Origin of the sequence: Burkholderia sp. AU28863, assembly GCF_002223195.1 — a bacterium.
In the GTDB taxonomy this organism is placed as follows: domain Bacteria; phylum Pseudomonadota; class Gammaproteobacteria; order Burkholderiales; family Burkholderiaceae; genus Burkholderia; species Burkholderia sola.
This window is the reverse complement of the sequence record NZ_NKFE01000003.1, coordinates 1,136,601-1,367,286: the sequence shown is the minus strand read 5'-3', so window position 1 is coordinate 1,367,286 and position 230,686 is coordinate 1,136,601. Positions and strand designations below refer to the sequence as shown.

Annotated in this window: 191 protein-coding genes, 6 pseudogenes and 6 riboswitches (2 of these 203 only partly in view); of the genes and pseudogenes, 76 read left to right on the top strand and 121 right to left on the bottom strand. The window is 66.9% G+C overall.

The window, feature by feature from the left end:
* Both CFB81_RS08690 and CFB81_RS08685 read left to right on the top strand, forming a co-directional pair.
* Positions 1-21 carry the end of a YhfC family intramembrane metalloprotease gene (locus tag CFB81_RS08690; protein WP_089435082.1) on the top strand. Its footprint begins 768 nt before the window's first position, so only the last 21 of its 789 coding nucleotides appear in the window; the start codon falls outside the window, past its left edge; its stop codon occupies positions 19-21.
* 12 nt (positions 22-33) lie between these two features.
* Positions 34-396 (top strand): DUF3022 domain-containing protein, encoded by a 363-nt coding sequence (locus CFB81_RS08685; protein ID WP_050015466.1) that lies wholly within the window; start codon positions 34-36, stop codon positions 394-396.
* A gap of 33 nt (positions 397-429) precedes the next feature.
* Here the strand turns inward: CFB81_RS08685 and CFB81_RS08680 are convergent, their stop codons facing one another.
* Positions 430-861 carry a PGDYG domain-containing protein gene (locus CFB81_RS08680; RefSeq protein WP_069620783.1) on the bottom strand — a complete coding sequence of 144 codons (432 nt, stop codon included), beginning with the start codon at positions 859-861 and terminating at the stop codon, positions 430-432.
* A 121-nt stretch (positions 862-982) separates the two neighbouring features.
* Positions 983-1,534 (bottom strand): Spy/CpxP family protein refolding chaperone, encoded by a 552-nt coding sequence (locus tag CFB81_RS08675; protein WP_089435081.1) that lies wholly within the window; start codon positions 1,532-1,534, stop codon positions 983-985.
* Between the two features lie 248 nt (positions 1,535-1,782).
* On the opposite strand from CFB81_RS08675, the gene CFB81_RS08670 reads away from it, so the two are divergent.
* Together CFB81_RS08670 and CFB81_RS08665 are read left to right on the top strand one after the other, a co-directional pair.
* The gene (locus CFB81_RS08670) at positions 1,783-2,247 is read left to right on the top strand and encodes an Lrp/AsnC family transcriptional regulator (RefSeq protein ID WP_006481526.1); all 465 of its coding nucleotides are present in this window, start codon (positions 1,783-1,785) and stop codon (positions 2,245-2,247) included.
* A gap of 513 nt (positions 2,248-2,760) precedes the next feature.
* On the top strand, positions 2,761-3,861 hold the full coding sequence (locus CFB81_RS08665; RefSeq protein ID WP_006481527.1) for a saccharopine dehydrogenase family protein: 1,101 nt from the start codon (positions 2,761-2,763) through the stop codon (positions 3,859-3,861).
* Between the two features lie 116 nt (positions 3,862-3,977).
* Here the strand turns inward: CFB81_RS08665 and CFB81_RS08660 are convergent, their stop codons facing one another.
* A complete protein-coding gene (locus CFB81_RS08660; protein ID WP_069620780.1) occupies positions 3,978-4,595 on the bottom strand; it encodes an ATP-binding protein in 618 nt (205 codons plus the stop codon).
* On the bottom strand, positions 4,592-4,738 hold the full coding sequence (gene cydX / locus CFB81_RS08655; RefSeq protein WP_089435080.1) for a cytochrome bd-I oxidase subunit CydX: 147 nt from the start codon (positions 4,736-4,738) through the stop codon (positions 4,592-4,594). The genes CFB81_RS08660 and cydX overlap by 4 nt, the downstream gene beginning before the upstream one ends.
* Positions 4,739-4,938: 200 nt before the next feature.
* Here cydX and corA point away from each other — a divergent pair, with 200 nt between their 5' ends.
* Positions 4,939-5,916, top strand: a complete 978-nt coding sequence (corA, locus tag CFB81_RS08650; protein WP_069620850.1) for a magnesium/cobalt transporter CorA — start codon at positions 4,939-4,941, stop codon at positions 5,914-5,916.
* 7 nt (positions 5,917-5,923) lie between these two features.
* Here corA and CFB81_RS08645 read toward each other — a convergent pair whose 3' ends face one another.
* A complete protein-coding gene (locus tag CFB81_RS08645; RefSeq protein ID WP_069620779.1) occupies positions 5,924-6,217 on the bottom strand; it encodes a YciI-like protein in 294 nt (97 codons plus the stop codon).
* Between the two features lie 467 nt (positions 6,218-6,684).
* Between CFB81_RS08645 and CFB81_RS08640 the strand changes: the two genes are divergently transcribed.
* From CFB81_RS08640 to CFB81_RS08570, 15 genes are all read left to right on the top strand, one after another.
* Entirely contained in the window at positions 6,685-7,173 is a 489-nt protein-coding gene (locus CFB81_RS08640) for an aminoacyl-tRNA deacylase (protein ID WP_027784485.1), read from the top strand.
* Positions 7,174-8,104: 931 nt separating this feature from the next.
* Positions 8,105-8,803, top strand: a complete 699-nt coding sequence (locus tag CFB81_RS08635) for an energy transducer TonB (protein ID WP_069620778.1) — start codon at positions 8,105-8,107, stop codon at positions 8,801-8,803.
* A gap of 86 nt (positions 8,804-8,889) precedes the next feature.
* The gene (locus CFB81_RS08630) at positions 8,890-9,795 is read left to right on the top strand and encodes a MotA/TolQ/ExbB proton channel family protein (protein ID WP_069620777.1); all 906 of its coding nucleotides are present in this window, start codon (positions 8,890-8,892) and stop codon (positions 9,793-9,795) included.
* Positions 9,796-9,815: 20 nt separating this feature from the next.
* On the top strand, positions 9,816-10,238 hold the full coding sequence (locus tag CFB81_RS08625; protein WP_069620776.1) for a biopolymer transporter ExbD: 423 nt from the start codon (positions 9,816-9,818) through the stop codon (positions 10,236-10,238).
* 81 nt (positions 10,239-10,319) lie between these two features.
* Entirely contained in the window at positions 10,320-10,751 is a 432-nt protein-coding gene (locus tag CFB81_RS08620; RefSeq protein WP_069620775.1) for a biopolymer transporter ExbD, read from the top strand.
* A gap of 16 nt (positions 10,752-10,767) precedes the next feature.
* Positions 10,768-11,958: a tetratricopeptide repeat protein gene (locus tag CFB81_RS08615; protein ID WP_089435079.1), complete on the top strand. Its 1,191-nt coding sequence runs from the start codon at positions 10,768-10,770 to the stop codon at positions 11,956-11,958.
* A gap of 305 nt (positions 11,959-12,263) precedes the next feature.
* The gene (locus tag CFB81_RS08610; RefSeq protein WP_069620773.1) at positions 12,264-12,839 is read left to right on the top strand and encodes a helix-turn-helix domain-containing protein; all 576 of its coding nucleotides are present in this window, start codon (positions 12,264-12,266) and stop codon (positions 12,837-12,839) included.
* A gap of 333 nt (positions 12,840-13,172) precedes the next feature.
* Complete coding sequence (locus CFB81_RS08605) at positions 13,173-15,989, top strand: TonB-dependent receptor (RefSeq protein WP_089435078.1); 2,817 nt, start codon at positions 13,173-13,175, stop codon at positions 15,987-15,989.
* Between the two features lie 240 nt (positions 15,990-16,229).
* Positions 16,230-18,104 carry an extracellular solute-binding protein gene (locus CFB81_RS08600; protein WP_089435077.1) on the top strand — a complete coding sequence of 625 codons (1,875 nt, stop codon included), beginning with the start codon at positions 16,230-16,232 and terminating at the stop codon, positions 18,102-18,104.
* A gap of 12 nt (positions 18,105-18,116) precedes the next feature.
* Positions 18,117-19,169, top strand: a complete 1,053-nt coding sequence (locus tag CFB81_RS08595) for a microcin C ABC transporter permease YejB (RefSeq protein ID WP_089435076.1) — start codon at positions 18,117-18,119, stop codon at positions 19,167-19,169.
* The gene (locus CFB81_RS08590; protein ID WP_069620769.1) at positions 19,123-20,238 is read left to right on the top strand and encodes an ABC transporter permease; all 1,116 of its coding nucleotides are present in this window, start codon (positions 19,123-19,125) and stop codon (positions 20,236-20,238) included. Before CFB81_RS08595 ends, CFB81_RS08590 begins: the two co-directional genes overlap by 47 nt.
* Positions 20,235-21,878: an ABC transporter ATP-binding protein gene (locus CFB81_RS08585; protein WP_089435075.1), complete on the top strand. Its 1,644-nt coding sequence runs from the start codon at positions 20,235-20,237 to the stop codon at positions 21,876-21,878. The genes CFB81_RS08590 and CFB81_RS08585 overlap by 4 nt, the downstream gene beginning before the upstream one ends.
* Before the next feature lie 46 nt (positions 21,879-21,924).
* Positions 21,925-25,086: a multidrug efflux RND transporter permease subunit gene (locus CFB81_RS08580; protein ID WP_089435074.1), complete on the top strand. Its 3,162-nt coding sequence runs from the start codon at positions 21,925-21,927 to the stop codon at positions 25,084-25,086.
* A gap of 845 nt (positions 25,087-25,931) precedes the next feature.
* Positions 25,932-28,652, top strand: coding sequence for a TonB-dependent siderophore receptor (locus CFB81_RS08575; protein WP_089435073.1), 2,721 nt, complete (start codon positions 25,932-25,934; stop codon positions 28,650-28,652).
* Positions 28,653-28,965: 313 nt separating this feature from the next.
* Positions 28,966-30,381: an ISNCY family transposase gene (locus tag CFB81_RS08570; protein ID WP_089435072.1), complete on the top strand. Its 1,416-nt coding sequence runs from the start codon at positions 28,966-28,968 to the stop codon at positions 30,379-30,381.
* A 135-nt stretch (positions 30,382-30,516) separates the two neighbouring features.
* Here the strand turns inward: CFB81_RS08570 and CFB81_RS08565 are convergent, their stop codons facing one another.
* Positions 30,517-31,530, bottom strand: coding sequence for a hypothetical protein (locus CFB81_RS08565; protein ID WP_089435071.1), 1,014 nt, complete (start codon positions 31,528-31,530; stop codon positions 30,517-30,519).
* Between the two features lie 242 nt (positions 31,531-31,772).
* Here CFB81_RS08565 and CFB81_RS08560 point away from each other — a divergent pair, with 242 nt between their 5' ends.
* Genes CFB81_RS08560 through CFB81_RS08535 form a run of 6 tightly spaced genes read left to right on the top strand, consistent with a single transcriptional unit; the run spans position 31,773 to position 37,206 of the window.
* Positions 31,773-32,915, top strand: a complete 1,143-nt coding sequence (locus tag CFB81_RS08560) for an acyl-CoA dehydrogenase family protein (RefSeq protein ID WP_089435070.1) — start codon at positions 31,773-31,775, stop codon at positions 32,913-32,915.
* Positions 32,916-32,965: 50 nt separating this feature from the next.
* The gene (locus CFB81_RS08555; RefSeq protein ID WP_089435069.1) at positions 32,966-33,868 is read left to right on the top strand and encodes a CoA ester lyase; all 903 of its coding nucleotides are present in this window, start codon (positions 32,966-32,968) and stop codon (positions 33,866-33,868) included.
* An 8-nt stretch (positions 33,869-33,876) separates the two neighbouring features.
* Positions 33,877-34,530: a pyridoxal 5'-phosphate synthase gene (locus tag CFB81_RS08550; RefSeq protein ID WP_084044463.1), complete on the top strand. Its 654-nt coding sequence runs from the start codon at positions 33,877-33,879 to the stop codon at positions 34,528-34,530.
* On the top strand, positions 34,521-35,759 hold the full coding sequence (gene metC, locus CFB81_RS08545; RefSeq protein ID WP_089435068.1) for a cystathionine beta-lyase: 1,239 nt from the start codon (positions 34,521-34,523) through the stop codon (positions 35,757-35,759). Before CFB81_RS08550 ends, metC begins: the two co-directional genes overlap by 10 nt.
* Entirely contained in the window at positions 35,753-36,397 is a 645-nt protein-coding gene (locus tag CFB81_RS08540) for a glutathione S-transferase family protein (RefSeq protein ID WP_069620760.1), read from the top strand. The genes metC and CFB81_RS08540 overlap by 7 nt, the downstream gene beginning before the upstream one ends.
* A gap of 20 nt (positions 36,398-36,417) precedes the next feature.
* Positions 36,418-37,206 (top strand): glutamine amidotransferase, encoded by a 789-nt coding sequence (locus tag CFB81_RS08535; RefSeq protein WP_089435067.1) that lies wholly within the window; start codon positions 36,418-36,420, stop codon positions 37,204-37,206.
* Here the strand turns inward: CFB81_RS08535 and CFB81_RS08530 are convergent.
* From CFB81_RS08530 to CFB81_RS08510, 5 genes are all read right to left on the bottom strand, one after another.
* The gene (locus tag CFB81_RS08530) at positions 37,129-37,863 is read right to left on the bottom strand and encodes an autoinducer binding domain-containing protein (RefSeq protein ID WP_089435066.1); all 735 of its coding nucleotides are present in this window, start codon (positions 37,861-37,863) and stop codon (positions 37,129-37,131) included. The genes CFB81_RS08535 and CFB81_RS08530 overlap by 78 nt on opposite strands.
* A gap of 85 nt (positions 37,864-37,948) precedes the next feature.
* Complete coding sequence (locus CFB81_RS08525; protein ID WP_089435356.1) at positions 37,949-38,380, bottom strand: hypothetical protein; 432 nt, start codon at positions 38,378-38,380, stop codon at positions 37,949-37,951.
* A 59-nt stretch (positions 38,381-38,439) separates the two neighbouring features.
* Complete coding sequence (locus CFB81_RS08520) at positions 38,440-39,978, bottom strand: DHA2 family efflux MFS transporter permease subunit (RefSeq protein WP_069620757.1); 1,539 nt, start codon at positions 39,976-39,978, stop codon at positions 38,440-38,442.
* The gene (locus CFB81_RS08515) at positions 39,975-41,339 is read right to left on the bottom strand and encodes an efflux RND transporter periplasmic adaptor subunit (RefSeq protein ID WP_089435065.1); all 1,365 of its coding nucleotides are present in this window, start codon (positions 41,337-41,339) and stop codon (positions 39,975-39,977) included. The genes CFB81_RS08520 and CFB81_RS08515 overlap by 4 nt, the downstream gene beginning before the upstream one ends.
* 9 nt (positions 41,340-41,348) lie before the next feature.
* Positions 41,349-42,848 carry an efflux transporter outer membrane subunit gene (locus tag CFB81_RS08510; protein WP_089435064.1) on the bottom strand — a complete coding sequence of 500 codons (1,500 nt, stop codon included), beginning with the start codon at positions 42,846-42,848 and terminating at the stop codon, positions 41,349-41,351.
* A 103-nt stretch (positions 42,849-42,951) separates the two neighbouring features.
* Here CFB81_RS08510 and CFB81_RS08505 point away from each other — a divergent pair, with 103 nt between their 5' ends.
* A complete protein-coding gene (locus CFB81_RS08505; RefSeq protein WP_089435063.1) occupies positions 42,952-43,788 on the top strand; it encodes a helix-turn-helix domain-containing protein in 837 nt (278 codons plus the stop codon).
* A 120-nt stretch (positions 43,789-43,908) separates the two neighbouring features.
* Positions 43,909-45,276, top strand: coding sequence for a glutamate--cysteine ligase (locus CFB81_RS08500; protein WP_069620750.1), 1,368 nt, complete (start codon positions 43,909-43,911; stop codon positions 45,274-45,276).
* Between the two features lie 19 nt (positions 45,277-45,295).
* On the opposite strand, the gene CFB81_RS08495 is transcribed toward CFB81_RS08500, so the two are convergent.
* Positions 45,296-46,408 carry a 3-deoxy-7-phosphoheptulonate synthase gene (locus tag CFB81_RS08495; protein WP_089435062.1) on the bottom strand — a complete coding sequence of 371 codons (1,113 nt, stop codon included), beginning with the start codon at positions 46,406-46,408 and terminating at the stop codon, positions 45,296-45,298.
* A 385-nt stretch (positions 46,409-46,793) separates the two neighbouring features.
* Between CFB81_RS08495 and CFB81_RS08490 the strand changes: the two genes are divergently transcribed.
* The 8 genes from CFB81_RS08490 (at position 46,794) to CFB81_RS08455 (ending at position 51,414) form a co-directional block, all read left to right on the top strand.
* Complete coding sequence (locus tag CFB81_RS08490) at positions 46,794-47,204, top strand: thioesterase family protein (RefSeq protein WP_069620748.1); 411 nt, start codon at positions 46,794-46,796, stop codon at positions 47,202-47,204.
* Between the two features lie 28 nt (positions 47,205-47,232).
* Positions 47,233-47,880: a hypothetical protein gene (locus CFB81_RS08485; RefSeq protein ID WP_069620747.1), complete on the top strand. Its 648-nt coding sequence runs from the start codon at positions 47,233-47,235 to the stop codon at positions 47,878-47,880.
* Positions 47,877-48,428, top strand: a complete 552-nt coding sequence (locus CFB81_RS08480) for a shikimate kinase (protein WP_089435061.1) — start codon at positions 47,877-47,879, stop codon at positions 48,426-48,428. Before CFB81_RS08485 ends, CFB81_RS08480 begins: the two co-directional genes overlap by 4 nt.
* A 497-nt stretch (positions 48,429-48,925) precedes the next feature.
* Positions 48,926-49,345: an organic hydroperoxide resistance protein gene (locus tag CFB81_RS08475; RefSeq protein ID WP_089435060.1), complete on the top strand. Its 420-nt coding sequence runs from the start codon at positions 48,926-48,928 to the stop codon at positions 49,343-49,345.
* Between the two features lie 67 nt (positions 49,346-49,412).
* Complete coding sequence (locus CFB81_RS08470; RefSeq protein ID WP_089435059.1) at positions 49,413-49,739, top strand: DUF4148 domain-containing protein; 327 nt, start codon at positions 49,413-49,415, stop codon at positions 49,737-49,739.
* A 64-nt stretch (positions 49,740-49,803) separates the two neighbouring features.
* Positions 49,804-50,130, top strand: a complete 327-nt coding sequence (locus CFB81_RS08465; RefSeq protein ID WP_069620744.1) for a DUF4148 domain-containing protein — start codon at positions 49,804-49,806, stop codon at positions 50,128-50,130.
* Between the two features lie 72 nt (positions 50,131-50,202).
* Positions 50,203-50,532 carry a DUF4148 domain-containing protein gene (locus tag CFB81_RS08460; protein ID WP_089435058.1) on the top strand — a complete coding sequence of 110 codons (330 nt, stop codon included), beginning with the start codon at positions 50,203-50,205 and terminating at the stop codon, positions 50,530-50,532.
* A gap of 165 nt (positions 50,533-50,697) precedes the next feature.
* Positions 50,698-51,414: a GNAT family N-acetyltransferase gene (locus CFB81_RS08455; RefSeq protein ID WP_089435057.1), complete on the top strand. Its 717-nt coding sequence runs from the start codon at positions 50,698-50,700 to the stop codon at positions 51,412-51,414.
* A 52-nt stretch (positions 51,415-51,466) separates the two neighbouring features.
* Here CFB81_RS08455 and CFB81_RS08450 read toward each other — a convergent pair whose 3' ends face one another.
* From CFB81_RS08450 to CFB81_RS08445, 3 genes are all read right to left on the bottom strand, one after another.
* Positions 51,467-51,922 carry a MarR family winged helix-turn-helix transcriptional regulator gene (locus CFB81_RS08450; RefSeq protein ID WP_050012664.1) on the bottom strand — a complete coding sequence of 152 codons (456 nt, stop codon included), beginning with the start codon at positions 51,920-51,922 and terminating at the stop codon, positions 51,467-51,469.
* Between the two features lie 107 nt (positions 51,923-52,029).
* A complete protein-coding gene (locus CFB81_RS36480; RefSeq protein ID WP_256122098.1) occupies positions 52,030-52,158 on the bottom strand; it encodes a hypothetical protein in 129 nt (42 codons plus the stop codon).
* Positions 52,155-52,526 carry a GFA family protein gene (locus CFB81_RS08445; protein WP_089435056.1) on the bottom strand — a complete coding sequence of 124 codons (372 nt, stop codon included), beginning with the start codon at positions 52,524-52,526 and terminating at the stop codon, positions 52,155-52,157. Before CFB81_RS08445 ends, CFB81_RS36480 begins: the two co-directional genes overlap by 4 nt.
* 575 nt (positions 52,527-53,101) lie before the next feature.
* Between CFB81_RS08445 and CFB81_RS08435 the strand changes: the two genes are divergently transcribed.
* Positions 53,102-54,565 carry an MFS transporter gene (locus tag CFB81_RS08435; RefSeq protein ID WP_069620740.1) on the top strand — a complete coding sequence of 488 codons (1,464 nt, stop codon included), beginning with the start codon at positions 53,102-53,104 and terminating at the stop codon, positions 54,563-54,565.
* 67 nt (positions 54,566-54,632) lie between these two features.
* Here CFB81_RS08435 and CFB81_RS08430 read toward each other — a convergent pair whose 3' ends face one another.
* The 5 genes from CFB81_RS08430 to CFB81_RS08410 form a co-directional block, all read right to left on the bottom strand.
* Positions 54,633-55,526 (bottom strand): LysR family transcriptional regulator, encoded by an 894-nt coding sequence (locus CFB81_RS08430; protein ID WP_069620739.1) that lies wholly within the window; start codon positions 55,524-55,526, stop codon positions 54,633-54,635.
* Between the two features lie 102 nt (positions 55,527-55,628).
* Entirely contained in the window at positions 55,629-56,456 is an 828-nt protein-coding gene (locus tag CFB81_RS08425) for an alpha/beta hydrolase (RefSeq protein WP_089435054.1), read from the bottom strand.
* Positions 56,457-56,683: 227 nt separating this feature from the next.
* Positions 56,684-57,067, bottom strand: coding sequence for a VOC family protein (locus CFB81_RS08420; protein ID WP_069620737.1), 384 nt, complete (start codon positions 57,065-57,067; stop codon positions 56,684-56,686).
* Positions 57,068-57,094: 27 nt separating this feature from the next.
* Entirely contained in the window at positions 57,095-58,057 is a 963-nt protein-coding gene (locus CFB81_RS08415; protein WP_089435053.1) for a hydroxymethylglutaryl-CoA lyase, read from the bottom strand.
* A 21-nt stretch (positions 58,058-58,078) separates the two neighbouring features.
* On the bottom strand, positions 58,079-59,269 hold the full coding sequence (locus CFB81_RS08410) for a CaiB/BaiF CoA-transferase family protein (protein WP_069620735.1): 1,191 nt from the start codon (positions 59,267-59,269) through the stop codon (positions 58,079-58,081).
* 259 nt (positions 59,270-59,528) lie between these two features.
* Here CFB81_RS08410 and CFB81_RS08405 point away from each other — a divergent pair, with 259 nt between their 5' ends.
* Positions 59,529-60,494, top strand: coding sequence for a D-2-hydroxyacid dehydrogenase (locus CFB81_RS08405; RefSeq protein ID WP_089435052.1), 966 nt, complete (start codon positions 59,529-59,531; stop codon positions 60,492-60,494).
* A 201-nt stretch (positions 60,495-60,695) separates the two neighbouring features.
* Here the strand turns inward: CFB81_RS08405 and CFB81_RS08400 are convergent, their stop codons facing one another.
* From CFB81_RS08400 to CFB81_RS08375, 6 genes are all read right to left on the bottom strand, one after another.
* Complete coding sequence (locus CFB81_RS08400) at positions 60,696-60,908, bottom strand: hypothetical protein (protein ID WP_069256690.1); 213 nt, start codon at positions 60,906-60,908, stop codon at positions 60,696-60,698.
* A 196-nt stretch (positions 60,909-61,104) separates the two neighbouring features.
* Positions 61,105-61,542 carry a hypothetical protein gene (locus CFB81_RS08395; RefSeq protein WP_059234165.1) on the bottom strand — a complete coding sequence of 146 codons (438 nt, stop codon included), beginning with the start codon at positions 61,540-61,542 and terminating at the stop codon, positions 61,105-61,107.
* A gap of 128 nt (positions 61,543-61,670) precedes the next feature.
* Entirely contained in the window at positions 61,671-62,594 is a 924-nt protein-coding gene (locus tag CFB81_RS08390; protein WP_089435051.1) for an ABC transporter permease, read from the bottom strand.
* A complete protein-coding gene (locus tag CFB81_RS08385) occupies positions 62,594-63,466 on the bottom strand; it encodes an ABC transporter permease (RefSeq protein WP_089435050.1) in 873 nt (290 codons plus the stop codon). The genes CFB81_RS08390 and CFB81_RS08385 overlap by 1 nt, the downstream gene beginning before the upstream one ends.
* Positions 63,467-63,515: 49 nt before the next feature.
* Positions 63,516-64,595 carry an ABC transporter ATP-binding protein gene (locus CFB81_RS08380; protein WP_089435049.1) on the bottom strand — a complete coding sequence of 360 codons (1,080 nt, stop codon included), beginning with the start codon at positions 64,593-64,595 and terminating at the stop codon, positions 63,516-63,518.
* A 49-nt stretch (positions 64,596-64,644) separates the two neighbouring features.
* A complete protein-coding gene (locus tag CFB81_RS08375; protein WP_069620729.1) occupies positions 64,645-65,808 on the bottom strand; it encodes an ABC transporter substrate-binding protein in 1,164 nt (387 codons plus the stop codon).
* Positions 65,809-66,260: 452 nt separating this feature from the next.
* Between CFB81_RS08375 and CFB81_RS08370 the strand changes: the two genes are divergently transcribed.
* A complete protein-coding gene (locus CFB81_RS08370) occupies positions 66,261-66,965 on the top strand; it encodes a glutathione S-transferase N-terminal domain-containing protein (protein ID WP_089435355.1) in 705 nt (234 codons plus the stop codon).
* A gap of 252 nt (positions 66,966-67,217) precedes the next feature.
* Here CFB81_RS08370 and CFB81_RS08365 read toward each other — a convergent pair whose 3' ends face one another.
* Positions 67,218-68,018 (bottom strand): SDR family NAD(P)-dependent oxidoreductase, encoded by an 801-nt coding sequence (locus CFB81_RS08365; protein WP_069620728.1) that lies wholly within the window; start codon positions 68,016-68,018, stop codon positions 67,218-67,220.
* Between the two features lie 77 nt (positions 68,019-68,095).
* Here CFB81_RS08365 and CFB81_RS08360 point away from each other — a divergent pair, with 77 nt between their 5' ends.
* On the top strand, positions 68,096-68,698 hold the full coding sequence (locus tag CFB81_RS08360; protein ID WP_089435048.1) for a TetR/AcrR family transcriptional regulator: 603 nt from the start codon (positions 68,096-68,098) through the stop codon (positions 68,696-68,698).
* A gap of 164 nt (positions 68,699-68,862) precedes the next feature.
* Here the strand turns inward: CFB81_RS08360 and CFB81_RS08355 are convergent, their stop codons facing one another.
* Entirely contained in the window at positions 68,863-69,384 is a 522-nt protein-coding gene (locus CFB81_RS08355) for a MarR family winged helix-turn-helix transcriptional regulator (protein WP_089435047.1), read from the bottom strand.
* A 130-nt stretch (positions 69,385-69,514) separates the two neighbouring features.
* Between CFB81_RS08355 and CFB81_RS08350 the strand changes: the two genes are divergently transcribed.
* A complete protein-coding gene (locus CFB81_RS08350) occupies positions 69,515-70,693 on the top strand; it encodes an MFS transporter (RefSeq protein ID WP_089435046.1) in 1,179 nt (392 codons plus the stop codon).
* A 36-nt stretch (positions 70,694-70,729) separates the two neighbouring features.
* Here CFB81_RS08350 and cobM read toward each other — a convergent pair whose 3' ends face one another.
* Genes cobM through cbiE (CFB81_RS08330) form a run of 4 tightly spaced genes read right to left on the bottom strand, consistent with a single transcriptional unit; the run spans position 70,730 to position 74,589 of the window.
* Positions 70,730-71,458, bottom strand: coding sequence for a precorrin-4 C(11)-methyltransferase (gene cobM / locus CFB81_RS08345; protein WP_089435045.1), 729 nt, complete (start codon positions 71,456-71,458; stop codon positions 70,730-70,732).
* A gap of 43 nt (positions 71,459-71,501) precedes the next feature.
* The gene (locus tag CFB81_RS08340) at positions 71,502-72,233 is read right to left on the bottom strand and encodes a cobalt-precorrin-6A reductase (protein ID WP_089435044.1); all 732 of its coding nucleotides are present in this window, start codon (positions 72,231-72,233) and stop codon (positions 71,502-71,504) included.
* A complete protein-coding gene (locus CFB81_RS08335; protein ID WP_089435043.1) occupies positions 72,230-73,318 on the bottom strand; it encodes a cobalt-precorrin-5B (C(1))-methyltransferase in 1,089 nt (362 codons plus the stop codon). Before CFB81_RS08335 ends, CFB81_RS08340 begins: the two co-directional genes overlap by 4 nt.
* Positions 73,318-74,589, bottom strand: coding sequence for a precorrin-6y C5,15-methyltransferase (decarboxylating) subunit CbiE (gene cbiE, locus CFB81_RS08330; protein WP_089435042.1), 1,272 nt, complete (start codon positions 74,587-74,589; stop codon positions 73,318-73,320). The genes CFB81_RS08335 and cbiE (CFB81_RS08330) overlap by 1 nt, the downstream gene beginning before the upstream one ends.
* A 202-nt stretch (positions 74,590-74,791) precedes the next feature.
* Positions 74,792-74,983, top strand: a riboswitch (cobalamin riboswitch).
* Between the two features lie 106 nt (positions 74,984-75,089).
* Here cbiE (CFB81_RS08330) and cobG (CFB81_RS08325) point away from each other — a divergent pair.
* The 4 genes from cobG (CFB81_RS08325) to cobJ (CFB81_RS08310) are packed head-to-tail and all read left to right on the top strand — an operon-like array spanning position 75,090 to position 79,522.
* Entirely contained in the window at positions 75,090-76,451 is a 1,362-nt protein-coding gene (gene cobG, locus CFB81_RS08325; RefSeq protein WP_306427154.1) for a precorrin-3B synthase, read from the top strand.
* On the top strand, positions 76,444-77,070 hold the full coding sequence (locus CFB81_RS08320; RefSeq protein WP_089435040.1) for a precorrin-8X methylmutase: 627 nt from the start codon (positions 76,444-76,446) through the stop codon (positions 77,068-77,070). Before cobG (CFB81_RS08325) ends, CFB81_RS08320 begins: the two co-directional genes overlap by 8 nt.
* Positions 77,067-77,801 carry a precorrin-2 C(20)-methyltransferase gene (locus tag CFB81_RS08315; RefSeq protein ID WP_069620718.1) on the top strand — a complete coding sequence of 245 codons (735 nt, stop codon included), beginning with the start codon at positions 77,067-77,069 and terminating at the stop codon, positions 77,799-77,801. The genes CFB81_RS08320 and CFB81_RS08315 overlap by 4 nt, the downstream gene beginning before the upstream one ends.
* Positions 77,798-79,522 carry a precorrin-3B C(17)-methyltransferase gene (gene cobJ / locus CFB81_RS08310; protein WP_089435039.1) on the top strand — a complete coding sequence of 575 codons (1,725 nt, stop codon included), beginning with the start codon at positions 77,798-77,800 and terminating at the stop codon, positions 79,520-79,522. Before CFB81_RS08315 ends, cobJ (CFB81_RS08310) begins: the two co-directional genes overlap by 4 nt.
* Positions 79,523-79,564: 42 nt before the next feature.
* Here cobJ (CFB81_RS08310) and CFB81_RS08305 read toward each other — a convergent pair whose 3' ends face one another.
* The 6 genes from CFB81_RS08305 to CFB81_RS08280 all read right to left on the bottom strand — a co-directional run bounded on the left by CFB81_RS08305 (position 79,565) and on the right by CFB81_RS08280 (position 87,827).
* The gene (locus CFB81_RS08305; RefSeq protein ID WP_089435038.1) at positions 79,565-80,017 is read right to left on the bottom strand and encodes a YaiI/YqxD family protein; all 453 of its coding nucleotides are present in this window, start codon (positions 80,015-80,017) and stop codon (positions 79,565-79,567) included.
* Positions 80,018-80,078: 61 nt separating this feature from the next.
* The gene (locus CFB81_RS08300; RefSeq protein WP_089435037.1) at positions 80,079-80,615 is read right to left on the bottom strand and encodes a VWA domain-containing protein; all 537 of its coding nucleotides are present in this window, start codon (positions 80,613-80,615) and stop codon (positions 80,079-80,081) included.
* Positions 80,616-80,755: 140 nt separating this feature from the next.
* The gene (locus tag CFB81_RS08295; protein WP_089435036.1) at positions 80,756-81,841 is read right to left on the bottom strand and encodes an ATP-binding protein; all 1,086 of its coding nucleotides are present in this window, start codon (positions 81,839-81,841) and stop codon (positions 80,756-80,758) included.
* Positions 81,838-85,647, bottom strand: coding sequence for a cobaltochelatase subunit CobN (cobN, locus tag CFB81_RS08290; protein ID WP_089435035.1), 3,810 nt, complete (start codon positions 85,645-85,647; stop codon positions 81,838-81,840). The genes CFB81_RS08295 and cobN (CFB81_RS08290) overlap by 4 nt, the downstream gene beginning before the upstream one ends.
* A 6-nt stretch (positions 85,648-85,653) precedes the next feature.
* A complete protein-coding gene (cobW, locus tag CFB81_RS08285; RefSeq protein ID WP_089435034.1) occupies positions 85,654-86,742 on the bottom strand; it encodes a cobalamin biosynthesis protein CobW in 1,089 nt (362 codons plus the stop codon).
* Between the two features lie 26 nt (positions 86,743-86,768).
* Entirely contained in the window at positions 86,769-87,827 is a 1,059-nt protein-coding gene (locus CFB81_RS08280) for a HoxN/HupN/NixA family nickel/cobalt transporter (RefSeq protein WP_089435033.1), read from the bottom strand.
* 187 nt (positions 87,828-88,014) lie between these two features.
* Positions 88,015-88,278: riboswitch (cobalamin riboswitch) on the bottom strand.
* 384 nt (positions 88,279-88,662) lie between these two features.
* Positions 88,663-88,900: riboswitch (cobalamin riboswitch) on the top strand.
* Between the two features lie 166 nt (positions 88,901-89,066).
* On the opposite strand from CFB81_RS08280, the gene cobA (CFB81_RS08275) reads away from it, so the two are divergent.
* The 5 genes and pseudogenes from cobA (CFB81_RS08275) to CFB81_RS08255 all read left to right on the top strand — a co-directional run.
* Complete coding sequence (gene cobA / locus CFB81_RS08275; RefSeq protein WP_089435354.1) at positions 89,067-89,831, top strand: uroporphyrinogen-III C-methyltransferase; 765 nt, start codon at positions 89,067-89,069, stop codon at positions 89,829-89,831.
* Positions 89,828-90,031: a cobalamin biosynthesis protein gene (locus CFB81_RS08270; protein WP_256976006.1), complete on the top strand. Its 204-nt coding sequence runs from the start codon at positions 89,828-89,830 to the stop codon at positions 90,029-90,031. The genes cobA (CFB81_RS08275) and CFB81_RS08270 overlap by 4 nt, the downstream gene beginning before the upstream one ends.
* A gap of 34 nt (positions 90,032-90,065) precedes the next feature.
* Positions 90,066-90,668 (top strand): cob(I)yrinic acid a,c-diamide adenosyltransferase, encoded by a 603-nt coding sequence (cobO, locus tag CFB81_RS08265; RefSeq protein ID WP_089435032.1) that lies wholly within the window; start codon positions 90,066-90,068, stop codon positions 90,666-90,668.
* 3 nt (positions 90,669-90,671) lie between these two features.
* Positions 90,672-91,976 carry a cobyrinate a,c-diamide synthase gene (locus CFB81_RS08260; protein WP_089435031.1) on the top strand — a complete coding sequence of 435 codons (1,305 nt, stop codon included), beginning with the start codon at positions 90,672-90,674 and terminating at the stop codon, positions 91,974-91,976.
* Between the two features lie 184 nt (positions 91,977-92,160).
* Positions 92,161-92,397: pseudogene (locus CFB81_RS08255) on the top strand (integrase core domain-containing protein); the annotation flags it as partial.
* Between the two features lie 145 nt (positions 92,398-92,542).
* Here the strand turns inward: CFB81_RS08255 and CFB81_RS08250 are convergent.
* From CFB81_RS08250 to CFB81_RS08180, 17 genes and pseudogenes are all read right to left on the bottom strand, one after another.
* Complete coding sequence (locus CFB81_RS08250) at positions 92,543-93,976, bottom strand: TolC family protein (protein ID WP_089435030.1); 1,434 nt, start codon at positions 93,974-93,976, stop codon at positions 92,543-92,545.
* A gap of 37 nt (positions 93,977-94,013) precedes the next feature.
* A complete protein-coding gene (locus CFB81_RS08245) occupies positions 94,014-96,152 on the bottom strand; it encodes a peptidase domain-containing ABC transporter (RefSeq protein WP_089435029.1) in 2,139 nt (712 codons plus the stop codon).
* A gap of 14 nt (positions 96,153-96,166) precedes the next feature.
* Positions 96,167-97,429, bottom strand: coding sequence for an HlyD family secretion protein (locus CFB81_RS08240; RefSeq protein ID WP_256976005.1), 1,263 nt, complete (start codon positions 97,427-97,429; stop codon positions 96,167-96,169).
* A gap of 395 nt (positions 97,430-97,824) precedes the next feature.
* The gene (locus CFB81_RS36860; RefSeq protein WP_373452645.1) at positions 97,825-98,319 is read right to left on the bottom strand and encodes a toxin-activating lysine-acyltransferase; all 495 of its coding nucleotides are present in this window, start codon (positions 98,317-98,319) and stop codon (positions 97,825-97,827) included.
* Positions 98,306-100,045 carry a hypothetical protein gene (locus CFB81_RS35330; protein ID WP_143328572.1) on the bottom strand — a complete coding sequence of 580 codons (1,740 nt, stop codon included), beginning with the start codon at positions 100,043-100,045 and terminating at the stop codon, positions 98,306-98,308. Before CFB81_RS35330 ends, CFB81_RS36860 begins: the two co-directional genes overlap by 14 nt.
* 88 nt (positions 100,046-100,133) lie before the next feature.
* Complete coding sequence (locus CFB81_RS08230) at positions 100,134-101,213, bottom strand: methyltransferase (protein WP_089435026.1); 1,080 nt, start codon at positions 101,211-101,213, stop codon at positions 100,134-100,136.
* Positions 101,213-102,232 carry a radical SAM protein gene (locus tag CFB81_RS08225; protein WP_089435025.1) on the bottom strand — a complete coding sequence of 340 codons (1,020 nt, stop codon included), beginning with the start codon at positions 102,230-102,232 and terminating at the stop codon, positions 101,213-101,215. The genes CFB81_RS08230 and CFB81_RS08225 overlap by 1 nt, the downstream gene beginning before the upstream one ends.
* Before the next feature lie 272 nt (positions 102,233-102,504).
* Complete coding sequence (locus tag CFB81_RS35325; protein WP_143328571.1) at positions 102,505-103,218, bottom strand: hypothetical protein; 714 nt, start codon at positions 103,216-103,218, stop codon at positions 102,505-102,507.
* A gap of 9 nt (positions 103,219-103,227) precedes the next feature.
* Complete coding sequence (locus CFB81_RS08220) at positions 103,228-103,554, bottom strand: SdpI family protein (RefSeq protein ID WP_089435024.1); 327 nt, start codon at positions 103,552-103,554, stop codon at positions 103,228-103,230.
* 394 nt (positions 103,555-103,948) lie between these two features.
* Positions 103,949-104,821, bottom strand: a pseudogene (locus tag CFB81_RS08215) (transposase).
* A gap of 263 nt (positions 104,822-105,084) precedes the next feature.
* Positions 105,085-106,944: a S9 family peptidase gene (locus CFB81_RS08210; protein WP_089435023.1), complete on the bottom strand. Its 1,860-nt coding sequence runs from the start codon at positions 106,942-106,944 to the stop codon at positions 105,085-105,087.
* Positions 106,945-107,095: 151 nt separating this feature from the next.
* Positions 107,096-107,938, bottom strand: coding sequence for an IS5 family transposase (locus CFB81_RS08205; RefSeq protein WP_373452643.1), 843 nt, complete (start codon positions 107,936-107,938; stop codon positions 107,096-107,098).
* A gap of 267 nt (positions 107,939-108,205) precedes the next feature.
* Positions 108,206-109,024, bottom strand: a pseudogene (locus CFB81_RS08200) (IS5 family transposase).
* 145 nt (positions 109,025-109,169) lie between these two features.
* Positions 109,170-110,013, bottom strand: a pseudogene (locus tag CFB81_RS08195) (IS630 family transposase); the annotation flags it as partial.
* Positions 110,014-110,060: 47 nt separating this feature from the next.
* On the bottom strand, positions 110,061-110,270 hold the full coding sequence (locus CFB81_RS08190; protein ID WP_256976004.1) for a RidA family protein: 210 nt from the start codon (positions 110,268-110,270) through the stop codon (positions 110,061-110,063).
* A 63-nt stretch (positions 110,271-110,333) separates the two neighbouring features.
* Entirely contained in the window at positions 110,334-111,596 is a 1,263-nt protein-coding gene (gene cbiE, locus CFB81_RS08185; protein ID WP_089435021.1) for a precorrin-6y C5,15-methyltransferase (decarboxylating) subunit CbiE, read from the bottom strand.
* Positions 111,597-111,720: 124 nt separating this feature from the next.
* A complete protein-coding gene (locus CFB81_RS08180; RefSeq protein WP_089435020.1) occupies positions 111,721-112,017 on the bottom strand; it encodes a hypothetical protein in 297 nt (98 codons plus the stop codon).
* Between the two features lie 142 nt (positions 112,018-112,159).
* Positions 112,160-112,351: riboswitch (cobalamin riboswitch) on the top strand.
* A gap of 105 nt (positions 112,352-112,456) precedes the next feature.
* Between CFB81_RS08180 and cobG (CFB81_RS08175) the strand changes: the two genes are divergently transcribed.
* The 5 genes and pseudogenes from cobG (CFB81_RS08175) (at position 112,457) to CFB81_RS08150 (ending at position 118,582) form a co-directional block, all read left to right on the top strand.
* Positions 112,457-113,818, top strand: coding sequence for a precorrin-3B synthase (gene cobG / locus CFB81_RS08175; RefSeq protein WP_306427153.1), 1,362 nt, complete (start codon positions 112,457-112,459; stop codon positions 113,816-113,818).
* Positions 113,811-114,439 (top strand): annotated as a pseudogene (locus CFB81_RS08170) (precorrin-8X methylmutase). The gene cobG (CFB81_RS08175) and the pseudogene CFB81_RS08170 overlap by 8 nt, the downstream one beginning before the upstream one ends.
* Positions 114,436-115,170, top strand: a complete 735-nt coding sequence (locus tag CFB81_RS08165; RefSeq protein ID WP_069620718.1) for a precorrin-2 C(20)-methyltransferase — start codon at positions 114,436-114,438, stop codon at positions 115,168-115,170. The pseudogene CFB81_RS08170 and the gene CFB81_RS08165 overlap by 4 nt, the downstream one beginning before the upstream one ends.
* The gene (cobJ, locus tag CFB81_RS08160) at positions 115,167-116,882 is read left to right on the top strand and encodes a precorrin-3B C(17)-methyltransferase (RefSeq protein WP_089435019.1); all 1,716 of its coding nucleotides are present in this window, start codon (positions 115,167-115,169) and stop codon (positions 116,880-116,882) included. Before CFB81_RS08165 ends, cobJ (CFB81_RS08160) begins: the two co-directional genes overlap by 4 nt.
* Positions 116,883-117,226: 344 nt before the next feature.
* Positions 117,227-118,582 (top strand): chitinase, encoded by a 1,356-nt coding sequence (locus CFB81_RS08150; RefSeq protein WP_069620716.1) that lies wholly within the window; start codon positions 117,227-117,229, stop codon positions 118,580-118,582.
* Between the two features lie 102 nt (positions 118,583-118,684).
* Here the strand turns inward: CFB81_RS08150 and CFB81_RS08145 are convergent, their stop codons facing one another.
* The 4 genes from CFB81_RS08145 to CFB81_RS08130 form a co-directional block, all read right to left on the bottom strand.
* Positions 118,685-119,428 (bottom strand): IclR family transcriptional regulator, encoded by a 744-nt coding sequence (locus tag CFB81_RS08145; RefSeq protein ID WP_069620715.1) that lies wholly within the window; start codon positions 119,426-119,428, stop codon positions 118,685-118,687.
* Positions 119,429-119,488: 60 nt separating this feature from the next.
* The gene (locus CFB81_RS08140; protein ID WP_089435017.1) at positions 119,489-120,655 is read right to left on the bottom strand and encodes an acyl-CoA dehydrogenase family protein; all 1,167 of its coding nucleotides are present in this window, start codon (positions 120,653-120,655) and stop codon (positions 119,489-119,491) included.
* Between the two features lie 37 nt (positions 120,656-120,692).
* Positions 120,693-121,994 carry a CitMHS family transporter gene (locus CFB81_RS08135; protein WP_089435016.1) on the bottom strand — a complete coding sequence of 434 codons (1,302 nt, stop codon included), beginning with the start codon at positions 121,992-121,994 and terminating at the stop codon, positions 120,693-120,695.
* 128 nt (positions 121,995-122,122) lie between these two features.
* On the bottom strand, positions 122,123-123,286 hold the full coding sequence (locus CFB81_RS08130; RefSeq protein ID WP_089435015.1) for a CaiB/BaiF CoA-transferase family protein: 1,164 nt from the start codon (positions 123,284-123,286) through the stop codon (positions 122,123-122,125).
* Positions 123,287-123,560: 274 nt separating this feature from the next.
* Here CFB81_RS08130 and CFB81_RS08125 point away from each other — a divergent pair, with 274 nt between their 5' ends.
* Together CFB81_RS08125 and CFB81_RS08120 are read left to right on the top strand one after the other, a co-directional pair.
* Positions 123,561-123,821 carry a hypothetical protein gene (locus tag CFB81_RS08125; protein WP_089435014.1) on the top strand — a complete coding sequence of 87 codons (261 nt, stop codon included), beginning with the start codon at positions 123,561-123,563 and terminating at the stop codon, positions 123,819-123,821.
* A 157-nt stretch (positions 123,822-123,978) separates the two neighbouring features.
* A complete protein-coding gene (locus CFB81_RS08120) occupies positions 123,979-124,401 on the top strand; it encodes an NUDIX hydrolase (protein ID WP_089435013.1) in 423 nt (140 codons plus the stop codon).
* A gap of 39 nt (positions 124,402-124,440) precedes the next feature.
* On the opposite strand, the gene CFB81_RS08115 is transcribed toward CFB81_RS08120, so the two are convergent.
* From CFB81_RS08115 to cobW (CFB81_RS08085), 7 genes are all read right to left on the bottom strand, one after another.
* Positions 124,441-124,767 (bottom strand): low molecular weight protein tyrosine phosphatase family protein, encoded by a 327-nt coding sequence (locus CFB81_RS08115; RefSeq protein ID WP_089435012.1) that lies wholly within the window; start codon positions 124,765-124,767, stop codon positions 124,441-124,443.
* A gap of 27 nt (positions 124,768-124,794) precedes the next feature.
* The gene (locus tag CFB81_RS08110; protein ID WP_089435011.1) at positions 124,795-125,427 is read right to left on the bottom strand and encodes a DUF1993 family protein; all 633 of its coding nucleotides are present in this window, start codon (positions 125,425-125,427) and stop codon (positions 124,795-124,797) included.
* 25 nt (positions 125,428-125,452) lie between these two features.
* Positions 125,453-125,905, bottom strand: a complete 453-nt coding sequence (locus CFB81_RS08105) for a YaiI/YqxD family protein (protein ID WP_069620707.1) — start codon at positions 125,903-125,905, stop codon at positions 125,453-125,455.
* Between the two features lie 61 nt (positions 125,906-125,966).
* Positions 125,967-126,575: a VWA domain-containing protein gene (locus CFB81_RS08100; RefSeq protein WP_089435010.1), complete on the bottom strand. Its 609-nt coding sequence runs from the start codon at positions 126,573-126,575 to the stop codon at positions 125,967-125,969.
* 68 nt (positions 126,576-126,643) lie between these two features.
* Positions 126,644-127,729 carry an ATP-binding protein gene (locus CFB81_RS08095; RefSeq protein ID WP_089435009.1) on the bottom strand — a complete coding sequence of 362 codons (1,086 nt, stop codon included), beginning with the start codon at positions 127,727-127,729 and terminating at the stop codon, positions 126,644-126,646.
* Positions 127,726-131,535, bottom strand: a complete 3,810-nt coding sequence (gene cobN, locus CFB81_RS08090) for a cobaltochelatase subunit CobN (RefSeq protein WP_089435008.1) — start codon at positions 131,533-131,535, stop codon at positions 127,726-127,728. The genes CFB81_RS08095 and cobN (CFB81_RS08090) overlap by 4 nt, the downstream gene beginning before the upstream one ends.
* Positions 131,536-131,541: 6 nt before the next feature.
* Positions 131,542-132,630 (bottom strand): cobalamin biosynthesis protein CobW, encoded by a 1,089-nt coding sequence (gene cobW / locus CFB81_RS08085; RefSeq protein WP_089435007.1) that lies wholly within the window; start codon positions 132,628-132,630, stop codon positions 131,542-131,544.
* A gap of 323 nt (positions 132,631-132,953) precedes the next feature.
* Positions 132,954-133,218: riboswitch (cobalamin riboswitch) on the bottom strand.
* A gap of 125 nt (positions 133,219-133,343) precedes the next feature.
* A riboswitch (cobalamin riboswitch) is annotated at positions 133,344-133,581 on the top strand.
* A 108-nt stretch (positions 133,582-133,689) separates the two neighbouring features.
* On the opposite strand from cobW (CFB81_RS08085), the gene cobA (CFB81_RS08080) reads away from it, so the two are divergent.
* The 4 genes from cobA (CFB81_RS08080) to CFB81_RS08065 are packed head-to-tail and all read left to right on the top strand — an operon-like array spanning position 133,690 to position 136,817.
* Positions 133,690-134,499, top strand: coding sequence for a uroporphyrinogen-III C-methyltransferase (gene cobA / locus CFB81_RS08080; protein ID WP_176730252.1), 810 nt, complete (start codon positions 133,690-133,692; stop codon positions 134,497-134,499).
* A complete protein-coding gene (locus CFB81_RS08075; protein WP_089435006.1) occupies positions 134,496-134,873 on the top strand; it encodes a cobalamin biosynthesis protein in 378 nt (125 codons plus the stop codon). The genes cobA (CFB81_RS08080) and CFB81_RS08075 overlap by 4 nt, the downstream gene beginning before the upstream one ends.
* A 34-nt stretch (positions 134,874-134,907) precedes the next feature.
* Positions 134,908-135,510 (top strand): cob(I)yrinic acid a,c-diamide adenosyltransferase, encoded by a 603-nt coding sequence (cobO, locus tag CFB81_RS08070; protein ID WP_069620701.1) that lies wholly within the window; start codon positions 134,908-134,910, stop codon positions 135,508-135,510.
* Between the two features lie 2 nt (positions 135,511-135,512).
* Positions 135,513-136,817, top strand: coding sequence for a cobyrinate a,c-diamide synthase (locus tag CFB81_RS08065; protein WP_089435005.1), 1,305 nt, complete (start codon positions 135,513-135,515; stop codon positions 136,815-136,817).
* Between the two features lie 228 nt (positions 136,818-137,045).
* Here CFB81_RS08065 and CFB81_RS08055 read toward each other — a convergent pair whose 3' ends face one another.
* From CFB81_RS08055 to CFB81_RS08010, 10 genes are all read right to left on the bottom strand, one after another.
* Positions 137,046-138,209: a M20 aminoacylase family protein gene (locus CFB81_RS08055; protein ID WP_089435004.1), complete on the bottom strand. Its 1,164-nt coding sequence runs from the start codon at positions 138,207-138,209 to the stop codon at positions 137,046-137,048.
* Between the two features lie 390 nt (positions 138,210-138,599).
* Positions 138,600-139,016, bottom strand: coding sequence for a type II toxin-antitoxin system VapC family toxin (locus tag CFB81_RS08050; protein ID WP_069620698.1), 417 nt, complete (start codon positions 139,014-139,016; stop codon positions 138,600-138,602).
* Complete coding sequence (vapB, locus tag CFB81_RS08045; RefSeq protein ID WP_089435003.1) at positions 139,013-139,276, bottom strand: type II toxin-antitoxin system VapB family antitoxin; 264 nt, start codon at positions 139,274-139,276, stop codon at positions 139,013-139,015. Before vapB ends, CFB81_RS08050 begins: the two co-directional genes overlap by 4 nt.
* Positions 139,277-139,525: 249 nt before the next feature.
* The gene (locus tag CFB81_RS08040; protein WP_069620696.1) at positions 139,526-140,542 is read right to left on the bottom strand and encodes a GNAT family N-acetyltransferase; all 1,017 of its coding nucleotides are present in this window, start codon (positions 140,540-140,542) and stop codon (positions 139,526-139,528) included.
* Positions 140,542-141,381, bottom strand: a complete 840-nt coding sequence (locus tag CFB81_RS08035; RefSeq protein WP_069620695.1) for a N(5)-hydroxyornithine transformylase PvdF — start codon at positions 141,379-141,381, stop codon at positions 140,542-140,544. The genes CFB81_RS08040 and CFB81_RS08035 overlap by 1 nt, the downstream gene beginning before the upstream one ends.
* 93 nt (positions 141,382-141,474) lie before the next feature.
* The gene (locus CFB81_RS08030; protein ID WP_089435002.1) at positions 141,475-143,739 is read right to left on the bottom strand and encodes a TonB-dependent siderophore receptor; all 2,265 of its coding nucleotides are present in this window, start codon (positions 143,737-143,739) and stop codon (positions 141,475-141,477) included.
* A 22-nt stretch (positions 143,740-143,761) separates the two neighbouring features.
* Positions 143,762-145,138: a lysine N(6)-hydroxylase/L-ornithine N(5)-oxygenase family protein gene (locus CFB81_RS08025; protein ID WP_069620693.1), complete on the bottom strand. Its 1,377-nt coding sequence runs from the start codon at positions 145,136-145,138 to the stop codon at positions 143,762-143,764.
* A gap of 32 nt (positions 145,139-145,170) precedes the next feature.
* Positions 145,171-146,202 carry a GNAT family N-acetyltransferase gene (locus CFB81_RS08020; protein WP_089435001.1) on the bottom strand — a complete coding sequence of 344 codons (1,032 nt, stop codon included), beginning with the start codon at positions 146,200-146,202 and terminating at the stop codon, positions 145,171-145,173.
* A complete protein-coding gene (locus CFB81_RS08015) occupies positions 146,192-151,180 on the bottom strand; it encodes a non-ribosomal peptide synthetase (RefSeq protein ID WP_089435000.1) in 4,989 nt (1,662 codons plus the stop codon). The genes CFB81_RS08020 and CFB81_RS08015 overlap by 11 nt, the downstream gene beginning before the upstream one ends.
* A gap of 9 nt (positions 151,181-151,189) precedes the next feature.
* Positions 151,190-160,858, bottom strand: coding sequence for a non-ribosomal peptide synthetase (locus tag CFB81_RS08010; RefSeq protein ID WP_089435351.1), 9,669 nt, complete (start codon positions 160,856-160,858; stop codon positions 151,190-151,192).
* Between the two features lie 272 nt (positions 160,859-161,130).
* On the opposite strand from CFB81_RS08010, the gene CFB81_RS08005 reads away from it, so the two are divergent.
* Positions 161,131-162,876 (top strand): cyclic peptide export ABC transporter, encoded by a 1,746-nt coding sequence (locus CFB81_RS08005; protein ID WP_069620690.1) that lies wholly within the window; start codon positions 161,131-161,133, stop codon positions 162,874-162,876.
* Between the two features lie 175 nt (positions 162,877-163,051).
* Here the strand turns inward: CFB81_RS08005 and CFB81_RS08000 are convergent, their stop codons facing one another.
* From CFB81_RS08000 to CFB81_RS07950, 11 genes are all read right to left on the bottom strand, one after another.
* The gene (locus CFB81_RS08000; protein WP_089434999.1) at positions 163,052-164,077 is read right to left on the bottom strand and encodes an ABC transporter substrate-binding protein; all 1,026 of its coding nucleotides are present in this window, start codon (positions 164,075-164,077) and stop codon (positions 163,052-163,054) included.
* Positions 164,074-164,874, bottom strand: coding sequence for a siderophore-iron reductase FhuF (fhuF, locus tag CFB81_RS07995; RefSeq protein ID WP_089434998.1), 801 nt, complete (start codon positions 164,872-164,874; stop codon positions 164,074-164,076). The genes CFB81_RS08000 and fhuF overlap by 4 nt, the downstream gene beginning before the upstream one ends.
* Positions 164,871-166,961 (bottom strand): Fe(3+)-hydroxamate ABC transporter permease FhuB, encoded by a 2,091-nt coding sequence (fhuB, locus tag CFB81_RS07990; protein ID WP_089434997.1) that lies wholly within the window; start codon positions 166,959-166,961, stop codon positions 164,871-164,873. Before fhuB ends, fhuF begins: the two co-directional genes overlap by 4 nt.
* A complete protein-coding gene (locus tag CFB81_RS07985; protein ID WP_089434996.1) occupies positions 166,958-167,806 on the bottom strand; it encodes an ABC transporter ATP-binding protein in 849 nt (282 codons plus the stop codon). Before CFB81_RS07985 ends, fhuB begins: the two co-directional genes overlap by 4 nt.
* Positions 167,806-168,813, bottom strand: a complete 1,008-nt coding sequence (locus tag CFB81_RS07980) for a TauD/TfdA family dioxygenase (protein WP_089434995.1) — start codon at positions 168,811-168,813, stop codon at positions 167,806-167,808. The genes CFB81_RS07985 and CFB81_RS07980 overlap by 1 nt, the downstream gene beginning before the upstream one ends.
* 45 nt (positions 168,814-168,858) lie before the next feature.
* Positions 168,859-169,101, bottom strand: coding sequence for an MbtH family NRPS accessory protein (locus CFB81_RS07975; protein ID WP_089434994.1), 243 nt, complete (start codon positions 169,099-169,101; stop codon positions 168,859-168,861).
* Positions 169,102-169,186: 85 nt separating this feature from the next.
* A complete protein-coding gene (locus CFB81_RS07970; RefSeq protein WP_034201800.1) occupies positions 169,187-169,855 on the bottom strand; it encodes an RNA polymerase factor sigma-70 in 669 nt (222 codons plus the stop codon).
* A gap of 336 nt (positions 169,856-170,191) precedes the next feature.
* Positions 170,192-171,214: a fimbrial protein gene (locus tag CFB81_RS07965; RefSeq protein WP_089434993.1), complete on the bottom strand. Its 1,023-nt coding sequence runs from the start codon at positions 171,212-171,214 to the stop codon at positions 170,192-170,194.
* Positions 171,211-171,957 carry a molecular chaperone gene (locus CFB81_RS07960; protein ID WP_069620682.1) on the bottom strand — a complete coding sequence of 249 codons (747 nt, stop codon included), beginning with the start codon at positions 171,955-171,957 and terminating at the stop codon, positions 171,211-171,213. Before CFB81_RS07960 ends, CFB81_RS07965 begins: the two co-directional genes overlap by 4 nt.
* 17 nt (positions 171,958-171,974) lie before the next feature.
* Entirely contained in the window at positions 171,975-174,428 is a 2,454-nt protein-coding gene (locus CFB81_RS07955; RefSeq protein ID WP_089434992.1) for a fimbria/pilus outer membrane usher protein, read from the bottom strand.
* 122 nt (positions 174,429-174,550) lie between these two features.
* Positions 174,551-175,063, bottom strand: a complete 513-nt coding sequence (locus CFB81_RS07950; protein ID WP_089434991.1) for a fimbrial protein — start codon at positions 175,061-175,063, stop codon at positions 174,551-174,553.
* Between the two features lie 258 nt (positions 175,064-175,321).
* On the opposite strand from CFB81_RS07950, the gene CFB81_RS35315 reads away from it, so the two are divergent.
* Positions 175,322-175,558 carry a hypothetical protein gene (locus CFB81_RS35315; RefSeq protein ID WP_143328568.1) on the top strand — a complete coding sequence of 79 codons (237 nt, stop codon included), beginning with the start codon at positions 175,322-175,324 and terminating at the stop codon, positions 175,556-175,558.
* Between the two features lie 350 nt (positions 175,559-175,908).
* On the opposite strand, the gene CFB81_RS07940 is transcribed toward CFB81_RS35315, so the two are convergent.
* Genes CFB81_RS07940 through CFB81_RS07930 form a run of 3 tightly spaced genes read right to left on the bottom strand, consistent with a single transcriptional unit; the run spans position 175,909 to position 181,727 of the window.
* Complete coding sequence (locus CFB81_RS07940) at positions 175,909-177,369, bottom strand: efflux transporter outer membrane subunit (RefSeq protein WP_089435350.1); 1,461 nt, start codon at positions 177,367-177,369, stop codon at positions 175,909-175,911.
* Entirely contained in the window at positions 177,369-180,509 is a 3,141-nt protein-coding gene (locus CFB81_RS07935; protein ID WP_089434990.1) for a multidrug efflux RND transporter permease subunit, read from the bottom strand. Before CFB81_RS07935 ends, CFB81_RS07940 begins: the two co-directional genes overlap by 1 nt.
* Before the next feature lie 15 nt (positions 180,510-180,524).
* The gene (locus tag CFB81_RS07930; protein WP_089434989.1) at positions 180,525-181,727 is read right to left on the bottom strand and encodes a MexX/AxyX family multidrug efflux RND transporter periplasmic adaptor subunit; all 1,203 of its coding nucleotides are present in this window, start codon (positions 181,725-181,727) and stop codon (positions 180,525-180,527) included.
* Between the two features lie 151 nt (positions 181,728-181,878).
* Between CFB81_RS07930 and CFB81_RS07925 the strand changes: the two are divergent.
* A pseudogene (locus tag CFB81_RS07925) lies at positions 181,879-182,540 on the top strand (TetR family transcriptional regulator).
* Positions 182,541-182,864: 324 nt separating this feature from the next.
* A complete protein-coding gene (locus CFB81_RS07920) occupies positions 182,865-184,136 on the top strand; it encodes a M23 family metallopeptidase (protein ID WP_089434988.1) in 1,272 nt (423 codons plus the stop codon).
* Between the two features lie 56 nt (positions 184,137-184,192).
* Here the strand turns inward: CFB81_RS07920 and CFB81_RS07915 are convergent, their stop codons facing one another.
* The 8 genes from CFB81_RS07915 to CFB81_RS07880 all read right to left on the bottom strand — a co-directional run bounded on the left by CFB81_RS07915 (position 184,193) and on the right by CFB81_RS07880 (position 192,825).
* A complete protein-coding gene (locus CFB81_RS07915) occupies positions 184,193-184,918 on the bottom strand; it encodes an amino acid ABC transporter permease (RefSeq protein ID WP_089435349.1) in 726 nt (241 codons plus the stop codon).
* 2 nt (positions 184,919-184,920) lie between these two features.
* Positions 184,921-185,643 (bottom strand): amino acid ABC transporter permease, encoded by a 723-nt coding sequence (locus tag CFB81_RS07910; protein ID WP_069621456.1) that lies wholly within the window; start codon positions 185,641-185,643, stop codon positions 184,921-184,923.
* A gap of 94 nt (positions 185,644-185,737) precedes the next feature.
* A complete protein-coding gene (locus tag CFB81_RS07905) occupies positions 185,738-186,553 on the bottom strand; it encodes an ABC transporter substrate-binding protein (protein ID WP_006476062.1) in 816 nt (271 codons plus the stop codon).
* A gap of 331 nt (positions 186,554-186,884) precedes the next feature.
* The gene (locus CFB81_RS07900) at positions 186,885-188,384 is read right to left on the bottom strand and encodes an agmatine/peptidylarginine deiminase (RefSeq protein WP_089434987.1); all 1,500 of its coding nucleotides are present in this window, start codon (positions 188,382-188,384) and stop codon (positions 186,885-186,887) included.
* Positions 188,385-188,535: 151 nt separating this feature from the next.
* Positions 188,536-189,648, bottom strand: a complete 1,113-nt coding sequence (locus tag CFB81_RS07895; RefSeq protein WP_089434986.1) for an agmatine/peptidylarginine deiminase — start codon at positions 189,646-189,648, stop codon at positions 188,536-188,538.
* 50 nt (positions 189,649-189,698) lie between these two features.
* Positions 189,699-190,811: a polyamine ABC transporter substrate-binding protein gene (locus CFB81_RS07890; RefSeq protein WP_084044517.1), complete on the bottom strand. Its 1,113-nt coding sequence runs from the start codon at positions 190,809-190,811 to the stop codon at positions 189,699-189,701.
* A gap of 10 nt (positions 190,812-190,821) precedes the next feature.
* Positions 190,822-191,736, bottom strand: a complete 915-nt coding sequence (gene aguB / locus CFB81_RS07885) for an N-carbamoylputrescine amidase (protein WP_062910660.1) — start codon at positions 191,734-191,736, stop codon at positions 190,822-190,824.
* 51 nt (positions 191,737-191,787) lie between these two features.
* Entirely contained in the window at positions 191,788-192,825 is a 1,038-nt protein-coding gene (locus CFB81_RS07880; RefSeq protein ID WP_069621453.1) for an agmatine/peptidylarginine deiminase, read from the bottom strand.
* Between the two features lie 102 nt (positions 192,826-192,927).
* Between CFB81_RS07880 and CFB81_RS07875 the strand changes: the two genes are divergently transcribed.
* Positions 192,928-193,839 (top strand): LysR family transcriptional regulator, encoded by a 912-nt coding sequence (locus tag CFB81_RS07875; RefSeq protein WP_069621452.1) that lies wholly within the window; start codon positions 192,928-192,930, stop codon positions 193,837-193,839.
* A gap of 77 nt (positions 193,840-193,916) precedes the next feature.
* Here the strand turns inward: CFB81_RS07875 and CFB81_RS07870 are convergent, their stop codons facing one another.
* The 15 genes from CFB81_RS07870 to CFB81_RS07795 all read right to left on the bottom strand — a co-directional run bounded on the left by CFB81_RS07870 (position 193,917) and on the right by CFB81_RS07795 (position 214,395).
* The gene (locus CFB81_RS07870) at positions 193,917-195,221 is read right to left on the bottom strand and encodes an MFS family transporter (RefSeq protein WP_089434985.1); all 1,305 of its coding nucleotides are present in this window, start codon (positions 195,219-195,221) and stop codon (positions 193,917-193,919) included.
* A gap of 236 nt (positions 195,222-195,457) precedes the next feature.
* The gene (locus CFB81_RS07865; protein WP_069621451.1) at positions 195,458-197,137 is read right to left on the bottom strand and encodes a SpoVR family protein; all 1,680 of its coding nucleotides are present in this window, start codon (positions 197,135-197,137) and stop codon (positions 195,458-195,460) included.
* Positions 197,134-198,402 carry a YeaH/YhbH family protein gene (locus CFB81_RS07860; RefSeq protein WP_006476064.1) on the bottom strand — a complete coding sequence of 423 codons (1,269 nt, stop codon included), beginning with the start codon at positions 198,400-198,402 and terminating at the stop codon, positions 197,134-197,136. Before CFB81_RS07860 ends, CFB81_RS07865 begins: the two co-directional genes overlap by 4 nt.
* A 125-nt stretch (positions 198,403-198,527) precedes the next feature.
* Positions 198,528-200,450 carry a PrkA family serine protein kinase gene (locus tag CFB81_RS07855; protein WP_069621450.1) on the bottom strand — a complete coding sequence of 641 codons (1,923 nt, stop codon included), beginning with the start codon at positions 200,448-200,450 and terminating at the stop codon, positions 198,528-198,530.
* Between the two features lie 550 nt (positions 200,451-201,000).
* Positions 201,001-202,776 carry a methyl-accepting chemotaxis protein gene (locus tag CFB81_RS07845; protein WP_089435348.1) on the bottom strand — a complete coding sequence of 592 codons (1,776 nt, stop codon included), beginning with the start codon at positions 202,774-202,776 and terminating at the stop codon, positions 201,001-201,003.
* Positions 202,777-203,069: 293 nt separating this feature from the next.
* Positions 203,070-203,999, bottom strand: coding sequence for a ribokinase (gene rbsK, locus CFB81_RS07840; protein WP_069621448.1), 930 nt, complete (start codon positions 203,997-203,999; stop codon positions 203,070-203,072).
* Positions 203,996-205,027 (bottom strand): LacI family DNA-binding transcriptional regulator, encoded by a 1,032-nt coding sequence (locus CFB81_RS07835; RefSeq protein ID WP_069621447.1) that lies wholly within the window; start codon positions 205,025-205,027, stop codon positions 203,996-203,998. The genes rbsK and CFB81_RS07835 overlap by 4 nt, the downstream gene beginning before the upstream one ends.
* A gap of 35 nt (positions 205,028-205,062) precedes the next feature.
* Positions 205,063-206,082, bottom strand: coding sequence for an ABC transporter permease (locus CFB81_RS07830; RefSeq protein ID WP_006476069.1), 1,020 nt, complete (start codon positions 206,080-206,082; stop codon positions 205,063-205,065).
* Complete coding sequence (locus CFB81_RS07825; protein WP_069621445.1) at positions 206,079-207,692, bottom strand: sugar ABC transporter ATP-binding protein; 1,614 nt, start codon at positions 207,690-207,692, stop codon at positions 206,079-206,081. The genes CFB81_RS07830 and CFB81_RS07825 overlap by 4 nt, the downstream gene beginning before the upstream one ends.
* A 145-nt stretch (positions 207,693-207,837) precedes the next feature.
* Positions 207,838-208,788, bottom strand: a complete 951-nt coding sequence (locus CFB81_RS07820; protein ID WP_011545349.1) for a sugar ABC transporter substrate-binding protein — start codon at positions 208,786-208,788, stop codon at positions 207,838-207,840.
* 537 nt (positions 208,789-209,325) lie between these two features.
* Positions 209,326-210,252 (bottom strand): CysB family HTH-type transcriptional regulator, encoded by a 927-nt coding sequence (locus tag CFB81_RS07815; protein ID WP_034186954.1) that lies wholly within the window; start codon positions 210,250-210,252, stop codon positions 209,326-209,328.
* Between the two features lie 75 nt (positions 210,253-210,327).
* On the bottom strand, positions 210,328-211,386 hold the full coding sequence (locus CFB81_RS07810; RefSeq protein WP_069621444.1) for a sulfate/molybdate ABC transporter ATP-binding protein: 1,059 nt from the start codon (positions 211,384-211,386) through the stop codon (positions 210,328-210,330).
* Between the two features lie 13 nt (positions 211,387-211,399).
* Positions 211,400-212,344, bottom strand: a complete 945-nt coding sequence (gene cysW, locus CFB81_RS07805; protein ID WP_089434984.1) for a sulfate ABC transporter permease subunit CysW — start codon at positions 212,342-212,344, stop codon at positions 211,400-211,402.
* Positions 212,341-213,234: a sulfate ABC transporter permease subunit CysT gene (cysT, locus tag CFB81_RS07800; RefSeq protein ID WP_089434983.1), complete on the bottom strand. Its 894-nt coding sequence runs from the start codon at positions 213,232-213,234 to the stop codon at positions 212,341-212,343. Before cysT ends, cysW begins: the two co-directional genes overlap by 4 nt.
* Before the next feature lie 123 nt (positions 213,235-213,357).
* A complete protein-coding gene (locus CFB81_RS07795; protein WP_089434982.1) occupies positions 213,358-214,395 on the bottom strand; it encodes a sulfate ABC transporter substrate-binding protein in 1,038 nt (345 codons plus the stop codon).
* Between the two features lie 264 nt (positions 214,396-214,659).
* Here CFB81_RS07795 and lexA point away from each other — a divergent pair, with 264 nt between their 5' ends.
* From lexA to CFB81_RS07775, 3 genes are read left to right on the top strand one after another with little or no spacing between them, the layout of a single operon-like run.
* Positions 214,660-215,307: a transcriptional repressor LexA gene (gene lexA / locus CFB81_RS07785; RefSeq protein WP_006476077.1), complete on the top strand. Its 648-nt coding sequence runs from the start codon at positions 214,660-214,662 to the stop codon at positions 215,305-215,307.
* 25 nt (positions 215,308-215,332) lie between these two features.
* A complete protein-coding gene (locus CFB81_RS07780) occupies positions 215,333-215,668 on the top strand; it encodes a hypothetical protein (protein WP_069621440.1) in 336 nt (111 codons plus the stop codon).
* A 30-nt stretch (positions 215,669-215,698) separates the two neighbouring features.
* Positions 215,699-216,418 carry a DUF2939 domain-containing protein gene (locus CFB81_RS07775; RefSeq protein WP_089434981.1) on the top strand — a complete coding sequence of 240 codons (720 nt, stop codon included), beginning with the start codon at positions 215,699-215,701 and terminating at the stop codon, positions 216,416-216,418.
* Positions 216,419-216,514: 96 nt separating this feature from the next.
* Here CFB81_RS07775 and CFB81_RS07770 read toward each other — a convergent pair whose 3' ends face one another.
* Positions 216,515-217,012: a universal stress protein gene (locus CFB81_RS07770; protein ID WP_069621438.1), complete on the bottom strand. Its 498-nt coding sequence runs from the start codon at positions 217,010-217,012 to the stop codon at positions 216,515-216,517.
* A gap of 332 nt (positions 217,013-217,344) precedes the next feature.
* On the opposite strand from CFB81_RS07770, the gene nodI reads away from it, so the two are divergent.
* Positions 217,345-218,259 (top strand): nodulation factor ABC transporter ATP-binding protein NodI, encoded by a 915-nt coding sequence (gene nodI / locus CFB81_RS07760; RefSeq protein WP_089434979.1) that lies wholly within the window; start codon positions 217,345-217,347, stop codon positions 218,257-218,259.
* Positions 218,260-218,265: 6 nt separating this feature from the next.
* Positions 218,266-219,099 (top strand): ABC transporter permease, encoded by an 834-nt coding sequence (locus CFB81_RS07755; protein WP_069621436.1) that lies wholly within the window; start codon positions 218,266-218,268, stop codon positions 219,097-219,099.
* Between the two features lie 37 nt (positions 219,100-219,136).
* Here CFB81_RS07755 and CFB81_RS07750 read toward each other — a convergent pair whose 3' ends face one another.
* From CFB81_RS07750 to CFB81_RS07735, 4 genes are all read right to left on the bottom strand, one after another.
* Positions 219,137-219,559 (bottom strand): hypothetical protein, encoded by a 423-nt coding sequence (locus tag CFB81_RS07750; protein ID WP_069621435.1) that lies wholly within the window; start codon positions 219,557-219,559, stop codon positions 219,137-219,139.
* Between the two features lie 106 nt (positions 219,560-219,665).
* Positions 219,666-220,724: a permease gene (locus tag CFB81_RS07745; protein ID WP_089434977.1), complete on the bottom strand. Its 1,059-nt coding sequence runs from the start codon at positions 220,722-220,724 to the stop codon at positions 219,666-219,668.
* Entirely contained in the window at positions 220,721-221,851 is a 1,131-nt protein-coding gene (gene mnmH / locus CFB81_RS07740) for a tRNA 2-selenouridine(34) synthase MnmH (protein WP_089435347.1), read from the bottom strand. The genes CFB81_RS07745 and mnmH overlap by 4 nt, the downstream gene beginning before the upstream one ends.
* Positions 221,852-221,916: 65 nt before the next feature.
* A complete protein-coding gene (locus CFB81_RS07735) occupies positions 221,917-222,870 on the bottom strand; it encodes a LysR substrate-binding domain-containing protein (protein ID WP_089434976.1) in 954 nt (317 codons plus the stop codon).
* A gap of 163 nt (positions 222,871-223,033) precedes the next feature.
* Here CFB81_RS07735 and CFB81_RS07730 point away from each other — a divergent pair, with 163 nt between their 5' ends.
* Together CFB81_RS07730 and CFB81_RS07725 are read left to right on the top strand one after the other, a co-directional pair.
* Positions 223,034-224,455 (top strand): M20 family metallopeptidase, encoded by a 1,422-nt coding sequence (locus CFB81_RS07730; protein WP_089434975.1) that lies wholly within the window; start codon positions 223,034-223,036, stop codon positions 224,453-224,455.
* Between the two features lie 35 nt (positions 224,456-224,490).
* Positions 224,491-225,777, top strand: coding sequence for an MFS transporter (locus CFB81_RS07725; RefSeq protein WP_069621472.1), 1,287 nt, complete (start codon positions 224,491-224,493; stop codon positions 225,775-225,777).
* An 86-nt stretch (positions 225,778-225,863) separates the two neighbouring features.
* Here the strand turns inward: CFB81_RS07725 and CFB81_RS07720 are convergent, their stop codons facing one another.
* Both CFB81_RS07720 and CFB81_RS07715 read right to left on the bottom strand, forming a co-directional pair.
* The gene (locus CFB81_RS07720) at positions 225,864-226,916 is read right to left on the bottom strand and encodes an NADP(H)-dependent aldo-keto reductase (protein ID WP_089434974.1); all 1,053 of its coding nucleotides are present in this window, start codon (positions 226,914-226,916) and stop codon (positions 225,864-225,866) included.
* A 141-nt stretch (positions 226,917-227,057) separates the two neighbouring features.
* On the bottom strand, positions 227,058-227,495 hold the full coding sequence (locus tag CFB81_RS07715; RefSeq protein WP_050012568.1) for a PaaI family thioesterase: 438 nt from the start codon (positions 227,493-227,495) through the stop codon (positions 227,058-227,060).
* 187 nt (positions 227,496-227,682) lie between these two features.
* Here CFB81_RS07715 and CFB81_RS07710 point away from each other — a divergent pair, with 187 nt between their 5' ends.
* Entirely contained in the window at positions 227,683-228,171 is a 489-nt protein-coding gene (locus tag CFB81_RS07710; RefSeq protein WP_089434973.1) for a helix-turn-helix domain-containing protein, read from the top strand.
* Positions 228,172-228,505: 334 nt separating this feature from the next.
* Positions 228,506-229,129, top strand: coding sequence for a phospholipase D family protein (locus CFB81_RS07705; protein ID WP_089434972.1), 624 nt, complete (start codon positions 228,506-228,508; stop codon positions 229,127-229,129).
* 150 nt (positions 229,130-229,279) lie between these two features.
* Here CFB81_RS07705 and CFB81_RS07700 read toward each other — a convergent pair whose 3' ends face one another.
* Positions 229,280-229,507, bottom strand: coding sequence for a hypothetical protein (locus CFB81_RS07700; RefSeq protein ID WP_089434971.1), 228 nt, complete (start codon positions 229,505-229,507; stop codon positions 229,280-229,282).
* A 268-nt stretch (positions 229,508-229,775) separates the two neighbouring features.
* Here CFB81_RS07700 and CFB81_RS07695 point away from each other — a divergent pair, with 268 nt between their 5' ends.
* Positions 229,776-230,686, top strand: partial view of a diguanylate cyclase gene (locus CFB81_RS07695; protein WP_089434970.1) — the 5' portion only. It continues 61 nt past the right edge of the window; only the first 911 of its 972 coding nucleotides appear in the window; it begins with the start codon at positions 229,776-229,778; the stop codon falls past the right edge of the window.

Sequence of the window (230,686 nt, the reverse complement as noted above, 5' to 3'; positions counted from 1 at the left end):
CCGTCGCGTGCGGCGGCCTGACGGAGAGACGGAATGGACGACTATCTGATCGAATGCCAGAGCGCGGAATTCGACGCGCTCGCGCGCGTGATCTGCGATCTATTTCCGGAGCAGACGCGCTTCGCCGAAAGCAGCGACGCGCGCGGGCGCTTCCTGTCCGTGCACTGGCTGGCGATGCGATTCGGCGCGACGCCGAAGCGGATGACGCTCGACATCCGGATCGTGCCGGCCGCGCTCGCGCGCTACCTGGCGCTCAAGCCGATGCAGCGCGCGCGCAGCCATGCGGTGCTGCATGCGTATACGGAAGCGATGCTCGGGTCGCTCGAGGAACGGCACGCGGCCGGCGAGGCCGTCGAGCGCGATGCGGAACTCGAACTCGACGAAGATTTTGCGTGAGCGGCGGCGCCGGCACCGGGCCGGCGCGGTGCGTTACGCGTCGCGGTAGACCTGCGCGAAGCGCTGCGCCTGCACGACGCCGTAGTCGCCGGGCGCGTACTGCATCACCCAGTCGCCGGCCATGCCGCGCAGCGTGTCGCCGTTTTCCGAGCGGGCGATCGTAAACGGTTCGTCCATCCGGCGCGCGAGCACGACGGCCGGCCGGTTGCGGTAGGCGCCCGGCGCGCCGTGCGCGAGCGCCGGATCGGCGGGCAGGTATTTGGCGTCGAAGCGCGCGCGCGACACGACCCAGCGGTCGCCGGTCGAGCCGGTGATCAGCGCGTCGCCCGCGACGTAACGGTTCGGGCCTTCGAGGCTCATCAGTTCGCCGTCGGCGTCCGCGAAGGACACGGCGACGGTTTCGTCCTTGACGACATGACGGGCCTGCGGATCGGTACGCAGATCGAGTTGCTTGAGTTCGAGCATGGCGGGGAAGGGCGGGAAAGCGGGAAAAGCCGGGAGCTTATCCCGAATTCGGCGCGCCGTGTGACGCGCCGTCGCCGATCGCGGCGCCGTCCGGCCCGGCACGGCGCCGGCGGGGAGGCCGTCAGGGCTGCGCGGGCGCGCTCGCGGCCGGCGCGGCGGCCGCCTTGCCTTCCTTGCCCTTCGTCCTGCCCTTGCCGTGATGCTCGCCGCCGTGGTGCAGCCAGCTGCGGAAGGTGGTGTCGGCCAGCGCCTTCTGTTCCGCCGGGAAGCTCTCGTAGAGCGGCGCGAATGCGTCGGCAAGCTTCTTCGCGCCGTCGGCGTTCGCCTGCGACAGTTCCGCATACTGCTTGATGTCGTCGAGCGCGGACACGTCGTGCTTGGCCATCCGTTCGCTGTAGAGGCGGCCCATCGTTGCGCCGTTGTCGCGCATCGTGTCGGCGAACGCCTTCCATTGCGGCTCCTGCGCCGACGTGATCTTCAACTGGTCGTGCAGGTACTTGATGCGCTGCTCGATGCGCGCTTCGTGGCGTGCCGCACGCTGCTCGGCGCTCGGGCCCGACGCCGCGGCCGTCGTGGCCGGCGCCTGGGCCGGTGCTTGCGGCTGCGCCGGGGTTTGCGCGAATGCGCTGGCTGCAACGACGAGCGTAGCGAGGGTGAGCGAGATTTTCTTCATGGTTGGCTCTCCGGGGTGGTGTCTTGCGAGCGGGCGCGGCGGCCATCGCCGCCGGCGCGACTCTCGCGTCGCCCGTTATTAGTAGCACGTTGCCTCCGGTGCGGCAGTGAATGCGACACTTGCTTACATCCGATACGAATCGAAATCGAAGTCTCGAATCCGGGCCATGCCGGTTGGGCGCGCCGGCGTTCGGCGCTATCATCGCGTCACTTTCCACTCCGCCGGCACATGCGTACCGGCCCAGCGTCATGCGTCCACCCCGCCTCGACCAACTCGACGATCTCGACCGGCAGCTCGTCGCGCTGCTGCAAGCCGATGCGCGCGCGAGCGTCGCGGATCTCGCGCGCCAGCTGGACGTGGCGCGCACGACGGTCGTCGCGCGCATCGCGCGGCTCGAACGCACCAACGTGATCGCCGGGTATAGCGTGCGGCTCGGGCAGGACGTGCTCGACGCCAGCATTTATGCATACGTCGGCATCATCCTCACGCCGAAGTTCGGCAAGGACGTATTGCGCAAGCTCGACCGGATGCCGGAAGTCCAGCTGCTGTGCGCGGTGAGCGGCGAGTACGACTACGTCGCATGGCTGCGCGCCGATTCGCCCGAACGGCTCAACGACCTGCTCGACCAGATCGGCACGCTCGAAGGCGTCGAGCGCACGACGACGTCGATCATCCTGTCGCGCAAGATCGATCGCGGGACGATCGGCGGCTGACTTATTGCCGCACGCGGCGCCGTGCATGACGGACGGCGCGAGCGCATGCGCCGCGCAGGTGCCGCGCAGGTGCCGTTGTGTCACGGGCGCCTGGACTGGCATCGGCTACGTGCCCGCACGCATTCGCATCGACCTTCGCTGACCATCATGATGGGCACAGGCGCTCGTCGCCATCCTTCCGCGTACTTCGCGCCTCTCTCGCGAATCTCCTTTCGTATTCCGCCGCGACCGGCGCGCCGCACCTGACGCATCGGCAGTTCGCGCGTCACGCTCCACGCCGTGCCCCGTCTTCGTCGTTGCAATGCGCAACCGCCCGGCAACGACCGGTTTGCGACAGCGCCTTGCACGATTTTTAGATGAATTGGGTATTTCGACGAAATGTATCGTCATAACGTCGAAACTGCAGGTCGTTTCGCATCATTCTTCGTCTTGGAACTGATTTTGAGCGTCCCTACACTGTGTCCATGGCTCAACGCCGTCCACAACACCAACCCATCATCAGGAGATAAGCGCATGAAAATCGCCATCGTCGGCGCAGGTCTGATCGGCCACACCATTGCTCACATGCTGCGCGAAACGGGCGACTACGAAGTCGTCGCGTTCGACCGCGACGCGGATGCGCTCGCGAAGCTGTCGCGCGAAGGCATCGCGACGCAACGGGTCGATTCGGCCGACGCGAATGCGATTCGCGAAGCGGTGAAGGGCTTCGATGCGCTCGTCAACGCGCTGCCTTACTACCTCGCGGTCAACGTGGCCGCCGCCGCGAAGGCCGCGGGCGTTCATTACTTCGACCTGACCGAAGACGTGCGCGCCACCCACGCGATCCGCGAACTGGCCGACGGCTCCGACCGCGCGTTCATGCCGCAATGCGGCCTCGCGCCGGGCTTCATCGGCATTGCCGCGCACGAGCTCGTGAACGGCTTCAGCGAAGTGCGCGACGTGAAGATGCGCGTCGGCGCGCTGCCCGAATATCCGACCAACGCGCTGAAGTACAACCTCACGTGGAGCGTCGACGGCCTGATCAACGAATACTGCCAGCCGTGCGAAGCGATCCGCGACGGCCGCAAGCAGTGGGTGCAGCCGCTCGAAGGCCTCGAGCACTTCTCGCTCGACGGCACCGAATACGAAGCGTTCAACACGTCGGGCGGCCTCGGCACGCTGTGCGAGACGCTGTCGGGCAAGGTCGAGACGCTCGACTACAAGTCGGTGCGCTACCCGGGCCACCGCGAGCTCGTCCAGTTCCTGCTGGAAGACCTGCGCCTGTCGACCGATCGCGACACGCTGAAGTCGATCATGCGCCGCGCGGTGCCGTCGACGAAGCAGGACGTCGTGCTCGTGTTCGTCACGGTGACGGGCGTGAAGGACGGCCAGCTGGTGCAGGACGTGTTCACGCGCAAGATCTTCGCGAAGGACGTGTGCGGGATGCACATGAGCGCGATCCAGATCACGACGGCCGGCGCGATGTGCGCGGTGCTCGATCTGTTCCGCGAAAAGAAGCTGCCGCAGAGCGGTTTCATCCCGCAGGAAAAGGTGTCGTTGAAGGCGTTCCTGTCGAACCGTTTCGGCAAGCTGTACGACGGCGGCACGATGGAGCGCGTGCACGCGGTTGCCTGATCGCGGTCGCCGCACCATTCGCCCATCTGCGGCACGAGGGCCGTACGACGCCGGGAGCGCAGCAGCGCTTCCGGCGTTGTTTTTTGAAGAAGTGGGAAGGGCGCCGGGCGGCGCGCTCAGGCCGGCAGCGGCGGGACCATCGTCGCCGGTTGCGGCGGCGGCACGATGCGGTACAGCAGTGCGTCGATGTCCGCATCGGACGGCGCGGTGTTGTCGAACATCACGATGCCGTCGCATTCGCGGCCGGTCGGCACGAAGCGGCGCTGCCGGTATTCGTCCCAATGCGCGAGCTTGTACGCATCGTTCGGATTGGCGCGCGCGACGATCCGCTGATGCGCGACGTCTTCCGACGTGTGGACCCAGACGACCGTCAGCGTGACGTCGGGCGCGATGCCGAGCCATGCGCGATCGAGGATGCGCCGGTCGCGCACTTCGCGCGACAGCGGGCCGACGACGAGCGCGCCGATACCGAGCGCGAGATTTTCACGGGCCGTGTCGAGCAGGCCCTGGTATTCGGGATCGCGAAGATGTTTCAGGTAGAGCGGGCTGTCGCGGTCGTTCGGATCGTCCGTGAGCGCGCCCATCGCGGCCGCGCTGTAGCGGCCGTACAGCGTGTCCTTGTCGAGCAGGCAGAACGCTTCGCCGGTCGCGCGCATCAGCGGCCCGATGAGCCGCTTCGCGAGCGTGGTCTTGCCGGTGCCGGCGTGACCGCAGAAGAACACGAGATGCGTCACGAATACCGGCTCCCCGCCTCGTGGCGCGACGTGTCGCTGCGCTTGTCGCTGCGCGAGAACACTTCCGCTTCCAGCCACATCGCGTTGATGATGCCGAAGCCGAGCGCCACGCCGATGCCGAGTATCCACGAGAAATACCACATAGGTCTGCCTCCTTGACGGTGGGGCCGCACGGCCGTTGTGCATTGCGCAACGCAGACCCGGCGGGCCTGTCGACGTGCCCCGACGCGCGTGCTGCGGCGCACGCAGCCCGATCATGACCAATATCGGCGTGCCGCGCAAGCCGGGCCGTCCGTGCAGCAAACCGGTAAACTGATGCGCAAACCGCAACATCGTGGACAACATGCTGATCAACTGCGCTGCTTACCAGGACGGCCGCAAGCTGGCCGATATCGACATCGATGCCATCAGCGATTACGTGTCGAAGCCCGAATGCTTCGTATGGGTCGCGCTGAAGGATCCCACGCCCGAGGAAATCGACCTGATGGGCGAGGAGTTCGGGTTGCACGAGCTGGCGCTCGAGGACGCCCGCAAGGGTCATCAGCGGCCGAAGATCGAGGAATACGGCGATTCGCTGTTCGCGGTGCTGCATACCGTCGAACTCGACGACGACGACGAATTCAAGGTCGGCGAACTGAACGTGTTCGTCGGCCCGAATTACGTGCTGTCGATCCGCAACCATACCGAGCACGACTTCCGCGACGTGCGCAAGCGCTGCGAGCGGGAGCCGCATCTGCTGCGGGAAGGTTCGGCGTTCGTGTTCTACGCGTTGATGGATCAGGTCGTCGACCGGTATTTCCCGATTCTCGAAACGCTCGGCGCCGAGCTCGAGGAACTCGAGGATCGCATCTTCGCGAAGGCGACGCCCGCGTCGTCGCGCGCGATCATCGAGGATCTCTATTCGCTGAAGCGCCGGCTCGTGCTGCTGTACCAGCACACGGCACCGCTGATGGAGCCGCTCGCGAAGCTCACCGGCGGGCGCGTGCCGCAGGTCTGCAGCGGGATGGCGGCCTACTTCCGCGATGTGTATGACCATCTGCAGCGGATCGTGAAGACGATCGAAGGGCGCCGCGAGATGGTCGTCACCGCGATCCAGGTCAACCTCGGGATGATATCGCTCGCGGAGAACGAGGTGACCAAGCGGCTCGGCTCGTTCGCCGCGCTGTTCGCGATACCGACGATGATTGCCGGCATCTACGGGATGAACTTCGCGAACATGCCCGAGCTGCACCTGAAATACGGGTTCTACGGCTGCATCGCGGTGATGGCCATCGCCGATCTCGCGCTGTGGTGGCGCTTCAAGCGGGCAGGGTGGCTGTAGCCCGATTTCACGCAGGACGCGGCGCGTGCTTGCCGACCACGACGCGCCACGGCCGCACGCGCCACGATTTCACGAGGCCGTTCTGCACGTACGGATCGGCGCGTGCGAACGATTCGGCCGCTTCCGGCGAATCGCCTTCGAACACGAGCACGGCCTGATCGGCCGGCTCCGCCAGCGCACCGGCGAGCACGAGTTCGCCGCGCTCGGTCGCGGCCTGCGCGAGCGCGAGGTGCTCCGCACGGAACGGCTCGCGCCGCGACAGGTAATCGTCGACGAGTTCGTAGATCAACTGGTAATGCATGGTCGCTCCAGGAGTCGGTTTCCGCCGCGGGACAGTGGGCGGCCGGCTCAGTATAGGGCACCGGGAAAGCCGTTGGCGACGGGGTTGGCCGGCGTGCGTGCGGGCATTGGCGGCTCGCTTTTTTGAACAACGCATCCGGGCGGGGATCTCGTTGGTTTCTGCAAAAATGCAACTAACAGTCTGGCATCTCATCGTCATCCAATTGTCGAGCTTATCCGCCTTTACATAGGCGTCCCCTAAAGTTCGTCTACAGAAATGAGGGCCCTCCAAGCCTGTGCCGGGTCCGGATTTCGCAAGCCGGCGAGGGCGGCGAGCGGATGAAAAGCGACAGGCGGCCGGCGGCGGGCCATCTCCGTCGGGCGTCACACGTGAGCGTTTCCATTGGGCCGAAATGCGACCTATGCTGAACGAATCCGGAGCGAACGTCGTTCGCCCGATTGACCCGATTCGCCCAGACGAGGTGCGCCATGCCGGTCTCAGCCACCCTGCAGGATTGCCTGCGCCAGAAGTCATCGCGGTACGAAGTCGTGTACCACCCCTATAGCCATACGAGCATGGAGACGGCCGCCGCCGCGCATATTCCCGGCGACCGTCTTGCGAAAACCGTGCTCCTCGAGGACGCCGAGGGCTACGTCGCCGCCGTATTGCCGACGACGCATGCCGTGCGTCTGTCGGATCTCTGGGTGAAGACGGGACGCCATCTCGTGCTCGCCCGCGAGGTCGAATTGCGCGAGCTGTTCAAGGATTGCGACATGGGCGCGCTGCCGCCGGTCTGCATGGCGTACGGGATGAAGACGTTCCTCGAGGAGCGTCTCGCGCAGCAGCCGGAAGTCTATTTCGAGGCCGGCGATCACGAGGCGCTGATTCACATGACGCAGGACGAATTCCTGATGCTGATGGAGACGGCCGAGCGCGCGCATTTCTCGCACAGGATGCAGGGAATGATGCTGTCCTGAGCGATGCCGGTGGTTCGTCGAGGAAGCATGCGCGCAGGCATTTGCCGCCGGGTTAGGTAAGGGGGAGATGCCGGTGCGCGCAGGGGGCGGGCAATGGATTCATGCTGATGCAGCGGCGTTCTGCTTCGAAAAATAGATTGGTTGTGCAAATCATTTAACGGAGCGCGGATGAGCGGCCGGATTTATCGGATTTGATTTGCAATCCTTGATATATAGGCGATGCGAGCGTCATCCGCGCATCGTGGGACCGCCGTGGAATCGGCTAGCAGGCTGTTCGCGCTGATGCAAGCCCTTCTTGGCATGCGTGGGCCGTGACCTCACACGGGATGCATGCGCGGCAGTGGCTCACTCGCTGCCGTCCCTCGGCGCCCCAACGAAACGCATCCGGAAAATTCTTACGCGCGTGTCAATTCGGTGCGACGCACTAAAGTGGTGATTATTTGTACACGAATCACCGAATGAGTGCGATAACCATACAAATCAATTACTAAATCAATCGGAAATGGTTAATGAAGTTTACTAACTCGTTATTCGAGTAATGTCTCCAAACTTTGTATTCGGGCATCAAATAAAGTTTGACGCCCAAATTTTTTCCTTGCTATCTTCTGCACCCAAGACGAACGGCCCGGCTGACATCGGCGTGTAACGAAGGATCCAACCGTCATACGAGAAATGTGCCCGTGTCGACGTAGCTGACAATTGCCTGACCACGCTGGTGCGGGTAGACGCCGGATAGGGCGGCTATCCCGTTGCGGTTGAAACGATTCCTTGAAATTGAATAAATCGGGATCCGGATTCGATGCTTTCGATTCGGATTGCAGATTGAATTAAAAATGAAATTTCGCGTTGAGGCGGAGACGGAACCGACCGGGTTCCGGCGTCGGCCATCATCGCGAAACTGGGCGATTCGCTTGGGGGAAGGATAGTGGGCATGAAAGTCGAAGAGCATCTGGTTGCTTCGAACAGCGGACTGGCCACGCTGGGGCGTCCGCGGGAATTCGGCAAGAAGCAGCAGAATCCGGTGCGCCGTTTCGGCGGCATCGCAGTCGTCCTCCTGTTGCATGCAGTGCTGATCTACGCATTGCTCAATGGCCTCGCGACCAAAGTCGTGCAGGTGATCCAGCATCCGATCGAAACCCGCATCATCGAGCCGGTGAAGCCGCCGCCACCGCCGCCGATGCCGGTCGTCAAGCTTCCGCCGCCGAAGTTCGCGCCGCCGCCGCCGCCGTTCGTGCCTCCGCCCGAAGTGCCGGTGCAGGCGCCGCCGCAGGCGACCATCACGCACCAGTCGGCACCGGCGCCGTCCGCGCCGGCCGTGCAGGCGCCGGTCATCGCACCGCCCGCGCCTGCCAAGCCGGTCAGTCACGAAGTCGGGGTCGTCTGCCCGAATTCGGACACGATTCGCGCGTCGATGCAGTACCCGAAGGAAGCGCAGGAAAACAACATCACGGGTGACGTGACGATCGAGTTCGTCGTGGATGCGGAAGGGAACATCACGAACGAGCGCGTGGCCCAGTCGGCCGATCCGGTGCTCGATCGTGCGGCCTACAACACCGTGAAGCGGTTCAAATGCGTGGCGCAAGGCCAGGCAGTGCGGGTCCAGGTACCGTTCTCGTTCAACCTGAATTGATGCAGTGGGCGGTCCGGCGGGCGCCGGACCGGGGAAAACCGGCTCGAACCTTCATTGTAAGTTCAACGAAATAATTGGAGTGGGGTATGACCAAGCGTTCTCTGGCCGCGCTGGCGGCAAGCCTGTTGATGTCCGTCGCTGCAATCGACGGGCTCGTTGCACCGCAATTCGCTTACGCGCAAGCGAGCGGAGCCACGGCGGCATCCGACGCGTCGACACAGGCCGCGACGGCGACGCCGGCGCCGTCCGCCGCCGAGCCGGCCCCGCCGCCGGCGCCGGCCGCGACCGAAGCCGTCGAGAATCCGTACGGGCTCGGGGCGCTCTGGAAGAACGGCGACTTCGTCGCGCGGTTCGTGCTGATCCTGCTCGTGATCATGTCGATGGGCAGCTGGTACATCATGGTCACGAAGTTCGTCGAGCAGTTGCGAGCAAACCGCCGCGCGAAGCTTGCGGACGCGCAGCTCTGGAGCGCGCCGTCGCTGGCCGAGGGCGCGAAGCTGCTCGACGAGGCATCGCCGTTCCGCTTCATCGCCGAAACGGCGATCGAGGCGGGCGAGCATCACGACGAGGCGCTGCTCGAGGCAGTGGACCGCAACACGTGGATCGACGTGTCCGTCGAGCGCTCGATCACGAACGTGTCGAACCGCATGCAGGACGGGCTCGCGTTCCTGGCGACGGTCGGCTCGACCGCGCCGTTCGTCGGGCTGTTCGGCACGGTCTGGGGGATCTATCACGCGCTGACGGCGATCGGGATTGCCGGCCAGGCGTCGATCGACAAGGTCGCGGGCCCGGTCGGCGAGGCGCTCATCATGACGGCGATCGGCCTGGCGGTCGCCGTGCCTGCCGTACTCGGCTACAACTTCCTGGTCCGGCGCAACAAGTCGGTGATGGAGCGGGTCCGCAACTTCGGCGCGCAGCTGCATACCGTGCTGCTGGCCGGCAGCAAGCGTCCTGCTCGCGTGCCGTCGGCGGCCGCGTCGCTCGTGAACTGACCGGCTGACGGAGGCGCGCGATGGGCATGAACGTCGGGCAGGACGAAAGCGACGAGGTGATCGCGAACATCAACACGACGCCGCTCGTCGACGTGATGCTGGTGTTGCTGATCATCTTCCTGATCACGATTCCGGTCGTCACGCACACGATCCAGCTGCAGTTGCCGAAGGAGGTCGTGCAGCCGCTGCAGACCACGCCGAAGAGCGTCGAGATCGCGGTGAACCGCGACGGCGATTTCTTCTGGGGCGAGCAACGGGTGGACGCATCGGCTTTGCTCGCGAAGCTGAAGGGTGTGTCGCAGCAGCAGCCGCAGCCGAGCGTGCACGTGCGGGGCGACCAGAACACGCGCTACGAGTTCATCGGCCGGGTCATCACGATGTGCGAGCGCGCGGGTATCGCGAAGGTGTCGTTCATTACGGAACCGCCGGCGCGTGGTGGTTAACGTTGCGTGGGGACGGCACACGCGCCGCTGTCGATCGACGGCGACGCAAGGGATCGGAGCAGGCATCGACAGGAGCAGACGATGGGAATGAACGTGCCTTCGGGCGGGGGCGGCAGCGAGCCGGACGTGATGGTCGACATCAACACCACGCCGCTGATCGACGTGATGCTGGTGCTGCTGATCATGCTGATCATCACGATCCCGATCCAGATGCATTCGGTGAAGATGGACCTGCCGGTGGGCAATCCGCCGCCGCCGGCCACGCAGCCGGAAGTCGTGCAGATCGACATCGACTTCGACGGCACGACGACGTGGAACGGCGCACCGGTGCCGGACCGCGCGGCACTGGAGGCGAAGCTGACGCAGGTCGCGCACGAGCCCGTGCAGGCGGAGATCCATCTGCGACCGAACAAGCTGGCGCCGTACAAGGACGTGGCGGCCGTACTGGCGTCCGCGCAGCGCGTGGGCGCGACGAAGATCGGCCTGATCGGAAACGAGCAGTTCATGCAATGACGGAACGGGCCAACCGATGAACCAGCGACGATGGAAACGGATGTTGGCGCTGACGGCGCTCGGTGCGGCCTGCATGCTCGGCCGGCCGGCGTGGACGGCCGACGCGTTGCGGCCCGAGGTGGCGAAGCCGCTGGCGGCGGCGCAGGACCTGTATCGCGCGCACAAGTATCGCGACGCGCTCGGCAAGATCGCGCAGGCGGCCGCCGTGCCCAACCGCACGCCGTATGAGACCTACATGGTGGAAGCGACGCGCGGCGCGGCGGCGATGGCGGCCGGCGATACCGGCGTGGCCGCGCAGGCCTACGAAACCGTTCTGAACTCGGGACGCCTGTCGGGTGCGGACGAGCAGCGGACGACAGCGGCGCTCGCGGGAATCTACTTCCAGCAGAAGAACTATCCGCAGGCGATCCGCGTCGCGCAGCGCTACCTGAAGGCGGGCGGCACGGATCCGGAAATGCACACGCTGCTCACGCAGTCGTATTACTTGTCGAACGATTGCAGCCAGGTCGTGAGCCAGTTGAAGGCGGGCGCGGACGCACAGGTGAAGGCCGGCCACGCGCCGGACGAAGGGCAGTTGCAGATGCTGGCGACCTGTGCGCAAAAGAGCAAGGATTCCGGTGCTTATCGCAGCGCGCTCGGCATGCTGGTGGCTTATCATCCGAGCCCCGCGTACTGGGAGGAAATGGTTTCGGCCATTCGCGGCAGCCCCGGTTATCTGTCGTCGCTCGACCTCGACATCTATCGGCTGCGCAGGGCGACGGGCTCGCTGACGACGGCCGACGCCTATATGGAGATGACGCAGCTCGCGCTGGTGGCGGGCACGCCGGCCGAAGGCCGGCAGGTGATCGATCAGGGCTTCGCGTCCGGCGTGTTGGGCAAGGACGCGCAGGCGGGCCGCGAGAAACGGCTGCAGGCGCTGGCCGCGAGGCGCGCGCAGTCGGGCGCGGACGCTGCCGACCCGGTGGCGCCGATCGACGCCGGCATGAATCTGGTGTTCGCGGGCCACGCGGCGCAGGGGCTGTCGATGATGGAGCAGGCGATCGCGAAGGGAGGGCTCGAGCATCCCGATGCGGCGCGGCTGCGGCTCGGCGAGGCGTACTACGTGGCGGGCCAGAAGGCGCATGCGGTCCAGGTGCTGCATACGGTGAAGGGTACCGACGGATCGGCGGATCTGGCGAAGCTCTGGACGGTCGTCGCGTCGCGGTAAGGCGACGCTGGGGACGCGGGGGCCAAACGCGGGATGGGCGCCGTACCGCATACACGTGCCATTGCGCCACCTGAAGGAAGGGAAGTCTGACTGGACGACGAAAAGGGGCAGCCTTGTTAATTAGTAAGCCAAATGAAATGAGAGCGAATCGCGAGACCGCGAAGCGGGAATCCCGTTTCGCTCGGCGTGCGATGTGCGCGCGGCGGCAAAGGGCAGCGGAGCCTCGCGTCGCGGCGGCAGCCTCATGGCGCCGGGCAAGGCCTGCCGACATCAAACCGATTTCGATTGAGAGGGTCCGTTCTTCCATGGTCTTGCCTCCCGATGAATCGGTGCTCGTCGCGGTTTCGCTCGGCAACAAGATCCGCGCGCTTCGGCAGCGGCTGAAACTCACGCTCGACGAAGCGGCCACGACGGCAGGGATATCGAAGCCGTTCCTGTCGCAGGTCGAGCGCGGGCGCGCGACGCCGTCGATCACGTCGCTGGTCCGGATTGCGAAGGCGCTCGGTGTGACGATGCAGTACTTCATCGACACGCCGACCGAGGCGCGCTCGGTGTGCCGCGGCGATGCACTGCGGTATTTCCAGTTCACGAACTCGGCGAATTCCTTTGCCCGGCTGACGAATCTCGTGGACGGCCGCAAGCTCGACGCGATCCTCGTCAGGATACCGGCGGGGCAGTCGCCGTCGGAAGTGACGACGCATGCAGGAGAGGAGTTCCTCTATGTGATGCGTGGAAGGGTCGCGCTCACGCTGGAGGATTGCACGTTCGTGTTGAGCCCGGGCGACACCGCGCACTACGAGTCGACGATGCCGCATGCGTGGCACAACACGGCCGACGAAGAGGCGGTGATCGTCTGGGTTGGTACGCCGCGGCTGTTCTAGCCGAGGCGGCAGGCGCCGTACGCCGCGATGCAGGAGAAGTAACCGATCGATGGAAGGCCGCACGCAATACGGCGGGCGAACATTTTCGCTGCCGACAGGACGGGATCGTCGTCCATCGAATCGGAAGTGGCAGGAAGTGCGCTCTTTCCATGTAGTAAGTAAGACGAATCAAAATATAGAGACGGTGATGCTGAGTGGCACGGGTACCCCGAGGCCGATCCGTTCGAGTCGTGGCAGTCGGAAGCGTGGCTATCGCGGGTTCCGTTACACGGGCGCCCAGGACGAGCAAGGAGTGCAGCAGGTGGGGTCTTACTACGAGCGAGAGGGAACAAGATGAAGCAGAGAGTTTTGGCGTTGGCCATCAAGCGGATAGTCTGGGCGGAGCTGGCGCTGACGGCCGCGCTGGTGCCCCCCGCGTTCGCCCAGAGCCAGCCGGCGCCGGGAGCCGCATCGATCGCGGACGCAGTCGCGAACGGCGCCCCCGTGATCGTTGCACAGGCGGACGGTGCGGCGGGTGCTGTCGCTGCCACGGGGGCTGCGGGATCCGGAGCGGCACCCGTGGCGACGCCTGGCGCGAATGGGCAGGGCAAGGTCGCGCAGATCAAGCGGTTCGAAGTGACGGGTTCGCTGATCCGGCAGGCCGACAAGGTCGGCTTCAACCAGGTTCAGACCGTCACGAGCAAGGACATCGAGAACAGCGGCCAGACCAGCGTCGCTGACTACCTGCGCAGCACCTCGGCGAATTCGGCAAGCAGCTGGAGCGAAGGCTCGACGAACAGCTTCGCACCGGGCGGCGCAGGTATCGCGCTGCGCGGCCTCAGCGAGAAATACACGCTGGTGCTGATCGACGGCATGCGGGTGTCGCCGTATGCGTTCGCGGTGAACGGCAGCGATCAGTTCTTCGACCTGAACACGCTGCCGCTCAACATCATCGACCGTATCGAAATTGTCAAGACCGGCGCGGTGTCTCAGTATGGTTCCGACGCAATCGCGGGCGTGGTGAACATCATCACGAAGAAAAACTTTCAGGGTCTTGAATTGGGGGGCAGCTACGGTGGCGCGACGAACGGTGAAGACGGCCAGGGCACGACGAAGTTCAGCATCCTCGGCGGCTTCGGCGACCTGAACGCCGACCGCTTCAACGTGACGGCGGCGCTCAGCTACTACAAGTCGAACGGCATTTCGATCGCCGATCGCGACACGACGCAGAACCAGAACTTCTCCAATTTCCCGGGCGGCCTGTCGAACCAGAGCGTCTCCTACTGGCGCAATCCGACCACCGGCGCGAAGGTGCCGCTGAGCCCGTGTCCGAACGGAGGCCAGGCCGTACCGGGCACCTCCGTCGCGCAGGTCAACGGGCCCGGCACGGTCTGCGCAAACAACACCGCGTACGCATCGTCGCTGTCGCCGTGGACTGAACGTCTGAGCGCGAAGGTGCACGCCGACTTCAAGATCAACGACGCGATGCAGGCGTTCGCCGATCTGTGGGAAAGCAACAATACGACGGTCACGAACAACTTCGTCGGCCGCCTCGGTAACAGCACGCAGACCTATGATCCGGCGACGGGCGGTCTCAACCCGATTTCGAACCTTGTACCGGGCAGCAACCCGTATAACCCGTTTGGCGTGCCGGCGAAGCTGGTCTACGCGTTCCCGGCCGCGCAGGCCGTGCATACGAGCTCCAACTTCTGGCGTGCCGCGACCGGCGTGAAAGGCTCGTTCAGCACGCCGCGCGTGGGGGATTGGGATTGGACGGCGTCCTACACGCATTCGCAGGACACGGTGTCGAACAACTATTCGAACCTGATCAACGCGGCCGCACTGGAGAATATCGTCCAGAACGGCGTATTCAATTTCGCCAATCCATCGTCGACACCGAACGGGTTGAACGGGCTGTACGGAAGCACGTCGACACAGGCCATCACGAAGCTCGACGCTGTCGACGCGACACTGTCGACGCCGAACCTGTTCACGTTGCCCACGGGTAACGTCGGCCTGGGTCTAGGTACGCAATTCACGCACCAGAGCCAGTACATCGGTACGGGCGCGGACTACGCGAATGGCACGCTCATCCAGCCGTCGCTGCAATCGGTCAACGGGGAGCGCAACGTCGCGGCGGTCTACTACCAGATCGACATTCCTATCCTGAAGAACCTGACGTTCAGCCAGTCGGGGCGTTATGACCACTACAGCGACTTCGGTGGCGCGTTCTCGCCGCGCTTCGCGTTGCGCTTCCAGCCGATCCGCGAGCTGACGATGTACGGTTCCTACAACCGTGGCTTCCGCGCACCGACGCTGATCGAAAACACTTCGTCGAGGACCTACGGCGCGCAAGGCGCGGTCGATGCGAACGATCCTAACAACCCGAACGCATACAACCTCGTTGAGGAAGTGCAGACCGGTAACAGCAAGCTGCAGCCGGAGCGGACCAAGAACTACAACATCGGCTTCCAGCTGTCGCCCACCCGCAATACCGATTTCGGCTTCGACTGGTACAAGATCCACATCGACAACGTGATTGGCACGGAAGACATCCAGACGGTGGTCGACCAGAATGATCCGTCGAAGGTGATCCGTAACCCGAACGGCTCGATCGCGTACGTGCTGCTGCCGTACATGAACCTGTCGTCGCTCGATACGGACGGCTTCGAGACCACCTTCCGCCAGTCGGTGTCGACCAAGATCGGCACTTTCACGCTGTCGGGCGACTGGGCCTACGTATGGCACTTCAAGATGCCGGTGGGCGGCGAGACGACCGACTTCGCGGGCAACAACGGTTCGCTGAACGAGCCGTTCGGCGGCAGTTTCCCGCGCTGGAAGGGCAACACGAGTCTGAACTGGAACTACCACAACCAATGGAACGCAACGTTGACGTGGATGTTCACGGGGCCGTACAGCCAGGCCATCCTGTCGCCGGGCCAATATCCGAACATGCAGGACAGCGTGGCTTCGTACAGCCAGTTCAACCTGATGGTCAGCTACACCGGCTTCAAGCACTGGACGATCTACGCGGGCATCGACAACATCTTCAATCGTGCGCCGCCGTTCGACCCGGTTTATATGAACGCGAGTTACCAGACGGGCTACGACACGTCGCTGTACACGTATGTCGGTCGATTCGCACAGGTTGGCGCGACCTACAAGTTCTGATGGCGATTGCGATGCACTGATGGGCTTTAGACCGGCCGCTCCACGTCCACCTCCCCATTTTTTGGAGCGGCCCTTTTTCGCCTGGCGCCACGACGGCCTGCAACCGGGACGTGCGGCGATGCAGTTTGCAGGATCGTTTTCAGCACGAACAACCAGTGGGGTGCAGGTGGCACGCGGCATCCTGCACAGGCATCTACCGCGCGCAGGCATCGCGCCCGCACGCTTTCGGACAGACGGACCATGAAACTGTTGAAATGGCGATGGGCAGGCGTGCCGCGCGCGGCGCTGTTCGCATGCGCCGTGCTGCTCGTGTCGGGCAGCGCCATGCCACGTGCGGCGCTCGCGGTGTCGGCGATCGCGCAATACGACCAACCCAAATACCCGGCCAATTTTACGCATTTCGATTATGCCGATCCCGACGCGCCGAATGACGGCACGCTCAACTTCGAGAACTACGATCAGGCACAGAGCTACGACTCCCTCAACCCGTTTCTGACCCGCGGCTCGCCCGCACCGGACATCAAGAACCTGATGTTCGACACGCTGATGCAGCGCAGCTGGGACGAACTCGCGTCCGAATACGCGTTGATCGCCGACGACGTCGAGGTGGCGCCCGACGGGCTGTCGGCCACATTCCACATCAACGCGGCCGCGCGCTTCTCGAACGGCGACCCGATCACCGCGGCCGACGTCAAGTATTCGTTCGATACGCTGACGAGCCCGCAGGCGTCGCCGCTGTACAACGCGCAGTTCTCGATCATCCGACGCGCGGTGGTCGTCGACGGTCACACGATCCGCTTCGAGTTCAAGCACGCGGAGCGTGACGCCGCGCTGATCGCGGGCGACCTGCCGGTGTTCTCGCCGAAATGGGGGCAGCGCGCGGACGGTACGCGGCCGCCGTTCGACCAGATCGCGAACGTGCCGCCGATCGCGAGCGGCGCGTACCTGATCGAGCAGCGCAGGAACGACAAGCAGATCGCCTATGTGCGCAATCCGCACTACTGGGCGGCGAACTTGCCGTCGCGGCGCGGGATGTTCCGTTTCGCACGCGTGTCGTTCAAGCTGTATCTCGACCAGTACACGGCACTCGAGGCGTTCAAGGCCGGCGATGTCGACGCGCGGATGGAGTACAGCTCGACGCAGTGGGCGCGCAAGTACGTCGGCAAGAATTTCGGCAACGGCACGCTGAAGAGGGGGGAATTCCCGGACGGCCCCGCGCAGATGCAGGGTTTCCTGATGAACCTGCGCAAGCCGATGTTCCAGGACGTGCGCGTGCGGCATGCGCTCGCGCTGGCATTCGACTTCGACTGGATGAGCCGGATGATGTTCTACGGACAGTACCGCCGCACCAACAGCTTCTGGGACGCGAGCCCGTTCGCCGCGTCCGGCATGCCGAGCGCGAAGGAGCTCGCGCTGCTCGAACCGTACCGCTCGACGCTGCCGCCGGAGGTGTTCGGCCCGATGGTCAAGCAGCCGTCGACGCTGCCGCCGGGCTCGCTGCGCGCGAACCTCAGGCAAGCGCGCGACCTGCTCGCGCAGGCCGGCTGGCATTACCGCGACGGCGCGCTGCGCGACGCGAGCGGCACGCCGATGACGATCGAGATCATCGACGACCAGCCCGGCATGGATCGCCTGATCCTGCCCTACACGCAGGCGCTCGCGACGCTCGGCATCCACGCGTACCTGCACGAGATCGACAGCGCGCTCTACCAGAAGCGGCTCGACAATTTCGAGTACGACATGACGACGTATATCTACTCGCCCGTGACGATCCCGGGCGCGGAGCTGACGCGCCGTTTCGGCAGCGCGGCCGCCTCGCAGACTGGTTCGGAGAACTATCCGGGCGTGAAGTCGAACGCCGTCGACGCGCTGATCCGCGCGGCGCTCGCGGCCAACACGCTCGACGATCTCGAGACGGCCACGCACGCGCTCGACCGCGTGCTGATCAACCTGTACGTGCTGGTCCCGCAGTACTACATGCCGAACGCGCGGATCGCGTACAAGACGACGCTCGGCCATCCGCCGGTCGTGCCGGCTTCCTATCAGTACGAGGACTGGATCATCGACTACTGGTACGTGAAGCGGCCGGTGGCCCGACCCGCTCCGGCGGCCTGACGGAGAACGACCATGCTGGCATACATACTCAGGCGACTGCTGCTGATGATTCCCACGCTGATCGGGGTGGTGACGATCACGTTCGCGGTCACGCAGTTCGTGCCGGGCGGCCCGGTCGAGCAGGTGCTCGCGCAATTGCGCCACGGCAGCGCGCGCGGCGGGGAGGCGGGCGGAGGCGGGGGCGGCTACCACGGCAGCCAGGGCGTCGATCCGCAGCAGATCGAGCAGATCCGCAAGCAGTTCGGCTTCGACAAGCCGCCGCTCGAGCGCTACGCGCTGATGCTGAAAAGCTATGCGACGTTCGACCTCGGGCAGTCCTATTTCGCGCACCGCAGCGTATGGGCCGTGATCCGCTCGAAGCTGCCGGTGTCGATCACGCTCGGCTTGTGGACGGTGTTCCTCACGTACCTCGTGTCGGTGCCGCTCGGCATCGCGAAGGCCGTGCGCAACGGCTCGCGCTTCGACACGGTGACGAGCGTGCTCGTGCTCGGCGGCTACGCGATTCCGGGCTTCGTGCTTGGCGTGCTGCTGCTGATGCTGTTCGGCGGCGGCACGTTCTGGCAGGTGTTTCCGATGCGCGGCTTGACCTCGGACGACTTCGACGAGCTGACGCTGATCGGCAAGGCCCTCGACTATCTGTGGCATATCGCGTTGCCGGTGACGGCCTCGGTGGTCGGCAATTTCGCGATCGTCACGATCCTCACGAAGAACACGTTCCTCGACGAAATCGGCCGGCAATACGTGCTGACCGCACGCGCGAAGGGCGCGCCGGAGCGCGACGTGCTGTGGAAGCACGTACTGCGCAATGCCGCGATCCCGCTGCTCACCGGGCTGCCGGCCGCGTTCGTCGGTGCCTTCCTGAACGGCAACCTGCTGATCGAGACGCTGTTCTCGCTCGACGGCATGGGGCAGCTTTCGTACGACTCGGTGATTCGCCGCGACTATCCGGTGGTGCTCGGCTCGCTGTTCCTGTTCACGCTCATCGGCCTCCTGACCAAACTCATTGCTGACGTCTGCTATGTCCTCGTCGACCCCCGCATCCAGTTCAACCGCCTGGATCACTGATCCGGCCGCCGTCGCATGCGCGACGTCCCCGTCGCCGTGGCGACGCACGTGGCTGCGGTTTCGCACGCAGCGGCTCGGCTACTGGAGCCTCGTGATCTTTGCCACGCTGTTCGCGCTCAGTCTGCTGGCCGAAGTATTGTCGAACGACCGGCCGCTGGTGGTGCGCTACGACGGGCACTTCTATTTCCCGATCGTGAAGAACTATCCGGAAACGCAGTTCGGCGGCGATTTCCCGGCGAAGACCAACTATCTCGATCCGTACATCCGCGCGAAGATCGAATCGCACGGCAACTTCGCGATCTACCCGCCGAACCGCTACCGCTACGACACGATCGACTATTTCGCGTCGCGGCCGTATCCGGCGCCGCCGTCCGCGAGCAACTGGCTCGGCACCGACCAGTTCGGCCGCGACGTGCTGGCGCGGCTGCTGTACGGATTTCGGCTGTCGGTGCTGATGGCGTTCGCGCTGACGGTGTCGGGTGTCGCGCTCGGCGTGCTGACGGGCGCGCTGCAGGGCTTCTACGGCGGACGCACCGATCTCGTCGGGCAGCGCCTGATCGAGATCTGGAGCGCGCTGCCCGACCTGTATCTGCTGATCATTTTCGCGTCGATCTTCGAGCCGTCGCTGTGGCTGCTGTTCGTCCTGCTGTCGATGTTCGGCTGGCTCGTGCTGTCCGACTACGTGCGCGCGGAGTTCCTGCGCAACCGCGCGCTGGACTACGTGAAGGCCGCGCGCACGATGGGGCTGTCGAACTGGCAGATCATGTGGCGGCACGTGCTGCCGAACAGCCTGACGCCGGTGATCACGTTCCTGCCGTTCCGGATGAGCGCGGCGATCCTGTCGCTGACGAGCCTCGACTTCCTCGGCCTCGGCGTGCAGCCGCCGACGCCGAGCCTCGGCGAGCTGCTGCAGGAAGGCAAGAACTACCTCGACGCTTGGTGGATCTCGATCTCCGCGTTCTCGGCGCTGGTCGTCACGCTGCTGCTGCTCACGTTCATGGGCGACGCGTTGCGCAATGCGCTCGACACGCGCGCGCGCGGCTCGGCCTTCGGCGGGGAGCAGCGATGACGGCCCCTTTGCTGGACATTCGACGGTTCTCCGCGCACTTCGGCGCGAAAGCCGCCGTGCAGGACCTGAGTCTCGCGGTCGGGCGCGGCGAGCGCGTGGCGCTCGTCGGCGAGTCGGGCTCGGGCAAGAGCGTGACGGCCCTGTCGATCCTGCGGCTCGCGCAGCAGGCGACGCTGTCGGGACAGGTGCTGTTCGACGGCGAGGATCTGCTCGCGAAGACCGAGCAGCAGATGCGCGGCATCCGCGGCGCCGATATCGCGATGGTGTTCCAGGAGCCGATGACGGCGCTCAATCCGCTCTATACGATCGGCAAGCAGATCGCCGAGAGCCTGCGGCTGCACGAGGGGCTGCGGCCGGGCGCCGCGCGCGAGCGCGGCATCGCGCTGCTGCGGCGCACCGGGATTCCGGAGCCGGAGCGGCGCATCGACAGTTTTCCGCATCAGTTGTCGGGCGGCCAGCGGCAACGCGCGATGATCGCGATGGCGCTCGCGTGCCGGCCGCGACTGTTGCTCGCGGACGAACCGACGACGGCGCTCGACGTGACGGTGCGCCAGCAGATCGTCGACCTGCTGATCGAGCTTCAGGAGCAGGAGGCCGCCGCGCGCGGGATGGCCGTGCTGCTGATCACGCACGACCTGAACCTCGTGCGGCGCTTCGCGCAGCGCGTGGCCGTGATGGAGCAGGGCGTGCTCGTGGAGACGAACACGACCGGCGCGCTGTTCGCCGCGCCGCAACACGCGTACACGCGCCGGCTGCTCGACAGCGCGCCGCAACGCGCGGTCGACCCGGTCGCGGCCGGCGCGCGGACGATCCTCGACGTCCAGCAACTCGCCGTCGATTACCGCATCGCGGCGAAGGGCTGGCGCGCGGTGTTCGGCAAGACGGCGTTCCGGGCCGTGCACGACGTGCAGCTGAGCCTGCGGCGCGGCGAGACGCTCGGCATCGTCGGCGAATCGGGATCGGGGAAATCGACGCTGGCAGCGGCCGTGCTCGGCCTGCAGCGGCCGGCGTCGGGCGGCATCGAGATCGACGGCATGCCACTGGCATCGCTGCGCACGACCCGCGGCCGGCGCGCGCTGTACGGCCGCATGCAGGTCGTGTTCCAGGATCCGTTCGGCTCGCTGTCGCCGCGCATGACGGTCGAGCAGATCGTCGGCGAAGGTCTCGCCGTGCACCGGCCGACGGTGGCCGGCGCCGCGCGGCGTGCGCGGATCGCGGCCCTGCTGCAGGAGGTCGGCCTGCCGGCCGACGCGATGCTGCGCTATCCACACGAATTTTCCGGCGGCCAGCGCCAGCGCATCGCGATCGCGCGCGCACTGGCGGTCGAGCCGGAACTGCTGGTGCTGGACGAACCGACGAGCGCGCTCGACGTGTCTATCCAGAAGCAGGTGCTGAATCTGCTGACGAACCTGCAAAAGAAGTACGAACTGAGCTACCTGTTCATCACGCACGATCTGGCGGTGATGCGCGCGATGGCCCATCGGGTCATCGTGATGAAGGCGGGGCGCGTGGTCGAGGAGGGCGATACGCTCGACGTGTTGCACGCGCCGTCCCACCCGTATACGCAGGCGCTGCTCGCGTCGTCGATGCTCGCGCCGGAACCGGGCCCGCTGCAGCGGGAAGGGGGCGCGGATGATTGACGTGAACCGGGCGCGGCGCGCCCGTGCCGTTCGCTGACGCATCGCGATGCCGTCGTTCTTCATCGACCGCCCGGTGTTTGCGTGGATCGTCGCGCTCGCGATCGTCGTCGCGGGTGTGCTTGCCATTCCGCAATTGCCGATCGCGCAGTATCCGCGCCTTGCGCCGCCGCGCGTCGTGATCACCGCGACCTATCCGGGCGCGTCGACCGAGACGGTCGACGGCAACGTCGGCAGCATCATCGAGGAAAGCCTCGACGGCGCCGACGGGCTGCAGTACTACGAGACGAGCAGCGACGGTCACGGCAATCTCGAGATCGACGTGACGTTCGCGCCCGGCACCAATCCGGACATCGCGCTCGTCGACGTCAACAACCGGCTGAAGCAGGTCGAGCCGCGGCTGCCGCAGCAGGTCGTGCAGCAGGGCATCGGTGTGTTCAAGGCCGCCAACACGTTCCTGATGCTCGTCACGCTGACGTCGACCGACGGCACGCGCGATTCCGCGCAACTCGGCGACTATCTGAACCGTTACGTGCTGCGCGAACTGAAACGTGCGCCGGGAGTCGGTGCGGCCCAGCTATGGGACGCCGACGAGGCGCTGCGGGTCTGGCTCGATCCGAACAAGTTGCGCGAATACGACCTGGGCGCCGACGACGTGATCGCGGCGATCGGCGTGCAGAACGCGACGGTGACGGCCGGCGCAATCGGCGATGCGCCGTTCGTGCACGGCCAGCAGCTCACCGCGACGATCGTCGTCAAGGGGCAGTTGACGTCGCCGGAGGAGTTCGGCCGGATCGTGCTGAGGTCGAAGCAGGACGGTTCGGTGGTGCGCGTCGCCGACGTCGCCCGCGTCGAAATCGGCCGCGACGACTATTCGTTCTATTCCCGGCTGAACGGCCGTCCCGCGGCCACCGTCGGCATCCAGCTCGGCCCGCGCGGCAACGCGCTCGAGACGTCGAACGCGATTCGCGCGCGGCTTGCCGAGCTGTCGAAGACGCTGCCGCCGGGCGTCGCGATCGAGATTCCGTTCGACGGCGCGCATTTCGTTACGATCGCCATCCGGGAAGTCGTGCTGACGCTCGCCGAAGCCGTCGTGCTGGTGTTCTGCGTGATGTGGCTGTTCCTGCGCGAGCTGCGCTACACGCTCGTGCCGACCGTGGTGATTCCCGTCACGCTGATGGGCGCGTTCGTCGCGATGTGGGCGTTCGGGCTGTCGATCAACGTGTTCACGATGTTCGGCCTTGTGCTGGCGATCGGCATCCTCGTCGACGATGCGATCGTCGTGGTCGAGAGCGTGCATCGCGTGATGGAGGAGGGCGTGTCGCCGCGCGATGCGACGCGCCGCGCGATGAAGCGGATCGGCGGGGCGATCGTCGGCGTGACGGCGGTGCTGACCGCCGTGTTCGTGCCGATGGCGTTCTTCCCGGGCAGCGTCGGCGGCATCTACCGGCAGTTCGCGGTGTCGATGATCGCGTCGATGCTCGTGTCGTCGTTCATGGCGCTGTCGCTCACGCCGGCGCTGTGCGCGAATCTGCTGAAACCGGTCGGCCGTCGCGAAGGCGGGGGTGGCCGCGTGCCGCGACGCGGCATCGGCGCGCGCGTGGCCGACCGCTTCGGCGTCGCGTTCGCGCGCGCGGAGGCCGGTTATCGGCGCATGACCGTGTCGGCGGTACGCCGCACGGGCGCGGTCGCGGGCATCTACGTCGCGCTCGTGGCCGCTTGCGGGCTGCTGTCCTGGATGATGCCGGGCGGTTTTCTGCCGACCGAGGACCAGGGACAACTGCAGGTGATGATCCAGTTGCCGGCTGGCGCCACGCAGGCGCGCACGGTCGCGGTTGTCCAGCGCGTCGAGGCGATCCTGCGAGCGGAGCCGGCCGTCGCGAACGTGACGAGCGTGATCGGCTGGAGCTTCGCGGGCAGCGGGCAGAACGTCGGGATGGCGTTCGTCGAGCTGAAGGACTGGGCGCAGCGCGACGCCGATGCGATGACGTTGCGCGATCGTCTCAACCGGCGTTTCGACGCGATTCTCGACGGCGACGTACAAGCGACGCTGCCGCCGTCGGTGCCCGGCATCGGTCACGCGGACGGCTTCACGTTCCGTCTCGAGGATCGTGGCGGGGTCGGGCTCGACGCGCTGAAAGCCGCTCGCGAGCAATTGGCCGCGCGTGCGAAGACGGACCCGGCGCTCGCTTCCGTGCATGTCGAGGACCTGCCGGATGCGCCGCGCATCGAACTCGACGTCGATCGCGCGAAGGCATATGCGCTTGGCGTGCCGTTCGAGCGCATCGCTGGGCTGCTCGGTGGCACGTTCGGCTCGAACTACATCAACGATTTTCCGGCGTCGGGCCGGATGCGCCGCGTGATCATCGAGGCCGATCCGGCCGCGCGCGCGACCGACGCGCAGTTGATGGCGCTGACGGTGCCGAACCGGACGGGGGACATGGTGCCGCTGTCGGCCATTGCCGCACCGCACTGGACGGTCGGGCCCGTGATGCTGAATCGCTACGACGGCTACCCGTCGCTCGACGTCAGCGGGCGGGCGGCGGCCCACACCAGTTCGGGCGCGGCAATGGCGGAGATGGAGCGGCTGGCCGCCATGCTGCCGGCCGGGATCGGTTACGACTGGGTCGACGCGGCGCGCGAGGAGCGGATCGCCGAGCGGCAGACGCCGCTGCTGGTGGGGTTGTCGGTGCTCGCGGTATTCATGGCGCTGGCCGCGCTGTATGAAAGCTGGACGATTCCGCTGTCGGTGCTGACGATCGTGCCGCTCGGCATCGTGGGCGCGTTGGCGGCGGCGCTCGCGCGCGGGATGCCGAACGACGTGTACTTCAAGGTCGGGATGATTACGGTGATCGGATTGTCGGCGAAGAATGCGATTCTGATTGTGCAGTTCGCGCGCGAACTCGTCGCGCGCGGCGTGCCGCTGCGGCCGGCGGTGGTGGAGGCGGCGGCCGCGCGGTTTCGGCCGATCGTGATGACGTCGATGGCGTTTCTGCTCGGCGTCGTGCCGTTGGTGCTGGCCACCGGCGCGGGCGCGGAAAGCCGGCGTTCGATCGGGACCGGCGCGTTCGGGGGCGTGCTGGCGGCGACGATGTTCGGGCTCGTGTTCGCGCCGGTGGCGTTTCGGGTAGTCGTGTCCCTAGGTCGGCGCGGGCGACATGCGGCGGTGACGAAGCGCGTGGAAACAGCTGGGAATCTGGAGATCGATTGATGGTCGAGACGGGGTGTTGCGGAGGGATCAAGGGACGACGATGTGTGAATAACACACGAAAGCCGTCAATTCGGCGGTGCGCGACGCCACGCACGTGCTCGAAGGGCGGTTCTATCAGGAATCCTATCGGCTATTCGGGGAACACCACACGGGCACGACCGGGGAATCCCGTTCTTGACGGGTGTCCGTCTCGGCTAAACAAAACAGTTCGGACCGGCGAGCGCCTGCCGTGTGCTCCATTGCGGCGCATTCGCGATCGGTTGAAAAAAGCAGAAGAACAAGCCAGAAAGGCTAGGGTAGCGGTTGATGAACCATATCGATTTCCATTCGGCACCAACCGAGTGCATTTAATGCACCTAAACAAAGTTATGTGGCATCAAATATTTTTTGACGCGTCGATTCTGTCCTGCTATGTTCGCGTCCAACGTAAAACTTTGGTAGTGAACGGTAACGAAGATTCCGTGCATTAAGACTTTCAAAGTGAAGACGTAAAGCAACCCTTCAACGGGCGACTGCCTTCCCGCGCAGCGCATGCGCCGTAGTTGATGAAGCCGATGGCGACAATGTGCCAGGTGCAGCTTGTAGTGCGGCTGGCATGCAACCGTCCGATGCATGGATGGATCGATCCATGTAATTAGAGGTACTGATTTATAGGTGTGTCGCTTCTTGTACTTAAGCTTAATTTCCTTGGAAAAAGAATAAATAAATTTGAAAGAAATAAGCAAGCGAACGGAATGGTTGTGAGCACCAGATGACGGATCAGGAACGCGGGGCAACGCTATTTAAAGGCCGGCGAATCTCCGTGCATACAAAAAGGTCAGGCCTTGCGACGACAAAGGGGTGTTATGAAACCAACGGCTTTGGGATCGGCAATACGCAGCATCGCATGGGCTGAAGTCGCGTTGACGGCGGCTTTGGGTACCTCCGCTTACGCGCAGACAACGCCAGTCGACGGGAGCGTCGCCGCCGAGCAAACCGGCAGCACTGCCGCCACCTCGCCCGCGCCGGCATCGGGCACCGCCGCGGGCGGGCAGACCGTGAAAAAGCTCGACAAGTTCGAAGTGACGGGCTCGCTGATCCGCACGTCCGACAAGGTCGGCCACACCGAAGTGCAGGTCATCACCGCGAAGGAAATCCAGCAAAGCGGATACACGACGGTCGCCGATTTCCTGCGTTCGACCTCGGCCAATTCCGCAAGCAGCTGGGGCCAGACGACGATGAACAGCTCGGCCCCCGGTGGCGCCGGCATGGCGTTGCGTGGGCTCAGCGAGAAATACACGCTCGTGCTCGTCGATGGCCAGCGTGTCGCGAACTATGCGCAGTCGGTGAACTTCACCGACACGTTCTTCGATGTCAACGCGATCCCGCTGAACATGGTGGAGCGCGTCGAGATCGTCAAGACCGGCGCGGTGTCCGTCTACGGGTCGGACGCGATCGCGGGCGTCGTCAACATCATTACGAAGAAGAACTTTCAGGGCCTGCAGATCGACGGCCAACTCGGCAAGGCGCAGCATCCGGGCGACGGGCAAGGCAACTTCAGCGTACTGGCCGGCTTCGGCGATCTGAATTCGGATCGCTTCAACGTCACCGCGGCCGCCAGCTATTACCGCGATTCGGGCTCGACGCTCGGCGATCGCGACATGACGTCGGCGCAAGACTTCACGCAATATCCCGGCGGGCTGGCCGCGCCGCTCGGGCCGAACCAGCAGTCGTACTGGTCGCTGGCGGACGGCTCGAAGGTGCCGCTTTCGCCGTGCCCGCCGGGCAGCAAGACGAGCGCGACCAATTGCACGTACAACCCGGCCGCCTCGACATCGCTCGTTCCCTCCACGACGCGCCTGAACGCGAAGGTGCGCGCCACCTTCAAGATCGACGACAACACGCAGGCCTATGCGGGCTTCTGGGTGAGCCGCGATGAAACGGTCCAGTTGCAGGGACCGGCCTCGATCTCGAGCACGACGAACATCTACAACCCTTCGACCGGGTCCGTTTCGCCGCTGCCGCGCACCGTACCGGTGAGCAACCCCTATAACCCTTTCGGCGTGCCGACGGCGATCAACCTGACCTTCCCGGGCAACGTCGTGGGGGCGGACACGGTATCGACGTTCTGGATGGCGAACACGGGCGTCAAAGGCGCGTTCGACGCGGGCAGGTTCGGCGCGTGGGACTGGTCGGCCGATTACGGCCACTCGCAGAGCACCGTCGATACGACGTATCGCAACCGGATCAACGTCGCGGGCCTCGAGAACATGCTCGCCAGCGGCAGCTACAACTTCTCGAACCCGGCCTCCACGCCAAATGGCCTGAAGGGCGTTTTCACGGACGACGATCAGCAGGCCATCTCGAAGGTCGACAGCGTGACGGCCAAGGCCTCGACGGCGAATCTCTTCACGCTGCCCGGGGGCGCGGTCGGTCTGGGCCTGGGCACCGAGTTCCGCCACGAATCGTCGACGATCAACCCGCAGACGCTCGCGTCGCAAGGCGTATCCGCGCCCGCGAACGTGCAGACGGTGGAGGGCTCGCGCAACGTCGCCGCCGCGTTCTACCAGGTCGACATTCCGATCCTGCACAACCTGACGTTCACGCAGGCGGGCCGCTACGATCACTACAGCGACTTCGGCGGGGCGTTTTCGCCGAGCTTTGCGCTGCGTTTCCAGCCCGTGCAAATGCTGACGACGTATGCATCGTATAGTCGCGGCTTCCGCGCGCCGACCCTCGTCGAAAACTCGCAGGCCGTCTATCTCTCTCACCAGAACCTCGTCGATCCGAACGATCCGAGCGGTGTGCCGACCAAGCACTTCACGACGGAGCAAGTCGCGGGCAATCCGAATCTTCAGCCCGAGCACACGAAGAACTACAACATCGGCTTCCAGCTTTCGCCCGACGCGATGACCGATATCGGCGCGGCGTTCTACAAGGTCCGCATCGACGGAGTCATCGGCACCGACGATCCGAACGCGGTGCTCGTCGCCAACGATCCTTCCCGCGTCGTGCGCAACGCCGACGGGTCGGTGCGTTACCTTGTGCAGCACTTCGTGAACCTCGGCGCGCTCGACACCGATGGTTTCGATCTCAACTTCCGCAAGGCGCTACGCACCAAGTACGGCACGTTCACGCTCGCAGGCGACTGGGCTTATGTGTGGCACTTCAAGCTGCACAGCCCCGGAACCGCACCGCAGGACTTCGCCGGCAACAACCTTGCGCTGCTGCAGCCGTTCGGCGCGAGCAACCCGCGCTGGAAGGGCAATACGAGCCTGAGCTGGGACTACCGGCAACTGACCACCACGCTGACCTGGCAATACACGGGACCCTATACGAACGCCGTGGCCGCGGAATTCGGCGACGGCGGCACGGGCTCGGTGGCGTCGTACAGCCAGTTCAACCTGATGTTCAACTACCGCGGCTTCAAGCATTGGACGATTTACGGCGGCATCACGAACCTTTTCGACAAGAAGCCGCCGTTCGACGTCGAGTGGCAAGCCGTGCCCGACATTACGGGCTATGACCAGTCGCTCTACACGGACCTCGGCCGATTCTTCCAGATCGGGGCGACGTACCGGTTCTGACGACGAGGAAGCCGCCAGGCGGCAACGGTCCCGGCGCGCGGCGCGCGCCGGGACGACGAAGGATGAGCGCGGATCAGATCGGCTATATCGAGCAGAAGTGCGGTGGTGAGATACACACGTTCGATCCGCTTGCAGCACGAACGACGGTGGCCGGCAGTATCTTCTTCATGTTTTCAATTTGACATAATCAACATTATCGACATTTTTTGTTGTGGCAGCCATATCCTAATGTCGTGTTCTGGCTATTTACAGATGTCGTGTTTTTGACTGCTGGCATGCTGGACGGCTCGTTGAGCAAGCGCGGGAGCCGACCATGCAGCCAGCCGGATTGGTGACACTGACGATGCGAGAGCTTGATCGACTCAAGGTGATCCAGGCCGTGGTGGATATGGGTTTGAAGCCCGGGCGTGCAGCCGAACGGCTGGGCCTGAGCGTGCGCCAGGTAGAACGGCTGGTCATCCGGTATCGCGAGCACGGACCTGGCGGCGTCGCTTCGGGCCGTCGTGGCCGGCCAGGCAACCGCAAGCTCGACGACGGGCTCGCGTTACGCGCCTTGACCATTATTCGAGAGCGCTACGCCGATTTTGGGCCGACGCTGGCCTGCGAGAAGCTCTGGGAGTGTCACGGCATTCGGCTGGCCAAGGAGACGGTCAGGAAGCTGATGACAGACGCAGGTTTGTGGATTCCGCGCCGGCAGCGTCCGCCGAAGGTCTACCAGCCGCGAGCGCGCCGGGCGTGTCTGGGTGAACTGATCCAGATCGACGGCTGCGATCATCGGTGGTTCGAGGAACGAGCGCCGGCCTGCACGCTGCTGGTGTACGTGGACGACGCGACGAGCCGGCTGATGGTGCTGCACTTCACGCAGACCGAATCGACGTTCAGCTACTTCGAGGCCACGCGAATGTATCTGGAGCGCTACGGCAAGCCGGTGGCGTTCTACAGCGACAAGTACAGCGTGTTCCGCAATACGAGCGCCAGCAAGACCGGCCAGAGCGTGACGCACTTCGGCCGGGCGATGTACGAACTGAACATCGACACGTTCTGTGCGAACAGCAGCTCGGCCAAGGGGCGCGTCGAGCGGGCCCACCTGACGCTGCAGGATCGGCTGGTCAAGGAGATGCGACTGCGCGGCATCAACACGGTAGCGGATGCCAACGCTTATGCGCCCTCCTTCATCGCCACGTATAACGCGCGCTTCGCGAAGCCGCCGCGCAGCGGCTTTGATGCGCATCGGCCGCTGCGATCCGACGAGGATCTGGACCGGCTGCTGACCTGGCGTGAGACACGCCGGGTGACGAAGGCGTTGACGGTGCAGTACGACCGGGTGCTGTACCTGCTGGACGATACGCCAGGGAATCGAGCGTGGATACATCGCGACGTCGAGGTGTGGGAGTACCCGGATGGTCGGATTGAAATCCGAGCAGCCGGTCAGATACTGGCAGCTCAGTCCTATGACCGGCTGGCTGAGGTCGACCAAGGCGCAATCGTGGACCACAAGCGGCTGAGTCACGCGTTGCAGGTGGCGCAAGCGTTTCAGGCGCAGCGCGACAGCCGGCGGATCGGCACCGCGCCGTCGCGAACGCATCGCGGGCTGCCGGTGCGGGCAAATGAAGCGCAACCCGGCACGAAGAAACCCCGCCGGTTCACGGTGGCTGACATGGAAACGGCGATTCTGGAAGTTGCGTTAAAAGCAGAAACTGAGCGGCGGTCTGCGAAGGCCCGCGGGTGAACGTCAGCGCCCTGCTGCTTCGGGCTTGGCGCTTCAACGTTCAATGATGGAAAGGCCGATGAAACATGCGACATCTGAATTTAGCTGGCGCTACGACATCTGAATCCGGGTATGACATTCGTTTGTAGTATGGAACTAGAAATTGCGCGCCACGCCGACCATGAACATGTCCTGGTCGTTGTCGTTGCCGGTTGCGACACGATTGAAGCGCAAGCTTGCCGCCCAGTCGTTCGTGATCTGATAGGCCACTTGCGCGCTGAGCAACGCATTGAGCCGTGTCGTGCCCGAAACATCGTTCCGATCCCGCGAGAGATACGGACCGACGCCTGCCGAAAGCGTCCATTTGTTCTTGAGCGGCGCGACGTACCAGAATTGCGCGGCCACGCCTCGTCGGCCGGCAACACCATTGTTGCCTTCATAGATGAGGCTCGCCGAATACGCCCACGCATTGCCGAGCGGCCGCTTGACTTCGACCATGTATCCCTTTTCGATCGGCACTTGAGGACGGTTCGTCTGCGACGTCCCGGCCCAAACGCCGACCTGCGTCTTGCCGTCCGAAAACGCCGGGCGAGGATCGCCGCCGAAATCCGAGCCGATACCGAAGAGCACCGCGTCGGAGTTGAATCCGCCGATCATCTGGACGTGGTTGTACTGCAGCTTGAGGAAGAAGCGGTTGGGAACGACGTAATACCGCACCGCTGCCGACGCACGCACGCCCCAGCGCTTTTCATTGCGTGGCTGGTCGTCGACATGTGTCGTGTCCATGCTGAAATACGGGCCCGCCGAAAATTCGAGCGCCAGACGACTGCCGATCGGCCAACGAAACGAACCCAGGGCGGCGAAACCGTCACGGTGGTGATCCAGCGGATGCCCCTCGTTCATGTACGCGAGGTAGACCGACAGGTAATCATTCAAGACGTCACCGAAGCCGACTTCGTAAGCACGCCAATGCATGTCGCCGCCCTCGGTCGCGCGTCCGTCGCCATACACCGCATAGACGTTGAGCGCTCGCTCCGATGGTTTGGGCCCGATCGGCGAGCTTGAAGGACCGTCCTCGGCGTGCGCGTGTGCCGGGCACGCCAGTATTGTCAGACCAGCGATCGAGCTTGCAAGGACGAAGCGCGAACAGATGCGACGGCACTTTTCCATCTGGACACCCTCACCTCGGTCACCACGATTTCGTGGACAAGCTGATAGCGATTATAGGCGGCGTCCGGTCAGTCGGCTGACGTGTATCGCATGCCGACCTACCCTCCCGATCCCGCCAAACCGCTCATTCACCCTGCAACTACCACTACTGCCAGTACCTGCACTGTCCCTGCCCCCGTAACCTTGTCGTCATCGCTGGCGCGCCGTCGAAGGCCGCGCCGCTTCGACCGGAGACACGACAGATGCCATTCGACTGGACACAGGAACAGCACGTGACGCGTGCGCGGTTTCGCGATATCGGCGCGGAGATCGCCATCGCCGTGGAGCAGGACGGCCGCACGCCCGCCGAATTCGACGAGACCGGCTGGGCGCGGCTCGGGCACGAAGGACTGTGGGACATGATCGTGCCCGAGACGTATGGCGGCGACGGTCACGGCTGGTGGCATTTTTCCGCGGCGCTCGAAGGGCTTGCGTCGTCGATCCGCCGCCCGGCGCTGCTGCTGTCGGTGATCGCGCAGGCCGGCATGGTGCGCGCGCTCGAGCGCCATGGCACGGCGGCGCAGCAGGACCGCTATTTCGGCTCGATCCTGCGTGGCGAACTGAGCGCGACCGCGATTGCCGAGCCGGGCACCGGCACCGACGTGCGCAGCATCGCGACGACGCTCGCCGAGCACGGCGACGGCTACCGGCTGACCGGCAGCAAATTCAATATCGCGCATGCGCCGCTCGCGCGCTTCATCCTCGTCGTCACGCGCATCGAAACGCCGGGCCGGCGCAACACCGCGCTCGTGATCGTCGATCGCGACCAGCCAGGCATGACGGTGGCCCCGCCCGACCGCAAGCTGGGCCTCAACGACCTGCCCACCGGGGCGCTGCATTTCGACGACTGTCCGATCACGCGCGGCCAGTTGCTCGGCGAACCGGGCGCCGGGCTCGGCAACCTGATCGACATCATCTCGCTCGGCCGTCTCTATTACGGCCTCGTTGCGGCCCAGGTGACGGCGCCCTATCTGCGCGATGCGATCGGCTATTGCCGCGAGCGACGCAGCTTCGACAGCACGATCGATGCTCACCAGTACGTGCAGCGCCGTCTCGTCGACCTGCAGATCGGCATCGAGCGCGGTACGTGGCTCGCCCGCGGCGCGCTCGCGCAATTGCTGACGGATCACCCGCAGGCGTTGATGACGTGCTCGATCGCGAAGCTGGTCGGCGCACAGGATCTCGTCGACGGCGCGATCGGTCTCGTGCGGCTGTACGGCAGTCTCGGCTATCAGGCCGGGCCCGTGGCCGCGTTCGCGTCGGACGCGCTGGGCTTCATGAGCGTCGGCGGCACCGAGGAAATGCATCGCAAGAACATCTTCAACCAGATGATGCGCGCCGGCTGAGTGCCCGCGCCATCGCCACGCGCAGCCCCGCGCCCTACAGGAAACCACGCATGACACCGACGAACCGACGCCCTTCCCGCCTGCGCCGCTCCTGGCTGTTTCTCGCCGGCGCCGATCACGATGCGCTCGTTGACGGCACCGCGAGCGGAGCGGATGTGCTGATCCAGGAACTCGAAACCTTTACCCCGCCCGACCGGCGCCCGGCCGCGCGCGAACTGAGCGAGCGGGTGCTCGCGGGCTGGCGCGACGCCGGCGTGCTGGCCTCCGTGCGCGTGAATCCGCTCGACGCAGGCGGCATCGACGACCTGCGCGCCGCGATGCGCGGCCGCCCGGATATCGTGATGATGTCGTACGTCGCGACGCCCGAGCAGGTCGTCGCGCTCGACGAAGCCGTCACGCGCTTCGAGCGCGAATACGACATCGCGCCGGGCTCGACCGAACTGGTGCCGAACGTCGAGACGACGCTCGGCCTCGTGAACACGATGGCGATCGCGCGCTCGAGCCCGCGCGTGTCGGCCGTGCTCGTCGCGACCGAGGACATGGTGGCCGACATGGACGCCGAGCGCACCCGTGCGGGCCGCGAGCTCGACTACGTGCGCTCGCGCTTTCGTGTCGAATGCGCGGCGGTCGGCGTGACCGCGATCGACTGCCCGTACAGCTATGCCGACAACGAAGGCGCGGAACGCGACATGCGCGTGTCGCGCGGCCTCGGCTACCAGGCGAAAGCGATCGTCAACGCACAGTTCGTGCCGGTCGTCAATCGCGTGCTGACGCCGACGGCCGATGAAGTCGCCCTCGCCCGCCGCGTGATCGACGCGTTCGATCACGCGCGGCGTACCTCCGGTGGTCGCCGTGTGGCCGCCGCCGTCGTCGACGGCTTCCTCGCGGAAGTCCCCGACTATCTCGCCGCGCATCGGCTGATCGCCCGCGCGACGCAATTCGGCATCGCATGAGTGTCGCCATGGATACGATCGCCACGCGCCTGAAGGCGCTGAAAACCCTCGCGCATGCCGCGCCGCACGTGCCGGCCGACAACTGGGCCGCCACGCCGCACGCGCAGTTCGAGCGCTGGCTCGACGAGGCCGTGACCGCGGGCGCGCTCGAACCGCAGGTGACGACGCTGTCGACGGTCCGCCCGGACGGACGGCCCGATGCACGTTCCGTCGTCCTGCTGAACCTCGACGCGCGCGGCTGGCATTTTGCGGCGAACGCGCGCAGTCCCAAGGGGCGCCAGCTCGCGAACCGGCCATTCGCGGCGCTGACGTTCTACTGGCCCGCGATCGCGAGCCAGATCCGGCTGAGCGGCCCGGTCGAGCGCTTGCCGGACGCCGAAGGCCATGCCGATTTCGCGAGTCGCCCCGAGCGGTCGCGCGCAAGCATCCTGGCCGGACGGCAAAGCGAACGGCTCGACGATCCGGCCGATCTGACGCGTGCGATCGACGCGCAGCTCGAACGGCTGGCCGCGGATCCGGCGCTCGTGTCGGACGACTGGCACCTGTATACGCTGGCGCCGGACGACGTCGAGTTCTGGCGGGCCGACAGTTCGCGCCGTTTCGCGCGGCAGGCTTATCGTCGCGTCGGCGAGCGCTGGGAGCGGTGTGCGCTATGGCCGTGAAGCGTGACGAACCGCCGTCGCTGCCGCGCGACGGCGCACACGACCGCCTGCACGACGACACGCGGCTCGCGCACGCGGGCCGCGACAGCGCCGCGTGGCACGGCTTCGTCAATCCGCCCGTCTACCATGCGTCGACCGTGCTCAGCCCGACGGTGTCGGATCTGCTGAACCGCACGCAGCCGTATATCTACGGCCGTCGCGGCACGCCGACGACGGAGGCGCTCGAGCGTGCGGTGACGAGCCTCGAAGGCGGCGCCGGCGCGGTGCTGTGCCCGTCGGGCCTGTCCGCGTGCACGCTCGCGCTGCTGTCGTGCCTGACGCCCGGCGACCATCTGCTGATGACCGCGTCGGTCTACGGCCCGGTGCGTCACGCATGCGAAGGCGTGCTGGCGCGGCTCGGCGTCGAGACGACGTGGTACGACGGCAGCACGCCCGTCGCGGCCGCGCTTCGTCCGAACACGCGCGCACTGTACGTCGAGGTGCCCGGGTCCTACACGTTCGACATGCACGACATCCCTGCCCTCGTGCGGCTCGCGCACGCGCACGGCGCGCAGGTCATCGCGGACAACAGCTGGGCCACGCCGCTGTTCTTTCAGCCGCATGCGTTCGGGATCGACGTGTCGATCCAGGCCGGCACCAAGTATCTGGTCGGGCACTCGGATGCGATGCTCGGCACGGTATCGGCCAACGCGCGCGCGTGGCCCGCGCTGAAGCAGCTGCATGGCGATCTCGGACTGTGCGCGGGCCCCGACGACGTCTATCTCGCGCTGCGCGGGCTGCGCACGCTCGGCGTGCGGCTGCGGCAGCACCAGCGCAACGCGCTCGCGGTCGCGAGCTGGCTCGCGCGGCGTCCCGAGGTGCAGCGCGTGCTGTATCCGGCGTTGCCAGGGGATGACGGCCACGCGCTGTGGCGCCGTGATTTCCGCGGCGCGTCGGGGCTGTTCTCGGTCGTGCTGCAGCCGGCTCCCGCGCAGGCGATCGACGCGTTTCTCGATCACCTGACGCTGTTCGGGCTTGGCTATTCGTGGGGCGGCTACGAGAGCCTTGCGCTGCCGTTCGAGCTGGACGCACACGGTCTCGCGGCGCGCTGGCCGTCCGGCAGCCGCGGCGTGCGCCTGCACATCGGGCTCGAGGATGCGGACGACCTGATCGCCGATCTTGCGGCGGGCCTCGACCGCTACGCGGCTTGCGCGTCGATCGCCGCCTGCGAGGATGCCGCGCGATGCTGACCGTCTGGGGCCGCCGCACGTCGTTCAACGTGCAGAAGGTGTTGTGGCTCATCGGCGAGCTCGGCCTGCCTTACCGGCATATTGCGGTCGGCGGCGAGCACGGCTCGCTGCAGACGCCCGCGTTCGCCGCGCTGAATCCGACCTGCCGGATTCCGGTGATCGACTGGGACGGCGACGTCGTGTGGGAGTCGCACACGATCCTGCGCTATCTCGCCGCGCGCGTGCCGAACAATCCGTTCTGGTGCCGCGACACGTTCGCCCGTTCGCGCGCGGAGCGCTGGATGGACTGGTCGCAGACCACGCTCGAACCCGACGTGATGACCGGGTTGTTCTGGGCACTCGTGCGAACGCCGCCGGAGCGGCGCGACGAAGCGATGGTGCTCGACAAGGCCGCGCGCAGCGCGACGCATTACCGGCTGCTCGACCGGCTGCTGTCGACCCAGCCGTTTCTCGGTGGCGCGTCGCCGGGCCTGGCCGACATTCCGGCCGGCACGACGCTGTTCCGCTATTTCTCGCTCGACGTCGAGCGGCCGCCGTTGCCGCACGTCGAGGCCTGGTACGCCCGCCTGTGCCGGCGGCCCGCCTATCGCGAACAGGTGATGGTGTCGTTCGACGCGTTGCGCGGCCAGCCGGGCTGACCTTCTACCGACCATCCGACATGACGCACTTAGCCCTTCGTCCGATCCTGATCGTGCTGCATCGCGAACAGTCGAGCCCCGGCCGGATCGGCCGGCTGCTCGCCGCCCGCGGCCATCCACTCGACATCCGCCGCCCGCCGCTCGGCGATCCGTTGCCGGCGACGCTCGCCGACCATGCGGGCGCCGTGGTGTTCGGCGGGCCGATGAGCGCCAACGACGACGATCGCTGGATCCGCGACGAGATCGACTGGATCGGTGTGCCGCTGCGCGAGGCGGCGCCGTTCCTCGGCGTCTGCCTCGGCGCGCAGATGATGATTCGCCACCTGGGCGGTCGCGTGAACGTGCATCGCGACGGACGCGCGGAAATCGGCTACTGGCCGATCGCCGCGACGCCGGCCGGCCGGCGACTCGGTTCATGGCCGTCGCACGTGTACCAGTGGCATCGCGAGGGCTTCGAGCGCGTGGCCGGGCTCGAGATCCTCGCGACCGGCGAGCATTTCGAGAACCAGGCCGTTCGTTACGGGCCGCGCGCGTACGGTGTCCAGTTCCATCCGGAAGTGAGCTATCCGATGATGCGGCGCTGGAGCACGGCGGCCGCGCACAAGCTGACGGTGCCCGGCGCGCAGGACCTGGCGACGCAGGCCAGCGAAGGCCGCCGGCACGACCGCACGACGGCCGCGTGGCTCAGCGCGTTTCTCGACCGCTGGCTCGGCGAGACGCCGGCATCGGCGTCAGGTGGACACCGTCACGTCGGAGATGCTGATCAGTCCCCACTCCACCGCGCGCAGCACGGCTTCGTGCCGACGTGACACGTTGAACTTGCGACGGATGTTCATGAAGTGGAAGTTGATGCACGACTCGGTCACGTTCAGGATGTGGCCGATTTCCCACGAGGTCTTGCCGGCCGCATGCCAGCGCAGGCATTCGACCTCCCGCCGGCTGAGGCGCGGCACGCTGTCGGGCGGTGCGTGGCAGCGCGTGCCCGCGATCGCTTCGCAGGCGATGTCGCGCAACAGCGTGAGCGCCGCCAGATGCCGGTTGCAGCGCTCGCGCGTGGCGGCGAGATCGTCCGCGCTCGCGCACGACAGCATGCCGACCTCCCCCTTCGGGCCGCGCACGGGCAGCACGACGCCGCTGCGCATGCCGTATGCGGCCGCCGCTTCGTAGCATGGCCGTTGCCCGGCCAGCCCGAACAGCGTGTCGTCCCAGACGAGCGGCAGCGCCGAGCGGAAGCAATGTTGCAGCGTCGGATCGATGCGGTCGAATTGCCGCTGCCGGTACAGCGCCGTCCAGCCCGGCACGCCGCTGCTCCATTTGCGCGCGAGATCGAACGATGCGCCGGTAAACGGCAACACGATCAGCACGACCTTGTCGAATCCCATGCCGGCGGCCGCGTCGGTCATCCGCTGCCATGACGCATCCGTGTCGCCGGGTACCAACCATTTCAGACAATCCAGTCCTTTCATACAAGCCACCCCGTTTATTTGTTGGAATCTGCAATCAGGCGGACTTGCGCAACCGGTTCGAGGCGTTGCGCGCGAACGGGCCGCGCTAGACCGCCTCCATCAGGCGTCGCCGGCCGGCCTGCTTCGCATCGTCGAGCGAAGCGGTCACGTCGAACGGAATCCCGAACGCCTTTTCGATGCCGGCCGCGTTGGCGATGGCCGCTTCCCGCTCGTTCGGGTCCGGTTCGACCGACACGAGCGCGCGGCAAACCGCGGCGAGCGCGGCGCGGTTCTGCTTGAGCCACATGCCGCGTTCCTTGCGGTCGTCATGCTGCTCGTCGGGCCGGGCCGGCGGAAAGATCATGACAAACGGCTCGCCGTGCCGCATCAGCGCGTGCATGTCGTCGAGCCAGCGCTGCGCGTAGCCGCGGGATGCAATGGCATCGTTGCGGACGATGACGAGCGGAAATTCCGTGACGTCGAACACGGCGAGCGCCGCCAGTGCGGAGGTGGCGTTTTCAGCGTGGTGGGTAGGCATCGGGTCAATCTCCATCGAATTGAACAGCATGGGTCGGAACGGGCCGCGCGGTGCCCGCTTCATCGTTTCGCGGCGGCGCCGGGGCCGAACGGCGGACGGGCGAGCCACACCACCGCGATCACGGCGAGATACACGCAGCCGAGCGCGAACGACACGTCGTTGAACGAAATCTGGTATGCCTGCGCGTCGACCAGGTTGCCGAGCAGCGTCGCCGCGCGTTGCGGATCGCCGCCGCCGAGCTGTGCGAGTTCGGCGCGAACGGCCGGATCGAACTGGCTCAGGTGTTCGCTGAGCTGCGCGTGATGCAGGATCGCGCGCCGGTCCCACAGGAACGACGTGATCGACACGGCGAAGCTCGCGCCGAGCGTGCGCAGGAACGTCGACAGGCCGGAGCCCGCGGCGATCTCGTCCGGCTTCAGGTCGGACAGCAGGATGCTGTTGATCGGCATGATGAACAGCGCGAGGCCGAGGCCCTGCAGCAGCTGGATCAGCGCGATGTGCGTGAAGTCGACGTCGGGCACGAAGCCCGCGCGCAGGAACGACGACGTGCCGAGGATCGCGAACGCGCAGCACACGAGCACGCGCATGTTGAAGCGCGGCGCGTACTTGCCCATGAACGGCGTCATCAGCACGGGGATCACGCCCATCGGCGCGACGGCCAGCCCGGCCCAGAACGCCGTATAGCCGAGCGTGCGCTGCAGCCATTGCGGCACGATCACGTTGACCGCGAAGAACGCCGAGTACGCGAGCACGAGCGTCAGCGTGCCGGCCGCGAAGTTGCGATGCGCGAACAGCCGCAGGTTCACGATCGGGTTCGGCTCGTTGAGCTCCCAGATCAGGAACAGCGCGATCCCGAACGCGGCGACCACCGACATCACGACGATGAACGTCGAGTTGAACCAGTCCGCTTCGTTACCCTTGTCGAGCACGATCTGCAGCGCGCCGACGCCGACGACGAGCGCCGCGAGGCCGACATAGTCGACACGCGCGGCGACCGTCGTCTCGACGCGCGCGCGCATCTGCGCGAACACGCACATCGCGGCGAACACGCCGATCGGCAGATTGATCAGGAACGCCCAGCGCCACGAGTAATGTTCCGTCACCCACCCGCCGAACACGGGGCCCGCGATCGGCGCGACGACGGTCACCATCGCGATCATCGACAGCGCGAAGCCGCGCCGCTGCGGCGGGTAGATCGACAGCATCAGCGCCTGCGTGGTCGGGATCATCGGCCCGGCCACGAGACCCTGCAGCGCGCGGAACGCGACGAGTTGCGGCAGGTTTTGCGCGAAGCCGCACAGCAGCGACGCGAACGTGAACGCCAGCGTCGCCCACACGAACAGCCGGACCTGCCCGATGCGCTTGACGAGAAACCCGGTCAGCGGCAACGCGATCGCATTGCTGACCGAGAACGTCGTGACGACCCATGCGCTCTGCGTCGTGCTGACGCCGAAGTTGCCGGCGATCGTCGGCAGCGATACGTTCGCGACGGTGCCGTCGAGCACCTGCATGAACACCGCGAGCGCGAGGCCGAACGTCGTCAGCGCGACGTTCGACGGACGAAAGCCGGCGTCGGCGGCCGGCATCGGGCCGCTCATCGCACACGCTCCGCACGCACGGCCGCCGGCAGGTTCGCATGCACGACGTCGGCGATCAGGCTGTCGGCGCGCGCGAGCTCGTCGCGGTACACGTCGGTCCGGAACACCGGCGCATCCTGCGCGCGATGCGACAGCATCGCACCGCTGCGGTCGTGCTGGTCGACGCGCGCATGCATCGACAGGCCGATGCGCAGCGGATGCGCGTCGAGTTGCGACGGGTCCGTCAGTTCGATGCGCACCGGCAATCGCTGCACGATCTTGATCCAGTTGCCGGTCGCATTCTGCGCGGGCAGCAGCGAGAACGCGCTGCCGGTGCCGACGCCGAGGCTCTGCACGCGGCCCGTATAACGCACGGCGTCGCCGTACAGGTCGGCGGTCAGTTCGACCGGTTGGCCGATCCGCATGTGCTCGAGCTGCTTTTCGGTGAAGTTCGCGTCGACCCACAACTGGCGCAGCGGCACGACCGCGAGCAGCGGCACGCCCGGCGACACGCGCTGCCCGACCTGCACCGTGCGCTTCGCGACATAGCCGGTGACGGGTGCGACGATGTCGGTGCGCGCACGGGCCAGATAGGCGGCACGCAGCCGCGACGCCGCGGCCTGGACGTCGGGATGCGACGCGACCGCGGTGTCGTCGACGAGCGCCTTGCTCGTCTGGTGCTGTTCGCTCAACGTCGCGAGCGCGCTTTGCGCGGCGGCGTACGCGCTTTGCGCGGACGTCAGCGTGTCGAGCGCATGCGCGAGCTCCTCGCGCGAGATCGCGCCGGAGCGGCCGAGATCCTCGCGGCGCCGGTAGTCGGCCTTCGCCTTGTCGAGCGCGGTGCGCCGCGCGTCGAGGTCGGCGCGTGCGCCGTCGATGCTGTTCGCGAGCCCGCGCTCGTTGCTGTACAGGCCACGCACCTTGCGCACCGTGGCCGCGAGATCGGCTTGCGCGGCCGCGAGCGCGATCTGCGCGTCGCTTGCGTCGAGACGGACGAGCGGCGTGCCGGCGCGAACGAGATTGCCGTCGTCCGCATCGATCGACACGACGGTGCCCGTCACCTGCGGTGTCAGCTCGACGACGTTGCCTTGCGCGTACGCGTTGTCGGTGGATTCGTACCAGCGGCCGACGATCCCGTACCAGATGGCCCAGCCGACGATGCCGAGCGCGAATACGGCGACGAGCGCCCGCACGAGGTGCTTGCGTCGTGCGGGCGGCGGTGTGGCCGGTGCGGCGCCGCCCGGCGCCGGTTGTGTGCGGGCGTCCGACCCGCCTGGCGCGCGCGGCGCACCGGTGTGGTCGGCCGACGGGGGCTGGCGGGCATGGGCCGGATCGGCGGCTGCGGGCCGCGCGGGAGTCTGCAGGGTGTTGTCGCTGCTCATGGTTCGATGTCAAGGACGGTGGGAGGGAGTGGCGGCGAGCGCGACGTCGTCCGGCTCGGCGTGGAAGCCGCCGCCGAGCGCAGCGACGAGCTGCAGCGACTGGTCCGCGCGCTGGGCGCGCAACGCGGCGACTTCGCGGCTCGCGATCAACAGCTGCTGGCGCACGACGAGCGCGTCGAGGTAGCTGCCGACGCCGGCCCGGTAGCGCGCGTCCGCGAGCCGCCACGCATCGGTGGCGGCGTCGAACGCCTGCTGCTGCGCATCGACCTGCACCGCGAGCGAATGCAGCCGGTGCAGATCGTCGGCCACCTCGCCGATCGCGCCGATCAGCGTCTTGTTGTAGCTGGCGACCGCGACGTCGTATTGCGCGTCACGCTTGCGCAGCACGCCGCGCCGTTCGCCGCCGTCGAAGATCGGCAGGCTCACGGCCGGGCTGACGTTGTAGGTGCGCGAAGCGGCCTGGAACAGCGATGCGCCGCCGCGCGTCGCGAGACCGATCAGCGCGGTGAGACTCACGTCGGGCAGGAAGTCCGCGCGCGCGGCCGCGACGTTGCGGCTCGCGGCTTCCACCCGCCAGCGTGCGGCGACGAGATCGGCGCGCCGGCCGAGCAGCGCGGCCGGCAGGTCGGCCGGCACCGCGAGCGCGGCGGTGGGCAACGGCGCGGGCCGCACGAGCGCGAGGCCGCGATCGGGGCCTGCGCCGAGCAGGATCGCGAGCGCGATGCGCGCGCTGTCGATCGCCTGCGCCGCGCGTGCCTGCTCGCGCATCGCGGCCGCGACCTCGCTTTCCGCCTGGCGTTGCTGTGCGACGTTGTCGATGCCTTTCGTGACACGCTGACGCGTGAGCGACAGCGCTTCGTCGGCGCGCTCGTATTCGGCCCGCGCGACGTCCTGCTGATCGAACGCATAGGCAAGATTCACGTAGGCGCGCGCGACGTTGACGGACAGCAGCACGCGCGCGGCCCGCGCATCGATCCGCGCTGCCCGCGCTTCGCCGAGCGCGGCTTCCCACGCGGCGCGGCGGCCGCCCCACAGATCGAGATCCCAGCTCAGGCCGAGATTGATCTCGCGCGTGTGGCTGAAGAAACCGCCGCCCTCGCTCGCCGAGAACTGCGTGCCGGACGTGCGTTCCCCTTTCGCGCTGGCGCGGCCGACGAGGTGCGGCAGGCGCGCAGCCTGCGCTTCGATCACGAGCGCCTGCGCTTCGCGCGCACGCGCATCGGCGGTCGCGAGATCGGGATTGCCGGCAAGCGCCTCGTCGATCAGCGCATTCAACTGCGCATCGTTCAGCGCAACCCACCAGTCGGCGGCCGGCCAGTCGGCGGCTGGCGCATGCGCGAGGCTGCGCGACGCGGCGAGCGTATCGGCGCCGCGCAGCGTGCCGGCGGGCGTGAGCCCGTCGCGGCTCGCGCATGCGCCGAGCATGGCGAGTGCCACGGTGACGGCCATTCGCGACAGGACGCGCGACGCGACGGCATCGCGTGGCGGCGGAGCAAGTGCTGCATGCATCGCATTCCTCGGATTCGTTTGGATATGAATACGACACGCATTGTTGGACGCTCCCCGGCAAAGCTGATAATGTTGTTTAGACAAAAAATAATGAATTCCGGCCATGCCCATCCGAGACACCTCTCCCGTCCGCGCGGCGCAACGCGCCGACGCCGATCCGAGCGAACGCGCGGACGGCCCGTCGCTGATCGCCGTCTGGGGCGAGGACGACGGCAGCAACGCCTACCAGCTCGGCACGCGCGAGGTCGACTGGCACAGCCATCTGCGCGGCCAGGTGTTCTGCGTCGAAAGCGGGTTCGCGCACGTGCGCACGCCGCACGGTTCATGGCTGCTGCCGCCGCATCGCGCGGGCTGGATTCCGCCGGGCGAGCAGCACAAGGTCAGCATCAGCGGCGCGTTGAGCGGCTGGAGCGTCGTGATCGCACCGGCCGCGAGCCGCCGGATGCCCGACCAGCCATGCGTGATCGCGATCAGCGAACTGATGCGCGCGCTCGTGCGGCGCGCGGTGTCGTGGGCCGATCAGGACCGGCTCGACCTCGAGCAGGCGCGCATGAGCGTCGTGCTGCTCGACGAGATGCGCCGCGCGCCGCACGAACCGCTGCACTTGCCGATGCCGCGCGACCGGCGGTTGCTGCGGATCGCCAACGCGATCCTCGGGCAGCCGCACGACAGCCGGACGCTCGACGCGTGGGCCGAATGGGCCGGGCTGTCCGCCCGCACGCTGAGCCGGCTGTTCGTCGCGGAAACCGGCACGAGCTTTGCGCAGTGGCGGCAGCAGGCGCGGCTCACGCATGCGCTCGAACGTCTGGCGAACGGCGACAGCGTCGCCAACATCGCGGACGCGCTCGGCTATGCGACGCCGAGCAATTTCATCGCGATGTTCCGCCGCGCGTTCGGCGATTCGCCCGCGCATTACTTCGCGAAGCGCAAGCAGCCGTAATGCCGCGCGGCATCGCCCGGCCCCCTATCACCCCTGCCAGTACTGCGCGCGCATCGACGTCGCTATAGTCGCCGTGCGACCGGCCGGTCGGTCGCCCAATGTGACCTGTGGAGGGTGTCGATGTCGAATGCCGTCGGATCGGACAACACGCCGATCGTCTCCGAGCAGCAGCTCGCCGATCATCTCGCCGCCGGCTGCAAGCCGGCCGCGCAGTTCCGGATCGGTACCGAGCACGAGAAGTTCGTCGTTTCCCGCGCGACGCACGCGGCTGCGCGCTATGAAGGACCGTCCGGCATCGCCGAGGTGCTGGCGCGGCTGCGCGGCGACGGGACGCCGATCGTCGACGCCGGGCACACCGTCGGCGTGATCCAGCGCGACGGCGCCGCGATCTCGCTCGAACCGGCCGGCCAGCTCGAACTGTCGGGTGCACCGCTCGATACGCTGCACGATACGCACGCCGAACTGCATGCGCACCTCGCCGCGGCGCGTGCGGCATGCGATCCGCTCGGCCTGCGCTGCGTGCCGCTCGGCTTTCACCCTCACCTGTCGCGCGACGCGCTGCCGTGGATGCCCAAGCAGCGCTACGCGATCATGCGGCGCTACATGCCGCGCGTCGGCACGCGCGGGCTCGACATGATGCAGCGCACCTGCACCGTGCAGGTCAACCTCGATTTCGCGTCGGAAAGCGACATGGCGCGCAAGCTGCGCGTGTCGCTCGCGTTGCAGCCGATCGCGACCGCGCTGTTCGCGAATTCGCCGTTCGTCGACGGCCGCCCGTCGGGCCTGCTGTCGACGCGCGCCGACACGTGGCTCGATACCGACGCGGATCGTTGCGGCGTGCCGGCCCTGTTCCTGTCGCGCAGCTTCGGCTTCGAGCGCTACGTGAGCTGGCTGCTCGACAACGTGCCGATGTACTTCGTGCGGCGCGGCGATCGTTATGCGGACGCGACCGGGCACACGTTCCGCGATTTTCTGCGGCGGCGCATTCCGCATCTCGAAGGCGAGATGCCGACGCTGGGCGATTTCGCGGACCATCTGACGACGGTATTCACCGAGGTGCGGCTGAAGCGCTATCTCGAGATGCGCGGCGCCGATGCCGGCTCGCCGGCCATGATGGTCGCGCTGTCCGCGCTCTGGACGGGCCTGCTGTACGATCCGGCCGCGCTGTCGGAAGCCGCGACGCTGGCTGCCGAGATCGACCGCGGTACGCTGCTCGTGCTGCGTCGCGACGTGCCGCGTACCGGGCTCGACACGCCGGCCGGCGGCCGGTCGTTACGCGCGATGGCGGCCGATGCGCTCGCGATCGCGCATCGCGGGCTGCGCGCGCGGGCGCGTAACGATGCGGCCGGACGCGACGAATCGATGTATCTCGCGCCGCTCGACGACATCGTCGCCGGCGCGCCGACGCAGGCCGAACACTGGCTGGCCCGCTATCGCGACGCGTGGGCCGGCGACGCGACGCGGATCCATGACGAAGCCGCCATCTGAGCGCGTCGCGCCGGGCCGCTCACGCGCAACAGGCGAGCAGCGGCTCGTGCGCGAACTCGGCGCCGAGCGGCAGCGCATGGCCGCGTCGCCGTGTCCGCACGGCGTGCGCGAGCGTCTCGAACAGCTGCGCGGTATCGGCGAACGACAGGCACGCGTCCGTGATGCTCTGCCCGTAGCGCAGCGGCACGCCGGGCACGAGATCCTGCCGCCCTTCGATCAGGTTCGACTCGATCAGCACGCCGACGATGCGCGTATCGCCGGCCGCCACCTGCGCGGCGACTTCCGCGCCGACGGCGAGCTGGTTCCGGTACTGGCGGCGGCTGTTGCCGTGACTGACGTCGATCATCACGCGCGGCGCGACGTGCGCGGCCGTCATCCGCTCGCAGGCGGCATTCACGGCGGCCGCGTCGAAATTCGGCTCGCGCCCGCCGCGCAGCACGACGTGCGTATGCGGATTGCCGGGCGACGCGCTCGCGCATAGCCGGCCGTCCGCATCGATCGACAGGAAGCGGTGCGCGTGCGCCGCCGCGCGCATCGCATCGACGGCGACCTGGACATTGCCGTCGGTGCCGTTCTTGAAGCCGATCGGGATCGGCAGCGACGACGCCAGCTCGCGATGCACCTGCGACTCCACGGTGCGCGCGCCGATCGCGCCCCAGGCGACCAGATCGGCCAGGTAGCGCGGCGACAGCGGATCGAGAAACTCGGTCGCGGCCGGCATCTCCGTGCCGTTGACGTCGCACAGCAGCGTGCGGGCCGTATGCAGGCCGACGTCGATCCGGTCGCTGCCGTCCAGCAACGGATCGTTGATCAGCCCCTTCCAGCCGACCGTCGTGCGCGGCTTCTCGAAATACACGCGCATCACGATTTCCAGCTCGTCCGCAAAGCGCGCGCGTTGCAGCGCGAGCCGTGCCGCGTAGTCGCGCGCGGCGTCCGGATCGTGTATCGAGCACGGGCCGGCGATGACCACGAGCCGGTCGTCCGCGCCGTCGAGCACGTCGACGATCGCGCGGCGGGTCGCATGAACGGTGCGCGACGCGCGCCACGCCGGCGGCAGCGCGCCGGCGAGATCCGCAGGGGACGGCAAGCGCGGCACGGCGTCGCGGTTGGTCGTCCAGGCGTTTGCATGCATGGGGACTGCCCTCCTGTCGATAATGAACGGGATTTTTTACTACAGCGCGACTGTATTGAATGGCGCTTTCCAAGCGCAACTAACATATTTATCAGTTTCTCATTCATAACCTTATGAATGAGAAGAATAAGAGTCGGATTCGATAATCGAGGGGCCGGGTGCGAGCACGTTTGCGGCGTTGCGGGAGCCGTGTGTTAATCGGGTTTCATTCGAAAATGCGGATGTGATATTGCAGAGCGGAATGCAGGCTGGTGCGACTTTCCGCCACGCGTCGCTATTCGTTCTGATAGTGGCGGCTCGATAGTCGTTCGATTAATTTTCGGATGCCCGACAGGCCATTCGGGCTCGAAAATATAAATCAACCCAGTCATTGCGGAGAGTCACCATGTCGAAACGACATTACGAAACCCCCATTCACGTCAAGTATCGCGATACGGATTCGATGGGGCATGTGAGCAGCCCCGTCTATTACGACTACCTGCAGCATTCGTATCTCTGCTACATGTTCGACCTGCTCGGCCTGCCCCGCAGCGAGAAGCTGCCGCACATCATGGTGAAGACGCAGTGCGAGTACCTCGCGCCGGCGCAATTCGGCGACAACCTGACCATCCGCTCGAGCATCGTGCGCTTCGGCAGCAAGAGCTTCGATCTCGAACATCTGATGGAGCGCGACGATCGGACCATCGTCGCGCGCGGCGTGTCGACGCACGTGATGTTCGATTACGTGAACAACACGACGCTGCCGGTGCCCGACGAATTCAAGACGCGCGTGCTCGAATTCCAGGGATCGTTGTGATGCGTGCGCACCCGTTCGGGAGCAATACATGAGCTGCGCGGTGGCGCGCGCCCGGCGCCGGATCGGCGCGATCGTGGAGCGGCGGGACGATCGCGCGATCGTGATCGTCCGGCATGCGGCGCAGGCGTTGCTCGAGCCGGCTGCGCTCGAGCGGCACCGTGCGCTCGCGTACCGCCACGAGGACGAGCTCGAGGTGCTGCTGCAGCCGTGCGGTGGCGCGCACGACGGCGTGCGGACGCTGCTCGGCCGGCTGCGGGATGCCGGCGTGGCCGTGGCGCTCGATGCGGCGACGGTCACCCACGATGCGTCGCTGCTCGAATTCGCGAGCTGGGTCACACGATGTACGACGCACGACGGCTCGGCGACGGCCCCTGACGACGCGGCCGTGCCGGGCGGTGCGCTGCTCTCCGGGCTGGTCGTGCGATGGCGCGATCTGCACGGCAGGTGGCGGCGGACCGAGCGCGACGCCGAAGCGGAACGCACGCCTCGGACCATCGCGGCGGATGCAGCCGAGCACATCGCAGCCGGCGATCCGGACGAGCCGATACTCGGCGCGCTGCTCGACGCCGACGACGCGTCGACCGGTGCGGCGCTCGACACGCTGTCGGATGCGGTGCGCGCGCGACGGATCTGCCTGGCGACGCGGGCGCGCTGGCCGCTCGCGCGACGGTTATGAACACCGCCGTGGCGACGGCGGGCGGGCGCGCGTTTCTGGTCGGCATGATGGGCGCGGGCAAGTCGACGCTTGGCCGCGCGCTCGCGGCTTCGCTAGGCTGGGCGTTCGCCGACAGCGACGACGAGATCGAGCGGCGCACGGGCCGCTCGATCGCCGCGCTGTTCGACCTGGTCGGCGAAGGCGGCTTTCGGCTGCTGGAAACGCAGATCGTCGACGAGCTGACGCAGCACGCGAACGTGGTCGTGGCGACCGGCGGGGGCGCGGTCCTGAATCCGCGCACCCGCGCCCGCCTGAGCGAACGCGGCAGTGTGATCTATCTGCATGCGGACCCCGATGTGCTGTGGCGCCGTACGCGCGACGACGCGCGGCGGCGGCCGCTGCTGCAGGCGGGCGAGCCGCGGCAGACGCTCGCCGCGCTGTACCGGATGCGCGACCCGCTGTATCGCGAATGCGCGCATGTGCTGGTCGATACGACCGCACACGGCGTCGCGCGCGCAACGGCGGAGGTGTTGACGCTGCTGTTTGCGCGGATGAATGGGCCGGCGTGATGGCGCGTTCACTTCCCTGCCCTTCGAATTGGCCGCACGCTCGACGCCATACGCGTTTTTGAAACGGCAAGTTTGGATTCTATATAGTGCTATTGTGATAAGAAAAGTTATCCGGATAGAGGCATTGTTTTATCCAACTGCGTGTTCCGCGACAGAAGGTGCAGGTCATCAAACCACCGGAAAATCGGTTCCCTCGCGAGCTCCCGCCACGTTTCGACATTCACTCGCGGCGATCACCTTGCCGAGCGCCCGAACCCTATCGGCCAAGAACCACATCGGCGAAACCGCATCGTCTGGCTGGCGGCCGTGGCTCATTGGGGGCGAAATCGCCTGAAAGCCTTGCCAGGCAAGGCGCTACCCGTTTCAGATACATTGAAATACAAAATATCGTATGCGATTTAATCGAATCCGCTTGACGTGGGCGGTCGTCAAGTGGAAACTGCATCGCATGCGATCGAATCGCATCTGACACAAACCCCAAACTGACGGAGCAAACGATGAGCAAGATCGACAAAGTGCTGTACACGGGCAAGACGCATACGACTTCCGGCGGTCGCGACGGCGCGGCGCGCAGTTCCGACGGCCGCCTCGACATCCAGTTATCGTCGCCGGGCAGCGCCGGCACCGGCACCAACCCGGAACAGCTGTTCGCCGCAGGCTGGTCGGCCTGCTTCATCGGCGCGATGCAGCTTGCGGCGCGTGCCGAGAAGGTGACGCTGCCGGCCGATCTCGCGGTCGACGCCGAAGTGGATCTCGGCACGGCGGGCAACGCGTACTTCCTGCAGGCCCGCTTGAACGTGAGCATGCCGGGGCTCGAGCGCGACGTCGCGCAACGCATCGTCGACGCCGCACACCAGACCTGCCCGTATTCGAAGGCGACGCGCGGCAACATCGACGTCGACATCCGGATCGCCTGAACGTTGCATCGGGCGGCCGAGCGCCGCCCTCCCGAATTCCCGATTCCTTTGCCATCGAGGTGAAAAAATGAAGACCCAATTGATCGCTGCCCTGCTCATCGCTGTTTCGTCCGCCGTTGCCGCTCCAGCGTTTGCCAATGAAGCCGCCGTGACGCGTGCGCAGGTGCGCGCCGAACTCGCGCAGCTTCAACAGGCCGGCTATCCGCTGAACCGCGCGACCGACGCCACCTACCCGAACGATCTGCAGGCCGCACTGACGCAGATCCACGCTGACGATGCCGTCGCGGCCAACGCACCGGCTGCCGGCTACGGCAGCAACGGCGACGCCGCGACGCAATCCGGCCGCCGATATGTCGCAAGCGTGGCCGAGCGCTCGGTGTACTTCGGTCACTGAGCGCCACGCCGGTACGTGAACTCCGAGTCCTTTTATCCCTGATTCCATTTTGTCGAGGTGAATGATGAAAACCCAATTGATCGCTGCCCTTCTCGTCGCCGTTTCCGCTTCTGTCGCCGCACCGGCGTTTGCCGACGCAGCCGTCGTGTCCCGCGCGCAAGTACGCGCCGAACTCGTCCAGCTCGAACAAGCCGGCTACCGGCCGGGCCGCGCGAACGATCCGCATTACCCGGCCGACCTGCAGGCCGCGTTGACGCGCATTCACGCCAGCGACGCGGTGGCGGCCGATGCGTCGGCATCCGGTTACGGCAACGATGCCGCCGCCGCGACGCAGTCGGGCAGCCGCCCGGCGACGCGTATTGCCGAACGCTCGATCTACTTCGGCCATTGAGCGAACGCGCGGACGACGCCGATGGCCGGCGTGCGGCGCGCGCCCTGAATTCCTGAATCCCTGTCGAGGTGAATGATGAAGACCCCACTGATTGCCGCCCTCCTCGTTGCCGTGTCGGCCGCCGTCGCCGCGCCGGCTTTTGCCAGCGAAAGCACCGTCACGCGTGCGCAGGTGCGCGCGGAACTGGCCGCGTTGCAGCAAGCCGGCTACCAGCCGAATCGCCCCAACGATCCGAATTACCCGGACAATATCCAGGCGGCGCTGAAACGGATTCGCGACGACGGTGCCGTCGCGGCCGATACGCAGACAGCCGGTTACGGCAGCGATGCCGGCGGCGTCACGCAGTCCGGCAGCCGAAACACGCTGCGCACCGCCGAGCGATCGATCTATTTCGGACATTGAACGCGGTACCGCGAATTCGGTCGCTGGAGTCCGCCATATAAAGCGCATGCGATATAATCGTGTGCGCTTTTTTCATGTTGCCTGGGTCTGCGTCGACAGTGCTACCTGCCCGGCCCATCCAGGATTATTCTGTGCGGCATTCCATCTTCCACCAAGGAGCCGCCGATGCCGGACGCCGTGACCGGAAACACGACAGGCGATGCGCACGTGCTCGACCGGGTCGTCTGGAATGCGCTCGCGGGCCGGCAGCGCCGTTTTGCGCTCGGCGACGGCCGTGCGCGGCGGTTCCCGGCGGCCATCGCGCCGTTTGCCGCGATCGACGACACGAGCCCGGCGTCGTTCGACGCACTGCGCGGGCTGATCGCCGCACACGGGCCGGCGGCGCTCGTCACGCCGGACGAAATGGAGCCGCCGGCGGGACTGTCGGCGATTCGGCGCGCGACGTTGCTTCAAATGATTTGGCAACGGACGTTCGACCCGGCACACGAATCGGAACATGTTCCGCTCGGCGAAGCCGACGTGCCCGACATGCTCGCGCTGACCGCCGCCGCGCAGCCGGGCCCGTTCGGCCCCCGCACGTTCGAGCTCGGCCACTACATCGGCGTACGCAGCGAAGGCCGGCTGGCCGCGATGGCCGGCCAGCGGATGCAGGTGGACGGATTTACCGAGATCAGCGCCGTCTGCGTCGATGCCGCGTTTCGGCGGCAGGGGCTGGCGGCGCGGCTGATCCGGTCGTTGATCGCGACGATCGGTGCGCGTGCGGAAACGCCTTTCCTGCACGTCCTCACGACGAACCAGGTGGCGATCGACCGCTATCTCGCGCTGGGTTTCGTCGTCCGTCGCGAGATGCACCTGCTGGTGCTGGAGGATGCGCACGCATGACGACGCGGCCGGCGCGATTTACGCGCCGGCCGCTTGCGGTGCCTGGGGGTTTTTATGCGTCGGTCGACCGGATCAGGTTGCCGCGCAGCGTGACGATCGCCTTCTGCACTTTCGCGAACTCGTCCGGCTTCAGCCCGGTCGCTTCGACCAGGTTCATGTCGAGCCCTTTCTCGCGCACGCGGCGCCCGCTTTTCGTCAGGCTGACGAGCACCTGACGCTCGTCGGACGGATCGCGGTGCCGCTCCAGATAGCCCATTGCCTCGAGCTTCTTCAGGATCGGCGTCAGTGTGTTGGATTCGAGGAACAGTTTCTCGCCGAGCTGGCCGACGGTCTGGTTGTCCTGCTCCCACAGCGCAATGATCGTGATGTATTGCGTATACGTGAGGCCGAGCTCGTCGAGGATCGGCTTGTACGCCTTGCCGAACGCGAGGTTCGCCGAGTAGATTGCAAAGCACAGGAACTCGGACAGCTTCGGCGCGGCAGGCGACGGGGTTTCGGTCGGTTTCATGGACTTCCTCCAGCGACACGAACGGTCGCACACAACCGCATTATATATCGCATGCGATTTTATCGGAAGCATGATAATCGGGGCCGATCGGCTGACGCGCGAAGCGCTCAGCCCGGCTTGCGGCGCTTGCCGGTTTGCTGACGGCTCACCGACAGCAACGTGCACTGCACCGGATGCGCGATTTCGGTCGCGAGGCCGCCCGCGGCAAACAGCAGGATCATCAGCCAGCGTTTCATGCGTCCTCCACGACCAACAGGCTCGCGCCATCGGCGACCGTCGCGTCGAGCGCGTACGGATCGACGCCGTCGAGGCAACCGAGGTTGACGCGCCAGCAGGCCGGATCCTTGCGGGTCTGGTGAAACGGATAGACGCCGCAGCCGTTGCAGAAGTAGTGACGCGCGGTGTGCGTGTTGAAGCGATAGCACGTCAATGCGTCCTCGCCTTCGACGATCGTCAGATTGGCGGCGGCGAACATCGGGCTCATCAGCGCGCCGCGCCGGCTGCACAGGCTGCAGTTGCAGCGGATGGCCGGCGCAATGGCCGTCGTGACTTCGAATTTGACGGCCCCGCAATGGCAGGACCCCTTGAACCAGGTTGCAGACATGATGGACTCCGGAAGAGGTCATGCCTGCTTTATAGCGAACCCGCGCGCGGGCGGTGTATCGCACTGTATCGATGGTCGGCGCGGATACAGGACATTGCAAATCGGCGGCTCGTGCGGTCTGTCCAGCACGCGTTGTAACCGCTCGATTGCCGTGCGCGTGTTTCATGGAACGGCGTTCGTGCCGGCCGATTGAGCACGACCGTGTGGCCGTCGGCGGCGGTTGCGCCGGCGACCACGCAACCGGCGTCATGGTTTTCCCGGACCGCCGGATGGTGCGAGTGCCCATCGTTTTCGATACGCGCCCGCCCGCCACGCCGGCTGCAACGGCCTGCCGCGCGAATCCTGGCCACCGCGCGTGCCCTACCCTTTCTGCCCAGGAAACGAGGCTTGAGACATCCTCAATTATCACGTGCTGCCGATTTGCCCACCATGTGTTGGACGATCGGCACAGCCCGCATGGCCGGCGCTTGCGCGAGCCAGGCGATGCCTGTCGTCGCGCCGCGCAGCCGACGCGTTACGCCGGTCGCGAACGGCCAGAGCCTCGCGCCACCGCATATCGATAATCAGGAGACACCATGAACAGCCAATCCCTCGACCTCGACGGCCACGCGGGCGGACCCGCGTCCGCCCGACCGCCGGCCGCCTCCGCAGGCGCCGGCGTCGACGCAGCGGCCCTCCCCGGCCGCCGCGTCACGCTCGGCGATTTCATGGACGATCTGCCGGTCGGTGCGTTGCATCGATTCGTCGTCTGGGTGATCGGCATCGGGTTGTTCTTCGACATGTACGAGATCTTTCTCGTCAGTACGATCGGCTCCGCGTTGCAACACGAATACGGGCTGAGCCGGCAAAGCGCCGATTTCAAGCTGCTGCTGGCGTCCGCGTTCATCGGCATGTTCGTCGGCGCGATGTGCCTGGGCAGCCTGGCCGACCGTATCGGCCGGCGCAAGGCGTTCCTGCTCACGCTCGGGTGGTACAGCGCGTTCTCGCTGGTCGGTGCGTTTTCGGTGAATGCCGACATGCTCGTGGCATGCCGCTTCCTGACCGGCATCGGCGTCGGCGCGATCTATCCGGTCGCCGACAGCTTCCTGTCCGAAATCCTGCCGAAGGACAAGCGCGGCCGGCTCGCCGCGTGGGCCTATACGACTTCGTATGTCGCGGTGCCGCTCGTGGGCTTTCTCGCGCTGTGGCTGAACCCGCTGCATGTGGCGGGCGTCGCCGGCTGGCGCATCATTCTCGCGATCGGCAGCCTTGGCGCCGTGTACGTGCTGTTCGTCCAGCACCGGCTGCCGGAAAGTCCGCGCTGGCTGCTCGCGCAAGGCCGCACGGCCGACGCGCATGCGGCGCTGCGGCGTTTCGCGGAAAGCGCCGGCGTGCGCGTGCCCGAACACTTCGCGGAACCGACCGAACCGCAGCGGCCGCTCGGGCTGGGCGAGCGCATCGCGCTGCTGCGCCGCCAACCGTATGGCGCGCGCTACCTGATGCTCGCAATCTTTCACCTGTTCCAGGGTTTCGGCTATTACGGGTTCGGCACGCTGGCCGGCACGGTCGTGAAGAGCCGCGGCTTCGACGTGACGGACAGCACGCTGTTCATCGCACTATCGTTCATCGGCTACCCGATCGGCTCGCTGTTGTCGATTCCGCTGCTCAACTGGATCGAGCGCCGCACGCTCGTGATCGTATCGATCCTGTCGATCGCGGTGTTCGGGCTGTGCTTCGCGTATTCGGGCAATACCGTGCTGATCGTCGGCTTCGGGTTCCTGACGACGTGCGCGTCGAACGTGTTCAGCAACGCGTATCACGTGTACCAGGCCGAGATCTTCCCGGCGCGCGTGCGCTCGACTGCGATCGGCAGCACCTATGCGCTGTCGCGCATCGTCAGCGGCGCGCTGCCGTTCGTGTTGCTGCCGGTACTCGTCAATTACGGCGCGGGCGCGATGTTCGGCGTGATCTCGGCCGCGCTCGGGATCGTCGCCGTCACGCTGCGCGTGCTGGGGCCGCTGACCACGCGGCGCAGCCAGGATGAGATCAATCCGGTTTGACGCGGCGATCGGCGCGGAGCGCACGGGCGCATGCCCGTGCGTCGCCGCTTCATCGCATCCCTCGCATTCACCGCGCCGACATGAAATCGAACAGCTTCGCGACGTCGGTCGTCAGCACCGTGTCGGCTTTCACGCCGACCCACAGCGTGCGCGTCGCCCACGTGTCGTCGAGCGTCACGACACCGAGCCGCGCCGCGCGCTCGCGGGTCACCGCGTCGCGCGGCAGCACGCCGATGCCGAGGCCGGCCTCGATCATCCGGCTCACGCCGTCGAAATTCGATACCTGGATCCGCAGCTTCAGCGAGCGCTCGGCCGCGAACGCGGCGTCGGTCATCCGTGCGAGCAGCGAGCTGCCGTCGCTCAATCCCACGTAATCCTCGTCGAGCGTATCCGCGAAGCGGATGCTGTCCCGCGCGGCGAACCGGTGCGTGCGCGGCACGAGCAGCACGAGCTCGTCGCGCCGGTACAGCCGCCGGTCGATGCCGGGCGCCGGCACGTTGTCGGCGAATACGCCGAGATCGGCCTTGCCCGACGCGAGCGCGTCGACGATCTCGTGGCTCAGCCGCTCCTCGAGACTGACCTTGATGCCGGGGTTGTCGGTGAGGAACGCGGCAAGATCGGCGGGCAGGAACTGCACGATCGCGGACGTGTTGGTCCACACGTGGATATGGCCGCGCACGCCGGCGACGTAGTCGCTCATCTCGTGCGCCATCCGGTTCACTTGCTCGATCACTTTCGCCGCATGATCGAGCAGCGCGCGCCCCGCGGGCGTCAGCTCGACGCCGCGCGCATGCCGGACGAACAGCGCGCTGCCGGTCACGCTTTCGAGTTCGGCGATGCGCTTGCTGACCGCGGACAGCGTGAGCTGGCCGTGTTCGGCGGCCCGCGTCAGGCTGCCGTGCTCGGCGACGAGCGCGAACACGCGCAGCGACTGCAGATCGAAATGAAGCGGGTTCACCATGTCGGGATCCTGGAGGGCCGTGCGGATATGCGGTCAGCGCGCCGGCCTGACGCCGATCATACGCCGGGCCTTGCGCGGGCGATACGCACGATATGGCGCGGGCTATCGCGGCGCGATTGCGCGCAATGCGGCGAGCATCGCGCCGTCCGGCGTCGCGAGATCGTCGAGCACCGCGAAGTGCTGCATGCCGGGCAGCCACGTGCGGGCGATCCGCTCGCCGGCGGCTTCACATGCCGTCGCGTATTCGTCCGCTTGCCGGATGAGTTCGGGCAGTTCGGCATCGCCGACCGCGACGACGGTCGGTGCGCCCGGTCCGACATGACGCAACGGGCTGTACGCGTCGACCTCCCGCGCGGTGAGCTGCAGCTTGTCGTTCAGGCAGCACAGCGCGATCGGTTCGAGATCGACGAGCGGGCTGATCGCGAGTGCCGACACGACGGCCGGATGTGCGCGATACATGGCCGTCAGGTGGCCCCCCGCCGAATGGCCGCTCAGGTGGATCGGCCGCCCCGCGGTGCCGAGGCCGTCGGGGTCGGCCGCGAGATGGTCGAGCAGCGCGCCGATCTCGCCGACGATATCGGTCATCGTCGCGATCGGCGCGAGCGTGTATTCGGCCAGCACGACGTCGTAGCCGCACGCAAGCGGCCCGCTCGCCGCATACGCGAAATCCTCCTTCGTGCAGTGTTGCCAGTAGCCGCCGTGGACGAACACGAACAGCGGCGCGTCGGGCTGCCCGCACGGCAGCCAGTCGAAGCGCTGCGCGGGTTGCGCACCGTAACGCAGGTCGCGGCGGCCGGGCGTCGCAGCGTACAGCGCCGCGCTGCGCGCCTGGCATGACGCGAGCAACGCGGGGAAATCGGGAACAGCCTTCGTGTTCAGGTAGGCGGCGTCGAGCGCCGCGCGGTCCATGCCGCGATAGAGGATCGTCATTCGGGAAGCGCCTTGGATCGGGTTGCGGATGCGCGCGGCCGGTTTGTCCGTGCGCGCGGCGAAGGCGACGGCCGGGCCGGCGCCGTTGCACCATTATCCGCAGCGCGGCCGCGCACGGCTATCCGGAATCGGCGGCCGCGGCGCGGGCCTGTCCGTTTTCGGCGAAGGACTGTTGCGTCGTGCGCACGGCGTGCCGGCGCCCCGCGCGGGCGGCCGGACCCGGCAGGTCAGATCGGCTCGGCGATTTCGATCAGGTTCAGGTCGGGATCGCGCACGTAGACCGAGCGGATCTTCTGCGTCGCGCCCGTGCGTTCGACGGGCCCTTCGACGATCGGCCAGTCGACACGCCGCAGGTGCGCGATCACGTCGTCGAGCGGGACCGACGCGATGAAGCACAGATCGAGCGCACCCGGCGCCGGCAGGTGCGCTTTCGGCTCGAATTCCGCGCCACGTACGTGCAGGTTGATCTTCTGGTGACCGAAACGGAACGCGAGCCGGCCCGCGCCGAAGGTTTCGAGCTGCATCTGCAGCACCTCGGTGTAGAAATGCTTCGTCCGCTCCGGATCGACGCAGGTCAGCACGAGATGATCGAGGTGGTCGATCAGCGCCATGGCATTCGCTCCTGTTTCTGTTGACGTTCAAGAGAAAGCGCGCTGCGCGGGCATGTCGTCGGCGTCGGCGCGCGGCGGCGGATGAAGGTCCGAGCGGCGTCCGGCCTTCAGGAGCTGGCTCGGCACGTCATGCCCGATCAGCGCGGGCAGCCGCGCCGCCGCGGCGAGCACGGCCGCGAGGTCGATGCCCGTCTCGTAGCCGTCGAGTTCGAGCATGTGCACGAGCTCCTCGGTGCACGCGTTGCCGGTCGCGCCCGGCGCATACGGGCAGCCGCCGAGCCCGCCGAGCGACGCATCGAAGCGGTCGATGCCGGCGTCGAGCGCCGCGAGCGTGTTCGCGAGCGCCATCCCGCGCGTGTTGTGGAAGTGCAGCGTGAGCTGCAACGCGCGGAAGCGCTCGCGTGCGCGGCGGGACAAATCGCGCACCTGCGACGGAAACGCCATGCCCGTCGTGTCGCACAGCGTGAAGCCGTGCACGCCGAGGTCCGCGAAGCGCTGCATCCACGCGAGCACCGTTTCGGCCGGCACGTCGCCTTCCATCGGGCAGCCCATCGCGGTCGACAGCGACACGTTGATCGCCACCCCCGTGCCGCGCACCGCGTCGATCACGTCGCGCAACTGCGCGAACGACTGCTCGCGCGTCATCCGCAGGTTCGCGCGGTTGTGGCTCTCGCTCATCGACATCACGAGGTTGACCTCGTCGACGCCGCACGACAGCGCGCGCTCGGCGCCGCGCACGTTCGGCACGAGCACCGTATAGACGACGCCCGGCGCGCGCGCGATGCCGTGCATCACGGCCTCCGCGTCGCGCAGCGCGGGAATCGCCTTCGGCGACGTGAACGACGTGACCTCGATCTTCGCGTAGCCACAGGCGCTCAGCGCGTCGACGAGCGCAATCTTGTCGTCGGTGTCGACGAACGCCACTTCGTTCTGGAAACCGTCGCGGGTCGCGACTTCGTGGATATGGAGTCGTTGCAGATGGCAGGTCATGTCTTCGTCCCGGTGGTTGTTTCAGATCACGCCGCGCGTGCGCCAGTCGTCGCGGGTCGCCGCATCGATGCCGAGCGATTCGAGTACCGCATCGGTATCCGCGCCGAGCGCGGGCGCCGGCCGCTCGATGCGCCCGGGCGTCGCGTCGAGTTTCGGCACGATGCCCGGCACGAGCACGGGTGTGCCGTCGGGCAGCGCGGCGTCGACGATCATGTCGCGCGCTCGGTAGTGCGGATCGGCCGCGATGTCGGCCACGTCGTAGATGCGTCCGGACGGAATGCGTGCGTCGTTCAGCGCGGCGAGCACGTCGTCGAGGTCGTGGCGCGCGCTCCACTCGCCGATCGCCGCATCGATGCGCGCGACCTGGGCGACGCGCCCGTCGTTGTGCGCGAGCGCCGGATCGTTGCCGAGATCGGGCCGCCCGATCAGTTCCATCAGGCGCCGGAAGATGCTGTCGCCGTTGCCGGCGATCAGCGCGTACCGGCCGTCGCGGCAGCGGTACGCGTTGGTCGGCGCGATGCCCGGCAGGCTGCTGCCGGCCGGCTCGCGCACCGCGCCGAACGCCGCATATTCGGGCAGCAGGCTTTCCATCATGTTGAACACCGATTCGTACAGCGCGACGTCGACGACCTGGCCGTTGCCGCCCTGCCGTTCACGATGGCGCAACGCGAGCAGCACGCCGATCACGCCGTGCAGCGCCGACAGCGAATCGCCGAGCGAGATGCCGACGCGTACCGGTGTGCGGCCCGGCTCGCCGGTCAGGTGGCGCAGGCCGCCCATCGCCTCGGCGATCACGCCGAAGCCGGGGCGGTCGCGATACGGGCCCGTCTGGCCGAAGCCCGACACGCGCAGCATCACGAGCCCGGGGTTGATCGCGGACAGCGCGTCCCAGCCGAGCCCCCAGCCTTCGAGCGTGCCGGGCCGGAAGTTTTCGATCAGCACGTCGGTGTCGGCGACGAGGCGGCGCACGACGTCCTGCCCTTCGGGCGTGCGCAGGTCGAGCGTGAGCGAAGCCTTGTTACGCGACTGCGCGGCCCACCAGACCGACGTGCCGTCGTGCAGCAGCCGCCATTTGCGCAGCGGATCGCCGACGCCGGGCGGCTCGACCTTGATGACGTCTGCGCCGAATTCGGCGAGCATCCGGCCCGCGAACGGCCCGGCGATCAGTTGGCCAAGCTCCAGCACGCGGATGCCGTCCAGGGGGCGTGTCATGACTGTCTCCGATGAAATCGTGTTGTCGACGACAGCGATCATGACGGCGTTCGCGCACCGCGAAAATCGATCGATGGTCAACCAGCCTTTCCGGAACGGAAAGGGATGTGACGGCGCGAGCACATTGTCGGCTGCGTGTGGGTAGCCAGCCTTTCCATACCGGAAAGCGCGCTCGCGCAACGGTCAAACGACGGGACGCGCGGCGCCCGCAGAATCGGATCCGTTCCGCGCCACCGGGCGCCTGTCAGCGAGACCCGCCATGTTTTCCGTTTCCTCTCCCGCGAAGATCGTGTTGCTCGACCGCGCGACGCTGTCGCCGCAGACCGTGCTGAAGCCGTTTCCGTTTCCGCACGTGGCGCAGACGTTCGACCGGACGGCCGCACACGAAGTCGCGGCGCGCATCCGCGATGCGGACATCGTCGTGACGAACAAGGTGCGGCTCGACGCGACAACCCTCGCCGACGCGCGGCGGTTGCGGATGATCGCGATCGCCGCGACCGGCACCGATATCGTCGATCTCGATACATGTGCGGCACGCGGAATCGTCGTGAGCAATATTCGCGGCTATGCGGTGCGTACGGTGCCCGAGCACGCGTTCGCGCTGATCTTCGCGCTGCGCCGCAGCCTCGTCGCGTACCGCGACGCGGTACGCGACGGACGCTGGCTCGCCAGCGGGCAGTTCTGCTTCTTCGATCATCCGATTCGCGACCTGGCCGGTTCGACGCTCGGGATCGTCGGCGACGGCGTGCTCGGGCGTGCGGTGGCCGCCATCGCGCGGGCGCTCGACATGCGCGTGCTGTTCGCCGCGCACGACGACGCGGCAGGCGACGGTTATGCGTCGCTCGACACGCTGCTGCGCGTGAGCGACGTGATCACGCTGCATTGCCCGCTCACGCCCGCGACGCGGCATCTGATCGACGCGCACGCGTTCGCGCGGATGGCGCGCCGGCCGCTGCTGATCAATACCGCGCGCGGCGGCCTCGTGGACGAAAGCGCGCTCGTCGAGGCGTTGCAGTCGGGACGGATCGCGGGCGCGGGGTTCGACGTGGTCACGCAGGAGCCGCTGCCGGCCGCGCATCCGTTTCACTCGATCCTGTCGCATCCGGCGTTCATCCTGACACCCCATGTCGCATGGGCCAGTGACGAAGCAATGCAGGCGCTGGCCGATCAACTCGTGGACAACGTCGCCGCGTTCGTCGCCGGCGAGCCGCGGCATGTCGTGTGACACGCGCAAACGGAACGGCTCCGCTCGATTGCTCGAAGCGGGGCCGACGGAATGCAGGGCTGCCGACGGCAGCGACGCGGCACGTATCGGAATCGTGCATTCGCGCTGTCTTGCGGCGGGTTTCCGAATACGTAACGAGACTGCTTCAGGGCATTCAGACCGGCAGTGACGTCGCGCAAGTCCGAAAAGCGGAAAGCCGGTTCAGTAAGCGGACATCTCGACGCAAGGGTCGACCTTGGACGGCGAGCAGATGGCCGAGTACTTGGCGCTCTCGCGCATCAGCGCTTCGCCCTCGTGCAGCGCGATCTTGATCTCGGGGTGACGTTCGTACGCGAGGAAGGCCGAGCACACGACGGCGGACATCACGACGAGGGAAAACACAAATTTTTCAAGGGTTTGGAAGCGTTCAGGCATGGTATGACCTTTCTCTCATGCCTGAAATTATACCTTGAGATAAGGGTTTTCCCTATACCTCTGCCCGCATACCGAGGATGCGTTCAAACGAGATGGACGCGGCGCTCGCGCCCTTTTTATCGGGAAAAGCAGCAGTGCGGCCCGCGCAAGCGCAGCCGCCTGGAGGATGCAGGAGAAGAAGGCTGCCGCCGGCGCGTCACTGCGGCGCCGACGCGCCGCTCGCCGCATTGCCCGGCCAGGCCTTGCCGATATGGTCGATCAGCGACTTCGCGGTGCCGGTCACGAGCGCCGCGTCAACGCCCGACGTCTGCCATGAGCCGTCGGCCGCCTTCACGAAGGTGAGGTTCGCGCGCGACGGCGAGTAATCGGCGTTGCGCCACGTGACCACGACGTCGCACGAGTACGTCCGATCGCCGAGCTTCTTGCAGTCGCCGTCCGGTTTCGCCGACACGACGTCGGCCGACACGGGCAACGGCTGGCCGAACAGCGCGTTCAGCCCGCCGTGGTTCTCCGCTTCGAGCGCGCGGCGCACGGCGGCGTCGACGTCGCTCGAGCCGGGACCGTCGTGGAGCAGATTGCAGGCGGCCAGCAGCGTCGAGGCGCCGGCGAGTGTCAGCAGCGTTTGGAACTTCATGGATATCCGTCGATCGGGTGAACGCCGCGTAGTCTGCAACGTCCGCGTGTCGTGCGCGGTATCCATTTGTAACCAATTGCACGGTTGCCCGACAGGCTGCCGGCCCGCGCGATCGTGCGGCGCCTCGCCTACTGCCGCTCCTGCTTCACGCGGCTCACGAGCTGGGTCGGACTGACGAACTGCAGCGCGATCACGACCCACACGAGCGTGATGGCCATGTAGATCATCGCCATCGCGTCGATCGACTGCGGCGCGCGCACGCCGGTCGAGAACACCGCGTAATACAGCGCGACGACGAGCGTCTGCGTGCTCGGGCCGGCGGTGAAGAACGTCAGCTCGAACATCCCGATCGTGCGCACCAGCACGAGCAGCCCGGCCGCGAGCATGCCGGGCACGAGCAGCGGCAGCAGCACGTAGCGGAAATAGCGCGACGTGTTCGCGCCGAAGATGCGCGCGGCGGCTTCGAGATTCGGGTCGATCTGCTCGATGAACGGCGTCATCACGAGGATCACGAACGGCAGCGCCGGCACGAGGTTCGCGAGGATCACGCCCGGCAGCGTGCCCGCGAGCCCGATCTTGTACATCACGGTCGCCATCGGAATCCCGTAGGTGACGGGCGGCACCATCAGCGGCAGCAGGAACACCAGCAGCGCGAAGCGCTTGCCGCGAAACTGCACGCGCGCGAGCGCATACGCGGCCGGCACGCCGAGCGCGATCGACAGCAGCACGACCGCGCCGACGACCTCGACGGTCACCCACAGCACGCTCGCGAGCTGGAAGTCTTCCCACGCCTTCGCATACCAGTGCAGCGTGAAGCCCTGCGGCAACGGCGTGCCGAACCAGCGCGTCGCGACCGAGTTCACCGCGACGGTCGCGATCAGCAGCATCACGTTCAGCAGGAAGAACGTCATCAGCCCCCAGACGAGCGCCCTCCAGGCGCGGCCGGCGAGATGGCTTTTCATCCGGTGCGGCTCCCTTGCATCGACGGGCTGCGCACCGCGCGCGTCGTGCTTCGGCGGCCACGTGCGAGCGGCATGATTGTCGGTCGCCATCAGCCCTTGCCTCCCGTGACCGCACCCGTATAGAAGAAGCGGCGCGCGCCGAGCATCGACGCGACCACCAGCAGCTGCACGAAGCCCATCACGATCGCGATCGCTGACGCGAGCGAATAGTCGTAGCTCTCGAACGCGGCTTCGGCCGCCGCGATCGAGATCACGCGCGTCGGGCCGGCCGGCGCGCCGAGCAGCACGGCCGACGGGAACACCGAGAACGCCTGCACGAACGACAGGCATGCGGCCATCGCGAGCCCCGGCACGAGCAGCGGCAGGTAGATCCGCCGGAACTGCTGCCACGGGTTCGCGCCGAGCGTCGCGGCCGCGCGCGCGAGCGTCGGGTCGATGCCGCTGATGTACGACAGCATCAGCAGGAACGCGAACGGAAAACCCGACACGATCAGCGACAGCAGCACGCCCCAGTAGTTGTGCGTGAGGCGCACTTCGTCGGTGTACAGGCGCAGCCCCTGCAGCGCCTGCGGAAACCAGCCGTTCGGCCCGAAGTACGTGAGCATCCCGTCGGCGACGAGCACCGTGCCGAGCGTGACAGGAATCACGAGCAGCGTCGTGACGAACTTCTGGTACGGCGAATTGCGGCGCAGCGCGAACGCGACAGGCACCGCGATGCCGACGTTGAGCAGCGTCGCCGGCACCGCGAGCTTCAGCGTGACGAGCACGGTCGGCCACATCGCGGTGTCGGTGAAGAACTGCACGTAGTTCGCGAGCGCGCCGCCGCCGTTCGTCGGCTGGAACGACAGCACGAGGCCATACGCGAACGGATAGATGAACAGCGCGGCGATGAACGCGAGCGCCGGCGTGACGAGCCAGGCTTTCGCGTCGCGCGGCGCGCCGCCGGTCGCGAGCGTGCTCATGCGGCCTCCGGACGAGGTACCCCCGCGCATGCCGATTGGTGCAGCCCGTTCATTGCGCGTCTCCCGCATAGACGAGCGTGCGCGCCGGCGGCACGCGCAGCCGCAGCGCCTCGCCTTGCGCGAACTCGCCGGCCACGCGCGCCCAGATCGCGCCGAACGGCGTGATCGCGCGGATCAGCGAGTCGCGGCCGCCGTACTCGACCGTCTCGACCGTCGCGTCGAACGCATTGTCGGCACCCGCTTCCGCGCGCTCGATATCGTCGGGGCGCAGCGCGATCACGACTTCCTTCGCGTCGAAGCCGGCCATCGGCACACCGACGAGGCGCACGCCACCGGCTGTCACTCGAACGCCGTCGCCGGCCATCCCTTCGAGCGTGAACGGCAGCACGTTGCGATAGCCCATGAAACGCGCGACGTGCAGATTGTGCGGGCGCGTGTAGACGTCCTTCGGCGACGCGACCTGCTGCACGACGCCCTCCTTCATCACGACGATGCGGTCGGCCATCGACAGCGCCTCGTCCTGGTCGTGCGTCACGTAGATCGTCGCGCGTTCGAGTTGCGTGTGGATGCGGCGGATCTCCGCACGCATCTCGATGCGCAGTTTGGTGTCGAGGTTCGACAGCGGCTCGTCCATCAGCACGAGCGGCGGCTCGATCACGATCGCGCGCGCGATCGCGACACGCTGCTGCTGCCCGCCCGACAGTTGCCCGGGCAGCTTGCCTTCGTGACCGACCAGTTGCACGAGTTCGAGCGCCTGCTGTGCGCGCCGCCGCGTTTCCTGCTTCGCCACGCCGCGCATCTTGAGGCCGAAGCCGACATTGTCGAGCACGGACATGTGCGGAAACAGCGCGTAGTTCTGGAACACCATCCCGAAGCCGCGACGCTCGGGCGGCAGCACGTCGATGCGCGTGTCGTCGAGCCAGATACCCCCCCGCGTGAGCGGCTGCAGCCCGGCGATGCAGTTCAGCGCGGTCGATTTGCCGCAACCCGACGGGCCCAGCAGCGCGATGAATTCGCCGCGCCGGATCTCGAGGTCGAGGCCGTTCAGCGCGGCGACCTGCGCGCCTTCCGCATTGGTGAAACTGCGGCACACGCCGTCGAGCCGCAACCGTTCGAAACTGTGCTTCATTCCACGAACTCCATCGACGCGGGCGCCGCGACGCCCGCCGGTTCAGCCGTCATTTCGACTTCTGCGAACCGATCTCGCGGTCCCATTTCTGGAACGCGGCGACCATCGCCTGCGCGTTGAGCGGCTGCACATGCGGGCGATCGGCGAGCAGCTTCGCGTATTCGGGGCGGCCGAATTTCCTGATCACTTCCTGGCTGTGCGCGGGCGCCATCTCGAGCGTCACGCCCTTCACCGCCGGGCCCGGATAGAAGTAGCCGTCGTCGTAGGTCATCGCCTGTTGCGCGGGCTCGAGCAGGAAATTCATCAGCTTGAACAGCACGTCGAGCTTTTCCTTCGGCACGCCCTTCGGGATCACCATGTAGTGCGCGTCGTTCACCCACGTCATGTTGTCGAACGCCTGGACCCTGAATTCGGCCGGCACGATCCCGAGCGCGCGCGGGTTGAGATCCCAGCCGGTGACGGTCACGGTCATGTCGCGCGTGCCTTCGCCGAGCTCCTTCATCACCGCCGACGTGCCGCCCGGGTAATACGGCACGCAGTCGTTCAACTGTTTCAGGAACGCCCAGGTCTTGTCCCAGCCGTTGATCGGGTCCTGCGGATTCTTGTCGCCGAGCACGTACGGCAGCCCCATCAGGAATGTGCGGCCGGGGCCGGAGTTCGCCGGGCGCGCATAGATCAGCTTGTTCGGATGCGCCTTGCACCACGCGAGCAACTGGTCGGGCGTCTTCGGCGGGTCGCTGACCTTCGCCGGGTTGTATTCGAGCAGCGGGCCGGCCGGCATGTAGGTCACTTCGAGGCCGAAGCCCTGCGCGAGATCCTGCATCTTGCGCGGGCCGGGCGCGTACTTGTCCAGCACGCCGGGAAGCGCGGCCGCGTTGTCGGGCAGGAGCTTCTGCCACAGGTTCTGTTCGATGCCGGCGGCCAGTGCGTCGGTGCCCGTCAGCACGAGATCGATGTCGGAGCGCCCCGCCGCCTGCATCGCCTTGATCTTGCCCGGCAACTGCGGCGCGGGTGCGTTCGTGAACGTGACGCTCGCGACGAGCCCCGGATTCTTCTCCTTGAACGCCTCGATGGCCTTCTGCGTCAACTGCAGGTTGCCTGCGACGTCGACGATGTTCAGCGATACGGGGGCGGCAACGGCGGCGGCCGACAGCGCGAAGCCCAGGGCGAGTGCGATCCGGCGGACGCGGCGAGCGATCGGGGTGGTGTTCATGTCTCCTCACTTCGGTCGATGGAAGGGACCTTTCTTGTCAGGAAATCATGACGGCGTTATACGATGTCGGTCAACAAAAAACCACGGGATGCGGGGCGGGACTTTCCCTGACAAAAAGCTTCCGTTGGTTGATGAATTGCGTTGGGGTCGATTTTGCCGGCGGTTGCGCCATCGCCTGACACGTCGTGTAGGACGTCGTATCTCGGTGGAAGACGGAACGCGTCGGGCCGTAGCTGTCCGGCGGCCGCCGGAGCCGGGGGGCTTGCCGTGTCTTGCGGCATCGTGAGCGACGCCGGGCACGGCTATCGCGCCGGACGACCGACCCCTGCATCGATTCCCCGGATCGGCTACAGTGGGCGCTTTCGGCGCGCTCCGCCCTGCCGCCGCGAACCGTGCACGAGCGCGGCGGCACGGGCGCAGCGCGGATCATTCACTTCGACGAGCGAACCTTCATGCCCGATCTGTCCGCCTTCCCGATCACGCAAAAGTGGCCGGCCCAGCATCCCGACCGTCTCCAGCTCTACTCGCTGCCGACGCCGAACGGCGTCAAGGTGTCGATCATGCTCGAGGAAACCGGCCTGCCGTACGAGCCGCACCTCGTGCGCTTCGACACGAACGACCAGTTGTCGCCCGAATTCCTGTCGCTGAACCCGAACAACAAGATCCCGGCGATCATCGATCCGAACGGCCCCGACGGCCAGCCGCTGCCGCTGTTCGAATCGGGCGCGATCCTGATCTATCTCGCGGACAAGACGGGCCAGCTGATCCCGAAGGATCTCGCGGGCCGCTACGAGACGATCCAGTGGGTGATGTTCCAGATGGGCGGCATCGGGCCGATGTTCGGCCAGGTCGGCTTCTTCCACAAGTTCGCCGGCCGCGATTACGAGGACAAGCGTCCGCGCGACCGCTACGTCGCCGAATCGAAGCGCCTGCTCGGCGTGCTCGACGCGCATCTCGCGAAGCGCCAGTGGATGATGGGCGATACCTACACGATCGCCGACATCGCGATCTTCCCGTGGGTGCGCAACCTGGTCGGCTTCTACGAGGCGGGCGATCTGGTCGGATTCGGTGAATTCCGGCACGTCAAGCGGGTGCTCGACGCGTTTGTTGCGCGGCCGGCTGTCGAGCGAGGGCTCAATATTCCGGCACGGGGCTGAGTGACGGGGCGGCAGCGGGCATGCCGCCCGAGCCACGCTCGAGCCAGCCCACCGCAATGCGCGGTGGGCATTTTCTGCTCATCGCGAATTGTCGGGGACCGCTGGAAGACTGTCGGTGCTCGGCCAATCGCCGTCATACACGTCGTTGCTGCTTCGGAAATTCAAACGACGAATTTCCGCCCGTGAGCGGCCCTTTGCCTCGCACGAATCCTCGGATTGCCCGCCATGTTCGCACGCTCCGCGTGTGCCCGATCAGAACGCAGAGCGGATCGTGCCACCATCTACGCGGATCGTGGCGCCGCTCACGTAATCGGCATAGTGGCTTGCGAGATAAGCAACCGCGGCCGCGATCTCTTCGGGACGACCAAGACGGCCGACGTCGTTGGGCACCATGTCGCGAACGAAGCCACGCTCGATCTCCTCCCACGTTTGGCCCCATCCGTGCTGCGGAGCAATGTGCTCGAGCAGTTCCCGGACGGCAGGCACGAGAATCGCGCCCGGCGCCACGATATTCGAGGTCACGCCGGAGTCCTTGAGGTCGCGGGCGAGCGATACAGCGAGGTTGTGCCTGGCGGCAAGCGACGCGTTGTAGTCAGGCTGCATGGGGACCGGCTGACCGGCGAGCCCACCGCCGATCTGGATTACGCGGCCCCACCCACGCTCGCGCATGGCGGGCACCAGCCGCTGGATCATGCGCACGGCGGACAGTACGTTGACCTCATAGCTCTCCATCCACTTGTCGGGTAAGGCCGTGTTCCAGGTCAGGTGGTGATAATAGCCGGCGTTATTGACCAGGATGTCGATGGCTCCCCCTTCGGTCGCCTGGGCAACCACGGCATTGGCGCCCGCATCGCTTGCAAGATCGCCCAGTGCGACTTCGGCATGGCCGCCCGCCGCTGTGATCGCTGCCGCGACCGCCGCTGCGCGATCACCACTTCGGCCATGAACGACCACCGTTGCACCTTCCGCCGCGAGCATCTTGGCAATCGCCTCACCGAGTCCGGCCGTCGATCCCGTCACCAGCGCACGCTTTCCCCTCAGATTCAAATCCATGAGTGTTTTCCCTTGATCACCGTAAACTTATACAATCGTATACTTTTATGTTCAAAAAATCTACGGGTGTTTGATTAATGAAAACGCTGGGCAAGAAAGGCGCGGCTACGCGCGAGGCGATCCTCGCAGCCGCGCGACAGGCATTTACGCAGTCGGGCTACGATGTCGGCGTGCGCGAGATCGCTGAGAAGGCGGGCGTCACCGCGATGCTCGTGAATCGTTATTTCGGGTCCAAGGAACAGTTGTTCGAGGAGGTAGTCGACGTGGTACTGTCGGCGCCGGGCATCCTCACTCGGGAAGTGATGACCAACGCGCCTGACGTATCGACACTATGCCGCGATGTCGCTGCCGCGCTCGTGGCGAAGACAGCACCGGACATCACCTCGATGGACGGGTTTCTCATCATGCTGCGGTCGGCCAACAACAGGCAGGCTACCGCCATTCTGCGCAGCAAGTTCGAAACGCACTTCGCCCGACCGTTAAGCGAGCTGCTGCCCGGCGAAGCAACCTCGCAGCGGGCCGCGATGTTTCTCGCGGTCATTGCCGGCTTCCAGGTCATGCGGCAGGTCGTCGAGATGGCCGCATTGGCGCAAGCAAAACCGGATCAGCTGGAGCGACAACTACAGGCGCTCTTTGAGTTGCTGATTATCGGAACGCCGATCAAGGACTTGGCGGGCTGAAGTGTTGCGAAAGGGCATTGCAAATATTGCCTAATGGCGGGTATGGCGTTGGTTGAGCCGTCCGCGCGCAAAAGCCGGACTGACCGCAACGGGTCGGCAAGCGACGTCCACGAAAATTCCGAAGAGCTTTTTTGCCCGCCGCGTACGTTTCCATCACGCAGTCTTCAACGCGGCGTCTCTTGCTCCTCTTCAGGCGCCCCGGCGTCCAGCCCCGCCAACAGTTTTCCCAGCAAGTGCGACAACTGCGCCTGTTCCGCCGCCGACAACACAGCCAGCACCGCACGCTGGTTATCGATATGCGCAACAACCGCTTCGTCGATCAGCGCTCGCCCGGCATCCGTCAGCGCGACGAGCGTGCCGCGCCCGTCGGCCGGATTCGGCCGGCGCTCGACCCAGCCGGCCTTCTGCAGCCGGTCGATGCGCGCGGTCATTCCGCCCGACGACATCATCAGCGCGTCGTACAGCGCGGTCGGCGTCAGCGCGAACGGCGCGCCGCCGCGCCGCAGCGTCGCGAGCACGTCGAATTCGCCCGGCTGCATGCCGTAGCGCGCGAATAGCGGATTGAGACGGTCGCGCGCGATCACGAGCGCGGCTTCCTGCAACCGCCCCATCACCACCATCGACGTTGCGTCGAGATCCGGACGCTCGGCGCGCCATTGCGCGAGCGCATGCTCGGCTCGATCCATTAACCCTCCTCGGTCTACCAGTTATCTTGACGTCGAGACAAATCTGCATTTATCTTGATGTCGAGATACTTTACCTGAAAAACGCGCGGCGCCTTGCTGGCAGCCGCGCACCGATATCGAGGGCCTTGCGATGAATCGCTTCACTTCCCCTGGATGGCGGCTCGCCGCGATCGTGCTCGTCGGGCTGAACCTGCGGCCGGCGCTCGCGGCGATCGGCCCGCTGCTCGACATGATCCAGCGCGCAACGGGTATCGGCGACGGCGCGGCCAGCCTGCTGACGACGATTCCGATCCTGCTGATGGGGCTCGGCGCGCTGAGCGCGCGGCGCCTGCAGCGCATGACCGGGATCGCGGGCGGCGTGTGGCTCGGCGTCGCGTTGATCGGGCTGGCTTGCGCGTCGCGCGTCGGTGCGCAGCACGCATGGCTGCTGCTCGCGAGCGCGTGCTGCGCGGGTGTCGGGATCGCGATGGTGCAGGCGCTGTTGCCCGGCTTCGTGAAGGCGCATTTCGCGACGCGCATCGGCGGCGCGATGGGCGTCTATTCGACGTCGATCATGGGCGGCGCGGTGCTCGCGAGCGTCGTCGCGCCGTTCGCCGCGGCGCGCTGGGGCTGGCTCGCCGCGCTCGCGGGCTGGGCGCTGCCGGCGGCGCTCGCCGCGCTGGCCTGGCCGCTGGCGAGCCGTGGCGGCGACGCGCTTGCCGCCGGGCCGGCGTCGGTATCGAATGCACGGCCGTTGCGCTCGCCGCGCGCATGGCGGCTCGCGCTGTTCTTCGGCATCGCGACCGGCGCTTACACGCTCGTGCTCGCGTGGCTGCCGCCGTACTACATGCGGCTCGGCTGGTCGCCGACCGCGGCCGGCAGCCTGCTCGGCGGCGTGACGCTCGCGGAAGTCGTCGCGGGGCTGACGATTTCCGCGACCATCGATCGCCTGCCCGATCGCCGGCCCGCGCTGCATGCGGCGATCGCGTCGCTGTTCGTCGGCTTGCTGGTGATGCTGGCCGCGCCCGACGCGCTCGCGTTGCCTGCCGCGCTGCTGCTCGGCGCGGGGATCGGCGCGCTGTTTCCGCTGTCGCTGATCGTCACGGTCGACCATGCGGCCACGCCGGCCGATGCCGCGTCGCTGACGGGGTTCGTGCAGGGTGTCGGCTACCTGGTGGCGGGCGTGTTCCCATTCGCGGCCGGCCTGGTGCGCGAGCATCTCGCGGACCTGACGCCCGCGTGGATCGCGATGGCGTGCCTGTGCGCGGTGCTGTTCGTGCTCGCGGCCGGGTTTGCACCGAAGCTGGCGCGGCACGTCGCGCGGGCCTGAGCGACGCCGCGGGCCAGTGGCGCTGGCGCGCGTGCGTCAGCCCGCGCTCGCGTACAGCGTCGAATCCGCGAACCCTTCGGCGTCGAGCACGCGCCCGATCAGGATCAGCGCGGTGCGCTCGATCTGCGTGCCCTGCACCTTGCCGACGATGTCGGCCAGCGTGCCCGTCACGCGTTCCTCGTCGGGCCAGCTCGCGCGATAGATCACGGCCACCGGGCAAGCGGCGCCGTAATGCGGCAGCACTTCGTCGACGATGCGCGCGAGATGACGCACGCCGAGATGGATCGCGAGCGTCGCGCGATGCGCGGCGAGCGCGCCGAGCGCTTCGCCTTCCGGCATCGTCGTCTTGCCCGCGAAGCGCGTGAGGATCACCGTCTGCGCGACGCCGGGCAGCGTCAGCTCGACGCCGAGCGTCGCCGCGCATGCGGCCGTGGCCGTCACGCCCGGCACGATTTCGTACGGAATCCCGAGCGCTTTCAGGCGGCGGATCTGCTCGCCGATCGCGCCGTACAGCGACGGGTCGCCCGAATGCACGCGCGCGACGTCCTGCCCTTTCGCGTGCGCGGCGGCAAGCAGCGCGACGATCGCATCGAGGTCGAGCTCGGCCGTGTTGACAACCTGCTCCGCGCAATGACCGTCGAGCACGGCGGCCGGCACGAGCGAGCCCGCATACAGGATCACCGGGCACGTGCGCACGAGGCGCTGGCCTTTCACCGTGATCAGCTCCGGGTCGCCGGGGCCCGCGCCGATGAAGTACACCGTCATCGAAAATTCTCCGTCAATTCGTGGGATGGCCCGCTGCGTCGCGTCACGCGCGCGCGGCCGGATCGAGTGCGTCGATGAGCGCGTTGACCGAGTCGAACGCGCGGTCGGCATCGGGCAGCGGCGGCCGGCGCAGCATCACGACGGGCAGCCTGCGTTCGCGCGCGACGTCGAGCTTGGCCTCGGTGGCCGCGCCGCCGCTGTTCTTGCTGACGACGATGTCGATGCCGGCCAGCGCGAACAGCGCGCGCTCGCCGTCAGGCGTGAACGGCCCGCGCGCGGCGATGACCTGTGCGCGGGCGTTGCCGGGGTGCGCATCGAGGCAGCGCACGAGCCAGTACTGGTGCGGCGGGATCGCGTCGAGGTGCGCGAGCGGTTCGCGGCCGAGCGTGAACAGCGGACGCCTGAACGGCGCGAGCGCGGCCTCGATGCCGGCCCAGTCGTCGACCATCCGCCAGTCGTCGCCCGGTTGCGGCGTCCACGGCGCGCGGCGCAGTGCCCACAGCGGCACGCCTGCGTCGCGCGTCGCCGCCGCGGCGTTCGCGCTGATTTGCGCGGCATACGGATGGGTGGCGTCGATCACGAGGCCGATGCCGGCGTCGCGAAGATACGCGGTCAGCCCGGCTGCGCCGCCGAAACCGCCAACGCGCACGTCGCACCGCAAATCGTCGGGCGTCTTGCCGAGGCCGGCCAGACTATAGACGTGATGCGGGCCGAGCGCGCGCGCGATTTTCAGCGCATCGCCGGTGCCGCCGAGCAGCAGGATGCGCGGGCTCATCGCGCCTCCCCGACGAAGCGGCCCTGTCGGTCGATCGCGAACATCTCCACCGCGACCGACGGCGGCACGATGTCGCGCGCCACTCGCAGCGCGTGCGCGCAGACGAGATCGCCGAGCGGCACGCCGTCGGCCTGCGCGAGTTTCAACGCTTCCTGGCTCGTGTTCGCGGCACGCATCGCGTCCTGCAGCGCCTCGCTCGCGCCGGCTTCCGCCGCCCACTGCGCGAGCAGCGGCAGATCGATGCTCGAATGGCGGCTGTGCAGGTCCAGATGGCCGGCCGCGAGCTTGCTCAGCTTGCCGAAGCCGCCGCACATCGACAGGCGCGCGATCGGCGCGCGCCGCAGGTGCTTGAGCACCGCGCCCGCGAAATCGCCCATCTCGATCAGCGCCATGTCAGGCAGATGGTAATGCGCGCGCATCGCATCCTCGCTCGCATTGCCCGTGCAGGCGGCGATGTGCGCGATGCCGTTCGCCCGCGCGACGTCGATACCCTGATGAATCGACGCGATATAGGCCGAACACGAGAACGGCCGCACGATGCCGGTCGTGCCGAGGATCGACAGCCCGCCGACGATGCCCAGGCGCGGGTTCATCGTCTTCAGCGCGAGCGCCTCGCCGCCTTCGACGCCGATCGTCACGTCGAAACCACCCGTATAGCCGTGTTCGGCGGCAAGCGCTTCCAGGTGCGTGGTCATCATCTGGCGCGGCACCGGGTTGATCGCCGGTTCGCCGACCGCCAGCGTGAGCCCCGCGCGCGTGACCGTGCCGACGCCCGGCCCGGCATGAAAACGCACGCCCGGCGCCGCCGCGAGCGCGACGCGCGCGAAGATCAGCGCGCCGTGCGTGACGTCCGGATCGTCGCCGGCATCCTTGATCGTGCCGGCTTCGGCGCCGTCGGCCGTGGTGCGGCAGAATTCGAGCCGCATCATCACGCGCTGCCCCTTCGGCAGCACGATCTCGACCGCGTCGTCCGCGTGACCCGCGAGCAGCAGCCGTGCCGCCGCGAGCGACGTCGCGGTCGCGCAGCTGCCGGTCGTATAGCCGAAGCGCAGCGGCGCGGGCTGTTCGGGGGTTTCGTCGCGCATCACGCGTCCGTTGGGTTCGACGGGTTCGACATAGTCGACGAACCGGCCGCGTCGGCAGCGGCTGTCGTGTCGGGCTTGCGCACGTCGTACAGCGTGACCGGCAGCGGCTGTCGCCACGTGTCGAAGCGGCCGAGCGGCTCGGCGTGCGCGAGCGACACGCGCGTGAGCGTGCCGCCATGCGCATCGCGCCACGCGGCGAGCGCCATCTCGCCTTGCAGTGTGACCGCATTCGCGACCAGCCGCCCACCGGGTTTCAGCGACGCCCAGCACGTGTCGAGCACGCCGGGCGCCGTCGCGCCGCCGCCGATGAAGATCGCGTCGGGCGCGGCGAGCCCCGCGAGCGCATCGGGCGCACGGCCCGCGACGAGTTGCAGGCCCGGCACGCCGAGCGTATCGCGGTTGTGTTCGATGAAGCGCTGCCGTTCCGCATGCGCTTCGATCGCGATCGCCTGGCAGGATGGATGCGCGCGCATCCATTCGATGCCGATCGAGCCGCTGCCGGCGCCGACGTCCCACAGCAGTTCGCCGGCCGCGGGCGCGAGGCGCCCGAGCGTCATCGCGCGCAGGTCGCGCTTGGTGAGCTGGCCGTCGTGGCGGTACGCGTCGTCGGGCAGGCCGGGCGTGAGCGCGCGGCGCGGCGCGTCGGGGCTCGCCCGGCAGTCGAGCGCGACGAGATTGAGCGCGGCGGTTTCGTCGATGTTCCAGTCCTGCGCCAGGCCGTCGATGCGCCGCTCGAGCGGGCCGCCCAGATGTTCGAATACGCTGACGCGCGTCGGCCCGAAGCCGCGGGCGGCGAGTTCGGCCGCGACCGCGGCCGGCGTGCGGCCGTCGGCGCTCAGCACGAACAGCCGCCGGCCCGGCAGCAGGTGGCGCCCGAGCGTCGCGAGCGGACGCCCGACGAGCGAGACCGCGCCGACGTCCTGCAGCGCCCAGCCGAGGCGTGCGGCCGCGAGCGACAGCGACGACGGCGCGGGCAGGACGCGCCATTCGTCGGGGGAAAGCGCGCGGGCGAGCGTCGCGCCGACGCCGAACAGCATCGGGTCGCCGCTCGCGAGCACGCACACGGGCGCGCCGCGGCGCGCGAGCAGCCCCGACAGGTCGAACGGCGACGGCCATGCTTCGCGCGCGGCGCGCAGCCGCGCCGGCAACATGTCGAGATGCCGTTTCGCGCCGACCACATGGGTCGCATCGTGCAGCGCGCGCCGCGCGTGGCGTCCGAGCCCCGCGTAACCGTCGTCGCCGATGCCCACTACCGTCAGCCACGCCGTCATGCACCCTTCCCCATCGTTCGATTCCATCGTGTCGCCGCGCGGCCGTGAAAGCGCCGATGCAGCCGTCCGTATTGCAAAAAACGGCATGGTACCGTGTTCCACCCGGCGTTTCATCTGCCGGCCCGCCCGCGCCCGACCGTTGCCCGCTTTGCCCGCCGCGAACGCCGGGCCGGTCGCGAATCGCGGCCGAAATCGGGTATCCTACGGCCGTTCGTTCGCCGGTGCCCTTCGGGGCCGAAGAGGGAACACAGGGCGCACCGCGCGCCGCTGTGGCTGCCCCCGCAACTGTAGACAGCGAGCCGATCTCCCCCTCATGCCACTGGTTTCACCGGGAAGGCCGGGAGGCGGCGCCGACCTGTCAGCCAGGAGACCTGCCGGCCAGAAAGTGCGTGCGTGCCAGTCGGCGTCGGGCGGGGTGTACCGATGCGCTGGCCGCGGCGCCACACTGTTCCGGTATCCCGTTGAGTTCCGCCCCCGATTCGATTCCTGCGTCGCCCGTCGTGCGCCCGTCGGCTTGCCCGGGGCTCGTGCGCGTGGTCGCGGCCGCCGACGGCGGGCTGTGCCGGATCAAGCTGCCCGGCGGCCGGCTCGACGCGCGCCAGGCGCGTGCGATCGCCGCCGCCGCGCGCCTGTACGGCTCCGGCGAGATCGATGCGACCAATCGCGCGAATCTCCAGTTGCGCGGCGTTCGCGACGGCGCGGCCGATGCGCTCGCGCACGCGCTGCTCGACGCAGGGCTCGGCCCGCGCACCGGCGCCGACAACACCGCCGTCGATGCGGCCGCGCTCGCGGCCAGCGACGACATCCGCAACGTGATGCTGAGCCCGCTCGCCGGGCACGACCCGGCCGCGCTCGTCGATAGCCACGCGCTCGCCGTGCCGCTGCTCGACATGCTGGCGAGCGAGCCGCGCCGCGGCGAACTGTCGCCGAAGTTCTCGATCCAGTTCGATGGCGGCGAAGCGGTCGCGGCGCTCGATCATCCGCACGACATCTGGCTCGCCGCGTGGCGCCGTGGCGACGGCGCGGTACGTCTCGCGGCGGGGCTGGCCGGCTGTCCGCCGGTTGCGCACGGCGACCGGCCCGCGTCGGTCGACGTGTCGGTCGATCAGGGCGTCGCACTGGTTCGCGCGCTGCTGCTCGCGTTCCTCGATCTCGCGCCGGCCGACGTCACGCGGATGCGCGCGTTGCTGGCGACGTGCAGCGAACGCGCGCTGCTCGAGCGCGCGCAACAGGATCTGCCGTTCCCGCTCGCGGCCGATCCGACGCTCGCCGGCTGGCGGCGCCCGCGCGCGGATGCCGCGTTGCGTTTCGGCGCATACCCGTCGCGCGACGCGGCGCGCTGCAGCGTCGGCGCGCAATTCGCGCTCGGGCGGCTCGACGCGGCGCAACTGGAGCGGCTCGCCGCGCTGGCCGAAGCCGACGGCGACGGCACGCTGTCGATGACGCCGTGGCAAGGCGTGTTCATGCACGGCGTGCCGAACGAACGCGCGGCTGCGGCGCGCGAAGCCCTCGCATCGCTCGGGCTCGTGTGCGCAGCGTCCGACCCGCTGGCGACGCTCGTCGCCTGCACCGGCAGCGCGGGCTGCGCGAAAGCGCGCGCCGACACGAAGCACGACGCGCGCGTGCTCGCCGCGCGCGCTGGCCATCCGCTCGACGTGCATCTGACCGGTTGCGAACGCCACTGCGCGCTGCCGCACGCTGCCGCGCATACGCTCGTCGCGGTGGCGCCCGCACACTACGACCTTTATCGGCGCGACGCGGCCGCGGGCCTCGGCGCCCCGCTCGCGCGCCGTCTGACGATTGACCAGGCCGCGGTCCGACTCATGGACGCGCGGCACAGCCAGGACACCACCGATGCTTGACTACATTCGCGACGGGCAGGAAATCTACCGCCAGTCGTTCGCGACGATCCGCGCCGAGGCCGACCTGTCGCAGGTGCCGCCCGATCTCGAGAAACTCGCGGTACGCGTGATCCACGCAAGCGGGATGGTCGACGTTGTGTACGACCTGCGCTTCTCCGCCGGCGCCGGCACGGCCGGCCGTACCGCGCTCGCGGCCGGCGCGCCGATCCTGTGCGACGCGAGGATGGTCGCCGAAGGCATCACGCGCGCGCGGCTGCCCGCGGCCAACCGCGTGATCTGCACGCTCGGCGAGCCAGAGGTGCCGGGCCTCGCGCAGCGCCTCGGCAACACGCGTTCGGCCGCCGCGCTCGAACTGTGGCGTCCGCATCTCGCGGGCAGCGTCGTCGTGATCGGCAACGCGCCGACCGCGCTGTTCCACCTGCTCGACATGATCGACGCCGGCGCGCCGCGCCCCGCGCTGATCGTCGGTTTCCCGGTCGGCTTCATCGGCGCGGCCGAATCGAAGGCGGCGCTCGACGCCGACAGCCGCGGCGTGCCGTACGTCACGCTGCTCGGCCGGCGCGGCGGCAGCGCGATGGCCGCCGCCGCGGTCAATGCGCTTGCGACGGAGGTCGAATGACGAGCGCGCGCGGACGGCTGTTCGGCGTCGGGGTCGGCCCCGGCGATCCCGAACTGATGACGATCAAGGCGCTACGCGTGCTGCAGGCGGCGCCCGTGGTCGCGTATTTCGTCGCGAAGGGCAAGAAAGGCAACGCGTACGGCATCGTCGAGGCGCACCTGCTCGACGCTCAGACGCAACTGCCGCTGGTCTACCCGGTTACGACCGAGGCGCTGCCCCCTCCGCTGTGCTACGAGACGGTGATCGCCGATTTCTACGACACCGCGGCCGAGATCGTCGCCGCGCACCTCGATGCAGGCCGCGACGTCGCGGTGATCTGCGAAGGCGACCCGTTCTTCTACGGCTCGTACATGTACCTGCACGACCGGCTCGCGCCGCGTTACGACGCCGAGGTGATTCCCGGCGTATGCGCGATGCTCGGCGGCACGGCCGTGCTCGGCCAGCCGCTCGTCTATCGCAACCAGAGCCTGTCGGTGCTGTCGGGCGTGCTGCCCGAGCACGAACTGCGCGAACGCCTCGCGCGGGCCGACGCGGCCGTCGTGATGAAGCTCGGCCGCAATTTCGACAAGGTGCGGCGCGTGCTCGACGAACTCGGGCTCGCGAAGCGCGCGCTGTACGTCGAGCGCGCGACGATGGCGAACCAGCGCATCGTGCCGCTCGACGAAGTCGATCCGATGGCGTCGCCGTATTTCTCGCTGCTCGTCGTGCCGGGGGAAAAATGGCAAGGATGACGACGCCGCCCGCGATCGTGATACTCGGCGCGGGCGCGCTCGATACCGCGCGACGTATCCAGGCGCGTTATCCAGGCGCCCTCGTGCACGGTCTCGCATCGCGCGTCGATGCCGACGTGCCGTTCGACGAACTCGGCGCGCACCTGCGCGAACTCTATGCGCGCGGCTTGCCGATCGTCGCGCTGTGCGCGGCCGGCATCGTGATCCGCTGCCTCGCGCCCGCGCTGGCCGACAAGGGTGTCGAGCCGCCCGTGCTCGCGGTTGCGGAAGACGGTTCGGCCGTCGTGCCGCTGCTCGGCGGGCTGACGGGCGTCAACGTGATCGCGCGCGAAATCGCCGCATGCGTCGGCGTCGCGCCGGCGATCACGACCAGCGGCGAACTGCGTTTCGGCGCGTGCGTGCTCAATCCGCCCGAAGGGTATGCGCTCGCCGATCTCGCGCAGGGCAAGCGCTTCGTGTCCGACCTGCTCGCGGGCGCGTCGACGCGCATCGACGGCGCCGCGCCGTGGCTCGACGATGCCGCGCTGCCGCGCGACGACGCGGCCGCGCATGCGATCCGCGTGACGCCCGACGCATGGCGCGGCGCGCGCGACGAACTCGTGATCCATCCTCGCAGCGTGGTGGTCGGTGTTGCCGCGGATGCCGTGCGTGCCGATGAAGCGCTTGCTGCGCGCATCGACGCCATGCTCGACGCACAGGGCCTCGCGCGGCTGGCGCTCGCGGCCATCGTCGCGCCGGCGTCGGCTATCGGCGACGCCGCGCTGGAAACAGCGGCGAGCACGCTCGACGTGCCGCTGCGTTTCGTCGATGGTGATTTCGTCGATAGCGACCGCGACGCGCCCGCCGACGCCGCCACGCTGCTCGGCCGTGCACTGCGCGCCACCCACACGATGCGCGCGGCATTGCACGGTCTCGCGTGCGCGGTCGCGTCGCAGCCGGTCGACCCCGCCACGCTCGGCCGCGCGCGCGGCCGCCTGACGGTACTCGGTCTCGGCCCGGGCGGCGCCGCATGGCTCACGCCGGCCGCGGGCGCGGCGCTCGCGGACGCGACCGACATCCTCGGCTATACGACCTACGTGAACATGGCCGGCCCGTTTCGGGCAGACCAGCGCGTGCACGGCACCGACAATCGCGAGGAAATGCAGCGCGCGCGCCATGCGTTCGAACTGGCGGCCGAGGGCCGGCGCGTCGCGGTCGTATCGTCGGGCGACCCAGGCGTCTTCGCGATGGCCGCGGCCGTGCTCGAAGCGCTCGACGAAGCGCGTAACCCGCAATGGGCCGCGGTCGATCTGCGCGTGGAACCCGGCATCTCGGCGTCGCTCGCCACGGCCGCGCAGGCCGGCGCGCCGCTCGGCCACGATTTCTGCGCGATCTCGCTGTCGGACAACCTGAAGCCGTGGGACGTGATCGAGACGCGCCTGCAACACGCGGCGCAAGCCGATCTCGTGATGGCGTTCTACAACCCGATTTCGCGCGCGCGGCCGTGGCAGCTCGACCGCGCGCTCGACATCGTGCGTGCGCATCGCGCGGCCGATACGGTGGTCGTGCTCGGCCGCGACATCGGCCGGCCGGGCGCGACGCTTGCGACGACGACCCTCGGCGCACTGCGCAGCGACCAGGTCGACATGCGCACGATGGTGATCGTCGGCTCGTCGACGACGCGGCGCTTCTCGATCGGTGAGGGGCACGAGTGGGTCTATACGCCGCGCTGGTATCGCTGAACGGCGCGAACCTGCGTCCTGACCGGGCATCGACGTGTGCCGTTACGGCTTGCCGTGCCGCACCAGGAACCGGTCGAGCTGCGACGCGAACGTCTTGCCGTCGCGCGCGCTGAACGGCGCCGGGCCGCCCGTGTCGATGCCGGCGCTGCGCAACTGATCCATCATTGCGCGCGTCGACAGGCGCTCCTCGATGTTCTCGCGGCTGAACCAGTTGCCGCGCGGGTCGAGCGCATGCGCGCCCTTGTCGAGCACGGCGGCGGCCAGCGGGATGTCGGCGGTGATCACGAGGTCGCCGGCTTCCACCAGCTCGACGATGCGCGCATCAGCCACGTCGAAACCGGCCGGTACCTGCACCGCCTTGATGAACGGCGACGGCGGCGTACGCAGAAACTGGTTCGCGACCAGCGTCACGCAGATTTCGGCACGGCGCGCGGCGCGAAACAGCATGTCCTTGATGACGGCGGGACACGCGTCGGCATCGACCAGTACTTGCATGGCGGGAGTTTCCAGTGGGCAGAAGCGCAAACGTCGATCATAGCGCACCGCCGCCCGGCCATCAGCCGGCGAGATCCGTGCGAAGCGCGTCGGCCGTCACCCACTGTGCGCCCCACGCCGCGGCGAGCCGCGCGCCCTCCCCGATCCGCACGGCCGCATCGTCGAAGTCGACGAACACGACGTGATCGGCCGCCGCGGGTCTGGCCGGCATCTCGCGCGTGCGGCCGTCGGACAGCACCCACAGCCAGCGCTGCTTGCCGGGCTCGCGGCGCGCGGCGCGGGCAAGCAGCTGCGCGGCGGTCGCGATGCCGTCCGCGAGCGGCGTGCCGCCGCCGCCATCGACCGGCTCGAGCCAGCGTGCATTCCACCAGCGCGGCACGGCCGGGCCGAAGCGCCGCGCGGCGCCGTTGCCGCCGAAGCAGACCAGCGCGGTTTCGGCGCGCTCGCGCGCGGCCTGATCGAAATACGCGACGATCAGCCCCTTCGCGAGCGCGAGCCGGTCATGCGACAGCATCGACGCAGAACAGTCGAGCACGAAGCAATGCAGCGCATGCGGCGTGCCCGCGCGTTTCCGGAAGCGCAAATGATCGTGATGCAGCTTGCCGACACGTTTCGCGGCGAGCGTCGCTGGCCACGCAACGGCCGTGCCGGCGCGTACCGCACCAAGTACGCGGGCGGCTGCGCCTGCCTGCCATCGAGGACCGCGAACGGCGTTCGCGGCGGCGCCGGCTCGATGGCTCAGCGTTTTTTTAGCGGCAGCGGCACCACGCTTTTCACGTCGCGCAGCCCGGCCGGTTCGGGCGGAAGGTAGCCCCAGTCGCTTTGCGATGCGGACGTGTCGGCCTCTGTGCCGTCGGCGTCGCCCTGTCGCTTGTCAGGCTGCCGGGGTGTATCCGACCGCAAACGATCGTCACGCTCACCCCCTTGTTGCGACGACTGCTGCGATGGCGGCGGCCCCGCATGGCGCCGATGCCGCAGCACGGCTTCCGCCACGCGCTCGACATGCGACACCGTCACCGCATCGGCCTGCTCGAGCGCGGCCAGTGCGCGCGCGGCGCGCAGCATCACGAGATCGGCGCGCAGCCCGTCGACGGCCGCGTCGATGCACAGCGCGCTGACGCGCGCATGCACGGCGTCGTCGAAATCGAGCGTCGCGAGCCGCGCGCGCGCCGCACGAATCCGGTCGCCGAGTTCACGCTGGACGGGCGCATGGCGTGCCCGAAACGCGTCCGGGTCGAGATCGAACGCCAGTCGCGCCTTCACGATCCGTTCGCGCTGGGCGGCGTCGAAGCAGTTCTCCAGCTCGACCATCAGCCCGAAGCGGTCCAGCAACTGCGGGCGCAACTCGCCCTCCTCGGGGTTCATCGTGCCGACCAGCACGAAACGCGCATCGTGCGCATGCGACACGCCATCGCGCTCGACGATGTTCACGCCGCTCGCGGCGACGTCGAGCAGCGTATCGACGAGCCCGTCGGCAAGCAGGTTCACTTCGTCGACGTACAGCACGCCGAGATGCGCGCGCGCCAGCAGGCCGGGCCGAAAACGCACGCCGTTTTCGGCCAGCGCATGCGCGAGATCGAGCGTGCCCGTCACCTGCTCGTCGCTCGCCGACAGCGGCAGCGTGACGAACTGCCCTTCCGGCAGCAGCTCCGCCAGGCCGCGCGCGGCCGTCGATTTCGCGGTGCCGCGCGGGCCGCTGACGAGCACGCCGCCGAGCGACGGGTCGATCGCGGCAAGCAGCAGCGCCTGCTGCAACGCGTCCTGCGCGACGAGCGCCGCAAACGGAAAAACCGCGCGGGCGCGGTGCGTGGTCGGATCGGTCATGGCCGTCCTCCTTCCTGGCGTTGTTCGCTGGCGAGCCACACCGCTTCGATCCGCTCGCGATAGGGGCCGGGCTGCTGCCACAGCCCGCGCTGCATCGCTTCGACGAAGCGTTCGCAGATGCCGTGCAGCGCCTTCGGGTTGTGCCGTTCGAGGAACGCGCGGGTGGCGTCGTCGAACAGGTACGCGTCGGCGACGAGCGCGTACTGATGATCGGACAGCACGCGCGCGGTCGCGTCATAGCCGTACAGGTAGTCGACGGTCGCGGCCAGCTCGGCCGCGCCCTTGTAGCCGTGACGCTTCACGCCGTCGAGCCATTTCGGGTTGACGACGCGCGAGCGGATCACGCGGGCGATCTCCTCGCGCAGCGTGCGCATCTTCGGCGCGACCGGGTTCGCATGGTCGCCGTGGTAGATGCTCGGCTGCTGCCCGGACAGGTGCCGCACGGCCGCCGTCATCCCGCCCTGGAACTGGTAGTAGTCGTTCGAATCGAGGATGTCGTGCTCGCGGCTGTCCTGATTCTGCACGACGACGTCGATCGTCGCCAGCCTTTCGCCGAACACGTCGGGCGCTGCATCGCCCGCGCTGTTCTGCGCGTACGCATGGCCGCCCCATTGACGGTAGGCATCCGCGAGATCGGCGTCGGTCTGCCAGCGGCGCTGATCGATCAGGTCCTGCAGGCCGGCGCCGTAGCTGCCCGGCCGTGCGCCGAACACGCGCCAGCCGGCGCGCCGGCGCGCTTCGTCGGGCGCCACGCCCTGCGCGATCCACTTCTCCCGTTCGCGCTCGATGCGTGCGCGAATCGGATTCAGCTCTTCGGGCTCGTCGAGCGCGGCGACGGCCTGCACGGCCGCGTCGAACAGGTGCATCAGGTTCGGGAACGCGTCGCGGAAGAAACCCGACACGCGCAGCGTCACGTCGATGCGTGGCCGGTCGAAGATCTCGATCGGCAGGATCTCGAAGTCGGTCACGCGATGGCTGCCGTGCGCCCATTTCGGCCGCACGCCGATCAGCGCGAACGCCTGCGCGATGTCGTCGCCGCCGGTGCGCATCGTGGCCGTCCCCCACACCGACAGCCCGATCGCGCGCGGATAGTCGCCGTGATCCTGCAGATGGCGTTCGATCAGTTGTTGCGCGGATTTCAGGCCGAGCGACCACGCGGCCTGCGTCGGCACCGCGCGCGTATCGACCGAGTAGAAGTTGCGGCCCGTGGGCAGCACGTCGGGACGGCCGCGCGACGGCGAGCCGCTCGGCCCCGGGGGTACGAAGCGGCCGTCGAGCCCGCGCAGCAGCTGACGCATTTCCTCACCGCCGCACGCATCGAGTGCGGGCAACAGCGTCGAACGCACGCGTTCCAGCACCGCGAGCGTATGCGGCCATGCGCCGGGCGGCGGCATGTCGATGCCGAGTTCGTCTGAAGCGGCGCCGCACACGGCGTCCAGCCAGTGCTGCGCAAGCCGTTCGAGCCGCTCGCGCGTATCGCCGGCATGGCGCCACGGCGACGCGTCGAGCGCCTGCAGCACGGCCGGCCGCGGCCCGGTCCACGGCGCGGCCCAGTCGGCTGCGAGCGGATCGAAACCCTCGCCGAGCGCAAGATCGCGTGCGAGCGCGCCGATCAGCCCGGCCCGTTCGCCCTTGCCGTCTCCAATCGGGAAGCGTGCGAGCGCGAGCAGCGTGTCGCGCCGCTGGCGCTCGACCGGCGACGCGCCGAACACGTGCAGCCCGTCGCGAATCTGTGCTTCCTTCAATTCGCACAGCCACGCGTCGACGCGCGTGAGCAGCGCATCCTCGTCACCGACATCGCGCGGCGGCGACACGCTCAGCTCGTCGTGCAGCCGATGCTCGGCGATCGTCGCGAGGATCGTCTTGCGCAACAGCTTCGCGCGCCGCGCGTCGACCATCAGCGCTTCGTAGTATTCGTCGACCTGCCGTTCGAGATCCTGCAGCGGGCCGTAGTTTTCCGCGCGCGTGAGCGGCGGCATCAGGTGATCGACGATCACGGCTTGCGCGCGGCGCTTCGCCTGGCTGCCCTCGCCGGGATCGTTGACGATGAACGGATACAGGTGCGGCAGCGGCCCGAGCGTCAGGTCGGGCCAGCACGCGTCGGACAGCGCGACGCTCTTGCCCGGCAGCCACTCGAGATTGCCGTGCTTGCCGAGATGGATGACCGCGTCGACGCGATACGCATCGCGCAGCCAGAAATAGAACGCGAGATACGCATGCGGCGGCACGAGATCCGCATCGTGGTAGCTCGCATAGTCGTTGTCGTCGCGCGAGCGCGACGGCTGGATGCCGACGAACACGTTGCCCGCGCGCCAGCCGGCGATCGTGAAGCGCTGCTGCCGCAGCGTCGGGTCCGCTTCGGGCGGCCCCCACCGTTCGCTCAGCGCATCGCGCACAGTGGCCGGCAGCCGCGCGAAACGCGCGACGTAGTCGGCCAGCGCGTAACTCTGAAACGCGGGACGCAGCGTGCGCACGGCGGGATCGTTGGTCACGCCTTCGGTGAGTCGAGCGATCAACGCGTCGCCGTCGGGCGGCAGGTCGGCCACCGTATAGCCGGCATCGCGCAGCGCCGCGAGCACGCGCAGCGCGGAGGCCGGCGTATCGAGCCCGACGCCGTTGCCGATCCGCCCTTCGCTTTGCGGATAGTTCGCGAGAATCAGCGCGATGCGCTTGTCGGCGTTATCGAGCTCGCGCAGCCGGCACCAGCCGCGCGCCAGCGCCGCGACGAACGCGATCCGCTCCGCATCCGGCTGGTAGCGCACGACGTCGACTTCGGTGTGCGCGCAACGATACGCGAGCCCCTTGAAGCTCACCGCGCGCGTGACGATGCGCCCGTCGACTTCGGGCAGCGCGACATGCATCGCGATGTCGCGTGCGTGCAGCCCCTGGTTGTCGGCCACCCACGCGTCGCGATTGCCGCCGGACAGGATCACCTGCAGCACCGGTGCGTCGCCGGCCAGCACGTCGGGCTCGGGGCTGTCGATCGCGCCGGCCGCGAACGCGGTGGTGTTCAACACGAGCGCGACGTCGTGCGCGTCGCACAGCTGCGTGATGACCTCGCGGCTCACCGCGTCCTTCAGCGACGTCACCGCGATCGGCAGCGGATTCAATCCTGCGTCGATCAGCGCGTCGGCCAGCGCGTCGAACACGGCCGTGTTCGCGGCCTGCCAGTGCGCGCGATAGAACAGGATCGCGACGACCGGCGCGCCCGGCGTCCAGCGCGGCCGCCAGTCGTCGACGCTCGCGCGGTCGCGCGCCGGGTGATACAGCGCGGCGGCCGGCAGCGGGCGCGGCGGTTCGGGCTCGTCGCCGAACCTGAGCGTATGAAACGCGATGCTGCGCAGCAGCGCGTCGGCATTGTGCACGCCGCCTTCGCGCAGATAGCGCCACCACAGCCGGCACAGGTCGGCCTTGACCGTGCTCTTCGCGATGAGGTTCGGGTCCTCCTGCAGGTCGCCCGAGAACATCGCGAGCTGCTGCCCGCGCTTCGACGCGAGCGACACGGCCTGCTCGATCCCGTACGGCCAGTACGCTTCGCCGCCGAGATGATCGATCACGACCGTCTTCGCGTGACGCAGCACGTCGTCGACGTAGAAATCGACCGACGCCGGCTGCCGCAGGAACGTGACGTTCGCGAGCCGCACGCTCGGGAACCCGGCCGGCAAGTGCGGCACGACGCTCGCGAGCAGCGACAGCGTCGTGTCGGCCGAGCTCAGGATCACGATGTCGGCCGGCTGCTGGTCGATCCGGACGACGCCCTGCGTATCGTCGACGAAGCCGCCCGGCGTGGTGCGCAGCAGATGCATCGTGCGTTACGCCTGTTGCGGCTCGGCCGCGCACGCGGCGTCGAACGCACGTTGCAGCGCGGCCGCGTCGAGATCCTCGCCGATCAGCACGAAGCGGCTCGCGCGCGTTTCGCCGTCCTGCCAGCGACGGTCGAAATAGCTGTCGAAGCGGCGGCCGACGCCCTGGATCACGAGCCGCATCGGCGCATCGGGCAGCGCGGCGAAGCCTTTCGCGCGATAGATCGTGTGCGTTTCGACCACGCGCTGCAGCGCGGCGATCGTCGCTTCGCGCGTGCCGGCGTCGCCCGACACCACGACCGAATCGAAATCGTCGTGATGGTGATCGTGATCGCCGTCGTCGGCCGCACCGTGATGGTCGTGACGCAGGTGGATCGTTTCCTCCGATGCCGATTCGAGGCCGAGCAGCATCGCGAGGTCCAGTTCGCCGCGCGTCGCGCGCACGATCTTCACCTGCGGCGGGATTTCTTCGCGGATCGCGGTTTCGATCTGCGCGAACTCGGCGTCGTCGACGAGGTCGGCCTTGTTCACGATCACGAGATCGGCGGACGACAGTTGATCGGCGAACAGTTCGTGCAGCGGCGATTCGTGGTCGAGGTTCGGATCGGCGCGACGCTGCGCGTCGACGGCCTGCGGGTTTTCCGCGAACTGGCCGCTCGCGGCGGCCGGCCCGTCGACGACGGTCACGACCGCGTCGACCGTGAAGCTGTTGCGGATCGTCGGCCAGTTGAACGCCTGCACCAGCGGCTTCGGCAGTGCGAGGCCCGACGTCTCGATCAGCACGTGGTCGATATCCGCGCGGCGCTCGACGAGCGCTTCCATCACCGGATAGAACTCTTCCTGCACGGTGCAGCACAGGCAGCCGTTCGCGAGTTCGTACAGCTGGCCCGCTGCTTCGCCCTGCGCGCCGTCGGCATCGTCGCAGCCGATGCCGCAGCCCTTGAGGATTTCGCCGTCGATGCCGAGCTCGCCGAATTCGTTGACGATCACCGCGATGCGGCGGCCTTCGGCGTGCTGCAGGATGTGGCGCATCAGCGTCGTCTTGCCGCTGCCGAGAAAGCCCGTGACGATCGTGACGGGCAGCTTGCGTAGGGTCATGGAATATCCAGGTTGGTAAGGGAGGGTCACGCCGAGATCGTCACGTCGATCTCGTCGTAGCGCTTCAGCCGGTAGATCAGGGCCGACACGAGCCAGCAGGCGAGGAACAGGCCGATCACGACATAACCGAGCATGCCGAAGTGCGACGCCACCATCGACGCGAAGTCCCATACCGGGCCCTGCAGCGACAGCTTGTCCGCGAGCAGCGCCAGCACCTCGATGCCGCCGATCAGCGCGGCGACCAGCACCGACACGAAGGTGATCGTCATGTTGTAGTAGATCTTGCGGATCGGCCGCACGTACGCCCAGCGATACGCACCCATCATCAGGATGCCGTCGGTCGTGTCGACGAGCGTCATGCCGGCGGTGAACAGCATGGGCAGCGCCATCACGGACCAGAACGACAGGCCGCCCTGCACCTGCGCCGCCGAGATGCCGAACAACGCGATCTCGGTCGCCGTGTCGAAGCCGAAGCCGAACAGGAACCCGACCGGATACAGGTGCCAGCTGCGCGACACGAGCCGGAACAGCGGACGGAACAGGCGCGCGAGCACGCCGCGCTGGTTCATCAGCATGTCGAGATCGGCATCGACGATCGCCTCGCCGCGGCGGGCCGCGCGAAACGTCCGGTACACGGAGATCAGGATCAGCAGGTTCGCGGCCGCGAGCACCAGCAGGAAGAACGCCGACACGCTCGTGCTGATCACGCCGCCCCAGGTCTTCATGCTCTCGAAGCGCGCGAGCGACGCCGCGGTCAGCGCGACCGCCACCGACATCACGATCACCACGGTCGAATGGCCGAGCGAGAAGAACAGGCCCGCGCCGAGCGGGCTTCGCCCCTCCTGCATCAGCTTGCGCGTGACGTTGTCGATGGCCGCGATGTGGTCGGCGTCGACCGCATGACGCAGCCCGAACACGTACGCGAGCAGGGCGGTGCCGAGCAGCACGGGCTGGCCGTGGAAGGCGGCGAATGCCCAGATCCACGCGCCGACGTTGAAGGCGATCAGCAGCACATAGATCGCGACGATCTTGCCGCGCAGCCCGGATGAACTGTCGTTGAACAGGTGAAACAGCGAATCGAGCATGACGCTCCCTTGCGAACGGTCGACATGAAGCATGCCAACACGGCCGTCGCGACGCGGCCCCGTGCGGTCTCGCCTTCCATCGGGCCGGATCATGCGCGCTTGTGCGGACGGCCGGACGACGGGAATCGGGAAACGCTCGGGTGTCGGGCACGCTGCGGCCGTGGACGATGCGCCGCCTCCCCGCGGCGCTGAACCCCAACGTTTAGGCCGGTATCCGGGCTGACGAACACGCCGCTTCGCCTTCCCGGATGCGCGGCATCCAGTGGCGGTCGTCCGCATGCGGCAGGCATGCGGCGAAGCGGCGTTGCATCGCGCTGGGCGCGACGCGTTCGCTTACCGTTGCGGGGGCAGCACAGGTTGGCCCGACTGCGGCGCAGGCAGGCTCCCTGTTTCCCGTTTAACTGCGCGCGCCGGAGGAGCGCGCGCGAGCACCGAAACGCGTGCGAGTGTAGGCGCCGGAGGCGGAAGCGTCAAGGCGACGAGTGGCCAGGTCGGTCGGATGAACCGGCGAGCAGCGATCCGGCGCGGGTATGCCGGGGAAATCGTTCGACTGTCTGACGCACCCAACAACCCGCGCGGGATCGAACGTGAAGTAGTACGACTCGCCATCCTAAGCGGTTTTTCAGAATTGACGGTTGTTCACGTTGTCCGCAATAGCAAGGCCAGCGCCGCAGCAGGTGCAGTGTGGGGTTGCGTGCGGAAACGTTCATGCTCATTGGAGATTCGGATGATTGACGTTGCGCAGCCGATATTCGATTGTCCAATTCAGACAGTTTTAGAGACCGACGGCGGATGAGCGCCCACCCCGTATGCGTTTGCGCCGGTGCCCTGTGCTATCGTATGCGCCGCGTTCGGTGCTCGCATGCGCATTCCGTGCATGCAGTTAAACGGGAAACAGGAGGCGGATCGCCGCCCTGCCTGTGCTGTCCCCGCAACGGTACGCCGCCCGCGCGACGCGCTTCCCCGCGCACGCGCCCATGCCGCCCACGATGCCACTGCCCTTCCACCGGGCGGGAAGGCTGCGGCCTGGCAAGCGGCCAGCCCGGATACCGGCCGACGCAAGGGGCGAGCCCGATGCTCGCCGAACGCCCGATCCGCGGGGGACGGATCGAGTGCACATTCCGCCCGCGTCCGCGCGGGCTTCGTCCGATCCGTCATGCTTCACCTGTCTGCTGGCCGCCGCCCCGCCCGCCTTCCCCTTTCCACTGTTTCGACACGGTGCGCGCCGTGCCGCGCCCGATGAGCCGCGCCTGGCTCATCGGCGCCGGCCCCGGCGACGCCGAACTGTTGACCCTCAAGGCCGTCCGCGTGATCGGGGAGGCCGACGTGCTGCTGGTTGACGATCTCGTCAATCCGGACGTGCTGCGTCACGCGCGCGCCGAGGCGTGCATCGAGCATGTCGGCAAACGCGGCGGCCATGCATCAACGCCGCAGGAGACGATCGTCGCCTCAATGCTTGCGCATTTGCGCGCGGGCCGCAGTGTCGCGCGGCTCAAAGGCGGCGATCCGTTCGTGTTCGGCCGCGGCGGCGAAGAACTGCTCGCGCTCGGCGCAGCCGGTTTTCCGGTCGAGATCGTCAACGGTATCACCGCCGGCATCGCCGCGCCGGCCGCGCTCGGCATTCCGGTCACGCATCGCGGTGACGCGCAGGGCGTGATCTTCGTCACGGGTCACGGCGCGGCCGACGACGAGCCCAACTGGCACGCGCTCGCCGCCACCCGCATGACGCTCGTGGTCTACATGGGCATTCGCCGCGTCGACGCGATAATCGCGGCGCTGCGCGCGGACGGCCTGCCGGACGACACGCCGTGCGCGGCGATCGAATCGGCCACGCGCGACGGGCAACGGCACGCGCTAGCCACGCTCGCGACGCTGGTCGAACAAATTCGCGCGAAGGGCATCGGCTCGCCGGCGATCGTCGTGATCGGCCGCGTGGCGGCGCTGGCCGCCGAGCCCGCCGTGCAGGCCGCGCTGGCTGGCGGTGCGTGGCCGGAGCGCACGTGATCCGGGTCGCGCTCTGCATCGGCCTTCGCGCGGGCGCAAGTGCCGCGCAACTCGATGCTGGGATTCGTGCTGCGCTCGCCCGCTTCGGCGTCGCGGGCGTGGCCGAGCCGTGCGCGCAGCTCGCGGCGCCGCAAGGCAGGCTGCTGGGCCCCAAATCCATCCGGGACGGCGTGACGGTTGCCCTCGCCGGCCCGCTCTGAACCCTTTGTTTCGCTTTCGACAGGACGATTTCCGATGAAGACCGATGCCGAATCCCATCAGCGGATGACCGAACGCCGCCGCGCCGGCCATGAAAAGAAGCAGGCTGCCGCTACCCAGGAAAAGGGCCTGCTGATCGTCAATACCGGCAACGGCAAGGGCAAGAGCACGGCCGCGTTCGGCATGGCCGTGCGCGTGCTCGGCCATGGCATGCGGCTCGGCGTCGTGCAGTTCATCAAGGGCGCGCTGCACACGTCCGAGCGCGACTTCCTTGGCGCGGTCGCGGAGTGCGATTTCGTGACGATGGGCGACGGCTATACGTGGAACACGCAGAACCGCGACGCCGACATCGCGACCGCGCGCAAGGGCTGGGACGAGGCGCGCCGGATGATCGAAAGCGGCGAGTACCGGATGGTGATCCTCGACGAGCTGAACACCGTGCTGAAGTACGAATACCTGCCGCTCGACGAAGTGCTCGCGACGCTCGTCGCGCGCCCGGAATCGGTGCACGTCGTCGTCACCGGGCGGCATGCGCCCGATGCGCTGATCGATGCGGCCGACCTCGTCACCGAAATGCGTCTCGTCAAGCATCCGTACAAGGAGCAAGGCGTGAAGGCGCAACCCGGCGTGGAGTTCTGAGCGATGCCGGCCTGCCCCGCGCTGTTCGTCAGCGCGCCCGCGTCCGGCCAGGGCAAGACGTCGGTGACGGCCGGCCTCGCGCGGCTGCACCGGCGGCTCGGCCGCCGCGTGCGCGTGTTCAAGACCGGGCCGGATTTTCTCGATCCGATGCTGCTCGAACGCGCGAGCGGCGCGCCCGTGCACGCGCTCGACCTCGGCATGGTCGGCGAAGCCGGCTGCCGCGCGCTGCTCGCCGATGCGGCGCGCAACGCGGACCTGATCCTGATCGAAGGCGTGATGGGGTTGTTCGACGGGACGCCGAGCAGCGCCGATCTCGCGGTCGCGTTCGGCGTGCCGGTCGTCGCGGTGATTGCCGCGAGGTCGATGGCGCAGACGTTCGCGGCGATCGCGTTCGGGCTCGCGCGGTTCCGGCCGGAGGTGCCGTTTCACGGCGTGCTGGGCAATCGTGTCGGGTCGCCGCGACACGCGGAACTGCTGCGGCAGGCGCTGCCGGACGACCTGCGCTGGCTCGGGCACGTGCCGGCCGATGCGGGCATCGCGCTGCCGGAACGGCATCTCGGCCTGCACCAGCCGGCCGACATCGACGATCTCGACGCGCGGCTCGAGCGTGCGGCCGACGTGCTCGCGCGGACGGCGCTCGCCGAATTGCCGCCGGCCGTCGCGTTCGCGGAACCGGACGTTCACGCCGCGCTGCCGCGCGTGCTCGCCGGCAAGCGGATCGCGATCGCGCGCGATGCCGCGTTCTCGTTCATCTATCCGGCCAATCTCGCGCTGCTCGACGCGCTGGGTGCGCAGTTGCGGTTCTTTTCGCCGCTTGCGGACGAACCCGTGCCCGGCGATTGCGACGCGCTGTTTTTGCCGGGCGGCTATCCGGAACTGCATGCGGCGACGCTTGCCGGAAATGCCGTGACGGCTCGGACGATTCGCGCGCATGCGGCAGCCGGCCGGCCGATCGTCGCGGAATGCGGGGGGATGGTGTATCTGGGCGAATCGCTGACCGACGTGGATGGCTCGACGACGCCGATGCTCGGCCTGCTGCCGGGGCAGGCGACGATGCAACGCCGGTTCGCGGCGCTCGGCATGCAGCAGCTCGATACGCGCACCGGGCCGATGCGCGGCCATACGTTTCATTATTCGCGGCTGGATACGCCGCTGGTGCCGGTCGCGACCGCCGCCCGGCCCGATGGCGACGCCGGCAGCGGCGAAGCAGTTTATCGCGCGGGCGCGATCGTCGCGACGTACATGCACATGTACTGGCCGTCGAATCCGGATGCGGTCGTGGCGTTGTTCAGTGGGGAAGCGTTCTGAAAGGATCGCGCACGAAGCGCTATCCGGTTTCGTCACACCCCAAACGCCTCGGTCGGCTCGACCCAGTACAACGCGCCGGTCGTTGAAGTCGTAGCCGAGGTTGTGCACCATGCAGACCCCCATCACTATTGCTGTACGCTAGGCCCGTCGCGATGCACGGTGTAGCCCCACGACTGCAATTGCTCGCGCCAAGTCGCCGCAAACCAACGGGATCGTCGAACAGCTGCACAAGACCATGCTCAACGAGTTCTATCGCATCGTCTTCCGCAAGAAGATCTACGACTCGATCGCCACCCTGCAGACAGACCTTGATGCGTGGCTCGACCAGTACAACAATGAACGAGAGCATCAGGGGCGTTGGTGTTACGGCAAAACGCCGGTGCGCACTTTCCTCGATTCACTCGAACTCATCCCCCATTGATGGGTCGTTCTTTGTAGGCCCGACTACTTGTCAGATCGAGTCTCGGCTAATACAGATCACGCGACTGCGGAAATGATGGCTTGCCGTCCGACTCAGTTTCGAATTCCGACGCCCAACGGCAGCCATGTAATTTTTGCATGTCCGACTACTCACTTTCACGCCAAACTCCGAGCTTGCCAAGGCTTTCCGCGAGCTTTAAGCGCGCGGTGTACCACGCAGACACGGCAAGCGCTCGTCGCTTCCACGCGTCAGCGAGTGCAGCCTGCACGGTCAGAAGATCGGTGAATGTACCGACCCCAGCCCGATAGCGCCCGCGCGCAATCTCTAGTGAGTCCTGCGCGTCTGAGAGCAGTTCGTCCGAATTATCTAAGTTTGCGGTGTCAGCCTGCAGGTTTTGGTAATTCTTCCACACGTCAAACGACACTTTTAGTTCGGTATCACGGACAACTGCCTCCTGTGCGTCGACTTGTGCCTGAGCCTGCTCGATTCGATAACCGGATGAAAAGCCCTCAAACAGCGGAATTGTTACTTGCACGCCGATAGTGCTCCCACGGCTACGAATAACCGGAATCGACTCAGGTTGCTGCTGATAGGATGGATTGTTCTGCGTGAGACTGCCGAACAGAGAAATCGTCGGACGACTCTGTGCACGGACCGCGTCGACGTCTGCACGAGCCGCGTCGAGCTTTGCGCGAGCAGCAACTAGCTTTGGCTGCCGCTGTTTTGCTTCGTCAATCAGTTGATCAATACTGGCATCAAAGCCTGCCGGAACTTTTGTCTCGCGGGTTTGGACTGCAATCCGAATCGGAACATTTGCATCGAGACCCATTGCGACGGCGAGGGCTCCGGTTGCGACGCGCACATCACCTTCAGCGCTGTTCCGTTCGAGCACCGCACGGCGATAACTAGTGCGCGCCTGCAATTTGTCAGCAAGGGTACCAGCGCCGGCATCGTGCTTCGCACTCGCCTCCACTAGGCTCTCGCGAACAATCGACTCGGTGCGCTGCGCAGCGTCCAGCAACGCCTGCGCGTCACGGAGAGCATAAAACGCCTGTGCCGCGTTGAAGAACACTGTCTGCAGCGTATTATCCTGTGCCGCATTCGCGGCAATAAGCAGCGAACGCGCCTCCCGCCTGGCCGCGTCGCGTTTCCCGAAATCGAACAGCACCCAACTCAGGTCCAGCACCCCATACTTGCTTGACGCATGCTGCGATTGCTCGATTGCGCCCAGAGATGTTCCGTATGTGGTGGACAGCGCATCGCGCTCGAGGCCTATCTTCGCTGTAAGAGTCGGCCAGTATGCGGCGTCAGCAACGCCGAGCGCTGCGGTCTGCGCACGGGCGTACGCCCAAGACTCACGCGCCTGCGGGTTCGAGCAGATTGCACTCATGATCACGTCGTCGAATTCGAGCGGACGGTTGTCCGGGATATCACGGCACGACGCATCTTTAAGAAGAGGTGCGGCGGGTGTCGCAGCCACAAGTGTCCGCACGCGGTACGGATCGAACCCTTGTGCACGGGCGACGGACACACCAGCCAACAACAGCACGAATCCGCACTTGGCGAATCGCTTACTCATAGAATTACAGCTCCTGTGCCATCGAAGACTCAACGCGTCAAGCCAATCCGACAGACGCCGCAACGTCTTCAAGCATAACCTTACCGTTATGCAAGACGATTACGCGAGAAGCCGAAGCGATCGTTTGCGGGCGGTGCGCGACGATCAGCCGAGTCATTTGCAGTGCCTCTACCGCAGCGTTGACCTCCTGCTCACGCTGCAGATCTAGATGGCTCGTTGCCTCGTCAAGTACAAGAATTCGTGGACGCTTATACAGCGCACGGGCAAGCAATACGCGCTGCTTCTGACCACCCGAAAGCACGGTGCCCATGTCTCCCACCAGGGTGTTGTAGCCCATGGGCATGGCAACAATATCCGTATGCACAGCCGCGAGTTGCGCACATTCGGCAATCCACTGTGCATCGGCGTCTGAATCGAAGAAGCTAATATTGTCGGCGATCGAGCCGGCGAACAGCACGTCGTCCTGCATCACAGTACCAATGAACTCGCGCAATCGATCGAGCCCGAGTTGTTCAACATTGAGTCCGCCAATCTGGATTGTGCCGCCAGTTGGCTCGAGCACTCCAAGCAAGACATTCACAAGTGTCGATTTTCCACAACCGGAGGCGCCAACGAGCGCGACAGACTCGCCCGGCGCGATCGTGAAAGATACTTCGTCGAGTACCGCTGGCTCCCCCGTGGCGTAGCGGAAACTGACTTTATCAAATTTGATACTGGCCTCGAGAGCGCTCAACTCGCCTGGAACATTGCGCTGGCTGGCGTCGATTTCTGGCTTTGCAAACACGATGTCGGCCAGCCGCTCACCGTGAAGTTGCAGCATTTTAACCTCAACATACTTGTCAATTAGGCTACTAACTCGGCTATCGAACTGCATCTTGTAAGCGTTGAAGGCCATTAGTATACCTACGGTAAACTGGCCATTCATCACCATCCGCGCACCAAGCCAGATCGTCAGCAGATTTTCGATTCCGAACAGTAACCCGTTCAATTGCTGGTGCAGAATTTGCAGCTTCTGCACGTGAAGACCGGCATTCACTTGTTCGACGAGAAGGGTAAGCCAGGTTGACCGACGTTCGGTCTGTCGGTTAAATAGCTTGACTGTCTTCACGCCTCGCACCGTCTCCAGAAAGTGGGTCTGCTGCTTCGCAGCGTGCACTATCTGTTCTTGTGTCGCGCGCCGCAGTGGCCGATACCACAACCAACGGCTTAACGTATAGAGGGCCATGGCACCGACAGCTACGAAGCCAAGTACACGGCTATAGACGAACATCATCCCAAGCGTGACCAGCGTCATTAGCCCATCGATCATCGCACTCAGAAATGAAGTCGTGAGCGCATGTTGAATTGTGTCAATCGAACCAAAACGAGAGACTATGTCTCCGAGGCTGCGCCGTTCGAAATACCGCGTGGGCAGGCTAAGCAGATGCGTGAACATGTTTGCCCGCCACTGAATGTTCAATGTGGCACCGAGGTACATAAGAGCCCAAGCACGGGCTGCGCTAGTCGCCTGCTGCATCAGCAGGAGCAAACCGAAACCGATGGCGAGCACAGTAAGCAGATCGCGATCGGCACTAACAACCACCTCGTCGATTACCCATTGCAGAAACAGCGGTGCAACAAGCGTGAAAATCTCGAGCGCAATGGCGAGTACAAGTATCTGTCCAATCGAGCGGGTCAATCCTGACACCGGACCAAGTAGCTGGCGCAGCTTGATCGGTGGAGGTGCCGCTTGGGGTTTGAATGAGGCCGTCGGCCACAGTTCGAGCGCAGCACCGGTGAACGCGTGGGATACCTCTGCAAGCGACAACTTACGAATCCCCAGCGCTGGATCATGGAGCACTGCATTCTTTCCGTTCACCTCCTTCAATACCACAAAGTGATTGAAGTTCCAGTGGAGCACGCACGGCAGGCGTAATTGGGACAGCTGAGTCATGTCCAGCTTTAAGGCGCGGACGCCGAGATCGAGTCCTTGCGCGACTTCCATCAACCTTCGCAGCCCCGTTCCCTTAAGCGACACTGGATAACGGCCACGTAATGTCGCGAGATCGAGATAATGACCGTGATGGCAAGCGACCATCGCGAGGCACGCGATCCCGCATTCAGGTGCTTCGGTTTGCAGGATCATCGGTAGCTTGCTGCTTCCGATGCCTAGCGAGAGACGGTCGAGAATAGACATGAATTGATGGTTAATCAAAGTTTACCAGTGACGCTATAAAGCGGCTCTAACACCCATTCGTATAATTTTCGGCGCTCCTGAAGAATGTCAGCTTGCAGCGCCATGCCAGCCTGCAGCGGCTCCGACATGCCGTGTACGGTGACAGTCTGCGCATCGAGCGCTACGGTTGCGCGATAGTAAGTAACATGGCCGTTCGGATCGGTGGCCAAATCGCCGCCATTTTGGAGATCCGCGGCCGATAGAGCCGTACGCGAAATCGACGTGATGCGGCCGTGGTACTGGCCGAACTTTTGAAACGGATACGCCTGGTAGCGCATCTGCACGCGGTCGCCGATATGCACGAAGCCTATCGCTCCGTTCGGCACGAACAGGTAAGCCTGCCAGTGAGAGCCGTCTGGAACGATGCTTGCGACCGGATGGGCAGTGTCGACGGTCTGTCCCGGCTCGGCGATCACCGTGGCTGCGATACCGCTCTCGGCTGCTGTGACGACGAACTCCCGCCGCGCCTCACTTTCGATCAGCGTCTGGTCTACCTCCATAACGTTGCGGTCAATTTGTCCGACCTGATTCTGCTGCTTGAGCGCGAGGCCACCGAGGGCATTTGTGGTCTCCTTAAGTATCTGCGATAAATTCGAGCGGTCGCGCTGCAGCCCCTGCAATTTCGACCGCTGATCAAGCAGGTCGGCCTGTCGTTGCTGAAACTGATCCGTCGAGATGTAATCTTGCTCCAACAGGCGCTTGTAGCGCATGACGGCATCAGTGGCGAGCGCCACGCGTTCTCGCTGGCTCGCAAGCTGGTCGTCGAGACCTGCAAGCTCAGCGCGCTGGCTTCCGAGCTTAGCCTGTAGAGTGTCACGCTCGTCTTGCTGTAGCAGACGCGTCTTGTCGATTTCTCGTAGCAACGATTGCTTGCGACGACGGGCCTCATCGATCAATGCAACTTGTGTATGCCCCTGTGCAGCGCTTTGGAGGTCGAGAGAAACCGTATACAGCACCATCCCGCGGGTCACGTGCTGGCCCTCCACTACCGCCTTGCGCAAGACGACGCCTGACTGGGGCGCATACACCTTGACGACGCCAGAGTCGGGTACAACAATACCACTGACCGTCGTGCGTCGAGCGTAACTGCCGAATATAAACAGTAATATAACCGCGATCGCCATGCATGCCGCCCCGGACGACAGCAATGTAAATGTCATCGGCCGCACCAGAAGAATTTCACCGAGCGCCGATGTACGTTGGCTTTCTTGAGCTTCTACGCGAAATTTTGTACGCACCACGATCCTTAAAGCACTCTAGACTGGCAAAACATTATCCGCACCGAAGACGCGTCGCACCTTACAATAAAACGCTAATTAAACTCGATTTTTTCATAAATCCTCGCTTTGAAATCGAAGAGGTTCGTCGATTCAAGATATCGAACCTGCAGACCTTTTCACCGTCGGAGTTCTCCACACATCAAAATACTTGACGTTCCTCGGAAAATTTACGACTATAAAAATCAAGCAGCTCCAATGAACCAGATTCGGTCAACATACACACACCCATTATCCAGACGCAGCCCCCTCGCTCCATTCGGTCCAATGAGGCACATAATCAGAAAATAGCCCCACCCACATAATCATCTAGCCATCGACGCATCATCAAATCCTAATCATGATCATTTAAGGCATTAACTCAAGGCAACTTTTCTCATAAAATTCTCTCTCGATATCGACGAGATGCGCCCATCCGACGCATCAAGTCTATATACCATGCCTATATTTTCACCTTCACCAGCCCAAAATACAAACCGTTCTTTTTCAAATTTTTTGCAACAGAAGTTAATGAACTCCCACGATGTCGAATCATTCAACAAGCATGCATCCATTATCCAAACATACTCCCCCTCACTCCACTCAGACCAATGAGGGACATAATCCGAAAACAAAATCCTCCCAATAACGGCGTCACTCAGATACGCCCACGCGACATACCCAGATGGCACTCCGCCGTGAAAGATAATTTCCACCTGATCGTGCGCAACGGCATTTTCCGTCCAACATCGCAACATTGAGATTGTTCGTGACGAAAAATTAGGATCTCGCGCCAAAATATTTACAATACACCCTAAGCGCGTGTACTTCAGTCGATCCGATTCTTGCCAAAATTCATTAAAATCCACCATCACCGGCACCGAATACAAATAATGCATCGAATTTTTTGTAGAAATCGATCATCGCAGATCCAAGTCGATTGGTATTAAAATACCCCAAAGCCGATGCGCGAGGAATCTCTTCGGACACGCCCGCAAATAACACCATAAAATGATCGTTCATCATGTTATAGCTTACCTTCAATACGCCGTCATTCCAACATGTAACAACATTCCCATAGTCAAATCCGAGAAAAAATCTTCCCGCAATTGCCACCCCATCACCATACATCTCTATTTCGCGAACAAGAGCGTTAGCATCTCGTGAATTATTATTAATAATATTTAAAATATCACCAGACATCTTGGTGTATGATAGCTCATTCTTTTCCGCAGAAAATCTTACCGAATTTAACGCAATCCCAATTTTCAATTGATTTTCCGGAATTCCATTTTCCAATGCAATATTCCGAACCAATTTTCTCACTTTCAGCCGTCGCGCATGATACTCCACTGCCTCGTCATCGCTCAAATTTAACGTAGAAGGCGGAGAATTCGAGGCTGGAAAAAAACTTAGCTCTAGAAGACTGCGTTCGGCATCCCAATTCCTCGAATGCTTCTGTCGTTCTCGCTTTGACCAATTCGACTTCAAAATCGACTGCAACTCCTTAGCCCACTGTTGAACCTCATCGTCCCGGATAATAGTCTTTGCAATCAACGGCGGAATGCCAGCGGTACAAAGAAAATATTCGCAAGAAGCCTCCGTAAGATAGCAAGTAAATTTCGCAACAATTTCGCTTGCCCATGTTTGATAAATTAAATCCGACAATCGTGCGAATTTTACGTAATGGAAAGCTAGTGACGTCAATATCTCCATCACGATAGATTCTTGGTCCCAGAACCGGGACCAAGAACTAACCGTCATAGGATTCGACGCGCAATCTCGCGTATGCAATAGCGTCGATGATGTAAGATCGAGCCAGCGACCATCCAAAGAAACATTAGACGACGAAATACTATGGTACAAGAAATGCGATCTAGCAAAAGCCAGCTGACATGCTAATCGACGTGCAAGCTCGCACAACCCATCAAGCACGATGTTCTCCGGCCGCACTCGCGACTCAAATGTACATCTAAGGATTTCGGGTAGCTTTTGACACATTGCAGCTACCCGATGAACATCTCGAGATCGATCAGCCACAGATTCGTGTGGTCTTTTTTTGAAATATGCCGCTCGCTCAAAATGAGCCGGGCGAACATATGTTTCTCGTATCAACAGCCCTCGATCTATCGGCGTATCAAAGACACAATTCGGTCTTTGAGACATATTTATTGCAACGACAGCAAGACATTCCACTACACCGAATGGCAACTTATCTTGTAGAATCTGACTCCAAATCATCTCATACAAAGCGAGCGGAAGCGTCAAAATTCCGTCTCTTTGCCCTGTCGCCTCTGTGTAGCCAACCAACGGATTCGGGCCGATACCTTTGACATGGTAACGTTCGCCGTCGTAGCCACATCGAGCCCCTCCACCATGAGGCCCCATCCCAATCCCACCATAGCGCTCGGCATAGAAAACTTTTTTTCGCGACATCTCGTCTGGTGAAGCATCAGATATCGCGTAAGAATACTGGTCTAACAAATCGGATTCCGAAATCGGAAGACCGGCTGCACGATAGACGATGTGCCCTTCGCCTCTCCGAGCGACGGGGAACGGCACCAAACATGGCGATAGAATATCTGCAACGGTTGCCATAAATTGAAGGATCGCGATGAGAAGACAAATTTCAAATTATTGATACATCACCACCACTCGTTTTGTGACAAACTATTCAAATACGAATTCAGACATACCACAAAGCACCGGAGTTCGCGGCACCGTTATACAAATCTATGATCTTGACATCCCCAACGCCATGACGGACGCACATGTAGTGCGTGACAAGAGCGTTCATTTCATATTTTTGCAACATATCCACGTATAAATCGGAAATCCTTGGCGCCGCATTCTCATTTAAGGCTGCCGCGGTGGATACAAGCCCCTTGAAATATTCCGATTCCCGCCCTAATTCTTTCTGAGCAATAACGAACAGTTCGCAATCCATTCGCTCGCATTTTGCCCAGCCCTTGAGACGATCAACAATAATTGGCTCAACACCATCACTCAGCGTCGTCCCAATAATTTGAGCAAAACCATTGTTACTCAAAAATTGCGGCAGCTTTTCGAGGACACGCCACGAAACTGCCCAACCGTCTACACCTCCGTGACCAACGAACGGGTATGCCTCGTCACCGGGAAAAGGGAGCAGTGGCGGATTACAGATTATGTGATCGTAGACATTTTGCCGAGGCAACGCGTCATATAGATCTCCAACCCGAATCTCCCAGTTATCGATACCGTTAATATCTCGATTCAACTCCGCGATGGCCGCAGCGTACGGGTTAATTTCAACAGATGTGACCTTTCCTGCAATCGCAGATGATATGAGGGACTGAACTCCTGGGCCAGAGCACAAATCCAAGGTCTGACCATTTCTCATCGGCCGCAAACGGGTAACCAATCCAAAGGAATCATCCCCGTAATAAATTTTCGGATTAACATTGGGCGTTTCGAAGAAAAGCCAGTATCCCATTACCATATAAAGAGATAGCGAATTGGACCGCAGAAATTCGCCTTCGCAAATCAACACACCACACTTAATAAGCGGTGTTAGCGCATCCATCTCCTCAAGCCCAAACTCCGACACAGCCACGGAGGACCCAATTAAAAGCAATCTATAGAATCGACGCAACCGCAAGTCGGTTATGCTTTTCTCCATACTACGCCAAACCTCGAGTCGAGGTGCCCCCGGGAAAAAAGACGCACAAAGATCCGCATAGCCGATTTTAGCCAGAAAAGTTGTTAATTCGCTCATATTGAACATCACAGAATCGGTGAAATTTCAGAGAGATATTTCTTCGCTATCTCCCTAGCCCGGGGATTGTGAACGATACCTTCACATATTTCACAAACCGAAGAATACCTATCCTTAAATATCTTTTCATCCCCCGCATATGATTTAATAAAATTCATCAGAAAATAGGGCCCATATTTTCTGATTACTTTAATTACAAGACTTTCATTGGCCTTCTTTAGCAGATCCCCAACCCGAAATTCCCGAACGTCACCAAAATCGAGAAATTCATTCCCGTGCGCTTCAGTTCCACAGCATGCAACCAGATGACCGCCCGCTGATAGCGCAGCACTCCTCACCGCCCATGGGCAAGGCAAATTCAGTACTTTTTCCTCCGGAAAAATAATCGCGCCGTCGGGAAGATCGGATCCGCGCCCCAGCCGTTGCAGTCTCGAATTTGAAAGCAAATAGCGCGTTCCGTCTTCCGAGGGCGCCACCGTAGCATTTTGGCCACCCTCGCCATCCCAAAACGCAGGCAAGTCCTCCGCCAACTGCGCTCGAATAAAATCGCTCGTGATGTGTGATTTCGGCCCGTAACAATTTGCGATAACTACGCTATCGAATCCCTTATTTTTACTGGCTCGCCAAGCATTGACGATACAGCTAAAATCAATATCAGGCTGATGAAAATCGTCTACGCTATAATTTATTTCCGCCAGCCCTGCCTCGCGGAAAGAAGTCACCATTCGTTCGGCAAGCTTCTCTGTTATCGCCCAAGACGCATTGGTGACAAGCCTGGTATTTAATCCCTTGTCAGCACAAAAAGCAATAGCGTCCAGCAAATCCGATCTCAGCAGAGTTGGCTCTCCTCCTGCAAATATAACCGTATCTAATCGATTATTCTTTTCAATTAGACCCTCTATCGTCTCCGATATGACTTCAAGCGAGAGCTTTCCGGTTCGTTGCGGCGACGAATTCATCGAACAATGCCCGCACGTTGCAGTGCATTGATTGGTTGTTAATATTGTAAATTGGCTCACCTCAATCATCTCATCTCTCCGCCGAGCATATGAACCCCTTTTTATAAACCAGATGGCCACCTAATAATTCAAGGCAAAGCGCATTGAAACTTAGTGAGAGTTATTAGTCCCCACCTCTTTTAAATCCACGCCAAACCTACCGGCCGAACAGATCGAAATACTCACATAAACATGTTATGCGCACTCAAAAAAATCGCCAACCATCAAATGCAATTCAATTACTCGACTGCGATTCACACTAGCAGCGCGAATCGCCGTCCATACAAACCGAACTCGCGACTTCAATGCAGTAAATCAGCCTTAACCAAATGCCATTTTCCCTCGACCCTATCCACGATGATTTGAATTTTCAAATTCTTGTACTCTGCAAGAACTGTGGACTGACGACCGAGACCCGAATCAAGCGAATGATATTTCCAGACCAAGTGTTTGAGCAATGCTGATCTACGATAGACATTCAACCCTCGCTCACTCAGCACACTTATCAATTCCGGACTAAACACATCGCGGTCGATACAAATTTGCTTGGCACTCGCCACTTCATCATTCACATAAGCCGAGCCAAATCCCATTGTATTGACGTTCGAAATAGCATTTGCATTAGAGATAGCATTAACCTGTGCAGTCACATTTGCATTAACAACAACGACTGCATTTGCAGTGGTAATGGCATTGACCAATGCGACTGCCGTCACCCCGATCCCGCCATGGACATCATCAATCCAATCGTCCCCACCTCCACTCGTGCACAGCACCTTATTTATATCTGGCGCGCTCATCATCGAGCTTATAATTACCTGCCTTGCGGGAGCAGATATATTCTCGAGATAGCTCGACAGCAACGTCCCATCCTCGCCTTTGAATACTGGAAAGTCCAATGAATTTTTCCGAATTGTCGAAACCGGGTCCCTCCAGAAATCCGAAAGAATCTCGGGATTTTCAGAAAGAAAATTCTTAAGCTTTATTGAATTTTGGTAAAAATCGATTTGCTTCATAACACCCTCTTATTTAAAATAGTAGTTGCTATATAACAAACTAACGATCACCGGAATGAAAAGTTGAATCATAAACAATCCAATACCAACAAGATCGGACCCCCCTTTTCGCCAGCTACCAACGGCAAAATTCACGGCAAAAAAAGCGGCACCGCAAAACACCATGCACACCCCATACAGTCTATTCGTTTTATACCAATTATTAACGTTACTGAGCGTCGCATGCGTCCTCACGCCGTAATATTCATTCGGCGGAATTTTATAGAAAATAAGCGGAATCGCGACAGCAATCAATATCAAGCTGGAAATTGTGAGAAATATATATGTTTTCTTCATTTTCGCCCATCCTCATCAGTTACAACAGACCAGCAGTAGAAATACAATCGCCCGAAACACGATCGTATCATGACCCTCTTCCGCCATATTTAATCTCGCAATTATCAGAATTTTCTATGCCCTCCCGAGATCTGGATAACCGATCCATCATCACTATAAAAAACAGAATCTCAAACCAATACTGTCCTTGCAACATTTAACCCAACCAAATGTTCTTCCAATACCGAGGTGGTAAGTTCGTTAGCGCTCGGCACATTTACACATGAGATTGCTATAATTTAGCATGAACATGGTACGTTGTAGAGACATTCTTCATAGTAATATTTTTGAAAGAAAACGCTCGGCGTACGTTCACATCAGCCGCCAATCTGCCCCCCCTGATGCCGGAATTGGATCATTCTGGTCGAGAGCGATCTGAAGAATATTGAAGTTGAAATTCACGGGATGCGTGACTGCGCGGGCTCCATCGAGACGAAATTGGTGTGCGTAGAACCCAGTGGGGCCTACTCTCGTTGTATTCGACCCGCCATCGTTCGATCTGCTCCCTGGCGTCGGTCAGCGATGTGAACCAGTGCACATTCAGGCTGACCCTGAATCCGTAGGCGTCTCCCGTCGAACAGTGCATCCGCAACGAAATCTATGCTCCAGATTTCGTTGATCGCGGTCACGATATGCTTGGGCTGTCGCAGCCGAGCCGATTTGTTACGTCGTGGCCGCTTATGCCTCAGTGAAAGGCCCTCCGCCCGATACAGCCTGTAGACGCGCTTGCAGTTATCTCGCCAGCCTTCCCGTCGCAGGACCACGTGAACGCGCCGATACCCATAGTGCACGCGCGTGGCGGTGATCTCCTTGATACGCATGAGCAGCGCCGACGAATCACGCGCAACCGACTGATACCGATACAGCGAACGAGACATGCCAAACAACGCGCAAGTCTTCGTCAGGCTGGTTCGATAGCGATCACGCAATTCATCGATCAACATGCGCCGACGGGCAGGCTTCAGAGCTTTTTTGCGAGTACGTCCTGCAGCATGGCCTTGTCCAGGCTCAGGTCCGCCACGAGCCGCTTCAACTTCGTGTTTTCCTCTTCGAGCTGGCGCAAGCGGCGCAACTCAGAAGGCCCCAGCCCTCCGAATTTCTTCTTCTAGTTGTAGAAAGTCGCCTCGCTTATTCCGAGTTTGCGGCAGATCTCCTCGACCTTCGTACCCAGCTCGGCTTGCTTCAGGGCAAATGCGATCTGCTCTTCCGTAAACTTGCTCGTCTTCATGGCATGGCCTTCGTGTCCGCGTGGACACATCATGCCGAATTTCTCTACTTTTGAACCGGACTATTTCTCGGGTCAGGGTCACCTCCTACCCTCAATCTCCGGAGATGAACTTCGAGTTACGCGTACTGCATTGCTCAACGCGGAAAAGCTTGGCGGCCGTCACGCATGTGCGTCTCTAATCATCAACAAGACGGGCTGCAACGGCCGCTCAGTTCCCACTTCTAGATCGGTGGGAAATTGGGAATTTACCAATCTCATACCACTCAACTTACCCCGAGATGGTCGTCCAGAAACCTCACCATTACCTCGTAGAATTCGATTCGATTCTCTTCGTTCACAAATCCGTGCCCCTCGTTTTCCTTGAGCAGATATTGGACATCGATGCCACGCTCGCGTAATGCGTTGACAATCTGATCGCTCTCAGCTTGTTTCACTCGGGGATCGTTAGCACCTTGCGCGACTAAAAGCGGAGTAATGATTCGATCTGCCGAAAAGATCGGAGATGCATCTTGAAGTGCCCGCTTTCCCTCTTCAGTATTCGGATTTCCTATCATCTCATACATCATTTCGAGGCCAGGTCTCCAGTAAGGCGGCACCGATTCGAGCAATGTGAGGAGATTAGAAACTCCGACGTAGTCAACCGCCGCGGCATACCGACTAGGTGTAAACGCGACACCGGCTAATGCTGCGTAGCCTCCATAGCTGATACCATAGATACCAATGCGATTTGGATCAACGAGCCCTTCACCAATCAGCCAGTCGATGCCATCGTCAATATCATATTGCATCGCCCGCCCCCATTGGCCGAAACTCGCCTCCCAAAATGCACGGCCGTATCCGGTCGAGCCGCGAAAATTGACCTGCAATACTGCAAAACCGCGGTTGGCGAGCAGCTGGACTTCCGCGTTATAGCCCCAATGATTGCGAGCCCAAGGCCCACCATGTGGATATACAACAAGAGGTAGTTTGGTAGTTTCGCCACTCCCTGATTCAAAACCAACCGGTAGTGTTAGATACCCATGGATTTTTAGACCATCGCGTGACACGTACGAGATTGGCTGCATCGGAGCCATGTCATCCGGGTCAAGCCATGGCATAAAATCTGCTATCGGGGTCAATCGGCAGGTTCCAAGATGATAGGCAAATATGGCGCCCGGAAAGCGATCACTCGTCGCCTGAACGATCGCTAGTGTTTCGTCGCGAGTAAAATCAACTAAACTGATCGTTGTGCCGGGCAATTGTTTTTCTAGGTCTGCATAAAGTTGCTCCGTCTTAGCCTCTAGGTGATGCCGTCGGATATAGTCATCTGCATACCAGATAGTGGTGAGAACTCTGCGCCGTCGCGAGTACGACATTCCGCTAATGTCGACTTCATCATGCTCGAACAACAACTCACCTTCACACCCTGTCTTAGGATCGAATTCGAAAAGCGCGATTCGATCCCGTCCGCGATTCGAAAGCACATAAAGACGTTGATTATCGAACGTAAAAAAAAGGGGTGCAAGCGTTTCCCGAAAGTTTGTCGTAGCGACCGGTCGAAACGGGTCAGTCTCATCGTCACGGTAGAGTAATATCTTATTCACGCCATCTGACGCTATCGCAACACGCAGCTTGAACGTATGATCCGTCATCCATCCGACAATATTACCAGGATTTTGAGCTACTAATGAGGACTCGCCTGTCACAACATCGATCCGAAATACATCAAATAACTGCGGATTCCTCTTATTGTGACATATCAACAAATGGCGATCATCATCCATTAACTCGTCAACGATTGACGCGCGCACACCATTATAGGGGGTCAAATCTACTGGTTCGCCGCCATCAATAGGCACCGAAAGCAAATGATAGTTTTCGTCACCACCAAAGTCTTTCACATAGAGAATACGGTCGTTTCCTTTCCAACAGTGACCGAGAACATCACGGGAAGTTTCTTTCGTAAGCGCTAACGAATTACCTATCGCATGCCCTTCCGCATCGATCTTCTGCACGAAAACGTTAAGACGTCCGGCATGAGTGGATAGAAACGATAGATAACGGCCATCCGGCGATAATTTAAATCCAGCCTTTTCTGGATAACGAAAAAAATCACGAACTTCGTATAATTTGGATCGTTTCATGTTTCGCTGACTCAGTTATGACGACTTGACCCGGATTACTCGAACAGTGAATCTAAAACAAGCATTTCTAGAGGGATTTTTCAAGAAAACCCGGTTAACCTTCGAATCTTTCACGCAGTTCTCGGGCTGGGGCCGCGAGCCCAATTCAGTGTTATTCGCGATCACCAAGTTTGCTAGACCAATAAGCTGAACAACTGCGCCGTTTTTCGTGATCAAACCCTTGTGTACCGCACCTTGCGATGACGAAACAGGTTCTTGAACACATGAAAGAGGGATGCTCGGCTCGTGCCCGCGTCTGCGCCTTGGTTCGTTTGAGCTCGCCCAGGAGATTCTTCCGCGGACCTTCCGTCATCGCTTTGATCTTTCCGCGCTTGGACGCGACTTGCCACTTCACGGCTTTGCCTTTCATCTCGTCGCGCTTGTCTACGCCAACGTAACCCGCATCGCCAAATGCATCTTGTGCATGGCCGTGTAACAGTGCGTGGTCCTGCGATACGTCAGCGGCACTCACTGCCGTGCCGACCAGACTATGTATCAGTCCAGACTCAGCGTCGACGCAGATATACGCCTTCACGCCGAAGTGCCACTCGTTACCTTTTTTGGTCTGGTGCATCTCCAGACCGCGGCTCTTTTCCGTATTCTTGGTCGACGGAGGCGCCGCGATAATCGTCGAGTCTTCCAACGAGCCTTCTCTCGTAATCAGGCCACGCTCACACAACGAGATATCGATCTCGTCGAACAGCTTGCGTGTCAGCTCGTGCTCCACCGGCCAGTGACGGAAACTCAACAGCGCCGTTGTATCCGGCACGTTTTCGACCACCATATTGATGCCAGCGAATGCCCGCATGTCGATGCGACCGTAAAGTGCATCTCCGTGGCCTTCATCGGACAGGCCATACCACTGCTGCAGGAAATAGATGCCCAGCATACGTTCGAGTCCAAACGGCGGACGGCCGCGTGCGCCCGTCGGGTAAAACGTAGCCAGCTCCGCCACCAGACTTGGGTCATGGAACCACGCTTTCCATTTCTGTCAGAAAGCATTGACGACGTGTCATGCGCTTCTTGCCAGCGCCTTCCGCTTCAGCGGGGCTCATCAGCCGTTGCATCAACTTGCTCCTTACCCGAGGCTTCGTTTTACAATGGTTCCGACGATACCGGCGGCGCCGGCCGAGCCAGCCGATTAAATCAGCGGCTCCTTAAGAACGTCGCTCTGGCGACAGCCGATCTGTGCCAAATCCACGAGGATTTTTTAGAGGCCTGTTCAAAAATCCTGCTCAACCCGCCTGACGATATTCCAACAGACGAGCGAGCAGCCGAGTTTGAGGAACGCTTCGTGAATGTCCGCGCGACGATCGAAGCGAATGCCTAGACGACGGAAATAGTGGAACCAAGAGTGAGTACGTTCGACGACCCACCGATACGCGCCGAGTCCGCTGCCGTGTTCGATTCGACGCTGTGCGATCACGGGCCTGATGCCGCGTTCGCACAGCGCGCGCCGGTGCCGCTTGGAGTCGTAGCCCCGATCGGCATAGACGACGCCGAGTTTCTGAAGCGCTCGGCCACGCACGCCTCGAATCGACGGAATCGAGTCGATACGCGGCAGCAGTTGCGTTACGTCGTTGGCGTTTGCGCCGATCAGGATTGCGACGACGGGAATTCCGTTGGAGTCTACGAGGATGTGATTCTTGGAGTCCGGATGTGCGCGATCCGTGGGGTTCGGGCCAGTTTTTCGCCCGCCCCAACCGCACGTACCGACGATGAATCGACCGCAGCGTATGAAAGGTCGAACTGGCCCGTCGCACGCAGCTTGTCGCGCAACAATTCGTGCAGCCGATCCCACGCGCCAGTCTTTTGCCAGTCGTCTAGTCGACGCCGGCAAGTCACGCCCGAGCCGAATCCCAGCCGGGTCGGCAAGTGGTTCCAACGGATGCCTGTCCTGAGCACGAACAGGATGCCGTTGAGCGCCACGCGATCCAGCACACGCGGACGCCCCGGATCGCTCTTCGCGCGAGGTTTCACGACAGGCAGCAAGGGTTCGATCAGTTTTCACAGCTCGTCGTCAAATGATCGGCGCTTCCATCCTTGGACTCCCGTTGTTCCGGTGCCCAAGGTTAACAAATTGCCGAAGAAGTAAACAGCCCCCTCTCAGGGAATTTGAACTGGCCTCTAAGAAGTGGAGCCTGCATTATCACATGGAGCGCCTTGTGTCCTGTTCCACTGATTCGCTAACAAAGTCTGTGCAGCTTTTCAAGGTTGGAATCGGCTGAAGCAGACCAAACGAACGGTTTGCAGTTTTCGTTGTAGTGGGGAACGAATTGATCGAAACGGTTGATCAGTTGTTTGACCGATCTGAACGAGCCTCTGCGGATCGCTTTGCCAGTAATCAGCTCAAAGAAGCGCTCGCCCCTTTAAGCCACGAACTGTAGGAGGGAATGAATTGTATGTGTTAGCGGGGGCGGGCTGCCAGCCACGCCTTGACCTTCGGATGCTTGTGACTGACGCGATTGTCCACGATGCAGCGCACTTCGAGATCAGCCGGGACAGCCTTGTCGATTTCGCGCAGGAACGACTGGAATTCCTAATGTCGACGGCGCCGTTTGCAGATGGCAACCACCGCGCCGTTGAGCACGTTCAGTGTGGCAAACAGCGCAGTGGTTCCATGACGCAAAAAATCGTGCGTGGCGCCTTCGACAGTGCCGAAACCCATCGGCAGCCTGAGTTGCGTACGCTCGAGCGCCTGACACTGGCTCTTCTCGTCCACGCACAAGACCAGGGCGTTCTCCGGTGGACTCAGGTACAGGACGACCAGATCGCGCAATTTCTCGATGAAGGATTGGTCGGTCAAGAGCTTGAGGCTTTCGGTGCGATGCAGTTGCAGCCTCAACAGCTTGAAATACCGGTGCAAACTCGTCGGCGAGATGGCAGTTTCGGCTGCAATTGTGCGTACGCTTCAGTGCGTGGAGCCATCCGGGGGTTTGGTATGCAGGGTCTTGTGAATCAGCTGAGCCAGTTGCTCGTCGTCGATCGTGTGCAGCTTGCCGGAGCGTATTCGTCATAGAGCCTGTTGACGTTCGCATGCCACGCGAACATAGATCAGTTGACAACGGAACGGGACACTAGTCCAGAATCGCTACGATAGCATCAACCTCGACCAGAATCTCAGGAAGGGACAATGCAGCAACTCTAATCAGCGCGCTCGCTGGTGGGCTATCCGGGTTGACGTAACGGTCGCGAACAGCGCGAATCGTCGGCAACATCGAGGGTGCGTAATCGCGCACGTAGATCGTGACGCGCACCACCTGTTCGAATCCTCCCCCAGAGCGCACGTATATGCTCAGCGATTAGAGCCGAAGCGCAGCGGCGCGGACTGTTCGGGGGGGCGTCGCGCATCACGTGTCCGTTGCGTTCGCCGGATTCGACGAGCCAGTCGTGTCGGTCGCGTCTGCCGTGTCGGGCTTGTACACGTCGTACAGCGTGACCGGCAGCGGCTGCCGCCACGTGTCGAAGCGGCCGAGCGGTTCGGCATGCGCGAACGACACGCGCGTGAGCGTGCCGCCATGCGCGTCGCGCCACGCGGCGAGCGCGATCTCGCCCTGCAGCGTGACCGCGTTCGCGACCAGCCGTCCGCCGGGTTTCAGCGACGCCCAGCACGCGTCGAGCACGCCGGGCGCGGTCGCGCCGCCGCCGATGAAGATCGCGTCGGGCGCGGCGAGCCCCTTGAGCGCATCGGGCGCACGGCCCGCGACGAGCTGCAGGCCCGGCACGCCGAGCGTATCGCGGTTGTGTTCGATGAAGCGCTGCCGTTCCGCATGCGCTTCGATCGCGATCGCCAGGCATGACGGATGCGCGCGCATCCATTCGATGCCGATCGAGCCGCTGCCGGCGCCGACGTCCCACAGCAGTTCGCCGGCCGCAGGCGCGAGGCGCCCGAGCGTCATCGCGCGCAGGTCGCGCTTGGTGAGCTGGCCGTCGTGGTGGTACGCGTCGTCGGGCAGGCCGGGCGTGAGCGCGCGGCGCGGCGCGTCGGGGCCGGCCTGGCAGTCGAGCGCCACCAGATTGAGCGCGGCCGTTTCGTCGACGCGCCAGTCCTGCGCGAGGCCGTCGAGACGCCGCTCGAGCGGGCCGCCCAGATGCTCGAACACGCTGATGCGGGTCGGCCCGAAGCCGCGTGCGACGAGTTCGGCCGCGACGGCGGCCGGCGTCCGGCCGTCAGCGCTCAGCACGAACAGCCGGCGGCCCGACAGCAGGTGACGCGCGAGCATCGCGAGCGGACGGCCGACGAGCGAGACCGCGCCGACATCCTGCAGCGGCCAGCCGAGGCGTGCGGCCGCCAGCGACAGCGACGACAGCGCGGGCAGCACGCGCCATTCGTCCGGGGACAGCGTGCGCGCGAGCGTGGCGCCGACGCCGAACAGCATCGGGTCGCCGCTGGCGAGCACGCAGACGGGCGACGTGCGCCGCGCGAGCACGCCCGCGAGGTCGAACGGCGACGGCCACGCTTCGCGCGTGGCCGGCAGCCGTGCGGGCAGCATGTCGAGATGCCGCTTCGCGCCGACGACGAGCGTCGCGTCGAGTAGCGCGCGGCGCGCGCGGCGGCCGAGCCCCGCGTAACCGTCGTCGCCGATCCCCACTACCGTCAGCCACGCCGTCATGCACCCTTCCCCATCGTTCGATTCCATTCCGTGTGTTGCGATGCGCGGCTGCCGGGCAGACGCGCGTCGATTCGTTTCCCTGCCGTGCGCGTCGCCCGCCCGCTGGTGCGATACGGCCACGACGTCAGCCGAGCGGCACGCCGACGACGAACGTCAGCAAGGCCGGAACCATGCCGCCGACCGACGCGATCAGCAGCCAGCCGAGCAGCAGCCACATGAGCGGCCGCCGCCCGCTTTTCCGGTACAGGAACGTTCCACCCGCCACGATCGGCACGCCGAGGCCGGCGAGCCCGACATTCTTCGGCCACTCGGCCGACGGTGCAAGCGGGATCAGTATGCACGCGAGCAGCATCCATGCGGGGACGGCCAGTAGGCCAAGTGCGACGCCCATGCCGAACAGTTCCGTCCTGCCGAGTTTCATGGCGGATCACGGCGGTCGCCGATCTGATGTCGAGCCGCCAATGCTACCATTTGCGAGACGGCGCAAAACCGTCTGCGGCCATGCTGCGACGCGGTTGCGCGACGCACCGCCGATGCCGGATCGTCGCAAAAATCGGGTATCCTACGGCCGTTCGTTCGCCGGTGCCCTTCGGGGCCGAAGAGGGAACACAGGGCGCACCGCGCGCCGCTGTGGCTGCCCCCGCAACTGTAGACAGCGAGCCGATCTCCCCCTCATGCCACTGGTTTCACCGGGAAGGCCGGGAGGCGGCGCCGACCTGTCAGCCAGGAGACCTGCCGGCCAGAAAGTGCGTGCGTGCCAGTCGGCGTCGGGCGGGGTGTACCGATGCGTTGGCCGCGGCGCCACACTGCCCGGTATCCCGTTGAGTTCCGCTCCCGATTCGATTCCTGCGTCGTCCGTCGTGCGCCCGTCGGCCTGCCCGGGGCTCGTGCGCGTGGTCGCGGCCGCCGACGGCGGACTGTGCCGGATCAAGCTGCCGGGCGGCCGGCTCGACGCGCGCCAGGCGCGCGCGATCGCGGCCGCCGCGCGCCGGTACGGCTCCGGTGAGATCGATGCGACCAATCGTGCGAATCTCCAGTTGCGCGGCATTCGCGACGGCGCGGCCGATGCGCTGATTCACGCGCTGCTCGACGCAGGGCTCGGCCCGCGCGCAAGCGCCGAGAACGCCGCCGTCGATGCGGCCGCGCTCGCGGCGAGCGACGACGTTCGCAACCTGATGCTGAGCCCGCTCGCCGGGCACGACCCCACCGCGCTCGTCGATAGCCACGCGCTCGCCGGGCCGCTGCTCGACATGCTGGCGAGCGAGCCGCGTCGCGGCGAACTGTCGCCGAAATTCTCGATCCAGCTCGACGGCGGCGAAGCGGTCGCGGCGCTCGATCATCCGCACGACATCTGGCTGGCCGCATGGCGTCGCGGCGACGGCGCGGTACGTCTCGCGGCGGGGCTCGCCGGCTGTCCGCCGGTTGCGCACGGCGACCGGCACGCGTCGGTCGACGTGTCGATCGATCAGGGCGTCGCACTGGTTCGCGCGTTGCTGCTCGCGTTCCTCGATCTCGCGCCGGCCGACGTCACGCGGATGCGCACGTTGCTGGCGACGTGCGACGAACCCACGCTGCTCGAGCGCGCGCAGCACTATCTGCCCTTCCCGCTCGCGGCCGATCCGGCGCTTGCCGACTGGCGGCGCACGCGTGCCGACCCTGCGTTGCGTTTCGGCGCACACCCGTCGCGGGACGCCGCGCGTTGCAGCGTCGGCGCGCAATTCGCGCTCGGGCGGCTCGACGCGACGCAACTGGAACGGCTCGCCGCGCTGGCCGAAGCCGACGGCGACGGCACGCTGTCGATGACGCCGTGGCAAGGCATGTTCATGCACGGCGTGCCGAACGCACGTGCGGCGGCGATGCGCGAAGCCCTCGCGTCGCTCGGCCTCGTGTGCGCACCATCCGACCCGCTGGCGACGCTCGTCGCCTGCACCGGCAGCGCGGGCTGCGCGAAAGCGCACGCCGACACGAAACACGATGCGCTTGCGCTTGCCGCGCGCGTCGGCCATCCGCTTGACGTGCATCTGACCGGTTGCGCGCGCCGCTGCGCGCTGCCGCACCCCGCGGCCCACACGCTCGTCGCGGTGGCGCCTGCGCACTACGACCTTTACCGGCGCGACGCGGCCGCGGGCCTTGGCGCCCCGCTCGCGCGCCATCTGACAATTGACCAGGCCGCGGCCCGACTGACGGGCGCGCGGCACAACCAGGACACCACCGATGCTTGACTACATTCGCGACGGGCAGGAAATCTACTGCCAGTCGTTCGCGACGATCCGCGCCGAGGCCGACCTGTCGCAGGTTCCGCCCGACCTCGAGAAACTCGCGGTGCGCGTGATCCATGCGTGCGGGATGGTCGACGTCGTCTGCGACCTGCGCTTCTCGGTCGGTGCCGGCACGGCGGGCCGCACGGCGCTCGCGGCCGGCGCGCCGATCCTGTGCGACGCGAGGATGGTCGCCGAAGGCATCACGCGCGCGCGGCTGCCCGCGGCCAACCGCGTGATCTGCACGCTCGGCGAGCCGGCGGTGCCGGACCTCGCGCAACGCGCCTCGGCAACACGCGTTCGGCCGCCGCGCTCGAACTGTGGCGTCCGCATCTCGCGGGCAGCGTCGTCGTGATCGGCAACGCGCCGACCGCGCTGTTCCACCTGCTCGACATGATCGACGCCGGCGCGCCGCGCCCCGCGCTGATCGTCGGTTTCCCGGTCGGCTTCATCGGCGCGGCCGAATCGAAGGCGGCGCTCGACGCCGACAGCCGCGGCGTGCCGTACGTCACGCTGCTCGGCCGGCGCGGCGGCAGCGCGATGGCCGCCGCCGCGGTCAATGCGCTTGCGACGGAGGTCGAATGACGAGCGCGCGCGGACGGCTGTTCGGCGTCGGGGTCGGCCCCGGCGATCCCGAACTGATGACGATCAAGGCGCTACGCGTGCTGCAGGCGGCGCCCGTGGTCGCGTATTTCGTCGCGAAGGGCAAGAAAGGCAACGCGTACGGCATCGTCGAGGCGCACCTGCTCGACGCTCAGACGCAACTGCCGCTGGTCTACCCGGTTACGACCGAGGCGCTGCCCCCTCCGCTGTGCTACGAGACGGTGATCGCCGATTTCTACGACACCGCGGCCGAGATCGTCGCCGCGCACCTCGATGCAGGCCGCGACGTCGCGGTGATCTGCGAAGGCGACCCGTTCTTCTACGGCTCGTACATGTACCTGCACGACCGGCTCGCGCCGCGTTACGACGCCGAGGTGATTCCCGGCGTATGCGCGATGCTCGGCGGCACGGCCGTGCTCGGCCAGCCGCTCGTCTATCGCAACCAGAGCCTGTCGGTGCTGTCGGGCGTGCTGCCCGAGCACGAACTGCGCGAACGCCTCGCGCGGGCCGACGCGGCCGTCGTGATGAAGCTCGGCCGCAATTTCGACAAGGTGCGGCGCGTGCTCGACGAACTCGGGCTCGCGAAGCGCGCGCTGTACGTCGAGCGCGCGACGATGGCGAACCAGCGCATCGTGCCGCTCGACGAAGTCGATCCGATGGCGTCGCCGTATTTCTCGCTGCTCGTCGTGCCGGGGGAAAAATGGCAAGGATGACGACGCCGCCCGCGATCGTGATACTCGGCGCGGGCGCGCTCGATACCGCGCGACGTATCCAGGCGCGTTATCCAGGCGCCCTCGTGCACGGTCTCGCATCGCGCGTCGATGCCGACGTGCCGTTCGACGAACTCGGCGCGCACCTGCGCGAACTCTATGCGCGCGGCTCGCCGATCGTCGCGCTGTGCGCGGCCGGCATCGTGATCCGCTGCCTCGCGCCCGCGCTTGCCGACAAGGGCATCGAGCCGCCGGTGCTCGCGGTCGCGGAGGACGGCTCGGCCGTCGTGCCGCTGCTCGGCGGGCTGACGGGCGTCAACGTGATCGCGCGCGAAATCGCCGCATGCGTCGGCGTCGCGCCCGCGATCACGACGAGCGGCGAACTGCGCTTCGGCGCGTGCGTGCTCAATCCGCCGGAAGGCTATGCGCTCGCCGATCTCGCGCAGGGCAAGCGCTTCGTGTCCGACCTGCTCGCGGGCGCATCGACGCGCATCGACGGCGCCGCGCCGTGGCTCGACGACGTCGCGCTGCCGCGTGATGACGCGGCCGCACACGCGATTCGCGTGACGCCCGATGCGTGGCGCGGCGCGCACGACGAGCTCGTGATTCATCCGCGCAGCGTGGTGGTCGGCGTTGCCGCGGATGCGGTGCATGCGGACGAAGCGCTGGCCGCGCGCATCGAAGCCATGCTCGACGCACAGGGGCTCGCGCGGCTGGCGCTCGCGGCCCTTGTCGCGCCCGCATCGGCGATCGGCGAACCCGTGCTGGAAGAAGCGGCGAGCACGCTCGATGTGCCGCTGCGTTTCGTCGATAGCGACAGTAATCGCCACGCGCCCGCCGACGCCACCACGCTGGTCGGGCGCGCATTACGCGTCACCCACACGCTGCGTGAAGAATCGCACGGCCTCGCGTGCGCGATCGCATCGCATCCGGTCGATCCAGCCACGCTCGGGCGCGCACGCGGCCGCCTGACGGTGCTCGGCCTCGGCCCGGGCGGCGCCGCCTGGCTCACGCCGGCCGCGCGCGCGGCGCTCGCGGACGCGACCGACATCCTCGGCTATACGACCTACGTGAACATGGCCGGCCCGTTTCGGGCGGACCAGCGCGTGCACGGCACCGACAACCGCGAGGAAATGCAGCGTGCGCGCCATGCGTTCGAACTGGCGACCGAGGGCCGTCGCGTGGCGGTCGTGTCGTCGGGCGACCCCGGCGTATTCGCGATGGCCGCAGCCGTACTGGAGGCGCTCGACGACGCGCGCGACCCGCGGTGGGCCGCGATCGACCTGCGCGTGGAGCCCGGCATCTCGGCGTCGCTCGCGACGGCGGCACAGGCCGGCGCACCGCTCGGCCACGATTTCTGCGCGATCTCGCTGTCGGACAACCTGAAGCCGTGGGACGTGATCGAGACGCGCCTGCGGCATGCCGCGCAAGCCGATCTCGTGATGGCGTTCTACAACCCGATTTCGCGCGCGCGGCCGTGGCAGCTCGACCGTGCGCTCGATATCGTGCGCGCGCATCGGGCGACCGATACGGTGATCGTGCTCGGCCGCGACATCGGCCGGCCCGGCGCGACGCTTTCGACGACGACCCTCGGCGCGCTGCGCGGCGACCAGGTCGACATGCGCACGATGGTGATCATCGGTTCGTCGACGACGCGTCGCTTCGCGATCGGCAACGCGCGCGAATGGGTCTATACGCCGCGCTGGTATCGCTGAGCGCAGTGGCACCCGCCGGGTTGCGCATGTCGCATCCGGCGGCGTTCGCACGAATGCGCATGCGCGCGAGCGAGCCGTTGATCGGCATGCCGGTTCGCTGGAACCGGTCCATCCGCGCGGCGTCGCGCGATCGATCGGAAAAAGTGCCCTCCGCGCGTTTCGATCTTCGACCGAATCGGCAAGTTCGTTACGTATCGGGAATCGAATAACAAAAAGAAGAACAACTAAGTTTCCTATTCGATGCGAATCCTCCAAGATAGGCACGCCGCCGGCGGGACACGTGCGTTGCCTGCCGGCGACGATACGCAGGCCAGCGTATCCCTCTTCCACTTGGAGAACACAGAATGAACAACAATGTGTTGCCGCGTTTCATTCCGCGTGCGTTTGCCGCGGGTTGTCTGCTCGCGATGGCGAGCGTGTCGCAAGGGGCCGGCGTCTATGCGCCCTATGTCGACGTGACGCTTTATCCGACACCGTTGGTCGATCAGATCGGCGTGCGCCAGGGCATCCAGCAGTTCACGCTCGCGTTCGTGGTCGCGGGCAACGGCTGCGTGCCGTCATGGGGCGGCGTCCAGCCGATCGGCAATGGCGCGAGCGGCGGGCTGCTGACCGCGCTGTCCACGTCGATCGCGAGCTACCGTGCGAAAGGCGGCGAGGTCGCCGTGTCGTTCGGCGGGGCGAACGGCACGCCGCTGATGCAGGCCTGCTCGACGGTTCCGGCGCTGAAGACCGCGTACCAGACGGTGATCGACACGTACGGCCTCACGCATATCGACTTCGACATCGAGGGCGCGTCGCAGCAGGACACGGCGGCGATCGCGCGCAACTTCCAGGCAGTCGCGCAACTGCAGGCCGACTACGCGGCGAAGGGCAAGCCGCTGCACGTGACGCTGACGCTGCCGACGATGCCGACCGGGCTCACGCAGGACGGTGTGAACGTCGTCAACGCAGCCATTGCGAACAAGACCGCGTTCGACGCGGTCAACGTGATGGCGATGGATTACGGCCCCGCGAACATCGACATGGGCGCCGCCGCGATCAGCGCCGCGCAGGCGCTCTATTCTCAGCTCGACACGGCGTTCAAGTCGGCCGGCCAGCCGAAGACCAACGCGCAGCTGTGGCAGATGGTCGGCGTCACGCCGATGATCGGCGTCAACGATGTGCAGGGCGAAACCTTCACGCTCGCGAATGCGCAGACCGTGCTGAACGCGGCCATCGCGAACGGCTACGGCTTCTTCGGCAACTGGTCGGTCGGCCGCGATCAGGCGTGCCCGTCCGGCGGCACGTATGCGTCGCCGACCTGCTCGGGCGTCGCGCAGCAGCCGTACGCGTTCGCGACGATCTTCAAGAAGCTCGACGGCAAGTGGGGCGCGGGCGTCACGCAGGACCCGAACTACGGCGGCGGCTCGGACGGCGGCACGCCGCAGCCGGGCGCACCGTGGGCGGCCGGCCAGGTCTATACGGCCGGCGCGACGGTCACCTACCAGGGCACCACGTATCAGGCGCAGTGGTGGACGCAGGGCGACGTGCCCGGCCAGGCGGCCGTGTGGAAGCCGGTCAGCGGCGGCACGCCCGCGTGGTCGGCGACGACCGCCTATCAGGGCGGCACGTGCGTGACGTATCAGGGCGCGAAGTATTGCGCGAAATGGTGGACGCAGGGCGACAACCCGAGCGCGGGCGGCGTGTGGGTGAAGTCGTGACGGGGCGACACGCTCGCGCGTGACGCGCGGCGGGCCGTGGCCGGCGTGGCGGGATCGCACCCCGCCGACGGCCCGCCGCCGGCGCCGACGCGCGCCGCTGCCCTACCCGCGCGCGTGCTCGGCCTGCAGCCGCGCTTTCGCGTCGACGAGCAGCGCCGCATGCGTGTCGCGATGCTGGCGGATCCGCTCGGTCGGCCCGACGACCGACAGCCCGTACCAGTCGCCGTCGAGCGTCAGCGCGACCGCGATCGCCGACAGCTCGGGTGCGCTCTCGCCGAAGTTCTCCGCCCAGCCGAGTTCGCGAAACCGCGCGGTCTGCGCGACGAGCGCCGGAAGGTCGGCCACCGTCGCATCGGTAAAGCGTTCGAACGGCAGTTGCGCGCCGAGCGCCTGCTGCGCGTCGCTCGCGAGTTCCGCGAAGATCGCCTTGCCGATCGAGTTCGCATGCAGCGGCCGCAGCTCGCCCGGCTGGCGCGTATAGCGGATCGCCTGCTCGGATTCGACGACGTCGAGATACGTGACCGACGCGCCCTGGATCTTGCCGAGGACGGCCGTTTCGCGGCTCGCGTCGCGTAGCGCGACGAGATGCGGATGCACGATGTCGACGACCGGATCGGTCGCGTCGATCGCGGCGGCGACCGTCTGCAGGCGCCGCGTCGGATAGTAGCCGCCGCGCCTGCGCACTTCGTACAGATAGCCGCGGCTCACGAGCGTGCGCGCCATCGCGAGGCAGCTCGACGCCGGCACGTTGAGCAGGCGCGCGAGTTCGGTGAGCGGCAGCGGCCGCCGTTCGGCGGCGAACAGCTCGAACAGGTCGAGCGTGCGGGCAACGAGTTTGACGTCCATGGCGAGCGCTTGATTCGGAACGGGAAACCGCGCGCCGGGCGGGCCGCCGGGTCGCTACGGTCAGTACGACTTCGGCAGCCCGAGCACTTTCTCCGCGATGTAGCACAGGATCAGTTGCGGACTCACGGGCGCGAGCCTCGGAATCATACACTCGCGCAGATAGCGCTCGACGTGGTATTCCTTCGCATACCCCATCCCGCCGTGCGTCGCGATGGCCGTCTGGCACGCCTGGAACGCGGCTTCCGCGCCGAGGTATTTGGCCGCGTTCGCCTCCGCGCCGCACGACTGGCCGGCGTCGTAGCGCGTCGCGGCCTTCATCACCATCAGCCACGCGGCCTCGAGCTGCATCCACGCTTGCGCGAGCGGATGCTGGATCGACTGGTTCCGCCCGATCGGCCGGCCGAACACCACGCGCTCGCACGCATACTGCGTCGCGCGGCGCAACGCGGCCTGCCCAAGCCCGATCGCCTCCGCGGCGATCAGGATCCGTTCGGGGTTCAGCCCGTGCAGCAGATAGCGGAAACCGTCGCCTTCGTTGCCGATCAGGTCGTCGCGCGACACGCGCAGGTTGTCGATGAACAACATGTTCGAATCGACCGCCTTGCGGCCCATCTTGTCGATTTCGCGCACCTCGACGCGCGCCCGGTCGAGGTCGGTATAGAACAGGCTCAGCCCGTCGGTCGGTTTCGCGACCTGATCGAGCGGCGTCGTGCGCGCGATGATCAGCATCTTGTTCGCGACCTGCGCGGTCGAGATCCAGATCTTGCGTCCGCTCAGCACGTAGTAATCGCCGTCGCGGCGCGCCTGCGTGCTCAGGTGCGTGGTGTCGAGGCCGGCGTCGGGCTCGGTCACCGCGAAGCACGCCTTGTCGCGTCCGGCGATCAGCGGCGGCAGGAAGCGCGCCTTCTGCGCGTCGTTGCCGAACACCTGCACCGGGTTCAGCCCGAAGATGTTCATGTGGACGGCCGACGCGCCCGACAGGCCGGCGCCCGACGCGCTGATCGTGCGCATCATCAGCGCCGCCTCGGTCATCCCGAGTCCGGCGCCGCCGTAGGCCGGGTCCATCGCGATGCCGAGCCACCCGGCGTCGGCGAGCGCCGCGTGGAAATCGGCCGGAAACCCGCCCGCGCGATCGCGTTCGAGCCAGTAGTCGTCGCCGAAGCGTTCGCAGATTTTCTCGATCGCGCTTTCGATCGCGCGCTGGTCGTCGGTCAGGTCGAACTGCATGGACTGCTCTCCCGGAAAGCGTGAACGGCCGCGCCGCTCACAGTGGAAACAGGCCCGTCGCGACCGCGGCGAAGACCATCAGCACGGTGGCGGCGAACAGGAACGGAATCGTGAATTTCTGGTGCTCGGCGAGCTCGACGCCGGTCAGGCCGACGATCAGGAATGTCGCGGGCGTGAGCGGGCTCACCGGAAAGCCCGTCGTCATCTGGCCGAGCAGCGCGGCCTGCGCCATCTGGATCGGCGGCACGCCGAGCAGCTTGCCGCTCTCCGCGAGCACCGGCAGCACGCCGAAGTAGAAAGAATCGGGATCGAACAGCAGACTCAGCGGCATCGACAGCAGCCCGAGCACGAACGGCATATGGCGCGCATGCTCGACCGGCACGTGCGCGACGACGACCTCGGCCATCGCCTTCAGCATCCCGGTGCCGGACATGATGCCGGTGAACGCGCCGGCGGCGAGCAGCACGCTCGCCATCATCAGCGCGGCCTTCGCATGCGCGTCGATCCGCTCGCGCTGCGCGTGCACGTCCGGATAGTTGATCACCAGCGCGGCGACCGTGCCGAGCATGAACATCACCATCGGGTCGACGATGCCCGACACCAGCGTGGCGAGCACGACGAGCGTCAGCGCGACGTTGGTCGCGAAGCGTCCCGGCCGGCGCAACGCGCGTTCGGCGTCGGTCAGCTCGCGCGGCGCGATCGCGAGCGCGGCCGCGCCGGCGCGGTCGAGCCCGAGCCGTTTCGCCTCGCGCACGCCGAGCACCCAGGCGGTGCCGAACACGAACGCGAGCCCGACGATCTGCACCGGAATCATCGGCGTGAAGATCGCCGAACCGGGAATGTGCAGCGCCGCCGACGCGCGCAGCATCGGCCCGACCCACGGCAGGAAGTTGACGCCGGCCGCCATCGACGCGACGCATGCGAGGATGCGGCGATCCATCCCGAGCCGTGTATAGAGCGGCATCATCGCCGGCAGCGTGACGAGAAACGTGACCGCGCCCGAGCCGTCGAGATGGATCAGCAGCGCGAGCAGCGCCGAGCCCATCACGATGCGCGGCGGATGGCAGCCGATCACGCGCAGCACGCCCGCGATGATCGGGTCGAGCATGCCGGCATCGGTGAGGATACCGAAAAATAGAATCGCAAAAACGAACATCCCGGCGATCGGGCCGATGTTCTGTACGCCGTGCACGACGAACTTGCCGGTCTGCAATCCGAAACCGGCCGCGAGCGACGCGGCCACCGGCACGACGATCAGCGCGACGAGCGGCGACAACCGCTTCGTGATGATCAGGCCGAACAGCGCGACGATGGCGAGCGCGCCGATCCATGCGAGCATGATGCGTCTCCTCTTCAGCCGGTGCGCATGTCGGTGCGTGTCGATGCGCGGCCCGGCGTGATGTCCGAACGGGGGGGTGCCGGCGCGTGCGGCCGTGCGCCGCCGGGCGGCACGGGCGGCGATGCCGGTCAGGTGCGGCGGTGGTCGTCGTTGCCGTTGTCGTCCGCGAACACCTGCGCCGCATGTTCGTTCAGCGCGGGCGGCGGCCGCCGGTACGTGGCCGGCGTGCGGCCGAGCTTGATCGGCGACGCGATGCCGCGATGCCGGCCCAGCTCGACCTTCATCCGCCGGTGCGCGACATGCGGATGGTCGAGCGCCGCGTCGAGCCCGAGCACGGGCGCGCACGGCACGCCGCGGCGCATCAGGTGCTCGGCGAGCGTCGCGCCGTCGTGCGCGGCCAGCGCCGTTTCGAGCAGCGCGCGCAGCGCGGCGCGGTTCTGGCTGCGCGCGCGGTTGTCGGCGAAACGCGGATCGTCGAGCCAGTCGCGCGTGCCGAGCACGTCGCACAGCGCGGCGAACTGCCCGTTGTTGCCGACCGCCAGGAAGATGTCGACGCCCGCCGTCGGAAAGCTGTCGTACGGCGTGATGTTCGGATGCGCGTTGCCGGTGCGCACGGGCGCGTTGCCCGAATGAAAGAAGTTCGGCGTATGCGGATGGAGGATCGACAGCGCGCAGTCGAACAGCGCCGATTCGACGAACTGGCCACGCCCGCTCGCATCGCGCTCGCGCAGCGCCATCAGCACGCCGAGCGCCGCGTTCAGCCCCGTGACGAGATCGACGATCGGCACGCCGACGCGCAGCGGCGCACCGCCGGCTTCGCCGTTGACGCTCATCAGCCCCGCGAGCGCCTGCACGGCCGCGTCGTAGCCTGGCAACCCGCCGAGCGGGCCATCCGCGCCGAAACCCGACACGCGGCAATAAACGAGGCGCGGAAACCGCGCATGCAGCGCGTCGAACCCGAGCCCCCAGCGCTCCATCGTGCCGATCCTGAAGTTCTCGACCAGCGCGTCCGCGTGTTCGAGCAGGCCGAGCAGCCGCTCGCGATCGGCCAGCTGCGTCAGGTCGAGCGCGATGCCGAGCTTGTTGCGATTCACGCCGAGGAAGTACGACGCGGTGTCGCCGTCGAACGGCGGGCCCCACGTGCGCGTCTCGTCGCCGGACGGCGGTTCGACCTTGATCACCTCCGCGCCGTGGTCGGCGAGGATCTGGGTCGCGTACGGGCCGCCCAGCACCCGCGACAGATCGATGATGCGCAATCCCGCCAGCGCGCCCTGCTGCTCGTGTTCCGCCATGCGTCTCGCTCCTGGTTCCGGTCGATCGGACTGCCGGTTCCGGTGGCCCGGCGCTTGCGCGCGGCTTGTCCGGATTCGACGAATAATTCTTGTATGTGAATTTATATTCACACTCAGGAATTGCGTTGTCAAGCCCGGATGCACCCGGCCCCGGCGCGGCTCACGTCGCCGCGCGCAAGGGGGACGATCGAACGCGGGCCGGTTGCGGTGGCGCCCCGCCGTTCGCTAAGCTGACGGGCCACGTTCATCCCGAACGATACGAGGCGAAACATTCATGAAACGATTGTGGCTGGCGGCCTTCGTGCTGGCGTCGACGCTGGGCGTCGCGCATGCGCAGAACCAGACTTTCCATTTCGGCGAAGGACAAACCGGGATGCCGGGCACTGCGCCGCATGCCGCCGCGCCGGCGGCCCGGCCCGCGCCCGCCCGTCGGCACGTGACCGCGCCGTCGCCCCATCACCGGCGTGCCGTTCACAAGCGCCGCCATTCGCGCCGCGCGAAGCCGACGCGCAGCGGGATCTACACGCACGCATGAGCTGTCGGCCGTTCCGTCGTGTGATCTCGGTGCACGGAACTGTCACGAACGGCCGGTAACATCGGCGCGGCGGCTTGCATGCCGTCGCCGCCTGCTGTCGGACAACGGCCGCCGGCGTGCACTTCTCTCCACGATTCAGCACCTGTCTTGCCAGAACATGAGCACCGGGCCGGATACCCTCGCCGTCATCGAGGAACGCGCCACGATCGTGTGCCGCCAGCGCAGCAGCGTGCTGCTGGTCGCGCGCACCGCGGCGCGCTGGTCGCTGCCGGGCGGCACGATCCGGCGCGGAGAGGCGCCGCTCGAAGCCGCGCGGCGGGAACTCGCGGAGGAAACGCGGCTCCAGGGGCTCGCGCTCGACTATGCGGTGCAGTTCGGCGGGCTGACGAAACTGCATCACGTGTTCGTGGCCGACGTGCCGGCGCACCTGACGCCGCGCGCGAGCAACGAGATCGCCCACTGCAAGTGGTTCGCCATCGACCGGCTCGACACGCTACGGGCGAGCGTGCCGACACGCAAGATCATCGAGCTGCTGCGGCTCGACTGTTTTTCTGCGTTCGTCAGCGAGCCGCTTCGCTGAAGTCGATACCGGCGCAGGCTCGGGCACGGATTGCGGCGACTACCCGCGCAGGAACGGGCCGGCCTTGCGTTCGAGCAGCGCGACGAGTTCGGGCTGCATGAACGCGTAGCGGTCGGGGATATCGAGGCAGACGATCTTCTTGTGCTTCAGATGCGCACCGAATTGCGCCGACAGTCGCGCCTTGTGTGCGCGCTCCATCACGAACACGATGTCCGCCCAGTCGAGCTGCTCGGCGGACAGCCGCACGTCCGCGTCGGGCGCGAGGCCCGCGGAGTCGGTTTCGATGCCCGGCCACGCGGCGAACACCGCTTCGGCCGTCGGGCTGCGCAGCCGGTTGCGGCTCCAGATGAACAGAGCACGTGTCATGTCGCTTCGCGGCGGCCGACGGCCGGCTCAACCCTGCGGAATCGTGCCCGGCCGCACGTACGCGAGCATGTGCGGCACGTAATCGGCCTTGCCGAGTTCGACGCCGTGATGGCGCAGGATCGCGTACGCGGTGATCGCGTGAAAGTAGAACTGCGGCAGCGCCCAGTCGCGCGCGTACTGTTCACCCGTCATGTCGAACGCGATCCCGTTCGGCATCTCGAGCGAGATCGGCAGCGCAGCGCCGCCGTCGAGCGCATCCGGTGCGAGTTCACCGAGAAAGGCGAGCGTGCCGGCGATGATCGCCTGCGCATCGGCCGGCGAGCCGGGTTGCGCATCGGCGTTCCAGCCCGCCTCGCGCAATGCGAGCAATGCCGCCGGCAGCGGTTCGCCGCGCAGCCGGTGCACCGGCTCCATCGCCTGGAAACACGAGAAGCGCACCTGCGCGGCGAGCGGATACATGTCGGGCGCGAGCCTCAGCGTCATCGCCGCGTCGGGTTCGTCGCCGGCGGCCTGCCGGTGGGCGACGGCCTTGTCGAGCCACGCCGACTGGGCGCGCAGCATCTGGGTGTAGGTCGGAACGAGAAGTTGGGTCGGTGACACGCGTGCGCTCCTGTGCTGGGGTTCGGGCCACACGATAGCAGCGTCGGCGCGAACCTGCATCCTGACCGGGCGCAGACGCGTGCCGTCACGGCTTGCCGTGCCGCGCGAGGAACCGGTCGAGCTGCGACGCGAACGTCTTGCCGTCGCGCGCGCTGAACGGCGCCGGCCCGCCCGTGTCGATGCCCGCGCTGCGCAACTGGTCCATCATCGCGCGCGTCGACAGGCGTTCCTCGATGTTCTCGCGGCTGAACCAGTTGCCGCGCGGGTCGAGCGCATGCGCGCCCTTGTCGAGCACGGCGGCGGCCAGCGGGATGTCGGCGGTGATCACGAGGTCGCCGGGTTCCGCCAGCTCGACGATGCGCGCGTCGGCCACGTCGAAGCCGGCCGGCACCTGCACGGCCTTGATGAACGGCGACGGCGGCGTACGCAGAAACTGGTTCGCGACCAGCGTCACGCGGATTTCGGCACGACGCGCGGCGCGAAACAGCATGTCCTTGATGACGGCCGGACACGCGTCGGCATCGACCAGTACTTGCATGGCGGGAGTTTCCAGTGGGCGGAAGCAGAAGCGGCGATCATAGCGCACCGCCGGCCGGCCATCAGCCGGCGAGATCCGTGCGAAGCGCGTCAGCCGTCACCCACTGCGCGCCCCAGGCCGCGGCGAGCCGCGCACCCTGCCCGATTCGCACGGCCGCATCGTCGAAGTCGACGAATACGACGTGATCGGCCGCCGCGGGTTTGGCCGGCATCTCGCGCGTGCGCCCGTCGGACAGCACCCACAGCCAGCGCGCTTTGCCGGGCTCGCGCCGCGCGTCGCGGGCGAGCAGCTGCGCGGCGGTCGCGATGCCGTCCGCGAGCGGCGTGCCGCCGCCGCCGTCGACCGGTTCGAGCCAGCGCGCGTTCCACCAGCGCGGCACGGCCGGGCCGAAGCGCCGCGCGGCACCGTTGCCGCCGAAGCAGACCAGCGCGGTTTCGACACGTGCGCGCGCAGCCTGATCGAAATACGCGACGATCAGCCCCTTCGCGAGCGCGAGCCGCTCGTGCGACAACATCGACGCCGAACAGTCGAGCACGAAGCAATGCAGCGCGTGCGGCATGCCCGCGCGCTTCCGGTAGCGCAGATGCTCGCGATGCAGCGGGCCGCCGCGTTTCGCGGCAAGCGTCGCCGGCCACGCGACGGCCGTGCCGGCGCGCACCGTGCCCGGCACGCGCGCGGCGGCGCCTGACTGCCATCGAGGACCGCGAATCGCGTTCGCGGCGGCGTCGGCTCGATGGCTCAGCGTTTTTTTAGCGGCAGCGGCACCACGCTTTTCACGTCGCGCAACCCGGCCGGTTCGGGCGGCAGGTAGCCCCAGTCGCCCTGCGACGCGGACGCGTCGGCCTCCGTGTCGTCGGTGTCGCGCTGTTGTTTGTCAGGCTGCCGCGGGTTATCCGACCGCAAACGATCGTCGCGCTCATCACCTTGCCGCGACGATTGCTGCGACGGCGGCGGCCCCGCATGGCGCCGATGCCGCAGCACGGCGTCGGCCACGCGCGCCACATGCGACACCGTCACCGCGTCGGCCTGCTCCAGCGCGGCCAGCGCACGCGCGGCGCGCAGCATCACGAGATCGGCGCGCAATCCGTCGACGGCCGCGTCGATGCACAGCATGCTGACGCGCGCATGGACCGCATCGTCGAAATCCAACGCCGGCAGCCGTGCACGCGCCGCATGAATCCGGTCCGAAAGTTCGCGCTGGGCCGCCGCGTGACGCGCGCGAAACGCGTCCGGATCGAGATCGAACGCAAGGCGCGCCTTCACGATCCGCTCGCGCTGGGCGGCGTCGAAGCAGTTCTCCAGCTCGACCATCAGCCCGAAGCGGTCGAGCAGTTGCGGGCGCAACTCGCCCTCCTCGGGATTCATCGTGCCGACCAGCACGAAGCGCGCGTCGTGCGCGTGCGACACGCCATCGCGCTCGACGATATTCACGCCGCTCGCGGCGACGTCGAGCAGCGTATCGACGAGTCCGTCGGCGAGCAGGTTCACTTCGTCGACATACAGCACGCCGAGATGCGCGCGAGCCAGCAGGCCGGGCCGGAAGCGCACGCCGTTTTCGGCGAGCGCGTGCGCGAGATCGAGCGTGCCCGTCACCTGCTCGTCGCTCGCCGACAGCGGCAGCGTGACGAACTGCCCTTGCGGCAACAGCTCCGCGAGGCCGCGCGCGGCCGTCGATTTCGCGGTGCCGCGCGGTCCGCTGACGAGCACGCCGCCGAGCGACGGGTCGATCGCGGCAAGCAGCAGCGCCTGCTGCAACGCGTCCTGCGCGACGAGCGCCGCAAACGGAAAAACCGCGCGGGCGCGGTGCGTCGTCGGATCGGTCATCGCCGTCCTCCTTCCTGGCGTTGTTCGCTGGCGAGCCAGATCGCCTCGATCCGCTCGCGATAGGGGCCCGGCTGCTGCCACAGCCCGCGCTGCATCGCTTCGACGAAGCGCTCGCAGATGCCGTGCAGCGCCTTCGGGTTGTGCCGTTCGACGAACGCGCGGGTGGCGTCGTCGAACAGGTACGCGTCGGCGACGAGCGCGTACTGGTGATCGGACAGCACGCGTGCGGTCGCGTCATAGCCGTACAGGTAATCGACGGTCGCGGCGAGTTCGGCCGCACCCTTGTAGCCGTGACGCTTCACGCCGTCGAGCCATTTCGGGTTGACGACGCGCGAGCGGATCACGCGCGCGATTTCCTCGCGCAGCGTGCGCATCTTCGGCGCGACCGGGTTCGCATGGTCGCCGTGATAGACGCTCGGCTGCTGCCCGGACAGGTGCCGCACCGCCGCCGTCATTCCACCCTGGAACTGGTAGTAATCGTTCGAATCGAGGATGTCGTGCTCGCGGCTGTCCTGGTTCTGCACGACGACGTCGATCGTCGCGAGCCGCGCGCCGAACACGTCGGGCGCCGCGTCGCCCGCGCTGTTCTGTGCGTATGCATGGCCGCCCCATTGGCGGTAGGCATCCGCGAGATCGGCGTCGGTCTGCCAGCGGCGCTGGTCGATCAGGTCCTGCAGGCCCGCGCCGTAGCTGCCCGGCCGTGCGCCGAACACGCGCCAGCCGGCGCGCCGGCGCGCTTCGTCGGGCGCCACGCCCTGCGCGATCCACTTCTCCCGTTCGCGCTCGATGCGCGCGCGGATCGGGTTCAGTTCCTCGGGCTCGTCGAGCGCGGCGACCGCCTGCACGGCCGCGTCGAACAGGTGCATCAGGTTCGGGAACGCATCGCGGAAGAAACCCGACACGCGCAGCGTCACGTCGATGCGCGGCCGGTCGAAGATCTCGATCGGCAAAATCTCGAAGTCGGTCACGCGATGGCTGCCGTGCGCCCATTTCGGCCGCACGCCGATCAGCGCGAACGCCTGCGCGATGTCGTCGCCGCCGGTGCGCATCGTGGCCGTCCCCCAGACCGACAGCCCGATCGCGCGCGGATAGTCGCCGTGATCCTGCAGATGGCGTTCGATCAGTTGCTGCGCGGATTTCAATCCGAGCGACCACGCGGCCTGCGTCGGCACCGCGCGCGTATCGACCGAGTAGAAATTGCGGCCCGTGGGCAGCACGTCGGGACGGCCGCGCGACGGTGAACCGCTCGGCCCCGGCGGCACGAAGCGGCCGTCGAGCCCGCGCAGCAACTGCCGCATTTCCTCGCTGCCGCACGCGTCGAGCGCGGGCAACAGCGTCGAACGCACGCGTTCGAGCACCGCGAGCGTATGCGGCCATTCGCCGGCCGGCGGAATGTCGAGGTCGGGATCCTCCGAAGCGGCTCCGCACACGACGTCGAGCCAATGCTGCGCCAGCCGTTCGAGCCGCTCGCGCGTATCGCCGGCATGACGCCACGGCGACGGGTCGAGCGTTTGCAGCACGGCCGGCCGCGGCCCGGTCCACGGTGCGGCCCAGTCGGTCGAAAGCGGGTCGAAATCGTCGCCAAGCGCGAGATCGCGCGCGAGCGCGCCGATCAGGCCGGCCCGTTCGCCCTTGCCGTCTCCAATCGGGAAGCGTGCGAGCGCGAGCAGCGTGTCGCGCCGCTGGCGCTCGACCGGCGACGCGCCGAACACGTGCAGCCCGTCGCGAATCTGCGCTTCCTTCAACTCGCACAGCCACGCATCGACGCGCGTGAGCAGCGCATCCTCGTCGCCCGCATCGCGCGGCGGCGACACGCTCAGCTCGTCGTGCAGGCGATGCTCGGCGATCGTCGCGAGGATCGTCCTGCGCAGCAGCTTCGCGCGCCGCGCATCGACCATCAGCGCCTCGTAGTATTCGTCGACCTGCCGTTCGAGATCCTGCAGCGGGCCGTAGTTTTCCGCGCGCGTGAGCGGCGGCATCAGGTGATCGACGATCACCGCCTGCGCGCGCCGCTTCGCCTGGCTGCCCTCGCCCGGATCGTTGACGATGAACGGATACAGGTGCGGCAGCGGCCCGAGCGTCAGGTCGGGCCAGCACGCGTCGGACAGCGCGACGCTCTTGCCCGGCAGCCATTCGAGGTTGCCGTGCTTGCCAAGATGGACGACCGCGTCGACGCGATACGCATCGCGCAGCCAGAAATAGAACGCGAGATACGCGTGCGGCGGCACGAGGTCGGCATCGTGGTAGCTCGCGTAGTCGTTCTCGTCGCGCGAGCGCGACGGCTGGATACCGACGAACACGTTGCCCGCGCGCCAGCCGGCGATCGTGAAGCGCTGTTGCCGCAGCGTCGGGTCCGCTTCGGGCGGCCCCCAGCGTTCGTTCAGCGCGTCGCGCACGGCCGCCGGCAGCCGCGCGAAACGCGCGACGTAATCGGCCAGCGCGTAACTCTGAAACGCGGGCCGCAGCGTGCGCACGGCGGGATCGTTGGTCACGCCTTCGGTGAGTTGCGCGATCAGTGCGTCGCCGTCGGGCGGCAGGTCGGCTACCGTATAGCCCGCATCGCGCAGCGCCGCAAGCACGCGCAGCGCGGATGCGGGCGTGTCGAGCCCGACGCCGTTGCCGATCCGCCCTTCGCTTTGCGGATAGTTCGCGAGAATCAGCGCGATGCGCTTGTCGGCGTTATCCAGCGTGCGCAGCCGGCACCAGCCGCGCGCGAGCGCCGCGACGAACGCGATCCGCTCCGCATCCGGCTGGTAGCGCACGACGTCGACTTCGGTGTGCGCGCAACGATACGCGAGCCCCTTGAAGCTCACCGCGCGCGTGACGATGCGCCCGTCGACTTCGGGCAGCGCGACATGCATCGCGATGTCGCGGGCGTGCAGCCCCTGGTTGTCGGCCACCCACGCGTCGCGATTGCCGCCGGACAGGATCACCTGCAGCACCGGCGCGTCGCCGGCCAGCACGTCGGGCTCGGGGCTGTCGATCGCGCCGGCCGCGAACGCGGTGGTGTTCAGCACGAGCGCGACGCCATGCGCATCGCACAGTTGCGTGATGACCTCGCGGCTCACCGCGTCCTTCAACGACGTCACCGCGATCGGCAGCGGATTCAGCCCTTCGTCTGTCAATGCATCGGCCAGCGCATCGAACACGGCCGTGTTCGCGGCCTGCCAGTGCGCGCGATAGAACAGGATCGCGACGACCGGCGCGCCGGGCGTCCAGCGCGGCCGCCAGTCGTCGACGCTCGCACGGTCGCGCGCCGGGTGATACAGCGCGGCGGCCGGCAGCGGGCGCGGCGGTTCGGGCGCTTCACCGAATCCGAGCGTGTGAAACGCGATGCTGCGCAGCAGCGCGTCGGCGTTGTGCACACCGCCTTCGCGCAGGTAGCGCCACCACAGCCGGCACAGCTCGGCCTCGACCGTGCTCTTCGCGACGAGATTCGGGTCCTCCTGCAGGTCGCCCGAAAACATCGCGAGCTGCTGCCCGCGCTTCGACGCGAGCGACACGGCCTGCTCGATCCCGTACGGCCAGTACGCTTCGCCGCCCAGATGATCGATCACGACCGTCTTCGCGTGGCGCAGCACGTCGTCGACGTAGAAATCGACCGACGCCGGCTGCCGCAGGAACGTGACGTTCGCGAGCCGCACGCTCGGGAATCCTTCGGGCAAGTGCGGCACGACGCTCGCGAGCAGCGACAGCGTCGTGTCGGCCGAACTCAGGATCACGATGTCGGCCGGCTGCTGGTCGATCCGGACGACGCCCTGCGTATCGTCGACGAAGCCGCCCGGCGTGGTGCGCAACAGATGCATCGTGCGTTACGCCTGTTGCGGCTCGGCCGCGCACGCGGCGTCGAACGCACGTTGCAGCACGGCCGCGTCGAGATCCTCGCCGATCAGCACGAAGCGGCTCGCGCGCGTTTCGCCGTCCTGCCAGCGGCGGTCGAAATAGCTGTCGAAACGGCGGCCGACGCCCTGGATCACGAGCCGCATCGGCGCGCCGGGCAGCGCGGCGAAGCCTTTCGCGCGATAGATCGTGTGCGCTTCGACCACGCGCTGCAGCGCGGCGATCGTCGCTTCGCGCGTGCCGGCGTCGCCCGATACCACCACCGAGTCGAAATCGTCGTGATGGTGATCGTGATCGCCGTCGTCGGCCGAGCCGTGATGGTCGTGGCGCAGGTGGATCGTTTCCTCCGATGCCGATTCGAGGCCGAGCAGCATCGCGAGATCGAGTTCGCCGCGCGTCGCGCGCACGATCTTCACCTGCGGCGGGATTTCTTCGCGGATCGCGGTTTCGATCTGCGCGAACTCGGCGTCGTCGACGAGGTCGGCCTTGTTCACGATCACGAGATCGGCGGACGACAGTTGATCGGCGAACAGTTCGTGCAGCGGCGATTCGTGGTCGAGGTTCGGATCGGCGCGACGCTGCGCGTCGACGGCCTGCGGGTTTTCCGCGAACTGGCCGCTCGCGGCGGCCGGCCCGTCGACGACGGTCACGACCGCGTCGACCGTGAAGCTGTTGCGGATCGTCGGCCAGTTGAACGCCTGCACGAGCGGCTTGGGCAGCGCGAGGCCCGACGTCTCGATCAGCACGTGGTCGATATCCGCGCGGCGCTCGACGAGCGCCTCCATCACCGGATAGAACTCTTCCTGCACGGTGCAGCACAGGCAGCCGTTCGCGAGTTCGTACAGCTGGCCCGATGCTTCGCCCTGCGCGCCGTCGGCATCGTCGCAGCCGATGCCGCAGCCCTTGAGGATTTCGCCGTCGATGCCGAGCTCGCCGAATTCGTTGACGATCACCGCGATGCGGCGGCCTGCGGCGTGCTGCAGGATGTGGCGCATCAGCGTCGTCTTGCCGCTGCCGAGAAAGCCCGTGACGATCGTGACGGGCAGCTTGCGTAGGGTCATGGTAGGTCCGGTGTCGAAGAGGGAATCAGGACGGGATCGTCGCGTCGGTGGCGGCGTGGCAATTCATCGGGCGACGCGCAGGAAGATCGCCGCGTGATCCGCGCGGACAGCCGCGCGACAGGCGGAACAACGGATCGGGCATGGTGCTTCCTTGCGAACGGTCGACATCGTGAATGCCAACACGGCTGCCGCCGGCCTCGCCCGCGCCGCCTGCCGTTCGCCGCGCCGGCCGCGCACGTGCGGCGGCAGATGGACGGAGGAAGCGTCGAACACCGGGCGTCGGGCCGGCTGCGGCCGTGGACGATGCGCCGCCTCCCCGCGGCGCTGAACCCCAACGTTTAGGCCGGTATCCGGGCTGACGAACACGCCGCTTCGCCTTCCCGGATGCGTCGCATCCAGTGGCGGTCGTCCGCATGCGCATGGCATGCGGCGAAGCGGCGCTGCGTGGCGCTTGCGCGCGACGCGTTCGCTTACCGTTGCGGGGGCAGCACAGGTTGGCTCGACTGCGGTGCAGGCAGGCTCCCTGTTTCCCGTTTAACTGCGCGTGCCGGAGCGGCGCGCGCGAGCACCAAAACGCGTGCGAGTGTAGGCGGCGGGGCCGGGAGCGTCAAGGCAAAACGGGCCGCCGCCGGGCGTTCGCCGCGGCCGCGCGCCCACGCGGGAGGCCGCATCCTGCCCCCCGCAGCGGGTTCGCGCGGGTCGGTCGCTGTGCTATCGTATGCGCCGCGTTCGGTGCTCGCATGCGCGTTCCGCGCCTGCAGTTAAACGGGAAACAGGAGGCGGACATCCGCCCGGCCTGTGCTGTCCCCGCAACGGTACGCCGCCCGCGCAACGCGCTTTCCCGCGCGTGCGCCCAGGCCGCCCGCGATGCCACTGCCCTTCGACCGGGCGGGAAGGCTGCGGCCTGGCAAGCGGCCAGCCCGGATACCGGCCGACGCAAGGGGCGAGCGCGATGCTCGCCGAACGCCCGATCCGCGGGGAACGGATGGGGTGCGCATTCCACCGCGTTCGCGCGGGTTTCGCCCGATCCGACATGCACTGCCTGCCCGCCGGCCGCCGATGTGCCGCCCGCCTTCCCTGTTCCACTGTTTCGACACGGTGTGCGCCGTGCCGCGCGCGATGAGCCGCGCGTGGCTGATCGGCGCCGGCCCCGGCGACGCCGACCTGCTGACGCTCAGGGCCGTGCGCGCGATCGGCGCGGCCGACGTGCTGCTCGTCGACGATCTCGTGAACCCCGACGTGCTGCGTCACGCGCGCGCCGATGCGCTGATCGAGCACGTCGGCAAGCGTGGCGGCCATGCGTCGACGCCGCAGGAGGCGATCGTCGCCACGATGCTTGCGCACCTGCGCGCGGGCCGCAGCGTCGCCCGGCTCAAGGGCGGCGATCCGTTCGTGTTCGGCCGCGGCGGCGAGGAGCTGATCGCACTCGGTGCGGCAGGTTTTCCGGCGGAAGTCGTCAACGGCATTACCGCGGGCATCGCCGCGCCGGCCGCGCTCGGCATCCCGGTCACGCACCGCGGCGACGCGCAAGGCGTGATCTTCGTCACGGGCCACGGCGCGGGGGCCGATGAGCCCGACTGGCGCGCACTCGCGGCCACCCGCATGACGATCGTGATCTACATGGGCGTCCGCCGGCTCGACGCGATTGCCGCGGCGCTGCGCGACGGCGGCCTGCCCGGCGACACGCCGTGCGCGGCGATCGAGAACGCGACGCGCCCCGAACAGCGCCACGTGCTCGCGACGCTCGATACGCTCGTCGATCGCATCTCGGAAACCGGTATCGGTTCGCCGGCGATCGTCGTGATCGGCCGCGTCGCGGCGCTCGCCGACGATCCGGCGGTGCGTGCGGCGCTCGGCGGCCGCGCATGATGCGCATCGCGCTCGGTGTCGGTTTTCGCTCGGGCGTCACGGCCGCGCAACTCGATGCCGCGATCCGCGCCGCGCTCGCGCGCTATCCGGCCGCCGAACCGGCGCTCGTCGCGACGCTCGCCGACAAGGCGCGCGCCCGTGCGCTGCGCACGCTGTGCGCGCGCCGTGGCTGGCCGCTCGTCGCGTTCGACGCGGCGCAACTCGCGAGCCATCCGGAACTGGCCGCGAGCGGCCCGTCGGACGCCGCGCTGGCCCGCTTCGGCATCGCGGGCGTGGCCGAGCCGTGCGCGCAGCTCGCCGCGCCGCACGGCCGGCTGCTCGGCCCCAAATCCATTCTGGGCGGCGTGACGGTCGCGCTCGCCGGCCCGCTCTGAACTCATTGTTTCGCTTTCGAGAGGACGATTTCCGATGAAGACCGATTCCGAATCCCATCAGCGGATGGCCGAACGCCGCCGCGCCGGCCACGAGAAAAAGCAGGCCGCCGCCACGCATGAGAAAGGCCTGCTGATCGTCCACACCGGCAACGGCAAGGGCAAGAGCACGGCCGCGTTCGGGATGGCCGTGCGCGTGCTCGGCCACGGGATGCGGCTCGGCGTCGTACAGTTCATCAAGGGCGCGCTGCATACATCCGAGCGCGACTTCCTCGGCGCGGTCGCGGAGTGCGATTTCGTGACGATGGGCGACGGCTATACGTGGAACACGCAGAACCGCGACGCCGATATCGCGACTGCGCGCAAGGGCTGGGACGAAGCGCGCCGGATGATCGAAAGCGGCGACTACCGGATGGTGATCCTCGACGAGCTGAACACCGTGCTGAAGTACGAATACCTGCCGCTCGACGAAGTGCTCGCGACGCTCACGGCCCGACCGGAGTCGGTGCACGTCGTCGTCACCGGGCGGCACGCGCCCGACGCGCTGATCGATGCGGCCGATCTCGTCACCGAAATGCGGCTCGTCAAGCATCCGTACAAGGAACAAGGCGTGAAGGCGCAGCGCGGCGTGGAGTTCTGAGCATGCCAGCCTGCCCCGCGCTGTTCGTCAGCGCGCCCGCGTCCGGACAGGGCAAGACGTCGGTGACGGCCGGCCTCGCGCGGCTGCACCGCCGGCTCGGCCGCCGCGTGCGCGTGTTCAAGACCGGGCCCGATTTTCTCGATCCGATGCTGCTCGAACGCGCGAGCGGCGCACCCGTGCATGCGCTCGACCTCGGGATGGTCGGCGAGGCCGGTTGCCGCGCGCTGCTCGCCGACGCCGCACGCGACGCCGATCTGATCCTGATCGAAGGCGTGATGGGATTGTTCGACGGCACGCCGAGCAGCGCCGATCTCGCGGTCGCGTTCGGCGTGCCGGTCGTCGCGGTGATTTCGGCGAAGGCGATGGCGCAGACGTTCGCGGCGGTCGCCTTCGGGCTCGCGCGGTTCCGGCCCGAAGTGCCGTTTCACGGCGTGCTGGCGAACCGCGTCGGGTCGCCACGGCACGCGGAGTTGCTGCAACAGGCATTGCCCGACGACCTGCGCTGGCTCGGGCACGTGCCGGCCGATGCGGGCATCGCGCTGCCGGAGCGGCATCTCGGGCTGCACCAGCCGGCCGATATCGACGATCTCGATGCGCGGCTCGATCGCGCGGCCGACGTGCTCGCGCAAACCGCCGTCGCCAAGTTGCCGCCTGCCGTCTCGTTCGCCGAACCGGACGTTGCCGCGCCGCTGCCGCACGCGCTGGCCGGCAAGCGGATCGCAGTGGCGCGCGATGCGGCGTTTTCGTTCATCTATCCGGCCAATCTCGCGTTGCTGGATACGCTCGGTGCCAAGCTGCGGTTCTTCTCGCCGCTCGCCGACGAACCCGTGCCCGACGATTGCGACGCGCTGTTTTTGCCGGGCGGCTATCCGGAACTGCATGCGGCGACACTTGCCGGAAATGCCGTGACGGCTCGGACGATTCGTGCGCATGCGGCAGCCGGCCGGCCGATCGTCGCGGAATGCGGCGGGATGGTGTATCTGTGCGAGTCGCTGACCGACGTGGATGGCTCGACGGCGCCGATGCTCGGCCTGCTGCCGGGGCATGCGACGATGCAGCGCCGGTTCGCGGCACTCGGCATGCAGGAGCTCGATACGCGCACCGGGCCGATGCGTGGCCATACGTTTCATTATTCGCGGCTGGATACGCCGTTGGCGCCGGTCGCGGCCGCGGCCCGGCCCGATGGCGAGGCCGGCAGCGGCGAAGCCGTTTATCGCGCGGGCGCGATCGTCGCGACGTACATGCACATGTACTGGCCGTCGAATCCGGATGCGGTCGTGGCGCTGTTCGGTGGGGAAGTGTTCTGAACGGTCGATCTCATGCCTGCATGAGGTGGCACAAAGCCTGTCGGAATTGAGTGCTGCCGTGTAGCAACTACAGCATTCGACGTGCGCGGCTACAGATTTCGTTCGATGTCCATCCGCTGATACAGGACACGGATGACGTCGATGGTTTCATCCGTTTCGCGGTAAAACACAACGTGAGCGCCGGCGGGGTAGATAGTCGGTCCAGTGCCGCATGTCTCGCATCCTCCATCACACCAGAAACGCCTCGGCCAACTTCACCCAGTACGACGCACCGGTCGGCAGCACTGCATCGTTGAAGTCATAGCCGGGGTTGTGCACCATGCAGCCACCTTCTCCGTCGCCGTTGCCGACGATCAGGTAGCACCCCGGCCGCTTCTCGAGCAGGAACGCGAAATCTTCGCTACCGGTAAGCGGCACCATCCCGTCGATCAGATTAGCTTCGCCGGCCCATTCGCGTGCGACGCCGCGCGCGAACGCCGTCATCTCCGCATCGTTCACGAGCACCGGATAGCGGCGCTGGTAATCGATCGTCGCCGTCGCGCCGAACACGGCCGCCTGCGCAAGCACGACCTCGTTGATGCGCGTTTCGAGCAGGTCGCGTACGTCGGGCTTCAGCGCACGCACCGACAGACGCATCTGCGCGCGATCGGGAATCACGTTCGGCGCATCGCCCGCGTGGATCGCGCCGACCGTGATGATCGCCATGTCGAGCGGCGACACGTTGCGCGATACGATCGTCTGCAACGCCAGCACGATCTGCGCGCACACGACGACGGGATCGATCGCCCGGTGCGGCACCGCGCCGTGGCCGCCGCGGCCCTGCACGTCAATGACGACGGTATCCGACGACGCCATGAACGGCCCGGGCAGGAAACCGAACTTGCCGGTCGGGAAGCCCGGCATGTTGTGCATCGCGAAGATCGCGTCACACGGAAATTGGTCGAACAGCCCTTCGTCGAGCATTTTCTTCGCGCCGCCGAGCCCTTCCTCGGCCGGCTGGAAAATCAGGTTCAGCGTGCCTGAGAAGCGGCGCGCGCGCGAGAGATGCTTCGCGGCCGCGAGCAGCATCGCCGTATGGCCGTCGTGGCCGCACGCGTGCATCTTGCCGGGGATCGTGCTCTGGTACGGCAGGCCCGTCGCTTCGTGGATCGGCAGCGCGTCCATGTCGGCGCGCAGGCCGAGGCGCTGCTTGCCCTCGCCCACTGTCAGCTGCGCGACGACGCCGGTGCCGCCGAGCCCGCGATGCACGGTGTAGCCCCACGACTGCAACTGCTCGGCGACGAGGTCGCTCGTCGCGAATTCCTCGAAACCCAGTTCGGGATGGGCATGGATGCGGTGCCGGATCTCGATCATTTCGTCGGCGAGGCCTGCGGGGATCACGCTGTGCGTCACGGTGTCGTCTCCTGAAGTGCGGTGGAAAATATGCAGGCAACGATAGTTGATTCGACGGCAACCGGGCAGATGGATAGTCGTGGCGGTAGCAACCAGAAGTTGCCATATGTGACGTGACTCGCGACAAGGAGGGCCGGCCATCTGGACGATTGCCGCGAACGCCATGGACGCGCAAACCTTCCACGTCGATTTTTCGCGCGCGAGGAAAGCGAACGTTGCCCTTGCGCGGAAAATACTTTTTATATCAATGACTTGGCCGAGCATGTTCACTTTTTAGCGCGTGTACATTTTTTGTATACGCAGATAAAAAAGCGAACAAGCAATCGTCGTTGATGCTCAAGTACGCCACTCTCCGATGTCGGGGCTGTACATGCTCAATGAAGCTGGTGCTCAGACTAGCCAGTCTTCCAGCGACAACCCCGCGACACGATCGAATTCACGCCCATTGTTCGTCACGAGCACCGCGCCGGCCGCGATCGCATGCCCGGCGATCGACGCATCGTTCGCGCCGATCGGCGTGCCGCGCACGGCAAGATCCGCGCGAATCGCGGCGGTGGCGTCGACTGCCGCCGAATCCCACGACAGCACGCCATCCAACCGCGAAACGAAGGCCGCGACGAGCTCCGCATGCTTCGGCGACGCTTTCCTGCCCACCGCGCCAAAGCGCATCTCGGCGTAGGTAATGGCCGACACGACGATCCGGTGCTGTGCGTTGACGCACGACTGCAACCGCGACAGCACCACGGGCGGCCGCTCGCGCATGATGAACGAACAGATGTTCGTATCGAGCATGTAGAGCGTGGTCACCGGTTGGACTCCGCCGGTGCATCGGCATCGCCGGACAGGTCGAAGCGACCGGACTCGATGACGGCCGGGCGTTCGGCGAGGAAATCGGCATCGGCCAGCGGTTCGTTCGCGAACGACAGCCACGTGGGACGTACCGGTCGCAACAGCAGCGTGTCGCCCTCGCGGCGGATCTCGAGTTCGGTGACACCCTCGAACTCCATGTCCTTCGGGATGCGGATTGCCTGGTTACGGGCGTTCTTGAAAATGGAAACGGTGCGCATGAGCCACTCCACGGGAGTACGATGCGCCCATTCTAGACATATGCTGGCATATGTCAATTTGGCGGGAGGCGAATTCGCCGTTGCGTCCCACATTGTCGAGGATGTCTGATTCATGCTGCCGGCCTGTCGTCGATGAGAGAGGTACCCATTCTTCATGACGCAGGCCGCACGGTCCATATGCCGGACGGCCGATGCGTACGCATCGCAAGACCGCGCACGCCGTCGCACCGACGCCGCGCGCCCGCCCCGTCACGGCAACCGGAAAGTGTCAAAGAACGTATCGCGCTCGATTACCGTGAGCGCCGCGCGCTTGTGCGGGAAATCGAATTCCTTCAGCGTGTAGAACCCGAGCCGATGCATGTACGCGATATGCCGCACGTGATCGACGCGCGGCTCGCCGACGAGCCGCCGGGTACGCGGTTCGTCGACGAACATGTAGTGCAGCACCCCGCTCCACCACGCATGCAGCTTGCCGGCGCTCTGGAATCGCGAGTCGCCGATCAGCAGGTGCAGCCCGCGATCGTAGTCGTGCGCGTCGTAGAACGGCGCGAGGCGGTCCTCCTTCGCCCAGTAGAACTCGAAATAGCCGAACGGCGTGTCGTCGAAATAGCCGATCATCGGGTGCATGTGCGGATCGGCCAGCCGTTCGGCGAGATACGCCGCATGCTCGTCGCGCGTGCCGCGCTGGTCCCAGAAATGTGCGACGCGGTCGAGGTTCATCCAGTGGCTGAACAGGTCCGCGTGTGCGTCGATATCGACGGTGCGCAGGCTGAACGTCATCCCGACCTGCGGCATGGTGCGTGAATAGATCTCGCCGGCCGGCGACGGCGGCCGCACCGGATGCCGGTGGCCGTTCGTGATCGCGTAGCGCAGCGGCATCCCGCCCGACGCGGGCGCCTTCAGCCACGGCCGCGGATTCTGCCAGAACGTCGTGCGCGACACGGTGAGCCGCAACGTGTCGCCCGCGACCTGCGCGCCGTCGATCACGCCTTCGCGCACCGCACGCGCGACGTACGAAGCCACGGCCGCCGCATCGGCGCCGCCGAGCGGCACCGAGACCGTCGCCGCATCGTGCCGCGTGTCGGTGTTGAACAGCGCCACCAGCGTCGGGAGCAGCGCGTCGGGTGCGTCGTCGGGCCGCCATGCGTCGAGCGCATGCTCGACGACGGCTGCCGCCTGCCCGTGCGCGGCGCCGTCGAGCGCCGCGGCCACTTCACCTTCGACGGCGTCGGCGGCGCCGGCCGGTTTCGTCAGCGTGTCTTGCATCACAATGCTCCCGCGTCGTGGCGATCGGCGAGCACATGCAGCCCGCGCTCGAGCGCCGGAAACAGGCTGCGCTGGAAGTTGTTCCAGCGCAGTTCGAGAATCGTGTCGTCCGGCGCGATCGGCGTGTCCAGCACGTCGCAGATCACCTCGCCGGAATCGATGCCGTTGTCGACGTAGTGGAACGACGCACCCGTCATCGTCACCGGTTCGATGGACGACGTCGCGCCGGTGGCCCAGTCGACCCGTTCGCCGCGCGCGCCGTGCAGCGCGTCGAGCGTCGCCCACGCGCCGCGCCGCTGGTACGGCGAATCGTCGGCGGTGATGCCCGGGTGGATGTTCGCGATGCGCCGGTGAAAGCGCGCGCCCGGCCGCACGAGTTCGTCGAGGATCACGAGCAGCCCGTCGAGGACGACGATATCGGCATCGAGTTCAAGCAGGCGCTCGAGCAGGCGGCGCTCGAACGCCTGTTTGCCGGCCACGCGCTCACGCGCGTCGCGCGGCAGCCGCCGGTACGTCGACGGGATCGAACAGAACAGCTCGTCGACCGGCCGGCCGTGCACCGTCAGGCCTTCCGGCAGGATCCACGGGCGGCCCGGCGTGCGCGCGAAACCGTAATCGGCCACTTTCGCGCGGTCGGCCGGCGAGCCTTCGTCATCGTCGACGATCACGCCCTGGAGCGTGTAGCGCTCTCCGAGCGGCGAATCGTTCAGGCGCTCGACGAGGAATTCGAGGGGCGCCTTCATGTAGCGCGTGCTGCCCCGATAAGCGACCGGCTGGCCGGCGCGATCGGCCGCGCCGTTGCGCAGCGACTGGATGTAGACGAGATTTTTCTTCGGCATGGATGCGTCGTGGAAAAAAGCGGACGAAGGCGCCGCGGCCGGGCCGCGCCGGCCCCGAAGGCCAGGCCGGCCGGCGAGCCGCGGCGCGCGACGTCACCAGTTGTATTTCGCGGTGGCGATCACCGTGCGGTCGGTCCCGAAAATGCAGACGTTCATCGACTGGCAACCGCTGATGTAATGGCGGTTGAACAAGTTCGTCCCGTTTACCGCGAAGCGCCAGTTGCGCGTGTCGTAATGCAGGCCCGCGTCGAACAGCGTGACGCTCGATACCGTCAGCGAGTTGTCGGCCGCACCGGCCGCCGCGCTCTGGTAGCGAATGCCGCCGCCGAGGCCGAAGCCGGCGAGCGGCCCGGTGTACCAGGTCCAGTCGGTCCACAGCGACGCCATCTGGCGCGGACGCGGAATGTCGACCGGCCAGTTGTTCAGCGAGACGTCGTTGGCCTGCACGTTCTTCACGTCCTGATAGACGTACGACGCGATCACCGACAGGTTTCGCGTGACCTTGCCGGTCGCGCTCAACTCGATCCCGCGCGAACGCACTTCGCCCGTCTGCACCGACTTCGTGCCGGTCGGGTCCTGGCTCGGCAGCGCCGACGTGAGCACGTTGGTCTGGTTGATCTGGTAGATCGCCGCGTTCAGCATCAGGTTCTTGCCGGGCGGCTGCCAGCGCAGGCCGGCTTCGATCTGCTTGCCGCGCGTCGGCTGCGGCAGTCCGCCGCCGACCAGGTTCACGCCGATCAGCGGATTGAACGACGTCGCGTAGCTGACGTACGGCGACAGCCCGTAGTCGCCCTGGTACGTGAGGCCGACGCGGCCGGTGAATGCCGTCACGTCGGCCTTCGTCGACGTGCCGGCCGCGCGGTCGTCCTGCCGCATGTCGACCCAGTCCTCTCGGCCGCCGAGCGTCAGCGTCCAGCGGTTCCACTTGATCTGGTCCTGCGCGTACAGGCCGAACGTGTTCAGCGTCGTGTACGTATTGGTGCGGAACGTCGCGTCGGGCGTGAACACCGCCGTCGTGACCGGCTGGTACACCGGGTTGTAGATGTTCAGCTGCGGCGCGGCGGCGAGCCATTCGCTGTCGGTCGCGGTCTGCCGGTTGTACTGGAAGCCGAGCAGCAGCGTGTGCTGCAGCGGGCCCGTCGCGAAGCGGCCCTCGAGGTTGTTGTCGATGTCGAAGCGGCTGTAGTTCATCTGGAACACGCCGGCCCAGCGGTTGATGTCGGTCAGGCTGCCATCCGCGAAACCCGCGCCGAACACCGAACCGTTGTCGAGCGACAGGTGCATCAGCCGCGTGTTCTGGCGGAACGTCCAGGCCGGCGTCAGGTTGCGCTCGAACTGGTAGCCGACCGACCATTGCTTCTTGCGGTAGTAGTTGAAATTCGGGTCGCCGCCGTAGACGTCCTTGCTCAGCTGGCCGTTCGGGTTCGGCAGCACCGTGCCCTGCGCGGGCAGGAAGTTCGACGAGATGTCGCCCCAGTCCTGCAGGTAGGTCGCGGACAGCGTCAGCGACGTATCCGCGTCCGGGCGCCAGCGGAACGACGGCGCGAGCGCGACGCGCTGGTCGTTGTTCGGGCCCGTCAGCGCGTTGCCGTCGCGCGCGACGCCGACGAACCGGTACGCATACTTGCCGTCCGGATCGAGCTTGTCGCCGACGTCGATCATGAACTGCTTGCGCGCATAGTTGCCGATCTGCACGCCGGCTTCGCGCACGCGCTCGCCGTCGGCCAGCTTGGTGTGCACGTCGATGATCGCACCGGGGTCGCCCGCGCCGTACAGCACCGAGGTCGGCCCGCGCAGCACGCTGATGCTGTCGATCATGTACGGATCGACGCGCCAGCTCGCGAGGTTGATCGTGTTCGGCACCTGCAGCCCGTTCACGTAGGCGGTCGGCGTGAAGCCGCGTAGCGCGGCGTACCAGTCGGAGCGGTTGTCCGACCCGTACGACGAGAAGCCCGGCACATAGCGCAGCGCCGCGTTCACGTCGGTGGCGCTGGTCATCTCGATCTGCTGCGCGGTGACGACGTTGATCGTCTGCGGGATCTCGTTGAGCGGCGTGTCGGTCTTGGTGCCGGTCGTGCTGCGCTTCGCGACGAGTCCGACCGTGCCGTCGCCGGCCGCGGCCGCGTTGACGGTGATCGCCGGCAGCGTGCCGTTTTGCGCGCCGGTCGACGTACGCGTCGTCGCGCCGGTTTGCGCACTGCTGGCCGACGCCGCGGCGCCTGCGTTCACGGCCGGCGCCGTCTGCGCGTAGGCGTGCCCTGCCGCCGCCGTGCCGAACGCCACGCTTGCCGCGGCTGCGATCGCACGCAAACGCGTGCCTGTTGCCCACTCCATCTTCTTCTGCTCCACTTTTTTCATGCGGTCTCCGACCGCGCCTTTGTCAAAGAGCGAAAGCCATCCGGCCCGCGCTCACCCCGTTGTTCGGTCGTTTTTCGTGCGTGTCCCGGGCCGCGCCTTCGTCGTGCGCGGGCGCGATCCCGTCTTCGAGCGACGCGCAGATCTCGTCGGCGCGGCGCGCCAGCACCGACAGCAGCGTGTCGGACAGGCCGTGGCTGTCTTCGCAGCAGCCTTGCAGATAGATGCGCGGCGCGAAGTGCTCGGGCGTCGCGAGCAGGTAGTCGCGCGTGACGTCGCCGCGCGTGAGCGCATCGCCCAGGTGCGGCGCGAGCCCTTCGAGCAGCGCCGAATGCGTGTCGCGGCGGTAGCCGGTCGCGAGCACGAGCGCGTCGAAGCGCTCGACGCGCGTGGCGCCGCTCATCCGGTCGCGCAGCGTCAGCTCGATGCGGCCGTCGGCGGCGCGCACCGCGGCCTCGATCGCGCTGTTCGCGAGCAGCGCATGACGCGGCGTGCCGTCGATGCGCTGCAGATACAGCATTTCGTAGATCTGCTCGATCAGCGGCCGGTCGACCACCGCGTAGTTCGTGTCGCGATAGCGCTCGAGCAGCGCGCGGCGCGCGTCGTGCGGCTGCGCATAGACGACGTCGGTGAATTCGGGGCTGAAGATTTCATTGACGAACGGGCTGTCGTCGGCCGGTTTCAGCGCGCCTGCGCGCATCACGAGGCTCGCGTCGACGTGCGGGAAGCGGCGCGCGAGGTCGATGAACACCTCCGCCGCGCTCTGCCCCGCACCGATCACCGCGACGCGGCGGCGCTCGCCGTCGGGCGACGCGACGAGCCGGTCGATATCGGCCAGATACGTCGACGAATGGATGACGCGGTCGCGGCCGAGCGCGGCGAACGCATCGGGAATCGCCGGCGTGCCGCCGACGCCCACCGACAGCGCGCGCGTGACGCGCTGGCGCTCGTGACCGGCCGCGTCGCGCGACAGCACGCGCAGCGCGTCGATCTTCGCGCCGTCGCCGCGCACGGGCTCGATCCCCAGCACGGTCTCGCTGTAATGGACGCGATCGTCGAACGCGTCGGCCACCCAGCTCAGGTAGTCATGGAATTCGACGCGGGTCGGATAGAAGTTCTTCAGGTTGATGAATTCGTTCAGCCGGCCGCGTTCGAACAGGTAGTTGATGAACGTGTAGCGGCTTTTCGGATCGCGCATCGTCACGAGATCCTTCAGAAACGAAATCTGCATCCGGCAGTCGTCGAGCAGCATCCCGCGATGCCAGCCGAACTCCGGCTGGCGCTCGATGAAGCAATGGGCGAACGTGTGCGCGCCGCCGCGCTCCGCGAGGCGCACGGCCAGCGCCAGATTCGACGGCCCGAAGCCGACGCCGATCAGGTCGAATACGGTTTCTCTCTGCATGTCTCAGCTCCCTTGTCGATGAATCCGGCCCGTCAGACGTGACGGCCGGAGAAGAACGTCTCGCGCAGCGTGTGCATCCACAACGGCTGCGCGTCGGCCAGCGCGAGACGGCGCTGCCGCGCGAAGCCATGCCGCGCGAGATGGTCGGCAACCCGCGCGTGGCCGGCCGGCACGGCACAGCCGACCGCTTCGGTACGCAGGTCGTCGAGAAACAGGTAATGCACGACGGACGGCAGCCAGCCGGCCACGCGGTGCGCGCCGCGCCAGCGCGGCTCGCCGACCAGCATCCGCAGCCCGCGGTCGTAGTCGCGCGCCGCGACGTGCGGCGCGAGTGCGTCCTCTTTCAGCCAGAACGCCTCGAAATACGCGAACGGCTCGCCGTCGAAACAGCCGACGAGCGGCGTCACGTGCGGATCGGTTTCCTGCGGGCCGTCCGTGCCGCGTTGCGCGGGCTGTGCGCCCGGCCAGCCGTCGCGCACGCGCGGCTCGTCGAACCAGCGCGCGAGCCGCCCGGTATCCTCCGCCGGCCGCCAGCCGCGCAGCGTGAAGCGCACGCCGAGCGCCGGCAGGTCGCGCGCATAGACTTCGCCGCGCGGTGCGGGCGGCCGGCGCGGATGACGCCGGCCGTCGGTGATCGTCGGCAGCGCCGCGCACGGCAGAAGCGGGCCGACGCGCCACAGATCGGCCTGTTGCGCCCAGCCGTCGCGCATGCAGCGGCCGCCGTCGGCCAGCACGCCGCTCGCGCGCAGCGCGTCGAGCGCGACCGCCGGCCAGGCGGCCGGGTCGAGCCGGATCGCCGCGTGGCGCGCGCTGTCCGAAAACGCCGCGGCCAGTGCGGCCAGCAGCGCCCGCCGCTGATCGGCCGGCGCCGCGCGATGGTTGTAGGCGACGAGGCGCAGCGCACCGTCGTCGCCGAGCTGCGCGCGCAGCAATTGCGCGCCGATCCCGTCGCCCTGCGCGACGCGGATCTCCGCGCCGTCGCGCGCGGCGAACAGACCGTCCGCGAACGCGAGCCGGTAGGTATCGAGCATCGTGAATCCGTCCGGGCGCACTTCAGCCAGCATGGCGCGCCTCCTGCCCCGTTTCCGCGCGCGCATCGAGCCGCGCGCCGAGTGCCGCGAGCGTCGGCGCCGCGAACACGTCGGCGACCGTCAGCGCATGGCCGGCACGGCCGGCCGCGTCGACGAAGCGCACGACGTCGAACGACGTCGCGCCGGCCTCGAACAAGTCCGCATCGGGCTCGGGAGCGGCCGTCGCGAACGTGTCCGACCACAGTGCGGCGAGCGCGGCGGCCGCCTGCGACGGCATGGCGTGGGGCCGTGCTGCGGCGCTGGCGCGTGCGCCGGACGCGGCGTGCGTGGCTGCGCGCGCATCGGCGGCGCCGAGCGCCGCCTCCGATGCACCGGCGAAACACGCGACTTCGTCGTGGTACAGGTCAACGAGCGTCTCGACGAAATCGCGCGCGAGCAGTTCGTCCGCATACGAGAACGCGGCGCTCACGCGGCCGTCCGGATGCTCGACGACGTCCAGCTCGAGCGTGAACACGACGCGATGGCGTACGTCGTCGAATCCGGCCAGCGACAGGCCGGCCCAGTCGCGCGCGGCGGCGCCGGTCGGGCGCAGGTAGTTGAACATCACCTGGAACAGCGGATTGGCCTGCGCGGCGCGCGGCGCACGCAGCGCGGCCACGACGTCGGCGAACGGCACGTCGGCATGCGCATACGCGGCGAGCGCGGTGTCGCGCACTTGCGCCAGCACGTCCGCGCGGCGCGCGGCCCGATCGATCCGCGTGCGCACGACGACCGAGTTGATGAACAGGCCCAGCGCGGCGCGGGCCGCGTCGCCCGTGAGCTCGCGCGTCGACGCGAGCACGCCGACCGGCTGGTCGGCCACGCCCGTCGCGCGGAACAGCGCGGTGTTGAGCGCCGCGTGCAACAGCATCGGCAGCGTCGCGTGCGAAGCCGATGCGGCGTCGCGCGCGGCGCGAATCAGTTGCGCATCGAACTCGAACGCGATGCGGGCCGCGCGCCATTGCGGCACGGCCGGCGCGTCGGCGCGCAGCGGCAATACGCGCGACGGCAGATCGGCGAGCGCATCGCGCCAGTACGCGACGCGCGCCGGATGGCACGGTGCGGGCAGCACGAGCGGTTGGGCGGCCGGTTCGACGGCTGCGTCGGCCGACACTGCGCTGCGCTGCACGCGGGAAACATAGCGGGCACGCACCGCGTCGAGCCACAGCTCGATCGATTCGCCATCGGACACGATGTGGTGAATCGTCACCGACAGCACGTGGTCGTCCGCACCGAGCCGCAACACGCGGGCGCGCCACAGCGGCGCGTCGGCCGCGAGGTCGAACGGTGCGAGCGCATCCGCGTCGGTCAGCGCGGCCGCGCGGGCCAGTGCATCGGCTTGCGCCGACAAGTCGATCACCGGCAGGTCGACGGCAACGTCGGCGTCGATCCGCTGGCCCGGCAGCGCGCCGTCGCGAACGACGAGCCGCGCACGCAGCGCGGGATGCACGGCTGCCGCCTCCGCGAACGCGGCGCGCAGCGCATCGACGTCGAGCGGGCCGCGCACGCGCAGCGCAACCGGAATGTTGTACGCGGCGTTGTCCGGCTGCGCGCGCCACAGAAACCACAGGCCGAGCTGCGCGGGCGACAGCGGCCACACGCCGTGCGCGTCCGGTTTGGCCACGGCGACGCCCGGCGCCGTGGCGCCGGTATGCGCGGCGCGCGGCGCATCGGCCACCTGCCGCGCGTACTGCGCGAGCACGGGCGCCTCGAACAGCGCGCGCACCGGCACGTCGCGGCCGAGCCGTTCGGCCACGCGCGTCGCGACGCGCACGGCCGCGAGCGAATGGCCGCCGAGATCGAAGAAGTGATCGCCGCGGCCGACGCGTTCCAGGTTCAGCACGTCGCACCAGATCGCCGCGAGCGCGGCTTCGTCGCCGTCGCGCGGCGCCTCGTACGCACGTTCGACCCGCACCGGCGCCGGCAGCCGCGCACGGTCGACCTTGCTGTTCGCGTTGCGCGGCAGCGCGTCGAGCACGATCAGTTGCGCGGGCACCATGTAGTCGGGCAACGTGCGGCGCAGGTGCGCGTCGAGCGTCGCGGCTTCGACCGGCTGCGCGGCCGCCCGCGCGTCGGCGGTCAGTTCGACGTACGCGACGAGCTGCGCGAGCGCGCCTTGCCCGTGCACGACCGCGCAGGCTTCACGCACCGCGTCGTGCGCGGCGAGCTGTGCTTCGATTTCACCGAGTTCGATGCGCAGGCCGCGCAGTTTCACCTGATGATCGACGCGGCCGATGAAATCGAACACGCCGTCCGCACGGCGCCGCACGAGGTCGCCGGTGCGGTACAGACGCGCGCCCGGCGCGCCGTACGGATCGGGCACGAAACGCTCAGCCGTCAGCGCCGGGCGGTCGAGGTAGCCGCGCGCGACGCCGATCCCCTCGCCGCCCAGGTACAGTTCGCCGATCACGCCGACCGGCAACGGATGCAGCCGCGCATCGAGCACGTGCGCGGTGCGCGCGCCGACCAGCGTGCCGATCGGCAGATACGCGGCGTCGCCGAGCTTCGCGAGATCGTCGCCGGGACGGAACATCCACAGCGTCGGCGTGATGACCGTTTCGGTCGGGCCGTAGCCGTTGACCACGCGCACGTTCGGCAGCGCGCGGCGCAGCATCGCGAACGCCTCGCGCGACGTCGCCTCACCGCCGACGGTCAGCGAACGCAGCGTCGGCGGCGCGCCATGCGCGAGCGCCCATTCGGCAAGCTGGGCGGCGCAGCCGGGCGGCACGTAGGTCATCGTCACGCCGTCGCGGATCATCATCGCGCAGGTCTGCGCGGGCGGCCACAGCACGTCGGCCGTCACCGACACGGCGGCGCCCGACATGTATTGCGAAAACCAGCCTTCGTGCGCGCCGTCGAAATTGACCGACTGGAACAGCAGGAACACGTCGTGCTCGCCCGCGCCGTAGCGCTCGGCGATCGCCGCGCAATGCAGCGCGAACGACGCGTGGTCGACGATCACGCCCTTCGGCTTGCCGGTCGAGCCCGACGTGTAGATCGCATACGCCGCGTGGCCGGGCAGCACGTTTGGCAGCGCGACGTGCGCGGCTTCGTCGAGCGCGTCGATTTCGTCCGCGCGCCAGATGCGCAGTTCAGGCAATTCGGGCAGCGACGCGGCGCTCGCGGCGTCGGTCAGCACGTGCGCGATGGCCGCATCGCCGACGATCTGCGCGAGCCGTTCGCGCGGATGCGCCGGATCGAGCGGCACGAACGCGGCGCCCGACTTCAGCACCGCGATCAGCGCGACGAGCAGGTCGACCGAGCGCTGCAACGCGACGCCCACGCGCATCTCGGGCCGCACGCCGGCCGCCACCAGGTGGCGCGCCAAACGTGCGGCACGGACGTCCACCTCACCGCGCGTCAACGCGCGATCGATATCGGCGACACCGCGTGCGTCGGGCCGCGCGTGGGCATGCGCGGCGATGCGCGCATGCACCGGGACGAACGGCTCGGCGTCGGTCGCGCCGGCCGGCGCGTTCCACGCGAAGAGTTGCGCGCGTTCGTCGGCGGGCAGCCAGTCGAGATCGCCGACCGGCAGATCCGGGCGCGCGAGCGCATCGGTCAGCAGCGTGACGAAGCGCGCGGCCAGCCGTGCGATCGCATCCGCGTCGAACAGGTCGAGCGCGTAGATGAAGGCCGCGTCGAACGTGCCGTCCGGCGTCGCTTCGACGGACAGCGTCAGATCGAATTTCGCGGACGGCGTACCGGACGGCAGCAGCGCGGCCGACGCCGCGCCGAGCGGCGGCAGCGCGCGGCGTTCGCCATACGCGGCCATCACCTGGAACAGCGGATGGTGGCTCGCGCTGCGCGGCACGCCGAGCGCGTCGACCACCTGCTCGAACGGCACGTCCTGGTGCATCTGCGCGTCGACGAGCGCACGCTGCGTACGCGCGACCAGCGACGAGAAATCGCCGTGCGCGGGCACGTCGACGTCGATCGCGAGCGTGTTGACGAAGAAGCCGATCAGGCCGGCGACTTCCGCGCGCTCGCGGTTCGCGGCCGGTACGCCGACGCAGATCCGTGCGTCGCCGGTCGCACGCGCCAGCAACGCATCGAGCGCGGCGAGCAGCACCGCGAACGGCGTCGCGCCGGACGCGGCCGCGAACGCGCGCAGCTGCGCGCCGGTGCGCGCGTCGAGCGAAAACACATGGCGCGCGCCGCGCGCACTGCGACGGGCCGGCCGCGCGGTCGCGCCCGGCAGCGTCAGCACGCCGCGCTGCGGATCGAGCCGCTCGCGCCAGAACGCGAGCTGACGGTCGCGCTCGCCGGCATCGAGCCAGCGGCGCTGCCACAGCGCGTAGTCGGCGTACTGGATCGGCAACGGCGCGAGCGGCACCGGTTCCCCGGACGCATATGCGCGATAGAACGCCGCAAGCTCGGACAGCATCACGCCCGACGACCAGCCGTCCGACACGATGTGATGCACGGTCAGGGCGAGCCAGTGATGCGTCGCGTCGAAGCGCACCAGATGCGCGCGCACGAGCGGCGCCGTGCCGAGATCGAACGGTTCGGCTTCGTCGGCCGTCGCGACGGCTTCGGCGCGTGCCGCGCGCTGCGCGTCCGGCAGCGCTTCGAGATCGGTTTCGCGCCACGGGCAGCGCAGCGGCGCGTGGATCGTCTGCGCGACGCCGTCCTGTGCTTCGTCGAAGGTCGTACGCAGCGCCTCATGGCGTGCAATCAATGCATCGCATGCGAGACGCAGCGCGTGCACGTCGAGCGGCCCCGTCAGCGCGAGGCGCTCGGTGATGTGATACGCGTCCGGCGCATCGATCAGCCGCGCGTGCAGCCACAGCCGCGTCTGCGCGAACGACGCCGGCACGCGGTCGCTGCGCGGCGTGCGCGGCGGAATCGGCAGCACACGGAAGTCGATGCCGGCCGCGCCGAGCTTGTCGATGAAGACCGCGCGCTGCGCGTCGGGCAGTTGCGCGAAACGCGTCGCGAGCGCGAGCCAGTCGGGTTGAACCTTCGTCATCCGTCGTCCTTATTGGGTTTCCAGTTCGCCGAGCAGCGCGTCGATCGCGCTCGCCGCATCGGTGGCGCCGCGTGCCGCGCAGGCCGCGTCGATCGCTTCCGCGCAGCGTGCGAGCGTGCGCGTGTCGAACAGCGTGCGCAGCGGCAGCGCGAGCCCCCAGTGCAGGTTGGCCTGCGCGTGGGCCTGCGTCGCGAGCAGCGAGTGGCCGCCGAGCAGGAAGAAATCGCCGTCGCGGCCGATCGCGTCCACATGCAGCACGCGCTGCCAGATGTCGGCGAGCGCGCGCTCGGTATCGGTCGCGAGTTCGACGGCGTCGGTCGCTTCGCGCACCGGCGCGGGCAGCGCATGGCGGTCGCACTTGCCGTTCGGCGTGACCGGCAATGCATCGAGTTCGATCAACTGCGACGGCACCATGTACGCCGGCAGTTGCGCACGCAGCGCGTCGAGCAGCGCCGCGCGGTCGAGCGGGCCCGCGTCGCCACACGCGACATAGCCGATCAATTGCTCGTCGCGCACGATCACGACCGCATCGTTGACGCCTGGCGCCGCGCGCAGCAGCGCCTCGATCTCGCCCGGCTCGATCCGCTGGCCGCGCAGCTTCACCTGCGTGTCGACGCGGCCGAGATAGTCGAGCGCGCCGTCCGCGCGCCGGCGCGCGAGATCGCCGGTACGGTACATCCGCGCGCCCGGCACGAACGGATCGGGCACGAAGCGCTCGGCCGTCAGCGCCGGACGGCCGAGATAGCCGCGTGCAAGGCCCGCACCCGCGAGATACAGCTCACCCGTCGCGCCGGCCGGCACCGGCTGCCACGCGGCATCGAGCACGTGCAGTTGCAGGTTCGCGATCGGATGGCCGATCGGCACCGCGACCGCCTGCGCGTCGTCGGGGCCGCAGGTCCAGTGCGACACGTCGATCGCGGCCTCGGTCGGCCCGTACAGGTTCACGAGCGTCGCGTTCGGCAACAGGCGCGCCATCTTCGCGACGAGCTCCGGCGCCAGCGCCTCCCCGCTCGCGACGATCAGCCGCACGCTGTCGCATTGCGCGGCGGCCGAGAAATCGTCGAGATGCGCGGCGAACGCGGCCAGCATCGACGGCACGAAATGCAGCACCGTCACGCCGTGCGCGTGGATCGCGGCGGCCAGACGCGCCGGATCGCGATGGTCGCCCGGCGCGGCGATCGCGAGCTTCGCGCCGATCGCGAGCGGCCACACGAATTCCCACACCGACACGTCGAAGCCGAACGGCGTCTTGTGCAGCACGACGTCGTCGCGCGTCAGCCGGTACGCGTGCTGCATCCACGCGATCCGGTTCGCGAGCGCGCCGTGCGTGTTGCCGGCGCCCTTCGGCTTGCCGGTCGAGCCGGACGTGTAGATCAGGTACGCGAGCTGCGCGTCGTCGATCGCGACGGCTTCGCGGTCGATTTCGCCCGCTTCGTCGGCCAGCAGATCCGCGACCGTCAGCAATTGCGTGTCGGCGCCCTCGCCCAGCGCGGCCTCGACCTGCTCGCGCAGATGCGCCTGCGTGATCGCGACGGCCGGCCGCGCGTCGCGCAGCAGATATGCAATGCGCTCGGCCGGATAGTCGGGATCGACCGGCAGGTACGCGGCGCCGGCTTTCAGCACGCCGACGAGCGCCATCACCATGTCGAACGAGCGCTCGACGCACAGCGCGACCGGTGTGTCGGGCTGCACGCCGCGCCGGCGCAGCGCGGCGGCGATGCGCGACGTAGCGGCATCGAGTTCGCGATAGGTCGCGCGCTGCACGCGGCCGTGAGCGTCCGCGTATTCGAGTGCGGTCGCGTCGGGCGTCGCCCTCGCGGCGTCAGCGAATTGCAGGTGCAGCGGCTGTCGTTGTTCCGCCGGCCAGATACGCGCGGTGTCCTGCGCGCGCGCCAGCGCGTCGCGGGTCGCGTCGTCGGCGATCGACAGCGTGCCGAGCCGCGCGTCCGGCGTACGGGCCAGCGCATCGAGCGCGCAAGCAAACGCGCGATGCCAGGTCTCGACCTGACGTGCGTCGACGCGTGCGGTGTCGTAACCGTAGTCGATCGTCAGTTCGGCGCCGCTTTCGATCACGAGCGTCAGCGCGAAATCGGTCGCTTCGATGCTGCGTACGCCGCTCAACGCCAGCGCGCGCGGATCGGCGTCGCGCACCGACTCGTCCACCGGATAGTTCTCGAACACGACCAGCGTGTCGAACAGTGCGCCGCCCGACCCGCGCGCCCAGCGCTGGATGTCGGCGAGCGGCGTGTGCGCATGTTCGGCCGCCGCCGCGTTTTCGCGTTGCAGCGTTTGCAGCCAGTCGGCCGCGCGTTGCTGCGGCGCCGGCGCGGTGATGACGGGCAGCGTGTTGATGAAGAGGCCGAGCACCGAGTCGACGTCCGCGAGCGCATCGGGCCGGCCGGCGACGGTCGCGCCGAACGCCACGGCCGGCTGGTGCGTCATCCGCTGCAGCGCGAGCGCCCATGCGCCCTGCACCAGCGTGTTGACGGTCAGCTTCAGTGCGCGGGCGGTCTGCGCGACGCGCGCCGTCGTGTCGGCGTCGAGCGTCGCACGCCACGCGGCCATCTCGGCATCCGCGCGGTCGGCCGTGCGCTCCGCGATCAGCGTCGGTGCGTCGAGCCGCGCCAGGCGGTCGGTCCAGAAGCGCTCGTCGGCGTCGCGGTCGCGCGTGCCGAGCCATGCGATGAAATCGCGATAACGCAGCGCCGGGCGGCTCGCGAACGGCGACACGGCGTCCGGGTCGCGGTAGTCGCGCAGCACGTCGGCGAGCAGGCGCGCGGTGCTCCAGCCGTCGAGCAGCACGTGGTGGCGCGTCCAGACGACCCGCCACGCATCGTCCGTCACGCGGATCAGCGTGAGCCGCATCAGCGGCGGCTCGCGCCAGTCGAAGCCGCGCGTGCGGTCGGCCGCGAGCCACGCGTCGAAATCGGCGTCGAGCGTGTCGCCGCGCGTGCGCCAGTCGAGCTGCTCGACCGGCATGCGTGCGTGGCGATGCACGCATTGCAGCGGCGCGGCTTCGTCCGGCATCACGCTCGTGCGCAGGATGTCGTGACGCGCGATGGACGCGTCGAACGCGGCCGCGAGCCGGTCGGCGTCCAGCGCGGTCGCGGTCGCGACGAGCTGGTTCACGTAGCTCGCGTGGCCGGGCGCGAACAGCGCATGGAACAGGATGCCCTGCTGCATCGGCGACAGCGGATACACGTCGTCGATCGCGCGCCAGTCGAGCGGCGCGCGTTCGATCGCGGCCTGCGTGAGGCCGGCGGCCTGTGCGAGGGGGAAATCGCCCGGCGTCGCACCGGCGCCGCGATGCGCGACGCGCGACGCGCATGCGTCGACGAGTTCGCGCAGCGCGGCCGCGAAGCGTTCGGCGAACGCGTCGATCGTCGCGCGTTCGAATTGCGGCGCACCGTAGACCCAGTGAACCTTCAGCGTACGCGCGCCATCGCCGTCCGTGTCGAGGTACGCATGGATCGCGAGCGTATTGCCGAGCGGCCCGTTCGGATCGCGCTCGACGCCGGTGCCGCCGAAACGCGGGACGAGCGTCGCATCGCGCGGCGCATCGAACTGGCCGAGATAGTTGAAGGTGACGCGCGGGCGCGGTACGGCGGCCAGCACCGCACGCGTGGCCGCATCGCCGTAGTGCGCGAGCACGCCGAAGCCGAGCCCCTTGTGCGGCACCGCGCGCAGCGTGTCCTTGACCGCGCACAGCGTGTCTCGGGCCGTCGCTTCGACCGGCAGCGTCACCGGGTAATGGCTCGTCAGCCAGCCGATCGTGCGGCTGGCATCCGCGTCGTCGAACAGTGCTTCGCGGCCGTGTCCTTCCAGTTCGACCCGGCACGATGCGGCGCCGCGCGCGCCGGCCAGCGCCAGCGCGAGCGCCGCGCCGAGCAACTCGATCGTCTGCGTGCGATAGGCCGCGTGCGCGTCGGTCAGCGCGGCGCGGGTCAATGACGCGTCGATCGTCTGTACGACGACGGCCGCATCGGCGTTCGTCGCCGCTGCGTCGGGGTGATCGGGCGCGACGTCGTCGCCCTGCGCCATGCCGGCCCAGTAGGCGGCTTCGCCCGCGAACGGCGACGCCGGCTCCGTTGCCGCACGGGCGAGCCGCGCGGCCCAGGCGGCCGCGCGCAGGCCCGGCTGCGACAGGCGGACCGGCGTGCGTTCGCATGCCGCGCGGTAGGCGGTGTCGAGGTCGTCGAGCAGGATGCGCCACGACACACCGTCGACGATCGCATGGTGAAGCGCCAGATAGAGCCGCGTCGAACCGTCCGGCAGTCGTGCCGCGCACGCGCAGGCGAGCGGCCCGTTGCCGAGGTCGAGACGGCGTTGCAGCGCATCGAAGCGCGCCAGCGCGTCGGCTTCGTCGCGTGCGGCGACTTCGACGAACGGCAGCGCGTCGTACGGCTTCGCCGCATCGCTCGCCTGCCACGTGCCGTCCGCGCCGCGCGCGAAGCGCTGGCGGAATGCATCGTGATGCGTGAGCAGCGCGTCGAATGCGCGTGCGAATGCGTCCGCGTCGAACGCGCCGCGTACATCGAACGATACCGACTGGTTCCAGTGGCCGCGCTGCGGGATATCGAGTGCGAAGAAGCGTTGTTGCGCGGGCGTCAGGATCGGCGCGGCAGTCGATGTTACGTTTGTCGTTCCGATCGTGCTCGCAGGCTGTCGCGCGGCGACGGCCATATCGTCCGTTTTCGCGATGCGCGCGAGTTCGGCGACCGTCGGCCCGTCGAACAGCTGCTTCGGCGTGAAGCGCACGCCGCGCTTGCGCGCCCGGGCGATCACCTGCAGCACGAGGATCGAATCGCCGCCGAGTTCGAAGAAATTGTCGTCGCGGCCCACCTTCGGCGCCTTCAGCACGGCCTGCCAGACGTCGGCGAGCACCGTTTCGACGTCACCTTGCGGCGCGTCGCCGGACGCGGCCGCGACCGGCACGGCGGCCCGTTCGCGCATTGCCGCGCGATCGATCTTGCCGTTCGCCGTCACCGGCAGGCGCGCGAGCGTGACGAATTGCGCGGGCACCATGTAGTCGGGCAGCGTCGCCGCCAGCGCGGCGCGCACCGCGGCTTCGTCGAACGCCGCGCCGTCGCGCATCACGACGAACGTCGCGAGCCGCAGGCGGCCATCGTGCTCGATCGCGAGCGTTTCGGCCTGCGCGATCGGGCCGGCCGCGCGCACGGCCGCACTCACCTCGCCCGGCTCGACGCGGTAGCCGCGAATCTTCACCTGGTCGTCGATACGGCCAAGGAATGCGAGACGGCCATCCGTGCGCAACCGCACGCGGTCGCCGGTCCGATACAGCCGCGCGCCGGGCGTGAACGGATCGGGCACGAAGCGCTCCGCCGTTTGCGCGGGCCGGCCGAGGTAGCCGCGCGCGACGCCCGGGCCGCCGAGATACAGCTCGCCGGTCGCGCCGGCCGGCACGCACGCGCCGAACGCGTCGAGCACCAGCGCGCGCGCATTCGGCAGCGGCAGGCCGAGCGGCACGCCGCTCGCCGGATTGCGTGCGTCGGCGGCAATCGACGCGGTGTCGCATGCGATCGCGCCGACCGTCGCTTCGGTCGGCCCGTAATGGTTGATCACGCGGCAGGCCGGCGCGAGCGCGGCCAGCCGTGCGACGAGCGCCCACGTGAGCGTTTCGCCGCCCGTCACGAGCGCGTGGCGCGGCAGCACGTCGGCCGGCACGCGCGCGTCGAGCAGCGCCTGCAGGTGGCTCGGCACGATCTTCAGCACGCCGACGTCGCGGCGGCGCATTTCGTCGGCGAACAGGTCCGGATCGAACGCGCACGCGGCCGGCAGCAGGTGCAGCGTGCGGCCCGCGCACAACGCGCCGAACAGCGTCGTGTGGCCGAGATCGGCCGCGACGGTCGAGACCATCGCGAACGACGCGTCCGGCGCGAACGCGAGTTCGTCGAGCATCCCGTGCACGTAGTCGGCCAGCGCGCCGTGCGAGACGACGACGCCCTTCGGCGTGCCGGTCGAGCCCGACGTATAGATCAGGTACGCACCCTGTTCCGGATGCGGCGCGACGCGCACGCCCGCCGCATGGGCGAGCGTCGCGTCCTGCGCGAGTGCGTCGACGTCGAGCGGCTGCGTGTCGATGCCGGCCGGCCACGCGGCCGGCTCCGCGACGAGCGCCCAGCGCGCGCCGCAGTCGGCCGCCGCCGCGACGAGACGCGCGGCCGGCTGCGCGGGGTCGAGCAGCACGGCCAGCGCGCCGGCTTTCAACGCACCGAGCAGGCCGACGACGAAACGCGCCGACCGTTCGATGCAGACGACGACCGGCGCTTCGGCGGCCACCCCGCGTTGCGCCAGCGCCCGCGCGATGCGGTTCGATGCATCGTCGAGTTCGGCGAACGTCAGCGATGCCGACGCGTCCGCAAGCGCGACCCGATGCGGATACGCAGCCGCCTGCCGTGCGAATGCGGCGACGATGTCGGCATGTTCGATGCGCAGCGCACGGCCGTTGCGCGGCTGGCGCGACGCAGCCGATGCGTCGCACGGCAGCGCGGCCGTCGTCGCGTGCGGGTCATGTGCGGCGGACGCGACGAGCGCTGCATAGCTGTCGAGCCAGGCACGCGCGGTATCGGCATCGATGCAGTCGGTGGCATAGGCCGCGACGAGTTCGATCCCGTTCGCGTCGTCGGTGAAATCCAACGCGAAATCGAAGCGCGCGGCAAGATCGGGCCCCGGCGTCGCGACCGCCGTGGCGCCCGGCAGCACGCTGTCGTGCCGTGCGTCGAACTGCTGCGCGAACTTCACGCGCAGCCATTCGTCGCCACGCTTGACGGGCGGCTTCACCGCGTCGACGACGCGCTCGAACGGCACGTCCTGGTGCGCGACCGCGTCGAGCGCCGCGGTACGCGCCGCATCGACGAGCGCACGGAACGGCAGCGTCGGCGCCACGCGTACGCGCAGCGCGACCGTATTCAGGAAAAGACCCAGCAACGCACGCGTTTCGGGGCGCTGACGATGCGCGACCGGCACCGCGACGACGACGTCCGTTTCGCCGGTCAGCCGCGACAGCCATGCGTCGAGCGCGGCCAGCAGCACCGTGAAGACGGTTGCCTGCGCGTCGCGTGCGAGTTGCCGCACGTCGGCCGCGACCGCATCGGGCAGGCGCACCGACACGCGCGCGCCGTGCAGCGTGCGTGCGGCGCCCGGCTGGCGATCGACCGGCAGCGAGAGCGGGCCCGGCACGTCGCGCAACGCGCCGCGCCAGTAGTCGAGCTGACGCTCGCCCTCGCCGCCGGCCAGCATGTCGCGCTGCCAGTCCGCGTAGTCGGCGTACTGGATCGGCAATGCGGGCAGCGACGGTTCGCAGCCTTCGGCATACGCGCGGTACGCAGCCGACAGTTCGTCGAATGCGCAACGCGAGCTCCAGCCATCGGTGATCGCGTGATGCGCGGTCAGCAGCAGGCGGTGACGGTCGTCGGTGAGCGCGACCAGCGTCGCGCGCAGCAGCGGGCCGCGCGCGAGATCGAACGGTTCGGCCGCGTCGCGCTCTGCGAGACGCGCGGCTTGCGCGTCGCGGGCAGCCGGCGGCTGGTCGCGCAGGTCGACCGACGCGATCGACACCGGCAGATGCGCGTGAATCCGCTGCATCACGACGCCATCGTCGTTGTCGACGAGCGTCGTGCGCCATGCTTCATGTCGGCCGATCACGTGATCGAGCGCGCGCTGCAGCGCGTCGCGGTCGAGTACGCCGTCGATCGTCCAGTGCGCGGCGATGTGATACGCGGCGCTTGCATCGCGCGTTTGCGCGAGCACCCAGAAGCGCTGTTGCGCGAGCGATGCCGCACGATCGACGTACGGCGCACCCGACGCGGCCGCATCGGCCGGCGCGCGGCGCGCGGCAATCGCGGCAAGCGGTTCGCCGGTCTCGCGTTCCGCGCGATCGACGGTTTCGGCCAGTTCGGCGAGCGCCGGATCGGCGAACAGCGTGTCGAGCCGCAAATTCACGCGCACGGCGGCACGGATCGCGGCCTGCAACTGCATCGCGGCGAGCGAATCGGCGCCCAGCGCGAAGAAACGATCGTCGCGCGACGGCGTGACGTCGAGGCCCAGCAGCGTCTGCCAGAGGTCCGCGATCCGTTGTTCGGTCGGCGTGCGCGGCGCATCGCCGACAGCTTGCGTCGTGTCGCGCGCGGCGGCAATCCGCTCGCGCAGCGCGGCGCGGTCGAGCTTGCCGTTCAGCGTATAAGGCAACGCATCGCAACGCACGAACCGGTGCGGCTGCCACGCGGCCGGCAATTGCGCGGCCACGTGCGCCTTCAATGCGGCATCGTCGGCCGCCGCGCGCAGCGCGACGCACGCGATCAGCCGCGTCGGCCCGTTGGCGGTGTCGGCCAGCACGGCCGCATCGGCCACGGCCGGGTGCGAGCGCAGGCACGCGGCGATTTCCGCCGGCTCCACGCGCACGCCGCGCACCTGGACCTGATCGTCGAGGCGGCCCAAATAATCGTATGCGCCGTCGTCGCGCAGGCGCGCAAGGTCGCCGGTACGATAGACGCGCGCGCCGGGTTCGCCGTCCGCATCGGGAATGAAACGCTCGGCCGTGAGCGCCGGGCGACCGTGATAACCGCGTGCGACGCACACACCACCGAGCAGCAACTCGCCCACCCCATCGGCGGCGGCGCCGTCGACGCGCGCGACCCGCGGGCCGATCACGCTGCCGATCGGCAGCGACGCATACGCGTCGTCGGCTGCCAGCACCGGCGTCACGCCCGGCTCGACCGGCCACAGCATCGGCGAGATCACGGCTTCGGTCGGCCCGTAACCGTTGATCAGGCGCACCGCCGGGAACGTGCGGCGCACGAATTCGAACGCCTGCTGCGGCAGCGCTTCGCCGCCGAACGCGAGCACGCGCAAGGCCGGCGGCACGCCGTCGCGCGCGGCGACGGCCGCGAATTCGCGCAGGTACGCAGGCGGAAACGCGGCGACGTTGACCGCTTCGCGCACCATCAGCGCGTGCGCGGCGTCCGGCGCGAACGGTTGCGGCGGCGCCACGACGATGCCGGCGCCGACCGCGAGCGGCGCGAGCCAGCATTCGTGCGCGGCGTCGAAGTTGACCGACGCGAAATGCAGCAGACGGTCGCCGGCCTCGATCGGCAGCGCGGCCGCGAGCGCGTCGCAATGCGCGGCGAGCGGCCCGTGCTCGACGACCACCGCCTTCGGCGTGCCCGTCGAGCCCGACGTATAGATCATGTAAGCGGCCGAACGCGGATGCACGGTCACGATGTCGTCATCGAACGCGCGGTCCTGCGCGACGTCCGGTGCTCGCGCCGTCGCGTCGAACGCGTGTTCGAACGGCGTGCCGAGCGCCGCGCGGCCGGCGGCGTCGACGATGCCGTGCCGCAGTTGCGCGTCCTGCACGATCCAGTCGAGGCGCGCGGCCGGATGGCGCGGATCGAGCGGTACGAACACGCCGCCGGCCTTGAGCACGGCCAGCAGCGCGACGAACAGGTCGCCCGAACGCTCGACGCACACGCCGACCCGCACTTCGGCGCCGACGCCGGCCGCGCGCAGTCGCCGGGCAAGTTGCGATGCGCGTGCGTCGAGCGCGCCGCGCGACAGGCGCAGGTCGTTCTGGAAAGGCACCGCGATGGCGGGCGCGTCGGGCGCGATGCGCGCCAGTTCGCGGATTCGGTGATGCAGCGCAGTCGGGAAACTCGTCATGTGCGTGAAGTCCTTCGGTCCGGCCGCTTCGGCCAAGTCTCGGGGCCGCTTGGGGCGGCTTCACTGGTTTGACGAACGACGCGGCCGATTTTTTACCGCCTTGTGCGCAAAATGCGTGCGACCGCTTTTTTTGGCGATGTCGCTAAATATTTGCGCGGCCCGTTCGTCTATCAGGAAGGAAAGCCGGAACGGGGCTCGCCCCGCCGGCCGCTTTCCCGTCAGATTTGCCGTTTTTCGCGTTATTGCCTGCCTTCCCTTTACCGACGTTGCCGATGACAGCCGCCCACGAGCCTTCTTCCCCGCCGTCCCTCGACGCTTCCCCCGGCCGCCCCGCAGCGCGCCTGATCCTTGCGCTGCTGCGCGAAAGCCGCGTGTCGCTCACGCTGGCGCTCACCGCGTGCGTGCTGAACGGCGTCGCGAGCGTGCTGCTCGTCGCGACGTTGAACCGCGCGCTGTCGCAACCGGGCGCCGCCGACGCGTCGCTCGCGTGGCGCTTCGCGCTGTGCGCGGTGATCGCGCTCGTCACGCGGATCGTGTCGGGCACGCTGTTCGCCCGCCTGTCGCAGGACACGATGGCGCGATTGCGCGTGCATCTGGCGCGGCGCGTCGGCGCGGCCGAACTGCGCGACATCGAGCGGATCGGCGCGGCGCCCGTGCAATCGGTGCTGACCGATGACGCGACCAACGTGTCGATGCTGTTCTTCGCGCTGCCGAACCTCGTCATGCACGGCTCGATCGTGTTCGGCTGCCTCGGCTATCTGGCGTGGCTGTCCTGGCCCGTGTGCCTGCTGGCGCTGGCCGCGATCATCGCCGGCTCGCTCGGCTATCACACCGGCGACCGCCGCGCGATCGCCGCGCTCGAAGCCGCCGGCCAGGCGCAGGACCGCCTGTTCGGCTATCTGGGCTCGCTGTTCTCCGGCGCGAAGGAGCTGAAGCTGCACGACGCGCGCGCCCGCCAGTTCGTCGACGGCCAGCTCGGCGCCGCGATCGGCGAAGTGCGCGACCACCGCCGCCGCGCGTTCAGCGCGTATGCGGTCGGCGTCGGCTGGATCATCTTCCTGTTCTACGTGTTCCTCGGTGTCGCGTCGTTCTGGCCGCAGCTCGGCGTGCATGCCGACCCGGCCGCGGCCGCCGGCTACGTCGTCGTGTTCCTGTTCATGCTCGTGCCGCTCGACGGCCTGTTGAACAACCTGCCGACCGTCAACGCGGCGCGCGTGTCGCTCACGCGGATCGAAGGCGTGATGGCCGAATTCGGCGCGCTGCGCACGGTGCCGCCCGCGGCCGATGCGCCCGACGTGCCGCCGGCCGGCGCGGTTACGCTGCGCGGCGTCACGCATGCGTATTTCCACGAGCGCGACGAACGGATGTTCAGCATCGGGCCGATCGATTTGACGATCAAGCCGGGCGAGCTCGTGTTCATCGTCGGCGGCAACGGCAGCGGCAAGACGACGCTCGCGAAGGTGCTGACGGGGCTGTACGAGCCGGAGCAAGGCACGATCGAGGTCGACGGCCGCACGATCGGCTGGCGCGAGCGCGCGGCCTACCGGCAGCGCTTCAGCGCGGTGTTCAACGATTTCCACCTGTTCGACGCGCTGCTCGGCATCGTCGACCCCGACGATCCGTCGCGTGCGCAGGCCGATGCGCGGGCGAACGCGCTCGTCGCGAAACTCGCGCTCGACCACAAGGTGAAGGTGATCGACGGCGCGTTCTCGACGCGCGCGCTGTCGACCGGGCAGCGCAAGCGGCTCGCGCTCGTCGTCGCGTACCTGGAAGATCGCCCGTTCTACCTGTTCGACGAATGGGCGGCCGACCAGGACCCGTCGTTCAAGGCCGTGTTCTACGAGCAACTGCTGCCCGAGCTGCGCGCGCGCGGCAAGGCCGTGATCGTGATCACGCACGACGACCGCTACTTCGATCTCGCCGACCGTCTGCTGAAGCTCGACAACGGGCGCATCGTCAGCGACACGCAACCGGCGCGCCTGCGTGCGCAGGATGGCGTCGATGCGCTGAGCGCGTAACACGACACCGACAGTCGATCGAAAAAAAATCGCCGGCACGCTGCAATGGCAGTGTGTCGGCGACGGTCGTTTCAGCGGGGAATTCGACTGACGTGTGGCGAAAAGGAAAGACTGAAACCGCGCGTCGTCACGCTGACCGCGACGCCCTGCCCGTCAACGCGGCATCGTCCGCCGCTCAACGCACGGCCGGCAGCTTCAGCATCGTGTCGGTCATCACGTCGGCCAGCTTCAGCGCCGACATCGGCCCGCCGAACCCCCAGATGTTGCGCTCGATCAGCGCGATCCGGTGTGCCTTCAGCGCGGGCACGAAACGCCACACCGGCGAATCGAGTTTCGCCGACAACGGCACGTCCATCCCCGACGCGGTCACGAACAGCACGGCCAGGTCGCGCTGCCGCAGCAGATCGGCCGACGTCACGTACAGCGTGCCCTCCCGCGTCGGCTTCTTCGGCCACGGATCGAGCCCGAGCGCCCGCGCGAGGCCCGCCGACGTGCTGTTGCCCGTATAGGCCCAGTACCGGTCGGGCAAGCCGAGATCCTGCAGCAGCGCGACGCGCTCGCCGTGGCGGCCCGCGGCCGCGAGCCGCGCCGCATCGCGCGCGATGCCGGCGTCGAGTTGCGCTTCGACCGCCTGCGCGCGCGCGTCGCGGCCCGTGACCGCACCGATCGTCCGGAAGATCTGCCGCATCCAGTCGAGCTGCGTGACGGGCACACCGCCTTCGGACACGTTCGGGCTGAACTGGAACAGGATCGTCGGCGCGATCCGGTCGAGCGCGTCGAAGATCGGCGCATGCCGGAAACCGACGCCGATGATCAGGTCCGGCTTGACCGCCGCGATCGCCTCGAGCCCCGGCTCCTGCCGCGAGCCGATGTCGGTCACGTGCGCGAGCTGTTCGCTCCGGTAGCCGAGCCAGCCCGGGTAGAACGCGGTATCGGCCATCCCGACCGGCACGATGTCGAGCGCGATCACGCTTTCCGCGAACATGAAGTCGAGCGCGACCACGCGCTGCGGCCGCACGGGCATCCTCGCGCTGGCCTGCGACACGACGGGATTGCCGGCCAGCGACACGGCGCCCTGTGTGCCGCCCGCGCTCCCGGCCGCGGAAACCGCGGCCGCCGATGCGGAAAACGCGCCGCAGCATGCGGCGCCGAGCGCCGCCGCGAGCGTGCCAAGCACATGCCGGCGGCCGGCGTGCATCACCGGATCGCGTCCTGCTCGGCCAGCGCCGCGTCGTCCATCGTCAATAGCAGGGGGCAGCTTCCACACAGTTGCGTTTCTCCAGGAATTTCGTAGCGCAGGCAGCACACGCGGCGCGCGCGAAACGGCGTCGGCAGCAGCGGCGAGCGCGGCACGGCATCGCGCACGGGCATGCGCAATGGATTCGGCTCGCCATGCACGCAGGTCGAGCCGAACAGCCAGTCCGCATCGCGGACGGGATCGGCCGCGCACGGCAGCGAACGATACGTGTCGAGCAGATAGTCGAGCAGGTTGCCCGCGTTGCTCCACAGCACGCGCGGCGTGACGCGGCCCATCGCCGCGAGCAGGTCGATCACCGCGCCGAGATGCGCGATGAGGCCCGCATAGCGCGGCGCGGGTTCGTCGCACGGCGCGCCGAGTGCATCGCTCGCGAAATACAGCGCGGCCGGCATCCCGTCGTCGAGCGCGACGAACGTGCGCTCGGGCGTCATGTCGAGCGGCCGCCCGAGCGTCAGCGCGGCGACGACGCCGGCCGGCGCCGCGCGGCCGAAATAGTATTTGCTCCATTGCGACATCAGCGCACGTGCATGCTGCGCCGGATCGCCGCCGTAATGGTCGACCATCGCGGCGAGCACGGCGTCGCGGTGCGCGGGCAATTCGGCGACGGGCACGACGATGCGGCCCGGCGCGCGCACATCGTCGGGCATGCCGAGCCAGACGACGTCGAGGTGCTCGGCGAACGGTTCCGGCGCGAACGCCGAAAAGCGCGTGGCGCGCGCGCCGTCGAGCGCCGGCGTCATCGCCCCGCGCGCCGGGCGCGGCGCCCCTCGAGAATCAGCAGCCCGAGCAGGTACGGCGCGCCGATCAGCGCGGTCAGCACGCCGGCCGGCACTTCGCGCGGCGCGACGACGGTACGCGCCGCGAGATCCGCGACGCCGAGAATCAGTGCACCGCACGCCGCCGCGAGCCACAGCCGCGTGCGATGCCGGCGCGCACCGAGCATCGTCGCGACGTGCGGCGCCATCAGCCCGATGAAGCCGACCGGCCCGACCGCCGCGACGGCCGCGCACGCGGCGAGCGTCGCGATCGTCAGCGCGAGCGGCCGCAGCGCGGCCACCGGCAGGCCGAGCGCGGCCGCCTGATCGTCGCCGAGCGCGAGCATGTCGAGCGGTTTCGCGAGCCACGCGAACACCGGCACCGCGAGCACGCACCACGGCAGCAGCATCGACACCTCGCCCCAGCTGCGGCCGTACGTGCCGCCGACGAGCCATACGACGAAGCGTGCGGGCTGCACGCTTTCCTGCGTGATCAGCCATTGCGCGAGCGTGGTCCACAACGCGCCGATCACGATGCCGGTCAGCGCGACCGCGAGCGGCGCGTAGCGATGCCGGTGATTCAGTGCGAGCGTGATCGCGAGCGACAGCCCGCCGCCGATCAGCGCGGCGGTGGCAAGCGTCACGTGGCCCATCAGCGGCCACGTCGACAACGCGAACAGCGTGACGAGCCCCGCGCCCTGCGTGACGCCGAGCACTTCGGGGCCCGCGAGCGGATTGCGCACGACGCTCTGCATCGCGACGCCGCTGACCGCCAGCAACGCGCCGGCGAGCAGCGCGCACAGCAGACGCGGCATGCGCAGGTCGATCAGCATCCGCGCGAGCGCATCGTGACCGGACAGCGCGGCCGACCAGCGCGCGGGCGCGAGCCATTCGGGGCCGGCCGACACGCCGACGAAGAGCACCAGCACGCCCGCCACGACGAACAGCACGGTGCGCAACGGCCAGCCGAGCCGTTCGAGCCAGCCGACGAGCCGCGTCGAGCCGCCGCCCGCCGCGCGTTCGGCATCCGCGTGCAGCACGCCCGACCACGCGGCGCCGCGCCGGATCATCGCGAGCATCAGCGGCGTGCCGACCAGCGCGATCGCGACGCCGGTCGACAGCGTCGCGTCGAGGCCCGATGCGAGCACCGCGCTGTCGGTGACGAGCACGAGCGCGCCGCCGGCGAGCGCCGACAGCGGCACCAGCACGCCGAGCCGCGCCGCGCGCGCGCCGCGGACCTGGCGCAGCAGGTTCGGCGCGACGAGGCCGACGTACGACAGCGGGCCCGCGATGCTGACGGCCACGCTCGTGAACGCGACCGCGACGATCGTCGCGGCGAGCCGCGTCGCATCGACGCGCACGCCGGCCGCGGCCGCCGCATCGTCGCCGAGCGTGAGCGGATTCAGCGGCCGGATCACGAACGGCAGCGCGACCAGCGGCACGACGAGCCAGCGCGCGGCGAGCGCGAGGCCCGTCGCGCCCGGCTGGTACAGGCTGCCGTTGGTCCACAGTGCGGCGCCCGCGATGTTCTGCTCGAAGAACGCGAGCACGAGCGTCGACAGCGCCGCGAACAACAGCATGCACACGCTGCCCGCGAGCACGAGCCGCAACGGCGTCGCGCGCCAGCCGCCCGCCGCGACGATCGCGCACGCGGCGGCCGCGAGCCCGCACACGAACAGCAGCGGCACCGACGCGACGCCCGCCAGCGCCGGCACCAGCATCGCCGCGAGCAGCCCGAGCTGGGCACCGCCCGTCACGCCGAGCAGGTCGGGCGACGCGAGCGGATTACGCGTGAGCGACTGGAACAGCGCGCCGGCGATGCCGAGGCAGCCGCCCGCGACGAGCGCGGCCGCGACGCGCGGCAGATTGAGGTCGAACAGGAATACGTGCGCGAGCGCCGCGGCATCGCTGCCGGGCGCCGCGTCCCACCACACGCGCAGGTCCGGGGCAATCCGCAGCGCGGCGAGCAGCGCGATCAGCGCGACGAGGCCGAACGCGATCGCGCCGGCCCGCCCTTTCGTCGCACCCCTGCCCGTCGCCGCGAGGCGCTTGCGCATCGCGAACGTCGTCATACGGCGAGATCCCGGTCGAAGACGCCGGCCGCCTGCGGCGCGCCGTCGGTCGACGGCCCGTAGGCCGGCACGCACATCGGCGCGCCCGTCTGCGGATGCGCGAGCTTCAGCATCTCGACGCCGAACGCCGCGCGCAGCCGCGCCGGCTCGAGCATCGCGTCGGGCGTGCCCTGCGCGACGAGGCGGCCCGCGCGCATCAGCACGATCTCGTCGCTGTACGCGGCCGCCTGGTTCAGGTCATGCAGCACCCAGACGATCGTCAGCCCGCGCGTACGGTTCAGCGCACGCAGCGCATCGAGGATGTCGAGCTGGTGATGAATGTCGAGATACGTCGTCGGTTCGTCGAGCAGCACGATCGGCGCCTGCTGCGCGAGCGCCATCGCGATCCACGCGCGCTGGCGTTCGCCGCCCGACAGCGCGCCGACGTCGCGCTCCGCGTCGCCCGCGAGGCCGCTCGTGTCGAGCGCCTCGTCGATCGCCGCATGATCGGCCCGCGACAGGCCGCGCAGGAAGCCGCCGTACGCATAGCGCCCGTACGCGACGAGCTCGCGCACCGTGAGGCCCGACGGAATCTGGTTGAACTGCGCAAGCATCGTCAGCTCGCGCGCGAGCGCGCGACGGCGAAACGACGCGAGCGGCTTGCCGTTCACGTCGACGTGGCCGGCACGCGCGGGCTGCAGGCCCGCGAGCGTGCGCAGCAGCGTGCTCTTGCCGCAGCCGTTCGGTCCGCACAGCGCGGTTACGCGGCCGGCCGCGATCGACAGGTCCAGCCCGTCGATCACGACATGGTCGCGATATCCCACCGACAGCCCGCGCGCGGCAAGCGCGGCGGTACGACGCGTCATCAATCCTCCGTTCGGTCGCGCGGGACCGTGTAACTCTGCGCCATCGCGACGACGACCTTGCGCGGCCCCTCGAACGGGTCGCGTGCATGCGCGGTCAGCATGTTGTCGAGCATCAGCACGTCGCCGGTGCGCCACGGGAACACGATGCGCTGCTGGTCGAGCACGCCGCGGATCTGCGCGAGCGCGTCGGCCTCGAGCGGTTCGCCGTCGCCGTAGTACACGTTGCGCGGCACGTTCTCGAGCCCGACTGCGTCGACGAGCGCTTCCTGCATGTCGTCGTCGAGCGCCGACAGGTGAAACAGGTTCGCCTGGTTGAACCACACGCGCTCGCCCGTGCGCGGATGGCGCGCGACCGCCTGGCAACGCTCGCGCGTGCGCAGCAGAAGCTCGCCGTCGTCGTCGGTGCGCCACGCGCACTCGATGCCGCGCGCCGCGCACATCCGCTCCACCTCGGCCGGCTCGTCGGTGCCGAACGACTGCTGCCACGGCAGATCGAGCCCCTGCCCGAAATTGCGCACGTACAGCAATTCGCGCTTCTCGAAGCGCGCGACGAGCGCCGGATCGAGCGCGCGGTAGACGGCGCGGCTGTCCGCGATCGGCGTCGCCCCGCCCTTCGGCGCGGCGAGCGCGCAGTGGAACCAGATGCGCAGCGGCCATTCGCGCGTGTACGACTGCTCGTTGTGCAGCGGAATCGCGCGGTGCGGCGGGTATTCGGTCGACGTGTAGACCGCGCCCTCGACCTGGCTGCGCGGCGTCGACGCATATTCATAGCCGATCAGCGGATCGCCGAACGATGCCGCGAATTGCTGGAACGTATCGATCGACGGCACGCGAAAGCCCGTGAACAGCACGCCGCCCGCCCGTTCGAGCGTGTCGGCCGCGATCTCGCGCGCGAGCGGCGCGACGTCGTCGATCGACATCTCGTCGTTGCCGCGCGGCGACACGACGGTGGGCAGTCCCGGCTCGATACGCAGGTCGTCGAGCGTCGGCAACGAAAGCAGGGTCATGCAACGTCCTCTTCAGGTGGCGCGCCGCACATGCGGCGCAACGGGTCACGACGCGCGCGTCGTGCGCTCGCCGTCCATCGCGCGGCGCAGGCTCGCGGGGCGCATGTCGGTCCAGACGGTTTCGATGTGCGCGAGACAGTCGGCCTTCGGGCCGCTCACGCCCACTTCGCGCCAGCCGGCGGGCACGGGCCGGAAGGTCGGCCAGATCGAATACTGTTCTTCGTCGTTGATGACGACCGTATAGACGAGATCGTCGGTGTCGGCGGAAGGCATCGGGGCTTGCGTCATGATCGGAAATCGCTGGGCGGTTGAAGGAGGCGAAGCGGCAAATTCGGCCGCTCCTGTCTGATAGACGGTTGGCCGGCGCGTTTTTTTACCGCCGCCGTGCGCGGCCGCCCAGGAACACCGGGCAGGCGACGCCGCGATGGCATGCGTCGAGGCATTCCGCGCAGTGGCGCTCCGCGTCGCGCACCATGAAATGCACGAGCGTCTGCGACACGTTCAGCGCGCGCGCCGCGGTCTGCAGCGTCTCCTCGCGCAGCCGCACCATCTCGAATGCCGCACGGCTGCGCGCCGGCAGGTCGTCGAGCGCCGCCCACACGCGCCGCAGCGTATCGCGCGTCATCAGCGCGGCTTCCGGCGTCGGCTCGGGCGACGGCACGTCGAAACCGTCGTCCTCTTCCGTGTGATAGACGTTTTCGAGGCTTTGCCGGCGGCACGCGTCGATCGATGCGTTGCGCACCATCCGCGTCACGTACGCGACCGGCTGGCGCACCGCGTCCTGATTCGGGAATTCGACGAGCTTCACGAACACGTCGTGCACGACGTCCTCCGCGCGGCTCGCGCAGCCGACGAAGCCGCGCGCGACGTTGACGAGCATCGCGCGATGCGAGATCAGCACGTCGAGCAGCGCACCCTGCGCACGGGGCTCGGACGCCCGGCGCGCCCGCGGCGCGGCGCGCGGCGGCAGGTCCGGATAACTGCCGAGGAACGGGTTTGCCGCTGCCGCCGCCGGTCGGTCGAGCACTTCCGCCATCGCCATCGATCTGCTCCGTCAAATTCCGAGATAAGGGAATTTAACGTAAACGCAAATCATTCTCAATCCGATTACGAGATGACCCTTTCGGTTGTCGGGATTTGTCTGAACAATTGCCGGAATGCCTGCTTTGGCGGACGGGACGAACGCGACGGGTCTGCGGAGAACGGCAGGCTTTCCAGGCCAAAGGCGGCGGCCCGGCGGCCGACACGGCCGAGGTTCATGATGACGGCCCCGCCCCGCATTGGCGCACGGCACGGCGCCGCGGTCCACACGGCTTGCGTTACGTCGACGAGCCGTTTCGGCGATCCGACGGAACGCACGCGGCCGCGCCTACCGCCGTCAGTAGATGAACAACCGGATCGTCGCCGTCGCGTCGAATCGGCCGATCTTCGGCGGGCCGAACGACTTCAGCACCGCGTCCATCAGCACGCTCTGGTTCATCACGTTGGACGCGAACTGGGCCAGCGTGAACTGCTGGTTGAACGGAATGGCCTTGCCCTGGCTGTCCTCGATGCCAATCCCGAAATTGCTGTCCTTCGCCGGCACCAGCAAACCGTTCTGGACCGGAAAACTCGTCTCGAAATACCCGTCCACCCGCACCGCGACGTTGCATTTCTTGGTCAACGACAACGAGAACCGCTTGCGCGGCACCGCCGGCATGAAGCCGTTGCCCGCCGCCTGCACCTGCCCGAAATCGACGATGCCCGGTTCGGGCGTCACGAGTACGTCGACGAAGCACGGCGTCGGCTTGAGATTGCGCAGGCCGCTCAGGCGGTACTGAAAGCTCGTGCCGAACGCATTCAGCCCGAATTCGCCGTCGAACTGGAACACCGTATAGATATCGCTCGGCGGCTGGATCCAGCTGCCCTTCTTGCGCACGACGACCTGATAGTCGATGCTGATGTTCGTGCGCTGGCAACGCCCGCGGTCGAAGTCGTACCGGGTGCACGGCGGCACCGCATACCCGGTAAACACCCCGCCGCCGCGATTGCTCGTCTTGTCGAAATAATCGACGCCCTTGTAGCGGATGCCGATCTCGAGCCCCCATGCGGCAGGGTCCGTACGATTCGGATTCGCGTAGAAGTAAATGTTGTCGACGACCCTCAGGCTGCCGGCGTCCCCGAGGTCCTTGTAGCAATACCCCGACGTCGTGCGCACCGGCGACACCCAGATCACGTAGCCGTCCGGCGCGTCGGTCGGATACGACGCCACGCCGCCGATCGGCTCGGTCAACGACGTCGCGCCGCTGTTCGTCAGGCAGCGCAGCGCCCACGCCGGCTGCACGGCCGCGATCAGCAGCACGAGTACGACCCAGCGCAGCCATGCCGCCGGCGCCGCCCGATGACGCATGCCCGCGCTCATTTCTTCACGCTCTTGCACGCACCCGCGTCGCACGCATACTCGACCGCCACCTGGCCGCCGTAATCGTCGATGTGCGTGACGAACAGCGTCGCCGGCGTCGCGGCCTTGAACGGCACGTCGGCCGTGCTCATCGGGCTCACCATCACCGGCTCGATCGGCACCGGCGTCTTCTGCGCACCCGCGCTCACGTCGACCACCGTCACGTGATACGGCGTCGGGTTGTCGAACACGAGCTTGTGTGCGGCCGCATCCACCCGCAGCGTCATCGGCAGTGTCCAGTCCTCGTCGCGCGGGGGCTGCACGGCCTTCGGCCGGTAGAACAGCTTCATCTGCGTATGCAGCGCGATCTGCAGCGTGTTCGGCGTATCGGTCTTCGGCGGCACTTCGCGGATGTTCAGGTAGAACACCGTTTCGCGATCGGCCGGCAACTCGGTGCCCGGCAGCTTCGCGATCCGCAGCACGTTGCGCTCGTTCGCCTCGATGCGTTGCAGCGGCGGCACGACCATCAGCGGCGACGTGGTCTTGTTGCCCTTCGCGTCCTCGAGCCACGACTGCACGAGATACGGATACGTCGCGCTCTTGTTGGTGATCGTCACGATCGCGGCCTGTTCGCCTTCGTTGAAGATCACGCGCGTGCGATCGGGCACGATCGCCGCATGCGCGGTGCCTGCCAGCATCGCGCCGACGGTCGCGAACACGCACAGCGCGCGCCGCGGGAAAGAAAGGGAGAAAGCGTTCGTCATCGCTGGATCCATGAAAATCATCGTTCGACCGGCGCGGCCGCCGCATGCGACTCGCCCGGTGTCCGGCACGTCACCGGAATCGGCGTGCCTTCGAGTTGGAGCTGGTTCGGCAGTGCGTCGATAGTGCACAGCGTGCGTTCGCCCGCCCGCACCGCCAGCGCGGATTTCGGCTGAACCTGGGTCAGGAACGCCGCGCCGCCCTCGCCGACGATGCCGAGTTCCTTGCCGTTCGCCGCGTCCTGCACCGACGCGCCGAACGGCAGCGCCTTGCCGGCCGCGTCGGTCAGCGTCAGGTACAGGTTGCTGCCGCGCGCGGCGGCGAACTTCACGAAACCGATCGCGCCGTCGGTCAGCACCATGCGCTGGATCGGGTTCGTCACCTGCACTTCGAGCGGCAGCTTCTCGACGTTGACGGTCGCGTCGTACACGTTGTACGGCGAGATGCCGTCGAGCACCGCGTAGCCGCGCGAATCGGTATGCGCGAGCGTGCCGGACAGCGGCACGTCGGGCACGCCGTCGGTCGACACCAGCAGCCGCGTATCGCCCGCATTGCCATTCGCGTGCGCGGACACACCGTACTGCGTCGCGACGAACGAGCCGTCGACTTCGAGCGACGCGGCCGCATACGCATTGGCGAGCGTCGATGCCTGCGCGGTGAGCTGGTACGCCGACGTGCGCTGCCGGAAGCTCGCGTTGGCCGACGCGCGGCCGTCGGTCGCGCCCGCATTGACCTGGTAGGTGCGGCCGGCCGGATCGTCGTAGATATAGCCCGCGTTCACGCTGGTGCTGCCGTTGCCCGTCGTCAGGTTCGACGTGACGGTGTGGCGGCCGCCGATCGGCAGCGTCGCGGTGACCGAGAACTGGTTGCCGCTCGCGCCGGCGCTCTGCGTGCGGAATGCCGACACGCTGACGTTCAGGTTGCGCAGCGTGCCGATCGAGAACGCGCGCGTGAGCGTCAGGCCGACCCGCTGCTCGGACGCGCGCGCCCAGTAGGTCGTCTGGTCGTACGAGAAATAGGTCGACGTGTCGCCGAAGCGCTTCGACAGCGTCGCCGAATAGCGCTGCTTGCTGTTGGCGAGGCCGTACGCGGTCGGGTCGCCGGAGAACTGCGCGAAGCTGGTGTACTCGCGCTCGGAGAAGCGGTAGCCGAAGAAGCGCACGTCCGCGTCGAGCCCGTCGAAGTGCTTCGAATAGTTGATGCGATACGAGTTGCCGTTGCGTGTCGCGCCGCTCCACCACAGGCGCGCCCGCGCATGCGTGACGTCGGCCGACACCGCGCCGAAGGCGCCGAAATCGCGACCGACGCCGAGCGCGATCGACGTATAGCCCGACGCGGCGATGAAGCCGCCATACGCGGTGACGTCGAACGGCAAACCGTACGCGATTTCGCCGAAGCCGAAGAACGGCGTGATGCCGGCGCCGCCGAACAGGCGCGGCTTGCCGACCGCGGCCTTGTAGCGCAACTGGCCGGTGCGCGCGAGGAACGGCACGGCGGCCGTCGTCACCTGGAAGCGCTGCACGCTGCCGTCCTCTTCCTCGACCGCGACGTCGAGCGTGCCCTGCACGCTCGTGTTGATGTTCTGCAGCGCGAACGCGCCCGGCGACACGCGCGTCACGTACAGCACGCGGCCGGCCTGCGACACGGTCACGGTCGCGTTGGTGCGCGCGACGCCCGAGATCAGCGGTGCATAGCCGCGCAGCGACGGCGGCAGCATGCGGTCGTCGCTGCGGATCGACGCGCCCGTCAGCGCGAACGTGTCGAAAATGTCGGAGGTCAGATAGTCGTCGCCGAACGTCACCGTCGACTGGATCGACGGCAACGCGCGAAACGCATAAAGCCGGCTGAAGCGGAACGTGCGGTCCGCGTACGCGGTGTTGCCGACGTTCGATTGCGCCTGGTAGTCGCCGCGAAAACGCCACGCGCCCCAGTTCGCGCCGACTGTCCCGTACGCCTGGATCGCATTCGTCTGCCCGCCGCCCGTACCGAAGTTGCGGTTCGTGTTCGCGATCACCCGATAGTCGAGCATCGCGCCGGGAATCCCTTCGGACCAGTGCTCCGGCGGCAGGTAGGTCGAATCGGTGAATTCGAGCGCGGCCTGCGGAATCGTGATCTTGAGCCGCCCGTCGCTTTTCAGGTAACGCACGGTCGCCCCTTCGATCGCGGCGAGGTCGACGCAACTGCCGCCCCGGAAGCGCGGCAGGTCCTTGACCAGCGAAGGCTTCAGGCCGAACCGCGCGACGAGCGCCGGTCGCAGGCACGGCTTGCCCGCGCCCGTCGCATCGACCGCCACGAATTCGATCGGCTGCAATCCGAGGTACAGGTCGTTGACCTGCACGTCGAGCATGTACTCGCCGGGCAGCGTGAAGTCCGCCTGCGAGAACTGCGACAGGTCGACGTTGCTCGTTCCGTCGATGTCGAGGAACGACGAATTGAATTCCGTCGCCTGGCTCTGGCTGCCGACGACCAGCACGGAGACGCAAAGGAAGGAATGTCTGATTCGCACGCGGTGCTACCGGGAGTCCGAGGAGAAGGAAAACGGGAGGAAGGACGAAGGAGGAAGGGATGCACGCATCCCTCCTCCGGCACGGATGCTTACTGGTAGCGGACCGTGAAGTTCGCGACGCCGTCGGCGGTACCCGGCGTCACGCCGGCTGCCGTCGCTTCGTACATCGCCGCGAAGCGTGCGATGTTCGTGCCGTTCTGCAGCAGCGTCGGCGCCTTTTGCTCGGCGCCGTTGTCGAGGTATTCGCCCGACGCGGCCTGCAGGCGGATGCCGACGTTGGTTGCCGAACCGATCGTGGCGAGCAGCTTCGGCTGGCCCGCGCTCGACGTGCCCGTGAACGTGAAGTACGCGTTCTTCGCGACGCTGGTGTCGCAATCGGTCAGCTTGATGTCGAAGTTGGTCGGGGTGGACTTGTCGCCGACTTGCTTGAACACGTTGGTCGGCACCTTGCCGAGGTTCACGGTCTGGTTGACCGAGCCCGAGTCGATGCCGCATGCGCCCGCGACGATCTCGCCCGTGAAGTTGATCGTGCCGGTGCCCGCTGCGAAGGCCGAGGAGGACAGGGCTGCGAGTGCGACAGCGCTCAGGATGGATTTTTTCATGAGGTTTCCCGTAAGGAGTACAAATGGAATGGACGACGTGGCGGACACAAACGGCAGCGCATGGTGGCTCCCGTCCGACACGAGGCGGCATTATCGAGATAACAGCGAAAGATTTCTGTAAATCATTGTCAAATACATCTGACAATGTTCGATTTACCCCTCTAAAACCCCATTCCTTCCTTTCAATTTTCAATCCCGGATTTTTTATCCGCAGTCCTTTTTGATTTTCCGGAACCAATTGAAGATTAAGGGAATTTCTTGCCGAAAATCATCGCAGACGCACGCTTCCTTGCTGGCATTGGCTTGCGCGCGACCACCACTCAACGGACAAAATATTGTCCAGCACCGCCATCGTTGCCCGATTACAACGCCAATATCGAATCATTTTCAACTGACAGGAAATTAACGATGGCGCTTCATCAACATGAATTTATCGCGCAAACGATTGCGCAAGAATACAAACGTTTTACCGCGACACTTTGCCGCTGCCATTAATTCCAATATATTGATTAATCCGTTCGTCAATTACCTATCTTGAATCGCATACATGCGCGGCCGCTGAAACGCGGCTGGCATGCCGGATTGGACGAGATGAAACAGGAAGGAACGCGGCACACGTTTGCGCCGGAGAGCGACGCGATTGGTCGCCGGGTGCGGGGAGCGCGCAAGCAGCCTGCGCCCGGCCGGGAGATGAAAAGGATGCGCGGAACAGCGCCAGGAAGCACCGATGCGGCGCGCGCGAAACGGCGGGCATCACACCCTGTCGAAACGACGGCCGCACGTCGAATCGTACGGCCGCCGTCATGCCACCCGGCACGCTGCGGCGTCAGGCGACGCGTCGCACGTCACGAGAAAACCGCGGCCTCCGCCGTTGCGGGCGCCCAGCCGCCGCCGAGCGCGCGATACAGCGCGATCGCGTTCGCGAGCCTGAGCTGCCTGAGCCGGATCAGCTCCTGCCCCGACTCGTACGTGCTGCGCTGCGCGTCGAGCAGTTCGAGATAGGTCGCGACGCCGCCCGCATAGCGGCGCTCCGCGAGCTTCAGCCGCGCGCCGTCCGCCGCATACACGTCCTGCTGCGCGGCAAGCTGCCGGTCGATCCAGTCGCGCGCGGCGAACGCATCGGCCACTTCGCGAAATGCGGTCTGCACCGCCTTCTCGTATTCGGCGACCGCGATGTCCTTGCGCGCGTGCGCCACGTCGAGATTCGCGCGATTGCGGCCGCCCGCGAAGATCGGCAGCGTGATGCGCGGCGCGAACGTCCACACGCTCGTGCCGGCCGCGAACAGGCTCGAGAACGCATCGCTCACCGAGCCGTAGTCGGTCGTCAGCGCGATGCGCGGGAAAAACGCCGCGCGCGCCGCGCCGATGTTCGCGTTCGCGGCCTTCAGCCGCGCCTCGGCCTGCCGGATGTCCGGCCGCCGTTCGAGCAGCTCGCTCGGCGCGCCCGGCGCCACGGGCGCGATCGACAGCGTGTCGAGCGCGGTCGCGTCATCGGGCACGTTGCGCGCGAAATCGCCGGCCAGCAGTTGCAGCGCCCGTACGGCCTGCGCATGCTCGCGCTGCAGCGCGGCCTGCGACGCGCGCGCGGACGCCACCAGCATCTCGGCCGAACGCAGCTCGATCGCGTCGCTCGTGCCGGCGGCATAGCGACGTTGCGTGAGCGCGGCCATCCGCTCGCGGGCTTCGAGCGTGCGCTGAGCAAGAGACAGTTGCGCGTGCAACGATCGTTCGGAAACATACGCGCCCGCCACTTCGGCGATCACGCCGATACGGACCGTGCGCTGCGCGTCGGCCGTCGCGAAATACTCGGCGAGCGCCGCGTCGGACAGGTTGCGCACCCGGCCGAACAGGTCGAGCTCGTAAGCGCTGACGCCGACACCCGCGCGATACAGCCCGCTGATCGCGCTTTCGCGCACGACCGGGTCGTACTGGCGCGCGCGTTCATAGCCGAGATTCGCGTCGACCGACGGCATCCGGTCCGCGTGCTGCACGCCGTACAGCGCGCGCGCTTCCTCGAGCCGGCCGGCCGCGATCCGCAGGTCGCGGTTGTGCGCGAGCGCCGCGTCGATCCACGCCTGCAGCGCCGGATCGGTGAAATACGCATGCCAGTCGTCGAGCAGCGCGGCATCCGGTGCCGCACTCGCCTGGATCACCGGCGCCGTACTGCCGTCGACCGGCGCATAGGTCGTCGGCACGGGCGCCGCCGGGCGCTCGTAACGCGGCGCGAGCGAGCACCCGGCGAGCGCGAGCGCGGCGGCCAGCGCGACCGGAACCCGCCGCGCGGCGCGTGCATTCAGCGCGAACATCATGGTTGCGAACCCTCCATCGTCGTCGGCTGCGCGCCGCCGCGCCGGCGCGGGCCGACGTCGAACAGGCGGCCGACGATCACGAAAAACAGCGGGACGAGGAACACCGCGAGCACGGTCGCCGTGATCACGCCGCCGAGCACGCCGGTGCCGATCGCCGTCTGCGCGCCGGACGCGGCGCCCGACGCGAACGCGAGCGGCAGCACGCCGACGCCGAACGCGAGCGACGTCATCACGATCGGCCGCAGCCGCAGGCGCGCGGCCTCGAGCGCCGCATCGACGAGCGACATGCGCTGCGCGACGAGATCCTTCGCGACTTCGACGATCAGGATCGCGTTCTTCGCGGACAGCCCGATCGTCGCGATCAGCCCCACCTTGAAATAGATGTCGTTCGGCATCGTCCGCAGCGTCACGCCGAGCACCGCACCGATCACGCCGAGCGGGACGACCAGCATCACCGCGAACGGAATCGACCAGCTCTCGTACAACGCCGCGAGCGCGAGGAACACGACGAGCACCGACAGCGCGAACAGCATCGGCGCCTGCGCACCCGACAGCCGCTCCTCGAACGACTGCCCCGACCACGCATAGCCGATGCCGGCCGGCAGCTTCGCGGCGATCCGCTCGATCGCGGTCATCGCGTCGCCGCTGCTGTGGCCGGCCGCGGCCGAGCCGTTGATCGTGAACGACGGATAGCCGTTGTAGCGCGTGAGCTGCGGCGGCCCGAGCGTCCAGTGCAGCGTCGTGAACGCCGCGAGCGGCACCATCTCGCCGCGCGCGTTGCGCACGCGCAGCTTCTTCACGTCGTCCGGATCGAGCCGGTGCCGCCCGTCGGCCTGCACCATCACGCGCCGCACCTGCGTGCCGTGCATGAAGTCGCCGATATAGTCGGAGCCGAACATCACCGCGAGCGTCGTGTTGATTTCGTCCATCGACACGCCGAGCGCGGACGCCTTCGCGCGATCGATGTCGAGCTTCAGTTGCGGCGCGTCCTGCGTGCCCGCGAACATCAGGTCGGTGAGCGCACGATCCTTGCCGCCCGCCGCGAGCAGTTGCTCGCGCGCGGCGCTGAACGTCGCGTAGTCGAGCCCGCCGCGGTTCTGCAGCCGGAAGTCGAAGCCGCTCGACGAACCGAGATCGGGCAGCGCCGGCGAATTCATCGCGAACACCGTCGTGTTCGGCGTGCCCGCGAAGCGTTCGTTGATGCGCGCGACGATCGACTGCACGTGATCGCGCTGGGCCTTGCGTTCCTTCCAGTTCTTCAGCGTGACGAAGATCATCCCGCCGTTCGGCCCTTCGCCGTACAGGTTGAAGCCGCCGAGCGCGTACGTATAAGCGGTCGGCTCGTCGCGGCGGATGGCCGACTCGACCGCGCGCACGCTCTGCATCGTTTCCGCGAGCGGCGTGCCTTGCGGGCGGATCACCATCACCATGAAGTTGCCCTGGTCCTCGTCCGGCAGGAATGCGGTCGGCAGCTGCGTGAGCATCAGCACCGCGGCCGCGGTCAGCGCGCCGTACACGACGAGCCAGCGCAGCGGCTTCTTCAGCATCGCGCCGACCCGCGTCGCATAGCGCTGGGTCGCGCGCGCGACGAAGCGGTTGAACCCGCCGAAGAAGCCGCGCTTCTCGTGATGGTCGCCGGCCACCGGCTTGAGCAGCGTCGCGCACAGCGCGGGCGTCAGCGACAGCGCGAGGAACGCCGAGAAGCCGATCGACACCGCGAGCGACAGCGCGAACTGCCGGTAGATGTTGCCCACCGCGCCGCCGAAGAACGCCATCGGCACGAACACCGACGTCAGCACCACGGTGATCCCGACGATCGCGCCGCTGATCTGCTGCATCGCCTTGACGGTCGCGTCGTACGGCGCGAGCCCCTCCTCGACCATCAACCGCTCGACGTTCTCGACGACGACGATCGCGTCGTCGACGAGGATGCCGATCGCGAGCACCATCCCGAACATCGTCAGCACGTTGATCGAGAAGCCGGCCGCGTACATCACGCCGAACGTGCCCGCGAGCGCGACCGGCACGACGAGCGTCGGAATCAGCGTCGCGCGCAGGTTCTGCATGAACAGGAACATCACGAGGAACACCAGCACGCCGGCCTCGATCAGCGTCGTGACGACCTTGTTCATCGACACGCGCACGAACGACGACGTCTCGTACGGGATCTGGTATTTCACGCCGGGCGGGAAGTATCGGGACAGCTCGTCCATCGTCGCGCGCACGCGCTTCTCGGTGGACACCGCGTTCGACCCCGGCGCGAGCTTGATGCCCATGCCGGTCGCGACCTTGCCGTTCACGTACGACGGATAGTTGTAGTCGTTGCCGCCGAATTCGACGCGCGCGACGTCGCGCAGGAACAGCGCGGCGCCGTCGGCCCGCGCGCGCAGCGCGATCGCGCCGAAATCGGCCGGCGTCTTCAGCGGCGCGTCCGCGAATACGGTCGCCGCGATCGGCGCGCTGTCCGGCACCGCGCTGCGGCCGATGTCGCCGATCGTCACGCGCGCGTTGTGCGCGCGCACGGCCGACGCGATGTCCGACGCGGTGAGGCCGTGCCCGGCCAGCTTCACCGGGTCGGGCCAGATCCGCATCGCATATTCCGCGCCCCAGAACTGCACCTTGCCGACACCCTCGACGCGACGCAGCGCCTGCACCACGTTCGCCGACGCGTATTCGCCGAGCTGCACGTCGGTCATGCGGCCGTCGTCGGACGTGAGCGACACGACGAGCTGGATGTTGTCGGCGGCCTTCTCGACCTGGATGCCGTCGCGGCGCACGGGCTCGGGCAGGCGCGCGTCGACCGTCTTCAGCCGGTTCTGCACTTCGACGGCCGCGAGATCGGCGTTCACGCCCTGCTTGAACGTCAGGTACAGCGACGCCGCGCCGGCGCTGCTCGTCGCGGACGTATACAGCAGCCCGGGCGCGCCGTTCATCTCGCGCTCGATCAGTGCGGTCACCGATTCCTCGACGACCTGCGCGGACGCGCCCGGGTACGTCGCATAGATGCTGACGACGGGCGGCGCGATGTCCGGGTACTGCGCGACGGGCAGCGCGCGAATCGCGAACAGGCCGCCCAGCATGATGAAGATGGCGATCACCCACGCGAAGACGGGACGATCGATGAAGAAACGTGCCATGTTGGTTTGAACCGGTCAGGTTTGACGGGCGGCCGCCTGCGAAGCGGCCGCTGCCGGCGCCGCCTTCGACGGCGGCGCCTTTTCGACGGGCTGGACGGCCGTATCGGGCGCGAACTGCGCGACGTCGTCGACGATCACGCGCTCGCCGCCCGCGAGGCCGCGCGTGATGCGCCAGTCATGGCCGCTCATCTGGTCCGCCGTGACCTCCACGTCCTTGACCTTGCCGTTCGCGCCGACGACGCGCACCGACGTACGGTCGGCCGTGCGCAGCAGCGCGTCGCGCGGCACGAGGATCGCGCGCCGGTCGACCGCCGTGTCGAGCGCGATCCGCACGTACGCGCCCGGCAGCAGCTCGCGCTCCGGATTCGGGAACAGCGCGCGCATCGCGACGGTGTCGGTGGTCGGATCGACCGCGAGATCGCTGAACAGCAGCTTGCCCTTCAGCGGATACGCGGTGCCGTCGGCGCGCAGCAGCGTCACCGCGACCTCGTGCTGCGCGATGCCCGTCGCGCGCCCGCTCTTCACCGCGCGACGCAGTGCGTCTACGTCGGCGGCCGGCTGCGAGAAGTTCACGTAGATCGGATCGAGCTGCTCGACGGTCGTGAGCGGCGTCGCCTGGTCCTGGCCGACGAGCGCGCCCTCGGTCACGAGCGCGCGCCGTGCGCGGCCCGCGATCGGCGCGGTGACGGTCGCGTAGTCGAGCTGCAGTTGCGCGCGCGCGAGTTCGGCCTTCGCGGACGCGACCTCGGCCTTCGCCTGCGTATCGGCTGCGACGGCTTCGGTGTGGTCGCGCTCGCTCACCGCGCGATCGCGCACGAGATCGTCGTAACGGCGGCGCTTGTCGGTCGCCGCGAGCGCGGCGGCCTGCGCCTTCGCGAGCGCGCCCTGCGCGGCGTCGCGCGCGGCCTTCAGCGGCGCGGGATCGATGCGGAACAGCACCGCGCCCTGCTTCACTTCCTGGCCTTCCTCGTAGGTGCGCGCGGTGACGATGCCCGCGACCCGTGCGCGGACTTCCGCCTGCCGGTACGCGTCGAGCCGGCCCGGCAGTTCGACGGTCATCGGCACGGCCGTCGGGCGCACCGTCACGACGGTGGCCTGCTTGGCGGTCTCCGGCGCCGTGTCCTTGTCGCCCTTTCCGCATCCGGCCACGGCCAGCAACGCCGCGAGCGCGAACGGCGCCAGCCGCATGCGGCGCCACAGGGTGCGTTTGTTATTCATGTTCTGACCTCGGATCGTTCGCCGCCGATACAATGCGGCGGCTCAGGGTGGCCGATTATAATCAGTCACGACTGATTAAATACATGCGCTTTCAATCCGGCTGACGCACTGTCTCAATAAAACGACAGCGAACTGTAAGGAATTTCACGACATGGCCCGCAAGACCCGGGAAGAATCGCTCGCCATCAAGCACCGGATCCTCGACGCCGCCGAGCTTGTGCTGCTCGAAAGAGGCGTCGCGCAAACCGCGATGGCGGACCTCGCCGAAGCAGCCGGGATGTCGCGGGGCGCCGTCTACGGCACTACCGCAACAAGATGGAAGTGTGTCTGGCGATGTGCGACCGCGCGTTCGCGCGCACGTCCGAAGGGTTCGACGCGGGCGACGGCCTGCCGCCGCTCGCCACGCTGCGGCGCGCCGCATCGCACTACCTGCAGGAATGCGGGGAGCCGGGCCCGATGCAACGCGTACTCGTGATCCTCTATACGAAGTGCGAGCAGAGCGAGGAAAACGGCGCGCTGCAGCGGCGCCGCATGCTGCTCGAGCTGCAGATGCTGCGGATCACGAAGGCGCTGCTGCGTCGCGCGATCGCGGCCGGCGAGGTCGCCGCCGATCTGGACGTGCATCTGGCCGCCGTCTATCTAGTGTCGCTGCTCGAAGGCGTGTTCGCGTCGATGATCTGGACCAACCGGCTGCGCGGCAATCTGTGGAACGACGCCGAGGCGATGCTCGACGCCGGTTTCGACGCGGTCCGCACGTCCACCGCCCTGCGCCGACGCGCGCAAAAATTGCCGGACTCGCGGAAATCGTCGTAACAAATGCTGATTTAACCCGATTTACCGCACTGCGAAACGAGTGAGCCGACCCTCTTTAAAATTTTTAACGTTTCGCGGAACATCGGTAGACTGACGCTGTCATCTTTCTTTAGCGTCTTCGTGATAACCGGGTTCGACCCGGTATGCACGCCGCCGTTCGAAGCGGGCACCGCCCCGCAGGTTGGGTCGAACGGAAACGACACAGGCCCCTGGCGGGGCCTGTTTTGTTGCACGCCCGCCGCCCGCCCCGTCGCCGTTCGACGGATGTGCCGCCGGCGGCCCCCGCCCACACCCCTTTGAACCGCTTTCCTGGATGTGGACACCTTGGTCAAGTCTGTCGCAACCCCTGATGCCGTCGCGCCCGGTCGCGCGCAGCGCGCCGTGCGCGCGCTCGTGCCGGCCGCCGTGCTCGGCGCCCTCGCCGCATTCGGCCTCGCGGCCGCGCTGCCGGCCGTGTCGCAACTGCCGGGCGCCGTCGATTCGGGCACGGCCGCGCTGCCGCAGCGCGTGCTGTCCGATACGCCGTTTCCCACCGCGCAGCATTTCGTGACGAGCGAGCTCGCCCGCACGATCGGCGAGCGCAACGAACACGCCGATCACAACGATCGCAGCCTGCAGCCGGGCCTGTTCGCGCCGCTCAGCGCGCATCGCAACGACATGCTCGGCTACACGAGCCTGTTCCAGTTCGCGTCGCCCGATCACCGGCAAGGGATGCGCGCGGGCGACATCGAGCTCACGCTGTCCGATACGCTGAACCGTCTCGACGTGCCGCCCGAAGTGCGCATCCAGTTGGGCGACCTCGTCACCGGCAAGGTCGCGATGCGCGCGAGTGCGCAGCGCGGCGACTATTACCGCATCGCGTTCGACACGAACGACGGCACGCCGCGCCTCACCGCGCTCGAGCTGCGCGTCGCCGGCCGCACGTTCGGCGCGATCTGGTTCCGCGCGCCGGGCGCCGAACACGGTGCGTACTACACGCTCGACGGTTCGCCGCTCGAAGCCGCCGCATTCACGATGCCGGTCAAGTGGACGCGCATCAGCTCGTTTTTCGGCGAGCGCGTCCATCCGCTGTCGCAGGCGATGGCGTTCCATACGGGCGTCGATCTCGCCGCGCCGAGCGGCACGCCGGTCGATGCGGCGGCCGACGGCGTCGTGTCGTTCGTCGGCACCGATCCGGGCGGCTACGGCCGCTATGTGATCGTCGACCATGCGGATGGCTATTCGACCTACTACGCGCACCTGTCCGCGTACGCTCGCGGGCTGAAGGTCGGCGAAACCGTGAAGCAGGGTCAGCGCATCGGCTCCGTCGGGATGACGGGCGCGGCCACCGGCCCGCACCTGCATTTCGAGGTGCGGGTCGCGAACGATCCGGTCGATCCGCTCGTCACGCTCGCGAACGCGCAGACGGGGCTGTCCGACATGCAGCTCACCGCATTCCGCCAGGAAGCCGCGCAATGGCGCTTCCGCCTCGCGTCGATCAATAAGACGCCATTCGCGTTCGCGCAGAACGACGGACCGCTGTGGGGGGATTTTGCGACCGGTCCGTCGACGTTGCGGGCGGTTTTCAATACGCACTACTCGGCGGAACGAAGCTGACGCGCTGAAGCATCGGAACACCGCAGCGCCATCACGCGCGGCTCCCCGGCCCATCGTTACCGCGCGGGTTCCGTGTACTCGGCCGTCGCCTGCGCCGCGAGCCGCGCCCGCGGCCCCCGCGACAGCAACCACCGCGCCGCACCGTCGAGCGACGTGCACAGCACCAGATAGATCACCGCGACGAACAGGAAGATCGGCGCCGGATACACCATCAGCCGGTTGTTCACCTGCGTCGCGACGAACGACAGTTCCGGCACGCCGACGATATACGCGAGCGACGTGTCCTTCACGAGCGCGACCCACTGGTTGACGAACGACGGCGTCATGATCCGGATCGCCTGCGGCAGCAGCACGTAGCGCACCGTCTGCCAGCGCGTGAGCCCGAGCGACAGCCCGGCCTGCCATTGCCCGTCGCCCGCCGCGACGATCCCCGCGTGCACCGCATGCGCGAGATACGCGCCGCCGATCAGCGCCAGCGCGCACACGACCGTCGCGAGCCCCGGTACATCCATGTGCAACAGCACGGGCATCAGGAAATACGTCCAGAAGATCAGCATCAGCACCGGAATCGCGCGAAAGAAGCCGATGAACGCGAGCAGCAGCACGCGCGCCGGGCCGCGCGCCAGCGCCATCGCGACGCCGAGCGCCACGCCGAGCACGGCCGACGCGATCGCGGATGCAAGCGCCAGCACCAGCGACAGCGCGGCGCCGCCGAGCGGGCCGTCCGGAAACGCACCGACCAACAGGTACGGCAGATTCGACAGAAGCAGCGAAAGGTCCATCGTCAGCGCCCCGCTCCGAGCCGGTCGCGCCATTGCGTGGCCGCATACGCACCGGCCTCGATCGCGGCCACCGCCGCGACGTACAGCAGCGTCGCGACGCCGAACGCGGCGAACGTCTTGAACGTCTCGGTCTCGACCTGCCGCGACGCATACGACAGCTCGGCCACGCCGATCGCCATCGCGAGCGACGAGTTCTTCACGAGATTCATGTACTGGCCGAACAGCGGCGGCAACGCGATGCGCACGGCCTGCGGCAGCACCACGTAGCGCAGCGACTGCATCGGCGTGAGGCCGAGCGCGGCCGCCGCATCGTGTTGCGCCCGCCGCACACCGCGCAGGCCGGCTTCGCATTCCTCGGCGACGAACGCGGCCGTATAGGCGCTCAACCCGACCCAGCCCGCGACGAATTCGAACGACGGCCACGCGAGCGTGAACGCGCCCGCGCTCACCGCATGACGCGCATTGAGCCACGCGATCCACGTGTCGGGCAGCAACGACGCGACGCCGAAATACCAGAACAGCAGTTGCACGAGCAGCGGCGTGTTGCGAAAAGCGACGACGTACGCGGCAGCGGCCGCACGCAGCGTCTTGCCGCGCGCATGCCGCATCACGGCGAGCAGCAGCCCGCCGACGGTCGCGGCAATCGCCGACGCGGCCGCGAGGCCGAGTGTCAGCAGGAATCCCTGCCAGAGCCAGGACAGATATTTGGGAGCCAACCCGAGCATGCTGTAGAGCGCGCACGGCGCGCGCGGTCGGATGAAAACGAAAAGCGCCGCGCGGCCGGTGTTCCGGCCGATCGCGGCGCGCGTGCGGCGAAGGTCAGGTCTTGTCGCCGATCCGGAAAATACGCGTGAGCGGCGTTTTCGTCGTCGGCCCGAACCATGCGTCGTAGATCTGCGTCGCGCGGCCGTTCGCCTCGAGCCCCTTCAACGTGTCGTTGACGAAGCCGAGCAGGCGCGTTTCGCCCTTCGGCACGCCGACGCCCATGTAGTCGTTCGAGATCGTGAACGCCGGGATCTCGTAGTTCTGCTTGTCGGGCACGTTCGCGAGCAGGCCGATCAGCTTCGGGCCGTCCTGCGTGATCGCCTGCACGTTGCCGGCGCGCAGCGCGGCGAACGCGAACGGCGTGTCGTCGTACGCGACGATCGTCGCCTTCGGGAATTTCTCGCGCAGCGTGATCTCGTTGGTCGTGCCCTTGTCCGCACCGACGCGCAGGCCGTTCAGCTGGTCGGCCGATTTCAGCACGCCCTTCTTCGCGAGAAATTGCTGGCCCGACGAGAAATACGGGATGCTGAAGTCGACCTGTTTCGCGCGCTCGTCGGTGATCGTGAAGTTCGCGAGCACGAGGTCGACCTTGCCGGACGTCAGGAACGGGATACGGTTCGCGGGGTTGGTCGGTTGCAGCTGCAGCTTCACGCCGAGCTTGTCGGCGAGCGCTTTCGCGTAATCGACGTCGAGACCGACGATGTGATTGCTTTTCGCGTCGACATAACCGAACGGCGGATTGCTGTCGAACGTCGCGACGCGCAGCACCCCGGCCTTCTTGATGTCGTCGAGACGGTCCGCATGGGCGACGGTGCCTGCGGTAACGAGCGCGACCCCGACGAGCCACGTAGCGAGCGTGTTGATTTTCATGAGCACGACCTGATTTGTTATGGAGGCCGCCGCGGATCGCGCGGCGGCACGGTTCGAAGAACATCGCGACGGAGTGTGTCGTCGCGAAGCCGCTAACGTATCAGCGCGTGCGGCGAATCCGAACCAACAAATGGTGCTTTGCTCTGCGGGTTTCGTGATGAGGCAGGCGGGCTGCGGGCACGCATTGTCGCCGTGCAAAAAAAGACGCCCGCTGCAAGCAGCGGGCGCGAATCCCAGTCAAGGAGGTGTCACACGAACTACGCAGTCAGATTAAGGAAATCGCCCGCCACGGACAACGAATCGATTTCCATATCGATATGACGCGGCGCGCTCATGCCGGCACTTCGCGGGTCGAACAATGGATGCCGCCGCCGCCCGACGCGATGCCGAGGATGTCGACCTGCACGATCGCACGGTCCGCCGCATATGGCCGGATCGCGGCGACCGCGGCCGCGTCGGCCGCCGCGTCGTTGAACTTCGGCATGACGATCGCGCCGTTGCACGTATAGAAGTTGATGTAGCCGGCCGCGAAATGCGACATCTGCCGGTCGTTCAGCGTCGTGCCCGCCGACGTGCCGAAGTTGACCGGCGGCACGAGCTCGACGATTCGCAGCGGTCGGCCGTTCGCATCGGTCTGGCCAGCCAAGCGCTGCCGGTGGACGTCCGTCAACGCGCGTTCGCCGGTCGAATTCGACGCGTCGTAACAGCACGCGACCACGCCGGGTGCAAGAAAGCGCGCATAGAAGTCGACGTGACCGTTGGTGATGTCGCTCTCGCCGGCCGGCGTCGACGCACCGCCCGCGCCACCTGCGCCGCTGCCGCGCGGATAGGTCGCCGTGCCGGGCAGCCAGATGATCTTCCGCACACCGAGCGTGCGCTGCAGCTCCGCGAGCACGGTGTCGCGCGCCGTCGGCAGCAGCGTCGCGTTGGCGACTGCGCCGTTCGGGATCTCGAACAGTTGCGGGTTCCGGTTCACGTGCAGCACGGCCGACTCGGTGAGAATCGCCGTCGCTTCGCCATCGAATTCGATCGCGCCGCCTTCGAGCGTCAACGTGCTGCGGATCAGGTTCGCACCTTTCGTCTGCGCCATCCAGCCGGCCACCGTGCTGTCCTGGCTGAACGGCTGGAAGAACTTGCCGGCCTTCGACCGGTTGCTCGCGGGCGGGATCGTCGCCCCTGCACCCAGGCCGACGCCGTCGGTATTCGCGTTGCCCCATCCGTTGAAATTGAAGCTGACCGCGTTCAGCGCGTTGCCGTTCGCCGTGTCCCGGACGAACAGGCAGCCCGTGTCGCGGACCCAGAAATCGTTGAAACCGTCGGCGAGCGGCACGAGGGTGACGCCCCCCGTGCCAGCGGCGCGCGCCGCATAACGCGCATGCAGGTCGGGATTCGCGACGCTTGCCGTCGCGAGCAGCGCGCGGGCTGCGTCCAGATCGGCCGGCAACACCAGCATGTTCACCGGCTCGGTTGCGCCGATCGCCTTCGCGACGTCCATCAGGTCGGCCCGCACGCGATCGATGCCGGCGTCCGTGTTCTGCGGCGTGACGGGCGACCAGATGCCGTCCGCACCGGACGCGAACGCCATGTAGGTCGACGCGTGCCGCGCGTCTTCGGCCGGCAGCCGGTACACGGCCTGTCGCGCCGACGGCGTCGGCCGCGGCAGCGCGGAAGCCGCGGCCGATGCGTCATCACCGCCGCCGCATGCGGCCAGGCTGCCCAGCAGCGGCATGCCGAGCCATGCGGCCGACAACCGGATGAATCCGCGTCGGCCGGGTTCCGGCATGTGCGGCGCGGGCTGGCCCGTGCTTGCAAGGGTTTCTTTTTTCGTCATGTATGCCACTCCATTGCGCAATCGGCGCGCGTGCGTACGCACCGGGGTCCGTCCTTCCAGACGGATTCCGCGCCGTTTATCAGTAGTTCGAAGAGAATGAGAACGACCACGGCCCGACGGACCGGTCACGCAGGCCAGTCCGTGGCCGTGCTCAGGCAGGCTGTTGTTGCGTGGTGCAGTGGATCCCGCCGCCGCCCGCGGCAATGCCGTCGATGTTCAGCTGAATGACTTCTCGGCCGGGAAACAGGTCGACGAGCGTGTCGCGCGTATTGCGGTCGGCGCGGCTGTCGCCGAACTGCGGCGCGATCACCGCACGATTGCACACGTAGAAGTTGATGTAGCCAGCCGCGAACTCCGCGTTCTCGTACGTATGCCGCACCGTCTTCGGCCCCGGCAGCACGACGACCTTCAACGGGCGCCCTTTCGCATCGGTGGCTTTGCGCAGGATCTCCAGATGCTGCCGCGTCACCGCGTGATCGTACGATGACGGGTCCGTGTCGAGCCCGGCCACCACGACGCCCGGACTCGCGAAGCGCGCGTAGAAATCGGTATGCCCGTCGGTGATGTCCTTGCCCGCGATGCCGGGCAGCCAGATGATCTTCTTCAACCCGAGCAGGCGGCTCAGCTCGGCCTCGCACTGCGCCTGGCCGACGCCCGGATTGCGGTTCGAGTTGAGCACGCAACTGCGGGTGATGATCGCCGTGCCCTCGCCGTCCACCTCGATGCCGCCGCCTTCGAGCACCAGCTGCGTGTCGACCAGCCGGGCGCCCGCGCGCTCGGCAACGAACGGCGCGACTTCGGCATCCCGGTCATGTTCCTGCTTGTTGCCCCAGCCGTTGAAATTGAAGCTCACGCCGCCAAGCTGGCCGGACGCGTGCTTCACGAACACCGGCCCGGTGTCGCGCATCCAGAGATCATCGACCGGATGCTGGACCAGCTCGACCGACGAACCGCACAACCGAGATGCGATCGCATAGTCCTCCTCCCGCACCAGCATCTTGAGCGGTTCGTGCGCGGCGATCGCCTTCGCGACAGCCGCGAGGTTCTCGCGCACGACCGGCAGCAGCCGCGCGCCCCAGATGTTCTCGCTCGGGCCGAACGCCATCCACGTCGCCGTGTGCGGCGCGCCTTCGTCCGGCATGTGCCAGGTTGCGCCCTGCTGTGCGTGCGCGGCGCGGCCGAACAAGCCGCCCAGCGCGCTGGCGGCCAGTGCCGCGCCGGAGACGGACAGGCCGCGTTTCAACAGTTGACGTCGTGTGGTCATGGGATTCCTCTTTCGCTTGCCGGTTACTTCAATGGTTTCGGGGTGCGTCGTCACGGTCGCGCCGCCTTGAAGGCGAGCCACGTACGGCCTTCGAGCCGCATCACGGCCGGCGATTCGGCGATCGGCGTGAACAGTGTGCGTCGGGTCGCCGCGTCCGGATAGACGCCGGGATCGCGCACCAGCGCCGGGGCCATCAGCTTGAGCGCGGCCTGGTTCGCGTTCGCGTAGCGCGTTGCATTCGAGATCTTCGCGATCACGTCCGGGCGCAGGATGTAGTCGATGAACGCGTGCGCGTTGTCCGGGTGCTTCGCGGAAGCCGGAATCGCCATCGCATCGAACCACATCAGGCTGCCGATGCGCGGGATGTCGTACGCGATATCGCGCTTCGGATCGCGCGCCTTCGCCTTCTGCGCGGCCAGGTTGATCGCGCCGGAGAAGCCGACCGTCACGCACAGCTCGCCGTCGATCAGCTCGTTGGCGTCGGACGAGCCGACGAACTGGCGGATGAACGGCCGGATCTTCACCAGCATCGCCTGCGCGGCCGCGTAATCCTGCGCGGACGGATGCATCGGATCGCGGCCGATGTAGCGCAGCGCCAGCGGCAGCACCGTACTCGCGGCGTCCTGCAGGCCCAGCCCGCATTTCGCTGCGATGCGCGCCGCGATCGCCGGATTGAACAGCAGATCGAGGCTGTCGGCCGGCATGTCCTTGCCGAGGATCGCGCTCACCTTCGCCCGATCGTAGCCCACGCCCACGGTGCCCCACATGTACGGCACGCCGTACTGGTTGCCGGGATCGGATTGCGCCATCTGCTCGAGCAGCGACGGATCGAGATACTTCAGGTTCGGCAGCCGGCCCTTGTCGAGCTTGCGGTACACGCCGGCCTGGATCTGCCTGGCCATGAAATCGTTGGTCGGCCACACGAGATCGTAGCCGCTGTTGCCGGTCAGCAATTTCGACTGCAGCGTCTCGTCGCTGTCGTATGCGTCGTAGCGCACCTTGATGCCGGTTTCCTTCTCAAACGCGGACACCGTATCCGGCGCGAAGTAGTTGCTCCAGTTGTACAGGTTCAGCACCTTCTCTTCGCCGGCGCGGGCGGTACCGGCCAGCACGCACAACGCAAGTCCCGGCGCCGCGCAACGCAGCCATCCTTTCCGTTTCATCGCGGATTCCTTATTGATGACAGGACGACACGCCGTCGCTGGTCAGCAACGTGCGATACATCTCCGGGCGACGATCGCGGAAGAAACCCCACGACTGCCGGTCGGCGCGGATCGCATCGAGATCGAACGCATGCACGAGCACGGCTTCATCGGTACGATTCGCCTCGGCCTGCTTCTCGCCGGTGTGATCCGCGATGAAGCTCGACCCGTAGAACACCCCGGTCAGCCCCTGCTGCCGCGGATTGCCGTTGCCGAAGCCGACTTCGCGGCCGATCCGGTTCGCCGCCACCACCGGCACCATGTTGGCCGCCGCATGACCCTGCATCGTGCGCTGCCAGTGGCCGGCCGAATCGAACGCACTGCTGAACGGCTCCGAGCCGATGATCGTAGGAAAGCACAGGATCTCGGCACCCATCAACGCGAGACTGCGCGCCGTCTCCGGATACCACTGGTCCCAGCAGATGCCGATACCGATTCGCCCGAAGCGCGTGTCCCACACCTTGAAGCCGGTGTCGCCCGGCGTGAAATAGAACTTCTCCGTATAGCCGGGGCCATCCGGGATGTGCGTCTTGCGATAGACGCCGAGCACGCGCCCGTCGGCATCCGCCACCGCGATCGAGTTGTACGCGGCATTGCCCGCGCGCTCGAAGAAGCCGATCGGCAGCACGATGCCGAGTTCGCCGGCCAGCGCCGCAAAGCGGGCGATCTGCGCGTTGCCTTCGAACGGCTGCGCGAGTTCGAGATGACGCACGTTCTGGTCGAGACAGAAGTACGGCATCGCGAACAATTCCGGGCACAGCACGAGATTCGCACCCTGGGCGGCGGCCGCGCGGATCAAACGCTCCGCGCTCGCCATGTTGTCTTCGAGATTCCAGCTGCCCGACGCCATCTGCACGGCGGCGACGGTGATGTGTTTGGACGGCATTGCGCTTGCTCCTCGGTGAGACGAGACGGGAAACCGCTGATCGAACGCCGCTCAATGCGCGACGGAAGGCTGCTGCTGCGTCGAACAGTGGATGCTGCCGCCGCCGATCGACAGCGTCGGAATCGGCAGCATCTCGATCTGGCGCGCCGGAAACGCGCGACCGAATGCGTCGCGCGCGGCCGCGTCCTGCTCGACGCCGAACGCGGTCGCGATCACCGCGCCGTTCACCAGAATGTAGTTCGCGTAGCAATCGCAGTAGCGCTCGGAGCCGAAGCGTTCGCTGACGATCGGCGACGGCAGGTCGAGCAGCTCGAAACGGCGCCCCGCCGCATCGGTCGCGAGCTCCAGCGCGCGGCGGTTTTCGCGCATCACGCGGAAATAGTCGCCCTGCTCCGGCAGGGCGGTCTGGCACAGCATCCGGCCCGGCGCGATGAACGACGCGATGCCGTCCACATGCCCGTTCGTCTCCACTTCGTCGGGGTTGCCCGGCAGCCACACGATCTTCTCGACGCCCAGCATGCGGCGCAGCTCCGCCTCGATCTCGGCGCGGCTCAGGTGCGGGTTGCGGTTCGGATGCAGCAGGCAGCTCTCGGTCGTGACCAGCGTGCCCTGTCCGTCGACGTAGAACGCGCCGCCCTCCAGCACCATGTGCGAATTGAAGATCTCCGCACCGGCCGCGCGCGCGATGTCCTGCCCGGCCTGCTGGCAACCGTCGTACGGCTGATACTTCTCGCCCCAGCAATTGAAGCGGAACACGGCCGCACCGAGCCCGTGTCGCTCGCTGACCAGGAAGATCGGCCCGCAATCGCGCAGCCAGTTGTCCTCGGCCGCGACCGGCAGCACGTCGACGCTCGCGCCCAGCAGCTCGCGCGCCGCGTCGGCCTGGCCGTGATGCACCGCCACCACGCAGCGCTGGTAACGCGCGATCGTCCGTGCGACCAGCGCGAACTCGCGGCAGACCTGCGCGTAATGCGCGCCCCACAGGTCCTCGCGATTGTCGAGCACCGGCCATCCGAGCCACGTGGCGTGCATGGATTCCCATTCGGCGGGCATCCGGTAACCGCGCTGGCGAGCATCAAAGCGACCCATCGATCCGACTCCGTTGTGATTGGATGGCCGATTGTGCGTCAGGTTAAACTTGATGAATATTGATATTTCTTGGCCGAATCAATCAATCTACTTCATACCTCGATGCAACGCGTTCCGTCCCTGAAACTACTGACCGGCTTCGAAGCCGCGGCCCGGCTGGGCAATTTCTCGCGCGCGGCCGACGAGCTGCACCTGTCGCAATCGGCGGTCAGCCATCAGATCCAGCAACTGGAGGCGCAACTCGGGCAGCCGCTGTTCCGCCGGCGCGGCCGCGGCGTCGAGCTGACGATCGCCGGCGAGGTCCTGCAGCGCAGCGTGCAGCGCGCGATGGACACGTTGCGCGGCGGGCTCGATCGCATCGCGACCTACCTGAACCCGGGGCTCGTCGTGCTGGTGTGTCCGGCCCCGTTGCTGCACGGTTGGCTGCAACCGCGCCTCGAGCAGTTGCAACAGGCGCTGCCGGACCTCTGCCCGCTGCTGTCGACCGACGAAACCGCGCGCTACGTCGACGAGATCGACGTCGACCTCACGATCGGCACGCGACCGCTGCTGCAGCCGGGCCTGCTCGATCTCCCGTTCATGTGCGACGAGTGGGTAACGGTGTGCGCGACGCCGCTGGCGGAGCAGCTTGCCCGCGTGCCGCGCGGCGAACACGCGCGGCACGCGGGGCTCATCTGCCTCGAGGCGAGCCTGACCGATGAGCGCATGGCGACGGTGTTTCGCGAGCAGTTGTCGGCATTCCGGATGCACGCAATCTACGACGACCAGCGGCTCGTGCTGGACGCCGTGCTGCGCGGTCGCGGCATCGCATGCCTGCCGCGCCTCGTCGCGCAGGCGGGCCTCGACCAGCATGCGCTGACCGTTCTCGCCGACTACCCGCGCCTGCCCGGCACCACGTGGTGGCTGTCGCGCATGGAAGGTCCGTCGCGCTCGCCGATCGTCGAGCGGATGTTCGACTGGCTGGTCGAGCAAGGCCGGGAATCGGGCGCAATCGACCCGGCAGCGCCCGCGTAACCGCACGCCGCAAAAAAAACGTCCCGCCAACCGGCGGGACGTTCGTCATGATGCGAGTACGCGCCACGCGCGGCCGATCACGGCTCGTGACGCAGATACCCTTCCTTGCTCGGATCGCGCATCCGCCACGACACGATCAGCGAGATCGCGCACAGCGCGGTCACGTACCAGTAGAAGGTTTCCTCGCTGCCGATGGACTTGAACCACAGCGCGACGTATTCGGCCGAACCGCCGAAGATCGCGTTCGCGACCGCATACGACAGGCCGACGCCCATCGCGCGCACTTCCGGCGGGAACATCTCGGCCTTGATGAGGCCGCTGATCGACGTGTAGAAGCTGACGATCGCCAGCGCGACCGTGACCAGCACGAACGCGGCCACCGGGCTCGTCACGTCCTTCAGCGCATGCATCAGCGGCACCGTGCCGATCACCGCGAACGAACCGAACAGGATCATCGACGTGCGGCGGCCGATCTTGTCCGACAGCGCGCCGAACACCGGCTGCATCAGCATATAGACGAGCAGCGCGACGGTCATCACGTTGCTGGCCGTCTTCGCGTGCATGCCGGCCGTGTTCACGAGGTACTTCTGCATGTACGTCGTGAACGTGTAGAAGATCAGCGAGCCGCCGGCCGTGAAGCCGACCACGGTGAAGAACGCGCCCTTGTGCTGCCATACGCCGCGGATCGTGCCGGCGTCCTTCTTGTCGCGCGATGCGCTCGTCGACGTCTCGTCGAGCGACTTGCGCAGGTACAGCGAAATCAGCGCAGCCGCCGCGCCGACCACGAACGGAATGCGCCAGCCCCATGCTTTCAGTTCGCCGGCCGACAGCGTCTGCTGCAGGATCACGAGCACCAGCAGCGCGCACAGCTGGCCGCCGATCAGTGTCACGTACTGGAACGACGCGAAGAAGCCGCGACGCCCCTTCAGCGCGACTTCACTCATGTAGGTCGCGCTCGTCCCGTACTCGCCGCCCACCGACAGCCCCTGGAACAGGCGCGCGACCAGCAGCAGCGCCGGCGCGAGCGCGCCGATCTGCGCATAGGTCGGCAGCACGGCGATCACGAGCGATCCGCCGCACATCATCAGCACCGAGATCATCATCGCCGCGCGACGGCCGTGACGGTCGGCGATGCGGCCGAACAGCCAGCCGCCGATCGGACGCATCAGGAAGCCGGCCGCGAACACGCCGGCCGTGTTCAGGAGCTGCGTCGTCGTGTTGCCGCTCGGGAAGAACGCCGGCGCGAAGTACAGCGCGCAGAACGAGTAGATGTAGAAGTCGAACCACTCGACGAGGTTGCCCGATGAGGCGCCGACGATGGCGAACACGCGCCGCCGGGTGTCATGCGCGGACAGCGCAGCTTGGTCGGTCTGGACGTCCATGGGTTGGTCTGTTCCTTTTAGTGCTTTCTGGGCGAGACGGCCGGGGCCGCCGCGTGCGGTCGCTCGTGGCACCGGTTCCGGCGCACGGTGCTACGAGATTTTAGCGAAATGTAAAGTAACAAGCGCTCCGGGTTCGTCCGGATGTAGAAAATTTTTCTCCCAGCACGCGTTCGTCATATGAAAACGCCAGCCCGAAGGCTGGCGTTCGATGCAAACATTTCCGACTGCGGCGACGATCACACGCGCACTTCCGGGGGCACGTAGCGGCACTCGTAGCGCTTGCGCACGGTGCCGGCCTCGTCGACGCTTTCCAGGTACACGTCGAACTGCCAGAGCCGCGCCATGTGCTTGAGCACTTCGTCGCTATCGTTCGACAGGTGGCGGTTGTCGGTCATGAAATGGCGCAGCGTGAGGCTACGGTCGCCGCGCGTGTTGACGGCCCACACCTGGATGTTCGGCTCGCGGTGATGGATGTCGTACTGCCGCGACAACGCCTGCCGCACGTACTGGTAGCCGGAATCGTCGTGGATCGCCGATACCTCGAGCGAATCGCGCATGTCGTCGTCGAGCACCGAGAAGAGCCGCATCTCGCGGATCAGGTTCGGCGACAGGTACTGCGCGATGAAGCTCTCGTCCTTGAAGTTGCGCATCGCGTAGTGCATCGCCGGCAGCCACGGCGTGCCCGCGATCTCGGGAAACCACTTGTAGTCTTCCTCCGTCGGCGCTTCGCAGATCCGTCGGATGTCGCTCATCATCGAGAAACCGAGCGCATACGGGTTGATCCCGCTGTAGTACGGCTTCGTGACGGGCGGCTGGTAGACCACGTTGCTGTGCGAATGCAGGAACTCCATCATGAAGCCGTCTTCCAGCTTCCCCTGGTTGTACAGCGTATTGAGCAGCGTGTAGTGCCAGAACGTCGCCCAGCCTTCGTTCATCACCTGCGTCTGCCGCTGCGGATAGAAATACTGGCCGATCTTGCGGACGATGCGGATCACTTCCCGCTCCCACGGTTCGAGCAGCGGCGCATTCTTCTCCGCGAAATACAGCAGGTTCTCCTGCGGCTCGGACGGATAGCGGTCGTCCTGCTCCTCCGTCAGCTCGGGCTTCTTGCCCGGCAGCGTGCGCCACAGCTCGTTGACCTGCGACTGCAGGTACGCCTCGCGCTCGCGCCGCAGCGCCGCCTCCTTCGACAGCGACGGCTTTTGCGGCCGCTTGTAGCGGTCGACGCCGTAGTTCATCAGCGCATGGCACGAGTCGAGCAGTTCCTCGACGCGATCGAGGCCGTAGCGCTCCTCGCATTCGGCGACATAGTTCTTCGCGTACACGAGATAGTCGATGATCGCGTGCGCGTCGGTCCACAGCCGGAACAGGTAGTTGCCCTTGAAGAACGAATTGTGCCCGTACGCCGCGTGCGCGATGACGAGCGCCTGCATCGTCATCGTGTTCTCTTCCATCAGATACGCGATGCACGGATTCGAATTGATGACGATTTCGTAGGCCAGGCCCATCTGGCCGCGACGGTAGCTCTTCTCGGTCGCGAGGAAGTGCTTGCCGAACGACCAGTGACGGTAGTTGACGGGCATCCCGACCGACGCGTACGCATCCATCATCTGCTCGGCGCTGATCAGTTCGAGCTGGATCGGGTAGATGTCGAGCTCGTACTGTTCGGCGACCTGCGAGATGTGCGTGTCGTATTCCTCGAGCAATTCGAACGTCCAGTCGGACGGGCACGGCAACGGCTTGCGTTCGGCAACGTTCATACGCGCTTCCTTTTGCCCGGAGCCGGGCAAGTCGGCGGCCGGCGGCGGCGGTTCGGCCTGCACGCGTTGCTGCGGTGCGGCAGGGCCGGCCGTGTCGTCGCCGGAAGGGCGCGGCTCGTAGCCGCGCGACTCGTTGTGCAGATGGCGGGTCGTCATGACATTTCCACCTGCTTTTCGAACAATTCGCGAAACACCGGGTAAATGTCCGCAGCCGATTCCACTTTTTTCATCGCGAGATGCGGTTGCGACAGGGCCAGTTGCGCGTATTCCAGCCACAGATTCTGCTCTTCCGGCGCGACCTGGATATACGCGAAGTAACGCGTCTTGGTGAGGATATCCTCTTCCAGGATTTTGCGACACTTGGGCGAATCGTCAGTCCAGTTGTCGCCGTCGGACGCCTGCGCGCCGTAGATGTTCCACTCGGTCGGCGAGTAGCGCTCGTCCATCACCTTGCGCATCAGCTCGAGCGCGCTCGACACCACCGTGCCGCCGCTTTCGGTCGAATGGAAGAAGGTGTCCTCGTCGACTTCCTCGGCGCGCGTGTGGTGACGGATGAACACGACTTCGATGCGCTCGTAGTTGCGCTTGAGGAACAGGTAAAGCAGGATGAAGAAGCGCTTCGCGAGATCCTTGCGCTGCTCGTCCATCGACCCCGACACGTCCATCAGGCAGAACATCACGGCCTGGCTCGACGGTTGCGGCTGCTTCACACGGTTGATGTAGCGCAGGTCGAACGGATCGATGAACGGAATCCGCCAGATGCGCCCTTTCAGATGATGGATCTCGGCCTCGAGCGTCGCGATTTCCGCGCGGCGGTCTTCGGGGTCGCTCTTCAGCGCTTCCAGCTGCGCCTCGAGCTCGCGCAGCTCGTTGACGAGCGGCGAGCCGAGCGCGATGCGCCGGCCGAGCGCGCTGCGCAGCGAACGCACGACGTCGATGTTGTTCGGCGTGCCTTCCGCCGACCAGCCCGCGCGCACGTTCTTCCAGCTCGGCACCGTCAGCAGGTGCGTCTTCACGAGGCGCGGCAGTTCGAGATCATCGAAGAAGTACTGCATGAACTCGTCGCGCGACAGTTCGAACACGAAGTCGTCCTGCCCTTCGCCCTCGTTGCTCGCCTGACTGCCGCCACCGCCCGAGCCGCCCTGCGGACGCGGAATCTTGTCGCCGCGCACGTAGTCCTCGTTGCCGGGATGCACGTATTCGCGACGCCCGCCCGGCGCGTGCCGGAAATTCGGCTCCGCGATGTCCTTGCGGGGGATCGTGATGCTCTGCGTGCTCTGGATATCCTTGATGCTACGGTCGCGCACCGCGTCGGACACGGCACGACGAATGTAGTTCTTGACGCGACGCAGAAAGCGTTCGCGATTGGCGATGCTCTTGTTCTTGCCGGCCAGCCTGCGGTCGATGATTTGATGAAGCACTCCCGGTCTCCCGCTCGAAAATCGATCTGCCGGGGCACTCGCCGCGCATGCCGTCTGCCGTCATGCGGGCGGCGCCTCTGAAAGCGCCCGTACGGACTCGCCGGACGGGCGCGATACCGCGCGCGTCATGACGACTTGCGCACGCGCAGGTACCAGTCGCAAAGCAGCCTCACCTGCTTCGGCGTATAGCCCTTCGCGACCATCCGGTTCACAAAGTCCTCATGCTTGCGCTGCTCCTCCGCCGAACCCTTGGCGTTGAATGAAATGACCGGCAACAGTTCCTCGGTGTTCGAGAACATCTTCTTCTCGATCACGACGCGCAACTTCTCGTAGCTCGTCCACACGGGGTTCTTGCCGGCGTTCGCCGCCCGTGCACGCAACACGAAGTTCACGATCTCGTTGCGGAAATCCTTCGGGTTGCTGATCCCGGCCGGCTTCTCGATCTTCTCCAGTTCCGCGTTCAGCGCGGCGCGGTCGAAGCTCTCGCCCGTGTCGTGATCGCGGAATTCCTGATCCTGGATCCAGAAGTCCGCATACGTGACGTAGCGATCGAAAATGTTCTGGCCGTATTCCGAATACGACTCGAGATACGCCGTCTGGATCTCCTTGCCGATGAATTCCGCGTAGCGCGACGCGAGCACGTCCTTCACGAAGGACAGATACTTCTGCTCGGTTTCCGGCGGGAACTGCTCGCGTTCGATCTGCTGTTCGAGCACGTACATCAGATGCACCGGGTTCGCCGCGACCTCGCTCGTATCGAAGTTGAACACGCGCGACAGGATCTTGAACGCGAACCGGGTCGACACGCCGGTCATCCCTTCGTCCACGCCCGCGTAGTCGCGATACTCCTGGTACGACTTCGCCTTCGGATCGGTGTCCTTGAGGTTTTCGCCGTCGTACACCTGCATCTTCGAGAACAGGCTCGAATTCTCCGGCTCGTGCAGGCGCGACAGCACCGAGAACTGCGACATCATCTTCAGCGTGCCCGGCGCGCACACGGCCTCGGCCAGCGACGAGTTGCGGATCAGCTTCTCGTAGATCTTGATCTCTTCCGACACGCGCAGGCAGTACGGCACCTTCACGACGAAGATCCGGTCGAGCAGCGCCTCGTTGTTGCGGTTGTTGCGGAAAGCCTTCCACTCCGACTCGTTCGAGTGCGCAAGAATCACGCCGTCGAACGGAATCGCGCCGAAACCTTCGGTGCCCTTGAAGTTGCCTTCCTGCGTGGCGGTCAGCAGCGGGTGCAGCACCTTGATCGGCGCCTTGAACATTTCGACGAATTCGAGCAGGCCCTGGTTCGCGAGGCACAGGCCGCCCGAGTAGCTGTACGCGTCGGCATCGTCCTGCGCGTACTGTTCGAGCTTGCGGATATCGACCTTGCCGACCAGCGACGAGATGTCCTGGTTGTTCTCGTCGCCTGGCTCGGTCTTCGCGATGCCGACCTGCCGCAGGATCGACGGGAAGCGGCGCACCACGCGGAACTGGCGGATGTCGCCGTTGTATTCGTGCAGGCGCTTGACGGCCCACGGACTCAGGATGCTTTTCAGGTAGCGGCGCGGAATGCCGTACTGTTCCTCGAGGATCGGACCATCCTCGTCGTAGTCGAACAACCCGAGCGGCGATTCGTTGACGGGCGAGCCCTTCAGCGCATAGAACGGCACGCGCTCCATCAGTTGCTTCAGGCGCTCGGCGATCGACGACTTGCCGCCGCCCACCGGGCCCAGCAGATAGAGAATCTGCTTCTTCTCTTCAAGACCTTGCGCAGCGTGGCGGAAGTATGCGACCACCTGCTCGATCACCTCCTCCATTCCGTAGAACTCACGGAATGCCGGATACACCTTGATGACCTTGTTCGCGAAGATCCGCGACAGGCGCGGGTCGTTGCGGGTATCGATCTGTTCAGGTTCCCCGATTGCTTCCAGCATGCGTTCACCAGCCGTCGCGTACGCGGATGGATCGTTCTTGCAGAGCGCGAGATACTCCTCCAGCGAGAGCTCTTCCTCTCGCGTTTTTTCGAAGCGGTTCGCGAAGCTGCTGTAAATATCCATGCTACCTCCCTCGCCTGAGTCTGAAGACGTGCCTGCCTTCGTATGACTGCGCAGAAGCAAGCGCGTTCGAATTCATCCTAAACCCTTTCTTATTTTTTTTCACGAACTCTTCGTATGAAGTTCGTCATTCTCGACAACACCGCTTGGACAACGCATTTCGTCGTTTTACAATCGACCTCCCGAGCCGCAGAAACTGCATCCGCCGCGTCTCGTCGAGCATCGAAACGTCTCGTGCGTTGGACACCTCCGACGTCGCCGCCTCTCCCCTTCATCCCTATACGTTCGAGCGGCCGCGTGCGATGACACGCCGCGCGCACCGTTACAAATTTTTTTCGCAGCCCCTTACGGACATACCCGTACGACGAACGCGGGAACATGACGCGCACGCATCGGATTCCGGAGGATTCATCGGTGCATGACGCGCGACGCACGTGCCGTTGCACGATCGATCGTCCGCGCTGTCACATTCGGCCTGTCGCGGAAACGACGACGCCCGCAATCGCGGGCGTCGTTCGTCACCAAATGGGGATAGATACGCGGCGCGCGCGGATCAGAACGTCTCCCAGTCGTCGCCGCCGGCGGTCGCGGCGGCCGGCGCCGGCGCGAGCACAGCCGATACGGCGGCAGGCTTGCGCGCCGGCGCCGTCGTTGCAGCGGCCGCGCGTTTCGGCGCGGCGTCGCGTTCGACGCGTGCGGCAGCCGGTGCGGGGGCCGCCGGGGCGGAAGGCGCGCGCGGCGCATGACGCGCCGCCACCGCGACGGCGGCGCCCGCGCGTGCCGCTCCGTCGTCGAGCTGGAATACCGCCGCCGTTTCGCGCAGGCGGGCCGCCTGTTCCTCGAGCGACTGCGCGGCAGCCGCGGCTTCCTCGACGAGTGCGGCATTCTGCTGCGTGACCTCGTCCATCTGCGTGACCGCGCGCGCCACCTGGTCGATCCCGCCGCTCTGCTCCTCGGACGCCGCCGCGATCTCGCCCATGATGTCCGTCACGCGCTGGACCGCGCTGATCACGTCGCTCATCGTGCGCCCTGCTTCGTCGACCAGCGTCGAGCCGGTCCGGATACGCTCCACCGACGCGTCGATCAGCGCCTTGATTTCCTTCGCCGCGCTCGACGAACGCTGCGCGAGGCTGCGCACTTCGCCGGCGACGACCGCGAAGCCGCGGCCCTCCTCGCCCGCCCGCGCGGCTTCGACGGCCGCATTCAGCGCAAGAATGTTGGTCTGGAACGCGATTCCCTCGATGATCGCGATGATGTCCGCGATTTTCGCCGAGCTGTCGTTGATTTCGCCCATCGTGCCGACCACCTGGCCGACCACCGTATTGCCCTTGTTTGCAATCTCGGACGCATTCGCGGCCAGCGAGCTTGCCTGACGCGCATTGTCCGCATTCTGTTTCACGGTGCCGGTCAGTTGCTCCATGCTCGACGCGGTTTCCTGCAGCGCGGCGGCCTGTTCCTCGGTACGCGACGACAGGTCGATGTTGCCGGCCGCGATCTGGCGGGCCGCGGTCGCGATCGACTCGCTGCCGCCGCGCACGGTGCGCACCGTGTCGACGAGCCCGCGCTGCATCCTCGCGAGGCCTTCCAGCATCTGGCCCATCTCGTCGCGCCGGTTCACGACGATCGGCCGGCGCAGGTCGCCCGCGGCGATTGCGTCGAAATGCGACAGCGCGTCGGCGATCGGACGGCCGATCGCGCGGCTCAGCGTCAGCCACGACAGCACCGCCGCGCCGATGCCGGCCAGCAGCACGACGACCGACAGCGCGCGCATCGTCTCGAACACCGATTCCGCCTGATCGAAGCGCGCCTGCGCATTGGTGAACTGGGCGCTGCGCAGCGCTTCGCCGGCCGTGGCCAGCTCGGTATAGCGCGCCTGAAGCTGCTTCGCGCCGTCGCCGATCCGGTCGTGATCGCCGGCCGCGACCGCACTCGCGAACGCGTCGCAACTGCTTTGCAGCACCTTGCGCCGGGCGGCGACGTCCTGGGCGAGCCGGTCCTCGTCGGCGTCGCGCGGCAGCGCAAGGTATTTCTGCCACCACGCGTCCGATTGCGTGCGCATCGCACGGCTGCGCTCGATGGCCGCCGCCGAGTCGGGCGTGCCGGCCAGCAGCGCCGCACGGTCGAGCGCGAGGCGCTCGCGCGCGGCGAACATTTCCGCCATCGCCACATCGACCGCGCTCGGCATCTGGTTCGTGTAAATCTCGCGCGTCGAATCATTCGAACGCGTCATCCCGTGCAGACCGAGCACGCCGGTGACACCCAGCAGTACCGCCAGAAACGCCATCGTCAAACCGATGCGCGCACGAATCGTCAGGTTCCTGAACACCATCATCCACCCTGTGTTGCGTCGTCATGAACGGGCCCGGCCCGTTGGCTCGAAGCATTGCTTCACTGGGTGCATTTACGACCGCGCGGCGCATAACTTGATGGTTTTGCCGTGTTTATTTCGCATTATTCGTCTGTTTATTGAATAAGACTGAATAATCGACGCAATTCGGGTCGGAAGCGAGAACGGGCAAACGCCGGTGGGCACGCCAATGCTGCGCCGGCCGCGCACCCGGCCGTCTCGTGCGACGGGCCGGGCGCGCGGAGGCGCCGAAAACCGGAAACCTGAGATCCGGCCTAGTCGGCCAGTTCGGCGCGCGTGGGGATAGACGGCTGCGCGCCCGCTCGCGTGACCGACAGCGCCGCCGCGCGTTGCGCGAAGCGGATGGCGGTATCGACGTCCGCGCCGGCCGCGAGCCGTGCGGAAAAACCGCCGATGAAGGTATCGCCGGCCGCCGTCGTGTCGACGGCCTGCACGACCGGCGCCGGATAGTGCCGCGCGGTGCCGTCGGCCGTCAGCGCGAGCACGCCGCGCGCGCCGAGCGTGACCAGCACGTTGCGCGCGCCGCCGGCCTGGAGCGCCCGTGCGGCGGCTTCGGCGTCCGCGGGGTCGCGCACCGGCCGCCCGGTCAGCGCGGCCGCCTCGACCTCGTTCGGAATCAGGTAATCGACGAGCGGCAGCCAGCCGTCCGGCAGCGGCGCGACGGCCGGGGCCGGATTGAGCACCACCGTGCGGCCGAGCCGGCGCCCGGCCGACAGCGCCGCGAACACCGCGTCCGGCGGCGTCTCGAGCTGGCAGATCAGCACGTCGGCGGCGGCCAGCGCGGCCTCGTGCCGCGCGATCGTGTCGGTCGTGACCTCGCCGTTGCCGCCCGCGACGATCACGATCGCGTTCTGGCTCGCATCGTCGACGACGATCAGCGCGACGCCGGTCGACGCCGATGCGCTCGTCGCAAGCCCCGTGCAGTCGATTCCCTCGGCCTCGAGGCCCGCGCGCAGCGCCGCGCCATGCGCATCCGCGCCGACGCAGCCGATCATCGCGACCCGCGCGCCGAGCCGGGCGGCGGCGACGGCCTGGTTGCCGCCCTTGCCGCCCGCCGCCTGCGCGAACGCGTGCCCGGCGAGCGTTTCGCCCGGCAGCGGCAGCCGCGGCGCGCGCACGACGAGATCCATGTTGAGGCTGCCGACCACCGTCACGCGGCCGGCGCCCGTTGCGCTCGCCGTCATGTGCGCGCACCCGGCGCGGCCGGCTCGCGGTAGACCGCCGTCGATTCGCGCAGCACGAGGCGCGGCGACACGACGCGGCGGCGACTCGGCACGGCGGTCGAGCCGCCGCCGATCCGTTCGATCAGCGTCTGCGCGGCCATTTCGCCGAGCGCGCGCACCGACTGGCCGACCGTCGACAGCGCCGGATACGTGTAGCGGGAAAATTCGATGTCGTCGAAGCCGATGATCGAACAATCGTCGGGCACGCGCAGCCCGCGCTCGGCCGCCGCGCGCAGCGCGCCGACGCCCATCAGGTCGTTGCCCGCGAAGATCGCGCTCGGCCGCACCGATTCGAACAGCCGCGACGCCGCGTGATAGCCGCCGAGGCACGAGAAATCGCTTTCGGCGATCGCGCCCGGCACGATGTCGACGCCGCGCTCGGCCATCGCGCGGATGAAGCCGTGCACGCGCATCGCGCTGACCGCGGTGTCGGTCGGCCCGGTGATGCAGCCGATCTTCGCGTGCCCGAGTTCGAGCAGGTGGCGCGTCGCGAGATACGCGCCGCGCTCATGGTCGATCTGCACGAGATCGGCCGCGAGCCCTTCGATGTTGCGGTCGACGACGACGAGCGGCGCATGGATATCCGCGAGCGTCTGCGCGAGCACCGCGTCCTCCCCCGCCGACGCGACGATCAGCCCGTCGATGCGCTTTTCCTGCAGCACGCGCAGGTAGTTGCGCTGTTTCACGGGATCGTCGTCCGAATTGCAGAAGAACACGCAATAGCCGTTGGCCGCGCACTGATCCTCGATGCCGCGCGCCAGCTCGGCGAAGTACGGATTCGTGCTGTTCGGCACGACGAGGCCGATGGTCGCCGTCGCCCGCGCCTTCAGCGAGCGCGCCACGGCCGATGGCACGTAATTCAGCTCGCGGATCGCGCCCTCGACCTTCGCACGCACGTCGGCGGACACCGGCCGCGAATTGTTCACCACGTGCGAGACGGTCGTAAACGACACGCCCGCCATGGCCGCCACATCCTTGATCGTCGCCATTTCCCGTTTCTCTCTGGTCTGTTCTGTCTGTCTTTTTACCGCACACGCGTACGCCGGCTGCGATACGTATCGAGCACGACCGCCACCACGATCACCGCACCCGTGATGATCCGTTTCGTCGGCTCGTTCGCGCCGATCTGCGCCAGCCCCGCGGCCAGCACGGAGATGATCAATACGCCGAAGAACGTGCTGATCACCGAGCCGCGCCCGCCCATCAGGCTCGTGCCGCCGATCACGACGGCGGCGATGACCTGCAGTTCGAGGCCCGCGCCCGCGTTCGGATCGGCCGCCTCGAGCCGCGAAATCTGGAACAGCGACGCGAGCCCCGCGAGCGCGCCCATCAGTGCGAATACGAGGATTTTATACGGCCGCGGGTTAACCCCTGCAAGTCGCACCGCTTCCTCGTTCGTGCCGATGCCCACCAGATAGCGCCCGAACACCGTGCGCGTCAGCACGAACTGGGCCGCGATCATCACCGCGACCGCGATCAGGAACGCCGGCGAGATGCCGAGCGCGATCGGGTTCGACAGGAAATCGAACGCGTCGCCGATATATGCGGTGCGCGAATTCGTCAGCTGGTACGCGAGGCCGCGCGCGGCCTCCAGCACGCCGAGCGACACGATGAACGACGGAATCCGCCAGCCGACCGTGACCGCGCCGGTCAGCGCGCCCGTCGCGGTCGCGACCGCGATCCCGATCAGCGCGGCCGGCAGCGGCCCCCACTGCCATTTCAGCGCGGCGACGCTGACCATCGACGCGGCGAGCGCGAGCACCGAGCCGACCGACAGGTCGATCCCGGCGATGATCAGCACGAAGGTCATCCCGACCGACATCACGACGAGATCGGGAATCTGGTTCGCGATCGTGCTGAACGTGTCGTAGGTCAGGAAATGCGAACTCAGCACCGAGAACAGCGCAATCATTGCAGCCAGCGCGCCGGCGAGCCCGAGATAGTTCGACAGGCCGAGCCGCGTGCCGGACAGCGTGCGCGCGCGGCGGCCCGTCACGTCCTGCTGCGCGCCTGCGTCGGTCGGGGATACGGGAGGCTGGGTCATTGCTGTCGTCCTGTCGTCGAAGTGCCCGGAGCGGCGCCGCGCGCGCGCTCCGTGTCCGGATGCTGCATGGCGGCCGCCGGCGTCTCGCGGCCGAAGCCGGCAAAGGCCGCGGCCAGCAGCGCGTCCTGGGTCCAGTTGCCGCGCTCGAACACGGCGGTCATGCGCCCGGCCGACATCACGCCGATCCGGTCGCAGATCAGCATCAGCTCGCGCAGGTCGCTCGATACGACCACCAGCGCGCGGCCTTCGCGCGCGAGCGCGCCCATCAAAGTGTAGATCTCGAATTTGGCGCCGACGTCGATCCCGCGGGTCGGCTCGTCGAACAGCAGCACGCCCATGTCGCGCGCGAGCCAGCGGCCGATCACGACCTTCTGCTGGTTGCCGCCCGACAGCTCGCCGACCGGCTGCGCCGCCCCGTGCGTGCGAATCCGCAGCGCATCGATCTGCTGCTCGGCGAGCGCCGTTTCGCGTGACGCATCGACGATGCCGCCGCGCGCGAGCCGGTCGAGCTGGCCGAGCGACACGTTCGCGGTGATCGACTGCGACAGCAGCAGCCCTTCGCCCTTGCGATCCTCGGTGATCAGCGCGATGCCCAGCTTCACCGCATCGACCGGCGATGCGATCCGCGCCGGCTTCAGCGGCTGGCCGACGGCGATCGTCCCGGCATCCGGCGTATCGGCGCCGTAGATCAGCCGCAGCAGCTCGGTGCGCCCCGCGCCGATCAGCCCCGAGATGCCGAAAATCTCGCCCGCGCGCACCTCGAGCGACACGTCGCGCACCGCCGTCCCGCGCGTGAGGCCCGATACGGCGAGCCGCGGCGCGCCGAAGCGGCGCTCGCCGAGATCGATGTGCTCGCCGACCTCGCGTCCGACCATCAGCGTGACGAGCCCGTCGGACGTCGTCGCCGCCATGTCGCCCGCATGCACGAGCCGGCCGTCGCGCAGCACCGCGACGCGCTCGGCGACGCGCGCGAGCTCTTCGAGCCGGTGCGAGATGTAGACGATCGCGACGCCGCGCGCCTTCAGCCGGTCGATCTGCTCGAACAGCAGCTCGACTTCGCGCGCGGTCAGCATCGCGGTCGGTTCGTCGAGAATCAGCACGCGGCAGTCGCCGATCAGGTTGCGCGCGATCTCGACCATCTGCTGGTGGCCGATGCCGAGCGCGCCGACCGGCGTATCGGGGTCGACCGCGTCGAGCCCGACCTGCGCCATCGCCGCGCGCGCGTCGTCGCGCAGCCGCGCGCGATCAATGATGCCGAAACGCCGCGGCAGGCGGTTCAGGAACAGGTTTTCGGCGACGCTCAGCGTGGGCAGCAGGTTCAGCTCCTGCATCACCATGCGCACGCCGAGCGCCTCGGCCTGTGTGCGGCTCGCCGGCGCATAGGCCTCGCCGCCGAGTTGCATCGTGCCGGTGGTCGGGTCGACGAGCCCGCCGATGATCTTCGACAGCGTGCTCTTGCCGGCGCCGTTCTCGCCGGTCAGCGCAAGCGCCTGGCCCGCGTCGAGCGTCAGCGTGACGTCGGCGAGCACGGGTTCGGCATAGGTCTTGCCGATGCCGGAGACGGACAGCACGGGGTGGGCTGAACGGGAGGGTTGGAAGGTCGGTTCCATCGCGATCCTGGTTGCGGCCGCGCGCACGAGGCGCGCGGGTATGACGCTCACAAGTGCATGTGCATGCAGTGGCCGTGATCGCGCTCACACCGGATAACGGCCGCCGCGCCGGATTCTTGAGCGCGGCGGCCGGACCGGTGCGGCGTTACTTCGTCACGAGATCCACCGGCGTCTCGACCACGCCGGACATGTCGGCCTGCTTGCGATGCTCGGCGATCGCCTTGAGCGCCGTGTCGATGCCGAACACGGCCTGCTTCGCCGCGTACTGGTCGGCGGTCGCGAGCACGCGGCCGTCCTTCAGCATCGGCTTGATCGCGTTGATGTTGTCGTAGCCGACCACGAGCACCTTGCCCTGCTTGCCGGCCGCGCGCACGGCCGACACGGCGCCGATCGCCATGTTGTCGTTGCCGCACAGCAGCGCCTTCAGGTTCGGGTACTCGTTGAGCATCGCGGCAGCCACCGCATTGCCCTTGTCGATCTCCCATTCGCCCGACTGCACCGACACGACCTTCATCCCGCCCGCCTTCATCGCGTCCTGGAAGCCGGCCGTGCGCTGCTGCGCGTTGGTCGTCGTCGACACGCCTTCGACGATGCCGACCTGGTCGCCCGCCTTCAGCCGCTTCGCGAGGTAGTCGCCGATCTTGCGCGCGCCCTTGCGGTTGTCCGGGCCGACGAACGGCACGTTCAGGTTCTTCGACTTCAGCACGTCGGGATCGAGCCGGTTGTCGATGTTCACGACGACGATGCCGGCGTCGACGGCCTTCTTCACGACCGGCACGAGCGCCTTCGAATCGGCCGGCGCGAGCACGATCGCGTCGACCTTCGACACGATCATCTGCTCGACGATGCGGATCTGGTTCGCGGTGTCGGTCTCGTCCTTGATGCCGTTGGTGATCAGGTCGAACTGGTTCGCGTTGTGCTTCTGGTATTCCTTCGCGCCCGTTTCCATGGTCAGGAAGAACTCGTTGGCGAGCGACTTCATCACGAGCGCGACCTTCGGCTTGGCCGCGGACTGCGCGTGGACAGCCGGTGCGGCGGCCACCGCGACGGCGGCGAGCGCGGCGGTCAGGAAGCGACGGCGAAATCGGACATTCATACACATCTCCTGGCGACTGGCCCGAAGGCCGGATTGTTGTTTGGTTGTTGTTTTAATGTGAGCAAACGTTTGCGCCACACTACCCGGGCAATGGCCATCGATGCTGCTGTCGGTACCACGGAATGGAAGCGAGGCAGACGGCCGACTGCCTGGCGCGTGCTGGCGTTGACGCGCCACCGCCGGCGGGACGCCGGCGGAGTGAAGGCTATGCTGTACCGATTCGCTTCGGCGCGCAACCTGTCTAACCAATATTTAAGGGTTTATTCGGAGCGCGCGAGCGCGCTTCACGACGCGCAAATACGACACTCGCGATGCCGACGGCAGTTCGCCGAAGCGCTGTGCAGGTTCGGCGTTGCCGGATGTTCTCGTTTTTCTGTCGGCACCGGAAGGCAGGTCGATCGCCGGCTGACGCGACGCACCCGACGGGGATGACGACGACAATCCGCCGCCGCCCGGTGCGGCGTACGGCAAGGTGCGCGTAATGCATGCCGCGCGCCGCCCGCGGCATCTGCCCGGACGGCGCTCGACACGCGCGAATCAAACGGCTTCGCGCAACAGCCCCGCGATTTCCGCCTCGTTCAAGTGCGGCGCGAACATTTCGATCAGCCGGTACGCGTATGCACGCAGGAATGCGCCCTTGCGCAGCCCGACCCGCGTCGTGCTCGCCTCGAACAGGTGCTGTGTGTCGAGCGCGACGAGCCCCGTGTCGCGCTGCGGGTCATAGGCCATCGCCGCGACCACGCCGATCCCCATGCCGAGCTCGACGTAGGTCTTGATCACGTCCGCGTCGATCGCAGTCAGCACGACGTCGGGCACGGCGCCCGCCTGCGTGAACGCCTGGTCGATGTGCGAGCGGCCCGTGAAGTCCTGGTCGTACGTGATGATCGGGTATTCGGCGATTTCCTCGAGCGTCAGGTTCTCGCGGCCGACGAGCGGGTGGCCCTTCGGCACGACGACCGTGTGGTGCCACGAATAGCACGGGAACGTGACGATGTCCGGATAGCGGTCGAGCGCCTCGGTCGAGATGCCGAGATCGGCTTCGCCGTTCAGGATCATCTGCGCGATCTGCTGCGGGCTGCCCTGGCGCAGCGCGAGATGCACCTTCGGGAACACCTCGGTGAACTGCCGGATCACCTTCGGCAACGCGTAGCGCGCCTGCGTGTGCGTCGTCGCGACGACGAGGTGGCCGCTGTCCTGATCGGCGAACTGGCGCGCGACGCGGCGCAGGTTCTCGGCGTCGAGCAACATCCGCTCGATCAGCTGATGCACCGCCTTGCCGGGCTCGGTGAGCCCCGTCAGCCGCTTGCCGCGCCGAATGAAGATGTCGACGCCCAGCTCATCTTCCAGATCCTTGATCTGTTTCGACACGCCCGACTGCGACGTGTACAGCACGTTCGCGACTTCCGTCAGGTTCATGTTCTGGCGCACCGCTTCGCGCACGAACCGCAATTGCTGAAAATTCATGGGTATGCCTCTTAGGCTGTCGTTGTTTGATTGTCGAATCGGAGCGAATCCCGCCCTCTGCCCCGCGTTGTCTCGTCAACGCGCGGGAAATACCCGCACGGCGCGCGGCACGGCGGTCGCGCCGTCGCCGACCTGCAGCGAAAGCGCGCGCCATGCGTCGCGGTCGAGTTCCGCCTCGAGCGCGCCGCCCGCACGCGCCTCGAGCTCCACGCGCACCGAACCGCCGAGCGGAATCACGCGCCGCACGTCCACCGCGATACCGTCGCGGTGCCCTTCGCCCACCGGCCACAGCTGCAGATCGTGCGGCCGCACGTACGCGTTCGCGGGGCCCGCGAAATCGGCGTCGACCTCGATCGGCGCAGCCGCGCCCTCGGCGACGAAGCCGCGGCCGGCGACCGTGCCGGGCAGCCGGTTCGCCGCGCCGAGAAACTCGTACACGAACGCGCTTTGCGGATGATCGTAGACGTCCTGCGGGCTGCCGACCTGCTCGACGTGACCGCGATTCAGCACGACGATGCGATCGGCCACTTCGAGCGCCTCTTCCTGATCATGCGTGACGAAGATCGTCGAGATGTGCAGGTCGTCGTGCAGGCGACGCAGCCAGCCGCGCAGCTCCTTGCGGACCTTCGCGTCGAGCGCGCCGAACGGTTCGTCGAGCAGCAGCACCTTCGGCTCGACCGCGAGCGCGCGGGCGAGCGCGATGCGCTGGCGCTGACCGCCCGACAGCTCGGACGGATAGCGCTGCGCGAGCCAGTCGAGCTGCACGAGCTTGAGCAGCTCGTGCACCTTCTCGCGAATCGCGGCTTCCGACGGCCGCTCGCGGCGCGGCTTCACGCGCAGCCCGAACGCGACGTTCTCGAACACCGTCATGTGGCGGAACAGCGCGTAGTGCTGGAACACGAAGCCGACCTGGCGCTCGCGCGCGCCGACCGACGCGACGTCGAGCCCCTGCAGCACGACCTGGCCGGCGTCCGCGTGCTCGAGGCCCGCGATCACGCGCAGCAGCGTGGTCTTGCCGCAGCCGGACGGCCCGAGCAGCGCGACCAGTTCGCCGGGCGGGAAGTCGAGCGATACGTTGTCGAGCGCCGTGAAATCGCCGAAGCGCTTCTGAAGGTTACGGACGGTGATACCCATTCTGGTTGCCTCTTTACGATTTCGACGAAACGGCGCCGACAGGGCCGGCGTGTGCGGGAACAGCGTCGTGCGCGTCGGCCAGTTCGGCCGCGAGATGACGCTCGGCGATCAGCTTCAGCGCGAGCGTGACGAGCGCGAGCAGCGCCAGCACCGACGCCACCGCGAACGCCGCCGCGAAGTTGTATTCGTTGTAAAGGATCTCCACGTGCAGCGGCATCGTGTCGGTCACGCCGCGGATGTGGCCGGACACGACCGACACCGCGCCGAACTCGCCCATCGCGCGCGCATTGCACAGGATCACGCCGTACAGCAGGCCCCATCTCACGTTCGGCAGCGTCACGCGGCGGAAGATCTGCCAGCCCGACGCGCCGAGCACGCGCGCGGCTTCTTCCTCGTCGGTGCCTTGCGCCTGCATCAGCGGAATCAGCTCGCGCGCGACGAACGGGAACGTGACGAAGATCGTCGCGAGCACGATGCCCGGCACCGCGAAGATGATCTGCACGTCATGATCCTGCAGCCACGGCCCGAACCAGCCCTGCGCGCCGAACAGCAGCACGTAGACGAGGCCCGAGATCACCGGCGACACCGAGAACGGCAGATCGATCAGCGTCGTCAGCAATGCCTTGCCGCGGAATTCGAACTTCGCGATCGCCCACGACGCGCACACGCCGAACACGAGGTTCAGCGGCACCGCGATCACCGCGACGGTCAGCGTCAGCTTGATCGCCGACCACGCATCGGGATCGGCCAACGATTCGAGATAGAAGCCGATGCCCTTGCGCAACGCCTCGACGAATACCGCGGCGAGCGGCACGACGAGGAAGAACGCGAGGAACGCCAGCGCGATGCCGGTGAGCAGCCAGCGCACGACGCGCGACTCGCTGACGGGGTCGAGCCGCTTCGCGGCGCGCGCGGCCGGCGACGGGGTTTTCAACACGACGGTGGCCTCCTGGCTCATTGCTGGCCTCCTGCCGCGACGGCGGTGACGGTGGCGGGCGCCGGGCCGCTCGCGCCCTTGCTCGTCCTGCGCTGCAGATACCACTGCAGCGTGTTGATCAGCAGCAGCATCAGGAACGACACGACCAGCATCACGACCGCCAGCGCCGTCGCGCCCGCGTAGTCGTACTGCTCGAGCTTCGTGATGATCAGCAGCGACGTGATCTCGGATTTCATCGGCACGTTGCCGGCGATGAAGATCACCGATCCGTATTCGCCCAGCGCGCGCGCGAACGCGAGCGCGAAGCCGGTGAGCAGCGCCGGCAGCACCGACGGCAGCACGACGCGGCGGAACGTCAGCCAGCGCGACGCACCGAGGCACGCGGCGGCTTCTTCCTGCTCGCGCTCGAAATCCTCGAGCACCGGCTGCACGGTGCGCACGACGAACGGCAGCCCGATGAAGGTCAGCGCGACCAGCACGCCGGCCGGCGTGAACGCGATCTTGATGCCGAGCGGCGCCAGATACTGGCCGACCCAGCCGTTGGTCGCGTAGACGGCCGCGAGCGAGATGCCGGCCACCGACGTCGGCAGCGCGAACGGCAGGTCGACGACCGCGTCGACGAGACGCTTGAACGGAAACGAGTAGCGCACCAGCACCCATGCGACGAGGAAGCCGAACACGGCGTTGATCAGCGCGCCGCCGAGCGCGGCCGAGAACGTCAGCCGGTACGACGCGAGCACGCGCGGCGACGTGACGGCGGTGACGAACTGGTCCCACGACAGCGTCGCGGTCTTCAGGAATGTAGCGGCGAGCGGAATCAGCACCACGAGGCTCAAATAGGCCACCGTGATGCCGAGTGTCACGCCGAAGCCGGGTAGCGCGCTCGGCTTGCGAAAGGTGTACGTCGTCATCGGATGCTCTTGCTGGGTCGATGCTGCTCACGGGTCCGACGCAAACGCCGGCGCAGTGAATCGCGCCGGCGGGCCGTCGGGGACGCGGCGCGCTGTCGTGGCGCGCCGCTTGTCGTTATGGCGTTACTGCGGCTTGTAGATCGAATCGAACACGCCGCCGTCCGCGAAATGCGTCTTCTGCGCATTCGTCCAGCCGCCGAACGTGTCGTCGACCGTGTACAGCTTCAGCTTCGGGAACTGCTTGGTCAGCTCCGCCGGCACGTTCTTCGAACGCGGCCGGTAGTAGTTGCGCGCCGCGATTTCCTGGCCCTGCGGGCTGTACAGGTAGTTCAGGTACGCCTCGGCCAGCTTGCGCGTGCCCTTCTTGTCGACCACCCTGTCGACCACCGCGACGGGCGGCTCGGCCAGAATGCTCACCGACGGCACGACGATCTCGAACTTGTCGGTGCCGAATTCCTTAACCGACAGGAATGCCTCGTTTTCCCATGCGATCAGCACGTCGCCGATCCCGCGCTGAACGAAGCTCGTCGTCGCGCCCCGCGCGCCCGAATCGAGCACGCCCGCGTTCTTGTAGAGCTTCGTGACGAATTCCTTCGCCGTCTGCTCGTTGCCGCCCGGCTTGTGCAGCGCGTACGCCCACGCGGCCAGGTAGTTCCAGCGCGCGCCGCCCGAGGTCTTCGGGTTCGGCGTGACGATCGAGATGCCCGGCTTGGTCAGGTCGTCCCAGTCCTTGATCCCCTTCGGATTGCCCTTGCGCACGAGGAACACGATCGTCGACGTGTACGGCGACGCATTGTCGGGCAGGCGCTTCTGCCAATCCTTGTTCACCAGCCCCTTGTTCGCGAGCGCGTCGATGTCGTACGCCAGCGCCAGCGTGACGACGTCCGCCTGCAGCCCGTCGAGCACCGAGCGCGCCTGCGCGCCCGAACCGCCGTGCGACTGCTTGAAGTTGACGGTTTCGCCCGTCTTCGCCTTCCACTCCTTGCCGAACGCCTGGTTGAAATCCTGATACAGCTCGCGCGTCGGGTCGTACGACACGTTCAGGAAGGTCGTGTCGGCCTGCGCATGCGTCGCGACGCCCAGCGCCGCCGCCGCGCCCAGCGCGAGTGTTGCGATCAGGCGGCCCACTCCGCCCACCAGCCCCGTATTGCGCTTCGCCATCCTTGGTTCTCCAGTGTTGTCGGTGTTGCGATGTCGGGCCAGTCTATCGAACGGGTTACATGATTAAAAATAATCGTTCCTTATTTTTTAATACTCAAAAGTGCTAACGCATACCGGATGGACGGTTGCGGCGGACAAACCGGCGTCAAGACGTCGCGAAATCACGCCGGAACCGACGCGATCGCGTCGAACCTCAAGTAACACTTGAAATTCCCCAAGTACTGTATAAAAATACAGCTCACTGTCTATCCATACAGTTGAGCCATGACCAAACTCACCGCCCGCCAGCAGCAAGTGTTCGACTTGATCCGTCGCGCGATCGAGCGCTCCGGATTCCCGCCCACCCGTGCCGAGATCGCGGCCGAGCTGGGCTTCAGCTCGCCGAATGCCGCCGAGGAGCACCTGCGCGCGCTGGCGCGCAAGGGCGTGATCGAGCTGGCGGCCGGCGCGTCGCGCGGCATCCGGCTGCTCGGCATCGACGATGCCCCGCACCAGTTCACGCTGCCGCACGCCGGCCTGATGCAACTATCGCTGCCGCTCGTCGGCCGCGTCGCGGCCGGTAGTCCGATCCTCGCGCAGGAGCACATTTCGCAGCACTACGCGTGCGATCCCGCGCTGTTCACCAGCAAGCCCGACTACCTGCTGAAGGTGCGCGGCCTGTCGATGCGCGACGCCGGCATTCTCGACGGCGACCTCCTCGCCGTGCAGAAGCGCACGGAAGCGAAGGACGGCCAGATCATCGTCGCGCGTCTCGGCGACGACGTCACGGTCAAGCGCCTGATGCGTCGGCCCGGCGGCCTCGAGCTGATCGCGGAGAACCCGGATTACGAAAACATCTTCGTCAAGGCCGGCAGCGCAGATTTCGCGCTGGAAGGCATCGCCGTCGGGCTGATCCGCTCGGGCGAACTCTGACATTCCGTCTCGCTAGGAGAACATCATGGAACGCCTTTCCCGCCTGCTGCCTTTCCGTCAATTCGGTCGCCTGCGTCATCTGCGCGGCCGCACGCCCTGCGCACCGCTGTCCGCGGCGGCGCCTGTGCAAGAAGAAATCGCAGTCGAACGGCAGGCGTCCCTGCTGCCGTCAGCGCTCCCCGCGTTCGCCCGGGTATCGCTGAACGCCGGTCTGAACCATGCGGAGCCCGCGCGCCGTGCGCCGGTGCGCGTCTATCACGGTCGGTCGCGCCTGATCATGGTGGGCACGATCGATGCCGTGTGCCGGATGATCGATCGCTGCATCGCGGAGGAACGATCGGCCACGCCGGGCGGTCTCTGATTGGGGAACCTTCCCGCACCCGGAGGCAACGTGACTGAATCGTCGCGCCGCGCTTGGCGAATCAAGCCCCTGCTGATCGTCGCGCTGGTCGTCGCCCTCATTGCGGCGCTCGGCTATGCGTACGCGTCGCCCTATGTCGCGCTCGGTCGCCTGAAATCGGCGATCAATGCACGCGATGCGCAGGCGATCAGCGAGTATGTCGACTTTCCGGCGCTGCGCATCAGCCTGAAGCAGCAGGTCACGGAAGAGTTGATGCGCCGGATCGACGCAATGAAGAAAAACAGTCCGTTCGCGGTGATTGGCGCGCTGATCGGGTCAGCGCTGATCGGCCCGCTGGTCGATGCGTACGCGACCCCGGAGGGCGTCGCCGCGTTGATGAGCGGATTGCCGCCGCGCGGCAATCCCGGCGAGCGCCCGCCCGAATGGTCGAATCAGCCGCCAGCAGACAATGCGTCCGACAACCCGCCTGCCGCACCGCCCATCAATCCAGCGCCGGCAAGTGCTGCGCTACCGGGCGGCAACGCGGCCGCTTCGGCGGCATCGTCGCCGGCACCCGCGCCCGCGCCGCCGGCCAGCCCGAGCGAAACAACGCAAGCGCCGCGCCAGCAGCAAACCAGCGCGGGCTACCGGAATATCGATGAATTCGTCGTCACGTATCAGCGCAGCGCCGATGGCACGCGCTATGCGGCGATCTTCCACCGCTTCGGGCTGTTCTCGTGGAAATTGTCGGGGATCGACCTGCACGCATAGCAGGCCGCGCTCGATGCGCGCACCGCCGATGCAGCGCGACGCCTGACCGGCCCGCATCGCCGGTCGGGCTGTCAGGCGGGTCATCCGGCCTTTAGATCATTGGCCGCTCGCCGTGGCCGCTTCACGTTCGCGCGCGATTTCGGCCTTCTGCTCTTCCGCCGACGAGCACGCGACCAGAATGCTGCAGTTCACGCGATCGAGCAGTTGCGTATTGCCCGACCCCATCCACCATCTCGACAGTCCGCTGCGGCACCGGTGGCCGACGACGACGAGGTCGACCTTCAGCTCCGACGCGAGATTCGCGATTTCGTCGATCGGATAACCGAATGCGAAATGGCCTTCGGCCTGGACGCCCCGCTCGCGCAGCCAGTTCACGCCTTCCTGCAGGATTTCGCGCGCGGTTTCCTCGAAGCGGCCGCATGCGACGTCGGTCAGCAAACCCGCGCTTTGCGCAATGCTCGAACGCATGTCCACGACCGACAGCAAATGCGTTTCGGCCTTCAGGTCCATTGCGAGATTGGCGCCGTAACGCAGCGCCTTGCGCCCTTCGAGCGTGCCGTCGTAACACAGCAAAATCTTGTTGTAGCTAGCCATGAAGCCTCCCTATCGCGACAACGAGCCTACGCATTCATCATGGTGCGCCGCAATTCAGGACGCAAGGGATGGAAAACGCTGATTCGCCCCGCGCGGCGCGTGCGCGATGATGCAGTGCACGATCGTCGCGCGCTTGCCCCGCACCGTGCACGCATGCCCTCAAGCGAGGCAGCCAATGCACTAGAATGGCCCCGTTCCACATCCAGCGGGCCACCTCGCGCCGGCATCGTATGCTTCGGCCATGCCCGTGTGACCTGCCTTCGCGCGATCCGTTCGCACACCGGCCACACACCGGGCAGCGGAACGCACCCGCTTACAACGACAACACGCCCATGTCCGTCGCACCGATCGATTTCCGCAACGTCGAAAAGCGCTATGGCGACAAGCTCGTCGTCGATCGCCTGTCCTTCAACGTGAAGGCCGGCGAATGCTATGGGCTGCTCGGGCCGAACGGCGCCGGCAAGACCACGACGCTGAAGATGCTGCTGGGCCTCGCGCATCCCGACGCAGGCACGATTGCGCTGTGCGGCGAACCGGTTCCATCACGCGCGCGACATGCACGCCGGCGAGTCGGCGTCGTCCCGCAGTTCGACAACCTCGACCCCGACTTCACGGTCCGGGAAAACCTGCTCGTGTTCAGCCGCTATTTCGGGATGTCGGCGCACGCGGCACGTGCGCTCGTGCCGCCGCTGCTCGAATTCGCCAAGCTGGAGAACAAGGCCGACGCGAAGGTCGGCGAGCTGTCGGGCGGCATGAAGCGCCGCCTCACGCTCGCCCGCGCGCTCGTCAACGATCCCGACGTGCTGGTGCTCGACGAGCCGACGACGGGCCTCGATCCGCAAGCGCGGCACCTGATGTGGGAGCGGCTGCGCTCGCTGCTCGCGCGCGGCAAGACGATCCTGATCACCACGCATTTCATGGAAGAAGCCGAGCGCCTGTGCGATCGGCTGTGCGTGATCGAGGAAGGCCGCAAGATCGCCGAAGGCGCGCCGCATGCCCTGATCGAATCGGAGATCGGCTGCGACGTGATCGAGATCTACGGGCCCGATCCGGCCGCGCTGCGCAGCGAGTTGTCGGCATTCGCGAAGCACACCGAGATCAGCGGCGAGACGCTGTTCTGCTATGTGACCGACCCCGAACCGGTCAGCGCACGACTCAAGGGCCGCACGGGGTTGCGCTATCTGCATCGCCCGGCCAATCTGGAGGATGTGTTCCTGCGGCTCACGGGCCGCGAGATGCAGGACTGATCGACCATGGACGTCCGTAACTATTCCGCCACCACGCCATCGGCCACGCCGCGCGCATCGCGCTTCGCGATCGCGATGCCGGCGAACGCAAGCAACTGGGTCGCCGTCTGGCGGCGCAACTATCTCGTGTGGCGCAAGCTCGCGCTCGCGTCGATGTTCGGCAATCTCGCCGATCCGATGATCTATCTGTTCGGGCTGGGTTTCGGGCTCGGCCTGATGCTCGGCCATGTCGACGGCGTGTCGTACATCGCGTTCCTCGCGGCCGGCACGGTCGGCTCGAGCGTGATGATGTCCGCGAGCTTCGAGTCGATGTATTCGGGTTTCTCGCGGATGCACGTGCAGCGCACGTGGGAAGCGATCATGCATACGCCGCTCGCGCTCGGCGACATCGTGCTCGGCGAGATCGTCTGGGCGGCCAGCAAGGCGATGCTGTCGGGGAGCGCGATCATGCTCGTCGCGGGCGTGCTCGGCTACGCGGCGTTTCCGTCGATGCTCGCGGTGCTGCCCGTGATCGCGCTGGCCGGCCTCGCGTTCGCCAGCCTCGCGATGATCGTCACGGCGCTCGCGCCATCCTACGATTTCTTCATGTTCTACCAGACGCTCGTGCTGACGCCGATGCTGCTGCTGTCGGGCGTGTTCTTCCCGATCACGCAGCTGCCGCCGCTCGCGCGGCATGCGGCGCAGGCGCTGCCGCTCGCGAATGCGGTCGAGCTGATCCGGCCCGCGATGCTCGGCCGGCCGGCGACCGACATCGCGTTGCACGTCATGGTGCTCGCCGGCTACGCGGTCGGCGGGTTCCTGCTGTCCGCGTGGCTGTTCCGGCGGCGGATGATGCGCTGACGGCCGGCGCGCCGGGCACCGGCTTCATGCGACGACGTTACTCGTCGTCGTCGCTCCACGGAATTTCGACGTCGGTCAGGAACGCGACGGTCGCGAGCGGGCCGCCTTCCTGGCGGCCGAGCTTGCCGTCCGCGCGATGCCATTCGACGCGGAACTGCGTGCCCGGATCGTCGGCCACCAGATAGACCGTGCGCAGTTCTTCCTTGTCGGCTTCGTCCACCGGGCCGTCGAACGACACCAGCATCTTCTGCGGCCACAGGCCGTTGACCGGATCGTAAATGCGATCGCCTTGCGGAATGTCGATGCTGGCCTCGACGCCGATCGTTGCGGATGCCTCGATGATCATCGTGCCGAGTGCGTGCAACACGGCAGTCGCCCGCGCGGAATTGGCCTGGCGGATCGCGAGATCGCCGCGCGTCAGCGCCTTTTCGAGTCGAGGATGGATCTTCGGTTGGGTCATGCGTTTTCCTGTTTGCTTCTTGTAAAGGGCGCCGCACGCATGAAGCGGCGGCGCCGGATGAATACGAATGCGACGGTTGCGCGAGGCCGGCGTGTTGCCCGCGTTGTCAGAATCCGAACGCGATCGCGAGCAAGCCGCTCACGATCCCGAATACCACGACGAGGGTCGCGACGATCGCCAGCATGTAAGGCTTGAACGAACGCGCGAGCATCGCGAGCGACGGCACGCTGATCGGCGGCAGCGTCATCAGCAGCGCGGCGGCCGGACCGACGCCCATGCCGAGCGACAGCATCGCCTGGATGATCGGCACCTCGCCGGCCGTCGGGATCACGAACAGCATGCCCGCGACCGCGAACGCGACGATCCAGCCGAGGTGATTGCCGATGTCCGGGCCGATGTGCGGAAACAGCCACGCGCGCGCGGCGCCGAGCAGCAGCACGAGCACGATGTATTCGGGCACGAGCCGCGCGGCCATGCGCGCAAGCAGCTTCATCCAGCGGACGAACGGATTGCCGGCCGCGGCCTGTTCGGCCGCCAGCGCGGCGAGCTGCGCATCGTCGATGCTGCGGTCTTCGGGACGTGCGATGCGGTTCAGCAGATAGCCGATCCCGAACACCATCGCGATGCCCAGCACGAGGCGCAGCGCGCTCCAGTGCCAGCCGAGCACGAAGCCCATGAATACCAGCGCGGCCGGGTTCAGCACCGTATTGCCGAGCCAGAACGCGACCGCGCCGCCCGGCGACGCATGGCGCGCACGCAAGCCCGCGACGACCGGCGCCGCGCAGCACGTGCACATCATCCCGGGCAGCGACAGCAGCCCGCCCGCGGCGACGCTGCCGAATCCCGTGCGGCCGAGCACGCGGGCCACCCAGTGCGCGGGCAGCAGCGCCTGCACGGCCGAGCCGAGCAGCAGGCCGAGCACCATCGCCTGCCAGATCGCCTTGCCGTATGCCCATGCGTAGTCGAGCGCCGCCTTCAGCGACGGCTCGGGTGCGGCCGCCGACGTGCCCATCAGGATCGACTGGCCGATCGAATGGTGCTCGGCGGCAACGAATGCCTTGTTGTAGTACGGAAACCATTTTACGTAGAACAGTCCCGCGACCGCGATCAGCAGGAAGGTCATCCAGCCGAGGGCCGGATTGGGTTGGGTGCGTGTGGTCGTCATCGTGTAGTGATCGTCGATTGGTTTTTGTCGGTTTCGGATGTCGTTCCGGCGGCAAGCGCGGCCGATGCGGGCAATCCGGCCTGCGCGAGTTCGGCCAGCAGCGTGCGCGCCTGATCGCGCACGTCGGCCGCGTTGGGCCGGAACGTGAACGTCAGCGCGCGGTTCGGCTTGTCGTATGTCGCGCGATACGTGCGCGCGTAGGCGGGATCGTAATGTCTGTCGATCAGTTCGGTGAACAGATCGACCCGCGCGCCGGCATCGATCAGTGCCTTCCAGCGCATCACCTCTTCGCGGCTGTGCAGGCCGATCAGCCGATGAAGCTGCGCCTTGAATGCGTCCGGTTCGTCGAACAGGTGCGCGTAATCGTCGAGCAGGAACGCGATCCGCTCGTCGTGCGCCGCCTCGACCTGCACCCACGGCCCCGCGTGAAATGCCTCGATCAGCGCGATCGGCAACTGCACGAGCCCGATCCTGCGGCTTTCCGACTCGACGAACACCGGCCATTGGGGGTCGAAACGTCCAAGCGTCTCGACGAGCCCCGAATCGAACCCCTTCTGAGCCGGCTGCGGCGTGCCCGGCAGCGCGCCCAGCAGCGAGCCGCGATGGCACGCGAGTGCTTCCAGGTCGAGCGTCTGCGCGCCCACGTCGCGCAGCGCGTTCAGCAGGCGTGTCTTGCCGCAGCCCGTATGGCCGACGAGCGCGATGTAGCGAAAGCGCGTCGGCAGCGAATCGAGGGTCGCGCACACCGAGCGACGGTACGCCTTGTAGCCGCCGTCGAGCTGGCGCGCCTTCCAGCCGATCAGGTTGAACCAGGTGGTCATCGAGCCCGAACGCTTGCCGCCGCGCCAGCAGTAGATCAGCGGCCGCCAGTTGCGCGGCCGGTCGGCGAACGTCGTGTCGAGATGGCGCGCGATGTTGCGCGCCACCATGGCCGCCCCGACGCGCGTCGCCTCGTACGGTGACACCTGCCGGTACATCGTGCCGACGAGCACGCGCTCTTCGTTGCTGAGCACGGGCGCGTTCAGCGCGCCGGGGATATGGTCCTCGGCGAACTCGAGCGGCGTACGCACGTCGATGATCTCGTCGAACTCGCCGGCGCGATCGAGGGTGACAATCAGGTTCTTCAATTTGGCGTCGAACAGGGGGCGATGCGGCTCGGGGAGCCGCATGGGCACGGAAGGCGGATTGACGATTATCTCACGGGCCGGCGTCCCGGGGCTCGCGCGGCAGTCGGCGACGACGACGCGGCCTGCATCGCGTCGATCAGATGGTCGCGGAACGCGCGCACCGACGCAGGCAGATCGCGGCCCGCCATCGTCTGCACCTGGATGCTGCGTTCGCGCAGTTGCGGGTTCGTCACGGGCACGACGACGAAGCCGTCCGCATCGGCGCGATCGCGCACCGACAACAACCCCGTGAACATCACCGCGCCCGTGCGGCGCGCGTAGCCGTACATCGCCGCGGTGTTGTTGCTCGTCAGTTCGGGCTCGAGCAGCAGCCCGTCGAGCGCGCACGCGATGTCGATCAACTGGCGCACCGTCGTGCCGGCCTCGGGCAGCACGTGCGCGTGCCGCGCGACATCGGCAAGCGACACCGCGTCGCGCGCCGCGAGCGGATGATCGTGCCGGACCAGCGCAAAGACCGGCGCGCGCTCGGTGTGGTCGACGCGCACGCCCTTCTCCGGCGCGAGGCTGAACGTCAATGCGATGTCCGCATCGCCGTCGCGCACGCGCCGGGTTGCGTCCGCCGGCGACACGACCCATACGGTGAAATCGACGCCCGGGTGGCGCCCCTTGAAGCTCGCGAGCACGCCGGGCAGAAAATCGATCGCGAACCCTTCCGAGCACGCGATCTTCAGCAGGCTGCCGTGCAGCGCGTCGAGTCCGCCGATGTCCTTCATCACGTGCTCGGCCTCCAGCAGGCTGCGCTGCGCGAACGCCAGCAACCGCTCCCCCGCCTCCGACAGCGCCATCCCGCGCGGGCGCCGCTCGAACAGCGGCGCGCCGAGCTCGCTCTCCAGCTTCGCGATCTGGCGGCTGATCGCCGACACGGCCACGTGCAGCCGCGCGGACGCGTCGCTGATCGAGCCGGTACGCGCCACCTCGACGAAATACCGCAACGCCAGGCCATGCAGGAAAGCCGCCATCGCTCTGTCTCCGCACCGCATCCGGGTGCGCTGCTTTGCCTTTTCGGCAAAGAAAGGTTCGAAATTCGATCATTGTGACAAAAAAACCGGCTTTCTAGAATCGATCGCACTTCACGTTGCCTGCGCGGCCCGCGCGCGGCGAACCCGACCGAGGAGACACGATTTGAGCCGTACCGCCGCCATCCAGCACGCGCTGAACCAGTTCGAATCCGGTGCGTTCTTCACGACCCTGAGCCGCCGCGTCGGCCTGCGCACCGAAAGCCAGGAAAGCGGCACCGAAGCCGCGCTGCGCGCCTATCTGACCGACGAGATCGCGCCCGAGGCCGCCCGCCTCGGTTTCACGTCGCGGATCGTCGACAACCCCGTAGACGGCGGCGGCCCGTTCCTGCTCGCGTCGCGCCACGAAGACGACGCGCTGCCGACCGTGCTGATCTACGGCCACGGCGACGTCGTGCGCGGCTACGACGCGCAATGGCGCGCGCCGCTGTCGCCGTGGACGCTGACGGCCGACGGCGACCGCTGGTACGGCCGCGGCAGCGCCGACAACAAGGGCCAGCACACGATCAACCTGGCCGCGCTGGCGAGCGTGCTCGAGGCGCGCGGCGGCCGGCTCGGCTTCAACGCGAAGCTGCTGATCGAGATGGGCGAGGAAACCGGGTCGCCGGGCCTCGACGCGCTGTGCCGCCAGGAGCGCGACGCGCTCGCGGCCGACGTGCTGATCGCGTCCGACGGCCCGCGCATCGCCGCCGCACGCCCGACGGTCTTCCTCGGCTCGCGCGGCGCGGTCAACTTCAGGCTGAGCCTGCGCGCCCGTGATGGCGCGCATCATTCCGGCAACTGGGGCGGACTGCTGCGCAATCCGGCGATCGTGCTCGCGCATGCGCTCGCGAGCCTCGTCGACGCGCGCGGCGCGATTCGCGTCGCGGGGCTGCGCCCGCCGCCGATCCCGGCCGCAGTGCGCGACGCGCTCGCCGATCTTTCCGTCGGCGGCGGCCCCGGCGACCCGGCGCTCGACGCCGACTGGGGCGAGCCCGGGCTGTCCGCGGCCGAGCGCGTGTTCGGCTGGAACACGTTAGAGATCCTCGCGTTCAAGGCCGGCAATCCTGAGCACCCCGTCAACGCGATCCCGCCCGCCGCGTATGCGCACTGCCAGCTGCGCTTCGTCGTCGGCACCGACTGGGAAGCGCTGAAGGCGCACCTGCGTGCGCACCTCGACACGCACGGCTTCGCCGACATCGAGATCGACGTCGAGCGCGGCGCGCCGGCAACGCGCGTGCCCCCGGACGATCCGTGGGTTCGCTGGGCCGTCGCGTCGCTCGCGCGCACCACCGGCAAGAAGCCCGCGATCCTGCCGAATCTCGGCGGCACGCTGCCGAACGAGGTGTTCGCCGACACGCTCGGGCTGCCGACGCTGTGGGTGCCGCACTCGTACCCGGCGTGCTCGCAGCACGCGCCCGACGAGCACCTGCTCGCGAGCGTAGTCAGCGAAGGGCTGCAGATGATGGCCGGCCTCTTCTGGGATCTCGGCGACGACGCGCCGTCCGTTCGCCGCACGGCATCCGCCGCGGCCGGCGCCGCCCTGTAACGCGCTTCGCCCCTTTCACGGGACTTGCATACACGATGAATACGACCACCCTCACCGCGCAGGACGCCGCGCGCCCGAGCGCCGCGAAAATCCGGCGCATCATCTTCGCGGCGTCGATCGGCAACGCGCTCGAATGGTTCGACCTGATCGTCTACGGCTTCTTCGCGGTCACGATCGCCAAGCTGTTCTTCCCCGCCACGAGCGAAGCGACGTCGCTGATGCTGACGCTCGGCACGTTCGGGCTGTCCTACCTGATCCGGCCGATCGGCGGCTTCGTGCTCGGCGCGTACGCCGATCGCGCGGGCCGCAAGGCGTCGCTGCTATTGTCGATCGCGATGATGATGGCCGGCACGCTGCTGATCGCGCTGATGCCGACCTACGCATCGATCGGCATTCTCGCGCCGCTCGGGATCATGCTGTCGCGGCTGATGCAGGGCTTTTCCGCGGGCGGCGAATTCGCGAGTTCGACCGCATTTCTCGTCGAACACGCGCCGCAGCGCCGCGGTTTCATGTCGAGCTGGCAGTTCGCGAGCCAGGGCCTCGCGACGTTGCTCGCGTCGGGCTTCGGCGCGCTGCTGACGGCCACGCTGACCTCCGCGCAGCTCGAAAGCTGGGGCTGGCGCGTGCCGTTCCTGTTCGGGCTCGCGATCGGCCCGGTCGGGCTGTATATCCGCCGCTACGTCGACGAAGGCGTCGAGTTCAAGACGCAGGCGCGCTCCGAGGCGCCGGTGCGCGAGCTGTTCGCGGACCAGAAGTTGCGGCTGCTGCTGTCGATCGGCGCGCTCGTGATCTCGACCGCGATCAACTACATGATCCTGTACATGCCCACCTACGCGATCAAGCAGCTCGGCTTGCCTGCATCGACGGGCTTCGCGGCGACGCTCGCGACCGGCTTCGTGCTGACGCTCGTCACGCCGGTCGTCGGCCACCTGTCCGACCGCACCGGCCGGATCCGCATGATGGCGGTCGCGGCCGTGCTGATGCTCCTGACCGTGTGGCCGACGTTCGCGTGGCTCACGCGCCATGCGTCGTTCGCGACGATGCTCGCCGCGCTGATCTGGATCGGGGTGCTGAAGGCGATGTACTGCGGCGCGCTGCCGGCGCTGATGGCCGAACTGTTTCCGTCGCAGACGCGCGCCACCGGGCTCGCGGTCAGCTACAACACCGGCGTCACGCTGTTCGGCGGCTTCGCGCCGTTCGTCATTACCTGGCTGATCAGCGCGACCGGCAACCGGCTGTCGCCCGCGCTCTATCTGATGGGATGCGCGCTGCTGAGCCTCGCCGCGCTGTTCGTCGCGCGCACGCGGCTGAAGATGCGCTGACACGAGAAACGACGGCGCGGCACGGCGCTGCCGCAACGCTCGACTCGGCCCGTCGCGGCATTGCTGTCGCGCGGGCCGCGTGCCGTTTACGGCGCCGGATTCGGCTGCCGTTCGTGCAATGCGTCGATCTCGGCGAGGATCTCGTCGGACAGCGTCACGTCGATGCTGCCGATGTTCTCCTTCAACTGCTCGAGCGACGTCGCGCCGATCAGGTTGCTGCGCACGAACGGGCGGCTGTTGACGAACGCGAGCGCCAGTTGCGCGGGCGACAGCCCGTGGCGCCGCGCGAGCGCGACGTAACGCGACGTCGCCTCGACGGCGTGCGGCTTGCTGTAGCGCTGGAAGCGCTCGAACAGCGTGATGCGCGCACCGGCCGGACGCGCGCCGTTCTCGTACTTGCCGGACAGCCAGCCGAACGCGAGCGGCGAATAGGCGAGCAGGCCGACGCCATCGCGATGCGTGAATTCCGACAACCCGTTCTCGAACGTGCGGTTCAGCAGGCTGTACGGATTCTGGATGCTCGCGATGCGCGGTAGCCCAAGCCGCTCGGCCGCGCGCAGGAACTGCGCGACACCCCACGGCGTTTCGTTCGACACGCCGATCGCACGCACCTTGCCGGCCTTCACGAATTCCGCGAGCACGCCGAGCGTTTCGTCGATCGGCACCGTGTACGCGTCGTCGACCCATGGATACGCGGGCCGGCCGAACGTGGTCGTGCTGCGATCGGGCCAGTGCAGCTGGTACAGATCGACGTAGTCGGTCTGCAGGCGCTTGAGGCTGCCGTCGAGCGCTTCGGTCAGGTTCTTGCGGTCGAACTGGTTGCCCTCGCCGCGAATATGGCGCGGATTGTGCGGCTGCCGCGCCGGCCCCGCGATCTTCGTCGCGAGCACGATACGGTCGCGCTGCGCGCGATGCTGCGCGATCCAGGTGCCGATGTATTGCTCGGTGCGGCCCTGCGTGTCGGGCTTCGGCGGCACCGGATACATCTCCGCGGCGTCGATCAGCGTCACGCCCTGCCCGAGCGCGTAGTCGATCTGCTCGTGCGCGTCGCGCTCCGAATTCTGCTCGCCCCACGTCATCGTGCCGAGACCGATCAGGCTGACCTCGATACCCGAATCGCCGAGTGTGCGGTATTCCATGCTGTTCCTGTCGCGTCGGTGGAAAGCAGGAAAGCTATCACATTGACGCAACTGCTTCACGCAGGCGCGGCGCACGCTTACAGGCGGCCTCCAGCGCTGCCCCGAGCGTTCGCGCGCCCGCCCGGATGCGGCCGCGCTCCGTCACTGCGGTCGCTGGATGAAGCAGGTTGCCGACGCATGCGCGACGATCTTGTCATCCGGTGTCTTCAGCGTGCCCTCCGCCACGCCCAGCGAACGCGACAGGTGAATCACGCGCCCTTCCGCGATGAGATCGACGTCGCGCGGCACCGGCCGCAGCATCTTCACGTGCAGATCGACGGTGCCGTAACCGACGCCCGCGTCGAGCATCGAATGCACCGCGCATCCGGTGACCGAATCGAGCACCGTCGCGGCGAACCCGCCGTGCACGCCGCCCAACGGGTTCAGGTGCCGGCCGTCCGCCCGCGCCGAAAACTTCACGTAACCGAGCTCGACGTCGAGCGGGCGCATCGGGATCGTCTCGGAAATCGACGCAAGGGGCGCGTCTCCCGACGCGGCGGCACGCAGCAGATCGAGGCCAGACAGGGAAAGCGGATTCATCGGGTTGTCTCCGGGTTGAAAGCGCGTCGCCGCGCGAGTAAGTTCTAAATTGGAACTCATTATTGTCAACGAGGCCGGCCGTTGTCAACGCGGCTGCGCCCGTTGCGACCGAAGGCGGGTTCTATAATCGAACCCGCTATTTCGCTGAACCGCCGCAAGACCGCCGCAACAGGCAAGAGACTCGACGATGAAATGGGATGACATCGGCACGCTGAACTGTTCGGTCGCGCGCACGCTCGCCGTGCTCGGCGACCGCTGGACCATGCTGATCCTGCGCAACGCGTTCCTCGGCTGCCGCCGCTTCGACGCGTTCCAGGCCCAGCTTGGCCTGACTCGCCACGTGCTGGCCGAACGGCTCGCGCGGCTCGTCGACGAAGGCGTGCTCGTCAAGCGCGCGTATCAGGAGCGCCCGCCGCGCTTCGAATACCGGCTGACGGAAAAGGGCATCGATCTCTATCCGGCCCTGCTCGCGCTGATGGCGTGGGGCGATCGCTGGAAGGACGACGGCCAGGGGCCGCCGGTGCAATTACGCCACCGGGCCTGCGGCCAGCTGATGCACGCGGTGACCGTATGCTCGGCCTGTGGCGAACCGCTCGACGCGCGCGACGTGCAGCCCGAGCCGGGGCCCGGATGGATCGCGTCCGACGGGGCCGAGGCGTCCGCATCCACGGATTGACGATGCGTTGCGCGCGGATGTCGTTCCGATGCGCCCGCTGGACATACGCGTGGGCGACAGGATGCATCGAGTCGCAGCCAGCCCGCCCGGGCGCACGCATTGCTCGCACGCGGGTGCGCTGCAACGGCAATCGCAATCGCATGCCATCGCCGGCGCTGTCGCTATGCGTTGATCGCCCCGCTCGCCCGCACAGGCTGCACAACGCAACTTTGCGTCACGCTCTCGACGCCTGCCGATCACTGCGCGCGCCCTTGCTTCGCATCCGCGCGTGACCGGGCCGCCACGCGTGCGTTACACTCACGGCCCGCTGTCTCGAAATTATTCGCTGTCCAAGATGTTGTCGCGCAATCGCCTCGCCGCCGCCTGTCTCGCCGCTTCCCTGCTCGCCACACCCTTCGCCGCGTTCGGCAAGACGCAAAGCGAATCGCTGCTCCAGCAAGCGATCGATCTTGTGTCGCGATGGCTGCCGGCCCCCACTCACGAAGCCCCCACGACCCAGGTCGTCGAATCGGCATTCTCGCCCGACGGCGGCGCCGAGGCGCTCGTGCTGAAAGCGATCGGGGCGGCGCGCAGCTCGATCCGGGTCGCCGCGTACTCGTTCACGTCGCCGCCCGTCGCGCGCGCGCTGCTTGCCGCCAAGCGCCGCGGCGTCAACGTCGCGGTGGTCGTCGACGACAAGGGCAACCGCGCGAAGAGCAGCAAGCAGGCATTGAACCTGCTCGTCAACGCGGGCATCCCGACGCGCACGATCGACGCCTATGCGATCCATCACGACAAGTACCTCGTGATCGACGCCGAGCACGTCGAAACGGGTTCGTTCAACTACAGTGCGTCGGCGGCCAGCCGCAATTCCGAGAACGTCGTCGTGGTCTGGAACAATCCGCAACTCGCGTCACGCTACCTCACGCACTGGCAAAGCCGCTTCGACCAGGGCACGCCGTACCGCTCCAGCTATTGACGCGCGACACGCGCTTTCTCCTGGCGCTCGCCCCCTCCGCATTTTTGCCGCCGCGTTGCAGATGATCGGCGAGCATGGCGCGATGTTCAATTCGGCCGAATGGCCAGCGCACCGCGTCGCGAAGCGCCCTTCGCGCACGACGCACCGCGTTCAATGGATTTCGGACCCCCGCCCGGTCGCGACGCCCGCATGCGCGCTCGCCACGCAACGGCTCGCGTGCCCGTCCGCGCCGCTGACCGCATTCGCCGAGCGCCCGCGGTCGCCCATCGTCAGCACGGTGCGCACGCAATCGGTGCTGAACGTCAGCGTGTTCTGAACCAGCGGGTAAAGGAGATACAGCGCGAACGCGAGATAGCCCGCGTACAGAATTCGAACCATGGTGCGATCGGATGAGATGGGATGAACGACTGGACTCGTCGTGTTTACGGCAGGCCGACGCGCCCCCTTGAGGCATCGCGTGTCCGATTCCGCATCGGGACGAAACGCGCGCCGAGGCCTCCCGCTTCTTGCCGCACTTCACCGACACCCGCGAACCCGATCAGCGCCACGGCGGGACTTGCAGCGTGGCGATGCATCCGGGAATGCGCGATACTGTCAGACATATGCCCGATGACCGGCCCGATGGCCGGGACAAGAGACCAGGCCTATGCAAATCGCACCGAAACCGGCCGACGAGGCGGCTCGGCTCGATACGCTTCATTCGCTCTCGATCCTCGATACGCCGCCCGAAGAGCGCTTCGATCGCCTGACACGTCTCGCGCGACGGCTGTTCGACGTACCGATCGCCGTCGTCAGCCTCGTTGACGAGAATCGCCAGTGGTTCAAGAGTCATGCGGGACTCGACGCCACGCAGACGCCGCGCGACGTGTCGTTCTGCGCGCACGCGCTGCTCGCGGGCGATACGATGGTGATTCAGGATGCGCGGAACGACGATCGCTTCCACGATAACCCGCTCGTCACCGGCACGCCGGGCATCCGCTTCTATGCCGGCCGGCCGCTCGCCGCACCGAACGGCGCGCCCATCGGCACGCTGTGCCTGATCGACACGCGGCCCCGCTCGCTCGACGCCGACGAACTCGCGCTGCTCGGCGATCTGGCCCACATGACCGAGCGCGAGATCGCCGCGCTGCATTTCGCGACCACCGACGAACTCACGCAGCTGACGAACCGGCGCGGCTTCGAGATTCTGGCCCGGCATGTGCTGAGCCTGTGCGATCGCGTCGGCCGTCACGCCGTGCTGCTGTTCTTCGACCTGAACGATTTCAAGACGATCAACGACCGCTTCGGCCATGCCGAGGGCGATCGCGCGCTCAAGGCGTTCGCCGAAACGTTGACGAGCGCGCTGCGCGACAGCGACGTCATCGCACGACTCGGCGGCGACGAGTTCGTCGTGCTGTTGAGCGCCACCGATGCGGCCGATGTCGCCGAGCCCGTCGAACGCGTGACGCAGGCGCTCGCGCAGCGCAACGCAGCCGACGCACGCGGCTACGCGATCCGCTTCAGCGTCGGGCACGTTGCCTATGATCCCGCCTGCCATCGCACCGTCGCGGACCTGCT

Coding starts and splice junctions, on each gene's coding strand:
- CFB81_RS07815 (WP_034186954.1), bottom strand. CDS start 210,252: ATGAATTTTCAGCAATTGCGGTTCGTGCGCGAAGCGGTGCGCCAGAAC.
- CFB81_RS08575 (WP_089435073.1), top strand. CDS start 25,932: ATGAAACCAACGGCTTTGGGATCGGCAATACGCAGCATCGCATGGGCT.
- CFB81_RS08145 (WP_069620715.1), bottom strand. CDS start 119,428: ATGGACGTCAAACTCGTTGCCCGCACGCTCGACCTGTTCGAGCTGTTC.
- CFB81_RS08565 (WP_089435071.1), bottom strand. CDS start 31,530: ATGGAAAAGTGCCGTCGCATCTGTTCGCGCTTCGTCCTTGCAAGCTCG.
- cydX (WP_089435080.1), bottom strand. CDS start 4,738: ATGTGGTATTTCTCGTGGATACTCGGCATCGGCGTGGCGCTCGGCTTC.
- CFB81_RS07825 (WP_069621445.1), bottom strand. CDS start 207,692: ATGGAACCGACCTTCCAACCCTCCCGTTCAGCCCACCCCGTGCTGTCC.
- CFB81_RS08130 (WP_089435015.1), bottom strand. CDS start 123,286: ATGGCGGAACACGAGCAGCAGGGCGCGCTGGCGGGATTGCGCATCATC.
- CFB81_RS08450 (WP_050012664.1), bottom strand. CDS start 51,922: ATGAAACCGACCGAAACCCCGTCGCCTGCCGCGCCGAAGCTGTCCGAG.
- CFB81_RS08105 (WP_069620707.1), bottom strand. CDS start 125,905: ATGCAAGTACTGGTCGATGCCGACGCGTGTCCGGCCGTCATCAAGGAC.
- CFB81_RS08370 (WP_089435355.1), top strand. CDS start 66,261: ATGCCCGATCTGTCCGCCTTCCCGATCACGCAAAAGTGGCCGGCCCAG.
- CFB81_RS08580 (WP_089435074.1), top strand. CDS start 21,925: ATGCCGTCGTTCTTCATCGACCGCCCGGTGTTTGCGTGGATCGTCGCG.
- CFB81_RS08625 (WP_069620776.1), top strand. CDS start 9,816: ATGGGCATGAACGTCGGGCAGGACGAAAGCGACGAGGTGATCGCGAAC.
- CFB81_RS08340 (WP_089435044.1), bottom strand. CDS start 72,233: ATGAGCCCGCGCATCCTGCTGCTCGGCGGCACCGGCGATGCGCTGAAA.
- metC (WP_089435068.1), top strand. CDS start 34,521: ATGGCCGTGAAGCGTGACGAACCGCCGTCGCTGCCGCGCGACGGCGCA.
- CFB81_RS08025 (WP_069620693.1), bottom strand. CDS start 145,138: ATGCAGAGAGAAACCGTATTCGACCTGATCGGCGTCGGCTTCGGGCCG.
- CFB81_RS07770 (WP_069621438.1), bottom strand. CDS start 217,012: ATGGCTAGCTACAACAAGATTTTGCTGTGTTACGACGGCACGCTCGAA.
- CFB81_RS08335 (WP_089435043.1), bottom strand. CDS start 73,318: ATGCGCGACGAAACCCCCGAACAGCCCGCGCCGCTGCGCTTCGGCTAT.
- CFB81_RS08380 (WP_089435049.1), bottom strand. CDS start 64,595: ATGAAGCACAGTTTCGAACGGTTGCGGCTCGACGGCGTGTGCCGCAGT.
- aguB (WP_062910660.1), bottom strand. CDS start 191,736: ATGCCGTCCAAACACATCACCGTCGCCGCCGTGCAGATGGCGTCGGGC.
- CFB81_RS08420 (WP_069620737.1), bottom strand. CDS start 57,067: ATGGCGCTGATCGACCACCTCGATCATCTCGTGCTGACCTGCGTCGAT.
- CFB81_RS08495 (WP_089435062.1), bottom strand. CDS start 46,408: ATGCATGCAAACGCCTGGACGACCAACCGCGACGCCGTGCCGCGCTTG.
- CFB81_RS08120 (WP_089435013.1), top strand. CDS start 123,979: ATGAGCACCGGGCCGGATACCCTCGCCGTCATCGAGGAACGCGCCACG.
- CFB81_RS08095 (WP_089435009.1), bottom strand. CDS start 127,729: ATGACCGATCCGACGACGCACCGCGCCCGCGCGGTTTTTCCGTTTGCG.
- CFB81_RS08460 (WP_089435058.1), top strand. CDS start 50,203: ATGATGAAGACCCCACTGATTGCCGCCCTCCTCGTTGCCGTGTCGGCC.
- cobO (WP_089435032.1), top strand. CDS start 90,066: ATGAAGACCGATGCCGAATCCCATCAGCGGATGACCGAACGCCGCCGC.
- CFB81_RS07915 (WP_089435349.1), bottom strand. CDS start 184,918: ATGGACCTTTCGCTGCTTCTGTCGAATCTGCCGTACCTGTTGGTCGGT.
- CFB81_RS08465 (WP_069620744.1), top strand. CDS start 49,804: ATGAAAACCCAATTGATCGCTGCCCTTCTCGTCGCCGTTTCCGCTTCT.
- cysW (WP_089434984.1), bottom strand. CDS start 212,344: ATGAGCCAGGAGGCCACCGTCGTGTTGAAAACCCCGTCGCCGGCCGCG.
- CFB81_RS08230 (WP_089435026.1), bottom strand. CDS start 101,213: ATGTTCAATATGAGCGAATTAACAACTTTTCTGGCTAAAATCGGCTAT.
- CFB81_RS08435 (WP_069620740.1), top strand. CDS start 53,102: ATGAACAGCCAATCCCTCGACCTCGACGGCCACGCGGGCGGACCCGCG.
- CFB81_RS08010 (WP_089435351.1), bottom strand. CDS start 160,858: ATGACGAGTTTCCCGACTGCGCTGCATCACCGAATCCGCGAACTGGCG.
- CFB81_RS07905 (WP_006476062.1), bottom strand. CDS start 186,553: ATGAAAATCAACACGCTCGCTACGTGGCTCGTCGGGGTCGCGCTCGTT.
- CFB81_RS08250 (WP_089435030.1), bottom strand. CDS start 93,976: ATGAGTAAGCGATTCGCCAAGTGCGGATTCGTGCTGTTGTTGGCTGGT.
- CFB81_RS08260 (WP_089435031.1), top strand. CDS start 90,672: ATGCCGGCCTGCCCCGCGCTGTTCGTCAGCGCGCCCGCGTCCGGCCAG.
- CFB81_RS08125 (WP_089435014.1), top strand. CDS start 123,561: ATGAAACGATTGTGGCTGGCGGCCTTCGTGCTGGCGTCGACGCTGGGC.
- CFB81_RS08645 (WP_069620779.1), bottom strand. CDS start 6,217: ATGCATTACCAGTTGATCTACGAACTCGTCGACGATTACCTGTCGCGG.
- CFB81_RS08485 (WP_069620747.1), top strand. CDS start 47,233: ATGAGCTGCGCGGTGGCGCGCGCCCGGCGCCGGATCGGCGCGATCGTG.
- CFB81_RS07700 (WP_089434971.1), bottom strand. CDS start 229,507: ATGGTTCGAATTCTGTACGCGGGCTATCTCGCGTTCGCGCTGTATCTC.
- CFB81_RS07965 (WP_089434993.1), bottom strand. CDS start 171,214: ATGAGCGCGGGCATGCGTCATCGGGCGGCGCCGGCGGCATGGCTGCGC.
- CFB81_RS07835 (WP_069621447.1), bottom strand. CDS start 205,027: ATGGCGACGATCAAGGATGTGGCGGCCATGGCGGGCGTGTCGTTTACG.
- CFB81_RS08415 (WP_089435053.1), bottom strand. CDS start 58,057: ATGACCTGCCATCTGCAACGACTCCATATCCACGAAGTCGCGACCCGC.
- CFB81_RS08180 (WP_089435020.1), bottom strand. CDS start 112,017: ATGAAACTCGGCAGGACGGAACTGTTCGGCATGGGCGTCGCACTTGGC.
- CFB81_RS08350 (WP_089435046.1), top strand. CDS start 69,515: ATGAATCGCTTCACTTCCCCTGGATGGCGGCTCGCCGCGATCGTGCTC.
- CFB81_RS35330 (WP_143328572.1), bottom strand. CDS start 100,045: ATGGCAACCGTTGCAGATATTCTATCGCCATGTTTGGTGCCGTTCCCC.
- CFB81_RS08680 (WP_069620783.1), bottom strand. CDS start 861: ATGCTCGAACTCAAGCAACTCGATCTGCGTACCGATCCGCAGGCCCGT.
- CFB81_RS08140 (WP_089435017.1), bottom strand. CDS start 120,655: ATGCAGTTCGACCTGACCGACGACCAGCGCGCGATCGAAAGCGCGATC.
- CFB81_RS08360 (WP_089435048.1), top strand. CDS start 68,096: ATGAAAACGCTGGGCAAGAAAGGCGCGGCTACGCGCGAGGCGATCCTC.
- CFB81_RS08015 (WP_089435000.1), bottom strand. CDS start 151,180: ATGACGAAGGTTCAACCCGACTGGCTCGCGCTCGCGACGCGTTTCGCG.
- CFB81_RS08135 (WP_089435016.1), bottom strand. CDS start 121,994: ATGCTCGCATGGATCGGCGCGCTCGCCATCGTCGCGCTGTTCGGCCTG.
- CFB81_RS08640 (WP_027784485.1), top strand. CDS start 6,685: ATGCCGGTCTCAGCCACCCTGCAGGATTGCCTGCGCCAGAAGTCATCG.
- CFB81_RS08470 (WP_089435059.1), top strand. CDS start 49,413: ATGAAGACCCAATTGATCGCTGCCCTGCTCATCGCTGTTTCGTCCGCC.
- CFB81_RS08560 (WP_089435070.1), top strand. CDS start 31,773: ATGCCATTCGACTGGACACAGGAACAGCACGTGACGCGTGCGCGGTTT.
- cobM (WP_089435045.1), bottom strand. CDS start 71,458: ATGACGGTGTACTTCATCGGCGCGGGCCCCGGCGACCCGGAGCTGATC.
- CFB81_RS08595 (WP_089435076.1), top strand. CDS start 18,117: ATGCTGGCATACATACTCAGGCGACTGCTGCTGATGATTCCCACGCTG.
- CFB81_RS07705 (WP_089434972.1), top strand. CDS start 228,506: ATGTTGTCGCGCAATCGCCTCGCCGCCGCCTGTCTCGCCGCTTCCCTG.
- CFB81_RS07900 (WP_089434987.1), bottom strand. CDS start 188,384: ATGACGAAAAAAGAAACCCTTGCAAGCACGGGCCAGCCCGCGCCGCAC.
- CFB81_RS08605 (WP_089435078.1), top strand. CDS start 13,173: ATGAAGCAGAGAGTTTTGGCGTTGGCCATCAAGCGGATAGTCTGGGCG.
- CFB81_RS08615 (WP_089435079.1), top strand. CDS start 10,768: ATGAACCAGCGACGATGGAAACGGATGTTGGCGCTGACGGCGCTCGGT.
- CFB81_RS07895 (WP_089434986.1), bottom strand. CDS start 189,648: ATGACCACACGACGTCAACTGTTGAAACGCGGCCTGTCCGTCTCCGGC.
- CFB81_RS07720 (WP_089434974.1), bottom strand. CDS start 226,916: ATGGAATACCGCACACTCGGCGATTCGGGTATCGAGGTCAGCCTGATC.
- CFB81_RS08220 (WP_089435024.1), bottom strand. CDS start 103,554: ATGAAGAAAACATATATATTTCTCACAATTTCCAGCTTGATATTGATT.
- CFB81_RS07970 (WP_034201800.1), bottom strand. CDS start 169,855: ATGGCGATGGCGGAAGTGCTCGACCGACCGGCGGCGGCAGCGGCAAAC.
- CFB81_RS08295 (WP_089435036.1), bottom strand. CDS start 81,841: ATGACCGATCCGACCACGCACCGCGCCCGCGCGGTTTTTCCGTTTGCG.
- CFB81_RS08445 (WP_089435056.1), bottom strand. CDS start 52,526: ATGTCTGCAACCTGGTTCAAGGGGTCCTGCCATTGCGGGGCCGTCAAA.
- rbsK (WP_069621448.1), bottom strand. CDS start 203,999: ATGACGGCGAGCGCAACGGGCGCCGGCCGCGTGACGGTGGTCGGCAGC.
- CFB81_RS08365 (WP_069620728.1), bottom strand. CDS start 68,018: ATGGATTTGAATCTGAGGGGAAAGCGTGCGCTGGTGACGGGATCGACG.
- CFB81_RS07880 (WP_069621453.1), bottom strand. CDS start 192,825: ATGGGTCGCTTTGATGCTCGCCAGCGCGGTTACCGGATGCCCGCCGAA.
- nodI (WP_089434979.1), top strand. CDS start 217,345: ATGTCCGTCGCACCGATCGATTTCCGCAACGTCGAAAAGCGCTATGGC.
- CFB81_RS08685 (WP_050015466.1), top strand. CDS start 34: ATGGACGACTATCTGATCGAATGCCAGAGCGCGGAATTCGACGCGCTC.
- lexA (WP_006476077.1), top strand. CDS start 214,660: ATGACCAAACTCACCGCCCGCCAGCAGCAAGTGTTCGACTTGATCCGT.
- CFB81_RS07890 (WP_084044517.1), bottom strand. CDS start 190,811: ATGAAACGGAAAGGATGGCTGCGTTGCGCGGCGCCGGGACTTGCGTTG.
- CFB81_RS08305 (WP_089435038.1), bottom strand. CDS start 80,017: ATGCAAGTACTGGTCGATGCCGACGCGTGTCCCGCCGTCATCAAGGAC.
- CFB81_RS08570 (WP_089435072.1), top strand. CDS start 28,966: ATGCAGCCAGCCGGATTGGTGACACTGACGATGCGAGAGCTTGATCGA.
- CFB81_RS08670 (WP_006481526.1), top strand. CDS start 1,783: ATGCGTCCACCCCGCCTCGACCAACTCGACGATCTCGACCGGCAGCTC.
- cobW (WP_089435007.1), bottom strand. CDS start 132,630: ATGACCCTACGCAAGCTGCCCGTCACGATCGTCACGGGCTTTCTCGGC.
- cobO (WP_069620701.1), top strand. CDS start 134,908: ATGAAGACCGATTCCGAATCCCATCAGCGGATGGCCGAACGCCGCCGC.
- cysT (WP_089434983.1), bottom strand. CDS start 213,234: ATGACGACGTACACCTTTCGCAAGCCGAGCGCGCTACCCGGCTTCGGC.
- CFB81_RS08075 (WP_089435006.1), top strand. CDS start 134,496: ATGATGCGCATCGCGCTCGGTGTCGGTTTTCGCTCGGGCGTCACGGCC.
- CFB81_RS08385 (WP_089435050.1), bottom strand. CDS start 63,466: ATGAGCACGCTCGCGACCGGCGGCGCGCCGCGCGACGCGAAAGCCTGG.
- CFB81_RS08020 (WP_089435001.1), bottom strand. CDS start 146,202: ATGCTGGCTGAAGTGCGCCCGGACGGATTCACGATGCTCGATACCTAC.
- CFB81_RS08035 (WP_069620695.1), bottom strand. CDS start 141,381: ATGCCGAAGAAAAATCTCGTCTACATCCAGTCGCTGCGCAACGGCGCG.
- CFB81_RS07940 (WP_089435350.1), bottom strand. CDS start 177,369: ATGTTCGCGCTGAATGCACGCGCCGCGCGGCGGGTTCCGGTCGCGCTG.
- CFB81_RS08115 (WP_089435012.1), bottom strand. CDS start 124,767: ATGACACGTGCTCTGTTCATCTGGAGCCGCAACCGGCTGCGCAGCCCG.
- CFB81_RS07710 (WP_089434973.1), top strand. CDS start 227,683: ATGAAATGGGATGACATCGGCACGCTGAACTGTTCGGTCGCGCGCACG.
- CFB81_RS08550 (WP_084044463.1), top strand. CDS start 33,877: ATGGATACGATCGCCACGCGCCTGAAGGCGCTGAAAACCCTCGCGCAT.
- CFB81_RS07930 (WP_089434989.1), bottom strand. CDS start 181,727: ATGAATAACAAACGCACCCTGTGGCGCCGCATGCGGCTGGCGCCGTTC.
- CFB81_RS07980 (WP_089434995.1), bottom strand. CDS start 168,813: ATGACCCTGCTTTCGTTGCCGACGCTCGACGACCTGCGTATCGAGCCG.
- CFB81_RS08515 (WP_089435065.1), bottom strand. CDS start 41,339: ATGAGCAGCGACAACACCCTGCAGACTCCCGCGCGGCCCGCAGCCGCC.
- CFB81_RS08525 (WP_089435356.1), bottom strand. CDS start 38,380: ATGCCTACCCACCACGCTGAAAACGCCACCTCCGCACTGGCGGCGCTC.
- CFB81_RS08390 (WP_089435051.1), bottom strand. CDS start 62,594: ATGGCGACCGACAATCATGCCGCTCGCACGTGGCCGCCGAAGCACGAC.
- CFB81_RS08165 (WP_069620718.1), top strand. CDS start 114,436: ATGACGAGCGCGCGCGGACGGCTGTTCGGCGTCGGGGTCGGCCCCGGC.
- cobW (WP_089435034.1), bottom strand. CDS start 86,742: ATGACCCTACGCAAGCTGCCCGTCACGATCGTCACGGGCTTTCTCGGC.
- CFB81_RS08535 (WP_089435067.1), top strand. CDS start 36,418: ATGACGCACTTAGCCCTTCGTCCGATCCTGATCGTGCTGCATCGCGAA.
- CFB81_RS08455 (WP_089435057.1), top strand. CDS start 50,698: ATGCCGGACGCCGTGACCGGAAACACGACAGGCGATGCGCACGTGCTC.
- CFB81_RS08675 (WP_089435081.1), bottom strand. CDS start 1,534: ATGAAGAAAATCTCGCTCACCCTCGCTACGCTCGTCGTTGCAGCCAGC.
- CFB81_RS08065 (WP_089435005.1), top strand. CDS start 135,513: ATGCCAGCCTGCCCCGCGCTGTTCGTCAGCGCGCCCGCGTCCGGACAG.
- CFB81_RS08555 (WP_089435069.1), top strand. CDS start 32,966: ATGACACCGACGAACCGACGCCCTTCCCGCCTGCGCCGCTCCTGGCTG.
- CFB81_RS08400 (WP_069256690.1), bottom strand. CDS start 60,908: ATGCCTGAACGCTTCCAAACCCTTGAAAAATTTGTGTTTTCCCTCGTC.
- CFB81_RS08480 (WP_089435061.1), top strand. CDS start 47,877: ATGAACACCGCCGTGGCGACGGCGGGCGGGCGCGCGTTTCTGGTCGGC.
- CFB81_RS08430 (WP_069620739.1), bottom strand. CDS start 55,526: ATGGTGAACCCGCTTCATTTCGATCTGCAGTCGCTGCGCGTGTTCGCG.
- CFB81_RS08590 (WP_069620769.1), top strand. CDS start 19,123: ATGTCCTCGTCGACCCCCGCATCCAGTTCAACCGCCTGGATCACTGAT.
- CFB81_RS08475 (WP_089435060.1), top strand. CDS start 48,926: ATGAGCAAGATCGACAAAGTGCTGTACACGGGCAAGACGCATACGACT.
- CFB81_RS07750 (WP_069621435.1), bottom strand. CDS start 219,559: ATGACCCAACCGAAGATCCATCCTCGACTCGAAAAGGCGCTGACGCGC.
- CFB81_RS08005 (WP_069620690.1), top strand. CDS start 161,131: ATGACAGCCGCCCACGAGCCTTCTTCCCCGCCGTCCCTCGACGCTTCC.
- CFB81_RS07865 (WP_069621451.1), bottom strand. CDS start 197,137: ATGACGACCCGCCATCTGCACAACGAGTCGCGCGGCTACGAGCCGCGC.
- CFB81_RS08505 (WP_089435063.1), top strand. CDS start 42,952: ATGCCCATCCGAGACACCTCTCCCGTCCGCGCGGCGCAACGCGCCGAC.
- CFB81_RS08315 (WP_069620718.1), top strand. CDS start 77,067: ATGACGAGCGCGCGCGGACGGCTGTTCGGCGTCGGGGTCGGCCCCGGC.
- CFB81_RS08610 (WP_069620773.1), top strand. CDS start 12,264: ATGGTCTTGCCTCCCGATGAATCGGTGCTCGTCGCGGTTTCGCTCGGC.
- CFB81_RS08425 (WP_089435054.1), bottom strand. CDS start 56,456: ATGACGATCCTCTATCGCGGCATGGACCGCGCGGCGCTCGACGCCGCC.
- CFB81_RS07715 (WP_050012568.1), bottom strand. CDS start 227,495: ATGAATCCGCTTTCCCTGTCTGGCCTCGATCTGCTGCGTGCCGCCGCG.
- CFB81_RS08280 (WP_089435033.1), bottom strand. CDS start 87,827: ATGCTCGATTCGCTGTTTCACCTGTTCAACGACAGTTCATCCGGGCTG.
- CFB81_RS07875 (WP_069621452.1), top strand. CDS start 192,928: ATGCAACGCGTTCCGTCCCTGAAACTACTGACCGGCTTCGAAGCCGCG.
- fhuB (WP_089434997.1), bottom strand. CDS start 166,961: ATGACGACGTTCGCGATGCGCAAGCGCCTCGCGGCGACGGGCAGGGGT.
- CFB81_RS08600 (WP_089435077.1), top strand. CDS start 16,230: ATGAAACTGTTGAAATGGCGATGGGCAGGCGTGCCGCGCGCGGCGCTG.
- CFB81_RS07870 (WP_089434985.1), bottom strand. CDS start 195,221: ATGGACGTCCAGACCGACCAAGCTGCGCTGTCCGCGCATGACACCCGG.
- CFB81_RS08510 (WP_089435064.1), bottom strand. CDS start 42,848: ATGCATGCAGCACTTGCTCCGCCGCCACGCGATGCCGTCGCGTCGCGC.
- CFB81_RS07845 (WP_089435348.1), bottom strand. CDS start 202,776: ATGGTGTTCAGGAACCTGACGATTCGTGCGCGCATCGGTTTGACGATG.
- cobJ (WP_089435039.1), top strand. CDS start 77,798: ATGACGACGCCGCCCGCGATCGTGATACTCGGCGCGGGCGCGCTCGAT.
- CFB81_RS08405 (WP_089435052.1), top strand. CDS start 59,529: ATGTTTTCCGTTTCCTCTCCCGCGAAGATCGTGTTGCTCGACCGCGCG.
- CFB81_RS08225 (WP_089435025.1), bottom strand. CDS start 102,232: ATGATTGAGGTGAGCCAATTTACAATATTAACAACCAATCAATGCACT.
- CFB81_RS07810 (WP_069621444.1), bottom strand. CDS start 211,386: ATGGGTATCACCGTCCGTAACCTTCAGAAGCGCTTCGGCGATTTCACG.
- fhuF (WP_089434998.1), bottom strand. CDS start 164,874: ATGACGCCGGCGCTCGACGGCGCGCGCGCCACGCGCTTTTCGGCGTTC.
- CFB81_RS08665 (WP_006481527.1), top strand. CDS start 2,761: ATGAAAATCGCCATCGTCGGCGCAGGTCTGATCGGCCACACCATTGCT.
- CFB81_RS08620 (WP_069620775.1), top strand. CDS start 10,320: ATGGGAATGAACGTGCCTTCGGGCGGGGGCGGCAGCGAGCCGGACGTG.
- CFB81_RS07795 (WP_089434982.1), bottom strand. CDS start 214,395: ATGGCGAAGCGCAATACGGGGCTGGTGGGCGGAGTGGGCCGCCTGATC.
- CFB81_RS07855 (WP_069621450.1), bottom strand. CDS start 200,450: ATGGATATTTACAGCAGCTTCGCGAACCGCTTCGAAAAAACGCGAGAG.
- CFB81_RS08490 (WP_069620748.1), top strand. CDS start 46,794: ATGTCGAAACGACATTACGAAACCCCCATTCACGTCAAGTATCGCGAT.
- CFB81_RS08150 (WP_069620716.1), top strand. CDS start 117,227: ATGAACAACAATGTGTTGCCGCGTTTCATTCCGCGTGCGTTTGCCGCG.
- cobJ (WP_089435019.1), top strand. CDS start 115,167: ATGACGACGCCGCCCGCGATCGTGATACTCGGCGCGGGCGCGCTCGAT.
- CFB81_RS08375 (WP_069620729.1), bottom strand. CDS start 65,808: ATGAACACCACCCCGATCGCTCGCCGCGTCCGCCGGATCGCACTCGCC.
- CFB81_RS08395 (WP_059234165.1), bottom strand. CDS start 61,542: ATGAAGTTCCAAACGCTGCTGACACTCGCCGGCGCCTCGACGCTGCTG.
- CFB81_RS07780 (WP_069621440.1), top strand. CDS start 215,333: ATGGAACGCCTTTCCCGCCTGCTGCCTTTCCGTCAATTCGGTCGCCTG.
- CFB81_RS08540 (WP_069620760.1), top strand. CDS start 35,753: ATGCTGACCGTCTGGGGCCGCCGCACGTCGTTCAACGTGCAGAAGGTG.
- CFB81_RS08630 (WP_069620777.1), top strand. CDS start 8,890: ATGACCAAGCGTTCTCTGGCCGCGCTGGCGGCAAGCCTGTTGATGTCC.
- CFB81_RS08110 (WP_089435011.1), bottom strand. CDS start 125,427: ATGCAGGTTCGCGCCGACGCTGCTATCGTGTGGCCCGAACCCCAGCAC.
- CFB81_RS35325 (WP_143328571.1), bottom strand. CDS start 103,218: ATGAAGCAAATCGATTTTTACCAAAATTCAATAAAGCTTAAGAATTTT.
- CFB81_RS36480 (WP_256122098.1), bottom strand. CDS start 52,158: ATGAAACGCTGGCTGATGATCCTGCTGTTTGCCGCGGGCGGCCTCGCG.
- CFB81_RS07960 (WP_069620682.1), bottom strand. CDS start 171,957: ATGACGAACGCTTTCTCCCTTTCTTTCCCGCGGCGCGCGCTGTGCGTG.
- cobN (WP_089435008.1), bottom strand. CDS start 131,535: ATGCATCTGTTGCGCACCACGCCGGGCGGCTTCGTCGACGATACGCAG.
- CFB81_RS07755 (WP_069621436.1), top strand. CDS start 218,266: ATGGACGTCCGTAACTATTCCGCCACCACGCCATCGGCCACGCCGCGC.
- CFB81_RS08355 (WP_089435047.1), bottom strand. CDS start 69,384: ATGGATCGAGCCGAGCATGCGCTCGCGCAATGGCGCGCCGAGCGTCCG.
- CFB81_RS07950 (WP_089434991.1), bottom strand. CDS start 175,063: ATGAAAAAATCCATCCTGAGCGCTGTCGCACTCGCAGCCCTGTCCTCC.
- CFB81_RS08210 (WP_089435023.1), bottom strand. CDS start 106,944: ATGAAACGATCCAAATTATACGAAGTTCGTGATTTTTTTCGTTATCCA.
- CFB81_RS07910 (WP_069621456.1), bottom strand. CDS start 185,643: ATGCTCGGGTTGGCTCCCAAATATCTGTCCTGGCTCTGGCAGGGATTC.
- CFB81_RS08040 (WP_069620696.1), bottom strand. CDS start 140,542: ATGCAAGACACGCTGACGAAACCGGCCGGCGCCGCCGACGCCGTCGAA.
- CFB81_RS07830 (WP_006476069.1), bottom strand. CDS start 206,082: ATGACCCAGCCTCCCGTATCCCCGACCGACGCAGGCGCGCAGCAGGAC.
- CFB81_RS07975 (WP_089434994.1), bottom strand. CDS start 169,101: ATGACGCAAGCCCCGATGCCTTCCGCCGACACCGACGATCTCGTCTAT.
- corA (WP_069620850.1), top strand. CDS start 4,939: ATGCTGATCAACTGCGCTGCTTACCAGGACGGCCGCAAGCTGGCCGAT.
- CFB81_RS08030 (WP_089435002.1), bottom strand. CDS start 143,739: ATGAAAAAAGTGGAGCAGAAGAAGATGGAGTGGGCAACAGGCACGCGT.
- CFB81_RS08245 (WP_089435029.1), bottom strand. CDS start 96,152: ATGTCTATTCTCGACCGTCTCTCGCTAGGCATCGGAAGCAGCAAGCTA.
- CFB81_RS08585 (WP_089435075.1), top strand. CDS start 20,235: ATGACGGCCCCTTTGCTGGACATTCGACGGTTCTCCGCGCACTTCGGC.
- vapB (WP_089435003.1), bottom strand. CDS start 139,276: ATGCGCACCGTTTCCATTTTCAAGAACGCCCGTAACCAGGCAATCCGC.
- CFB81_RS08520 (WP_069620757.1), bottom strand. CDS start 39,978: ATGAGCGGCCCGATGCCGGCCGCCGACGCCGGCTTTCGTCCGTCGAAC.
- CFB81_RS08635 (WP_069620778.1), top strand. CDS start 8,105: ATGAAAGTCGAAGAGCATCTGGTTGCTTCGAACAGCGGACTGGCCACG.
- CFB81_RS08530 (WP_089435066.1), bottom strand. CDS start 37,863: ATGAAAGGACTGGATTGTCTGAAATGGTTGGTACCCGGCGACACGGAT.
- CFB81_RS07935 (WP_089434990.1), bottom strand. CDS start 180,509: ATGGCACGTTTCTTCATCGATCGTCCCGTCTTCGCGTGGGTGATCGCC.
- cobA (WP_176730252.1), top strand. CDS start 133,690: ATGTGCCGCCCGCCTTCCCTGTTCCACTGTTTCGACACGGTGTGCGCC.
- cbiE (WP_089435042.1), bottom strand. CDS start 74,589: ATGACGGCGTGGCTGACGGTAGTGGGCATCGGCGACGACGGTTACGCG.
- cobA (WP_089435354.1), top strand. CDS start 89,067: ATGAGCCGCGCCTGGCTCATCGGCGCCGGCCCCGGCGACGCCGAACTG.
- CFB81_RS08500 (WP_069620750.1), top strand. CDS start 43,909: ATGTCGAATGCCGTCGGATCGGACAACACGCCGATCGTCTCCGAGCAG.
- CFB81_RS36860 (WP_373452645.1), bottom strand. CDS start 98,319: ATGGTGGATTTTAATGAATTTTGGCAAGAATCGGATCGACTGAAGTAC.
- CFB81_RS08320 (WP_089435040.1), top strand. CDS start 76,444: ATGCTTGACTACATTCGCGACGGGCAGGAAATCTACCGCCAGTCGTTC.
- cbiE (WP_089435021.1), bottom strand. CDS start 111,596: ATGACGGCGTGGCTGACGGTAGTGGGGATCGGCGACGACGGTTACGCG.
- CFB81_RS07725 (WP_069621472.1), top strand. CDS start 224,491: ATGAATACGACCACCCTCACCGCGCAGGACGCCGCGCGCCCGAGCGCC.
- CFB81_RS07820 (WP_011545349.1), bottom strand. CDS start 208,788: ATGAATGTCCGATTTCGCCGTCGCTTCCTGACCGCCGCGCTCGCCGCC.
- cobN (WP_089435035.1), bottom strand. CDS start 85,647: ATGCATCTGCTGCGCACCACGCCGGGCGGCTTCGTCGACGATACGCAG.
- CFB81_RS07745 (WP_089434977.1), bottom strand. CDS start 220,724: ATGACGACCACACGCACCCAACCCAATCCGGCCCTCGGCTGGATGACC.
- CFB81_RS07735 (WP_089434976.1), bottom strand. CDS start 222,870: ATGGCGGCTTTCCTGCATGGCCTGGCGTTGCGGTATTTCGTCGAGGTG.
- CFB81_RS08410 (WP_069620735.1), bottom strand. CDS start 59,269: ATGACACGCCCCCTGGACGGCATCCGCGTGCTGGAGCTTGGCCAACTG.
- CFB81_RS07985 (WP_089434996.1), bottom strand. CDS start 167,806: ATGACGCGTCGTACCGCCGCGCTTGCCGCGCGCGGGCTGTCGGTGGGA.